Origin of the sequence: Actinomadura sp. 3N407, assembly GCF_052245875.1 — a bacterium.
GTDB lineage: Bacteria > Actinomycetota > Actinomycetes > Streptosporangiales > Streptosporangiaceae > Spirillospora.
In genome coordinates this window covers 1-230,686 of record NZ_JBQQBP010000010.1, presented here as the reverse complement: position 1 = coordinate 230,686, position 230,686 = coordinate 1, and the positions used below count along the sequence as shown (strand labels likewise).

Below are 230,686 nucleotides of genomic sequence, written 5' to 3'. Positions count from 1 at the left end.
CAGCCGGGCGGGGCGCCGTGCGGCCAGGACGCCGTGGCGGGGACGTCCTTCGGCCACGCCAGGACGACGACGTCCACGTTCCGCGGGGGCGGGGTCCACCGGGCGTTGAAGACGATGCCTTCGCTCCACCACGCCCAGTAGTAGTGCGAGAGCCGGATCGTCCACGGGACGTTCCAGTCGACGGCGATGGACCGCTGGTCACGCAGGTCGATGCTCTGCCGGACGTCGGTGTGCGCGGTCGCGTCGCGCACGAGCGGGCGGGCGATGCGGTCGGTGGCGGTGAGGCACATCCCCACGGCGACCACGGCCAGCACACCCGCGAGCAGCAGCGGGCCGTGGCGCCGCAGCCGGACGAACATCACGGACGCGAAGAGCAGCACGAGAGCCGCGAGGGTGGCGTGCCACAGGTGGAACGCCGTCCAGTCCCAGGTGAGGAACGCCGTCTCGGGGAAGTCGTAGGCCGTGTAGGTGTACTGGGTGAGCAGGTCGCCCGCGTACCACTGGACGACGCACGCGGCGACGAGGGTCATGGTGGCCGCCGCGGCCGATGCCCACAGCAGCGTCCGACGCGACGCGCGCAGCAGGACCGCGATGCCGACGATGAACAGGACCGGCGTGATGCAGGCGAGGTAGCGGCCGTACACGTAGTTGCCGATGCGGTACTCGACCGGCAGGGCGGCCGAGGTGGCGAACGCGATGCCCGCCACGATCGCGACGACGGCGAGCGCGAGCGCCCGCGTCCGCCCCGATGTACCGGACGCACCGGGTGTACCGGACGTGCCGGACGTGCCCGGCGTGCCCGGCGTGCCCGGCGTGCCAGACGCGCCAAACGCCTCGGACGCGCCAGCCGCGTCGGACGTGCCGGCCGCGCCAGCCGCGTCGGACGTGCCGGCCGCGCCAGACCCGTCGGACGTGCCGGCCGCGCCAGACCCGTCGGACAGGGCGGACGGGCCGGATAGGGCGGACGGGCCGGACATGGCGGACGCGGCGGCGGAGGGGCGGATCGCGACGAACGCGACGGCGACGAGGCCGACCGCCGCCATGCCGCCGGTGGCGACGGCCTGGTACCAGACTTGGCCGCTGCCGAGCGACAGCATCCAGGCCCACCCGTCCTCGCTGGTGAGCCGCCGGACGACGTTGCCGTCGAGATCGTTGTCGCCGTGCGGGTACATGTGCGGCAGCAGCGAACGGTTCAGCAGCGTCCCCGCGGCCGTCCCGGCGGCGGCCGCGAGCGCGGCGAGGGACACGCCTCGCCACGACCGCCATCGGCACACCAGCGAGGCCGCCAGCAGCGCCGCGTGCACGACCAGCAGGATCGCGCCGCGCGAGTGGCAGGCGTAGGCGTAGGCGGCGAGGAGCGACGCGCCCGCCCCGGCCAGATGCAGGCGGGCGGCCGAGCGCCGGCCCGCCGGGGGCGGGGCGTTCAGCCAGGTGTGGACGAGCAGCAGCCACCCGGTCAGGATCAGTGGCAGGACCGCGTCGGTCAGCACGAACCCGGAGTAGAACAGGACGCACGGCAGCATCGCCGTCACGTGCGCGAAGACGTACGACCATCGCCGGCGGACCCGCAGGCGGCGCAGCAGCAGGAAGGCCAGCGGCAGCATCGCCGCGCTGATCAGCGCGTTGATGACCAGGGCGCCGCGGTAGACGCTGACCGGGTCGTCGCCGAACCAGAACGCGGGCGTCAGCAGCAGCGGATATCCGCCCCGGTAGATCGTCCCGAACGACATGTCGGCGTCGGGGCCGCCGGTCAGGACGCGGGCGGCGAACAGATAGCCGGACTCGTCCGGTGTCGCCACCGGGACCGTCTGCCCCGAGCTCAGCCAGAGCCGCACCACGACCTGTGCGAGCCAGCCGAGGCCGAACAGCCAGGCCCAGCGGCGGCGGTTCACCCCGGCGCGGACGGCGCCCGGATCGGCGGGGGCGACGGGTGGGCGTGCGACGGCCGGGGACGTGGTCTCGGCGTCCGCCGGTATTCGCGTGCTCATCGACGTACGGGCCCCCCGGGCACGGACTGGCAGAAAAACGAAGATCCCTCGCGAGTCAAGCGTGGCACAGCCCGGGCGGGGCACCGGTCCCGGGCCGAGGAACACTCAGCGACTTATCGGCATTGACCACGATGTGTAGCGGCACAGTGTCCCGGCGCAGTGCCCCGACGCAGCATCTCGGCACAGCATCTCGGCACAGCATCTCGGTACAGCGTCTGACACAACGTCCCGACACATTTCAGATCGTGACGGTCACCGCCGAAGCACCTGACGGCGGACGGCCGTCAGGTCCCGGACGTGCCGTCCTCGTCGCCGTCGCCCTCGGACGTCTGCGCGCCAGTCTTCACGGCGGCGCTCCCGGCGGGAACCTTCCCTGCGGAGACCTTCTCGGCCGTGCTCTTCCCGGCCGTGCTCTTCCCGGCCGTGCTCTTCCCGGCTGCGCTCTTCCCGGCTGCGCTCTTCCCTGCCACGGCCTTCCCGGCCTCGGTCTTCTCGGCCCGCTCGGCGCCCGTCTCCGGCTCCTCGGTCTCGCCCTTGGCGACCTTCTGCGCGGCGGCGTCCACGACACCGGCGGCCTCCTCGGCCGCGTCGGTGAGCGGCGGGTGCTGGCGGCGGCGGATGCCGAGGATGCTGACGAACAGCGAGGCGAAGATGGCCTGGAAACTCATCACGAGCGCGGTCGCGGCGGGCACGACGATGCGCAGCGACTCGCGCGGGTCCAGTTCGCCGAAGCTGTTGACCCGCCAGTGCAGCAGCGACGCGACGAGACCGGCCAGACCGGCGGCCGCGAGGAGCCCGCCGAGCAGCAGCCCGCGTTCCAGGCTCCACCAATCGATGATCTTCTGGACGCGGCTGTCGTGCGGCAGGAACCCCTCCTGCATCGCGTACACCTTCGTGAGCAGCGCGAACAGCACCGCCTGGAAGCCGATCACCAGCGCGGCGCCGGCGCCGACGAGGGTGTCGACGTCGAACGCGATCTCCCCGACGGTGACCGGGCCGGTCGACAGCGCGATCCCGGCGACGAGTCCGAGAGTCATGAAGACGAGACCGGGGATAAGGAACAGCCAGCGCGGGCTGTAGAGCATGAGGAAGCGGAGATGACGCCATCCGTCACGCCAGGTGTTCAGATGCGGGGCACGGGTCCGCCCGTCCGGCGACAGCGTCGTCGGGACCTCGCGGATGTCGTATCCCTGCAGGGTCGCCTTGACGACCATCTCGCTGGCGAACTCCATGCCGCCGGTCTGCAGCCCGAGGCGCAGGATCGCGTCCTTGTCGAAGGCGCGCAGGCCGCAGTGGAAGTCGCCGCTCTTGCTGCCGAAGAACAGCCGGCCGACGAAGCTGAGCACCGGGTTGCCGAGGTAGCGGTGCAGCGGCGGCATGGCCCCGTCGGCGATGCCGCCCTTGAAGCGGTTGCCCATGACGAGGTCGGCGCCGTCGCGCAGTTCGTCGAGGAACGGCCCGAGGGTGGCGAAGTCGTAGGAGTCGTCGGCGTCGCCCATGGCGACGTACCGGCCGCGCGCGGCGGCGATCCCGCCCATCAGGGCGTTGCCGTATCCCTTGTCGATCACCGGCACGACGCGCGCCCCGGCGTCGCGGGCGAGTTGCTGGCTGCCGTCGGTGCTGCCGTTGTCGGCGATGACCACCTCGCCGTCGATGCCCTTGTCCTCGAAGAAGCCGATCGTCTTGCGGACGCAGGTCTCGACCGTCTCGGCCTCGTTCAGGCATGGCATCACTACGGAGAGTTCCACGCGATCTCCTTCGTTACCCCTGGTGACCGTCTGCGGTGTTTTCCACTAATCTTTTGGGTTCCGCGGGGCGGCCCGTCGTCAGTTCATGATGCCTGCCGGGGACGGGTAATGATGGCCGCTCTCGTCAAGAGCACCCGTATCGTGTTGCGCACTTGCAACCGAAAGACCCTCTCCGCCACGGTCGCGGGCGGCAGGCTAGGACGTCAAGCATACGGGCACAGCGGCCCGGAAAGGTTGGGTCGGCTGTGACGCGCGCCGGAGAACTCAGTGCCACCGGACCGGGGGCCGGACACCGAAGGGGAGGTGCGGCAGTGGCGGGGGAATCGCCGCAGGGCACGGCGCTCGGCACGGCGTCGGGCGCCGCACGCGACGACGCCGCGTCGGGTACGGCCGCGTCGAGCGGGACGGCGCCGCGCAGGGCCGCGGGGGGCGGCGACGACGCGGGCACGGGGGACGGATCCGCCGAGGTCACCTCCACCGGACGGCCGGGCGTGGCGGACACCGCGGAACGCCACGACACGCCCGGCGGGACGAAGAACGCCGGAAAATCGGCCGGCGACATTAAGGACGGACCGAAATCCCCTACAGGGCCTGGCCCGAAATCGGGTTCGGTGCGCACCGCGGACACCGGCGGCGGGCCCGGCACAGGCAGCGGACCTGGCACAAGCGACGACACGCCTGACGAGGGCGCGGATGATTCCGGACGCCGGCGGCGGGCCCGCGGGCTGTGGACGCTGGCACGCCGGCACCCGGCCTTCAGTGTGATCATTGCCACAGCGGCGCTGCTCCGGGTCATCGCGATGCTCGGCTACCAGCCGGTGATGTACTTCAACGACAGCTTCGACTACCTGCACGTCGCGACCGACCCGTACCCGCACCCGCTGCGTCCCGACGGCTACGCCTTCCTGCTCATCCTGCTCAAGCCGTTCCACAGCTTCGCGCTCGTCGCCGTCCTCCAGCACCTCATGGGCCTGGCCATGGGCGTGATGATCTACGCGCTGCTGCGGCGCAAGTTCCGGCTGCCCGGCTGGGGCGCCGCGCTCGCCGCCGCACCGGTCCTGCTGGACGCCTACCAGCTGCAGCTGGAGCACCTGGTGCTGTCCGACACGATGTTCATGTTCCTGGTGATGAGCGCGGTCACGCTGCTGCTCTGGCACGACCGCCCGTCCTGGCGGATCGCGGCGGCGGTCGGCCTGATCATCGGGCTGTCCTGGCTGACCCGCTCGGTCGGGATGCCGGTGCTGCTCGGCGTGCTGGTGTACATGCTGATCCGGCGCAGCGGCTGGAAGATCATGGGCGTCACGCTGGCGGCCTGCATGCTGCCCGTGCTGTCCTACATGGGCTGGTACAAGCTCGACAGCGACAAGTTCGCGATCACCGAGAGCAACGGGATCTTCCTCTACGCGCGGGTCTACAAGTTCGCCGACTGCCACCGGATGCACGACCTGCCGGTGCGCGAGTACCCGCTGTGCACCGAGCCGGCGAACCGGCTGCCCAACTCGCAGGACGGCATCTGGAACGCCCAGTCGCCGCTGAACCGCTACACCGGCACGCGGTTCGGCCCCGAGAACAACGCGCTCGGCAACGACTTCGCCAAGCGGGCGATCGTCGCGCAGCCCGTCGACTACCTGAAGGTGGTCGCGTACGACTTCCTCCGGGTCTTCCGGTGGGAGCGGACGGTCTTCCCCGACCCGGACACCTACAAGCAGTACGAGTTCCGCAAGACCACCAGCAGGACGCTGCCCGACTGGAAGATGGACGGCAACTCGATCGCGTCCGCCGAGGCGAAGGCGTACGAGAACGGCGACGCCGAGACCCGCGTCGTCGAGCCGTTCGGCGGCGTCGCCCGCGGCTACCAGGACGTCTTCTACCTGCGCGGGACGATGGTCGGCGGCATCCTGCTCATCGGCCTCGCCGGGCTCGTCCCGCTGTGGCGCCGCTTCGGCGGCCAGGCGATGCTGCCGTGGACGCTCGCGACCGGGCTGCTGCTGGCGCCGGCGGCCACCGCCGAGTTCGACTACCGGTACGTGCTGCCCGCCGTCCCGCTGGCGGCGCTCGCCGCCGGGATGGCGTTCACGCCAGAGGCCCGCGGGACGGTCGCCGGCTGGGGACGCCGGCTGCGGCGCGGGTCCGGTTCGGACACGGCCGCGACACCGGACACGCCCGAGGCCCCGGCCGAGCCCGCCGAGCCCAAGGTCCCAGAGGTCGCGGCGAAGTAGACGCGCAGGGACAGCGAAGCCGGGTGCAGCGAAGCCGGGTGCAGCGTCTACCAGGCGTGGTCCACCAGGCGTGGTCTACCAGGCGTGGTCTACCAGGCGTGCAGGCGGCGGAGGTGGAACACCATCGCCACGTCGTCGCCGCTGCGCGCCTTCGGTACCTCGTCCCGCTTGCGCGGCATCACGGACAACGCCTTCACGTTCTGGCTCTGGCAGGTGGGGCAGCAGCGGTCCATCCAGGGCGTCATGCAGGGGTGCCCACCACGCTCGTAGATGACGGCCTCGTGCCCGTGCCCGTCACCGCAGTGACGGACCTCCAGCTCCTCGTCCCAGGTCGTCGAGCAGTTCAGGCACTCGAAGGCCCACGTCTCATGGCTCGACCATGCCTCCCGCACGGCTATCACCCCCTCGGTGACGCCCTCTCCCACATGTCGCCGTCCATGGATCCGTGTTCCGTCCACGGGTGGCCGCGCCAGGCGCGTGCCGCGCCCGCCGTGCGTCGCTGTCCCGAGTCATTCCCCGGACGAGCCGATCGCATCGCCCGGACCAGTTAGTATTCCCCGGATTTCCCGCATTACCCCCGGATTACGCGCATCACCCCGCATTGCCTCGCGCGGTTCTTCAAGTCGGGCCCCGCGTCCGGCGGGTCTACTTCTTCGCTTGGACGACGGCGTCGTAGACCACGCGTTTCGGGGTGCCGTTCTCCTTGGCGACGTCCACGATGGCCTGCTTGCGGGGCGTCCCGGCGTCCACCCGGGCGGCGACGGCGGCCGCGAGGTCGGCAGGATCCGAGAGGCCCTCGGGCTCGGGCGCGCCGCCGACCACCAGCGTGATCTCCCCGCGGACGCCGTCGTCCGCCCAGGCGGCCAGCTCGCCGAGCGTCCCCCGGCGGACCTCCTCGTAGGTCTTGGTCAGCTCCCGGCAGACGGCGGCCGGACGGCCGGCGCCGAACGCGTCCGCCATCGCCGTGAGCGTGCCGGGCAGCCGCCGCGGCGACTCGAAGAACACCATCGTGCGCGGTTCGGCGGCCAGCGCGGCCAGCCGCCGGGACCGCTCGCCCGGCTTGCGCGGCGGGAAGCCCTCGAAGCAGAACCGGTCGGTGGGCAGGCCCGACACCACCAGCGCGGTCGTGACGGCGGACGGCCCGGGCAGCACCGAGACCGGTACCCCCTCGGCGACCGCCGCGCGGACGAGCCGGTACCCGGGGTCGGACACCCCCGGCATCCCCGCATCGGTGATCACGAGGACGTCCCGCCCGGACAGCAGCTCCTCCAGCAGTTCGGCCGCCCTGGCCTTCTCGTTCTGGTCGTAGTACGACACGACGCGCGCGCCGAGCCGCACGCCGAGGTCGCCCGCCAGCCTGCGAAGCCGCCGGGTGTCCTCCGCCGCGATCACCGGCGTGTCCGCCAGCGCCGTCCGCAGCCGGGCGGAGGCGTCCTCGGCCCGCCCGATCGGCGCCGCCGCGAGCAGCAGGGTCCCCATCACGCACCCATTCTCCCAGCGGAAGGACCCCCGGAAGCCCACGAGTCGCCTTACGGCATGGGCGACGCAATAAACTCGCGGGATGGCGACGACGGATCTGGTCCCCGCCCCGGCCGTTGGGTCCCGGCGCAGGCCGCCCCCGCTCCGGGAGTGGCTGGCGCCCGCGATCCCGGGCAGCCCGCTGCTGTCCTGGCTGGGCCCGCTGCTGGTGACGCTGTTCGCGGGTTACCTGCGATTCGACCGGCTGGGGACGCCGAAGACGGTCGTCTTCGACGAGACGTACTACGCCAAGGACGCGCTGTCCCTCCTGAAGTTCGGCTGGGAGCGCAACACCGTCGAGAACGCCGACAAGATGCTGATCGCCGACCGGCACGCCGACATCTGGGGCGAGGGCGCCGCGTTCGTCGCGCACCCGCCGTTCGGCAAGTGGATGATCGCGATCGGCGAGTTGATGTTCGGCGCGACGCCGTTCGGGTGGCGGTTCATGCCCGCCGTCGTCGGGACGCTGTCGGTGCTGATCCTGTGCCGGGTCGCCCGCCGGATGACCGGCTCGACGCTGCTCGGCTGCGCCGCCGGGCTGCTGCTGGCCCTGGACGGCCTGCACTTCGTGACGAGCCGCGCCGCGCTGCTGGACATCTTCGTGATGTTCTGGGTCCTCGCCGGGTTCGCCTGCCTCGTGAACGACCGGGAACGATCCCGCCGCGTGCTCGCCGAGAAGATGGAACACCTGAACACGCTCAAGCCGGGGGGCGCCTCGCTCCACGGGCCGTTCCTCGCGCACGGCTGGCGGTACGGCGCGGGGATCTGCCTCGGGCTCGCCTGCGCCACCAAGTGGACGGGCATCTTCTACGTCGCCGCTTTCGGGTTGATGGTGGTGCTGTGGGACTACGGCGCCCGCCGCGCGGCCGGGGTCCGGGCGCCGTTCGCCGGGACGATGCTGCTGGAGGCGGTTCCGGCGTTCGTCCAGCTCGTCGTGGTGGGGCTGGTGACCTACGTGGCGACCTGGTGGGGCTGGATCTTCAGGCCGGGCGGCTGGGCCCGCGGCGACGCGTCCGCGAACCCGCTGTGGCGGCCGTTCGAGGCCCTGCCGGACCTGTGGCGCTACCACGGGCAGATCCTCGGCTTCCACAGCGGGCTGGACGACAAGCACCCGTACCAGTCGTATCCGTGGGACTGGCCGATACTGCGGCGCCCGGTCGCGTTCTTCTACACCGAGCCGAAGAACGCCTGCGGCGAGGCGGGGCGCTGCTCCCGCGAGATCCTCGGGATCGGAACGCCCGCGCTGTGGTGGGGTGCGCTGGTCTCGCTGATCGCCGTCGCGTTCATCTGGATCATGCTGCGGGACTGGCGGGCCGGGGCGATCCTGCTCGGGTTCCTCGCCGGCTGGCTGAGCTGGTTCCCGTCGGCGTTCGGCGAGCGCACGATGTTCCTGTTCTACGCGACGCCGCTGATCCCGTTCATGGTGCTGGCGATCGTCCTGGTGCTGGGGTATCTGATCGGGCCCGCACCTGCCGGGGTGGGGGGCGCGCACGCGGCCCATCCGGGCGAACGCGGATACGACGATTCGCATAGCCCCGGTTCGCCCGGCCCCGGTTCACACGGCCCCGGTTCACCCGGTCTCGATGCGCCTGATCCCGATGATTCGTTCGGGCCTGGTGCGCACCGGCCGGAGGCCGTCCAGGGGGCGGGGATGCGGCGGCTGATCGGCGCTGCGGCCGCCGGGGCGTTCCTGCTGGTGGTACTGGCGAACTTCGCGTACTTCCACCCGATCCTGTCGGCCCAGACGATCCCCTATGAGGAATGGCACCAACGGGTCTGGTTCCGCTCCTGGGTCTGACGGCCCAGGCGGGTCGAGGCGACGCGTCCAAGCCAGACTTCGCGTTGACGCCGGGCTTCGCGCTCACGCCGACTTCGCGCTCACGCCGGGCTTTGCGTCCACGCCGGGCTTTGCGTCCACGCCGGGCTTCGCTTTCAGGCTGGGACTTCGGCGGTGAGGGCCGGCACGGCGCGGGGACGGAGCGTCCGGGTGCCGAGAAGGCAGAGCCCCAGGGCGAGGACACCGCCGGCACCGGCCCCGGCGAACGCGCCCGGGACTCCCGCGACGTCCTGTCCGACGCCGGAGACGAAGGAGCCGACGGAGCCGCCCGCGCCGACCGCCGCGACGACCCACGCGAACGCCTCGGTGACGGTCCCGCTCGGTGCGAGCCGGTCGACCAGCGCGAAGCTGCACGCCAGCACGGGCGCGAGGAAGACGCCGCTGACGAACGCGAGCACCGACATGACCGGCAGGCCGGGCGCGAGGACGAGCGGGACGTAGCCGGCGGCGAGTGCGGCGAGCAGCCACGCCAGCCGCCGGTGCGGTTCGCCCGTCCATGGCCGGGCGCCGTAGACGAGACCGCCGGTGAGCGCGCCGCCCGCCATGCAGGCCAGCAGCAGCCCGGACGCCAGGTCGCTGCCGTACCGTTCGGCGTAGGCGACGACGGCCACGGCGTAGACGCCGAGCGCGATGCCGGCGCAGGCGAGCGACAGCAGCAGGATCCGTAGGCCTGGGGACCGCAGTGGCCCGGCCCAGTCGGCGGCGCGCGGTTCGCCGCGCCATCGGCGGGACGGCCCGGACAGCGCGACGACCAGCGTCCCGGCGATGCCGAGCGCGCCGGTGAGCAGCAGCGCCGCCTCGGTGTTCACGACGGCCGCGGCGACGACGAGCAGCGGGCCGACGGTGAAGAGGATCTCCTGGGCGGCGGCGTCCAGCGCGTACGCGGCGTCGACCTGCTCCTGGCCGTCCAAGACGTCCGGCCACAGGGCGCGCAGCCCGGCCTCCAGCGGCGGGGTGGCGAACCCGGCGATGACCGCCGCGATGACGGCGACCGGCAGCGGTTCGGCGCCGGTGGCGGCGAGGAGGCCGAAGCCGCCGGCGGCGGTGCACGCGGCCGGCAGCAGGACCCGCGGCTGGCCGAGCCGGTCCATGGCGCGGCCGAGGACGGGCTGGCCCGCGGCCGTCGCGAGGCCGAAGACCGCGGCGAGGGTCCCGGCGAGGGGGTATCCGCCGCCGTCCGCGCGGATGTGCAGCACGACGGCGAGCATCCCCATGCCGTTGGGCAGCCGGCCGAGGAGGGTGCCGCCGAGCAGCCTTCCCGCGTACGGCCTCCGCAGGAAGACGACATAGCCGCGCATCAATACCCCCGGATGGTTCTAGTCATACGTATTACCCGCAGAGTCATACGTACCACTTCGGGGGCGTCCGGCTCTAGTCTGAATTGGTCCCGAATCAAAGTCTGTGTTGGTCTAGGCCAGTCCCGGGTTGGTCTAGATCAGCTCCGGGTTGGTCCCGATCGGCTTCGCAGGGAGGCGCAGGTGTCCTTGGTCGGCCGCCCCACCAGCAAGGACGTGGCTCAGGAGGCCGGGGTCTCGCAGTCCACGGTCTCGCTCGTGCTGGGCGGCAAGTGGAGGGGCCGGGTCTCGCCCGCCACCGCGCGCAGCGTGCGCGGCGCCGCCGAACGCCTCGGCTACCGGCCCAACCTGGCGGCCCGCAACCTGCGGCTCGGCACGACCCAGACCGTCCTGCTGATGGTTCCGACCCTGACCGCGCCGTTCTTCGGCCCGGTCTACACGGGCGCGGCGCGGGTCGCGGCACGGCACGGCTTCGGCGTCGTCGTCTCGACCTGGCCGGACGACGCGGTCGGGCCCGCCGACAGCCCGTTCGCCGCACCGGACGAGGCGATCGACGGGATCCTCGCGTCCTCGATGGCGGTAGAGGCGCTCGGCGAGTTCCGGGAGACGCCCGCGGTCATGCTCGACAGCGGCCCGGACGGCCGGCCCGGCGGCTCCGTCCCCACGGTCGACTTCGGCGTCGCCGACGGCATGCGCGCGATCGCCGCGCACCTCGCGGACCTCGGCCACCGCCGGATCGGGCATGTGGCCGCCGCCGTCGACCAGTGGACGTTCCACGCCCGTGCCGACGCCCTCGCCTCCGCCGTCGCGGCCCTGCCCGGCGGGAACCTGACCCGGGCCGCCTGTGCGATCGACGTCGCCTCGGCCAAGGACGCCGCCGGGCGGCTGCTGGACGGCCCCGACCGGCCGACCGCGCTCGTCTGCGACGACGACCTGATCGCCGCGGGCGCCTACAAGGCGGCGCGGGCGCGCGGCCTGGACGTCCCGTCCGACCTGTCGGTCACCGGGTTCGACGACGTGCTGCTCGCGATCGCGCTGGAGCCCGAACTGACCACCGTCCGGCTCCCCGCGGAGGAGCTGGGCGCACAGGGCATGACGGCGTTGCTCGACCTCCTCGCCGGCGGCCGCCCGGCTCCCCGCGTCCTCCCCGGCGAACTCGTCGTCCGCGATTCGACGGCGGCCCCGTCGACCGGGCGCCCGCCTTCCTCGCGGGGCGGAGGAAGACGGGTATAAGGAGCAGATGGGATCCCGTCCGTCCGAAACCGATATCGAGGCGCATCCGGAGAACCGCATCGGCACGGCGGCACCCCGGACCCGGGCCTGGCGCGGCGGCGAGATCGAGGCGGAGGGCTTCCCCGTCCACCGCATCCGTGATTATCTGCGGCGCCCGGACGTCGTCGTGTGGCTCGACCTGTGCGGGCCGCGCCAGGAGGACCTGCACGTCGTCGCCGATGAACTGGGCCTCGACCCCGTCGCGGTGGAGGACGCGGTGTCCCGGCATGAGCGGGCCAAGCTGGACCGCTATGAGGGGTACTCGTTCCTGAACATGTACGTCCCGCTGATGGACGGCGCCGAACTCACGATGCACGAACTGTCGGCGTTCCTCGCCGAGCGCGCGCTGGTCACGGTGCGGCAGGACAGCGGCTTCGACGTCGACGCGCTCATCCGCCGTTGGGACGAGAGCCCCGGCGGCGAACTCGGCGAGACCGGCGCCGCGTTCCTGCTGTACGGCATGCTCGACCTGGTCGTGGACCTGCAACTGGAGGCCGTCGAGGCGCTCGACGACGAGGTCGGCACGGTGGAGGAACTGGTCTTCGACGACGCGTTCCCGGTCAGGGAGATCCAGCACCGCAGCTTCCGGCTGCGCAAGAACCTGGCCGCGCTGCGGCGGGTCGCACTGCCCATGCGGGAGGTCGTGAACACGCTGCTCCGGCGTGACCTGCGGCTCGTCACGCCGCCGCTCGTGCCCTACTTCCAGGACGTCTACGACCACACGCTGCGCGTCGCGGAGTGGACGGACGGGCTGCGCGACCTCGTCGCGGACCTCCTCGAGACGCGGCTGGCCCTGCAGGGCAACCGGATGAACGAGGTGATGAAGAAGGTCACGAGCTGGGCGGCGATCATCGCGGTGCCGACCGCCGTCACCGGTTTCTACGGGCAGAACGTTCCGTTCCCCGGCTCGGCGGAGCATTCCGGTTTCGTCGCCAGCGCGATCATCATCGTCGTCTGCAGCATCGGCCTCTACGTGCTCTTCAAGCGCCGCGACTGGCTGTGAGACCGGCCGTGTCCGCAGTTCAACCCGCATTCATATGAGTGCGCATATCGATAATCGCCCAATATCAATATTGGACATCGCCGCCACGGCTCTGGTCTGCTCACCGCATGCGAACGAGATCAACCCGCCTCGGAACCGTCCTCGGAGCCACCGGCCTGACGCTCTCCCTCCTGCTCTCCACCGCCGGATGCGGCGGTGGCCCGGAAACCGGGGGCAGTACCGCGACTCCCCAGAGCGCGACTGCTCCGCTGCATGCGGCTTCGGACCGTCCCGCCCCCTCCCAGGGCACGGTCAGCACGCGGCTCCGCGCCATCGAGAAGGCCCGGCAGGTACGCATCGGGGCGTACGCGATCGATACCGGCAGCGATCGAGCCGTCGGCTATCGTGCCAACGAGCGTTTCCCGTTCCTGTCCACGTTCAAGGCCGTGGTGTGCGGCGCGGTCCTTCAGAAGGCCCGCCGGTCGGACCCCGGCCTCATGGACCGTGTCATCCGCTACAAGGAGACCGACCTCGTCGACTACTCCCCCGTCACCGAGAAGCATGTGAAGACCGGCATGACCGTCGCCGAACTGTGCCACGCGGCGATCACCGTCAGCGACAACACCGCTGGGAACCTGGTGCTGAAGCAGATCGGCGGCCCCGCGGCGCACACCGCGTTCTTCCGCTCGCTCGGCGACCGGCTCAGCCGGCATGACCGCTGGGAGACCGCGCTCAACGACTGGCGGCCGGGCGAGCGGCGCGACACCCTCGTCCCGCGCAGCTGGGGCCGCAGCCTCCGGGCGCTCACCGCCGGGGACGCGCTGGCACCCGCCGACCGGGCCCGCCTGATCGGCTGGATGAAGGCCTCCGAGACGGGCGCCGACCGCATCCGCGCCGGGCTGCCGGAAGGCTGGACGGCCGGCAACAAGACCGGCACGGGCGGCACCTACGGCACCGCGAACGACACCGCGATCGCCTGGCCCCCGTCCGGCGGCGCACCGCTGATCATCGTGGTGACGACCAACCGGCGGGCGGCGGACGGCACCGCCGACGGCGCGGCGATCGCCAAGGCCACCGCCGTCCTGGTCCGCGCCCTGCGGCCGGCCGGCTAGAGGCACGATGGTCCCGGGCCGCACCACCGCCTCCGCGCGTCCCCTCCAGGCCCGGGGCCCGTCCCCCGGCGCGGAAACCACCGGCGCGGAAACCACCGGTGGCGAGAGCTCCGGCCGGAAAACGCCCGGCGGGGATACGCCCGGCAAGAGGTCTGCCGAGCGCCGGACCATCCTGGTGATCGCCACCGTCCAGATCGCGATCGGCCTCGGTTTCTACGCCGTGTTCGGCCACGTCGTCGCCCATATGCGCGACGGCGTCGGCCTGGCCGCCGGGACGATCGGCCTGGTTCTCGGAACCCGGCTCCTCATCCAGTACACGCTGCTGCTGCCGGTCGGGGCGCTGACGGACGCGCTGGGCGCACCCCGTGCCGGGACACTCGCATGCGTCGTCCGCGCCGGCGGATTCGGGCTATTGGGCACGGCGGACGGCATCGCCGGGCTGGTCGCCGCCGCCGTCCTGCTCGGCGTCGGCGGCGCCCTCTACCATCCCGCCGCACAGTCACTGGTCGCGGGGCTGTCGCCCGCGCGCCGTCCGGGCGGCTACGCGACCTACCTGATCAGCGGGCACGTCTCCGCGGTGATCGGCCCGCCCGCCGGGCTGGTGCTGCTGGCCGGCGGCGGCTTCCCCGTCCTCGCGGCGGCCGCGGCGGCCGCGTGGGGCATCGCCGCCGCGCTCTTCCTGCTGCTGCCCGCGGCCCCGCGCGTGCCCGGCGCCTCGACATCCCGGACGCTGACGCGGAGCCTCGGCGCGGTGGGGCGGGACCGCCGTTTCCTCCGGTTCGCCGTGGTCGTCGCCCCCTCCACGCTGCTCGCGAGCGCGACCACGACCGTCGTCCCGCTGAAGGGCTTCGGCTCCGGCTGGGCGACCGTGTTCTTCTGCGTGGCCGCCGCCGTGATCGCCGCCGTCCAGCCCTGGTGCGCCACGGGCGGCCGGGCCGGCCGGCCCCGCGTCCTCCGCGCCGGGCTGTTCCTGTCGGGCGCCGGCTACTTGACACTCGTCCCGCTGGACGCAACCGAACTGGGCGGCGGCGGGCACGGCGCGCAGGTCGCGGGGCTGCTGGCCGCGGCCGTCCTCAGCGGGCTGGGGGCGGGCCTCCTGCAGCCGTCGATCTTCCAGGTCGTCGCCCAGTACGCGCCGCCCGGACGGGTCGGCGCGTATCTCGGGACGTCGTCGTTCCTGGCCGGGATGGTGGCCTTCGCCGGCGGCCTGGCCGTCGGCGCGCTCTTCGACGCCGGGTCCGCCGGCGCGGCGACCGCGCTGGCCGGGCTGACCGCCCTCGCGCTGCTGTCCGCCTGTGCCCGCCCGCAGACGACGCCGTGACCGCACCCAACGCCGTGACCTTGCCAGACGCTGTGACCCCGCCCAACGCTGTGACCTTGCCAGACGCTGTGACCCCGCCCAACGCTGTGACCTTGCCAGACGCTGTGACCTTGCCAGACGCCGTGACCTTGCCAGACGCCGTGACCTTGCCAGACGCCGTGACCTTGCCAGACGCCGTGACCTTGCCAGACGCCGTGCACACGCCAAACGCCTGGCGTTGCCGGGCCTGGTCAGAGGGCCTTCAGGAACTTCGCGGCGATGGGCGCGGCGGCCTCGGCGCCGGTGCCGCCGCCCTCGACGATGACGGCGAAGGCGACGTCCTTGCGGTAGCCGATGAACCAGGCGTGGGTCGGCGGCTCCTCGCCCGACCCGTACTCGGCCGTCCCGGTCTTGCCCGCCGTCCCGGACGGGAAGCCGACACCGGACGCGGTCCCCTCGCTGACGACGGCGGGCATCAGGGCGTGCAGGGCCTTCTCGACCGCCGGCTCCAGCTTCTTCGGCGGGACGGGCTTGCGGCCTCCGGCGTCGGCGGCCTGCGAGGCGACGGCCGCGTCGACGATGCGGGGCGAACGCCAGGTGCCGTCGGCCGCCGCCGCGGCGACGCTCGCCATGTTGAGCGGGCTCGTCAGCACCTTGCCTTGGCCGAACGACGCGGACGCGAACGCGGTGTCGTCCTTGTTGTCGGGGAACGCGGCACGGACGGCGGGGAGCCCGGCGATGATCGGGACGTTGAAGCCGAACTGGCCCGCGACCTCGACGAGGCGCTTCTCGCCGAGCTTGTCCACGGCGAGGCGCGCGAACGTGGTGTTGCACGAGTGCGCGAACGCCTCACGGAACGGGATCGTCCCGAAGTCCTCGTGCTTGTAGTTGTGGAACGAGCGGCCGCCGACCGTGGTGGTGGCCGGGCAGGCCACCTTCGTGCTCACGCCCACGCCGTCCGCGACGAGGGCGGCGGCGGTGACGACCTTGAACGTGGAGCCGGGCGGATACTGGCCCATCAGGGCGCGGTTGTACCCGCCGGGCTTGTTCGCCACGGCGAGGATCTCGCCGGTGGACGGACGCACCGCCACCATGGAGGCGGGCTTGCTCGCGTCGCCGAGCGCCTCGCCGGCGGCGGCCTGCACCTCCGGGTCGATGGTCGTCTTCAGGGGCTTGCCGTCGACGCCGCCGAAGCGCTGCAAGGTCTTCACCGCGTCACCTTCGGCGTCGACGATCTGCACGGCGAGGGCGGGCGTTCCGGCGAGGCGGCGCTCGTACTGCTTCTGCAGGCCGACCGCGCCGACCGCGTCACCCTCGCGGTAGGGGGCGCCGAGTTCCTTCGCCGCCTCGGCGGACGCGGGTGCGAGCGGCCCCGCGAGCTGCCGGGCGGACCCGGACGGCGAGCCGCTCAACGCACTGCCGTCCGCCGCGAGAATCGCCGCACGGTCCGGGAAGGCGCGGGCCGCGCGCAGCCGCTGCCCCTCCTTGAGCGCCGGATGCAGGACCTGCGGCGACCACCGGACGAGCCACTCGCCGTCCCGCTCGACGAGCGGCAGGGCCCCGTCGTACTTGAACGTCCTGTCCCCGGCCAGCGTCAGTTCGGCCGTGTAGGACCCGCCCGCCTTGCCGCCGTCGGGATCACCCACCGACGCGACGGTGTAGCGCTGGCGCACGACGCCCAGGTCGTCCCGCATGCCGGAGACGCGCGTGTCGAAGTCGGCGGGCGGACCGTCGGTCAGGGCCCTCATCGCGGCGATGTCGCCGCCGCTCCAAGCCGCGAGGTAACGCTCCGCGGCGTCCCTGTGCTCGTCGCCCCGGCGCAAGAACCACACCGCCCCCGCCCCCACGATCACGACCACCACCGCGACCGCCGCGGCGGTGATCACACGGGATCGGCGCATATCGAACTCCCTTCCCCCTTGAACAGGGCCCCCTCGGATGAAGACACAAGAACACCAGCCGCACCCCGGAATGTCCAAGATTGATATCAGTGTCAGAGAGATACGTTAATTGATATCGTCGCTGGTCGTGAACGTCGTGGGGCATCTGCAGTGCTTCGTCGTCGTGGCCGAAGAACTGCACTTCGGCCGCGCGGCGGAGCGTATCGGCATGGCGCAGCCTCCGCTGAGCCAGCGGATCCAGCGGCTGGAGCGCGAACTCGGCGTGCGGCTGTTCGACCGGTCCAGCCGGAGGGTGCGGCTGACCGCCCCGGGAAGGCTGCTGCTGGACGAGGCCCGTGACATCCTCGCCCGCGTGGAACGCATCTACTCCGTCGCCGAGCGCGCCAGGCTCGGCGAGGTCGGCACGGTACGGGCGGGCCTGCCGAGCGACCTCGGCGGGCCGATCGTCGCCGCGCTGATCGCCGCGTTCCGGGACCGCCGCCCCGACCTGCGGCTCGACCTGCGGGAGACGGGAACGGCCGAGCAGGTCCGCGCGCTCGCGGACGGCTCGCTGGACGCCGGGATCGTGCGGCACCCGTGCGACTCCCGCGATCTGGAGCTCGGCCCGATGCTCGGCCAGCCGCTCGGCGTGCTACTGCCCGCCGCCACAAACCCGACCGCCACAAACCCGACCGGCGCAAACCCGACCGGCGCAAACCCAGCCGGCGCGCCCCCGACCGGCGCAACCCCAATCGGCACGGAACTCGCCGGTGCGGACCCAACCGGCCGTGCCACTGCCGCCGCCTCCGCCGCCGCTCCCCCCACCGGCGCTGACCCCACCGGCGCTGACTCTGCCGACGCTGACTCTGCCGACGCTGACTCTGTCGGCTCGCCCCTCGTCGCGTCCCCCGAGGTGCATCTCGCCGACCTCGGCGGACGTGACCTCGTGGTGTCCCCGCGTGAAGAGTCGCCCGGCGCCCACGACGAACTGCTGGCGGCCTGCCGCAGGCACGGCTATGCGCCCGCCGCCGTCCACGAGGCGCGGCACCCGCAGTTCGCGCTGGGCCTCGTCCTCGCGGGGACGGCCGTGGCCCTCGTCCCCCGCGTCGACGACACCGCGGGCGTGACGTGGCGTCCGCTGGTGGGCGAGCCGCTGGCGTGGCGGACGTCGTGCGTGTGGCGGCGGGCCGCCGATCCCGAGCACGCCCGCGCGATCGCCGACTTCACCGCCGTCGCGACCGCCGTCCTGCGCAGGGAGGCCGGCATGACGCCGCTGGACGGTGCGCCGGTCCGCCGCGTCGTCCCGCGCCCGTCCTCGGGGTTCCTGGCATGAGCGGAGCGAACCGGGGAGCGCGGGGGGCCGCCCCCCACAGGAGGCAGGCATGAGGGAAGCGAACCGGGGATCGTGGGGGGGCGTCCCCTCACAGCAGGCGGGCATGAGCGGGCCGGGGGCGTGGGGGTCGGGGGGCGTCCGGGTGGATGTGACCGAGCGCATCGAGGCGGAGTTCCGTTCCGCCGGTGTGACCGGATTCCTGCACGTCATGGACATGGACACCGGGCGGGAGGTCGCGGTCCGCGCCGACGATCCCGTCGTGCTCGCCTCGGTGTTCAAGGTGCCGCTGCTCGTCACGTTCCACAGGCAGGCCGCCGACGGCGTCCTCGACCCGGCCGAGCCGGTCACGCTGCGCCCGCCGGACCGCACCGCCGGCCCGACCGGGATATCGGCGATGCAGGACGAGGTCCGCATGTCGCTGCGCGACCTGACCCTCCTGATGATCACCGTCAGCGACAACGCGGCGGCCGACGTCGTCCTCGACCGGGTCGGCCGGGACGCGGTCAACGCGACGGCCGCCGCGCTCGGGCTCCGCGACACCGTCGTCGAGGTCAGCGGGCGCGAACTGCACGAAACCCTCCTTGAGGACGCCGGGGCCGCCACCTTCGCGGACGTGTGGACCCGGCTGGACGAGCCCGGCGTGGAGGCGCGGCTGCGCGCCCTCGACCCGCTGCGCACGAGCCGCAGCACGCCCCGCGACATGACCCGGCTGCTGTCGATGATCTGGCGGGACGAGGCCGCGCCGCCCGGCGGGTGCGCGGCGATGCGGCGGCTTTTCGGGCTCCAGGTCTGGCCGCACCGCCTGTCGTCCGGATTCCCCTACGACGACGTCGTCGTGAGCGGCAAGACCGGGACGCTGCCGACCCTCCGCAACGAGGTCGGCGCCGTCGAGTACCCGGACGGGGGCCGGTACGCCGTCGCGGTGTTCACCAGGTCGCTGCTGCCCATCGCCGTCCTGCCGCAGGCGGACGCCGTCATCGGCTCCGCCGCCCGCATGGCCGTGGAGTCGCTCCGCCGCCCCTGAGCGTCCCGTCCCCTCGAATATCAGCTGTCCGATACCGACCGGCAGATACCGACCGGCAGATACCAGCCGTCCGGTCCCGACGACCGATACCAACGACCGATACCGACGTCCGATATCACCGATCCGCGTGACCGCTAAGCCAGCACTCCCTCGGGAAACATAAGCTGTACCCCGGCTTTGATCACTCTTGGGGAGACTTCGTTGCGGCTGCCGGATCATCTGGAGCTACTGCTCACCGACGAGCCGGTGCTCGACGTCTACTCGCACGGTCCGTGGCGCGTCCCGGACGGGCTGTTCGAGGAGATCTCGGCGCGGATCGACGGGCTGGCGGCCGACCCGCGGGCCGCGGAACTGACGACCGACGAGCACAAGCTGCTGACGCTGCCGGCGGCGCTCGTCACCGCGGAGATCTTCGGCATCCTGGCGTTCCTGCCCGGCGGCGGCGCGATCAAGGCGGGTTCGTGGTCGCAGCTGCCCGAGCGGCTGCTGTACCGGCATCTGGTCAACCCGGGGCCGCTCAGCACCCGGATGACCCGCTGGGACGCGCCCGGCGGCCGGTGGCGTCCGCCGGTCGACTGGCTGATCGAGGCCCCCGACCGGGAACTCGCGATCGACCTGGCCCGCGACTGCCTGTCCGTCCTGGAGGGCATCGAGCCGCTGGAGGAACGCCGCAAGGCGCTGCTGCGGCTGTACGACGACGCGCCAGTGTGCGACATGAACCTGCCGAAGATGGAGCTGCGGGAGCACTGGCACGCGCACGCCGGCGACGACATCGTCACGGCGTTGCCCGAACTGCTCGGCCCCGTCGGCTACCTGGAGTGGGTGTGCGCGGGACTGCTCGCGTCCTACGAGAACCTGACGGAGGCTGCGCCCCGCGATGAGAGCGTCGAGGTCCACCTGATCCAGCTGCTCCTGCAGGGCAGCATGGAGCACGTCCCGGCGGAGTTGTCCGTGGCGCTGGGCGAGGACCGCTACCGCGAGCTGCAGCAGCGCTTCGCCGCCGAACGCCGCGGGTTCAAGGCGGGCGCCTGGCAGGAGCGGACGCGGGCGTGGCTCGTCCGGGCGCTGGTCGCGGGCGCCGCCGACGCCTGCCGGGGCTGGCTCGACATGGCGATGCGGTTCTGCGCGATCGTCCAGGGCCTGCCCGGCGACCCGTGGTTCCCGAAGGCCGAATGCATCCCCGTCGGCCAGTTCCAGACCGACCTGCGGCGCCTGTACGCGCCGCGCCGCCGCGTCGTCAACCCGCTCACCGAAACGCTGAAGAGCGTCCCGGAACCGGTCGGGGACGCCGAGGCGCGGCAGGGCGGGCGGGCCTCCGCGCGGGCGGAGATCTCGACGTCGCTGGTCGAGCAGCCCGAGGTGGTCGAGGCGCTGGACGAGCTGACCAGCGGCAGCGGACCCGTCCGGCTGCTGATCACCGGGCCGGACGGCACCGGCAAGCGCGACGCCGCGCAGGAACTCGGCAAGGCCCTGGCGCTCGGCCGCGACCCGCACTGGCTCACCGACAACCTGTTCACGGGCCAGCGGCTGTCGGACGCCGTCGCCAAACTCCACGCCGACGCCCGCGACTGCGCCGGCGACCGGCTTCTCATCATCGAGGGCCTCGACGGCATCGTCACCGACCCCGGCAACGGGGAGGCCATCGCCGCCGAACTGCACCGGCTGCTGGCCGTCCACCCCGACCTGCACCTCGTGGCGCTGTGCGACACCGACGGCGAGGAGCGGATCCGCGACATCAACCCCGTCCTGCCGCAGCGGTTCCGGATCGCGCGGACCCGGCCGTTCACCGCGCAGGGCCACGCCGAGCTGTTCCGCCGCGCCCTGGACGCCCGCGGCGCCCGCGGCACCCGGCAGGCGGTCGAGGCGGCGGGCGCGCTACTGGCCGCGACGCCGCCGATGCAGACGCTCCGCAACGCCCGCCTCGCCCCCCACCTCGCCGACCAGGCCGTCGCCGCGGCCCGGGCGCGCATGACACCGGACGCGGAGTCGACGGCCGCCGGACCGGGCGCCACGTCGCAAGAAGCCGCGTCATCGGGCGCCGCGTCAGCAAAAGCCGCGACATCGAAGGCCGCGGCACCACAAACCGTGTCACCACAAACCGTGTCACCACAAACCGCGTCACCACAAACCGCGTCACCACAAACCGCGTCACCACAAACCGCGTCACTACAAGCCGCAGCAGTAGAAGCAGAAGCCGCGTCATTGGGCGTCGCGGCATCAAAGGCTGCGTCACCGAAGGCCGCGGCACAAAAGGCCAGGCTGGTCATCCGCAAGCAGGACATCCCGGAGACGCTGGACACCTCGCAGGCCACCGGCAACCCGCTCGCCGAACTGCGCGACCTCACCGGCCTCGACACCGTCAAGCACGAGATCGCGCTGCTCGTCGCCGGGACGCACGCGGCGCGGCTGCGCAGCGAATCCGGGCTGACGATCACCCCGCCGACGCGGCACATGGTGTTCACCGGCAACCCCGGCACCGGAAAGACGATGGTGGCCCGTCTGCTCGGCCGCATCTACAAGCGGCTCGGGGTGCTGTCGTCCGGGCATCTCGTCGAGGCGTCCCGCGCCCACCTCGTCGGCGAGTACATCGGGCAGACCGCGCCCCGCACCCGCAGGCTGGTGGAACGCGCGATCGGCGGCGTCCTGTTCATCGACGAGGCGTACACGCTCACCCAGTCGCCGCTGAAGGGCGACTACGGGCATGAGGCGATCGCCGAACTGGTGAAGCTGATGGAGGACCACCGCGACGACCTCGTGGTGATCGTGGCCGGGTACGAGCAGGAGATGGCGGAGTTCCTGGTCGCCAACCCGGGCCTGGACTCCCGCTTCCCCAAGCAGATCCACTTCCCCGACTACACCGACGACGAGCTGATCATCGTGTTCGGTCAGCTCGCCGCCGCGGACGGCTTCCGGCTCGCCCCCGGCACCGAGGAGGTCCTGCGGACGATGCTGCGCCGCGCGCCGCGCGGCCCGTCGTTCGGCAACGGCCGCCTGATGCGCAACATGCTGGACGTGGCCGTCGCGAACCAGGCCGACCGTGTCGCGTCCGCCGCCGTCGCCGCTGTCAAGGACGGCAGCGCAAACGACGGAGAGGGCGGGCGGGGCACCAAGGGCCACAAGTCCGCCAAATCCTCCGCCAAGTCCACCACCAAATCCTCCGCCAAGTCCTCCGTGAAGGCCCCCACCAAGAGCGAACTGATCACGCTCACGGCCGACGATCTGCCCCCGCTGCTGGATCATCCGGAGGAATTCTTCGGTCTGTACCTCTGAGCGGGTATGACCTGAGGTGGCTTCCCCGCCCGCCGACGGCGAGGAGGCTGCCATGCCGCATGGTCTTCCGGGGGACGAGCGTGTTCTGCGCGGCATCGCCGACCAGGAGACGGCCCGGCTGCGGGACGGCACACTGCCCTGGTCATGGTGGCTGGAACGCGCCGTTCTGCATGGACGCCGGTACGGCTACCTCGGCATCCTCCTGATCAGCGCCCAGTGGCGCGGCGCCACCGACGTCCGTTCCTACGAGGAGTGGCGTTCCGCGGGCCGCCAGGTCCGGAAGGGTGAGACGGGCATCCGCGTCCTAGGCCGGGCCGGTGCGCCGCGTGCCGTCTTCGACGTGTCGCAGACGGACGGTCTCCCCCTCCCAGCCTCGCTCCCGACCCCCCTCCCAGCCTCGCTCCCGACCCCCCTCCCAGCCTCGCTCCCGACCCCGCTCCCGGCCCCGTTCACCACCCCGTCGCGGCCCGAGGCCGCGCACCGGTTCGCGGCGCTCACCGGGAACGCCGGCGGCGGGGGCGTGCGGCGGGTGGAGGCCGACTCCGTCACATTCCTGGTGGCGGCCTGGCTCGGGTTGGCACCGTCCATGCCCGACTTCCCGGCGAGAGCGTTCTGGGCGGGCCCCGGTATGGGTGACCGGATCCTCCGGACGGCCCGGCGCAGGTACGAGGAGGCGTCAGGCGCGTCCGAGCACGGGATCATGCCCGACGCGCACCGGTTCTTCCGTGCGCGGCTCGCGGAGAGCTGGGTGCCCCGCTACCTCGCCGGACGCGGATTCCCTGCGGGTGTGCAGCGGCGGTGGCGGATCGGGTACGCGCCGGACGGCGCCCGCGCGCTCACCGGGCACCTCCGGACGCTCGGGCACGGCGACGACGAGATCGTCGCGTCCGGCCTGGCGCGTCGCGGGCACGCGGGGCGGCTCCACGACACGTTCCGCGACCGGGCGATGTTCGCGATCCGGACGGCGGACGGCGCGGTCGCCGGCTTCATCGGCCGCCGCCGGGACGGTGCACGCGGCCCCAAATACCTGAACGGCCCCGACACGTTTCTCTTCCACAAGGGTGAGCTGCTGTACGGCCTGCACGAGGCCCGCGACCGGCTGGCGGCCAGCGCGCGTCCCGTGATCGTCGAAGGGCCGCTGGACGCCATCGCGGTCACCATCGCGGGACCGGCCGAGTACGCGGCCGTCGCGACCTGCGGGCTCGCCCTCACATCGCCGCAGGTCGACGCACTGGGGAACGTCGCCGACCTGGACGGCGCCGGTGTCCTCGTCGCCCTGGACGGCGACCCGGCGGGACGATCGGGAGCCGTCCGCGCATGGGACAGACTCGCCGGGATCGGCGGCCCGATCGACACCGCCGCCCTGCCCGCCGGACGCGACCCCGCCGGACTGCTGAAAGCCGACGGCCGCGCCGCCGTCCTACGTGCGCTCCGCGCCAGGACCCCGCTGATGGACGCGGTCGTGGACACCGCCCTCGAACGAGCCGGCGGGCCATTCGGCGGCCCGGAGGAACAACTCGCCGCGATCCGCGCCGCCTCCAAGATCATCGCAACCCGCCCGCCGGATGCGGCCCATCAGGTCGTCCGCGTCGCGGCCCGCATGAACGTCCCCACCGCCCTGGTCACCGAAATCCTGATCGACACGGTAAGCCCATAGCCCCTCCGCCCAACCACGCCACACCCCGCGAATGCCCGCACCCCCGTGGCCCTATCACTCCGAGGCCCTCGCCACCCGCGACCCTCACCACCCCAGCGAGACCCATTACCCCGGCAGGAACCACCGCCGCGGCGGGGGACCGGTCAGCCCGTGAGGCGGTCGGCGGCGTCGAAGAGGAGGGTTTCGGCGCCGGGGCGGGTGATGAGCTGCGCACCGACCGGCAGGCCGTGGACCGTCCCGGCGGGGATGCTCAGGGCGGGCAGGCCCAGCACGTTCCACGGGCACGTGAGGCTCACCAGCGTCGGTACGTGCGGGCCGAGCGGCCCCTCGGTCTCGCCGATCTTCGGGGCGGTGATCGGGAGGGTGGGCATCGCCAGGAAGTCGTAGCGGTCCAGCAGCCCGGCGACGTCCCGCGCGAAGCGGTCCCGCTCGCGGACGGCGCGCAGGTATCGCCAGCCGGGCGTCCGGCCCGCGTGCTTCAGGCGCTCAAGCGTCGGCGCCTGGTACAGGCCGGGCGCCTCCGCGACGCGTTCGGCGTGCACGTCGTACGCTTCGCTGTCCTGGATGGCCCGGAAGATCCGCCGGATTTCGAGCAGGTCGATCCGCTCGGACGGCGCGTCCGGGAACAGCGCCCGGACGGTCCGCTCCACGTCCGGGTCGATCGCCGGCGGTTCGATCCACGCGACGCGCACGTGCGGTGCGCTCTCGTCGACCGGCGACGGGACGGCCTCCGCCGGGCCGGTCAACGCGTGGTAAGCGATGCGGCAGTCCGCCGCGGACCCGGCGAGGACTCCGACATGGTCGAACGACGTCGACAACGGGAACACGCCCTGCGTGGGTATGGCGCCGTACGGCGGCTTGAACCCGGCGATGCCGCAGAACGCGGCGGGGATCCGCACCGACCCGCCCGTGTCCGTGCCGAGCGCGAGCGGGACCGTCCCGGCGGCGATGGCGGCGGCGCTGCCACTACTGGAGCCGCCCGACATCCGCTCCCGGTCGTGCGGGTTGCGGACCGGCCCGTTGACGGACACGTCGCCGCTGCCGCCGTACGCGAACTCGTGCGTACCGGTCTTGCCGACGATCACGGCTCCCGCGTCCCGCAGCATCGTCACGCAGGCCGCGTCGGTCTCGGCCACATTCCCGTTGAAGTGCGCCGAGCCCATCCCTGTCGGGAGGCCGGCGACGTCGATGATGTCCTTCACCGCGACGGGGACACCGTGCAGCGGCCCCCGGTCGACGCCGGACGCGAGTTCCTCGTCCGCCCACCTGGCGGCGGCCTCGGCGCCCTCGGGGTCGAGGGTCACGAAGGCGTTCAGGTCCGGGTCGACCGACTCCAGGGCCCGCGCCAGCAGGCCGGTCGCCGACTCGCCGCCCGCACGCAGGCCACGCCCGATGTCGGCGAGGGTCCGCCCGGTGAAGAACCCGCTCATGTAGCCTCCCGTCCGTCCAGCCTTACCGGTCTGCGTAGCATGGCAGAGCCACCGGCCTCTCACCGCCGTCGCGAACGGACCCCGCCTCTCGCGCTCCGTCGCCCGTCCGTCGCCCGTCCCTCGCCCGTCCCTCGCCCGTCCCTCGCCCGTCCGTTGTTCGTCCGTTGTCTGTTCGTCGCCGCCCGTCTCTGAGCGTTGCACATTCGTCGCAGAGAGTCAGCCTTTCGTCGCGGATACGCGACCGCCGACCGACTACACTCCCGAACACGTAAACCTACGCGCGAGTACGCGGCAGGCTTCAGGACACCCAATGGAGACGCTCCCACCGGTTCGCTGGGGGGCGGGGCGGAGACCGCACCCTGCTTCCGGACGCGGCCGCCGCCCCTGTAACCGGTGACGTCCACATCCAGGTGGGGGGACAAGGCCACGGCGGCACGCACCCGCCGCCGTGGCCTTGCTTAATCTTCGGCGGCCCTGTCTCGGGTGGGACGTTCGGCCCCGCCCTCCGTGGAACGTTCGGCCCGGCCCTCCGTGAAACGTCCGGCTCTGAGCGTGCGACCCCTTTGGTCAGGGGCTTTCGGTGATGGTTGAGGAGGCCGATCGGGGGGACGTGATGCTGCCAGGGCGGTACCGAAACACCCGGCTCCGGAACCGGCCCCCGGCACCGAAGGGACAAGGGACGCGCCATGACCGAGTCCGTCGCCATGACCGACGACGAAGTACGCCGGATCGACGCGTACTGGAGGGCGGCCAACTACCTGTCCGTGGGGCAGATCTACCTGCTGGACAACCCGCTGCTCCGCGAGCCGCTCGAACGCCGCCACATCAAGCCGCGGCTGCTCGGCCACTGGGGCACCTCACCCGGCCTCAACTTCTGCTACGCGCACCTCAACCGGGCGATCAAGGCGCGCGACCTCGACATGATCTACATCATGGGCCCGGGGCACGGCGGCCCGGCGGCCGTCGCGAACGCCTGGCTGGAGGGCACCTACAGCGAGGTGTACCCGGACGTGTCGCTGGACGAGCGGGGCATGCGGCGCCTGTTCCGGCAGTTCTCATTCCCCGGCGGCATCCCTAGCCATGTGGCGCCGGAGACGCCCGGCTCGATCCATGAGGGCGGCGAGCTGGGGTATTCGCTGGCCCACGCCTACGGGGCGGTGTTCGACAACCCCGATCTGGTCGTCGCGTGCATCATCGGGGACGGGGAAGCGGAGACCGGGCCGCTGGCGGCGAGCTGGCACTCCAACAAGTTCCTGGACCCGGTGAACGACGGCGCCGTCCTGCCGATCCTGCACCTCAACGGCTACAAGATCGCGAACCCGTCGGTGCTCGCGCGGGTCCCCGAGGAAGAGCTCGTCCAGCTGCTCGACGGCTACGGATACCAGCCGTTCCTGGTGAGCGGCGACCAGCCCGCGTCCATGCACCGCAAGATGGCCGCCGCGCTCGACCAGGCCCTCACCGAGATCGGCGACATCCAGCGCGGCGCCCGGGAGGGACGGACCTCCGGGCGGCGACGCTGGCCCATGATCGTCCTGCGGTCTCCGAAGGGCTGGACGGGCCCGAAGGAGGTGGACGGGAAGCCGGTCGAGAACACGTGGCGTTCCCACCAGGTCCCGCTCGCCGGCGTGTGCGACAACCCCGAGCACCTCGCGCAGTTGGAGGAGTGGCTGCGCTCGTACCGTCCGGACGAACTGTTCGACGACGCGGGACGTCCCGTCGCGGAACTGCGCGCCCTCGCGCCCGCAGGCGACCGCCGGATGAGCGCCAGCCCGCACGCCAACGGCGGGCTGCTGCTGAAGCCGCTGGTCCTGCCGGACTTCCGTGACTACGCGGTGCCCGTCGACAAGCCGGGCACGACGTCCACGGAGCCCACCCGGACGTTCGGGACGTTCCTCCGCGACGTCGTGAAGGCCAACCCGTCCAACTTCCGGATCATGGGCGCCGACGAGACCGCGTCCAATCGGCTCGGGGACGTGTTCGAGGCGACCGACCGCGTCTTCCAGGGCGAACGGTTTCCGACCGACGAGCACCAGGGTCCGTCCGGCCAGGTGATGGAGGTGCTGAGCGAGCACCTGTGCCAGGGCTGGCTGGAGGGCTACCTCCTCACCGGACGGCACGGGCTGTTCAACAGCTATGAGGCGTTCATCCACATCGTGGACGCGATGTTCAACCAGCACGCCAAGTGGCTGAAGGTCACCCGGCACCTGCCGTGGCGGCGGCCGATCGCGTCACTGAACTACCTGCTGTCGTCGCACGTGTGGCGGCAGGACCACAACGGCTTCACCCACCAGGACCCCGGCTTCCTCGACGTCGTCCTGAACAAGAAGCCGGAGATCGTCCGGGTGTACCTGCCGCCGGACGCGAACACGCTGCTGTCGGTCGGCGACCACTGCCTGCGGTCCCGCGACTACGTCAACGTGGTCGTCGCGGGCAAGCAGCCCGCCCTGAACTGGCTGCCGATGGACGCGGCGATCGCGCACTGCGCCCGCGGCATCGGCATCTGGGAATGGGCGTCGCATTCCCCCCGGCCCGCTCCCCCCCGGCCCGCCGACCCTGCCGCCCCCGCCAACCCCTCCGCCCCCTCCCAACCTGTCAACCCCTCAGGCCCCACTGGCCCCGCCGACCACCACGGCGAAGGGGACGCCGGCCCGGACGTCGTGCTCGCCTGCGCGGGCGAGATCCCGACACTGGAGACGCTCGCCGCCGCCGACCTGCTGAGGCAGCTGTTCCCCGATCTCGGCGTCCGGGTCGTGAACGTCGTGGACCTCATGCGGCTCCAACCGCCCAGCGAACATCCGCACGGGATGCCGGACCGCGACTACGACGCGCTGTTCACCACCGACAAGCCCGTCATCTTCGCGTTCCACGGCTACCCGTACCTCATCCACCGGCTCACCTACCGCCGCGCCGGGCACCCCAACCTGCACGTCCGCGGCTACAAGGAGGAAGGGACGACCACCACGCCGTTCGACATGGTCATGCTGAACGACCTGGACCGCTACCACCTCGTCATGGACGTCATCGACCGCGTCCCCTCACTCGGAGGACGCGTCGCCCACATCAGGCAGCGGATGGCCGACCAGCGTCTCGCGGCGCGCGCCTACACACGCGAACACGGCGAGGACGCACCGGAAGTCCGCGACTGGACCTGGCCGTACTGATGGCGAGCGAACCAATGGCGAGCGAACCAATGGCGAGCGAACCGATGAGGGTCCTCACGGTCAACCCGGGGTCCAGCAGCCTGAAGGTGAGCCTGCTCGACCTCGACGACACCGTCCTCGCCGTGGAGTCGGGCACCGGCCACGAGATGGCCCCGATGGTCACCGACATGCCGAAGCCCGACGCGATCGGCGTACGGTTCGTCCACGGCGGCACCGACTTCACCGAACCCGTGCCCATCGACGCCAAGGTCACCGAACAACTGCGCGACCTCGCCGACCTCGCCCCGCTGCACCAGCCGGCGTCGCTGCACGCACTGTCGGAGATCACCGGGGCGCTGCCCGGCATCCCCGCCGTCGCCTGCTTCGACACCGCCTTCCACACCACCCTGCCGGACGCCGCCGCCACCTACGCGCTCCCCGAACAATGGCGGCAACGATTCACATTGCGCCGCTACGGCTTCCACGGGCTGTCGTTCTCCTACGCCGTCCGCCGCACGGGCGAACTCCTCGGCACCATCCCGCCTCGGATGGTCGTCTGCCACCTCGGATCCGGCGCGTCCCTCTGCGCCATCGCCGAAGGCCGGTCCATCGACACCACCATGGGCTTCACCCCACTGGAAGGGCTGGTCATGGCGTCCCGGGCGGGCAGCATCGACCCCGGCATCCCGCTGTGGCTGATCAAACACGGGCTCTCCGCGCAGGACGTCAACTCCGCCCTCGACCGCGACTCGGGGCTGCGCGGCCTCGCCGGAACCGGCGACATGCGCCGCATCCACGAACTCGCCGGCGAACGTGACGTGAACGCCCTCGCCGCCCTCGACGTCTACCACCACCGCCTCCGCGCCTGCGCCGCCGCCATGACAGCGTCCCTCGGCGGACTCGACGCGCTGGTGTTCACGGGCGGCATCGGCGAGCACGACCCGTCCGTCCGCATGCGCCTGGCCGAGGACCTCGCCTTCCTCGGCGTCTCCGTCGACCCCCACCGCAACACGGGAGTGGACGGCGACGCCGACATCACCTCGGACGACGCCTCCGTCCGCACCCTGGTCGTCGCCGCCCGCGAAGACCTCGAAATAGCGGCCGGTACGCGCCGGGCTTTGGCGCCCAGGTAAGAGCATGCCCGGCATGCCGGTACCCGTCTGCCGTGTGCGCGGAAGTGCTCTGCCACCTTCGGACGGACAGCAGGGGCGCGCGTCGGTGTACTGCTCCCCCGCATGCCGCCAGATCCAATACCTCATGACGGTCGCTTCTCGCCGCGTCCGCATCCAGATCGCCCCACTCCGCCTGCACGAGGGCACCCGGGGGCGCCTTCGCCATCGGGACACTTCCGGACGGAAGCGAGGCAGGGTACAAGGACACCGCAATCAACGGCGACACGACCACCGATCGCATGGAAATCAAGCGTCTCACCGAGCTATTCACGTCAGTCCAGTCCGCCGCGTACCCCGTGGACCAGTCCCTCGAACTGATAGCAAAGGTGGCGAAGGAAAATGGACTTGAGCACCGCCACATGGCGCAAGGCGAGCCGCAGCTCCGGCAACGGCGGCAACTGCGTCGAACTCGCCCGCGTCAACGACACCGTCGCCCTTCGCGACAGCAAAGACCCGCACGGCCCCAAGCTCCTGCTCACTCCCCACGCCTTCAGGCACCTGACCCGGACGCTGAAGAACGCCTGACCGAAGCCGAGGCGCTCCTCTTCATGCCCCCCGCGCTGGTGGCTCTGCACCCATAGCTCCCAGTTGTTGCCTGTGTTTCGTAGCGCGAGGTTCGTAGCGCGAGGTTCGTAGCGCGAGGTTCGTAGCGCGAGGTTCGTAGCGCGAGGTTCGTCGCTCGCGGCTCTTCGCCGTGCGGTGGGGGTGGCGCTGCGTACGGGGCCGCGCCCCTCCAAAGTCAAGGGCGCTTCGCGTCGCTTCGCGATGGGACTCCGTCCCACCCTTGACTTCGGAGCCTCTGCGGCCCCTGAGTGCAGCTTTCGTCGGGCAGGCTCCGCCTGCCCTCTGCCCGACGCGCCACCCCCACCGCCCAGCCAAGTACCAGCCCATTCAGAACCGGGCTCCCAGCCAAAACTAGACAAATCGAAATGTCCAAGTTTCGCCCATTTTATAGGGCCCGACTATCCCCATGGTGACAATATTGAAGTCCTGAATTCGTCCATCACGGCCGCGCCATGCATGCTTGGTGCGATAGCATTCGTACATGTGTTCGATGATGAACGGCCTCGGCGAGGCGTCCGCCATGGAATTGGTGGATGTCGTGTCGGCGGTCGCCGCCGAACTCGCCCATCGGGAGCCGCCTGAATCCCCGGCCGCATGCATGGAACTCAGCGAGAGCCTGGCGGCCGCCACCGATCGGTTGGAATCCGCCCTCGCCGGACTCATCTCCAGGGTGGACACCTCTGGTGAAGTGCAGCGCCGGGGGCTGCCGTCCACCCAGGCGTGGCTGCGGTCCCAGCTGGGCATGCGCGACACCCGCGCCAAAGAACGTCTCACCCTCGCCCGGCAGCGTCACCGTCTCCCCACCGTTCTCGAACGCTGGGCCACAGGTGAGCTTTCGTTCGGCTACGCCGCCACCATCGCCGGTGCCGTGGCCCGCCTGAACGACGAGGACTGCCGGGCCGCCGAAGACATCCTGCTTGGGATGGTCGACCAGGAGTTCTCCGCAGGGAAGGTCGCCTCATTCGGTCGCCGGATCCGTGACGTCATCGCCGAACGCGACGGCACCGAGATGCCCGACGGCGACTCCCGGCGAGGTTATGAGCGGTCCTGGATCGATTCGACTCGTTCGCTGGACGGCGGGCGCTACATCAAGGGTTGGCTGAACGCCGAGGACGCCGCGATCTGGGACGGGACGCTGGGGCCGCTGGCCAAGCCCGCCGGTACCGACGACCGCCGCGACCTGTCCGAGCGGACTGCGGCGGCGCTGTCCTCCGTGCTGTCGGGTGGACACAGGGCCACCAAGGTCACCGTCATCTGCGACCTGGACACCCTCACCGGTGGTTCCGCCCCGGCACGCCTCGCCGACGGCACCCCGATCCCGGCGGAGCAGGCCCGCCGGATCGCCCTGGCGGCCGGGGTCTCGCCACTGATCCTCGGACGCGGTCACATACCGCTCTACCTCGGATACCGGGAACGGTTCGCCACGCCGGGCCAACGCCGCGTCCTGGAAACCCTCTACCCGACCTGCGCCGTAGTGGGCTGCGAAGTCCCTGGGACGTTGAGCGAAGTCGACCACGTCAACGGCTGGGCCCTCGGCAACAGCCCCACCGACATCGACCAGCTCGCCCTCACCTGCGGATTCCACAACCGGTATAAGGCGGCCAATCCCACCCAGATCAACATCCGCCGAACCACGGACGGTCGCTACAGCTACCGCCTCCAACTCTCCGGACCCGAAGTCGGAAGCAAGACCAGGGTGCCCACCGCGACAGGCCGCCCACCCCCCTGGCTCCAAGCTGCGTAAGTACGGCGGCCGGGACACTCGTACCGCCCTCACACTTCGGCGACCCGCCCGACTGACGCTTCAGCCGAGCAGCCTGCCCCTGCCCCTGCCCCTGCCCCGAAAATGGCGGCACCCTGCCGTTCACATTGGCGACCACAAGCCCGGCCACAGATGCCGTCCTGGCACGCCATCCCCATGGGTCACGTCTTCTTCGGGACGCGTCAGCATGCCGGGGCCCTTCGGGGCACCTCATCTGGCGAAGGGGCGCCCGCTGCGCGCACCATCGATCCAGCGGTCGCCTCGACCGCCTGGAGTCAACGGCACATCGTCGCCTGTGTGGAGGCCGGCTGGTGCAGGACCGGGGCTCCGCGCGACCGCCCCCGAGGGGTGCGCGGCGTGCTCTGACGCCCTGGCGCGGTTCGACGCCACTGCGCGGCTGGGCGGGATCTCCGCGCCGACCCTGGTGATCGCCGGTTCGCAGGATGGGCCGGCGCCGCCGGGTGAACACGCTGGCAGTGCGGTGACGGCGAGCTGATCAGCATCGTCCGCGTCGGCTGGTATCGGTCAGGTCGGGAAGTCGCCGTGGCCCTCGGTGGGTTGTCCCGAGAGGTTGGTGACACGCGTTCTGGCTGCGTGAACGGGTGATGGCCTGCTGGTTTCGGTGTGGATTGCGAGATCTGCACCGGTTGCCAGGAGGTCCTCATGTCCCACCGCAATGCTCCGCTGCCCCCGACCGGCAAACTGCGTCCGGCCCGGTGTGTGGTGGACGACAGCTGGCCGCTGCGCCACGCGGCCGAACGCTTCCAGGCCGTCCACACCACCACCACCGCCCGCTGGGCGAACCGGTACCGGCAGCTGCGCGCCGCGGGCATACGCGACCGCTCCAACCGGCCGCACCACCAGCCGCGCCGCACCCCACCCGAGACCGAGACCGAGGTCGAGGGCGAGGCGAGGGCGAGGCGAGGGCGAGGCGAGGTCGAGACACGCGTCGTGCGGCTGCGGCGCGAGCACCGCATCGGAGTCGTGCGCCCGGCCGTGCGCTGCGACCTTGTCGCGTCCACCGCTCACCGGATCCCGACCCGTCACGGGCCGCCCGCCCTGGCCTCCTGCGACCGGGCCGCCGACAAACCCGCCCGCCCGCTATGAATGGACCCGACCCGCAGAACCGGTCCACATCGACGCCAAGAAAACTCGGCCGCATCCCTGACGGCGGCGTCCACAAGGCCCCCAGCCGGGCAGCCGGGCAGCCGGGCAGCCGGGCAGCCGGGCAGCCGGGCAGCCGGGCAGCCGGGCGCAAGAAACCAGGCGCGCACCAGCCACGGCTACCTCCACCTGCACACCGCCCTGGACGACCACTCCCGCCTGGCCTGCACCGAGCCCCTCCCGACGAGAAGGCGCCCACCTGCGACGGCCTGGCCGGGTTCGAGGACGCCATCACCTCGGCGTTCCCGCACACCATCGCCCAATCGTGCGCGGTGCACCTGCTACGCAGCAGCCTGCAGCCGATCCCGCGCAAACACCGGTGCGCGTGTCAGTCCAGGCGTGGTGGCGGGCGGAATCAGTCGATGGCCCATTCGCCGGTGAAGGACGGCTCGCGTTTCTCGTTGAAGGCGTCGAACGCGGCCGGGGCGTCGGCGGTGGCGAGGTTGACCGTCTGGGCGCGTGCCTCACCGGCGAGGGCGTCGCGGAATGAGCTGCCTGCGCCCTCGGTCAGCAGGGCCTTGCTCTGCGCCAGCGCCACCGGCGGACCGGCGGCGAGGCGTGCGGCCAGGTCGGTGACGAAGGCGTCGATCTCGGTCGGGTCGACCACCCAGGTCACCAGGCCCAGCCGGTGCGCCTCGGCCGCGTCGATCATCTCGGCGAGCAGCGCCAGGCGTTTGGCCTGTTGCAGGCCGACGAGTTTGGGCAGCAGCCAGGAGCCGCCGAAGTCCAGGGACAGGCCGCGCCGGGCGAAGATCTGGGAGAAGCGCGCCTCGGGGGTGGACACCACCAGGTCGCAGCCGAGCGCCAGGTTCCAGCCGGCTCCGACCGCGACGCCCTCGACCTTCGCGATCGACGGGACCGGCAGCTCGTGCAGCAGCAGCGCCACGTCGTTCACCGCGCGCATCCGGTTCAGCGGGTGACCCGGCGCGACGCCGCTGGACAGGTCGGCGCCCGCGCAGAACGCCCCGCCCGCCCCGGCGATCACGACCGCGCGGACGGCGGGATCGTCGCGCGCCGCGGTGAGCTGCTCGTGCAGCGCCGCCCACAGGTCGGCGTCGATCGCGTTCCTGCGGTGCGGACGGTTCAGTGTGAGGGTCAGGACATCGGTGTCGCGGGAGGCCAGCAGGACGTCGGCAGCCATCACAGATCCTCCGGTTGGGCGGCCGGCACATGGTTGGCGAGCGCAGGGTCGGCCAGCACATGGTCGCCCGGCACATGGTCGCCCGGCACATGGTCGGCCAGCACATGGTCGGCGAGGCGGGCGCGGTGGTCGCCGGGAGGGCCGAGGAGCAGCTCGCTGCTCTTGGCGCGCTTGTAGTACAGGTGGGCGTCGTGCTCCCAGGTGTAGCCGATGCCACCGTGGTAGTGGACCATGCCGGCCGCCGTCTCGAAGAACGCCGGGCCGATGTAGGTCTGCGCGAGCGAGGCCGCCATCGGCAGGCCGGGACGGTCGTGGTCGGCGGTCCATGCGGCGAAGCGCAGCACCGACACCGCCTGCTCCCAGGCGCTGTACATGTCGGCGCAGCCGTGCTTGACGGCCTGGTACGAGCCGATCGCGCGGCCGAACTGCATTCGCGCCTTCGCGTACTCGACGGTCAGTTCCATCGCCCGTCCCATTCCGCCGACCTGTTCGGCGGACAGCGCGACCGCCGCGAGGTCCGCGACCGTCTCCAGCGCCGCCCCCGCGTCCGATGCCGACAGCGGACGGGCCGGTGTGCCGGCGAAGGTGAGTTCGGCGAAGCGGCGGGTCGGGTCGAGGCCGGTCAGGACGGTACGGGTGAGGCCGACCGCGTTGCCCTCGACGGCGAACCAGCCGGGACCGGCCGGCGTGCGGGCGTACACGAGGACCAGGTCGGCCGAGTCTCCGGCGAGGACGGGTGTCTTGACTCCGTCCAGCCGCCACGTCCCGTCGTGTCCGGTCGCGGTGGTCGTCCCGCCGGCGAGGTCCCAGGCGCCGCCGCCCTCCGCCGCGGCGACCGTGCCGATCAGTTCGCCCGCGGCCAGCCTCGGGAGCAGCGCGGCGCGGGCGGGTTCGTCCTCGTCGAGGGTGAGGAGGGCGTCGGTCGCGAGCACCGCCGAGGCCAGGAACTGTGAAGGCGCCAGCGCGCGGCCCAACTCCTCCATCACGACGGCGCGTTCCGTGTGACCCGCGCCGGACCCGCCCAGGTCCTCCGGGACGACCAGGCCGAGTACGCCGAGGTCGCCGAGCGTCCGCCACAGGTCGTGGTCGTACCCCGCATCCGAGTCCATGACCTCGCGGAGCTTCGCGGTCGGTGAACGGTCCGCCAGGACTTTGCGGACGGTGACGCGCAGTTGTTCCTGTTCGGGGTCCAGTACGAGTTTCACCGGCCGCCCTCCTCACGCTGGGTGCCGACCTTGAGTTCTCGGAACGGGACGTCCCGGTCGACCTGCGGTTCCTTCGGCAGGCCGAGGATGCGTTCGCCGATGATGGTGCGCTGCACCTCGTCGGTGCCGCCGGCGATGCCGGACGCGGGCGCCGCGTTGATGCCGAGCGCGAGGCCGTCGCCGCGGACGTCGCCGGGCTTCCAGGCCACCGCGTTCGCGCCCGCCAGCTCACCGGCCAGAGCGATCGCGCGGCGCAGCTGGAGCGCGCCCGCCAGTTTGGCGACGGAGCCGCGCGCCCCCGGCGGGCGGCCCGCGGCGGCCTCCTGCCGCATCCGCACGTTGAGCAGGTCGAGGGCCCGCTCGTGCGCGTACAGGTCGGCGAGGCGTTCGCGCTGAGCCGGGACGTCCGTGACCCCTTCGCGGCGTGCCAGTTCGAGCAGCGCGGCGAAGGTGAGCGCGCTGTTGCGCGAAGGACGCGATCCCCCGATCGACACCCGTTCGTGCCCGAGCATGGTCACCGCCGCCCGCCAGCCGCCGCCGACCTCGCCGATCACCGCGTCGGCGGGGATGCGAACGTCGTCGAAGTACACCTCGTTGAACGGCGCCCTGCCGGTCATGTCCTTGAGGGGACGGACGGTCACGCCGGGCGCACGCATGTCGACGATGAACATGGTGATGCCCGCATGCTTGGGGACGTCGGGGTCGGTACGGACCAGCAGGGCACCGAAGTCGGCCCATTGGGCGTTGGTCGTCCACACCTTCTGGCCGTTCACCACCCAGCCGTCCCCGTCGCGGACGGCCCGCGCCTGCAGGCTCGCCACGTCCGACCCGGCGCCCGGTTCGGAGAACAACTGGCACCAGATCTCCTCGCCGCGCAGCAGGCCGGGCAGGTGGCGCCGCTTCTGCTCGGGCGTACCGAGGTCGACGAGCGTCGGCCCGCACATGCCGAGGCCGACGATGAACGGGTAGGTGGGGAGGTCGAACTCGGCGGCCTCATCCGCGAAGACCTGCTGCTCGGCGGCGCCGAGCCCCTGACCGCCGACCTCCTTGGGCCAGGTGATCCCGGCATACCCGGCGTCGTACAGCGCGGCCTGGAACTCCTTGGCGCGGCGCAGATGCTCGTCCGGCGTGACGTCCGGGTCAGGCGCGGGCGCATGGGCGCGCAGCCAGGCACGGACACCGTCCCGGTAGTCGTGTGAGGTCATCGGATGTTCCTTCCGGTCGCTCGTCCACATCGCTCATCACTGCGCCCGCTCGTCACAGCGTCACTCGTCACAGTGCCACTCGTCACAGCGTCACTCGTCACAGCGTCACTCGTCACAGCGCCGCTGGTCACTGCACCGCTCACCGCTGCGCCGCTCACCGCTGCGCCGCTCGTCCACATCGCCGCCTCACAGCACTCGTCACAGCGCTCGTCACGGCGACAGGTCGCGGAGGGCTTCGCGGGCGGCCTCGGTCAGGCGGATCTCCTGGTCGGCGCGGGCCTGCGCCTCCTCCCGGTAACCGTCGTCGGCCATGTGTCCGGCCGCGTATCGGGCCCGCACGCCCACGCTGATGCAGGCGGAACGCCACTGTGCGAACGCGACCCAGTACGGGACGTCCGACACGTCGCGGGACGACAGCCGCGCATACCGCTCGACTAGGTCGGTTCTGGACGGGAATCCGGGCACGACGGTGGGGCCGGGGCTGCCGACCGGCTCGGGATCGTCCCGTTCCTGCCACGTCGCCACGAGGTAACCGACGTCCGCCAGCGGTTCACCCGAGGTCGCCAGCTCCCAGTCGAAGACGGCGCGGACCGTGCCGTCGGGACCGAAGGCCAGGTTGCCCGGACGGTAGTCGCCGTGGACGATCCCGGTCCGCTGAGCCGGGACGTGCGAGGCGAGCAGGTCGTGCACCTCGTCGAGCAGGGCGAGATGCGCGACGTCCGACTGGCGGATCTGGCGATGCCAGCGCCGCAGTTGCCGCTCGGCGTATCCGGTTGAGCGCACCATCGCGTCGAGGCCCCGTTCGTACGGGTCGAGGACGTGCAGCGCGACGAGCACCTCGACGAGGCTCTCCCCCGCCCGTGCCCGCGCCGCCGGCTCCAGGCGCGCCGCCGTGTCGGCGTCGGCGAGCACGAGCCCGTCCACGAAGCCCATGACATAGAACGGGGCGCCGGCGACATCGGTGTCGTCGCAGAACGCCAGCGGCGGCGCCACCGGGACGCCGGTGCCCGCCATCGCCGTCATGAACCGCCACTCGCGTCCCATGTCATGAGCGGTTTGCAGGACGCCGCCCATCGGCGGGCGCCGCAGCGCGTACGCGGCACCGGCGGCGTCGGTGACCCGGTAGGTGAGGTTGGACCGGCCACCCGAGACCAGCGCGAACTCGACCGGCTCGACCAGCCCCTCGACGTTCGCGGCGAGCCAGCGCCCGACCCGTTCCCGGTCGATGCCCAACACCGGTTGAGCACCATCCGGCTGAACGCCGCCAGGTTGAGCGGCACCCGGTTGCGCATTGCCCGGTTGCGCATTGCCCGGTTGAGCGCCGCCCGGCTGAGTGCCGGTCGGTTGAGCGCCGGTCGGTTGAGCGCCGGTCGGTTGAGAACTGTCAGGTTGAGCACTACCGGGTTGAGCACTGCCGGCGGGACGGGGCTCAGCGGCCGACATAGTTCGGCTCCCTCTTCTCCAGGAAGGACCGGACGCCTTCGCGGTGGTCTTCGGTGGTGAACAGTTCGCCGAGCGTGGTGCTCACCCACACGCCGAGCTCGTCCCAGTCGGGATCGAGGGCACGCCGCAGCCCGCGTTTCAGTGCGGCGACCGCCAGCGGCGGGTTGGCGGCGATCCGGTGGGCGAGTCCCAGCACTTCGGGGAGCAGCCGGTCGTCGTCAACGACGCGTCCGACCAGGCCGATGCGTTCGGCGCGTTCGGCGTCGATGACCTCGCCGGTGAACAGCAACTCTGCGGCGCGTTCGCGGCCGACCAGTTGGGCCAGCCGGCCGATGCCGGCGACGTCGCTGCACAGTCCGCGCTTGACGAACAGCTCACCGAACCTCGCGCGGCGCGCCGCGACCCTCAGGTCGGCCATCAGCGCCAGCTCCATGCCCCAGCCGACGGCGGGCCCGTTGACGGCGGCGATCACCGGGACTTCGGTGTCCAGCAGCGCACCGGCGGCCGGCGTGAGCCGGGGTTCGGGTCTCGGCGCCCTACCGCTCGCACCGCCTGCCCCGTCAGCACCGGCGACATCGTCAGCAGCGTCAGCAGCGCTGGCATCGGCCGCACCGTCCCCGCCGCTGCTCATCAGTTCGCGGACGTCGTCGCCGGAGCAGAAGGAGGGGCCTGCGCCGGTCACCACCAGCGTCCGTGCGTCGGTCGTGCGCACCAGCTCGGTCAGTTCGTCGTACGTCTGCCGACGCAGCGCGTTGTGCACCTGCGGCCGGTCGAGCGTCACGATGCCGACATGCCCGTCGGTCTCGTACCTGACGTCCCGCTCCATACCGTTCCTCCCTGGTCGGCTCGCGGACGTTGGGGTGGTGCTCGCGGTGGGAGCCGGTCTCAGTCGGTGACCACGCTTTCCCGCAAGATTTCCTGTATGAACGTTCGGTCAGACCGCATCCTCCGGAAGGAGATTCAGGGTCGGCGTTCGCCCACCATGTCGAGCGCGAGCCGCCGATAGTTCCGCGCGATCTCTGTTCGGCTGAGCGGACCGTCCGGCGAGAACCAGGCGGCCACACCGGTGCACATCACGACGATCGCCCTGGACGCCTCCAGCGGGATCGGCGTGGCGAAGACGCCGAGTTCGGTGCCTTGCGTGATCACGCCGTCGAACAGCCGCTGCTGCTGGTGGCGCTTGGCGATGTGCCGGGTGCGGACCGGCTCGTCCAGCGCGCGTAGTTCGCTGGTGCCCAGCATGGTGCCGCGCTGGTCCCGCAGATGGAACAGCACGTGGGTCTCGACGAGCGCGCCGAGCCTGCCGGACGGCTCGTCACCGGCCGCGGCGAGCGCCGCACGGCTGTCGCGGAGCAGGGCCTCGATCCCCCGCTCCATGATCGTCGCCAGGACCTCCTGCTTGGACTCGAAGTGGTAGTAGAGCGCGGGCGGGCTGATCCCCGCGCGCATCGCGATGTCCCGGACCGAGGTGCCGTGGTAGCCGTGCTCGGTCATCACGGCGATCGCGGCCCGCAGGATCCCCGCCTCGCCCGGCCCCTGCTGCGCCTTGGGCCCGTGGCCGGCCTTGGACGCATGCCGCGCCCTGACCGGCCGCCGGGACGGCGCCGCTTCCCCCGCCGGGACGGATCCCGCGGGCGCCGTGGGCGCCGTGGGCGCCGTGGGCGCCGTGGGCGCCGTGGGCGTCGTGGGCGTCGTGGGCGTCGTGGGCGGAAACGCGTCCGGGTCGGGCACCACGGAACTCGCCACCCGTCCACCTCCTGTTCGGTTCGTCATCCTGCGTCCGTGATTCTCGTCCGGCCCAGTTCTGACCGGCCTCGCTCCCCGACCGGCCTCGTACTTTGAGCGGCTCAGTCCTTCGCCTTGTTCGGGCCGGCGAAGCCGAACAGGTAACCGGCGACCTTGCGCATCTGGATCTCCTCCGACCCCTCGGTGATCCGGTACCGGCGGTGGTGGCGGTAGATGTGCTCGAACGGGGTGTGCCGGGTGTAGCCGAGACCGCCGTGCACCTGCATCGCGCGGTCGGCGGCCTCGCAGACGAACCGGTTGGCCCGGTAGTTGCACATCGAGACCCGGTCGCTGATCTCCATGTGCGGCACCCGGTCCAGTTCCCACGCCGTCTTGCGGATCAGCTCGCGCAGCATCTCGGCCTCGGTCTGCAACTCGACCAGCGGCCACTGGACCGCCTGCCGCGTCGCCAGCGCCCGGCCGAACGTCACGCGCCGGCGGGCGTACTCGACGCTGCGGTCCACGCAATACTGCCCGGCGCCGACACCGGAGGCCGCCTGCCGGATCCGGTTCTCGTGGACGAACGTCTGCGCCACCGCCAGGCCCTCACCCTCCGCCCCGAAGATCGCCGAGTGCGGCACCCGCACGTTCTGGATGGTCACCTCGGCGTGGTCGGTGGGCATGTTGAACGTCCACCAGTGGAAGTCGACCGAGAAGCCCGGCGCGTCGGTGGGGACGAAGAACGCGGTGATCCCCCTGGCGTTGCCCGGCTCGCCGCTCGTCCGAGCGAAGACCACGTCGTGGGTGGCCGAGTGCATTCCCGAGTTGAACCGTTTGGCGCCGTTGATGATCCAGTCGCCGCCGTCGCGGACCGCGGTGGTCTCCATCCAGGTGGCGTCGCTGCCGTGCTCGGGCTCGGTGAGGCCGAAGCCGATCCGCTTCTCGCGGGCGAGCATCGGCTGCAGGTACTCCTGTTTCTGCTCGGGCGTTCCGAACTCCATCAGCATGTGCGCGAACGGGAAGTTCCCGACGACGGACGCCTCGTTCTGCAGGTCGTTGTGCAGGCCGAGGCCTTTGTGCGCCAGGTGCTCGCGGATCACGGCCATGTCGAGGTTCGTCCCGTCGGAGCCGCCGACCTCCTTGGGCAGCCCGTAACGCAGCCACCCCGCCGCGTCGGCTCGCCGGAACATCTCGCCGAGCAGTTCCTCCCACTCGGGACGGGGCACGCCGCCGTTCTCGAAGTCGGTGCGGGAGTACTCCCGGCGGTGGTCGAAGAAGCGCTCGTTGTCGTCCTGGGACTGGAGCGGCGCAATCTCCCGTTCGATGAACGCGTCCAGCTCCGTGAGCCGCCGGGTCAGCTCCGCCGGAAGGTGGAAATCCATAAAATCTCCTTAACCTTTGTTCAGCCAGCATGCCACCGACCTCGGCCCGGAAGGAAGAGGGCAAAGCAGGCGCGGAACCGTGTGCGAGGTCCACTACGAGGTGACCAACGGGTCGCCCACCTGACCATCGACAAGCCGGACGAGCGCGGCATCATGACCTAGGCGCGACTGGACGAGTTCACCGCCGACGTCGTCGCCTACGCCAGCGAAGATCCGAGTTGCCACAGGGCGCGGGGTCAGCGTCCTTGCTTCTGGTCTTCGCGGGTTCGGCGTTCCTCGTCCTCCAGGAGCGGGCCTACCCGGAACGGGACCTGGTGAGTGAGGACGATCGAGGTGGTGCTGCGGCGGACGCCGGGGCAGGCGAGGATCGAATCGATCACCTCATGGAGTTGCTTGCCGTTCGGCGCGACCGCGCGGACGAGGAGGTCGCCCTGGCCGGTGATGCCGAGGACCTCCAGGACGCGCGGGATCGCGGCGAGCGCGACGGCGGCCTCGCGGAGGCGGCCCTGGGCGACTTCGAGGGTGACGAACGCGGTCAGCTCGAAGCCGATGGCACCGAGGTCGACCTCACGGCCGCGGTGGCCGATGACGCCGTCGCGTTCGAGTCTGTCGACGCGGGCGTGGGCGGTGTTGCGGGCGATGCCGAGTTTGGCCGCCAGTTCGGTGATGCCGATGCGGGGCTGCTCGACGAGGCGGCGAAGGATCTGCAGGTCGAGGAGGGTGGTACGGGTCACGAACGTTCAGCTCCGTCAGGCAATCAGATCTGACTTGAGCAATCTGCTCAGGTATCGCCCCTTCATCTTGCACGACGCTCACCCACGACGGTCGCACCCGGGGAGGCGCCACCGGGCAACGAGGCCCGTCGAGACGAGAGGCGCGCACCGCGCGGGCCCCTTGCCCGATCCGGCCTTGCCCGATCCGGCCTTGCCCGATCCGGCCTTGCCCGATCCGGGCGTGCCGCTCCTCGGGCCCCGGCTGACCGATCGTCCCGGACCGGCGCCTTGCCCGACCGCGGCGGCATTGGACGCAAAGGCCGGCCCGTTCGGTCCTCCCGGCGCGTCGAAGGTGTCGGGAGGACCGGACGAGCCCGTGCGGGCGGGGTACTCAGCGGCCTGAAGCCCGGCCGTCAGCCGGAGCCCCCGCAGCACGGTGACCTGGCGCCCGCAGCACGGTGACTGGCCGCCCTACGAACGAACGGCGTCCTGCGGCAGAGGGTGAGTCCGTACCCGGCGGAGGGTCATTCCGTACCCGGCGGAGGATCAGGCCGTTCCACAGGTCAGGCCGATTCCCCGAAGGTAGGGCCGACTCGTGGGCTAGTCCGATTGGGGTTAGGGGGCGGCCAGTTCTCGGCGGCGTTCGGACCATTGGAGGGAATGGCGGATGGCGTCTTCGATGGTGTATTCGGGTTTCCAGCCGAGCATTTCTCGGGCTTTCGCGGGGTCGACGAAGGCGCCGACGACGTCGCCGGGGCGGGCGGGGGCCTCCTCGGCCTGGAACGAGTCGCCGACGACCTCGCGGAAGGCGTCGACGAGTTCGCGGACGGTGGTGCCGTCGCCGGTGCCGAGGTTGATGACCTGGTAGCCGGACCGGTTCCCCAGCGGCGGGATGATGGAGTCGAAGCGGAGCGCGGCCTCGTAGAAGGCGCGGGCGATGTCCCAGACGTGGATGTAGTCGCGGATCGCGGTGCCGTCGCGGGTCTCCCAGTTCACGCCGGTGATCTGGAACGGGACGCCGAGTTCATGGCATTCGATCATCTTGCCGAGGGCGTGCGTGGGTTTGCTGCTCTGCAGGCCGGTGCGCAGCTGCGGGTCCGCGCCGATCGGGTTGAGGTAGCGCAGCGAGATGACGCGGAGGCCGTAGGCGTTGGCGAGGTCCTCCAGGAGGAGCTCGGCCATCATCTTCGAGCGGGTGTAGGGGTTCTGCGGTTCCAGGGCCGACGTCTCGGAGACCGACAGATCCGGTTCGGGACGGTACATCCCGGCGGTGGACGCGAAGATCATCCGGTCGCAGCCGTTGCGGATGAGGTGACCGGCGAGGTCGAGGGTCCTGCTGAGGTTGACCCGGTAGTAGCGCAGCGGGTCGGTCATCGAGTCGGGCACCACGATCAGCGCGGCGCAGTGGACGGTCGCGATGATGTCGGGGTGGCTGCGGAAGATCTCGTCGACCAGGTCACCGTCGCCGATGTCGCCCTGGTAGAAGATCTTTCCGTCGGTGAACTCCGGCCGGCCCGTGACAAGGCTGTCGAGCACCACGGGCGTCACCCCGCGTTCGGCGAAGGCGGAGGCGATGGTGCTGCCGATGAACCCGGCTCCCCCGGTGATCAGGACTTTCATGTGGCATCCCCCAGATAGCCAGTGCGTCCCCTGAATTGGTCACGCACAGGATCAGCAGGCGATCGCGGGGCGTCAACGTCCCGCCGTCCAGGTGACCGGCTCTGGACGCCGGTGAACTTGCCGGGGCGCCGGAGCGTCCGCACACGGGTTCTTACCGGGCCGCCACCAGCGAAGATCTCGGAGCGTGGCGGCTCGGTATACGCATGTCCGAAACCAGCGGCGTCCGGACGAGCGACTTCCGGGACGAGCGACTTCCGGGACGAGTACAGCGTTTGCAGGATCCGCTCGGCGTCGGCGCCGGTCATCGTCGGTGGATGCAACCGACCCGCGTCCTCATCGTGGACGATCACGCGCTCTTCGCCGAGGCCCTCGCGGCGCGGCTGGGACGCGAGCCCGATCTGGTGATCCTGCCGATCGCCGCCGACGTGCGGCGCGCACTCGCGCTGACCGACACCGAGCGCCCGCAGGTGCTCGTCCTCGACCTGACGCTGGGCGCGGAGAGCGGCCTGGACGTCCTGGACCGGGTCCGCGAGTCGCATCCGGACGTCCGGGTGGTCGTGCTGACCGCGATGAGCGACCTGGACGCGCTCGTGCAGGCCGTCCGGCGCGGCGCCGTGGGCTGGCTGGAGAAGACCGAGAGCGCCGACCTGGTCGCCCAGGTGATCCGGTCGGCGGCCCGGCGGGGCGGCTGGATCCCGCCGGACGTGCTGGGCGAGGTGCTGCGCCGCCTCATGCGGGACGACGGGGAGCCGGACGTCGGGGCACGGCTGCTCGCGGGGCTGACGCCGCGTGAGCGGGAGGTCCTGCAGTGCATGGTGGACGGCCTGGGCCGCGCGGAGATCGCCGAACGGCTGGGCCTGTCGGCGAACACGGTCCGCACCCACACGCAGAACCTGCTGGCCAAGCTCGACGTGCACTCCGCGCTGGAGGCGATCACCCTCGCCATGCGCGCCGGCATGCGCCCGTCGAACCCCTGACGCGCCCCTGGCGCGATCCCTGCTCCCTGATGCAAACAGCGTAGGCCGAGGTCGTCTTTTGGGCGATTGCTCCGGTGAAGGGCCTTCTTACGCTCGCCGTGACGAAGCCGGAGGGATGATCGTGGAGATCGACGAAGTCGCGGCGCGGGTGGTTCGCAGCTACTGGGCGGTCCTGCTGGTCATGACGGTTCTCCCGCTGACGCTGGTGGCGCTGCTGATGAGCACGCAGGAGCCGCCGTCGGTCGCGAAGTCGCGGCTTCAGGCCGGCGGCTCGGCGACCGACGCGGCGACCGGGGACGCGGGCGTGAGCATCGTGGTCAGCCAGGTGAAGGCGTTCGCGACCGGCGACACCCTGCTGCGTGAGGTGCTGCGGCGGCAGGGGGTCGACCGGTCGGTCCAGAAGCTCGCGAAGGCCATCGAGGTGTCCGGGCTCGGGACGTCCACGGTCGTGGAGCTGTCGGTGAAGGACACCGACCCGGACGTGGCGCGGAAGCTGGCGGACGCCATCGGAGCCCAGGTCGTCAGGGAGATCAACGCCTCCAACCAGGGCGCGATCAGGCAGCGGATGGGCGAGATCGACGAGCGTCTCCGGGAGCTGGAGAGCCGGCTCGGACCGCTGTCGCGGCGGGCGGCGCAGCCGGTCCCGGACGTCGACGCCGCGAACGAGCGGGAGCGGGTGCAGGCGGAACTGACGGACCTGCGGTCGAACCGCTCGGATCTGCTGACGCAGCTCACGGCGGCCGGGACGGCGTCGGTGGTGCAGCCCGCGGTGCTCGCCCCGAAGTCGGACCCGATGCTGATGCTCTCGGCGATCGCGGGGCTGGTCGGGCTGGTCGGCGGGATCCTGATCGCGGTCGTGACGGAGATGGTGCGGCCCACGATCCCGGGGCAGCGACGGGTCGCGCGGCGGCTCGGGGTGCCGCTCCTCGGCTGGGCCGACAAGGGGGCCCCGCAGCTCGCCGACCTCGGCCGGCGGGTGCGGCTGGCGGCGAAGAAGGAGGGCGTCGGACGGGTCACGCTGGTCGGCGCACCCGGGCCGCTGTCCGCCGAGCTGGTGTCGTCGGTGGCTTCGGCGGTGTACGGGGACGAGACGAAGGTCGTCTCGGCCCGGCCGGAACGCGGTGCGCCCGGTGAGCCCGGCGTGGGCGGCGTGGGCGGCGTGGGCGGCGAACACGGCCAGCCCGGCCAGCCCGGCCAGCCCGGCCAACACGGCCAACACGGCCAACACGGCCAGCCCGGCAGAGGCGGTTCGCCCGCCGCGGGCGGCGACGGGAAGGCCGCGGACGGCGGCGGTCCGTCCCTGAACAGCAGCGGGCACGGCGGCCAGAGCGGCACGTCGGTGGTCCGCACCGGCGGGGGCACCGCCGTCATGGCGAAGAAGTCCGGCGAGGTGTCCCCGTCGGAGATCACCCAGCCGGTCCCGGTCCGCCGGCTGTGCCACGTGCACGCGTTCGAGGACATCGACCCGGGCTCGGACGACGCGGTCGGCGTGATCGTGGCGGTCGGGCCGGTGACGACGGTGTCCGGGCTGGAGACGGTCCGCGACCTGGTCGCCGCTTCCGGCTGGCCGCTGCTCGGCGTCGTGGCCACCTCACGCAAGGCGAAATCCCGCAAGGCGCGATCCCAGAAGGCGCGATCCCAGAAGGCGCAACCCCAGAAGGCGCAATCCCGCAAAGCGACCACCCGCACGACCACCTGACGCCGGCCTGCCAAGGCGCGGAAGATCAAGGAGTAGCCCGATGAGTCCAGCCGTTCCGTTCTGCGTCCCGCCGCTCACCGACGGGGTGCCCGACGCGGTCGCCAAGGTGCTCGACTCCCGATGGCTCACCACGGGCCCGGAGACCGCCGCGTTCGAGCAGGAGTTCGCCGACCACCTCGGCGCCGCGCACGTCGTCGCGGTCGCCTCGTGCACGAGCGCGCTGGAGCTGAGCCTGCGCGCGATGGACCTGCCGCCGGAGTCGCCGGTGCTGACGCCCAGCCTGACGTTCTGCGGTGCGATCAACGCGATCCTGCACGCCGGTCACCGTCCCGTCCTCGTCGACATCGACGAGGAGACGCTGGTGCCGAGCCCGGAGACGGTCGCCGCGGCCGCGGCCCGGGTGAAGCCCGCCGCGATGGTCACCCAGAACCAGGGCGGCTACCCGGTGGACGTGCAGGCTCTCGCCGCGGCGGCCAGCCTCGACCGGACGAGGGTGGTGGAGGACACCGCGCACGGACCGGGCGCGGCGCGCGGCGGCGCACCGGTCGGGTCGTCCTCGTACGCGGCGTGCTTCTCCTTCTACGCGACGAAGAACATGCCGATCGGCGAGGGCGGCGCCGTCGCGACGAGCGACGAGGAGTTCGCCGACCGGGTCCGGTCGATGCGGCTGCACGGGATGAGCAAGGACTCGTGGAAGCGGTACCTGCCCGGCGGAAGCTGGCGGTACGACGTGAAGAACCTCGGGCTGAAGGCGAACATGACCGACGTCCAGGCGACGATCGGACGCGCCCAGATCCGTTCGCTGCCGGGCTGGCAGCAGGCCCGCGCGGAACTCGTCGCCCGCTACGACGAGGCGCTGGCCGAGGTGCCCGGGGTCGTCCTCCCGCAGCGCAGCAGCCTCGACGGCGTCCAGCACGCCTGGCATCTCTACCAGGTGCGCGTCCCGGACCGCGACGCGGTCGGCGACGAGATGCAGGCGGCGGGCGTCGGAACGTCCGTCCACTTCATCCCGGCCAACCAGCTGACCGCCTACCGGCAGGTCCTCGGCGAGGAGGAGTGCGGGCGGCTGCCGGTGACCGACCGGGTCGCCGAGGAGCTGCTGTCGCTGCCGCTCTACCCGGGACTGACGGCGGACGGCCAGAACCGGGTCGTCGCCGCCCTCGCCGAGGCGCTGCGGACGCGGAACTGACCGTGCGCTGGTTCCCGCCGCACCGGCTCCGCCGGGTCGCCGCTCCCGCCCCGGCCGCCGGGGTCACGCCGCCGGCCAGTCCGTTCGCCCTTCTGCTGGACCGTGACGAGATCGTCCTCGCCGACCCGCGCGGGCGTCGCCTCCTGCGCGGCCGGCGGGTGCTCGTCACCGGCGCCTGCGGGACGGTCGGCGGCGCGCTGTGCCGGCGGATCTGGCGGCTCGGCCCGGCCGCGCTGTGCCTCGTCGACAGGGACGAACGCGGACTGGAGCGGCTCGCCTGCGAGCTGGCCGGGATGCCGGGCGGCGGCCGCGTCACCCTCGCCGAGGCGGACGTGCGGGACGCGGACCGCGTCGACGGCGTCATCGGGGACGCCCGGCCCGAGCTGCTCTTCCACGCGGCGGGCCAGAACCGGCTGTCCGCGGTCGAGGACGATCCGTGCCGCGGCGTCACCGACAATGTGCTCACCACCCGGCACGTCGTCGACAGCGCGGTGCGGCACGGGGTGCGGCGGCTCGTGTTCGTCTCGTCCGATCGGGCGGCGGAGCCGACGTCGGTGCTGGGCGCGACGATGCGGCTCGGGGAACTTCTGCTGCAGACGGCGACGGGCGGCCCGACGTGCTTCGCGGCCGTCCGCATCGGCGACGTCATCGGCGCGCCGAGCGCGCCGTTCGGCCAATTCGGCTCATTCGGCTCATTGGGTCCACTGGGTCCACTCGACCCACCCGATCCCCCCGATCCACCTGATCCGTCCGATCCACTCGGCCCGCTCAATCCACCCGACCCACCCGATCTACCCGGCCCGCTCGATCCGCTCGGCCCGCTCGCGCACCGGATCGCGGCCGGTGAGGTCATCACGATCACGCATCCGGAGGCGGCGCGGCACGTCATGACGGTGAGGGAGGCGGCGGGCCTGCTGATCGAGGCGGCGGCGCTCGCGGAGGAGGCGGAGACGTTCGCCCTCGACATCGGCTGCCCCCTCCCGGTCCTCGACCTCGTGCAGCGGTACGCCGCGCAGCTCCGCTCGCCCACGGTGACGATCAGGTTCAGCGGACTCGGGCCCGGCGAGAAGCTCACCGAGAAGGCGTTCGCCGACTCCGAGCGGCGCATCCGCACCGCCCACCCGAAGATCTGGGGAACGCGGCCCGTGCCGCCGCCCGCCGGGCTGCCGCAGCTGCTCGACACGCTCGCCGCCGCGGCCGAGGCGGGCGACGCGGCCGGGGTGCGGCTGCTGCTGCGCCGCCTGCTGCCGGAGTACCGCCCGGCCCGGCGTCCCCTCCCGGACTGTGAGGTGACCCATGAGTACAGGTAGGCACGTAGATGCAGATAGGCATGTGAGTACAGGTGGGAAACTGCGCGTCGCGCAGGTGATCACCCGCTTCAACGGCGGCGGCGGCCGCGTCGCGCTGAACGGGGCGCTGGCGCTGCCGGACGGCACATACGAGCGGGCGATCGTCACCGGCGGCGTCGGCATGGACAGCGAGCCCTCCGCCGGCCGCGGCACCGTGTTCTACGGCGACGAGGCCGTCGCGAACGCCGCCGCCGGAGACCTCACGCCCGATGCGCACCGCGCCGGGATGGAGATCGTCCAGGTGGGGCCGCTGGTGCCGCAGATCTCGCCGCGCGACGACCTCGCCGCGCTGTCCACCCTCACCAAGGTGCTGGCGGAAGGCCGGTACGACGTCGTCCACACCCATTCCTCCAAGGCCGGCGTCATCGGGCGGCTCGCGGCGGCACGCGCCGGCGTGCCCCGCATCGTGCACACCTGGCACGGGTTCCCGTTCAACGAGTTCCAGTCGTGGGCGCGGCGCACCGCCTACATCCGCCTCGAACGCATCGCCGCGAAGCACACCGACGCGTTCCTCGGGATCGGGTCGGAGACGGTGACGACCGCGCTGCGGCTGGGCCTCACGACGCCGGAGCGGGTGCGGCTGTCGTGGCCGGCCGTGGACGTCGACGCGTACGCGACCGTCCCCGGGGCCAGGGCGCAGGCGCGCCGCCGCCTCGACCTGCCCCTCGGGGTGAAGGTCGTCGGATCGATCGGCCGGCTCACTTTCCAGAAGGGCCCGGAGATCTTCGCGAGGGCCATCGCCCGGTTGCCGGACGACGTGTTCGGGCTGTGGGTCGGCGGCGGCCCCATGGCGGACCGGCTGGCGAAGCTCACCGCGAAGCTCGGCGTCGAGGACCGGATGCGCTGGCTCGGGCACAGCGACGACGTCGCCGCCGTCCTGCCCGCGTTCGACCTTATGGCGATGGCGAGCCGCTGGGAGGGCCTGCCCTGCGTGCTGGTCGAGGCGATCAGCGCCGGGATCCCGCTCGTCGCGACGGCCGTCCCGTCCAACCAGGACCTCGTCCTCGCCGGTGAGACCGGCCTGCTCGTCCCGCCGGAGGACCCGGAGCGGCTCGCCGGCGCCATCGCCGCACTGCTGGACGACCCGGCCGCCGCCGATCGGATGGCCGAACGCGCCCGGGGCCGGATCGGCGACTGGTTCTCCCCCGCCCACCTCGGCATGGTCCTGGACGAGACGTACAGGGGCACCTCCAGGCGGCCCTACCAGCGGCCATGACGACGACCGCGACCAGCGCCGCCCCTGCGGGCGCCGCCCCGGCCGGGGCACCGGCCGGGGCGGCACCGCCGCGGGAGCCACGGGAGCCTCCGGAGCTTCGGCGGCGGTGGCGGCCGGAGGCGGCCGCCCTCGTCGCGGGCATCGCGTCGCTGCCGCTGCTGATGCCCGCCGGGCTCGCGCCCGGACCAGGCAACACGGGGCTGCCCGATGTGGTGCTGATCGTGCTCGCCGTCACGACGTTCCTCTGGGCGGGGACGCGCAAGCTGCCCGTCCGCTGGCCGTTCCTGCTGCCCACCCTGCTCACGGTCATCGCGGGCGGCATCGCGGCGCTCGCCAACGACGGCGTCGGGGCGCTCACCCTCCTCAAGGACCTGTACGTGCTGCTGTGGGCGGTCTGCATCGCCAACCTCGGCCGCGACCCGTCCCTGCTCCGCGTCGCGCTGCGCGCCTTCGTCTGGGTCGGCACGATCTACGCGCTCGTCATGATGACCGGCTTCGCGATCGGGAACGACGCGATGTCCGGCAAGCAGGTCGACGGCGAGCGCCTGATGTTCACCTTCGGCGACGCCAACTACGCGGCCAACTGGTTCATCTGCGTCTTCTTCATCGCGCGCGCCACCCGCTTCCCGGAGAGGACGTGGAAGCGCCGGACGGTGTGCGGGATCCTCATCGCCGCCGAGTTGCTGACCGGCTCGAACGGCGGCCTGCTCGCGCTGTGCTGCGCCCTGCTGCTCGGCTACCTGTTCCGGCTGTTCCGCGAGGGAAAGGCCCACCACGCCGTCGCGGTCGGCGCCGCCGCCGTGTTCCTCGGCGGCGGCGCGGTCACGGCGGTCACCCAGTTCGACGTCCAGCCGTTGCTGGACCGCGCCGCCGAGGCGTCCCCGCTACTCCGCGACTCCATCGGCCGGACGACCGGGGAGAGCACCGAGTCGCGCAGCACCGTCTTCACCACGACCTGGCACATGATCGAGGCCCAGGCCCACCCGTGGGGCATCGGCGCCGCGCAGACCGAGACGCAGATGCGCGTCCGGCAGGAGCCGTACGTCCAGGAGGCGCACAACGACTACATCGCCTCGGTGCTCGAGCGCGGGTTCCTCGGCGGGATCGCGCTGATCCTGATGCTGTCGGTGCTGGTGCTGAGGTCCGTGCGGATCGCCCGGCGGGGGGCGCTGGCGCCCGAGTACGCGCGGCTCGTCCCGCATCCCGAGCTCTTCGGGGCCCTCCTCGCCGTGTTCTTCATCTGCGCGTTGTTCTACGAGGTCCTGCACTACCGGCACGGCTTCGCGATCTTCGGCCTGATCGCGGCCCTCGACCTCTTCGGCCGCCGCACCCGGCGATCCGGCGGGCCGCCGCGGGCGCCCGGACCGCATCCCCCCGGACCGCATCCCCCCGGACCACACGCGCCCGGACCACACACGCCCGGACCACACACGCCCGGACCACACATGAAGGCCGGTCCCGGCATGCGGAAACCGGTCCGCGGAATGAGCTTCCAGGCGAGCCCGCCGACGCGAACGATCACCGCGCCGCCAAGCCCCAAGGGCGACGCGATGAAAGCGGTCCGCGGACGACTCGTGTCGCTGGTCGCCGGGAACATGGCGGGGCGGGTGGGGGCGCTGGCGTCGCTGGGGGTCGCGACGGTCCTCGTCGCGCGTGTCGGGGGGCCGGAGCTGGTCGGGGCGTTCACGCTCGTCCGGATCCTGCCGGGGCTGCTCTGTCACCTGTCGAACGCGGGACTGCCGGCCGCCGCACCCTATTTCCTGGCGCGGGACGACCACGACCAGAGCCGGGTGCGGCCGACGCTCGCGTGGCTGACGGTGATCGGGGCCTTCCTGGCGGCGATGATCTGGCTCGCGCTGAGCCCGCTGCTCTTCCTCGTGTTCTTCAAGTCGTTCGGCGTCTGGGTGACGCTCGCCGCAGCCGTCCCGTCGTTCACGCAGGGATTCGTGTCCGTCGGGAAGGGGCTGCTCCAGGGGACGGACGACCCGCACGGCGCGAGCCTCGCCATCGCCGTCGAAGAGTTCGTGTTCCTGCCGATCTACATCGTGATCCTGCTGGGCTGGCACGGGCCGGGCGCCCTCGTCGCCGGTCTGGTGCTCGCCGACATCGCCGCCGCGGCGTGGATCGCGCTGCGGCTGAGGCGGCGCGGGTTCTTCCGCGGCTGGGGCCGCCCGGACGAGCGGCTCGGCAGATCGATCGCCGGATACGGGTTCCGGGGCTACGTCGGCCAGCTCATCGATCTCCTCCAGCTCCGCTTCGACATGGCGCTGCTGGGCGCGCTCGCCGGGCCGAAGGTGCTGGGCGTCTACACGGTCGCGAGCAAGTTCGCGGAGCTGGTGCAGCTGCCCGGCCTCGCCGTGAACTACGTCCTGTACCCCGACTTCGCGAGGGAGGACAACAGGAGTGCCGCACGCCGCACCGCGGCCCTCATCCTGCCCGCGCTCGGCATCTCCGTGCTCGCCGCGCTGCCGCTCGCGCTCATCGCCGGGACGGCGCTGCCGTGGGTGTTCGGCGACGTGTTCGACGACGCGGTCGTGCCCACCTACATCCGTCTCGCCGGCGTCGTCACGTTCGGTGTGACGGGTCTCGTCATGGCCTACCTGTACGGGGTCGGGCGGCCGGGAGCCGCGTCCACCGGGCAGGGCATCGGCCTGCTGGTCGTCGTCGTGCTCGGCCTCGTACTGATCCCGGCGCACGGCGCGGAGGGCGCCGCGATCGCGACGTCCGTCTCCTTCATCGCCACCACCGCGGCTCTGCTGGTCTGGTTCCAGTACGCCAGGAACAAGGGGTGACCATGTCCGAGGACCTCATCGCCCGTCCCGTCGACCCGTCCGACGGCGTTCCGCCCTCGCGCGGGCGGCGGGCGCTGGACATCGCCGGCGCGCTGGCCGGGCTGCTGCTGTTCTCCGTCCCGCTGGTGCTCGTCTACCTGCTGGTGCGGCTGACGAGCCGGGGGCCGGGGATCTTCCGGCAGACCCGGGTCGGGCAGGGCGGCCGGCCGTTCACCATCTACAAGTTCCGGACGATGCGGCAGAACGTCGGCGGCATCAAGGTCACCGCGACCAGCGACCCGCGGGTCACCCGGCTCGGCCGGCTGCTGCGCCGCTGGTATCTGGACGAGCTGCCGCAGCTCGTGAACGTCCTGCGCGGCGACATGACGCTCGTCGGGCCGCGCCCGGAGACCTACGACCTCGCGGTGTACTACGACGCGCGGTGGCGGTGGGTCTTCGATCACCGGCCGGGGATGACGGGCGTGTCACAGGTCAGGTTCCGGGACTCCGACGTGCTGCCGCCGGGCGAGGAGGTCGATCTCGCCTTCTACGTCGAGCGGCTCGCCCCGGCGCAGGCGGCGGTCGACGCGGTGTATCTGAGCGACCCGTCGATGCGCGCGACGCTCCGGACGCTGGCCCAGACCGTGTGGTACGTCCTGGGGTTCACCGTCCCGCCGTTGCGGGTGTCGGCGGACGGGAAGGTGACGGAGGTAACGGCGCCGTCCGACGCCGCGCGTCCCGCCGAGGAGCCCGAGTCCGCCGCCTAGCGGCCGCGCCGGAAAGGCACCGCATGTACGTCTGGAGCGTCCGGTTCAGGATCACGGCCGTCGCCGCGGCGGTCGCGCTGACCGCGGGGCTCCTGCTCTACCTGCGCGCGGACCCGTCGTCCGGGCACGAGCCGTACCGCGGGCCGCTCGCCTCACCCGGCACGCCCGCGACGAAGCCGGGCGGGACGCGCCGCATCGCGCTGAACAGCGAGCCCGCCGACCATCCGCGGCTGCGGGCGCTCGGCTACGACCTCGTGGACGTGAAGCCGGACGACGCGCTCGTCGCCGGGATCCCGTCCGGCATGCGGGCGATGCTGTGGGTCGGCAATTTCACCTGCGGCGACTTCGAGCTCGACTTCGCATCGTTCAAGCGGGCCGTCCGGCGGTTCGGACGCGACCCGAGGGTGTACGGCTGGTACCTCTCGGACGAGCCCAACCCCGGCGAATGCCCCGGGATCCCGGAAGAAATCCGCCGCCGCGCCGACCACCTCCGGCGGAACGCACCCGGCCAGATCTCGTTCATCTCGCTCACCGACTGGCCGATGAGACCGCTCACGCCTGAAAACGTCGGCGTCGACCTGGTCGGCCTTGACCCCTACCCCTGCAAGGGCTCGGCGCAGACCCGCGAACACTGCGACATCGGAGCGATCGACCGGATGGTCCGCATGGCCGACGCCGCCGGCATCCCGCGCTCCAGGGTCGCGCCCGTGCTGCAGACGTTCGGGCAGAGCTGCTCCAAGGGCGACAAGCAGTACTGGCTGCCCACCCAGACCCAGTTCCGCAAGATCCTCGCCCGCTGGGACGCCCTGATACCGCGTCCCTCGCTGGAGATCTCCTACTCCTGGGGCCACCAGGACGAGTGGGCCTGCCCCACCCTCGCCGACGCCGCCGGCGGTGACCACCCCGATCTGCAGAGCATCATCAAGGCCCGCAACACCGGCTGACGCTCGCCCGGCGGCTAGTCCTGCCCCTGCCTGTCGGCGACGGCCGGCTGCGGGGAACTGGACGGGAACGGGACCTCCATGGACCCGAGCTTCACGGCCAGAACTTCCATCACACCGACGACCAAAACAAACACGACGGCCATAAAGCCGAGCCTCTTGCGGTCCACCCCGCGCACCCTTTCCAACCCCCAGCTTGCGCCAATCCCCCAGTTAAGCAGGCAAAAAACGTAACACACCACAATGCGGAACCCCGTGCCGAACACGCGAAGTGCCCACATCGTTACAACTCAACCCGCCCAACCCAAGAGCCCGAAACAACCCCCACGGAGACCGAAACACGCCCCGTCCCCGTCTCCAACAAACCGGCCCGTGACCAACAAACCGGCCCGTCTCCAACGGACCGTTCCGTTGGAGACGGGCCGACCCCGCCGGCTCGGCCCTCAGCCCGGCGGGCGCGGGGAGTGGGCCCGGCGCGCTGCGTCCCCGCAGCGCGGCCGGGCGTTCCAAGGGTGTTCCCCGATCAGCACAAACGGCTTGTCAGGTTGGCGGCTCGGGCGTTGACGCATTTGCCGCTGGCGAGGTCGAAGGCGAAGTTGTGGGCGAGGCAGTGGATCTGGCCGTCGCGGACGACGGCGCCGACGGAGAGGTCTTCGCCGGCGTGGGGGCAGTAGCGGGGGATGTCGTAGCGGCTGCCGTCGGCTTCGACGGTGATGCGTTCGCTCTCGTCGCGTCCGGTCTCGTAGGCCTCGACGGCCATCAGGGCGGGCGCGTTGGCGTGTTTGAGGAGGCCGACGAGGTAGTCGTTGTAGACGTCGGGGTCGCGGTAGAGGCTGACGCGGAACGAGATGAGGAGGTCCTCCCATGCCATGCGGCCGGCGAGGATGCTGTTCACCCAGCGGCCCGCGGTCGTGATCCGGTAGTGGGGGCGGACGTGGGGGGAGGCCGGGGAGACGGTGAGTCCGTCCGGGGTGAAGTCCACGTCCCAGACGCCGCCGTTCGGGCCGGTGACCTCGAACCGGACGATCATGGCGATCTGGCGGAGGAAGTAGTCGCTGAGGCTTCCGAGGTATTCGAAGTGGGCGACGAAGCGGTCGTACAGGTCGGGGCCGGGTTCGGGATGGTCCGCCATCACTTCGGCGATGGCGGGGGCCCGGTCGGCGGCGTAACGCTTGAGGTAGTCGGCGGAGTCGGTGAAGGTGAACTCGGCGGAGACGGGGTCGCGGGTGCATTCGCCGGTGTCGAGGTCGACGATGTCGCCGGGTTTGAAGGAGTCCCAGCGCTGCCCCGGGAGGTGCTCGCGCAGCCACGTGGCGGAGATGTCCGGGTCGCAGAACGCGCCTTCGCGCTGGTCGAGGACCCAGTTGAGGTGGCCGACCTCGGCGTCCAGGAAGCAGGGCGGACCGGCGAACGGGACGGCGAGCTCCGGTGCGGTCTGCCGGACGAGACGCTGCGCGGCGCGGAGCTTGGACACCCGCTTGTCCATGGAGATCTTGGCCATTTCGGCGGCCGGGTACTCGTAGCAGATCGGGTGCCAGGACGCGCCGGACGTCTGCAGGGCCATCAGGTCGAGCCGGCCGCCCGCCAGGTGCTTGGCGCGGCGCGCCTGCGCGGCGGTGAGGCGGGCGTCGTTGCAGTGCAGGATTCCGCGGCCGTCGGCGACGATGAGAAAGGCGGCGTCATGGCACATCGGCGAGAGTTCCGGAATCGCGGTGATCCAGGAGCCCCGATTGTCGAGCGGGAATTTCTCCCACGCCGTCAACTCGATTACCTGGCGGCCGCCCGCGGCGGCCAGCATGCGTTCCCGGAAGGCCGGTCCCGGATAGCACGGAATGAGGATTCGGGTCCGTGCCGGAAGCCGGTCGAGGACCCATGGGTCGAAGTGATCTAGATGCTCGTGCGAGACAGCGACCCAGTCGGCGTCGAGCAACGGGGCGGTGTCGAGATGATCGTTTCTCGGATACTGGTGCCAGGCTCCGAGAAAGGCCCCCGTTGGAGCGAGCCACGGGTCTGCGAGCAGGTGGAACGCGGCCGCGTCCACCGCCACCCCCGCATGTCCGAGAAATGTGACCGTCGGCATGTGAAGACTGTCTCTCCGCGGGCGCGCCGGCGCACCCGCAGGAATGCGCAATGCGGCTACGCCGTAGGCATGAAAATAAAGGGCAAGGAGTAACTGACTATCCCCGCTGAGACGCTCCGACAATGAGGAAAGTTTGCGCCCCCCCAACTGCATGTCCAGAAGTGGACATGCGCTGGTCTATTGTGGTCAATTCACTGGACATCCACAGGTCGCAGGGGTGACCGTCTGAGGCGGGTGCTGGAATAAACGACGGGGGTTCTCATGAACAACGGGCGGTCTCGGCCGTCTCCGGCGGGCGTGGGGACGCTCGCCGGGACGGGTCCGCGGAGTGCCGGGCCCTACGGCGAACCCGGGGAGCCGGCCGACCACATGCCGGCCGACCACATGCCGGCCGACCACATGCCGGCCGACCACGCGCCGGCGGGCCACCGGCCGGCCGAACCCTGGCCGGCCGGCCAGGAGGAGGACGTCCTGTGGAGGCGGCGGCTCCGGCACGACATCCGGCACGAACTCGGCACGATCATCATGCTGGCCTCGGTCGTCGTCACCGCGGAGGACGTCGGCGAAGCCAGCCGAGCGCGCGTGGAGCAGCTCCTCGGCGAGACCCGGTGGCTCGACCATCTCCTGCGGCGGCTCGAGGAGGACGACGGGCCGGACAACGGCGGCGAACGGCCGCTGCCCTGCCCGGAACGCGTCCGGGTGGACGACCTCACCGCCGAGGTCGTCACCGGGATGCGTCTCGCCACGCGGCACGAAGTGTGCTTCACCGGCGGTGAAGCGTGGGCGCACATGGATCCGGTCGCGTTGTGGCGCGCGGTCCGCAACGTCCTCGACAACGCGTGCCGCGTCGCGGACGGGCGGGTGAACGTGCGCGTCGAGGCGGACCAGGGCTGGGTCGTCATCCAGGTCGACGACGACGGGCCCGGGTTCGGTGCGGTCCGGGAGCCGCACCCGGGCGGTGAACTCCACCGGGGCGGGGAACCGCACCCGGCTGGGGAGGCGCACCCGCGGCGGCGCGGCGGGCTCGCGTCGCTCGGGCTCGGCATCGTCCACGACCTCATCTCCGGCCACGGCGGCAGCCTGGAGATCCGCACCTGCGAGATGGGCGGGGCGCGGGTGCGGATGCTGCTGCCGGCGGCGCCGCCACCGGACACGGCGGCCGGACCGGCCGGCGACCCGCACGGCGATGACTGGCGGCCCCATCCATGAGAATGATCATCTGCGATGACCACGCGGTCTTCGCCGAGTCGCTGTCGCTGGTGCTGACGGACGCCGGGCACTGCGTCGTCGAGGTGACCTACTCCCCCGCGGACGCGCTGCCCGCGATGCGGGCCAGGCAGCCCGACGTCTGCCTCATCGATCTGCAGTTCCCGTCCGGTACGGCGCTCGACTGGATACCGAGGCTGCGGGCCGCCTCCCCGCGCACGGACTTCGTCGTCCTCACCGGGTTCCTTGAGCAGCCGGTGCTGGACGCCGGGATCGCGGTGGGCGTGCGCGGGTTCGCCCACAAGGGCCAGCAGGCCCGCGACATCCTCACCGTGCTGCGCCGGGTCGGGAACGGCGAGGTCGTCGTCGATCAGATGACCCGGCGCGGTCCGGCGCGGCCGCGCAACCAGGCGCAGCAGGTCGCGCAGTTCCTGACCCCGCGTGAACGCGAGGTGCTGACCCGCCTGGTGCGCGGCGAGTCGACGCAGGCGCTGGCGAAGGCGATGGGCGTGACGCGCAGCACCGCGCGCAGCCATGTGCAGAGCGTGCTGAGCAAGCTCGGTGTGCATTCGCAGCGAGAGGCGGTGATCGAGGCGGCCAGGCACGGCCTGGTCAGCGTGGAAACCGGAGAGTGGCTCGCGGGCTGAGTGCCGTGATCAGTACGACCGGTGAGCAGGACGACCGGTGAGCAAGATGGCCGGTGAGCAGGGCGAACCGTGAGCAGGAGGAGCGGGGCTCGTTCCGCGGATTCGCGGGGCGGCGCCCTGGGAGACGGCCGAATCCGGACCTTTAGGGTTCGGCCGGCTGCGGAACACCCTCGCGGGCGGTCTCTACGCGCTGCTCCGCCACCCCGCGCAGTACGCCCGGCTCCGCGAGGGACGGTCCGACGAGAGGCTCCTCGACGGCGCGGTGGAGGAGATGCTGCGCTGGTGGACGCCGGTCCTCCAGGTCTGGCGCACCGTGCGGCGCGGCACCGTCATCGGCGGCGTGCCGCTGCTCGCCGGTGAGCGGGTCACGCTCTGGCTCGTCTCCGCGAACCACGACGGCGAGGTGTTCCGGGAGCCGGAGCGGTTCGTCCCGGAAAGGTTCCTCAAGGGCGGCCCGTCCCATCTCTGCTTCGGGTTCGGGTATCGCGCCTGCCTGGGCGCGCGGCTGGCCCGCGTGCATCTGCGCGCCCTGCTCGCCGAGCTCCTGGAACGTCCCGGATCGCCGCACCTGGCGGGTGAGCCGGTGATGCTGCGGTCGAGTGCCCGCCACGGCTTCGAGTACCTGCCCGTCCGCTGGACGCCGTGAACCGGCCCTCCGGGCTACGTCCCGGGGAGTAGCGACGCACACTCCCCACGGCCGACGTTATCCCGGACCCCGATGACTTAACGTGCAGGCATGAGCACTTCACCGCCGCACGGCCCGGTCAGGCCGCACTGGCCGAGCCCGGCCGTGTGGCCGGTGTGGGTCGTCCCGGTTCTTCTCGCGTTCTTCCAGCTCTTCGGGTCGCTCGGCGCGCAGCACGGCGGCGAGCCGCAGGGCGGCGCGTCCGAGGGCGAACCGTCCGGCCCGCCGTGGGCGGAGCGTGGCGGCGGACCCGACATCGGCCACACCGATCTGGACGCGCTCGGCTTCGGGCTCCTCCTGGCCGGCCCGGCGCTGCTCCTGCTGCGCCGCCGGCGCCCGGTGTTCACGCTCGCCGCGATCGCGGCGGTGACGGGGCTTTACCTGCTGCGCGCCTACACCTACGGTCCGGCGCCGCTGTCCCTGGCCGTCGCGATGCTCGCGGCGATCGTCGCCGGGCACCGGCTGATCACCTGGGCGGGGACGGGCATCGCGCTCGCCGCCTACTTCGGCCTGACGTCCCTGATCGGCGTCCCGGCGGAGGAACGCGGGTCCGGTGGGGCGTTCCCGGTGGAGGAGCCGACGCTCGTCGGTGCGACGTTCGTCACCGGCTGGGCGCTGGTGGTGCTCGTCACCGCCGAGCTGATCCGGATGCGCGGGCAGCGCGCCGCCGAGACGGCCCGCATCCGCGCCGAGAAGGAACGCCGCCAGGCGAGCGAGGAGCGGCTGCGGATGGCGCGCGAGCTGCACGACGTCCTCGCCCACAACATCTCGATGATCAACGTGCAGGCGGGGGTGGCGCTGCATCTGATGGACGAGAACCCCGAGCAGGCCCGGACGGCGCTCGCCGCCATCAAGGACGCCAGCAAGGACGCGCTCACCGAGATGCGCGGGGTGATCGGCGCGCTGCGGGCGCAGGGCGAGACCGCGCCCCGGACTCCCCCCGCCGGGCTCGACCGGCTGGAGGATCTGGCGGCCCGCGCCCGCTCCGCCGGCCTGCGGGTCGAGGTCGAGATCACCGGGGACCGCCGTCCGCTGCACGCGGGCACCGACCTCGCCGCGTTCCGCATCGTCCAGGAATCGCTGACGAACGTGACGCGCCATGCCGGGCCGGGCCCGGTGACGGCGCGGGTCCACATCGCCTACGGTGAACACGAGATCGTGGTGCGGGTCGAGGACGACGGCCAGGGAGTGTCCCTTCTGGACGACCATCCGGGCGGCAGCGGGATCAGGGGAATGCGGGAGCGGGCCGCCGCGCTCGGCGGCGCGTTCGACGCCGGGCCGCGGCCCGGCGGCGGGTTCCGGGTGCACGCGCGCCTCCCCCTGACCGAGGAGCCGGACGACCCGTCCGCCGCGCCGGAAGACCGGGACACGGCGGGAGACCGGGACATCGCGGGAGACCGGGATATCGCGGGAGACCGGGATATCGCGGGAGACCGGGATATCGCGGGAGACCGGGATATCGCGGGAGACCGGGATACCGCTGAAGACCGGGCCACGCCCGGAAAGGGTACGCAATGAGCCATTCTCACCCTCGGAGGGGCTGAACATGCGGGTCTCTGGTGGAGCGCCGGATGAGAACGGCTCGCTCATCAAGGTCATGCTGGCCGACGACCAGGTGCTGGTCCGGGCCGGATTCCAGGCGCTGCTGAACGCGCAGCCCGACATCGAGGTCGTCGGGGAGGCGAGCGACGGCGAGGAGGCGGTGACGCAGGCGCGCCGGCTGCGTCCCGACGTCATCCTGATGGACATCCGGATGCCGGGCCTGGACGGCCTGGAGGCCACCCGGCGGATCGCCGCCGACGACCGGCTGGACGGCGTCAAGATCGTGATCCTCACCACGTTCGAGCTGGACGAGTACGTCTTCGAGGCGCTGCGCGGCGGCGCGAGCGGGTTCCTGGTCAAGGACACCGAGCCGGTGGAGCTGATCCACGCGGTGCGGGCCGTCGCGGACGGGGACGCGCTGCTGTCGCCCAGCGTGACCAGGCGGCTGATCGCCGAGTTCGCCGCGCGGGCGAAGGAGCCCGCGCCGTCGCCGCGGCTGAACGCGCTGACCGAGCGGGAACGGGAGGTCATGACGCTGGTCGGGGAGGGACTGTCGAACGAGGAGATCGCGGCCCGGCTGGTGGTGAGTCCGGCGACGGCGAAGACCCATGTCAGCCGGACGATGGTCAAGCTCCATGCCCGCGACCGCGCCCAGCTCGTGGTGTTCGCCTACGAGTCCGGGCTGGTCAAACCGGGCTGGCTGCCCTAGAAATTCTTACTCTGGGGCGATTCACTGTTGTCGTCCGCTGGGGCATGGCAGGGTGGACGGCATAGCGCCGTCATGGACGCGAAGGAGTCCGGTGCCGAACGACACGAGGATCCTGGCCGTCGACGACCGGCAGGAGAACCTGACCGCCCTCGCGGCCGTCCTCGACGCCCTCCCCGTGGACGTCGTGCCGGTCACCTCCGGTCAGGCGGCTCTCAAGGAACTGCTGAACGACGACTTCGCGCTGATCCTGCTCGACGTCGTCATGCCGGAGATGGACGGGTTCGAGACGGCGCGGCACATCAAGTCCCGGCCCCGGACCCGCGACATCCCGATCATCTTCCTCACCGCGGGCGGCGCGTCAGGCGAGCAGGCGTTCCGCGGGTACGAGGCCGGCGCGGCGGACTATCTCACCAAGCCGTTCGACCCGTGGCTGCTGCGCGCCAAGGTCTCGGTCTTCGTCGACCTGCACCGCCGCAACCTGGAACTGCAGCGGCAGGCGAAGCTGCTGCGGCAGACCCTCGCGGATGACGAGGGCGGCGATGTCCTGGCGGGCTGCGAAAGGTTCCTGTCCGTCCTCGACGAGCGCCTCCAGCACGTCGAGGACGACGCGGCCCGGATACGCTCCGGTGAGCCGGCCGACGACCTCGACGAGCATGTCGCCGACCTGCGTCTCGTCCTCGACGCCCTGTCGGCGGGCGGCTGACGGCGGGCGGCTGACGGCGGCGCGCGGGGATCACCGGGGTTGTAGCACGGCCACCTGGGCCGCCGTGTCCGTCCTCAGCTTGCCGCGCAGGATGAACGCGCCCGCCAGCACGGCCGCCACGACGAGGATCACCGCGATCGTGACGACCAGGACCGTCTTGCGGTGCTCCACCCGGTCGCCCATCGGGTCGTGGACGGACGGCGGCGGGGGCTGCTGCCAGTTCGTGTACTGCTGCGGCTGCTCCCACGGCAGCGGGGTCTGCGTGGGGAGGCCCTGGTGGGACGGCTGTGACCCGGAGGGCGGCGGCGCCCACTCGGTCTCAAGGAACGTCCGTACTTCCGGGTCGTTTCCGGGACGCGGCGGCGGCGCGTACGCCGACGCGTTCTCGTTCCGTCCCTGGCCGGAACCCTGCCCTTGACCGGAACCCTGCCCCTGGCCGGAGCCCTGCCCCTGGCCGGAGCCCTGCCCCTGGCCGGAGCCCTGCCCCTGGCCGGAACTCTGCCCCTGGCCGGGGGCGCCGAACTGGCCGGGGTCGCGGCGGGTGATCGGTTCCGGCTCGCCCGGGTCGCGGCGGGTGATCGCGTCCAGCTCGTCCGGGTCGAGCACGGTCTCCGACGCGTCATCGGCCGGCCCGCCGGATCGGTCCCGCCCGCCGGGTCGAAATAGGCCGGGGGGATCGTCGGTCACCGTCTCACCGGCCCGCGGAGCCGGCGGGCGGGGCGGCGGAGGCGGCGGGAGGTTCGCCACCTGGGTGAGCAGCGGATGCGCCTGCGCAGCCGTCATCCGGTTCATCGGCTCCCGCGCCAGCAGCCCGTTCAGCACCCGTGCGAGGGGCCCGGCGTTGCGCGCGGGCGGGACCGGCTCGGTCAGCGCTGCCTGCAGCGACGACATCGCGTCCGACCGCTCGTAGGGTGAGCGGCCCTCCACCGCCGCGTACATGGTCGCGCCCAGCGCCCACAGGTCGGACGCCGGCACCGCGCGCTCCCCCTGCGCCCGCTCCGGCGGAATGTAGGCGGGCGAACCCATGACCAGGCCCGTCTGCGTGAGGGTGGCGTCGCCCTCCACCTGCGCGATGCCGAAGTCGGTGAGCACGACCCGCCCCGCGTCGGTGATCAGCACGTTGCTGGGTTTGATGTCGCGGTGCAGGATCCCCTTCTCGTGGGCGTGCCGGAGCGCGCCGAGCATCTGCAGCCCGATGTCGGCGACCCGGCGGTGCTCCATCGCGCCACGGTCCAGCAGGTCCTGGAGGGACGGGGCGAGGACCAGCTCCATCACGATCCACGGCCGGTCCGACTCCTCCACCACGTCGTGGACCGTCACCACCCCGGAGTGGTTCAACCGCGCCGACGCCCGCGCCTCCCGGAACGTCCGCTCGTACAGGACGGCCCGCTCGGAGTCGTTGAGGCCCGGCGGCAGCAGGACCTCCTTGACCGCGACCTCGCGGTCGAGCATCACGTCGAAGGCGCGCCACACGGTGCCCATGCCGCCGCGGCCGACCACCGAGTCGAGCCGGTAGCGGTTACCGAGCAGACGTGCCTGTGCCATGGCTAGAGGGTCCCCCCGTCGGTCATCCCACCCCGGAGGGACGGAACGTGTCGAGCACATTCTTCACGAGTGCCTCGTTCTCGTTCCACTGGGACGCGGGAACCGCGACCACCACGGCGTACGGCCTGCCCTGGTGGATCACCCCGCGGTCGCGCGCCCGGGTGACGCCGACGTTGCGGGACCAGATGAACTCGATGTCGGCGGCGGGCACGCCGGCGACGGTCGTTCGGGTGATCGAGACCCGGCGGAAGTCCTTCAGCTTCCCGTCGGCGATGGCCTGCCGCTCCCAGATCAGCCAGTGCTCGTACGGGTCACCCGACCACGGCGTCCGGTCGACCTGAACGTAGGCGCTGCTCGCGGGGTCGGTCCAGATGACGCTGTTGCCCCGCACGGAACGCTTCCACGTGCGCGGGACGCCGATCGTGAAGCCGGGGCCGCGCGCCGGGACGAGCCCGTCAGGGAGGGGCCTGCGGTCCGGACGGCCCGATGTGGCCGGGGAGGTGGCCGGGGATGTGGCCGGCGGCTTGGTGGGCGTGTCCGGCGTGGACTGCTTCGCGACGTTCGTCGGTTGCCGGGAGGCGCCCGGTCCGCCGCCGGACGTGCCGTCCGGCCACAGCAGGAACCCGGCCGCGGCCAGGATCGCCGTCGCCACGACGGCCCCGGCGATGATCGGCGGCACGACCGACCGTTTCCGCCGCGTTCCGGACACGGCGGGCGGCGCGGGCTGGGCGGGCTGCGTGTACCCGGGCGTCCGGTGGCCGCCCGCACCCGGCGGGTACTGTGCGGTCATCCCGGGGGCCGGGCCTGGGACGGGCTGTCCCGGCGGCGGCGGTGGCACGGGCGGCGGCGCGGCGGCGGCCTGGGTTGCGGCTGCGGCCGCGGCCGGGTCCACCGACGTCGCCTCGCTCGACGCGATCTGCGCGGCGGCGAGGCCGGCGGCGTGCCCGGAGGCGATCGCCTTCAGTGCCTCCTCGGCGCGGTCGCCGCTCAGTCGCCGGACCGGGTCGCGTTCCAGCAGGCCGGTGAGGACGGGCGAGAGCGGGCCCGCGTTCTTCGGCGGCGGGACGTCCTGCGTCATGACCGCGGCCAGGACGGCCATCGCGTCGCTGCGGTGGTGCGGCGCCTTCCCCTCGGTCGCGGCGTACAGGGTGGCGCCGAGGGCCCACAGGTCGGAGGCGGGGATCGCCGGGTCGCCGTTCACGCGCTCCGGCGACATGTACGCGGGCGACCCGATGATCAGTCCGGTGCCGGTGAGCGTCGCGTCCCCCGCCATCTGCGCGATGCCGAAGTCGGTGAGGACCGCCCGGCCGTCGTCCGCGACGAGCACGTTGGCGGGCTTGACATCCCGGTGCAGGATGCCGATCGCGTGCGCGGCGCGCAGTGCGCCCGCGATCTGCCGCCCGATCGTCGCGACGCGGCCGGGCGGCAGTGGCCCGTCCTCGTCCACGATGTCCTGGAGAGAACGGGCCCGCACCAACTCCATGACGATCCATGGCCGGTCGTCCTCGTCCACGACGTCGTGTACGGTCACGACGCCCGGATGGTTCAGTCGCGCCGAGGCGCGGGCCTCGCGCAGCGTCCGGCGGTGCCGGTTGTCGCGCTCGTCGTCGCTCAGCCCGGCGGGCAGGACGACCTCCTTGACCGCGACGTCCCGGTCGAGGGTCTCGTCTCGAGCGCGCCAGACCGTGCCCATGCCGCCACGTCCGACCACGGACTCGAGCCGGTACCGGCCCGCCAGGACGCGACCTTCCATCAGTCGTCCGCGGGTTCGAAGTACCGGTAGACCGGCTGGAGGTCGGAGAACACCTTGTCCCAGTTCTTGTCGGGGGCGCGCAGCAGGATGGCGTAGCCGTGCCCGTCCGTCACGAAGCCCCGGTTGAGGATGTGCTGGCGACCGCCGTCGCCGTCGAAGGTGAACTCCCAGTCCGCGGAGTCGTCGCCGTCGCCGGTGTCGGGGACGGGCGGTTCGTCGCCGGTCGGCTCGATCCCGATCAGCTCGTAGCCGGGCCAGCCTGAGCCGCCGCGCTCCTGCCGCCGCCAGTCGTCGATCGCGCTGTCGCCCGGGTCGTCGGTCTGGTCGATCTGGATGTAGACCTTGCGGTCGGGCGAGTAGAAGAAGTCGCCGCCGTTCTTGCGTTCCGGCCCGCTCCAGCCCTTCGGGACGGGCACGGAGTAGCCGCTGCGGTCCTTGTGCATCGTGAAGCCGGCGGGGAGTCCCGCGCTCGGCGTGGCGCCGGACGCCGCGGACGTCGGGGGGGCGGCCGGGTTCCCGCCGGTCACCGGAGTCGTGGCGCCCTCCTTGCCGGCCTCTTTCCCGCCCTCGCCGCCGTCGCCGCCGCCGTTCGCGAGCGCGATGCTCGCGACGACCACGATGACGATCAGCACCACCACGGCGATGATCAGCACGTTCCGGTTGGAGGCCAGCGCCGGGCGCCCGGTCGCGTGCGTCGTCGGCGGGAAGTGCGTCGCGGTCCCGTGGTCGGAGCCCCCGCGTCCCGAGGCCCCCCGTTCTGAACCCGCACGTTCTGAACCCGCACGTTCTGAGCCCGCACGTTCTGAGCCCGCACGGCCGGAGGAACCGTGCTTCAGGACGCCGTGGCTCAGCGACCCGTGGGCGGCGGGCACGGCGCCGCCTGTGGGCTCCGTCCGCGGGCCGGAACGCCAGGACGAGACGCGGTCCGGGTCGGGCGTCGTCTCGCCGGGGCCGGCCTTCGGCTCGCTTCCCTGGCCGGTCCCTCCCTTGCCCGTCCTTCCCTGACCGGTCTCTCCCTTGCCAGTCCTTCCCTGACCGGTCTCTCCCTTGCCAGTTGCTCCCTTGCCGGCACCGCCGGACTTACCGGTTCTGGCGGCCTTGCCGGCCGGGATGTCGAAGCTGGTCAGCTGGTCCGGGCGGGCGTCGGAGGCCTCGGGGCCGGGTGCCGCGCGGATCGGGTCGACGCTCGTGGCGCCGCCGGGGTCGTCCGTCGTCTCCCCGGGGAGCGGCTGGTCGGGCGCGTACGTCTCCGGGTACGGCTCGGCGTACCCCTCGGCGTACGGCTGCGCCCCGTACGATCCGGGCTCGTCCGCTTCCGGGGCGGGGGCCGCGGGCCGGGCACCGGGAAGCTCGTCCATGGAGAACTCGACCGCCATGGTGCGCTGCGTGTCGATGGTCTCCTGGCGGACGATCTCGTCCAGCAGGGCACCGGCCTCGATCGCGTCCATCCGCTGGTCGGGGTTCTTGCGCAGCAGTCCGTCGATGACCGGGATGAGCCGGCCGCCCTTCTCCGGCGGGTCGGGCTCGTCGGAGATCACCGCGACCAGCGCCGCCATCGGCTCGGACCGTTCGAACGGCGACTTGCCGTTCATCATCGCGTAGAGGGTGACGCCGAGCGACCACAGGTCGGAGGCCGGGCCGGCGACCCGGCCGCGGGCGCGTTCGGGCGCGATGTAGGCGGGCGAGCCCATGACCAGCCCGGTCTGGGTGAGGGTGGCGTCGCCGGAGGCGGTGGCGATGCCGAAGTCGGTGAGGACGGCGCGCTCGCCCATCCGCCCGGTGCCGGTGATCAGCACGTTGCTGGGCTTGACGTCGCGGTGCAGGACGCCGGCGTCGTGGGCGGCGTGCAGCGCGGCGAGCATCTGCCGGCCGATCTCGGCGGCGCGGCGGGTCTCCAGCGGCCCGTCCTGCTTGATCACCTGATCCAGGGAGCGCGCCTTGATGAGCTCCATGATGATCCAGGGCCGGTCGTCCTCCTCGACGACGTCGTAGACGGTGACGACGCCGGGATGGCCGAGCCGCGCGGCGGTGCGGGCCTCACGGAACGTGCGCTTATGGTGGACAGCGCGTTCCTCATCGGTGAGACCATGCGGGAGGATGACCTCCTTCACCGCGACATCACGACCGAGGACCTCATCGTGTGCCTGCCAGACCGTCCCCATTCCGCCCCGGCCGACCTGGGTCACCAGTCGGTAACGGCGGGCGAGCAATCGCTCACCGGTGGGTTCACTTGGCATATCCGCGACCATATCGACTTTTGCTGACAACCTTGGACCGAGCTTGCAAGCCACATCCCCCTACCCGTACGACGTCCGGCGTCACGCCGAGGTTCGCAGGACGCACCCGCACGGACGGAAGCACGGACGGAAGCATGGTGGACGTGACATCCGCTACTAATGACTCCGCTACACACGACCCCGCTACGACTGACCCCGCTACGACTGACTCCGCCACGAAGCATCCCGCAACCAACGACGGGACCGCACCGCGCGGCGACCGGGGGACGGCGGCGGGGAGGGACCCACAGGGCGGGGGCGGCCTGCGGGGCGAATGGGGGCGGCTGATCCAGTCCGCGCCGACGATCTTCTTCTGGTACACCCGTCTCTCCGGGATCCTGTCGCTACTCGCCTGGGTCTCCTATGGTCTCATCCTCGAGATAGCCGATATCTGGGCACTGCGCTGGATCGGGTATCTCGGCTGGTTCCCGAGCGTGCCCATCGGCCTCGTCTGGATCCTGCTGTCGATGGGGATCCGGCGGCGCAAGAAGGCCGCCTGGCGGATCCTCCTCATGATCTTCTGTCTGCCGACCGCGCTCGGCGTCACCGCCGTCCTGACGACCATCCTCAACCCGAACAAGGGCACCCCGGTCGGGCTGATCGTCACCGCCGCGGTCTACCTCGCCGTCCTCGTCCTGCTGATCAGCGCGCGCAGCCAGTTCACCACGCTGCCCGACCGCGCCAACCGCCGGCTCGCCAGCCTGGTCTTCACCGGCCTCCTGATCGTGACCTGCGGAATCGGCACGCTCCTCGTCACCGTCACCGACCGGGACCACAGCGGCGCCTTCTGGACGCAGCCGCTCTACGCGATCTCCCAGACCGTCCTCGGGCCACGCGTGACGGGCAAGCCGATCGACGTCCACGTGCCGTTCTGGGTCGACGCGATCCTGTGGGTCCTCGGGACCGGGCTGCTGATCGTCACGTTCTGGGCGATGTTCCGGCCGGGCCGCCAGGACCCCGTCCTGAGCCCCCAGGAGGAGCTGGCGGCGCGCGCACTGCTCGCCGAGTACGGCGACCAGGACTCCCTCGGCTACTTCGCGCTGCGCCGCGACAAGGACGTCATGGTCGCACCGAACGGTAAGGCGGCGATCGCCTACCGGGTGGAAGGGTCGGTCTCCCTGGCCAGCGGCGACCCGCTCGGCGACCCCGAATCGTGGGATCAGGCGATCGAGAGGTGGCTGGAGGAGTGCCGCGCACACGCCTGGATCCCCGGCGCCGTCAGCGTCGGCGAGCGCGGCGCGCACATCTACCGCCGGCACGGGTTCGACGCGCTGGAACTCGGCGACGAGGCCGTCATCGACCTCACCGACTTCAACCTGGACGGACGCGAGATGCGGCAGGTCCGGCAGGCGGTCCGGCGCGTCGAGCGGGCCGGGTACTCGGTGCGGATCCGGCGGCACTCGCAGATCCCCGCCTGGGAGATGGCCAAGCTCATCCGCAGCGCCGACGCGTGGCGCGGCGAGGACACCGAACGCGGCTTCTCCATGGCCCTCGGCCGCCTCGGCGACCCGACCGACGGCCGCTGCGTCATGGTCGAGGCGTTCGACGCCGGCGGTGAGCTGCGCGGGCTGCTCAGCTTCGTCCCGTGGGGACGCGCCGGGCTGTCGCTGGACCTGATGCGCCGCGACCGGCTCGCCGAGAACGGGCTGAACGAGTACATGGTCGCCAAGCTCGCCGAGAAGGCCGCCGCGGTCGGCGCGCAGCAGCTTTCGCTGAACTTCGCGATGCTGCGCGCCGCGTTCGCGCGCGGCTCCCAGATCGGCGCCGGGCCCGTCGCGCGCCTGTACTACAGGTTCCTGTCGTTCGCTTCGAAGTTCTGGCAGCTCGAATCGCTGTACCTGTCCAACGCCAAGTACCTGCCCCACTGGCGTCCCCGCTACATCTGCTACATGCAGAGCCGTCACCTCGTCCGGCTGGGCCTCGCCTACGCCCGCGCCGAGGGGTTCCTGCCGAACCTGAACCGTCCCAAGCTGGACCGTGCCGCCGCCATCGTCCCGCCCGCCGACCTCGTCGACAGCATCAAGCGGATCGAGGAGGCCGCCGACGTGGCCCGCGCGCCGCAGCGCCGGCTGTCGGAGCAGGAGCGGGTCAGGCACGCCAAGCTCGACCAGATCCGCGCCGCCGGGATGGAGCCCTACGCGCTCGGCTGCGAACGCACCGACTTCGCCGCCGGAATCCGCTCGCGCTTCCCCGGTCTCGCCCCTGACACCCGCACGGACTGCCGCGTGGCGATCGCGGGACGCGTCGTCCTCGCCCGCGAACACGGCAGCCTCGTCTTCGTCACCCTGCGGGACGAGACCGCCGACCTGCAGGTCATGCTGACCGCCGACGCGCTCGGCGAGGAGTCCCTGCGCCACTGGAAGAAGCTGATCGACCTCGGTGACCAGGTCGGCGTGCACGGCGAGGTCGTCACGTCCCGGCGCGGTGAGCTGTCGGTGCTCGCCTCCTCGTGGCGGCTCACCGCCAAATGCCTGCGGCCGCTGCCGAACAAGCGCTCCGGGCTGTCCGATCCGGAGGCCCGCGTCCGGCAGCGGTACGTCGACTTCATCGTCAGCGACGAGGCCCGCCGGATGCTCCGGATGCGCGGCGACGCCGTCGCCGCCGTCCGCGACGGCCTCCGCGAACGCGGCTACCTCGAAGTCGAGACGCCGATGCTGCAGCCCGTCCACGGCGGCGCCGCCGCCCGCCCTTTCACCACCCGCATGAACGCCTACAACATGCAGCTCTACCTGCGCATCGCACCCGAGCTGTACTTGAAACGCCTCCTGGTCGGCGGCGTCGGCCGCGTCTTCGAACTGAACCGCAACTTCCGCAACGAGGGCGTCTCCCCCAAGCACAACCCCGAGTTCACGATGCTGGAGGCTTACGAGCCGTACGGCGACTACGACACGATGGCCGCCCTGACCCGCTCCCTGGTCGTGGACGCCGCCCGCGCCGCCCTCGGCACCACCGTGATCGTCCGCGACGGCGTGGAGTACGACCTGGCAGAACCATGGCAGGAGATCACCGTCTACGAGTCCGTCTCCAAGGCGCTCGGCGAGGAGATCACCCCCGACACGCCCGTCTCCACCGCCCGGACGCACGCCGAACGCCACGGCCTGAACGTCGACCCGCAGTGGGGCCAGGGCAAGATCGTCCAGGAGCTCTTCGAGGCGCTGGTCGAGGAGGGCCTGACGGCGCCGACCATCGTCCGCGACTACCCGGCCGAGACGTCCCCGCTCACCCGCCCGCACCGCGCGGACCCGCGCCTCGCCGAGAAATGGGACCTCATCGTCTTCGGCCTCGAACTCGGCACCGCCTACTCCGAGCTGATCGACCCGATCCTCCAGCGGAAGCGGCTCACCGAGCAGTCGCTCCAGGCCGCCGGCGGCGACCCCGAGGCGATGGAGCTGGACGAGGACTTCCTGCGCGCCCTGGAGTACGCGATGCCCCCGGCGGGCGGCATGGGCATGGGCATCGACCGCCTCATGATCGCTCTCACCGGCCGCAGCATCCGCGAGACGATCCCGTTCCCGCTGGTCCGCCCCGGCTCCTAGAGCATCCTTCGCGGAACCGGCCGGAATCCCCGCCCGGCCAGCCAGCGCCGGGCCTCCCCCCGCCGTGCGTCCTCCCCCTCCGGCAGGGCGCACGGCGGAATCGGGACGCCGTCCACCCCCTCGTCCACGGGGAGGACATCGCCTCGCTCGACGTCGAGGATGTGGAGCCCGTCGTCCATGGCCGCCGCCACGGCCCCCAGGTCAACGGACAGCCCCATGAGCCCGGACTCAGGGCGGGCCCCCAGCGCACCGGCGATCTCGTCGGCCAGCTCGGCGTCTCCCGGGAGGTCCCGGCGTTCCAGCTGCTCCGCGCACTCACGGGCGAGCGCCTCCGCTCCGGGCACCCGCTCGCCGAGCGCGGCGACGAGGACGTCCCCGGCGTACTGAAGCACCGGTTCGAGCGGACGCTCCCGGAGCATGCGGAACCCAGCGGCCCCGTCGCCACGGTGCACGGCGGCGCGCAGACTCGCCAGCGCGTCCTCGCCCCATTCGGTCACGCAGACATTTGTACAGACATCCACCGACACGGCACACCGACTTCGGCGAAGCCGATCGCCCGCGATCTGGCCCCCGGCCCGTGACGTGGACGACCGACAGTTCCGGACCATTGGGGACGTGCGCGCGGAAGGGGCCTACCGGTGCCAAGATCACGGCAGGAGGGCCGATCGGACGGTGTGGGACGCGTCGGGGGCGGCGAATCGCAGGAGCCGCCCGGCTTCCTCTTCGACGGCGCCCTCGTCGGGCAGGGGGGCGAACAGGTCGATGGTCACGCCGGCGCGCTGAGCCTTCTTGTCGTGCTCGAACGACCAGATGCCGTGGACGCGCCCGTCGATGAGAAGCGTGGGCTTGGTCACCGCGCCCACGCACACGACCTTGCGGTGCTCGTCCGTCATCAGGCGCGTGCGGTCGGCGTAGGCGAGGATCAGGTTGTCGAAGAAGGGCAGGAACCGGATCGGGGCGGGGACGTCGCCCTCCGGGAGGGGAGCGCCGGGGAGGTCGAAGAGTTCCACGCCGTTCTCGTCCTTGTAGACCTCCAGGGTCGAGCGGAGTTCCGCGAAGGCGGCGTCCATGCGGCGCAGGCCGGACCACATCTGGAAGTCCTTGACCGAGGCGGGCCCGAACGCGGCCAGGTACCGGCGGATCAGGCGGTCGGGCGCGGTGTCGTGGAGGGGCTTGCCGATCCAGTCCTCCGCCAGGGCGAACGGGGTGGCGCCGCCGGTGTTCCAGGTGCCGCTGGGCGGCGGGTGGACGATGGGGAGCAGCGCCTGCACGGACCAGCCGAGGGCCTGCAGATCGCGGCCCGGCCAGAGTTCGGCGAGGCTCCGGGCGAGCTGGGGGCGGGTGAGGGTCCGGCCGTCCAGGAGCTTGCGGGCTTCGGTGGCCAGCTCGTCCAGGTCCCAGTCCTTGGTGACGCGCCCGAACGCGGCCTGCCGTCCGCGCAGGATGCTGTCCCGGACGAGGGGACGGAGCCACAGGTAGTCCTCGGCGAGCGCCATGTGCTGCGTGCCCCGGAGGATCGACGCTCGCACGACGGAACGGTCGGTCATGAGGTCGGTGAGCTCCTGGCGGCGGAAGCCGGCCAGCCTTGTCCACAGGCCCAAGTAGGGCATGTTGGTTTCCTGGGCCTGGATCGCGACGAGCCGTGCGACCGCGTCGCGGGCGGGCATGTGGGAGCGTTTCAGGAGGAGCTGCCGTTCCAGGGCCGCCCGGTTCAGCGTCCGGCGATCAAGTATCCGCATCACGATCCCAACCAGAGAACGAACTGTTCCGTTCCAGTGTACCAGAACGGAATGATCCATTCCCATGTTCGGCTAGGCGTCGCCGGACTGCTCCCGGTACGCCTCCACGGCGTAGCGGAGCCGGGCGCCGACGAGGAGCGCCTCGTCCGCCGGGCATCCGAGGAGGCGGGTCACCAGCTCGATGATCTGCTCGTCCGAGAGATCCGGCTCGCGTGCGGCTATGCGTCCGACTATCTCGACCAGTTCGGGACGCTTGTAACTGACGATCGACTGTCCGCGCCTGACCTGTGTGGGCTCGGCCACCGGGCCGGCCCGCCGCGCTTCCGGCGCCTCCGGCGGCGTCGGGCGCGTCGGCGGCGTCGGCGATGTTGGGGGCGTCGGCGGCGGTGAGGGCGTTGGCGGCGGTGAGGGCGTTGGCGGCCTTGAGTGCGTCGGGGGCGTTGGGGGCGTTGGGGGCGCCGTGCCCGGCCGGCCGCCCGGCTTACCCCAGAGAGCCGGGATGTCCGAAGGCGGGGCCGGGGGCGCGGGTGGCTGCGGTTCGCTCTGGCCGGCGCCGCGGGGGGTGCGGCCTGGGGCGTCCAGCCGCCGCGGCGGCACCCGGGGATTCGACGCGGGCGGGGTCGGCTCACGAGGTGCGGCACCCGGGCCGGTGTCGTGCTCCGGCCGCCGTGGTGGAACGTCCGAGCCGGTCGCGGGACCGCCCCCACGCCGGGCGGGCGGCTCCGGCTCCGGGGACGTGCCGGTCGGGCCTTGGCTCGGAACTCGCGCGTTCCAGCGCGGAGCGTCCAGCCGGCGAGGCGGCAGCGCGGGGCCGGCCGAGTACGGGGCCGGGGGCGAGGACGGGGACGGAGGCGGGGGCGAGGACGGGGGCGAGGACGGAGGCGAGGACGGAGGCGAGGACGGAGGCGGGGGCGCCGACTCCGGGGGCGCGGTGCCTGGGTCTTGCTCGGGAGGACGCGGATCGTGGTCGCGGGCGTCCGGCCGCTGCGGTGGGGCGCCCGAGCCCGCCACTGGCCTGGTGTCCCGCCGAGATGGCGTGGGGGGACCGGGAGGCGCGGCGCCGGGGCCCGGTCCCGGGCGGCCGGGCGGCACGCTTGGAGCAGGCTTGGAGGGCCTCGGTGCGGGCGGAGCCGCAGTCGGCTCCGGCGGTGCGGCGCCTCCGCCGCCGACGCGCGGGCCCCGGCCTCGTGCGTCCAGCCGCTGGGGCGGGACGTTCGAGCCGGACGTGGGGATCCCCGGATCCGGGGTGGTGTCGGCGGGACGTGTGGATTTCGCGGCCGTGGGCGGGACCTCCGACGCTGGAGGTCCTTCGGCCGGTCGGGGCGCCTCGGCCGGCCGGGGTGCCTCGGTCGCTGAGGGTTCCTCGGCTGCCATGGGTTCTTCGGCTGCCGGGGATTCGGTTGTGAGGGCGGTGAAGAGGGCGGCCGTGGGTGTTATCGCGCCGTGGAGGTGGCGTGGCAGGAGGGTGGACGGGGGCGGACCCTCCAGTGGTGGCAGGTCCGGGCCCGGTGGGCCCACGAGGATGATCCTGGGAGCGAACCAGAGGAGGAAGAGCGCTTCGGCGCCGGCCTCGTGTTCGCCGTCCACGATGACGACGTCGAAGGAGCCGGGGGTGGGCGGGAGCGTCTCGGGGATGCGCCAGAGCGGGAGGATCCAGGCGGGGACGACCTCGGACGGGTCGGCGGGAGACGCGGGGACGGCGGCGAGGGCGGCGGCCCGGGCGCGGGCGGCGGTGAGGTCGGCGCGGACGGCCCGGAGGCGTTCCTCGGCCTCGGCCAGGGCCGTGCGGAGGCGGTCCTCGGCGGGGACGGTCTGCCGGGCCGCGTTGCGGGCCACGGCCCAGGCCTCGTCCCAGCGCGGGGTGCGGGTCTGCCAGACCTCGTCGCCATCGGTGGCGATCATGAGGTTGGCGAGGTCGGGGTGGACGGCGCGGACGCGGGCGAGGAGTTCCTCGCAGCGGATCTGGCGGGACCGTTCGTGCCGGGCCTCGGCGAGGGCGCCGAGGGCGCGGCCGTAGGCGGCGGCGTCGCGGGCGTCGATGGCGTCCAGGGCCGACCGGAGTTCGGGCGGATCGTCGCCGTCGACGGGGCCGATCGAGTCGCGGAGGGCGTCGAGGTCGGCGGCGGCCCTGCTGACCCCGAGGCCCTCCAGGGCGTTGCGGAGGGCGGTCACGTAGCCGTGCCACTGCTGGGGGTGGGCGAGGGGGATGGCGAGGCCGGAGCGGTCGAGAAGCTGCCTGGTCTCGTTCACGGCGGCCATGGCGTCGCGGATGCGGGCGAGGCGGGCGTGGGCGCGGACGAACCGGGCGACGCGTTCGGCGGGTGGCAGGTCGGCCGGGAAGGAGATGCCGGCGGCCTCCCACACGTACTGCAGCTCGCGGCAGGTGATCCGGACCATGAGGTCGGTGTGGACGAGGTCGAGCAGCTCCGGTGTGGTGGGGGCGACGCCGTCGACCTTCACGTTGGTGAGGAGTGGCTCGGCCTGGCGCTGGGCGGAGGAGCGCAGCGGTCCGCGTTTGAGGGTGCCGCCGCCGGCGAGGTGGGCGCGCAGGTCCTGGGCGGACGCGGCGAGGCCGCGCAGGTCAGCGTCGGCGGGGAGTTCGATGGCGTGGCCGCCGATCTCCGCCAGGGCGCCTTCCGCCCACTGGGCCCGTGCGGTCATCTCGGCGACCCGTGACCAGATGAGCGGACGCCGGTCGGCGAGGGCGTCGCCGAACGCCTGGGCGGCGAGGTCGGCGGGGTTCCAGCCGCCCGGGTCGCCGTCCAGGCCGAGGTCGCGGAGTGCGGCTGCGACGACGGAGGCGTTGCCGTCGAGGCGGGCGAGGAAGGTGACGTCGGTGTCGCGCAGGCGGCGGGACAGGTCGGTCTTGGACCGCTCGGCGCGTTCGGCCGCCGCCGTCTCCGCCTCGATCAGGGTGCGGACGTAGGCGGCGCTGGGCAGCGCGCCGGGGTCGACGTCGCGCTGCGCGGTGCGGGCCTTGCGTTCGGTGGTCTCCTCCGCGAGGAGGACGACGAGTTCGGCGGCCTCGGACCGGGAGATCGGCGGGCCCGGCGGCATCTCGGGGCGGACCGGCATCCATGCCAGGTCGGGCGCTTCGGCGCGCAGCCACTCGCGCGGCGCGTCCGATTCCCGGTCGGCGCCGGCACGGAGGCGTTCGCCGATCTCGGTGACGTCCCGGGCGGCGGTCTTCTCCTGGTCGGCCAGCGCGTCCACGTCGGGGGCGCCGGTGCGGGCGAGGATGTCGTTCGCCGCGGCGCCCGCGACGGCCGGGTCGGCGACCGTGAGGCCGGCGAGGCCGGGCGGGAGCGCCGCGCGGAGCGCGGCCGACGCGGTGGCGCCGGACGTGGCGACCAGTACGCGGTGGCCGCGGGTGAGCAGGCCGGCGAGCAGGTCCGGGACGGTTTCGGGTGCACGCTCCGGGATGTGCATGACCTGCGTCTTCGTGGACGGCGACACGAGCCGCGCGAGCCCTTCGGGGACGCCGCCGGACAGGAGGTCGAGCAGCCGGGCGTGGTAGTCGGCGACGGCGCGGCGGCCCGGCGGGCGGACGACCAGGGCGGGCGCGAGCCGCAGCCGCGGGACGGGCGAGGCGGTGTCGGCGTCCGGTGCCCAGTCCTCGCGGTAGTCGGCGGGGACGTTCAGCGCGACGGAACACCATTTGCGCAGCACGTCGCCGACCGAGGTGTTGAGCCCGAAGCCCTGCCCGGCGTGCACGGCGTCCGACACCCAGTCCGCGGGCCGGTAGCCGGGATGGCCGGACAGCAGTTCCCTGTCGCGCAGGCTCGTGTGGCCGGCGAGGACGACGTCGATGCGGTCGGTGCGGTCGTCGACGACGATGCGCACGGGCGTGTTCAGCAGATGGTCGTGGACGGCCGGGCGCCAGGCGAGCAGGCCGGTCGCGAGCACCACCTCCTGCCCGGCGAGGTCGCGGAGAATCCGGTACCAGTTGCGGAGTCCGAGCCAGCCGTCGAACTCGTCCAGCACGACCGGGGGCGTCAGCGGGATGACGGGGACGCTGAACAGGACGTCGCCGGGCCCCGCGTCGGTCTCCACGTAGACGTCGCCGGGCAGTTCGGACAGCCAGTGGACGTGGTCGTGCGCGGACAGGTCACGGGACGGGCGCCGGCGGGCCCGCGCGAGATCGCGCAGGAACCGCAGCAGCCGCGCCGCGTGTTCGGACTCGCGCGCGGACTCGTCCGCGCCCCGGGGCGGTTCCCGGGGGGTGCGGGGGGTCGTCCCCCCACCCGGAAACCCGCCGGGGCCCGGGCCCTCCTCAGCCACCGCGGCTCCTTCCCTTCCCACAGGGGGAACGAACCTCTCACATCCTCGGCCGCGCGCACGGGCGGAGCCTGACGCTCGGCCGGATGAAAAAGTCCGATGGTGGTGCCACGATCTAACACCTCTGGGCGGGCCCGGCCAAGCGCAATCGATGATCTTGCATCAGCGGGTGCTCGCCATGTAGCGGTCCTCGTTCGGCATCATCACCCAGAGGACGAGGTAGACGACGAACTGCGGGCCGGGCAGCAGGCACGACAGCACGAACAGCAGCCGGACGGTCCCGGGCGACATCCCGAACCGGTGCGCGAGCCCGGCGCAGACACCCGCGATCATCCGACCGTTGCGCGGACGATAGAGACCGTTCATGTGTTCTTCTCTCCCCGATTCGTCGAGCGGTGAACGTGGTCGCGGGTTTTCGCGGCCACATCCCCCACGCTACGAACCGGGCGGGTGTCCCCACATCAGCCGTCAGACCTGTTCACGTCCCCTACCGCGGGATTAGGGGATGCCCCCTAGGGGCCTTGGGCGGGGCCTTCGCCGCCGAGCCGTCAGGTGGCGTTGTGGTCGGCGACGAGCTTGGGGAGGGCGGCGAGGTCGTCCAGGACGAACAGGCAGCCGCGCAGGGCCTCGGGGTCCTGCTGGATGTGCCCCCAGGGGCCGCGCCGCAGGAACGCCGCCTGCATACCGAACGCCAGCGCGGGCCGGACGTCGTTGTCGATGCGGTCCCCCACGTACAGGACCCGGTCGGGCAGCACCTCCGCGATCTGGGCGCAGCGTTCGAAGAACTCGTGCGACGGTTTCTGGACGCCCCACACGTCGGAGATCCCGACGACGTCCGCGTCCAGCCCGAGCGCCGCCATCTGCTCGGCCGCCTCCACCGGCTGGTTGCCCGCGATCCCGACGTAGAGGCCCTGGCCGCGGAGGCCGGACAGGCAGGCGCGCGCGTCCGGGTACAGGTCGTCCGGCCCGAAGCCGTTGGGGACGCCCGCCTCCAGGCGGCCCCGCTGTTCCTCCGCCAGGTCGAACCCCGGGCGGAAGTACTCGAAGACGTCCATGTGGGTGCCGCCCGTCGCGAGCACCGCGCCGAGCTTGGTGAGGAACGTGTGCCTCGGCACGCCCAGCCAGTCGGCCCAGCGCCCGTAGATCTCCCCCTCGTTGATCAGCGTCTCGCCGATGTCGAAGAAGACGGCCTGGACGGGGCGGGGGGTCTGGAGCCTCTCGGTCACGGGCGGGCCAGGTCCGCTGAGGCGCCGGGGGCGAGGCGGGTGAACTCCTTGCCGAGTTCCTTCGCGGCGCCGGTGAGGACACGGTTCATGACGTCGAGGCCGATGTCGTTGAGCAGGCCGTCGTGGATGGCGTAGGCGCGTCCCGGGTTGACGGCCCGCGTGTATTCGTACAGGTCGACGGCCTTCATCCAGGGGGCGTTGCCGGGAAGGCACAGCGTCGGGACGGGCTCGGACGGGACGGTCAGCGCGTCGCCCGGGTGGAAGACCTCGCCGTCCAGCATGAACCCGACGTTCGGGATCGGCGGCAGGTCGGGGTGCATGATCTCGTGGTCCTCGCCGTAGACGTGGACGTCGAAGCCCGCGACCGTGACGGCGTCGCCGTGGCCGACCTGGTGGACGCGTCCGCCGAGGTCGGCGAGGTTCTCGGCGACGACGCGGGACGTCCACACCTCCAGGGAGGGCCGCTCTGCCATCGCGGCGCGCAGGGCGTCGGCGTCGAAGTGGTCGAAGTGCTCGTGGGTGATCAGCACGGCGTCGGCGGCGGCGAGGGCACCGGAGGCCCCGCTGAACGTGCCGGGGTCGATGACGACGGTCCGGTCGTCCTTGGTGATCTGGACGCAGGCGTGTCCGAGCTTGGTGAGACGCATCAGGCGATTTTCCCACGCCGGTTTCCGGCGCCGGAGGGCCGACCCCATTGACCGGGCCCGTGGCCGTTGATAGAACACGTTCTAATTCGGGGCTCTGATTCGGAGCGCGAACCGGTGCAAGGAGGCGGCGCAATGCCCGTTCCCGACCAACGCGACTCCGAGGTCACCAGGCGGAGCCTGACGGACTGGCTCGGCGGGCATCTGCCCGGCGTCCGGATCCCCCATCTGGAGACCCCGCAGACCAGCGGCTTCTCCAACGAGACACTGATGTTCGACGCCGAGTGGACCGGCGGCGACGGCACCCCGCGCCGGGAGCCGTTCGTCGCGCGGGTCGCCCCGGTGAACTACCAGATCTTCCCCGAGCCGCGGTTCGAGGAGCAGTACCGGCTGATGCGGATCCTGGACGAGCGCACCGGCATCCCGGTGCCGCCGATCCGCTGGTACGAGCCGTCCGGGGACGTGCTGGGCGCCGCGTTCTTCGTGATGGGACGCGTCGACGGCCGCGTCCCGACCGATATGCCGCCGTACCACATGGACGGCTGGGTGACCGAGGCCCCGCCGGCCGAGCGGGCCGCGATGTGGTGGTCCACGCTGGAGATCCTCGCGGACCTGCACCGGCTGGACGTCGGCGAGCTCGGCCTCGGGTTCCTGGACCAGCCGGCCTGGGGCGCCCCCGGCCTCGACCAGCGGCTCAACTACTACGAGCACTACCTGCACTGGGCCTACAAGGGCCCGCAGGAGACGGCGCTGAAGGCCCTGGAGTGGCTGAAGGCCAACCGGCCCGACGAGCCCGGCGACCCCGTCGCGCTGTGGGGCGACGCGCGCATCGGCAACGTGATCTTCCAGGCGGGCGTGCCGGCGGCCGTCCTCGACTGGGAGACGGCGGTGCTCGGCGCACCCGAGGAGGACCTCGCCTGGTTCATGTTCCTCGACCGCCACCACTGCGAGGGCGTGGGCGCGGCGCGGCTGGACGGCTTCCCCTCCTACGCCGAGACGGTCGCCCGCTACGAGGAGCTGCTCGGGCGCCCGATGCGGAACATGGCGTACTACGAGATCCTGTCCGGCTTCAAATTCTCGGTGATCATGGCCCGGATCGGGCAGGCGATGATCGACTTCGGCTGGATCGACGAGACCGCGGACTTCCCGCACGACAACAACTGCACGCAGCTGCTCGCCCGCATCATGGAAGGAGACCGGTGACGCTCTCTCCGCTCGACGACTACCCGATCCACCAGGCGCCCGAGGTGATGCGGCACGTCACGACGTCCGACCGCAACTTCTACGACCGCTACTACTTCAACGTCCACCCCTGCTCGGACGAGATGATGATGATCATCGGGATCGGGCAGTACCCGAACCTCGGGGTGATGGACGCGTTCGCGGTCGTGCGGCGCGGGCCGGTGCACAAGGTCGTCCGGGCGTCCCGGGAACTGGGCGCCGACCGCATGGACACCACGGTCGGCCCGTTCCGCGTGGAGGTGCTGGAAGGGCTGAAGCGGCTCAGGGTCGTCCTCGACGAGAACGGACCCAACGAGAACGGACCCAACGGAAACGGCCCCGACACCAGCGAGCACAACCTCAGCGAGCACGGCCTCTCGTTCGACCTCGTCTGGGAGGGGGCGATCCCCGCCACGCTGGAGCCTCCGCACTACCTGCGCTGGCAGGAAAGGGTCGTGTTCGACTCGCGGCGCCTCGCGCAGACCGGCCGCTGGACGGGCACCATCACGATCGACGGCGAAACCATCGAGGTCACGCCCGACCACTGGTGGGGCTCCCGGGACCGCTCCTGGGGCATCCGTCCTGTGGGCGAGCCGGAACCGCCCGGCATCCAGGTCAAGAACGCGGGCACGTTCTACTGGCTGTACACGCCGATGCAGTTCGAGGACCACTCGATCCTCTGCATCGTCCAGGAAGACGAGAACGGACGCCGCATCCTGGAAGAGGCCACCCGGGTCTGGCCCGACCGCGAACCCGAGTTCCTCGGCCGCCCCGAGTACCTCCCGGTCTACGCCGAGGGGACCCGCGACGTGGTCACCGCCACGCTCCGGTTCGCGCCGCCGGGAGGCGAGCCGTTCGAGATCCGCGCCACGCCGATCCTGCCCGTCCACCTGATGGTCGGCACCGGCTACGGCCTGGAACCCGACTGGAAGCACGGCATGTACCAGGGCCCCGACCTCAAGGTTCAGGGCGTCACCTACGACATCCGCAAACCCGACGACGCCGCCCGCATGTGGGGCATCGTCGACGCGGTCGGCCGGTACGAGTACCTGAACGGCGCACAGCCCACGGCCGTCACGACCGGATACGGCCTCTACGAGTACTGGGCGCTCGGCCCTCACCCGTCCTTTCCCGAGTGATCGATCTGCCAGACTGGCGACCGTGACGACCCCGCCCCCGCCCGACCCCCCGAGCGAGGAACGGCCGTCCCGGGAAGAACTGGACCGGCAGGTGCGCGACCGCTACGGAAACTGGCGCGATCAGCCGCGCGGCCTGGCCTGCGCCGTGATCGCCGCCTTCATGATCCTCACCACCGCGGCGTTCGCGTTCGCGGTGGTGGCCGTGGTCATGGCGATGAGCTGAAGCCGGGGCGCCGACCGGATCGGTGCCCCGGCTTCGCAAGCTCGGCTCGGGGTGGGTTGGCCGGCAGGGTCTAGGCCGGGGTTCCCTCGGACCCCTCCGCGATGGTGAACGCCACATCGCCCTGCGGGTCGACCTGGGCGTCCAAAGTCTTGTCGTCCAGCATCTCGGCGACGCTGGGCTCCAGGTACACCTTGGCGCCCTCCTCCTCGACGACCTGGTCGCCGGCCTCGGGGGCCGGGGCGACCGAGAGCCGCAGGGCGTCCGAGCCGTCGAGCCCGGACTCGATGCGGATGCCGGTCTCGGGCGGAAGCTCCGGGTTCGCGGTCACAGTACGTATGACCTGGACGGCACCGCTGGTCAGCGTGAGCACGATCAGCTCCTCACGTCTCTATCTTTTCGGATCGGATCTGCCCCACCCTCCCCGATCCTCACGGCGGTAAACCTCGAAACGTGACCGCGCGGTGTCAGCCGGCGGTCGGCGCGAGGGCGCGGACGGCCTCGGGCTGGGAGAGGCCGCCTCCCGGGACGATGGCCAGCACGGGCGTGGTGAGGCCGCTGTCCACGTACTCGCGGACGCGGGCGCGGCACCGTTCCGGGGACCCGTGCACGATCAGGTCGTCGACGACCTCGTCCGGGATGACCTCCAGGGCCTTCTTCCGGTCGCCGGCCGCCCACGCCTCGTTCATCGGGCGCAGCGCCTCACCGCGTCCGAGCCACTCGTGGAACGCCCGGTAGACGGGGACCGTCATGTACGCGGCGATCATCCAGCGGCCGATCGCGCGGGCCTCCTCGGCGTCGTCGGTCGGGCAGACGAACAGCCGCGCGATGAGCTCGAGGTCGTCGCCGATCTCGCCGCGCACCGTCCCGACGTCCTCGGGGGCGAGCCAGTTGGTGATCGCGCCGTCGGCCTCGCGGGCGGCGAGCCGCAGCATGCCGGGGCGCAGCGCGGCGAGGACCACGGGCGGCGGGGTCGCGGGCGCGTTGTCCAGCTTGAAGCCCTTGACGGCGAAGGTGTCGTACTCCTCCTTCACCTTCTCCCCCGCGAGGGCCTTGCGGAGGAAGCGCAGCGTGTCGCGGGTGCGCTTGTACGGCTCCTCGAACGGGATGCCGTTCCAGCGCTCCACGATCGTGTCGGACGAGGTGCCGATGCCCAGTACGAACCGTCCGGGCGCGAGGCCCGCGAGCGTCGCGGCCTGCTGTGCGAGCAGCGCGGGGCCGCGCGTGTAGACCGGCACGATCGCGGGGCCCAGGCGCAGCCCGGGGTCCCACTGCGAGGCGAGCGCCAGCGGGGTGAACGCGTCGGTGCCGTTCGTCTCGGCGGACCAGGCGTCGGTGTACCCGAGCGCGGACAGCCCCTCGACGATCTCGCGGTGCTCGGCCAGAGGAAGCCCGGTCAGCGGAATGGTCAGTCCCCAGCGTGACTGGCCCGTGCTCGGCTTGCCCGTGCTCGGCTTGCCCGTGCTCGACTGGCCTGTGCTCGACTGGCCCGTGCTCGGCTTGCTCGTGGTTGACATGCCGGCCTCCTCAGGCGATCGAGGCGCGGACGGTGGCGCCGCCGTCGATGACCATGGTCTGCCCGGTCATCCAGGACGACGCGTCGCCGGCGAGGAACACCGCCGCGTTCGCGATGTCCTCGGGTTCGCCGAGGCGGCCGAGCGGCATGTGCTTGCTGATCTCCGCCTCGTTGGGCTCCCACAGGGCGCGGGCGAGGTGGGTCTTGACCAGGCCCGGCGCGATGCAGTTGACGCGGACCTTCGGCGCCAGCTCCATCGCGAACTGCCGGCTGAGGTGGATGACGGCGGCCTTGGTGGCGTTGTAGTACCCGATGCCGTGCTCGGTCATCATCCCGCCGACGGACGCGATGTTGATGACGGCGCCGCCGCGCTCGGCCAGGGACGCCCGCAGCGCGAGCTGGGTCCACTGGACGATGGCGAACTGGTTGACCTCGACGGTCTTCGCGGCGGCGGCGGGCTCGATGTCGGCCATCGGCCCGTAGTAGGGGTTGGTCCCGGCGTTGTTGACCAGGATGTCCAGGCCGCCGAACTCGGCGACGGCGGCGTCCACGCAGGCGGCGGCCTCGTCGGCGTGGCCCACGTGCGCGGCCTTGGCGAGGACGCCGGCGTCCGGGTACGCCTTGCCGATCTCCTTGGCGACCTCGTCCAGCGCCTCCTGCTTGCGCGAGGAGAGCACGACGTTGGCGCCCTCGGCGGCGAACGCGGTGGCGATCGCCTTTCCGATTCCCCGGGAAGCCCCGGTGACCAGGGCCGTCTTCCCCTGAAGTCCTGTCCGCATCCGCGCTCTCCCTACGTGTCCGCACCCTGTGGGCAGCCTCGGCAGAATCCGACTCGGTTCACTGTACCGGAAGTGACTGACGAGTCAGTTACCTACCCTGGGGGACGATTCGTCCCGCTCACCGGACATGCCGGGATCGAGCGATCGCTTGGTTGTTACGCTGCGTCGGGTGCTGCATGAGGGCGGTGCTGCGTGAGGGGGTGCTGCATGAGGGAAGGAGCCGCGTGACCACGACCAAGGAACGTCGTCCGGCGATCGAGGGCTGGTACACCACCGAGGGCGGCGACGTCCGGCTGCTGGGCACCCGCTGCGCGTCCTGCGGAACGCCGTACTTCCCGCGCAACGAGCTGGCCTGCCGCAACCCCGGCTGCACGGGACCGAAGGACGGCTCCGAGCTGGAGCCCTACGCCCTCTCCGGACGCGGCCGCATCTGGTCCTACGCGGACTCCCGCTACAAACCGCCGCCCCCGTACGTCTCCCCCGACCCCTTCGTCCCCTACGCCGTCGCCGCCGTCGAACTCGAAGCCGAACGCATGGTCGTCCTGGGGCAGGTCACCCCCGGCCACACCGTCGACGACCTCGCCGTCGGCATGGAGGTCGAGCTGACCGAAGGCACCCTCTACGAGGACGACGAAGCCGAATACACCGTCTGGATGTGGAGGCCCGTCAAATGACGCGCGATATTGCCGTGCTGGGCGCGGGGATGCATCCGTGGGGTAAGTGGGGACGCAACTTCGTCGAGTACGGACTGGCGGCGGCACGCGCCGCGCTGGCCGACGCGGGAATCACGTGGCCGGACGTCCAGTACGTGGCGGGCGCGGACACTATCCGGAACGGGTATCCGGGGTTCATCGCCGGTGCGACGTTCGCGCAGGCGCTCGGCTGGTCGGGCGCGCGGGTGTCCAGCTCGTACGCGGCGTGTGCTTCCGGGGCACAGGCCATCAGCTCGGCGCGCGCGCAGATCCTCGCGGGCCTGTGCGACGTGGCGCTGGTCGTGGGCGCCGACGCCGCACCGAAGGGGTTCTTCAAGCCCGTCGGCGGTGACCGGCCGGACGACCCCGACTGGCTGCGGTTCCGGCTGCTCGGCGCCACCAACCCGATCTACTTCGCGCTGTACGCCCGCCGCCGCATGGCGATGCACGGCGCGACGCTGGACGACTTCGCCGCCGTGAAGGTGAAGAACGCGCGGCACGGGCTGACGAACCCGAACGCCCGGTACCGCAAGGAGGTGACCCTGGAGGACGTCCGCGAATCCGCCGTGGTCGCCGACCCGCTGCGGCTCCTGGACATCTGCGCCACCAGCGACGGCGGCGCGGCCCTGGTGCTGACGTCGATGGACTTCGCGCGGCGGCACGGCATCACCGATCCCGTGCGCATCCCCGGGCTGTCCACGGTGACGCCGACGTTCCCCAAGACCGTCCTGGACCTGCCCGACTTCGCGACGGACTCGGCGATGACGGCACCGGAACCAGAGCGCCCGTTCCGCGCCGCCATGACGCACGCGGCCTACGAGGAGGCCGGGATCGGGCCGGACGACCTGTCGCTCGCCGAGGTGTACGACCTGTCCACGGCCCTTGAACTGGACTGGTACGAGGACATCGGCCTGTGCGAGCCGGGCGGCGCCGAGGAGCTGCTGCGGTCCGGCGCCACCACGCTCGGCGGCCGCGTCCCCGTCAACCCGAGCGGCGGGCTCGCGAGCTTCGGCGAGGCGATCCCGGCGCAGGCGATCGCGCAGGTGTGCGAGCTGACCTGGCAGCTGCGCGGCCGGGCCGAGGGCCGCCAGGTCGAGGACGCGCGAGCGGGCATCGCGGTGAACCAGGGCCTCTTCGGCCACGGCTCGGCCGTCATCGCCGTCCGGTAGCCACAACGCCGTCCGGTAGCCACAACGCCGTCCGGTAGCCACAACGCCGTCCGGTAGCCACAACGCCGTCGGGGAGCCGTGCGACGGCGTCCGGTGACTACGCGACCGTGAAGCCGTCGCAGCCGATGTAATAGGCGTCGCCGTTGGCGTGGACGTGCAGCCAGACGATCGTCCAGACGCCCTTCCTCTGCATCGGGCCCGTCCCGCCGCCCGATCCCTCCCACACGAAGTCGTCCGGGAAGGTGAGGTCCAGCCCGGCGCTGCCTGCCGGATACAGATACGGCTTGCTGTGGACCCATCCAGGTCCCGCGCTGCCATGCGGCCCCGGCGGGCGGACCTGGGCGGCCACGTAGTAGTTGGACGGACTCTTGTACTTGAAGCGCATGCCGAACTCGACGGTCTCCTCCGTGTGCGGCCGGCGCGGCGCCGAGACCTGCAACTGGCCGGAGAGAGCCTCGTCCTCGGGACTGATCGCGGGCAGGCAGGTGAGGTCCTTCCGGGAGAACTCCATGGCGCGGAAGTCCGCGGTGGGCTGCTTCACCAGGATCTGGTCCGGCGGGCGGCCGTCTGCCCGGGGAGTCCGCCCGGCGGGCGAACCCGCCGATGTCGTGGGGGCGCCCGTCCCGCCGCTCGCCCCCTGCCCGTTCCGGGCGGCGTTCGCGCCGCTCTGGCCGTCGTCACCGTTCAGGACGGTCCGCGCGACGAAGGCCCCGCCGAGGACGACGGCGACGACCCCGGCGCCCGCCGCGATGACGGCGGCGCGCGACCGCAGGCTCGTCCCGCGCAGCGGGTTCGTCCCGGTGCGCTCGGACGGGAGGAGGCCGGACGCGGCGGCGTCCGCGAGGCTTACGGGTACCGGACGCGGGGCGCCGGCAAGCCGCTGGTAGCCGGGGTCGGCGGCGATGGCGGCCGGGGACCCGGCCATCTCCAGCAGCCGCTCCAGCGCAATCCGGGAACCGGGCTCCTTCTCGGCACAGAGCCGGACGAGTTCAGTGACGCGCGGGTCGGCCCCGTCGAGGTCGATCTCACCGTCGAGGGTGCGGTGGATGATGGCCTCGATGCGGCCGCCGCCGAACGGCGGGCGTCCCGTGGCGGCGTAGGCGATGGTGCCGGCGAGCGAGAACACGTCCGACGCGGGGACGGGCTCCTGCTCGCGGACGACCTCGGGCGCGACGTACCCGGGGGTGCCGTTCCACGCGCCGGTCCGGGTGATCTGCGTCTGGCCCTCGCCGCGGGCGATGCCGAAGTCGATCAGGCGGGGCCCGTCCGGGGCGAGGATCACGTTGCCGGGCTTGAGGTCGCGGTGCTGGACGCCCTGCCCGTGAATCTCCAGCAGCCCCTGGGCCAGGGCGGTGAGCAGCCGCAGGCAGGTGTCCGCCGGCAGCGGCCCGTGCTCGGCGACGGCCTGGCGGAGCGTCGGCCCGGGAACGTACTCGGTCGCCAGCCAGTACGGCGGCGCGTCCAGCCCGGCGCCGACCATCGCGGCGGCGAACCGGCTGCGCACCCGTTCGACGGTGGCGACCTCGCGGCGGAAGCGGGCCAGCGCCTGCGGGCCCTCGAAGTCCTCGCGGATCACCTTGAGGGCGATATGCCGGCCACCGCCGGTGAGCCCCAGATACACCTGGCCCATGCCGCCCGCGCCGATGCGGGCGACCAGCGGGTACCCGCCGATCTCGGCGGGGTCCTCGGGACGCAGCGGCTCCATGTCAGCGGCCGTCCGGTCGTACGTTCATGCCGCGCATGATCTCATCGCGGGCGCCCCGGTGTGAGGCGATGGGCGGCTCTCAGTCGGACTCGCGGGCGACGTGGAGGGCCCAGGCGATGAGGGGTGCCTGGAACGGGAGCCGGCCATAGGCGGCGGCGCGCATCGGCAGCGGCTTGTTGCGCCAGTCGCGCGCCATCTTGATGTTGGCGGGGAAGACCGCCGCCATCAGGCCCGCCGTCGCGAGCGCGCCCACCTTGCGGGTGCGCGGGTAAGCGACGGCGGCGGCGCAGGCCAGTTCGGCGGCGCCGCTGAGGTGCGTCCAGGTCCGCGGCCGGCCCGGGAGCCGCTCGGGGACGATCGCGTCGAACGGCCTGGGGACGATCATGTGCAGGGCTCCCATGCCCGCCATGAGCGTGGCGAGACGGCGGGACGCGCGCGACGAGTCGGTCATTCCCGGAGAGTCTTACAGATCAGACGATGGGTCCAATAGTGGCGAGGGGAAGAGGCGTGCCCGAAATGGCGAGATGTGACCGAAGTCACCGTCCGAAGGGTGTGTGACCTGCGGCGTAGCGGTCACGTGTCAGTTGTCACGCGAACGTCGCCATGACGTTCGGACGAGCTCCAGGGACGGTCGCCGCGGCCGGGGGGACCGCCGCGGCCGTTCCTGGACCCGGCCCCGACACCGGCTCCGGGACTGGCGGGGGCAGCCCCGGAGCCGGTTCGGGGCCGCCGCACCAAACGGACCGGTCGGGGCGGATGGACGGGGCGGATGGACGGGGCGGATGGACGGGGCGGATGGACGGGGCGGATGGACGGGGTCAGAGAGGATCGGGGAGTCTTCTGACCTCCTCGATGATCTGGGGCATCGCCTCGTTGTTGCGGCGGATCCAGTCCAGCAGCAAGGCGACCTGCTCGTCGGTGTAGCCGTCGAGACGATCACGGAAGAGACGCCTGATCGGCTCGAAGTACCGGGCGAACTCCGCGACGTTCTCCTCGACGAGTTCGACGATCACGCGCCGGCGGTCGTCGGGGTCCCGGGTGCGCCGGACGTATCCCGCCTTCTCCAGCCTGTCGATCACGGCGGTGATGGCGCCGCCGGTCGTGATGCCCATCAACTGGGCGAGCCGTCCGGGGGTCTGCGGCCCGTCGAGCGACAGGGCGTTCACGCACTGCGCGTCGGTGACGTTCATACCCGCCTTGCTCGCGGTGGCGTGGTGCAGCAGCACCGTGAACATCGTGCTGCGCTGCATCGCCATCTGCAGTTCACCCGCCATCCGCTCCCGCTCCGGAGTCGTCACGCCCCACCTTCCCTTTTTCTCCCTGACAGAGAGGCTCAGTTCAAGAGTGACTCTTTACAGGAGATTCTAGTGGGTCCGGTGCGCGAGGGCGCGGCGGGAGGGCGGTCGGGTGTGGCGAAGGCGACATCCTGGATGATCAAAGTATCCCGGGGCGGCCTCTAGGATCATTTTATTAGGGCCACTAACAGAGGTCCGCTCCCGGCCCCGAATCCCACGAAGGTTCGGGGCCGACCTCACCCCGGGGCATCCACATCACCCCGGGGCACTCCACATCCTCGGACGCCGCTACCCGCGGGCCTCCTCGGCGTCCTCGGCGATCTGCTTCGCCCACCGGTAGTCGGCCTTACCCGCCGGGGAACGCTTCATCTCGTCCACGAACGCGTAGACGCGCGGCACCTTGTAGCCCGACAACTGCTTGCGGCAGTGCGCGTCCAAGCCCTCGGTCGCGGGCGGCTCGCCACCGCCGGCCGGCTGGATCACCGCCGCGACGCGGTTGCCCCACCGCTCGTCCGGGATGCCCGTCACCACCGCGTCGTACACGGCCGGATGGCCCTTCAGGACGGCCTCGACCTCCTCCGGGAACACCTTCTCGCCACCGGTGTTGATGGCCTGCGACCCCCGCCCGTACACGGCGATCGCCCCGTCCTCCTCCACGGTGGCGATGTCGCCGGTGAGCAGCCAGCGCCGCCCGTCCACGACGGGGAACGTCTTCGCCGTCTTCTCCGGGTCGTTGTAGTAGCCCCGCGCGATGTAGCCCGTCCTGGCGACCTGCCCGATGACGCCCGACCCCGGCTTGACCGGCTGGAGCGCGTCGTCCAGGACGGTGACGTTCTCCACGTCCGGCGCGAACCGCAGCCCCTTCTCCGGCGTCGACCCGGCCACCGCCTCGGCCGTCGAGCCCGACTCCGTCGAACCGAACCGGTCCAGGGTCATCGTGTTCGGCAGGAGTTCCTGGATGCGGTCGCGAACGGTCCCGGTGAAGATCGCGCCCGTGGACACGAACGCGAACAGCGACGACGTGTCATAGCCGCCGCGCGCCAATTCCTCCGCCATCGGGATCGCCATGGCGTCGCCGGTGACCGTCAGCGAGTTGACCTTCTCCCGCTCGATCGTCCGCCACACCTCGGCCGCGTCGAACTTGCGCGTGTACACGAGCGTCGCGCCCATGAACCAGGCGATCCACGTGGCCATCTGCGCGGCGCCGTGCATCAGCGGCGCGACCGGCATCATCACCAGAGGGCCGCCGTTCCGCGCGTTCTCGACGACGTCCTCCGGCTTCGTCGGAGGGGGGAGCGACGGGTTCCAGAACGCGAGCAGCATGTGCTCGGTCGTCCACATGACGCCCTTCGGCATCCCCGTCGTCCCGCCCGTGTAGATGATGTAGAGGTCGTCGGGGGAACGTGCCGGGAAGCCTCGCGTTCCGTCCGCGTCCCGCAACGCCTCGTCGTAGGCGACCGCACCCGGGATGGACGGCGTGCCGCCCACCGCGATGAGGTGCTTCAGGTCGGGCGCCTCCGGGGCGGTCGCGGCGACGCGGTCCTCGAACTCGACGTCGTACAGAAGCGCGACGCTGTCGGAATCCCGGTAGATGTAGCGGAGCTCGTTCTCCACATATCGGTAGTTGACGTTGATGGGCACGGCCCGGATCTTCAGCACGGCCAGCAGCGCGGCCGCGTACTCGATGCCGTTGTAGAGCTGGACGGCGACATGCTGGCCGGGTTGGACGCCCGCGTCCGCCAGATGGTGCGCGAGGCGGTTCGCGTGCTCGTCCATCTCGGCGTAGGTGAGACGCTGGTCGCCGCACACCAGGGCGACCCGCTCCCCGATCGCGTCCGCGACTCCCTCGAACAGATCAGCGTGGTTGTACTCCATCAGACGTCCCTTTCGGGGTCTGGGGGTCGCCCCCCAGTGGAACAGAAGGGGTGTTCGCGCCAACGACTACGGCCGGGGTCTGGGGTCTGGGACGTCCCCAGGGTTTCTGTATGGGGTCTTGGGCTCACCCCAGTGCACTAAGAGAATCAGGGTTTGTCGCTGCCGACTATCCACATGGCGAAGAACTGGGCACCGCCTCCGTAGGCGTGGCCCAGCGCGCGCCGCGCACCGTCCACCTGGTGGTCGCCGGCCTGCCCGCGCACCTGCAGCGCCGCCTCGGCGAACCGGATCATCCCGGACGCGCCGATCGGGTTGGACGACAGCACGCCGCCGGACGGGTTCCAGGGAATGTCACCGTCCATCGCCGTCGCCCCGGCCTCGGTGAGCTTCCAGCCCTCGCCCTCGCCGCAGAACCCGAGGTTCTCCAGCCACATCGGCTCGTACCAGGAGAACGGGACGTACACCTCGGCGCAGTCCAATTCGCGGCGCGGATCGCTGATCCCGGCCTGCCGGTACACGTCCGCCGCCGCGTCCTTGCCGCCCTGCGGGCTCACGGTGTCGCGCCCGGCGAACATCATCGGCTCCGACCGCATCGACGTGCCGTGCACCCACGCGGGCGGGTTCGGTGCCCGCCGCGCTGCTTCCTCTGACGCCAGCACCATCGCGCACGCCCCGTCCGACGACGGGCACGTCTCCAGGTAGCGGATCGGCTCCCACAGCATCGGCGTCGACTCGACCATCTCCCGCGAGATGCCCGGGATCTTCAGGTGCGCGTACTGGTTGCGCAGCGCGTTCTCCCGGTCCTTGACCGCGACGAGCATCCCGATGTGGTCGGGGGCGCCCGACCGCCGCATGTAGGCGCGGATGTGCGGGGCGAAGTACCCGCCCGCGCCCACGACCAGCGACGTCGTGAACGGGGAGTTCACGGTCAGCGCCCACGTCGCGTTCGACTCCGACTGCTTCTCCCACGCCACCGTTAGGACGCGCTCGTGCACGCCGGCCTGGATCAGGCTAGCCGCGACATTCGCCGTCGACCCGCCGACCGAGCCGGCCGTGTGCACGCGCATGATGGGCTTGCCCTTGGCGCCGAGCGCGTCCGCCAGGAACGTCTCCGGCATGATCACGCCCTCGAACAGGTCGGGGGCCTTGCCGACGACGACGGCGTCGATGTCCTTCCAGGTCAGGTCGGCGTCGTCGAGCGCCCGCCGGGCCGCCTCACGCAGCAGCCCCGCCATCGACACGTCCAGCCTCTTGGTCCTGTACGCCGTCTGCCCGACGCCGATGACCGCACACGGGTTACTCATTCGCTCTCTCCCGACAGCACGCAGACGAGGTTCTGCTGGAGGCAGGGCCCGGACGAGGCGTGGGCGAGGGCCCTGGACGCCGTCCCGTCGTGGATGCGGGCGGCCGCCTCGCCGATCCGGATCAGGCCCGCCGCCATCACGGGGTTGGCCGACAGCGCGCCGCCGGACGGGTTGACCGTCACGTCGTCGCCCAGGCCGAGGGCCTCGCGCAGGATGAGCTCCTCATGGCTGAACTGCGCGTGCAGCTCCGCGACCTCGACGCCGGCCGCGCCCGCCTTCTCCCCGGCGATACGCGTCGCTTCCGAGCGGGTCAGGTCGCGGACGCCCGGCGCGTGCGCCTCGGTGCGGTGGTCGATCCCCGTGATCCACGCGGGACGCTCGCACAGCTCCCGCGCCTTGGCCCCGGACGCGAGGACGATCGCCGCCGCGCCGTCGGTGATGGGCGCGACGTCGTACGGGTGCAGCGGAGCCACGTCGTAGCCGTTTCCGGCGGCGGGGTCCTCCGGCTCCGGCAGGTGCAGCGCGAACGGGTTGTCCCGTCCGGACGCCCGGGACCGTGCCGCGACGGCGCGCAGATCGTCCTCCTTGGCGCCCGACCGCTCCATGTAGGCGCGGGCCTGAAGCGCGGCCAGCGACACCTGGTCGATGCCGAGCGGCGCCAGATGGTACGGGTCGAGCTGCTGGGTGAGGATCGTGCGCAGGACCCCCTGCGACGACTTGCCGAACCCGTACACGAGCGCCGTGTCGATCTCGCCGTGCAGCAGCTTCACCCACGCCTCGTACAGCGCCCATGCGGCGTCCATCTCGACGTGGCTCTCGGAGATCGGCGGCCACGCGCCCACCGCGTCCAGCGCCGACACGAACGAGAACGGCGCGCCCGCGAGGTAGTCGCACGACCCGGAGCAGGTGAATCCGAACTGCTTCAGCCCCGTCTTCTCCTTGATGCCGGTGATGACGGGCGCGAGCATCTCGATCTCGGCCAGCCCCTGGTCCTCACCGGAGTGATGGCTCTGCGTGAAGGCGACCACCGCGATCTCGCGCATCACATGAAGTCCTTGATCTCTTCGTAGGGGACGTCGGGCTCGTCGAGGGGCTCGAACCACTTGATGTTGCCCATCGACCGTTCCCACTCCTCGCGGGGACGCCACGCCGCCTTGACCCGCATGCCCATCCGGACCTGGTCCGCCGGGACGCCCGCGACGAGCGTGAGCATCGTCAGCCCGGCGCCGTCCAGCAGCACGTAGCCCGACACGAACGGCACCTCGGGGGCGCGCGGGTCGGGGATGTTGTTGACGGCGAAGGTGGTGACGGTGCCGGTGTCGGGCAGCTCCACCTCCTCGGTGGTGGGGACGCCGTCGCGCGGGCACAGGCCCTTCATCGGGACGATGACCTGCTCGCACACCGGGCACCGGTGCCCGAGGATCCTGCCCTGCGAGATGCCCTCCAGGAACCGGCCGAGCGCCTGACCGCCCTTCAGCGAGTACTCCAGCCGCGTCGGCGCGTTGATCGCCGTGACCTCGGGGAGGAAGCACTCGATGTCGCCGATCCCGCCGGTGCGCTCCGTGCGCCACTTGGGCCGGACGCGCATCCCGGTCTTGAGGAACTTCGGCGGCTCCGCGCCCTCCTCGAAGATGCCGAGGTCGAGCGCGTGCAGGATCGCGGTGTCGGCGCCGTCCGGCCGGATCAGCGCCCACGCGAACGGGCGGTCCAGTGGATGCTCCTTCGCCGGGCGCGGCACCCACGACCATGTCGTGACCGTCCCGACCGGGCCGACCTCGACGAACTCGTCGGTCACGTCCTCGCCGGTGTCGGGGTCGTACTCCGACGGCGGGACGAGCACCCTGCCCTCCGCCGTGCGGACGCCGACGAGCCGGCCGTCGCGCAGGTCGCTGAGGAACCTCCCGATGACGGGCCCCACCGAGCGCGTGTACCCGCCGGGGAACTCCAGCACGTGGTTCGGCTCGGACGGGCCCGTGTCAGACGGGCCCGTGTCAGACGGGCCCGTGTCAGACGGGCCCGTGTCCGATGGACCCGTGTCCGACGGCCCGGTGTTAGATGGCCCGGTGTTAGATGGCACTGCCGCGGTCCTTCCAGTACGGGTCCCTGAGCTTGCGCTTGAGGAGCTTGCCGTTCGGTTCGCGCGGCATCGTCTCGATGTAGTCGATGGACTTCGGCCACTTCATCTTGGCGAGCCGGCCCTCCAGCGACGCGAGGATCTCCGCCGTCAGCTCGTCACCGGGCTCGACGCCCTCGGCGGGCTCCACGACGGCCTTGATCTGCTCGCCCCATTCCTCGTCCGGGATGCCGAACACGGCCACGTCCGCGACCTTGGGATGCATGGTGATCTCGTTCTCGATCTCGGCGGGGTAGATGTTCGCCCCACCCGAGATGATCATGTCGGACTTGCGGTCGGACAGGAACAGGAACCCGTCATCGGTGAGGTAGCCGATGTCCCCGACGGTGAAGAAGTCCTTGAGGCGGTTCTTCTCCGTCTTCTCCTTGTCGCCCTTGTACTCGAACTCGACGCCGGCCATCTTCATGTAGATCGTGCCGTGCGTCCCGGCCGGAACCGGTTCGCCGTCATCGTCCACGATCAGGAGCTCGCTGATCGGCCAGGCGTTCCCGACCGTTCCGGGATGGGCGCGCCAGTCGGCGGGGCTGGCGATCGTGCCGCCGCCCTCGGTCGCCGCGTAGTACTCCCAGATGCAGTCGCCCCACCAGTCGAGCATCTGCTGTTTGATCGGCACCGGGCACGGCGCGGCCGCGTGGATCGCCCACTTCATGCTCGACACGTCGTACCGGGAACGGACGTCCTCCGGGAGACCGAGGAGCCGCTTGAAGTGCGTCGGCACCATGTGGGTGTTGCTGACGCCGTGTTCCTGGATCATTCTCAGGGTGTCTTCGGCGTCCCACCGGTCCGTGTAGACGAGGGTGTGCCCCATGTGCAGGGCGGTGCCGCCGAACTGGGTGACGGCCGTGTGATAGTTCGGCGAGGTGATCAGATGGGCCTGCTGCTCGCCGCCGGCCGGACGTCCCGGCGTGATGCCGAACAGGCTCAGCAGGAACGTCATCAGTTCGGCGCTGTCGTCGGGATCGATGCCCATCAGCGCCCGCTTGACGCCCTTCGGCCGCCCGGTCGTCCCGGACGTGTAGTGCATCGTCGCGCCGTTGCTCCGGTCGTCCGGAAGCGTGTCGGGGTGTCCCTCGACGAGCTCGCCGTACGGGCGGAACCCCTCGACGTTCCCGAACGCGAACCGCCGGTGAGCCTCGATCTCCTCGCCGGCCGGCAACCCCTCGGCGGCGTAGCGCTCGTGGACGAAGAACGCCTTGGCCTCGCTGTCGGAGACGATGTATGCGATCTCCGGCCCCGCCAGATGCCAGTTGATCGGCGTGTAGTACCAGCCGGCCTGCAACGCCGCCAGGTACAGCACCAGCCCGTCGACGCCGTTCGGGACGAGCCCGCAGATGCCGTCGCCGTTCTTGAGGCCGAGTGCGCGCAATCCGTGGACGAGTCTGTTGGAGCGGGCCAGCAGATCGCCCGCAGAGTACTTCGTCCCGTCCGGATCGACGGCCGCGACCCACTCGGGATCGGCCTGCGCCAGCCGCCAAAAGCCCAATGACCCCATCGGATCTCCCTACGTAGCACGATGAGCGCCGTCAGCACGGTGAGCGCCGTCACATGGCGACGCCCCGGCGTCCAAAGTAGATCACGTTCTCGTTTTGCAGATCAAGCCCTACCGGTAGGGCGACGGCTTAACTAGAATCTGTTCTCGTTTTACATCTAAGCTGGAGGAACCATGGCGGAACGGCTGCCGATCAGCACCGAGCACTGCATCGTCGAGCGCGACGGCCACGTCGTCATCGTCACGATGAACCGTCCCGAGGCGCGCAACGCGCTCAGCTCGTCCATGCTGGTGGGCCTCGCGGACGCCTGGGCCTACATGTCCGACACCCCGGAGATCCGCGTCGGCATCCTCACCGGGGCCGAGGGCACGTTCTGCGCCGGCGCCGACCTGAAGGCCATGGGGCAGCAGCCGTCCGACCCCCGCGTCCAGGAGCGCATGGCCCAGATCCCCAACTTCCACTGGAAGGGCCTGCTGCGCGAGGGCAGGCCCACCAAGCCGCTCATCTGCGCCATCGAGGGCTACGCCGTCGCCGGCGGAACCGAACTCCTCGTCGGCACCGACCTGCGCGTCGTCGCCGAAGGCGCCACCCTCGGCCTGTACGAGGCGAAGCGCGGCCTGTTCCCCATGGGCGGCTCCGCGATCCGGCTCCCCCGCCAGATCGGCTACGCCAACGCGATGGACATCCTGCTCACCGCCCGCTCGGTGACCCCGCGGGAAGCCCTCGACATGGGTCTGGTCAACAAGGTCGTCCCGGACGGCACGGCCCTCGCCGCCGCCCGCGAACTGGCCGGCCAGATCGCCGAATGCGGCCCGCTCGCCGTCCAGGGCATCCTGCGCACGTACCGCGAGACCGAGCACCTGTCCGAGGAGGACGCCCTCAAGATCTCCGACGAGATCGGCTGGCCCGTCATCGGCTCCGAGGACGCCAAGGAAGGCTCCCTCGCCTTCAAGGAGAAGCGCCCCGCCGTCTACAAGGGCAAGTAACGGTCCGTCCGAAACCCCGGTCCGGGTTTCCCGGTCTCCCTCCGTGGCACGGCTGGACGCAACCGAGTCACGGAGGGACTGAGCAGGCCATGGCCTCGCACCTTGGACGCAGGCGGCACGAGACCACGAAGGAGGCACCCCGGCGGCGGTTCTGGCCCGGCAGAACACAGACGCCGCCGGCGGACGGCACGGCGAAGACCGTCGTGGTCAAGCGGAAGCCGCGGCGGTGGCTGCGCAGCAGGCAGAACCCGGTCAGCGCGACGATCATGGCCGCCGGCTGGGCCGCCGCCGCGATCCTGGCCCTGGGCATCATTCTGACCTGGGGAAACGCCAACCCGGGGAACGTCCTGGTGGACGCCACGCTGGACGCGGGCCGCTGGCTGGCCACACCGTTCCACGACGTCTTCACCCGGACCGACCCGGAGCAGCAGCTCTACATCAACTGGGCCCTCGCCGGCGTGGTCTACTACGTCCTGGCCCGCGCCCTGTCATGGATGACGCGCTTCTGAACGATGCGGCGGGCGCACCGAGCTCGGGCTGCGCGCAGACGCGCGCCGCCGCGCCCAGGGGGATTGGGCGCGGCGGCGGCGTTTCGGTGGGTCAGTCCGCTTCGGTGATGGCGTTGAGGCGTTCGATGGCCTCGACGTACTCCTCGATCAGGTCGTAGACGACCTGGGCGGCGGGCTTGACCTGGTTCATCGAGCCGACGATCTGGCCGACGGGGAACGTGACCAGCTCCCCGTCGCCGGAGCGGGAGATGCGGGGCAGGGCGTCCGCGATCAGCATGAACTGCATGGGCATCGGGAGGTAGCCGGGGGACTTCTCGCTCTCCCACGCCTCGGTCCACGCGGACTTGAGGAAGCGGGCCGGCTTGCCCGTCCAGGCACGGGACCGGACGGTGTCCCTGGACGTCGCTTCCAGCAGCTTCGGCAGGGCCCGTTCGGGGGTGTCCGCCTCGTCGACGGTCAGCCAGATCGAGCCGGTCCAGACGCCGTCGGCGCCGAGGGCCATGCCCGCGGCCATCTGCCGGCCCCGTCCGATGCCGCCCGCGGCGAGGACGATCGTCTCGTCGCCGACCGCGTCCACGACCTCGGGGATCAGCACCATCGTGGCGACGTCGCCGGTGTGGCCGCCCGCCTCGGTGCCCTGGGCGACGATGATGTCGACGCCCACGTCGACCTGCTTGCGGGCGTGCCGGGCGTTGGAGGCGAGCCCGGCGACCTTGACGCCGTGCTCGTGGGCCTCCACCACGACGTCGGCCGGGGGCGGGCCGAGCGCGTTGGCGAGCAGCGCGATCGGGTGCCGGAGCGCCACCTCGACCTGTGGCCGGGCGGTCTGGTCCGTCCAGCCGAGCAGGGCCTTGGTGGCGCTCTCGGTGGACGGTTCGACGCCGTGCTCGGCGAGCAGATCCTCGAGGAACCTGCGGTTCTCGGCGGGGATCATGCCCTGCAGCTTGCCCAGGAGTTCCTCCGCGTCGCCGAGGCTGCCGCCCTCGTACTTGGCGGGCATCACCACGTCCACGCCGTAGGGCTTGCCGCCGACGTGCTCGTCGATCCATTTGAGCTCGAGTTCGAGCTCCTCGGGGGTGAAATGGAGGGCGCCGAGGACGCCCATGCCGCCTGCGCGGCTCACCGCGGCGACCACGTCGCGGCAGTGACTGAACGCGAAGATCGGGTATTCAATGCCGAATAGTTCGGTGACTCGTGTCCGCACAACCTCGACCCTAGGCGCGCCGACCCGAAACTGCAACAGGTTCTAGTTAGGAAGATCGCCGCTGATCCGCCGTGCGGCTCCGCGTAGAACACGTATCAACAAGGTCGGTGGGCATGGTGGCGCGTCCCGCGGCGACCGGGGCAGGGCGGATGGGAGAGGGCGTCAGCGGCGGCGGGCGGGGCCGGACGCCTTGCGCTGCTGGCGCTGGCTGCCGGGTGCCGGGCGGCGGCCCTCCGGCGGGCCGGGACGCGGGGCGGGAGGCGCGGCGGGAGGCGCGGCGGGAGGCGCCGGCGGGTGCGGCGGCCCGGACGGGGACATGTCGCCGAACTTGCCGTCGGAGCGGCGCGGGGCCACGGGCGCCGGCGGGGCCGCGCCGCGGACCAGCCCCAGGAAGCCGCCGACGCCCAGCAGGACCAGGCCGAGGAAGATGGCGGCGCCCGGGATGTAGCTGCGCACCGCGTCCATCTGCAGGGCCTTGCTGTTGGCCAGGTCGACCCCGGCCTTCTGGTCCTTCTCGACGGTGACGAGGTCGGCCTGCGCCACGATCATCTTGCCCTTGCCGTCCGCGGTCTGCACGGTGCTGCGGATGTTCTTGCGGTGCTTGACCGGGATCCCGGTGCGCGGGTCGACCCAGACGGTGTTGTAGGCCTCGGTGTAGCGGTCGACCTTCTGGTCGGCGGCGTCCTCGGGGAGGCCGAGCATCTTGGCGGGCAGCTTGACGTCCATCGCGGCGGTCTTGGTCAGCGGGATGGTCTGGGTGAAGCGGTAGGTCGTGAGCCCCTGGACCTCTTCGACGGCGTTGAACTCCATCGGCGCCGTCTGCTTGGTCGTCATGTCGTAGAAGGGGTAGTCGCGCTTCTGGACGTTCGCGAGGGGGAACAGCAGCCCGTAGCCCGACATCCGGACGGAGTTGTCGCCGTCGACGTGCGTGCCGCAGCAGTTGGTCAGGACGCTCGTCCGGCGGTCGAAGGCGATCCGGAAGCCCTGGATCTGGACGGGGTTCTCCGGGTCGGCCTCGTCGTAGATGTTGGTCGTGGAGTCCCAGACGGCGATGTCGTCGTCGCCCTCGTTGGCGCGGACGTCGCCGCGGACGGTGTTCTTGGCCAAGAGGGTGACGCCCGTCTTGGTCTTGAGCGCGGCCTGGTCGAAGTAGGTGGAGTTCTTCGATTCCAGGAGGGTCACCTGGTAGCGGTTCAGCGGCGCGACGATGACCTGGTCGGCCACGTAGAAGCGGACCAGGGGCGCGAACGTGAGAAAGAAAGCGCCCAGGCCGATCAAGGCCAGTCCGACCGGTCGCCGCATGAATACCTCCGGGGAATGCCGTCGTTCTCAGACCAAGGGGGGCGGTGTCCGGCATGCCCGGGTTACCCTACAGGACCCCTGAAACCGCCAGTCCAATAACAGTAAGCGCCGACTGCCGCAGGCCGAAGACCGTGTCCCCGTGTCCTACGCCTCGGCATCGAACGCTCCCGTCCATACCGTACTCACCGGTAGGATCCGCTCAGCCCGGCCCCCTGGAACCGTCCCGAACCGACAGCGAGGTGGCGATGACCACGGCACCCCCCAGGCAGGACTGGCAGTCGCCCGTGCCTGGGCGAGGTGTCCTCCCCGAACACCGCGCCACGCTGGCCCGGTCGGTGCGGCTTCTGAGTGCGTTCCGGCATGAGCAGAGCAACCCGGAGTACTTCTACGACCTGATGGCCCGCGACACCGTCGCGCAACTCGGTTCGTACACCGATCTTGTTGGGGCGACCGTCATCGACGTCGGGACGGGCTCCGGTTTCTTTGCGCGCGCGCTGACGGCCACTGGTGCTCGCTGTACGGGCATCGATCATGACCTCACCGAATTGACCGCGAACAACGTTTCCGGGCCGAACACATTCATCGCCAGCGCGCTCGCCCTGCCTTTCCGTACCGGCTCCGTTGACGTGTGCTTTTCGTCGAACGTGCTGGAACACGTCCCCTCTCCATGGCGGATGGCCGACGAGATGGTCCGCGTGACCCGGCCGGGTGGGACGGTCTTCCTGTCGTTCACGAACTGGCTGTCCCCGTGGGGCGGGCACGAGACCTCGCCGTGGCACTACTTCGGCGGTGACCGGGCCGCCCGGAGGTACGAGCGCCGGAACGGCCGCCCGCCGAAGAACCGGTACGGACACAGCCTGCACCCGGTGTCGGTGTCGGCGGCCCTGCGATGGGCGCGGGGACGCGACGACGTGAACGTCCTGGACGCCGTTCCCCGCTACCATCCGCGCTGGGCCGGGAGAATCGTCCGGATTCCGGGCCTGCGCGAGATCGCCACCTGGAACCTCGTCCTGATTCTCCGGAAGAAGGGGCCGTGAGACCCGCCTCGCAGGCGGCCAGACCAGCGCCGCCGCCCATCTCCGGGCATCAGTACACGCTCGACGGGGTGCGTGCCGTAGCGGCACTGGGCGTCCTCATCTACCACGTGGCCGCCACGGCGGGTTCCATCACCAACCCGGCCGGCGCGCGGTGGCTGTTCAACGGCGGCCAGGTCGGTGTGCCCATCTTCTTCATCCTGTCGGGGCTGCTCCTCTACCGTCCGTGGGCGGCGGCGGTGCTGGACGGACGGGCCGCTCCCCGCGTCGGCACGTACCTGCGCAAGCGGGTGTTCCGCATCATGCCCGCCTACTGGGCCGTGATCGTCTGCTTCATGCTCACGGCAGGGCGGGACCACATCGGCGACCCCGTCACGTGGGCCTCTCTGCTCACGCTCACGCAGACGTACCTGCCCGACGTGTGGTGGGAGAGCGCGCTGGGGCCGGCGCATCTGGGGCAGCTGTGGAGCCTGGTGGTCGAGGTCGCCTGGTACGCCACGCTGCCTTTCACGGCGGCGATCCTCGGCTGGTACGCGCGGCGGAAACGCACCCACGACGTGGGGGTGCGGGCCAAGCGGCTCCTGATCGGCATCGCCGTGTACGCGTCACTGTCGTTCCCCTTCACGGCCGTGATGTTCTTCCCTGAGCGGCACACGCAGATGGGCCTGTGGCTGCCGCGCTTCTTCGTCTGGTTCGCGATCGGGATGGCCCTCGCCGTGGTGACGGTGTGGGCGCGGCTGGACGAACGCCGTCCCGTGGCGACGCTGTGCAGGGCCGTCTCGGACTCGTGGGCGGCGTGCTGGGTGGCGGCCGCGATGCTGTACGTGGTGGCGGCCACGCCCGCCACGGGACCCGTCACCCTCCAGACGCCGGACGGGTTCTGGACGTCCACCCTGCACCTGATCGTGGACGGGCTGTGCGCGGCGGCGCTGATCGCCCCGGTGGCGCTGGCGCCCGCCGGGCATCCGGCGCTCGGCGCGGTGCTCGCCAACCCGGTGATGCGGTTCCTCGGCCGGATCTCCTACGGCCTGTTCCTGTGGCAGCTGCTGATCATCGTCGGCTGGTACGAGGGGACGGACCGGGTGTTCCGGGGGGACGTGGCGACGGACCTCCCGCTGATGGCGGCGGCGTCCATCGCAGCGGGGACCCTGAGCTACTACCTGGTGGAACGGCCGGTTCAGCGGCTGACCCGCCGTCGTGACCGTTCCCGCCGGGCCCCTGCCCCGGCGCCGTCCAGCTGAGCGCGATCCGGCCGCCGGATCCGCCGCCGGCCGGCCGGGGCCGCCACAGCTCCGCCGCGACCCGCCCGACGATCACGAGCCCGAGCAGCTGGGGTGCGATGTCGCCCAGCGGGCCGGACGGGGCGGCGTAGTTGTCGATGAGGTCGAACCAGGCGCCCACGGCGAGGCATCCGGTCCCGGCGAGCATGGTGATCGCGATCGTCCACGGTGAGGCGACGGCGCGCAGGGCGGCGGAGCGGCGGGTGCGCGCCCAGCCGCAGCCGGCCGCGACGAGGACGGTGACGGCGAGCCCGGGCGCCCCGGCGATCCAGCCGCCGAGCGCGGCGGCGAGCCCGACGGCCGCCCACGCGGGCCAGCCCGTCCCGGCCACCAGCGCGCGGCGCGGCCCCTGCCGGGGTTCGCGCCGGTTCCCGGACCCGCCGGGCCAGACGGCGATGATCAGCAGGACGAGGAGCAGGTTGAGGCCGGCCACGACCGCGATCCGCTGTGCCCGGTCGGGTCCGTAGGAGAGTTCGACGGTGCCGCGGGTGCCCGCGGGGACGAGCCAGCCCTGCTTCCACCCGTCCAGCCGGACGGCCCGCAGCTCGGTGCCGCCGACGGTGGCGCTCCACCCGCTGTTGAAGTTCTCGTTCACGGTGAGGAACGAGGCCGTCGCGGCGTCCACCGCCAGCCTGCGGGAACTCGACCCCCAGCTGATGATCTCGACCTGCCGCGGCGGCCGTGCCGCGGCGGCCGTGCCCGGCTTGGCGCCGGCCGTCACGGTGTCGATGCGGTAGGAGTCGAGGGGCGCGCCGGTCAGCCGGTTCGGGCCGGTCCTCAGCGTGGCCTTCTCGCAGGCGCTGAACCGCAGGGGGCGGCCGGCGAGCAGGTCGCCGAGCGTGCCGGTGGCCTTGGTGGGGATGGCGGCGGCCGGGACGCCGGCCGCGCCGATCCGCAGCTTCGGCCCGTACCCGCAGGGCAGTCGCAGCGGGTAGGTGCGCACGTCCGGGATCGGTTCCACGCCGGGGATGGTGAGGTCGGCCAGCTGAACCGGCTGGACCTGCGTTTCCCTGAAGAAGGTGAGCGTCAGGCGGTCGGTGGTCATCGGGGCGAACGACAGCCTGCCCCGCGCGTCCGCCAGTCCCTCACGGGTCTCGCCGCCGCCGCCTTCGACCCGGACGCGGATGGGGCCCGACACGGCGGGGGGACGCCGCAGAGTGATCGTGGACACGCGTTCGCGGCCCTTCCACCGGACGCTGTAGGTGGGCGCGTCATCCTCCTCCGCCGCGATCCAGGTCGTGGCCGGGTCGCCGTCGAAGCCGGACCTCGGCTGGGCGGCCGGATGGTCGGACAGCGTGGAACTCGCCGTGACGGCCGGCTGACCGTCGACGGCCGTGTACCGGTCGATCAACTGCTGGTCGGTGAGGACGGCCGTTCCGGTGACGGGGACCTCGCCGGGCACCGCGGACGTGAACGTCCGGTCGAAACCGGCGCCTTCTTCATCCTTCGACGCCAGGGACGGCGAGCAGACCCAGCGCTGGCTGCCCTTCATGCATTCGGCCATCGCGCCGGGCCTCCGGCTCATCACGTACGTGGCCGGGCCGTCGATCCCGGCCGGCGCCGGCATCGTGTACGTGCGGGTCGGTTTCACCCCGCCGATCGTCACCTCCGACACCGCCGCCCGCGCGAAGGCCGGGACGGGCGTTTCCGAAGCGAGGTCGGTGATGCGCAGCCGCAGCCATCGGGTCGGGCCGTCCGGCGCGCGGAGCGGCTGCGCCGTGGCCGCCGGCCGGACGTCCTGCTCCAGCGTCCCGGTCTCGGTCTCGACCGCGACGCGTGAGACCGGCGGCCCGAGGGAGGTGTCCTGGACGAACGCGGCCGTCAGGTTCGTCACGTCCCGCGGCCGGTCGAAGTCGACGCGCAGCCACTGCCCGGACGGGCCCTCCCATCCGCCCGTCTCCCAGGCGGTGAACCGGTCGCCGTCGAACGCGGCGTACGGGGTCGCGCCGGGCTTGCGGGCCTGCGGGATCGTCTCGTCACCGGCCGCCGAACTGGAGGCCGTGACGTCGCGGACACCGCCGCCGTAGGTCACGTGGGTGGCGTACCGTTTCCAGCCCGTGTCCAGGACGTCGGTGGCCTCGCGGCGATGCTCCGCGGACAGCGTCGGCGACGTCTGGTGCAGTTCGCCGAAGTTGCGGCGGACCAGCCGGGGCGAGTCGGTCACGACCGGGGTGCCCTTGAGGTCGGGGGCGTCGTCGTCCAGCAGGACGGGCGCCTCGGGCAGCGCGCCGTCGTCCGCCATGGCCAGCATCGACTCCGGTCCCCCGTACACGCGGGCGGGGTCGGTGGCGTCGGCGAGGTTCGCGACGGCCGCGGCGCCCTCGACCTCGTAGACCTCCAGAGCGGGGTACCGCTGGTCCACGGCCGACATCGCGTCCTGGGCCTCCGCGCCCACGGGGCCGCCGAACGAGGCGGCCTTGCGCATGCCGGGCGAGTCGTCCAGCGCCTGATGGACGCGGGCGGGCCATGCGCCGCGCAGCATCTCGCGGCGCAGGTCGTTGCGGACCAGCACGTACCGGATGCCCATCCGGCCGAGGAACTCGCTCAGCCCAGGCGACCCCCGCCCCGACCGGACCTGCAGGTCGATCGCGTCCAGCGCGCGCGTGTAGCCGGGCGAACCGGCCGGGACGAGCTGCCGGACGCCCCACCGCGCCGTCAGCAGCGGCTGGACGATGTCGTCCATCGGGCGGCCCCACAGGTACTCCCCGAACGTCGCCCCGGGGACGGCCAGTACGCCCTGCTGGCCGGCCCGCGCGTTGATCCACGACGCCGCGTCCCGCCAGTACTGGGGGACCTGCTTGAAGTCGCCCGGCCCGCTCAGCCCGTTCGAGACGGCGGTGACGCCGATACCGCCGAGCGCGACTGCGGCGGCGACGGGCAGGCTGACCAGGGCTTTCAGCGTCCCGCCGAACGCCGTCCCGCCGCCGAGGCTGCGGACCCGGCCGTCCCGGGCCTTGCCGTCCCGGACCTTCCCGGTCGCGACGACGAGCACGTGGGCCAGGCCGAGCGCGAGCGGCAGCCGGACGGCCGCGTCGAACTTGTGCAGGTTGCGGAGCGGTGCGAGCGGCCCGTCCAGCAGCTCGCGCATCTGGCCGGCGAGGGGGCCCGGGATGTCGCTGATATGCCCGATGGACAGGATGGTCACCCCGGTCAGGAGGGTGACCAGCAGGAAGGTCCGCTCCGGCAGCAGCCGGCCGAGCAGCCCCGCGAGGCCGAGCGCCGCGACGACGCCGGTGCAGATGACCGGCACCGGGCTGACCGAGAGCTCGTACCCGACCGGCCACCACACCTGGCCGTCCACGAACAGGTAGTTGACCCAGCGTTCCGCGCCGCGCAGCACGTTGACCAGGCCGGTGGGGCCGGTCGTCGTCTCCGCCTTCTCGGTGTAGGTCAGCCACGAGAACCCGTACGTCCCGGTCAGCAGCAGCGGGACCAGCCACCACGCGGTCGCCGCGGCCGCGGCCGCCGACCACCACGCGAGCAGCCGCATCCGGAACGACCCGCGCGGCCTCGTCACGATGTACAGGAACGGGACGAGCAGGACGGCGACGGTCGCGGTCGCGTTGATGCCGCCGCAGCACGCGATCGCCAGCCCCGACGCGGCGGCGGCCCGCAGCCGTCCGCCCTCGCCGGACGCCGCGGTGACCAGCGGCAGGACGATCCACGGCAGCATCGCGACCGGCATGTACTCCGAGGACAGCTGCCCGAGCGTCGCCAGCGCGTTCGGCGCGAGCGCGTACGCCATCGCGGCGAACAGGCGCGGGGCGCAGGAGGAGGTGCCGGAGCCGCCGACGCCGAGCCGTCTCGCCAGCTTCCACATGCCGATGAACGCCAGACACAGCAGCAGGGACGTCCAGAGCCGCTGGGTGATCCACGCGGGCATCCCGATCACGTCGCCGAGCGCGAAGAACGGGCCCATCGGGAACAGGTAGCCGACGGCCTGGTTCTGGAGCTGGCCGAACTGCTCGGGATCCCACAGGTGCAGCGCCCGGCCGAGGAACCCGAGCGGGTTCACCGCCATGTCGATCTTCGTGTCGGCGAGGATCGCGCCGGGACGGGTACTGAACGCCAGCGCGGTGAGCGTCAGGCAGCACGCGAGGACGCGCAGCCGTTCCCGCAGCCGCTCACCGGCGTCCATGCCGTCCGGCGGTCCCCCGCCCGGGACAGGCTGGCGGGGCACGCCGGCGCGGGGCGGATTCGCCTCTCCCACGGCCATGCTCGCGCTCTGCCCCTTTCTGCCCGCCCCGGGGTGTCGGCCCGGGTGCCCGTCACGGTACCTCTGGACCGCGTGTGGACGGTCGCCCATTAGTACGGGAGGAACCGGTACGGGAGGAACCGGTACGGGAGGAACCGGTACGGGAAGCGGTACGGACGGCGGCGGTGAGGAGGTCGCGCATCCGCCCGGCCGTCCGCGTCCAGTCGAACTCCGCGGCCCACGCCCGGCAGAAGTCGGCGATCTCCTCGCGGCGCGCGGGATCGTCCAGTTCCTTGAGGGCCCGTTCGACGACATCCGCCTGGTCGTCGCCGGTGTGGACGAGCCATCCGGTGATCTCGTCGCGCACGGCGTCGCGGAGACCGTCCACGTCGTGGGCGACGGTCGGGACGCCCAGCGCGGCGGCCTCGATCACGCTGAGGCCCCAGCCCTCGCCCTGGGACGTGCTGAGGTGCAGGTCGGCGCGGGCGACCAGGGCCGCCTTGACCTCCTCGGCCACGTACCCGTGTGCGATGACGACGCCGTCCAGGCCCCGCTCGGTGATGCCTGCGGCCAGCGCGGGCGCTTCCGGCCCGTCCCCGACGATGTGCAGCCGCAGCCCGGGACGGTTCTCCGCGAGCCGCTGCGCGAGGTCGAGGAGGAGGTCGAGGCGCTTGTGCGGGACGAGGCGGGTCACGCAGACCAGATCCGGGTCTCCGGCGGCCTCCGAGACCCCGCCGCAGGGGTCGGCGACCGCTGTTCCGTTAGGGACGACGTAGGCGGGCCCTGCCCAGCCCAGCCGTTCCCTTACAGCGCGCAGCGTGGACGGTGAGACGACCACGAAGGCGTGCCGCCGGTACGTCCAGCGGCTCACCGGGCCCTCCAGCGCTTGCCCGAGCCAGGCCAGCCACCGTGGGAAGTACAGGTCGAACTGGGCGTCGTGCACATGGTGGATGACGCAGAACACCGGGACGCGCCGAGGGAGCGCCCACGGCGTGAAGAAGGGGATGCCGTTCTGGCAGTCGATGACCGCGTCGAACGAGCCGTTCCGTCGGCGCGGCAGCCGTACCAGGCGGCGAGCCAGCAGCCACAGCAGTACGAGGGGGTAAACGGTGAAACGGCCGCCGAGGCGCACGAACTCCACGTCCTCGACACGTTCCCTGCGTTTCTGCCCGGGCGCTCTGCACGTCACGTAGTGGACGCGGGCCCCTTGACCGGCGAACCTGCGCGCGAGCTCCCAGGCGTAGCGTTCGGCTCCGCCCGCGGCCGGATGCCAGGGGTCGCGCCAGTTGACGACCGCCAGCCGCAAGTCCCTGGAGGTTGCGACAGGGTCTGGATAGCCGGGGGCCAGGGTGTCCGCGTTCATCCCGACTTGGCGCTCGACGTCGACGGCATGCCCTTGTCCAGGACGACCGCCACCGGCTCCCGCCCGGCGAGCATCGTCCGGACGGGCACGACCGGGATGATCGGAGCCGCGGGCACGGAGGGCATCCGGAATCCGACGCGCGCACGGATCCGGGCCAGGTCGAGCAGGCATTGCAGCGAATGCCGCCGAACCGAGAACGTCGAACCCGGATGGTCGCGCCACACCACCGGGATGTCCGTCACGGTCGCGCCTCGCCGCACACAGTGGGCGAGAAGCTCGACGTCGAACGAGAAACCCGTCGTGCGCAGATCGGCCGCCGCCTCGCGGGCCAGCGGCCCGTCGAAGAACTTGAACCCGCACTGGGTGTCGGCGATGCCGCCCACGAGGTCGCGGACGATCCGGTTGAACGTGATGGCGCCGAGCCGCCTGACGGGCAGCGCGTACCCCTGGACGACCGACCGACCGTGGCGCCTTGACCCGACCACGACCGGGCGGCCCTCGCGCAGCAGGACGATGGCTTCGTCCAGCGCGGCGAGGTCTGTTGCCATATCGGCGTCCATGAATCCTACATAAGGGGCGCGCGTCGCGAGCAGTCCCGCGCGGACCGCGGCTCCCTTTCCCCGGCGTTCGCAGCGCACCAGCCGCACGGGCACCGGCCCGTCCCAGGACCGGACGATGCCGGCGGTGCCGTCCGTGCTGGCGTTGTCGACGACGACGATCTCCGAGCGCACCGGGAGTCCGGCGAGCTTGTCGCACAGCTTGCCCAGGCCCTCCGGAAGCCGGTCGGCCTCGTTGTAGGCGGGAACGACGATCTCCAGGAGGGCGGGGCCGTCACGCCGGGTCCCCATCAGGGCCTACACGTCAGCGGGAGCCGTAGTTGTACAGCGGCTTGATGACGGGGTCCTCCTGGGAGGAGTTCACGAGCTGGACCGTGCCGAACGACGCTCCTGCGGCGAGCAGGACGCCGACCACTGCGGCGATGGCGATGCGCATCAGGGGGTCCTTCGTCGATGGTTTGAGCTGCGGGGTTTGATACTGCCGAGTAACGGAATGCTCAGAGTAGTGCCTGGGACCCGGAATGACCAGAAAACAACCAGAGTCACGATGGCCCAGGCGGCGACGACGGGCGCGGCCGGAACGCCGCCCGCGGCGACGTCGACGGCCCCGTCGATCCGGTAGACGGCCAGGTCAGGGCCACGCAGCACCTCGACGGCGGCGCCGGACGGACGGTGCGCGCCGATCTCCGCGTCGACCACGACGTACCGTATCCCCTCGTCACGCAGCGTCGTCGCGGGCGGGGACCCCGTCCGTGCGGCCGGTGCCAGCCGCACGGCCCTCGGGTCCTCGGGCGCGACGGTCGTCCCCCCCACGGTGACGGCGTCGTCCACGATGACCCGGCGGTGCAGGTAGCGGGGCAGCGGGTCGAGGACGCGGCGCCCGTGGTTCCAGGGGTAGCCGCGATACGACGCCCATGGCAGCACCAGGACGTCCCCCTCGGCCGGGTCGCCGCCGATGATCTGGCGGGCCCGCGCCCAGTCGTCCGGATAGCGGACCGCCCGCAGATCGCCCGCCGCGCCCCACGCCAGCGTCGGCAGCAGCATCACCGGCACGGCCATCGCGGCGGTCGGCACCGCCGGCCACCGCGCCTCGGCGGCCCGGTCGGCGGCCACCCCGAGTCCCACCGCGACCACGACCGCGAGCGGCGCCACGTACTGCTGCCCGTCCCGCAGGACGGCGAACCCCGGCCAGAGACCGATGAGCCCTTCCAGGACCGGCGCCGCCACCGCACCCAGCGCCGCGACCGCGAACCCGGCGACCGCCGCCACGGCAGCGCCGCGCCGCCAGCCCGGCTCCCGGCACCACTTCCAGTAGGCGACCAGAGCGATCACCACGACGACCAGCCAGATCGTCGCGGTCACCGGCGCGCCGTACCCGTCCGGCACCGTCTCGCCGTTCCACACGCCGCCGAGCAGGAGCAGGCTCCCGAGCGTCCCGAACGGTGTATCGGCCCGGGCGGCGAACAGGTCCACGGCCGTCCCGTCCCCCGGCACGCCCGCCGGCCGCAGCACCCCCGGCACCAGCCACGGGAGGCTCAGGACCCCTACCGCCGCGATCACTTGGACGCCGGTCCGGCGGCGTCCCGTCACAAGGGCGACGACCAGGGCCGTGAGGCCGGACACGGCGAGGGCGGCGAAGCCGCCGATCGCGGCGGGGATCAGAGCCCGGACCAGGCGTCTTCCCCCGCCGGGCTCGCCCGTCCGGGACGCGGCCGCGACCACCCACGGAAGGGCCGCGTAGCCGAGGAGCAGCGCCCACTGGCCCAGCAGGAGGCGTTCGGCGACGAAGGGGTTCCAGGCGTAGCAGATCCCGGCGGCCAGCCGCGGCGGCAGCCGGCGGGACGGCACCAGCGACGCCGCCGCCGTGCACGCCATCACGAAGATCGCCAGCAGGACGAGCTTCTGCACCACCTCCGCCGGGACGACGGAGGCCAGCGCGGTGACGAAAGCGTCGCTCGGGACGTGCCGCGGGACGACCCCGGTCAGCCCGAACGTCATGCGGGTGAACGCGGGATCGGGCACGAACACCATGTCGTACGACAGCACGAAGCCGGGCGCGAGCCCCGGCCCCAGCGCCGCGAGGCCGAGCCCGAGCCCGGTCAGTGCGGCCACCAGGTGCCGTGCTCGCTCGTTCAACCTGCCCGCTCGTTCATGTGAGCCTGGACGCTACCCGACCTGCTCCCTTGTGGAGGGGCGACCCCCCGCACCCCCCGGCGACCGCGCCGGGTCGGGGTCGCGGGGCAGGCCGAGGATCCGCTCACCGATCACGTTCAGGTTGACCTCGGTGGTGCCGCCGCCGATGCTCATGGCGCGGGACGCGAGCAGGTACCGCGTCCAGCGGGCGCGCAGGTCGTCCTTCCAGCCGCCGGTCAGCGCGCCGTCCTCGCCGAGGAGCGTGAACCCGAACTCGGTGACCTGCTGGCCGTGCTCCATCGCCACCAGCTTCCGGACGTTCGCCGTCGCGCCCGGGTCCGTGCCCGACAGCTGCTTGAGGGTGGCGCGGAGCCCGAGGAGGTTGAAGGAGTGCTCGTCGCAGGCGAGGCGGCCGAGGCCGTCGCGGACGACGGGGTCCCCCGCGAGGTCGAGCCCGGCGGCGAGGTCGAGCAGCTTGGGCAGGTCACCGCCGAGCTGGAAGCTGCTGGTCAGGCCGACGCGTTCGTTGGCGAGGGTGGTGCGGGCGACGCGCCAGCCCGCGTTGACGGGCCCGACGACGAGGTCGTCCGGGACGAACACGCCGTCCAGGAACACCTCGTTGAAGACGGCGTCGCCGGTGCATTCGCGCAGCGGTCTGATCTCGATGCCCGGCGACGCCATGTCCACGAGGAAGTACGTGATCCCGTCGTGTTTGGGTCGATCGGGGTCGGTGCGGGCGATGCAGATGCCCCACTGCGAGTCGCGGGCCAGCGACGTCCAGATCTTCTGGCCGCTGATCTTCCAGCCGCCCTCGACGCGTTCGGCGCGCGTGCGCAGCCCGGCGAGGTCGGAGCCCGCGCCCGGCTCGGAGAACAGCTGGCACCAGATGATCTCTCCGCGCAGAGTCGGCGGCAGGAACCGGTCCCGCTGCCCGGCCGTCCCGTACTGGACCAGCGACGGGACGACCCACGCCGCGATCATCAGCGGCACCGGGCGCACGTCCGCCGCCTTCAGCTCCTGCTGGATGACGATCTGCTCCAGCGGCCCGGCGCCCCGCCCCCACGGCTTCGGCAGGTGCGGGGTCACCCAGCCGCCCTCCGCCATCGCCGCCCGCTGTTCCAGGGGATCCATCGCGGCGAGTTCGGCGACGCGGGCGCGGATCTCCTCGCGCACCGGCGCGGCGTCGTCGGGGAGTTCGATGCTCATGGGACGCCGGACTCCCGCGACGGCCAGCGCGGCGACGTCCGCCCTGTGCTTGCTCGCCCGCCCCAGGAGCGCACGCAGCGTCAGTGCCCTCCGGTAGAGCAGGTGGGCATCGTGCTCATAGGTGTAGCCGATGCCACCGTGCACCTGGATGTTGCCCTCCGCGCAGGTGACGGCGGCGTCCGCGGCCAGCGCCGCGGCGACCCCCACGGCGTAGGCGCGCTGTTCTTCCGGCTCGCCCAGCGCGCGCGCCGCGTCCCAGACCGCCGCCCTGGCGCGCTCGACGGCGATGAGCATCCGGGCGCACTTGTGCTTGATGCCCTGGAACTGGCCGATCGGACGGCCGAACTGCTCACGGAGCTTCGCGTACGCCACGGCGTCGTCCAGGGCACGTCCCGCTACACCGCACACCTCTGCGCCAAGGAGGACGGCGGCGAGTGCCGGCACGTCCACGCCGTCTAGGAAACGTTCGTCCGGGACGGTCAACCCGTCGGCTGTGACCGCTCCGACCGGACGGGTGATGTCCAGGGACTCCAGTGACCCGACGGCGACCTCGTCCCGCTGAACGACGACCCAGCGTTCACCGGCCGGAAGCAGGAACACGTCGGCGAGCGGTGCACCCAGTACGGGCTGCACAGTCCCGGAGACGGTGGAGCCGTTCACGTCCAGGCTTCCCGACAGTCCCACCGCCGCGGTACGGGAACCGTCCGCCAACCCGGGCAGCAGCTTCGCGGCCCCGCAGGCGTGCAGGACCGCGGACGCCAGAACGGTCGGCGTGTAAGGCCCCGGGGCGAGGGCGCGGCCGAGTTCCTCCAGCGCGACCGCCTGCTCCAGGAGCCCGAAGCCCTGCCCGCCCGCCTCCTCCGGCAGATGCAGGCCGGGCAGCCCCTGCGCGGCGAGCGCCGGCCAGAAACCGGCGTCCGCGTCCCGGACGGCCTGCGCCGTGATGTTCCGCTCGGCGAACCCCCGCACGGAAGCCGCCAGCGCCTCGTGTTCCTCGGTCAGCCCGATCGCCATGCCGCACCCCTCCCTCGAAGTGGGCACAGCCTATTAGAACGTCATTCGGCTGTCAGGCCGCGATCTTCAGCCGGGAGAAGCGATCTTCAGCCGGGAGAAGAAGGTGTTCACGTCCGGCCACATCTTCTTGTGCGTGTTCGGCAACGACGCGAACACCACCGCGGGCGTCTTGCGGCCGGTGTCGACCACCGCGGTGGCGACGACCTCACCGGTCGCCCTCACCCCGTCCCGCTGGTAGGTGAGGTACGAGGCGATCAGCCAGCCGGGACGCCCGTCCACGGTGAGGGCCTGCGAGGCCAGCGGCGCAGCCTTGTGCGGGAACGCGTAGTACTGCGCCTCGTACCCCTGCGCGACCAGCGCGGCGACGTTCTTGACGCTGTCCGGCCCCTGGTACGCCTTCTGCATGCTCGGGTGCAGCGTGCCGGTGAGCAGCTGCCCGTACCAGATCTGCCCCGCGCTCCGCTCCGTCACCAGGATCTGCTGCCCGGACCACCCCGGCGTGCCCAGCTTGTTCTGCTTGGTGGGCACCTTCCAGGGGCCTGCCAGCCGCGGGTACGACAGCCCCGAATACGGGTCGGGAACCTGCCCGAGCACCCTGCTCGGGGTGCCGGCGAACGCCGTGAGCCTCTTGTCCGGCGGCAGCTCGACCTGCGGCGGCTCGGGCTGCTCCGCGGACGTCCGGCCCGCGTTCCCGCCCGACTCCGCCGGCTCGTCGCCGCCGCCCTTCACGAAGTAGACGGCACCGGCCGCGACCAGCGCGACCACCAGCAGCCCGACCCCGCCGAACAGCATCAGCCGGGACCGGCCGCCGCCGTCGTCCAGGACATCGCGCGGCGCCCTGGGCGAGCCGCCGAGCTTGGCGTCGGCGGACTCCTCGTCCGCCATCCAGTCCGGCATCTGCCAGTTGCCGCTGCTCGGCTTGCCGGGCCTGGCCGGCTCACCCGCCCCCGTGGGAACGGCCGGCGTGTACCGCTCGTCACCGGGGCCCTCGTCGAACAGGTCGCCCTCCCACTGCGGCGACTCGTCCTCCGGGACGGGCGCCACCCGGACGTCGTCGGCGCCGGCGTCGTCGGCCCGGGGCCAGGACTCCTCGACACCGCCCCAGACGTCGTGCGACCCCGTGTCCTCACCGGAACCCGGAGCGGGCAGAAAGCCCTCGGGCACCTTGGGTTCGGGGAAGGCCACCTGCGGGCCGGTCGCGTCGCCGCCCTCCGGGCCCTGGCGGGACTCGTCCCGCGGCTCGCCTTCGCTCATATCGGTCCAGCGCACGCCGCGCTCCCCCTGATCGGACATGCGGCACACGTTACGCGAAGATCAGCACTTGAGTTCGGACGTGTAATTACGCTCAGGACACATCTTCCTATCGCATCAGTGATAGCTCGCCGATCCACCGTCACCCGGTGTGACCAGCGTCTCCCTCGCCTGCGGACCGGCCGCCAGCCGTTCCCTGGCCAGCAGCGTCCCGCCCGCCACCGCACCCGGCATCGCGAGCACCGCGCCCAGCGGAATGAGGAACACCACAACGGTCGCGGCGCCGAAGCCGACCACCAGCGGACGGTCCGCCCTCATCCGCGTGAACCGCTCCTTGCGGAGGATCCCGCGCCGCTCCAGCGCGATCGACATCAGCTCGCCCGCCAGGAAGTAGCCCGACACCAGCGCCGCCACCACCGGCACGACCGTCTGCCCCACCACGGGAATGAAGCCGCAGGCGAAGAACACGACAGCGAACGTCAGCGCGACGGCCGCGAGGATCAGCGTGTCCTTGACCGCGCGCCCGATCTGCACCATCAGCGGGACGTCCGGCTCCGGCGGCGCGCCGCCCTGCGACTCCTCGACCCGCACCGCGATGGCCTCATAGAACGGGTCGCCGACCAGCAGCGTCACCGCGGTGAACGTGATCAGGGCGAGGAACAGGGCCGCCCCGTAGATCGCGATCCCGGCGACCACCCGCGCCGACGTCCGCGCCGCGTCCGCCCATCCGTCGGCGAACCCGGTCACCCACCCGGCCAGATCGTCGATCTGGAACGCCAGGAAGATCATCGCCGCCGCGTACACGGCCAGCACGATCAGCGCGGGGATGAGCCCGAACAGCCACTGCGCCGGATGCCGGGCGACCCACCCGATGCCGCGCAGCAGATAGCCGGCACCGTTGAAAAGGTCCTTGAACCCGGACGGCTTGGGGGCTTGAGGGGCGTGCGGTTGGCTCACGCACCCAGACCCTATAGGGAAGGCAACCCCACAAGGCGAGCCGAACGCTCCCAAACCGCTCGCCCGATTTCCGGATCCTTCAGCACCCCCGCCGTCGGCAGCATCCCCGCACCCGGCGTCGAACTGTGGAAACCACCGCTTCGCCCCTCGAACTCCCCGTCCAGGGCGAGCCGCAGCGCCATCCTCGCCCCCTGCGCCGGCGTCCGCAGCAACGGCGTGCGCGACAGCACCGCACCGATCCGCTCACTCCCCCGGATCTCCCTGGCCAGCCCCGTCGCGACGAGACCCGGGCACATCGCGTTCACCGTGACGCCGCTGCCCTCCATCCGCCTGGCCAGCTCACGCGCGAACAGGATGTTGAGCAGCTTCGACCGTCCGTACACCCGCAGCGATCCCGCCGCCCCGTACGACCCAGGTTCCGCGAACCGCTCGACGTCCAGCCCGTCCGACTGCCGGTGCGCCTCCGACGCCACGACCACCACCCGCGACGGCGCGCCCTTCTCCAGCAGCCCGAGCAGCAGGTTCGTCAGCAGGAACGGCCCCAGATGATTCGTCGCGATCATGCGGTCGTACCCGTCGGCGCTGACCTTGGCCCGCAGCAGATGCGTCCCCGCGTTGTCGACCAGCACGTCCAGCCGCTCGAACCGCTCCGCCAGCGACGCCGCGACCCGCCGCACGTCCAGCTGCACCGACAGGTCCGCGATGAACGTCTCGACCCGTGCCCCCGGAACGTCCCGCGTCAGCTCCCGCACCGTCGCCGCGCCCCGCAACTCGTTCCGGCAGACGATCGCCACCAGGAACCCCGCCCGGACCAGCCCCCCGGCGATCTCCTTCCCGATCCCGGACGTCCCGCCGGTCACGACCGCGATCCTGCGCTCCATCCCCCCACAGAACCACCCCCGCCGACCCCGGGCAAACGCACCCTGGCACAAAAGGTGGAACACGTTCTAATATTTGCCGATGAGGTTCACCTACGCCGAGGCGATGACCGACCCGTCCTACTACCTGCCGCTGGCCCGGGCCGCCGAGGCCGCCGGGTACACGAGCATCTCGGTGGCCGACTCGCTCGTCTATCCGAAGGAGTCCGACTCGGTCTACCCCTACACCGCGGACGGCAACAGGGAGTTCCTTGAGGACAAGGCGTTCATCGAGACGTTCACGCTGATCGCGGCCATGGGGGCGGTGACGAGCAGCATCCGGTTCACGCCGTTCGTCCTTAAACTCCCAGTTCGTCCGCCCGTGCTCGTGGCCAAGCAGGCGACCTCGGTCGCGTGCCTGACCGACGGACGCCTCGGCCTGGGCGTGGGCCTCAGCCCGTGGCCCGAGGACTTCGAGGTCATGGGCGTCCCGTGGGAGCGGCGCGGCAAGCGGATGGACGAGGCCGTCGATATCGTGCGGGGTCTGAGCACCGGCGAGTACTTCGAGTTCCACGGCGAGTTCTTCGACATCCCGGCCATCAAGATGACGCCGGCGCAGCCGTTCCCGATCCTGGTCGGCGGGCACAGCGAGGCGGCCCTGCGCCGCGCCGTGGTCCGCGGCGACGGCTGGATGCACGCCGGCGGAGACGACCTGGACGACATCCTCGCCAGACTGAACCGCATCCGCGAGGCCGAGGGCAAGGCCGGCGACCCCTTCGAGATCCACGTCATCTCCATGGACGCCTACACGCCCGACGGCGTGAAACGCCTTGAGGACAAGGGCGTCACCGACGTGATCGTCGGCTTCCGGATGCCCTACGCCAAGGGCCCCGACACCGAGCCCCTCCACAAGAAGATCGAGCACCTCGAACGCTTCGCCGAGACGGTCATCGCCAAGGTCGACCACTGAACGAGAACACGTTACAGTCCGAGCCATGGACGCCATCACCTGGAACGCCCCGGACACCGTCCACCCGGCCCGCAGCGCCGCCCGCGCCTCCATGACGGCCGTCATAGGCGGCGACAAGGGCACGTGGCTGAACCTCTTCGCCCCCGACGCCCTCGTCGAGGACCCCGTGGGCCCGTCCTTCCTCGACCCGTCCGGTAACGGTCACCGAGGCCACGACGGCATCGGCACCTTCTGGGACACCTTCATCTCCACCATCGCCGGCTTCCGCTTCGCCATCGCCGATTCCTTCGCCAACGGCGACTGCTGCGCCAACGTGGCGACGATCACCACCACGATGGCCGACGGCTCCACCATGACCATCGACTGCGTCCTCATCTACACGGTCAACGAAGCCGGCCTGATCACATCCCTACGCGCCCACTGGGAACCAGACCGCGCCATGGCGACCGTCACCAGCCCCTGACAGAACGAAGGGCCACGACGCAACGGCCGAAACCAGCCGAGCATCATGGCCTACACAAAACAACCCACCCGAACGACGCCCCAACCAGGAGAGCCGTAGGGCAAAGCCTCCACAACGAGGCCTGGGGGGCGGCGGCCACCGAGCACACGTCGCCCGGAGTGGACCCAATCGCTTCCTACTCGAACACAAACGCCCAGCTCAGAGACACCCTGAACGCGTACACGAACCTCACGGCACACCTCGCCATCGATGACGAGCCAGGTCTGAGCTAAGAGGGCTGCGGGATAATGCGCGACCGTGGCGTCGGATCTTGCGCTCCGGTTGTGCCGGATGAGTTGTGGGCGATCGTCGAGCCGTTGATCCCGAAGTTCGAGCCGCGGAGGCAGGGCGGCGGGACGGCGGCGGTGGACGACCGGGCGGTGTTCACCGCGAGCGTGTACGTGCTGAGCAGCGGTTGCGCTTGGCCGGCATCTGCCGGGTGAGTTCGGGGTGAGCGTGCCGACGGCGCATCGCCGTTTCCCTGCCTGGACCCCCGGGCGGGGGCTGTGGATCCGGCTGCACCTGCCGTGCCGGACGAACTCGGCGCGCGGGGCCAGGTGGACCCTCAGGCGCTACCAGCCACCGAGATCACCAACTGGCGGCTGAAGTATTAGAGGCGCGGTAGGTAGGACAGAAACCGGAGTGCGCACCGCAATCAAGCCACGGATGCGCCCGCCGGCGGGCGCAATGGGTAGGGCGAAGGGAGTTAAAGAAGTGCAGACCTTTCTCCCTTACGCGGATTTCGCTGCCACGGCTCGCGTTCTCGACCTGCGTAGGCTCGGAAAGCAGCGCGTCGAGGCGCTGCAGGTGCTGCGCGGGCTGACGGTGCCGGGGTACGGATGGCGGCACCATCCGGCCGTACGGATGTGGACGGGGTACGAGGAGGCGCTGGTTCGCTACGGCCTGGAGATTTGCCATCGGTGGTGCTCGCTCGGGCACCGGGACACATGCGCTGCCTCGCTGGTGTCCGGACTGTTGAATGCCACGGGCATCCAGCGGCCGCGGAGCCAGGAGAGTTTGGCCGGCGCCGGGGAACTGCCGCCCTGGCTGGGCGATCCGGGACTGCACCTCAGCCATCGATCCGCGCTGATCCGGAAGGACCCCGAGTTCTACCGGCCGATCTTTCCCGACGTGCCCACCGACCTGCCGTACTTCTGGCCCCGCTCCAATCGAGCGGATAGAGAGGGCGGCGGACCGGCGCCATCGGTTTGACTACCGCCGGCGGCGTCGGCCGTACGGGCAGGTCCGGTCTCCCAGCCGCCGAGGAGTCTGGACGCCGTCCCTGCGCCGTCGGGTGATACCGCATGAACCACTCAAGGCTCGGACCGGACGCGGTTCGACGCTCCCGACAAAGGAGAGGCGAACCGCGTACAGCAACGGTCCGGCTGAAACTCGGGTTCCAGCCGGACCGTTTTTCGTGTGGAGGTGGCGGGAATCGAACCCGCGTCCTTCGGTGAAAAGTCAGGGCTTCTCCGGGTGCAGCCTGCTTGGCGTTTTCTCAGCCCCGGCGCTCACGCAGGCGTGTCGCCGACGGGCTCAGCCGCTGTTTGCTGTCCCTACAGGTCCCGCGGCCGGGCTTGCAGGTGGAGTCTCCTTACGATGCCAGACCCCGGGTCGGAGACGCTCCCGGGCTGACAGAGTCGGCTACTCGCCTCAGGCGGCGAGTGCGAACTCGGACTGCTGCTTGTTGGCAGTTATTGGTTTGCTGTCACAGGATTTACGAGGTCACGACAGCAACCCTCGACCCGCTTCCCCTGGCTCGAACGACCGAAGTCGAAGCCGGTCACCCCCATGTTGAGTTGTCAAAGCGGAAGTCCGGGGACGTCCACACGTTGACGTTACAAGGTTAACGCGCGGGACGCCAACGTGATTCCCCCTGACAGCCGTGAACCCCGGTGGGTGCGAGCTGTGTCACACCCACCGGGGTCGACCGGCAGGGTCGGGCCGGTCCGGACGGCAGAGCCTCCCCCGAGACGAGGCTCTGGTCTCATCACGGCGACTGAGTCCGCAACCCCCCAAGCGGGATCTCAGTCACCCGTAAAGACGCTCGGGGGCGGCGGGTTGGTTGCGTCCCCGGCGTAAAGAGATCACAAAGTTGTAACGTGCCTGGTGGGGTGGTGGTTCGGTCAGCGACCGCGGAGGAATCTGGCGGCGATCTCGGTGGTGTTGACGCGGCCTTCGACGGCGATGGCGAAGGCGCGGTCGCCGCTGGAGCCGACGAACCAGGAGACGGTCCTGTTGTTGTCGCCGTCCCGGTAGGCGGCGAGGGCCGCGACGCCGACGACGTCGCCGGAGACGCGGGCGCCGCGGGCGTTGCCGTGGGACGCGGTGCGGCCGAGGACCTTCTTGAGGCTCGCGATCGATTCGGGGCGGAGGTTCTGCGGCGGGGGCGCCTGCACGGTCTTCGGGATGTCCTTGAGGACGTACGGGGGCTTCCAGGTGCCGTTCTGGGCGGCAGCGGCGACGAGGGCCATGCCGAGGGGGCTCACCTGGACGTTGCCTTCTCCGACCATGGCGGCGGCCTTCTCGCCGTCGTTGGCGGGGGTGGGCACCGAGCCGGTGAAGGCGGGGACGGTCAGGCCCCAGTTCTTGCCGATGCCGAGCTGGGCGGCTTCGTTGGCGAGGGTCTGCGCGTCCAGTTTGGTGCTGAGCTGCGCGAGGGTCGTCTTGCAGGACGCGGCGAAGTGGTTGGCGAAGGTGCTGTCGCGGCGGGCCTTGTTGGTGAACGTCTCGCCGCCGACGGTGACGCTGCCGGGGCAGGTGGTCTCGGCGGTCTGGTTCATGCCGGCCTTGGAGAACAGGGCCTCGGCGGACACGATCCCGAACGTCAACCCGGGTGGGTATTCGCCCTCGAACGCGAGGTTCTGGCCTTTCGTCCCGTGGTTGGACACGGCCAGCACCTCGCCGGTGCTCGGACGCACCACCACCATGGACGCCGGGTACCGCAGGCCCGCGAGCGCCTTGTCGGCGTTGCGCTGGAAGGCGGGGTCGAGGGTGGTCTGGACTTCCTGTGGCGGCTGGCCTTCCCAGGAGCGCAGTTCCTCGGTGCTCTTCCCGGACTCGTCCTGCGCCACGACGCGGACCGTGGGCGTTCCGGCGAGCCGGCGCTGCTGGAGGAGCTGGACGCCGCTGACGCCGATGGTGTCGCCCGGCTGGTAGGGGGCGCCGACCTGCTGGAGGCGGTCGGCGGTGGCGGGGCCGAGGCTGCCGATCAGCTCGGGCGCGTAGGACGGGGCGATCGGCGCCCTGACGCCGTTGAACTTCAGCCCGGGGATGTTGTTCAGCCGCCTGATGAGCGCGTTGTGCAGGGGGACCTGCAGGGTCAGCAGCGGCAGGAAGTCCTGCGGCGGGGCGGACCGGACGCGGCCGAGGAGGCGTTCGGCGTCCAGCCGGCGGCCACCGTCGATCTTGGCCTGTTTGGCGAGGAGGTCGAGGGTCTTCTTCGGGTCGGCGAGCTGCCCGGGGAACACCCCGACGTCGTAGGCGCCGACCTCGCGCATCAGGGAACGGCCGTGGGTGTCGGTGACGGGGGCGCGCTCGGGTTCGTCGGTCACGACGGCGAGCCGCTGCCCGGGCTTCAGGCTCGTGTGGATGATCGAGGGGCTCCAGACGACCTTCCACTGGCCGCCGACGCGGCGCAGGTGCATCAGCCCCGGGTACTCCCACGGCTGGCCGTTCTCACCGAGGTCGATCTTCACGGTGAAGCGCGCGTCGGCCTCGTCGCCCTTCTTGATGATCTGGTCGACGTCGCTGTCGGCGACGCCCGTGCCCAGCGACAGCCGCAGGGACGCGGCGTCGAGCTGCTGGCGGACCCGGCTGAGCGCGTCCTCGACCTGCCGTTTGTCGACGCCGACGGTGTTGCCGGCCGCGGCCTCGTAGTTGCCGACCTGCCAGGCGATGAGGAAGTCGCGGACGGCGGGCAGCGCGGAGCGCTCGGCCCAGCACCCGGTCGTCATCCCCGCGACGAGGGCACCGCAGACCGTCAGCGCGATCGTCCGGCGCCGCATTGCCCGGATCCCGCCGGGCCGCCGCCTCCGGCCTCGGTTCGTCATCGACACCCTTCACCGTCTCCTGAACCGGGCCGCCGCCGCCTTCTGCATCTCGCGATCGGCTTCCCGCTTGGCGATGGCCTGGCGCTTGTCGTAGGCCTTCTTACCACGGGCCAGGCCGATCTCGACCTTGGCCTTGCCCTCCTTGAAGTACAGCGCGAGCGGGATCAGCGTCCAGCCCGGCTCCGACGACTTCGCGATGATCTTCTGGATCTCGCGCTTGTGCAGCAGCAGCTTGCGGCGCCGGCGTGGAGCGTGGTTCGTCCAGGTTCCCTGCGTGTACTCGGGGATGTGGACGTGCTCCAGCCACACCTCCCCGTCCATCACGTGCGCGTAGCCGTCGGCGAGGGAGGCGCGTCCGGCGCGCAGGGCCTTGACCTCGGTGCCCATCAGCACCATGCCCGCCTCCCACGTCTCGTCGATGTGGTAGTCGTAGCGGGCCCGTTTGTTCTGGGCGATGAGCTTGCGCCCGGTGTCCTTCTTGCGCCCGGTGTCGCGTGCCACGTCATCAGTCCTTGTCCGGCGTCTCAGTCGTTGCCCGGGGGTTCACTCGTTGCCCGGCGGTTCACTCGTTGCCCGGCTGTGTCGCGTTCAGGCCGCGCAGCACCGTCCGGGCGCGCTGCTCGGCCACTGTGGGCGGGCGGTCGGCGGAGACCGCAACGTCGGGTTCGATCCCCACCCCGTCGAGGTTACGGCCGCTCGGGGTCCGGTAGCGACCGACGGTCAGCTCGATGACCGACCCGTCGGCGAGCGTGATGGGTTCCTGCACCGAGCCCTTCCCGTATGTACGCGATCCTACGATCACGGCGCGGTCGCGGTCGCGGAGGGATCCGGCGACGATCTCGGCGGCGCTGGCGGTGCCGGCGTCGACGAGCACGACGAGCGGCGTCCTCGCGTCGCCGGGGCTGGTGACCACGCGTTCCTGGACGGGCTTCCCCCGCGGCCGGTACGTCACGACGGGGCCGCCCCGCAGGAACGCCGAGGCCGTCTCGACCGCCTCGTCCACCAGCCCGCCCGGGTTGCCGCGCAGGTCCAGCAGCACGCCGCCGTCGGGACGGCCGCGCGGCGACTCACCGGTCACGGCCGCGCGGATCTGCCGTCCCGTGCCGCGTGTGAAGGCGCCGACGCGGACCAGCCGCGCCTGCTCTGGGAGATCGGTCACGGTGACGTCTCCTCCGGAGACGGGTGTGCGAACGAGATGGAATCGCTTTGTTCGATGGTCGCGTTCCACGGTTAGTTCGACGGCGTCTTCGGCACGTCCTCGCAGCGCCTCCGCCACACGTTCGACGTCCCAGCCGTGCACGGACGCGTTCCAGACGCGGGTGACGACGTCGCCGGCCCGCACGCCCGCCCGCGCGGCCGCGGTGCCCGGCTGGACGCTGGCGACCAGCACCCGGCCGCCGCCGTCCTCGCCGCCGAGCCACAGCCCGACACCGCTGTAGTGGCCGTTCAGGCGTCCCTCGACGTCGTCGTACTCGCGGGCCGAGTAGTAGCGCGCCCACTTGTCGTCGAGGGCGTGCAGCATGCCCTCGACGGCGGCGCGGTCGAGTTCGCCGCGCCCGACCGGGTCCGCCGCATGCCTGCCGATCTTCGCGGAGGCCTCGTTGAGGATCGACCCGTCGGCGGCGGCGGTGTGCCGTCGCGGGCCGGCGCCGCTCACGACCCCCGCCCCGTAGGCGCAGACGATCGCGGCCGCGATGGCGGTGCCGCGCAGGAGGCGCCCGGCCCTCCGGTCTTCGCGGGGGCGCCGGGGCCGCCTCCCCGGGAGCGGCACGGACCGGAACATGCGGCAAGTGTAGGGCGGGGTGAGCCACCGGATCCGGCGCTTCCGCCGGATCCGGTCACCACGTCAGATCTTCAGATATCTGCGCAGCGTGAGGAACGACGCGACCGCGCACAGCAGCACACCGAAACAGATGGAGAGGACGATGACGGCGATCACCGTGCTCCAGCCGAGCTGGCTGACGAGCTGGACGTCCCCCGCGAGTCTGTCGATCAGCAGCTTCTTGCTGAACACCAGCAGGACGGACGCGAACAACCCGCCGATCAGGCCGGCGATGGCGCCCTCCAGGATGAACGGCATCTGGATATAGGTGTTGGACGCGCCGACCAGCCGCATGATGCCGGTCTCGCGGCGCCGGTTGAACGCCGACAGCCGGACGGTGTTGCCGACCAGCATCACCGCGGCGATCACCTGGATCAGCGCGATCGTCAGCGCGGCCACCTGAAGGCCGTTCAGGATCCGGAAGAATCGCTTCAGGATCTCCTGTTCGTTGATCACGGTGTCGACGCCCGGCTGACCGAGCACCGCCTGCGCGACCGCCTTGTACTCTTCGGGGTTCTTCAGCTTGACCCGGAACGAGTCGGGAATGTCGCCCTCACGGGTGCTCTCCACGAAGCCGGGCGAGCCCGCGAAGCGGTCCTTGAACCGCTCGTACGCCTGCTGCTTGTCCTCGTACTCGACCGCGGAGACCTGCGGCATCTTCTCCAGCTGCGCCTTGAGCGTCTGCCGCTGCTGATCGGTGACGTCCTGCTTCTGGCAACTGGGGTTCGAGCTCGTCTTGGCGCACAGGAAGATCGAGACCTCGATCTTGTCGTACCAGTAGCTCTTGGACGAGTCCACCTGCTGTCTGAGGAGCAGCCCGGTGCCGAAGAGCGCCATGGCGATGGCGACGGTGATGACGAGGGAGATCGTCATCGTCATGTTCCTGCGGAGACCGATCCAGATCTCCTGGAGAACGAACTGTACGCGCATGCCTCGCTGTCCTTGATCGCCTGTGTCCCGCCGGACGCCTGGGCCGTCCCGCGCTGGAACGCGGGCCCGATGCGGGGCTTTCCTGCCTCTGGGCCTTCGGGGTGTCGTACGACCCGGCAGGAATCGATGGTTCAGATGGAAGTGCCAGAGGGGACCGGGCCCCGGCCCGGGTCAACGCGGGCGGACGATCTCCCGCACCCTACGGCGAACACGTTTAGTAGGCCTGTCCGTACACGCCGCGCGACTGGTCGCGGACGACGCGTCCGTCCTCCAGCTCGACGACGCGCTTGCGGAACGCGTCGACGATCGCGGCGTCGTGGGTGGCCATGACGACGGTGGTGCCGGTCCGGTTGATCCGGTCCAGCACCTTCATGATGCCGATCGATGTCGCGGGGTCGATGTTGCCCGTCGGCTCGTCCGCCAGCAGGATCATCGGCCGGTTGACGAACGCCCGCGCGATGGCGACGCGCTGCTGCTCGCCGCCGGACAGCTCGTCCGGCATCCGGTGGGCCTTGCCCTCAAGGCCGACGAGGTCGATGACCTCGGGGACGACCTTGCCGATGAAGCGCCTCGGCTTGCCGATCACCTCGAGGGCGAACGCGACGTTCTCGAAGACGTTCTTGTTGGGCAGAAGGCGGAAGTCCTGGAAGACGCAGCCGATCCTGCGGCGCAGGTGCGGCACCTTCCAGTTGCTCAGCCTGCTCAGGTCCTTGCCCGCCACGTGCACGTGACCCTGGGAAGGACGCTCCTCCTTCAGGATGAGGCGCAGGAAGGTCGACTTTCCGGAGCCGGACGGACCCACCAGGAACAGGAACTCGCCCTTTTCGATGGCGACGTTCACGTGCTGCAAGGCGGGCCGGTTCTGGCTCGGATAGACCTTGGTGACGTTGTCGAAATGGATCACGGCTGCATCACGGCGGTTCGGTCTCTAGGGGTTGGGGAGCGGCCCGGCCCGCGGGCCACGGAATCGTCCGTGGCCTCCGGTCTGCGCCGCCCGGCTCCGCGACCGGACGGGACACGGAGCCTTCGAGCAGTGTAGAGGGGACGGTCGACTGTCTCGTCCCACTCGGCGTGGTAGGCGGGCCAGGGGCCGTCACATCGCCCGAACAGCGCGTGCCGTCCGATCAGTGCCATGTGAACCGTCTCCCGACGTCCGGCCGTTTCGTACCATCAAGCTCCCGGACTTGCCGGAACGACCATACAGTCCGGCTACGCTGGATGATGGCGAAAGATACCTAATAGGTCGACGGACAGCGAACAGCTCGACGCTTCCCCGCACGGACCCGCGTGCCGTTCTCGGAGATTGGGGCCCACCACATGAGCTGCGAACATCTGATCTGCGCTCGGTGCTCGAACCCGGTCGTGGAGGGGCGCTGCCCCACGTGCCGGGAGGCTCGGTCGGAGCTGCACCGCCACGGCCTGTCCGGCTCGCCCGCCCTCGTTCTCGCGGCGCTCGTCGCCCTGCTGTTCGCGGCGCTGGTGCTGCAGCGCGTCTACGGCTGAACCACAGCCGGCTCCCCGCTGAGGAGCGCGCCGCTGGGGAGCGCGCCGCCGGGGGAGCGGGCCGTCGAGAGCGCTAGGGCTCCTTCTTGAGCGGCGGGGTGGAGGCTTTGGAGATCGCGCCCTCGTCGGCGATGACGTGCGCCTTCGGCTGCTTGCCCTTCTCGACGCGCGGGGGGTCGTACGCCGCGAAGTGCAGGGTCGCGGCCGTGTCGACCTGGTTCCCCTCGACGGTGCCGTCGAGCAGGTGCTCCGCCTCCTTCGGGATCTCCGGCTTGGGCGTCTCCGGGTCCTCGGCGATGAGGGAGGTGTTGCGGAACAGCGAGTAGACGATCAGGCCGCCGCCGTTCTCCGTCCGGAGCCCGAAGTAGGGGAAGGGCGTGGCCGTGTGGACGACCTGGAGCGTCAGGTCCTCCTCCTTCGCCTCCTTCTTGTCACGCTTGGCGTCCTTGTAGAAGCCGGTGGTGACGGGGCCGGACTTCATCACCTTGGCGGCGACGCTGCCGCCGCCCTCCGCGGCGATCGTCGCGTGGATGCCGATGACATCGCGGGGACGGATCAGGACGGACGTGTCGTCGGTGCCGAGCGCCTCCGCGTAACCGTCGTCGTCGATCGCGACCTCCGGCACCTCCGCCTTCCGCTGCATGACGGTCGCGAACGTGAGCTTCCAATGGTCGGACGGACCGCGCAGGACGAACGCCATCAGCACCTTGCGCTCGCTCTTGCGCTTGCCGAGGACGGAGCGGTCCACCGCCACCACGAACCACTGCGGATAGGCGGCGTCCTTCAGCTTCGGGACGTACAGGTCGGGCTCGTCATAGTCGAAGCGGCGCACCGGGTCGCCGTCGTAGGCGGCCTTGCGGAACTCGGCCGCCGTGAGCTGGGACTGGCCGTCGGACGTCCAGGTCAGCGCCAGACGCTCGTCGCCGGCGGCCCTGGCCACGTCCTCGTCGGTGACGTAGGCGCGGAACGCCCGCTCCGCGACCTCCGGGGTCAGCGCGACCGGCTCGGGCGGGGACGTCGTGGGCATGCTGACGGTGGGCCGCGCCTCCGTCTTGCCCCCGGCGCAGCCCACGACGGCGACCGTCAGGATGAGCAGCACCCCGACCGCGATCACCCGCGTGAACCTGTGCACAGACCATCCCCCGGACCGATGTCCCCGCCGGCCGCTCTCCGGCCGGCTTCCTCGGCCCGTGATTCTGCCACCCACATGATATTGGCCGTGCGCCCCCGTTCGAGGCGGATGGGCGCGCCCGGACGCGGCGGGACGCGGCGGAGGCGGCTCCGGCGCCGGCCGGCGGGACGGCGGTGAGCAGTGCCCGGACGACGATAAGCTCAAGAGCGTGGCAGCCATCGAACCCGAAGAGCAGCTCAAAGAGCTCAGCTCGACACTCACCAGCATCGAGCAGGTGCTGGACCTCGGCGGCATGCGGCGCGACATCGCCGAGCTGCGCGAGCAGTCGGCCGACCCTGACCTGTGGAACGACCAGGAGCGCGCCCAGTCGGTGACGCGCCGCCTGTCGTACCTGGAAAGCGAGCTGGGGAAGGTCGAGGCCCTGCGGCAGCGGCTCGACGACGCCGCCACCCTGTACGAAATGGCCAAGGAGATGGACGACGCCGACACGCGCACGGAGGCGGACGAGGAGCTGGTGACGCTCCGGAAGGCCGTCCAGCAGTTGGAGGTCCGCACCCTCATGTCGGGCGAGTACGACGCCCGGGAGGCGCTGGTCACCATCAACGCGCAGGCCGGCGGAGTGGACGCGGCCGACTGGGCCGAGCAGCTCCAGCGGATGTACCTGCGGTGGGCGGAACGGCACAACTACCCGACGGAGGTCTACGAGACGTCCTACGCCGAAGAGGCCGGGATCAAGTCCACGACGTTCACGGTGAAGGCCCCCTACGCCTACGGCACGCTGCGCGGCGAGCACGGCACCCACCGGCTGGTCCGGATCTCCCCGTTCGACAACCAGGGCCGGCGGCAGACGTCGTTCGCGGGCCTGGACGTCGTCCCGGTGGTGGAGCAGAGCGACCACGTCGACATCGACGAGAGCGATCTGCGCGTGGACGTGTACCGGTCGTCCGGGCCGGGCGGCCAGGGCGTCAACACCACCGACTCGGCGGTGCGGATCACCCACGTCCCGACCGGGATCGTCGTGTCCTGCCAGAACGAGCGCAGCCAGATCCAGAACAGGGCCACCGCGATGAACGTCCTGCAGGCCAAGCTCCTGGAGCGCAAGCGCCAGGAGGAGGCGGAGAAGATGTCCGCCCTGCGCGGCGAGGGCACCAGCAGCTGGGGCACGCAGATCCGCAACTATGTGCTGCACCCGTACCAGATCGTGAAGGACCTGCGCACCGGCGTCGAGGTCGGCAACCCGTCCGCGGTCCTGGACGGCGACATCGACGAGTTCGTCGAGGCCGAGATCCGCTGGATGCGCCAGCAGGAGACCGCGTAGTTCATTGCATTTCCCTTGGCGTCGGGCCCTGGAGGCCCTCCTTCGGCGGGAAATGCGTGCGATCGCTGCATCGCTCCGGCTCGCCTTGCGGCTCGGTGCGCGATCAGGTTTCTCGCGCCGCTCGAAACCTGCCTTCGGACGCGATCGCGACGGTTTTGGTGGGTGCGTGGTTGCGGCGGTGGCTGATGTGGGTGCGTCCGTAGCGATCTACACCTCCCAGAAGATCTTGCGGTGAGCTTTCACATTCGCAGCGTGACTGTATGGTCACTCTGCGAAGATGGCGGACGGTCCGGATCGCCGTCACCATTCGGGGGGCAGCATGCCCGCACGCACCGTCTCCGTCGCCTTGCTCCTCGCGTCCAGCCTGCTCACGGGGGCGCTGAGCGCGGGATGCTCGGGTGACACCTCGTCCGCCGACCCGGCGAAGCCGGCGGGGACGCCTCCGCTGAGCAAGGAACAGGCCCAGGGGGTACTGGCGTCCTACACCGACGCGGCGAACCGGGCGGGCCGGCGCTTCGACCGGAGGGCGCTGCGCGCGATCGAGACCGACCCGCAGCTGACCATGGACGCCGCGGCCCTCAAGCTCCGGCGTGCCGTCAAGCAGCCACAGCCGAAGCTGCAGTTCACGGACACGGCGTTCTACATCCCGCGGCTGACCGGCTATCCGCACTGGTTCGCCGTCGGCGCCGTCACCGGCCAGGGCAAGCAGGCGGTGAGGCACGCGATGCTGTTCACGCGGGCCAAGGCGGGGGCGCCGTGGCTGCTGGCCGCCGATCCCCATCCGGCGGACGCCGCGCTGAGCCGGGTGGCGCTCGACCCGGACGGCTTCGCCGCCCCGGTCGGCCCGGAGGTCAAGGGTCTCGCCGTCGCGCCCGGGAAGCTGCCCGCGACGCACGCGGCGCTGCTGACCGAAGGGCCCGGCGCGGCGGGCGCGTCCGTCCTGGCGGACGGCCCGCGGACCAGCGAGACGTACAAGGCGCTGAAGCAGGGCGAGAAGACCCTGGCGGGACGGGGTGTGACGCTGTCGTCCAGGTTCTCCGCCACCCCGTACACGGTTCACGCACTGCGCACCAAGGATCGCGGGGCTCTGGTCTGGTATGTCCTGAAGCAGAACGAGGCGTACTCCGCGTCCCGGCGGGGCAGGCTGGCTGTGAGCGGTGACCTCGTCGGGCTCGCCCCGGCGAGGTCCGCCAGAACGCGGATGGACACGACCGTCCTCGTGCAGTACCTGGCCACCGTTCCGCCGGAGGGCCGCGCCACCGTCAACGGCATGTACCGCAAGGCCGTGGGCGTCCGGTGACCTGACCGCACAGCCGCACGGCTTCTGATCTCCGTCGGGTGCCGGGCGATCCCGCTCTTCTGACCGCTGCAGCAGGACCGCCCCGGCATCCGACGGGTTGTATTGCCTTCCCTGGCGTGGACTGCGGTGCGATCGCTGCATCGCTCCGGCTCGCCTTGTGGCTCGCTGCGCGATCAGGTTCTCGCGCCGCTCGAAACCTGCCTTCGGACGCGATCGGGATGGTTCTGGTGGTTGCGGTGGTGGCTGAGGTGGGTGCGTCTACACTGACCCGGGCAAGCCCGACATGACAGACATTTCATCCACCGAGGTGGGTCGTGCGCCGTGCCCCCCACGCGGCCCTGGCCGCGCTCGCCATCGCGCTCTCCGGGAGCACCTGCTCCGGTGGCGACGGCACGGACGCCGGGGCCGACGCGAACGAACCGTCCGGCAAACCCGCGATCACGGCGGAGGAGTCCCGCAGGGTCCTCAAGGACTGGGCGGACCGGCACAACAAGGCCATCACCTCCGGTGACGAGCGGCTCTGGCGCGACACCGTGACGGGAGCGCTGGAGGCCCCCGTGACCGCCCGCGTCCGCACCTACGGCAAGCTCCCGAAGTCGGCGGAGATCTCCCTGGCGAACCCGGTGTTCTACGTCCCCCGCCAGGACGACCACCCCAAGTGGTTCGGCATCGCCGCGCTGGAGCGGTCGGGCGGCACGGAGCAGCAGGTCCTCGGCGTCTTCGTCAAGACGGACGCGAAGACCCGCTGGCGCGCGGCGCACTGGTTGACGTTCCAGGGACGGCCTCCGCAGCTCGCCTACGACCGGCAGGGGTACGCGATACCGGCGCCCGACCGCGGTCTGCCCGCCGCGCACGCGAACTACCTGGAGAACGGCGACCAGGGCGCCCTGGTGCCCGACGACTACTCGTCGAACGCCCGCACCCGGGAGCAGGGAGACTGGACCGCAACGCCCGGGACGATCACACCCGGCCCCGGCCCGTCCTACGCGCTGCGCACCGAGGACGGCGGCGCGCTGGTCTGGTACGCGCTGAAGCAGGAGAAGACCCTCGGCGGCGGCACCGAGTCCACCCTTCCTGGTGAGGTCCGCGACTACCTGACGAAGAACGACGACGACCCGGGCGAGACGCTGCGCACAACCTGGCAGTGGCTCATCATCGGCTACGCCCCCGTATCCGGCAAGGGCCGTGTCCTGGGCGAGTCCGTCTCCCTCGTTTCCGCCCGTTGAGGCACCGGGTCCGGACACCGCGACACCAGCCACCGCCGCGACCACGCAGCAAGCCCAACCGTCGCGATCGCGTCCGAAGGCGGGTTTCGAGCCTGCGAGAAACCTGATCGCGCAGCGAGCCGCCAAGGCGAGCCGGAGCGATGCAGCGATCGCACGCAGTGCCCGCCGAAGAGCGCCCTCCAGGGCGCTCCTTCGGCGGGCACTGCAGTAGACACACACCCCTAGCCGGTGGGCAGGGAGCTGGCGGTCACCAGCGTGCGGATGGCGCCCAGGGCCACCGACAAGGTGGCCAGGTCGAAGCTGTCGCTCTCCCAGATCTCGCTGAGCGTCTGCTGGGCGCGCTGGACGGCGGGTTTGTTCTTGTCCGCCCAGTGGACCAAGCGCTCTTCGGGGTTCAAGCCGGGCTCGCTGGTGACCAGGACGTCCTGGGTGAGCGCCGCGTGCGCCGTGTAGAGGTCGTCGCGGAGTGCGGAGCGCGCCATCGAACGCCACTTGTCGTCGCGTGGCAGCGCGATGATGCGTTCGCGCATCCGGGACAGCTGCAGCCGGTCGGCGAGGTCGAAGTAGACCTCGGCGACCTCCTCCACCGGGCGGCCCGTGTCGTGGGCGATGCCCACCAGGTCGAACGTGGAGAACGCGGGGACGAACGTCGCGCACTGCTCGGCCAGATCGGCGGGGACGCCCAGTTCGGCGAAGCCGTCGCGGCGCTGCTCGAACGCGGCGAGGTCCAGCCCGACCAGCAGCTTCGACAGGTGGGTGCGCAGCGTGGCCGCGCCGCCGCCGAAGAAGTCGATGGTCTCGCGGATGTCGAACGGGGGCCGCCGGTTGTGCAGCAGCCAGCGGGCGCCGCGTTCGGTGAGCTTGCGCGCCTCCAGCAGCATCGCGATCTGCGTGGACTGCGCGACCTGCTCCGAGAGGCCCTCCACCGACTGCCAGAACCGCGGCATCCCGAACACGTCGCGGGCGACCAGGTAGGCGCGGGCGATGTCCGACGACGACGCGCCGGTCTCCTCGTTCATCCGGAACACGAACGTGGAGCCGCTGGCGTTGACCAGGTCGTTCACCACGGCGGTCGTGATGATCTCGCGGCGCAGCGGGTGCCGGTCCATGTAGTGCGTGAACCGGTCGCGCAGCGGCGTCGGGAAGTAGTCGACCAGCCAGGACTCCAGGTACGGGTCGTCGGCCAGGTCGGAGGCGACGAGCTCGTGGTCGAGGGCGAGCTTGGCGTAGGCCAGCATGACGGCGAACTCGGGGCTGGTGAGCCCGAGCCCGGACTGCCGCCGCTCGGCGAGCGCCTTGTCGTCCGGAAGGAACTCCAGGCGGCGCAGGAGCCGGCCTTCCCGTTCGAGCTTGCGCAGGTAGCGGGCGTGGATGTGCAGCATCGCGGGAGCCTGCGCGCGGGACGCGGCGAGCACCACGTTCTGCGCGTAGTTGTCGCGCAGGACGAGCCGTCCGACCTCGTCGGTCATCTCGTACAGCAGGCCCTCGCGCTGCTTGCCGGTCAGCTCCCCGTCCCGCACCACCTGATCGAGGAGGATCTTGATGTTGACCTCGTGGTCGGAGGTGTCGACGCCGGCGGAGTTGTCGATGAAGTCGGTGTTGATCAGGCCGCCTGTTCTCGCCCCCGTGGCCGCGCCCCGCCGCCCCCCTTCGCGGGCGAACTCGATGCGGCCGAGCTGCGTCACGCCGAGGTTGCCGCCCTCGCCGACCACCCGGCAGCGCAGGTCGGCGCCGTTGACGCGGACGGGGTCGTTGGCCTTGTCGCCGACGTCGGCGTGGTTCTCCGCGGACGACTTGACGTAGGTGCCGATGCCGCCGTTCCACAGCAGGTCGACCGGCGCCTTGAGGACGGCCTTGATCAGCTCGTACGGGGTGAGGGCCTTCACGCCGTCGTCGATGCCGAGGGCCTTGCTGATCTGCGGGGTCACCGCGATCGACTTGACGGTGCGGGGGTACACGCCGCCGCCCTTGGAGATCAGCGACGTGTCGTAGTCGGCCCAGCTGCTGCGCTGCAGCTCGAACAGGCGGCGGCGTTCGGCGAACGACGTCGCGGCGTCCGGTTCGGGGTCGACGAAGATGTGCCGGTGGTCGAACGCCGCGACGAGCCGGGTGTGCTCGGACAGCAGCATCCCGTTGCCGAACACGTCCCCGGACATGTCGCCGATGCCGACGGCGGTGAAGTCCTCGTTCTGTATGTCCTTGCCGAGGGAGCGGAAGTGGTACTTCACCGACTCCCAGCCGCCGCGGGCGGTGATGCCCATCGCCTTGTGGTCGTAGCCGACGGAGCCGCCGGACGCGAACGCGTCACCGAGCCAGAAGCCGTACTCCGCGGCGACCCCGTTGGCGATGTCGGAGAACGTCGCGGTGCCCTTGTCGGCGGCGACCACCATGTAGGTGTCGTCGCCGTCGTGGCGGACGACGTTCGGCGGCGGGACGACCTTGCCGTCCACGAGGTTGTCGGTCAGGTCGAGCAGGCCGCAGATGAAGTCCTTGTAGCAGGCGATGCCGGCCTTCTGCCACGCCTCCCGGTCCACGGACGGGTCGGGGAGCTGCTTGCCGACGAAGCCGCCCTTCGCGCCCGCCGGGACGATCACGGTGTTCTTCACCGCCTGCGCCTTGACCAGGCCGAGGATCTCGGTGCGGAAGTCCTCGCGCCGGTCGGACCAGCGCAGCCCGCCGCGCGCCACCGACCCGAACCGCAGGTGCACGCCCTCGACCTTCGGCGAGTACACGAAGATCTCGTAGGTCGGCCGGGGCTCCGGCAGGTCCGGGATGGCCTGCGGGTCGAACTTCATCGCCAGGTACGGCTTGGCCTGGTAGTGGTTGGTGCGCAGGGTCGCCTGGACGAGCGCCAGGTAGGCGCGCAGGATGCGGTCCTCGTCGAGGCTGGCGACGTCGTCGAGCTTGCCCTGGATCTCCTCGGTGATGCCGGCGCTGCGCTCGTCCTCGCCGCCCGCGATCGTCGGGGCGAGGCGGCTCTCCCACAGCCGGACGATCAGCCGGGTGATGGACGCGTTCCGCAGCAGGACCTGCTCGATGTAGCGCTTGGAGAACGTGGTGCCGGTCTGCCGCAGGTACAGGGCGTACGCGCGCAGGATCATCGCCTGCCACCAGTGGAGGCCGACGTGCAGGACGAGGGCGTTGAAGCCGTCGTTCTCGATCTCGCCGTCCCACAGGCGGGTGAACGCCTCCTGGAACAGGCCCTTGATGGAGTCCTCGGGGACGTCGGAGGGCGGCACGTACCGCAGCCCCAGGTCGTAGATCCAGAACCGCTGCCCGTCGGAGGTGTTGATCTCGTACGGACGCTCGTCGATCAGCTCGACGCCCATGTTGTGCAGCAGCGGCAGGATCCGCGACAGCGAGATCGGCTCGCCCAGCCGGTAGATCTTCATCCGGCGTTCGCCCGGCTCGGCGCTGTACGGCTCGTACAGGTTGATGGAGGTGTCGTCGGCGTCGCCGCTGAGCTCCTCCAGCCGGCGCAGGTCGGCCACCGCCGTGCGGGCCGGGAAGTCGGCCTTGTACGCCTCGGGGAACGCGTCCCCGAACCGGCGGCCGAGCGTTCCGGAACGTTCCTCGCCGCACTGCTCGACGATCGCGTCGCCGAGGTCGTCGCCCCAGGAGCGGGTGGCGGCGGCGAGCCGGGACTCCAGGTCCGCGACGTCCACGTCGGGCAGCGGACGGCCGCGCTCACCGCGGACCACGACGTGCAGCCGCGCCAGCATCGACTCGGTGACGTTCGCGCTGTAGTCGACGCTGACGCCCTCGAACGCCTCCTTCAGCAGCTGCTGGATGCGCAGCCGGACCTTGGTGGTGTACCGGTCGCGCGGCAGGTACACCATGCAGGACATGTAGCGGCCGTACAGGTCCTTGCGCAGGAACAGCTTCAGCTGGCGGCGCTCACGCAGCCGCAGCACGCCGAGCGCGATCGGCAGCAGGTCGTCGACGGAGATCTGGAAGAGCTCGTCGCGCGGGTAGCTCTCCAGTATCTCGACGAGGTCCTGGCCGTCGTAGCTGTCGGCGGTGAACCCGGCGAGTTCCAGTACCTCTTCCAGCTTGCGCTTCAGGACGGGGATGTGCGCGATCGAGGCGCTGTAGGCGACGTGGGTGAACAGGCCGAGGAACCGCCGCTCGCCGATGACGGCGCCGGACGCGTCGAACTTCTTCACCCCGATGTAGTCCAGGTACAGGGGGCGGTGGACTGTGGAACGCGAGTTCGCCTTGGTGAGCACCAGCAGATGCTTCTCGGTCGCCTTCTCGCGCACCTCGGGCGGCAGCGCGGCGAAGCTGTCGGACTCGCGCTTGTCGCTGCGCAGGAGGCCGAAGCCGGTGCCCGGCTCGGGACGCAGCGCGGTTCCGTCCTCGGTCAGCGTGTAGTCGCGGTAGCCGAGGAACGTGAAGTGGCCGTCCGCCAGCCAGTCGAGCAGCTCGACGCCCTCGGCGATCTCCTTGTCCGCCAGCGGCGGCGCGGTCTCCCGGATCGCGGCGGCGATCTCCCCGGCCCGGGCCCGCATCTTCGGCTCGTCCTCGACGGCGACCCGCACGTCCTGCAGGACGCGCAGCAGGTCGCGCTCGAGGTCCTCCAGGACGGACCGGTCGCTGGTGCGGTCCACCTCGATGTGGATCCACGACTCGTCGACGTCGGTGTCGCTTTCGAGCTTGCCGCGGAACGCCTTCAGATGGCCCGCGACGTCGCGGTCCACGCCCAGCAGCGGGTGGACGATCAGGTGGGTGGCCAGCTGGTGCCGGGTGAGCTCCATGGTCACCGAGTCGACCAGGAACGGCATGTCGTCGGTGACGACCTGCACGATCGTGTGCCCCGGATCCCAGCCGTACTCCTCCAGCGACGGCGTGAAGACGCGGACCTTCGCGCGCCCCTGCGGCCGTTCCTCGCCGAGCGTGCGGTGCGCCAGCGCGGGACCGCAGACGTCGGCCGGATCCCGGTCGGCCAGGTCCTCCCGGGCGACGTGCCGGTAGTAGAGCCGGAGGTAGGCGAAGGACTCCTCCACGTCTCCGCCGCGCGCCCCCGGGCGCCCCGCGCACGTCTCCGCGGCCCGCCGGAGCAGGTCGTCCTTCGCTGGATCGAGCATGCCGCCCATCAACAACTCCCCTAGAGACCCTTCGCCACCTCGTTGTGGCGCCGCTCACGCGCCAGCGTAGCCAGGAATCGTCGCAAAGCCGACCTGCCCGGCCGCAAGGTCAACGTGGCCTTTCCCACCCTGCCAGCCCGTACGGCACCGCCCGGGGGGATCGCCGAACCCGGTGCGGCGGCGTCCCACGACACGCGCGGCGATGGCCGGAACGCCGTCGCGGCGCCGGTTCCGATCGTCTCAGGAGGCGTCAGGGGTTGGTGCCCCCGCCGGATCCGCCGCCGCCGTCACCGGGCGGCGGGTCCTCCGGATCGGTCGGCGGTTCCTCCGGATCGGTGGGTTCGTCCGGCGGCGGCGAGTCCGTCGGCGTCGTCGTCGGCCCGGTCGGCGTTTCGCTCGGTGTGGGGGTGGCGGACGGCGACGGGCTCTCCGTCGGCGTCTCGCTCCCCGGCGGCGGGGTGTAGGAGGGGGTGACCGGTTGCTTCTCGACGGGTTCCTCGCTCGTCATCGGCGGCGAGGTGCTCGGCGCCGACGACGACGCGGGCGGGGCGCTCGGGTCGCTGACCTTCTGCCCCGCCTTGCCCCTGTCGCCGGAGCTGAGGACCAGGACGGAGGAGACCACCACGATCGCCACGAACAGCGCGGCGGCCCCGGCGAGCACGGCCGGGCGGCTCGAACCGGCGAGGCTCCGCCGCAGGCCGCCTCCGCCTCCGCCGCCGGCGAGGTCGCCGGGCTGGGTGTTGCCGGCGGCCCATTCCGCGGGCGTCGGGAGAGGTCCGGCCGCGAACCCCTTCGGGTCGGTGTCGTGCGGGCCGGGGACGTCGCGTCCGTCGCCGCCCCGGCCGTCCGCCGCCGCGCCGTGGAAGGCGGCCGGCGCCGCGGGGTCCCCGAACTCGGGCTCGTCCTCGAAGGCCGGCTCGTCCTCGAAGGCCGGGTCGTCGCCGAAGGCCGGCTCGTCCTCGAAGACGGGGTCGTCGCCGAACACCGGGTCCGGTTCGAACACCTCGTCGTCGCCGAGTTCCGCGGCCCGGACGGAACCGGCGGCGAGCATGGCGGTCGCGTCGGTGCCGCCGGACGCGGGCGCGGCTGCGGGCGCACCGGCCGACGCGGGGGACGCCTCCTCGTGACCGAGCAGCCGCATCAGGACCTGCCGCGCGCCCGGCCGGTCCGCGGGGTCCTTCTCCAGGCAGTCGAGCACCAGTTCGCGCAGCGGCCCGCGGAGGTCGCCGAGGTCGGGCTCCTCGTGCAGGATCCGGTTGATCACGGCGGGGATGGTGTCCTGGCCGAACGGGGGCTCCCCCGTCGCCGCGAACACCAGCGTGGCCGCCCAGCAGAACACGTCCGACGGCGTCCCGACCTCGTCGCCGCCGATCTGCTCGGGCGACATGTAGGACGGGGTGCCGATCACCCGGCTTGTGAGGGTGGTGCCGCCGCTGATCGCCCGTGCCACGCCGAAGTCGATGACCCGCGGGCCGTCCGGGCCGATCAGCACGTTGTGCGGCTTGAAGTCACGGTGGACGATCTTCGCCTGGTGGATCGCCGACAGCGCCGTCGCGGTGCCGACGGCGAGCCGGTCCAGCGCCGCGCCGCCGAGCGGGCCGTCCCCCAGCACGTGCTGGTTCAGCGACGGGCCGCGGACGTACTCGCTGACGATGTAGGGCCGCTCGCCGGTGGCGTCCGCGTCGATCACCTGGGCCGTGCAGAACGGCGCGACCTGCTTGGCGACCTCCAGCTCCCGCAGGAACCGGGAGCGGGCCTTGTCGTCGGACGTCAGCTCCGCGTGCAGCAGCTTGATCGCGACCTGCCGGCCGTCCTCGTCGGTGCCCAGGAACACGGTTCCCTGGCCGCCCTCGCCGACCCGGCCGATCAGGGCGTACGGACCGAGCCGATCCGGGTCACCGGACCGCAGCGCCCCTACCTCCATGCGTCGAACCGTCCCTCTCTTGATCGACGGGCCCTGCCATGGGTCCAGATCACCCTCCGACAGTGTGACGCCCGAGACCCAAGGGAAGTTCACCCGGTCATGCGCTAATACGGCGTGATCTGACCCACCGCTTCCGTTCGGACACGTTTGGCCGGGGGACCAACCCTAATGCCGTCACATACCCCAGCGGTATAGCCGGCCAACGTGTCACACAAGCGAGACTGAACGCCATGACAATGCTCGACGGCCGCCGCGTCTACACCCGCGCCGAACTCATGGACGCGCACGGGCTGGGACGCAGCACGCTGGAGAAGTGGTTCCGCGAGCGCGCGTCCAACGGCCACCCCGAACCGGCCGGGACGGTCGGCTCCCAGCTCGCCTGGGACGCCGAAGCCTGGGACCGCTGGTACGCCGCCCGCCGCTCCGGAGACGTCCCGCCCGGCCTGGTCACCCGCGACCAGCTGGCCGCCCGCCACAACGTGAGCCGCCACCGCCTCAAACAGCTCTGGGCCGACCGTGCGTCCAACGGCCACCCCGACGCCGCGCACCGCTCGGGCAAGGCCCTCTACTGGGACGAGGCCGCCTGGACGGCCTGGTTCACCGCGTACGAGGAACGTCCGCCCGGCGAAGACCCGGACGACCTCGTCACCCTGGCCGACGCCGCCCGCATCCTGGGCCTGGCGCAGACGAGCGTCACCGTCTACCCCAAGCGCCCACCCGCCGGCTGGCCCGAACCGGCACGGGTCGAACCCCTCGGCGGCGGCAAGGTCCGCCGCCTGTACCGCCGCCGCGACATCCTCGCCTACGCCGCCAGGTCTAGGGGGTGAAGTGGGTGAGGACCTCCGGGTTGGCCATGGAGTCCCGGTTGGCGGCCTTGTCGACCGGGGTGCCCTGGAGGATCTTGCGGACGGGGACCTCCAGCTTCTTGCCCGACAGGGTCCGGGGGATGCCGGGGACGGCGTGGATCTCGTCCGGGACGTGCCGGGGCGACAGCGATGAGCGGATCCGGCGTTTGAGGCTGCCGAGCAGGTCGTCGGTGAGGGTCGCGCCTTCGGCGAGCTGGACGTACAGGAGCAGGCGGCCCTCCTGGCCGAGGCGGCCGGTGTCGATGACGAGGCTGTCGGTGATCTCCTCGAACGCCTCGACGACGCGGTAGAAGTCGGACGTGCCCATGCGGACGCCGCCGCGGTTCAGCGTGGAGTCGGAACGGCCGTAGATGACGCAGCCGCCGTCCGGGAGGATCTTGACCCAGTCGCCGTGCCGCCACACGCCCGGGTACATGTCGAAGTACGACTCGCGGTAGCGCTCGCCGCCCTCGTCGTTCCAGAAGTGGACCGGCATGGACGGCATGGGCTCGGTGATGACCAGTTCGCCGACCTCGTCCACCACGGGTTCGCCGTCGTCGCCGAACGCCTCGACCTTGGCGCCGAGGCCGCGGCACTGGATGACGCCGGCGCGCAGCGGCAGCAGCGGCGACGGGCCGACGAAACCGGTGCACAGGTCGGTGCCTCCGGAGAACGAGCCGAGCAGGAGGTCCCTGCCGACGGCGTCGTACACCCAGGCGAAGCCTTCGGGCGGGAGCGGGGAACCGGTGGAGCCTATGCCGCGCAGGCCCGACAGGTCGTGTTCCTCACCGGGGCGGCGGCCTTCCTTGGCGGAGGCCGTGATGTAGGGCGCGCCGACGCCCATGTAGGTGACGCCGTTGTCGGCGACGAGCGTCCACAGGTCGAGGGGGGCGCCGTCGTACATGACGACGGTGGACCCCACCAGCAGGCCGCCGATGAGGTAGTTCCACATCATCCAGCCGGTGGTGGTGAACCAGAAGAAGACGTCCTCCGGGCCGAGGTCCTGGTGGAACGACAGCGCCTTGAGGTGTTCGAGGACGACGCCGCCGTGGCCGTGGACGATCGGTTTGGGCAGGCCGGTGGTTCCGGACGAGTAGACGACCCACAGGGGATGGTCGAACGGGACGTCCTCGAACTCCGGGGTGTCGCAGTCGGGGCGGGGCAGCTCGCCGTAGTGCAGGCCCACCCGCAGGCCGTCCGGGGTCGCGGCCGGGTCGAGGTAGGGGATCAGGACGGTGGCGGCCAGGCTCGGCAGCGCGGCCTCGATCTCGGCGACGATCTCACGCCGGTCGAACCGCTTGCCGTTGTAGGCGTAGCCGTCCACGGCGATCAGGACCTTCGGTTCGATCTGCGCGAACCGGTCGATCACCGAGGAGGAGCCGAAGTCCGGGGAGCACGACGACCAGACCGCGCCCAGCGACGCCGTGGCGAGGAAGCAGATCAGCGCCTCGGGAATGTTCGGGATGTAGGCGGCGACCCGGTCCCCCTTGCCCACGCCCAGGTCGGCCAGGCCCGCGCGGACCTCCGCGACGTGCATGGCCAGCTCCCGGTAGGACAGCATGCGATGCCCGCCCGCCTCCGAACGGAAGATCACCGCGGTCTCGTCCGGGGTCTCCGCCGCGCGGCGCAGCGCGTTCGCCGCGTAGTTGAGGGTCGCGCCGGGGAACCACGTCAGCCCGTCCACCGGCATGGGCCCGCCCGTCCGCACGGGGCCGTCACCGCGCTCGCCGACGACCTCGAAGTACGACCAGATCGCGTCCCAGAACGCGTCGACCTCCGTGACGGACCAGCGCCACAGGTCGTCGTAGGTCTCCGCGAGGACGCCCCGGTCCCACAGCCAGTGGACGAAGTGGGTCACCCGCGCGTTCGCGACGACCTCCTCCGACGGCTCCCACAGCGTCGAACCCTCAGAAACCTCACGGGTCATCTCTCTCCCTCCCCGCCGCGCCACGGGCGCGGCCATCCCAATATCGGTCCCGCCGCGCCGACCGCGCAACTTCCCCGATCCGCATGCCGATACCCCTCGGCGCCGCGTCCCATCGCAGGTCACAGACCTGAATCCGGGCAATCCCGAATCCTCACACACCATCGCGCCGGATCATCCGCCACCCCCACATAGCCGAGCGGTCCGCTGGTCATCCACAGGCGCGCGTTCGGCGACCGGATGCCCGGTGGGCCCGCGACACTTTTCACGGAAGCTCGGTCACGCGAAAGGGGGTCAGGCGGATGACGGTGGGTCAGATGCGGGTGAGGTCGGCGACGGCGCTGACGACCGCGTTGGTGTCGGAGAGGGTGGCCAGGACCCGATCGGCGCCGGCGGCGCGCAGTTCGGCCTCGGTGGCGCTGCCGGTGGCGACGGCGATGATCGGGGAGCCGGCGATGTGGGCGGCCTGGACGTCGCGGGGAGAGTCGGCGATGTAGACGGTGGCGGACTCGGGGTAGCGGGCGCCGTGGCGTTCACCGGCGCGGGTGCGGGCGAGCTCCAGGAGGGCGGCCTTGCTGTAGACGCCGTTCTCGTAGCCGCCGGCGTCGAGGTCGAGGCGGCCGCCGAGGCCCAGCTCGGTCACCTTCAGGTAGGCGTTCGGCTGGAGGGAGCCGGTCAGCACGGACTGGACGACGCCGGGGACGTGGGCGAGCGCCTCGACGGCCTCGCCGGCGCCCGCCAGGACGCGGCCGTGGGCGCGCAGGTCGGCGCGGCGGGTCGCGAACGCCTCGGTGAGCGCGTCGAAGAAGGCGGACAGGTGGTCGTCGGTGGTGACGACGTCGTTGAACGCGAGGGTCTCGAAGATGATCTCCGACTCGGTACGGCCGGGGGTGGGCGCGAGGCGGACGAGGGGCCTGCCGATGGTCCGCTGGAAGGCCTCGGCGTAGGCGTCCCGGGTGACCCGCCCGACGTCGACCAGCGTGTGATCGATGTTCCACAGCACCAGACGGTTCAGCGTCGACATCCCGTTCCCATGCGCGGTCGGTTGAGCGTGGACGGGCGGCGCCCCGGCACCGGCCCGCCCCGCCGAAGCGGCGGCGGGGCGAGCTTATCGTCCGGCCTCCCGGCCACCGACCGCAACCACCCCGCGCACGGGACGACCCCCGTGCGCGCAGCAGCGCGGGTGCCGGGGCCGCGGCGGTGCCGCGCCGCGCTGGTGCCGGGCCGCGCTGGTGCCGGGCCGCGCTGGTGCCGGGCCGCGCTGGTGCCGGGCCGCGCGGGTGCTCGGGACGGTCCGGGTCAGGTGCCCATGTGGGGGTAGCGGTGGTCGGTCGGCGGGACGAACGACTCCTTGATCGAGCGGACGCTCGTCCAGCGGGTGAGGTTGAACACCGAGCCGGCCTTGTCGTTGGTGCCGGACCCGCGGGCGCCGCCGAACGGCTGCTGCCCGACGATCGAACCGGTCGGCTTGTCGTTGATGTAGAAGTTGCCGGCGGCGAACCGGAGCGCGTCGGTGGCGGCGGCGATCGCGGCACGGTCCTCGGCGATGATCGCGCCGGTCAGGCCGTACTCGGACACGCTCTCCATCTGGTGGAGGACGGTGCCGTAGTCGCCGTCGTCGTAGACGTGCACGCCGAGGATCGGCCCGAAGTACTCCTTCGTGAAGATCTCGTCGGTGGGGTCGGACGACTCCAGGACCGTCGGCCGGACGAAGTAGCCCCGCGAGTCGTCCAGCGCGCCGCCGGTGAGGATCTTCATGCCGCCGATGCCGCGGGCCCGCTCGATCGCCGCGCGGTGCTTGGCGAACGCGCGCTCGTCGATGACGGCGCCCATGAACAGCGACAGGTCCTCGGCGACGTTGCCCATCGTGAGGGACTCGGTCTCGGCGCAGAAATCGTCGCGGATCGCGTCCCAGACGGAACGCGGAATGTAGGCGCGGGACGCGGCGGAGCACTTCTGCCCCTGGTACTCGAAGGCGCCGCGGATGAGGGCCGTCTTCAGCAGGGCCGGGTCGGCGGACGGGTGCGCGACGACGAAGTCCTTCCCGCCGGTCTCGCCGACGATCCGCGGGTAGCCCCTGTACCCGGAGATGTTCTCCCCGATCATCCGCCACAGGTTCTGGAAGGTGCCGACCGATCCGGTGAAGTGCAGCCCCGCCAGATCGGGGTGGCGCAGCGCCACGTTCGACACGGCCCGCCCGTCCCCGGTGACGAGGTTGATCACTCCGGGCGGGAGCCCGGCGGCCTCCAGCAGCCGCATCGTGTGGTGCGCGGCGAGCTGCTGGGTCGGGGACGGCTTCCACACCACGACATTGCCCATCAGCGCGGGCGAGGTCGGCAGGTTCCCGGCGATCGCGCTGAAGTTGAACGGGGTGATGGCGAGGACGAAGCCCTCCAGCGGCCGGTACTCCAGCCGGTTCCACACGCCGGGGGGCGACAGCGGCTGGATCCCGTGGATCTGCTCCGCGTAGGCGACGTTGAACCGCAGGAAGTCGATCAGCTCGCAGGCGGCGTCGATCTCGGCCTGCTGCACGGACTTGGACTGCCCGAGGATCGTGGCGGCGTTCACCGTGGAACGCCACGGCCCGGCGAGCAGGTCGGCGGCGCGCAGGAAGATCGCGGCGCGGTCCTCGAACGCCATCGCCCGCCAGGCGGGCGCGGCCTCCCGCGCCGCCGAGATCGCCTCGGCCACGTCCGGTTCGGTGGAGTTGCCCATCCGGCCGAGGATGTGCGCGTGGTTGTGGGGCTCGACGACGTCGATCGGCGTGCCGGCGCCCATCCGCCGCTCGCCCCCGATCGTCATGGTCAGCTCGGTCTGCTCGCCGCCGAGCTCTTTGATCTTGGCTTCGAGTGCGGCCCGTTCGGGGCTGCCCGGTGCGTGGCTCTTGACCGGTTCGTTCCTCGGTACCGGCACGGTGGTGACGGCGTCCATCTGACGGCTCCCTGCGAATCCGACGGCGTTGTCGACTGCCGTGGGACTTACCCGCCCACACTCCGCGAAATACCGCCCCGCACGATTTGCCCGTCAGTCGAGGAGATGCGGGAGTTCCTGGGTGGCGTACCAGAGGAGTTCGTGGCCTTCGGCGCCGTCCACGGTGAACCGGGCGTCGTCGTCGCCGGCGTCGGCGGCGGGCAGGGCGTCGGCCGCGGCGGCGATGTCGGCGGCGGCGCCCGCGTCGTCGACATGGCCGGACGCGATCTTCGTCCACGGGACGGCGGCGGACACCTCGACCAGCGCGCGGTCGGCGCCGACCACATCGGTGCCGACCCATCTGACCTGGCCGTCGGGCACCTCGGCGGCCAGCACGACGCGGCGGCGCGGGGCGGCCGGGGCGGCGGCGAGGAGGCGCAGCGAGGCGCGGGCGGCGGCCGACATCGCCGCGTACTCCAGCTCCTCCAGGTCGCCGCCCGCGTACCACTCGCGCAGCGCGGGCGTGACCGCGTGCGCGGCGAGCGGCGCGGGACCGATCTCCCGGGCGGCGTGGGCGCCGGCGAGGAGCGTGAGCGTGGACGGCAGATAGACGCGCATGACGGTCAGCAAGTCTGCCAGACCGTCACACGGCCGTACCGTCAGGGCAGCAGGTTCAGCTCGCGGAGTTCGGCGATCGTGGTGTCGGGCGCGGTGTGGTGGATGCCGCGGATGCCGAGCCGCTCGGCGGCGCGGATGTTGTGCTCGATGTCGTCGATGAAGACGCATTCGGCGGCGTCCAGGCCGAGCAGGTCCAGGGCGTGCCGGAAGATCCGCTCGTCGGGCTTGCGCATCCCGACCTCGCAGGAGATGACGACGGCGTCGAAGAGGTCGGCGAACAGGTCGTGGGGGTAGTCGTTGCCCCACGAGTTCGACAGCAGCGCGGTGCGGGTGCCGGCGGCGCGGGCCGCGCGGAGCGCGTCGTACATCTGCTGGACGGGGCTGAACGCCCCGAACATGCGGGCGATCAGCCCGGCGGCCTCCACCGGGCCGCCGTCGACGGTGAGCAGCTCGGCGGCCAGGAGCCGCTCGAACTCCGCGACCTCCAGCGAGCCGTCCTCCAGCCCGTGGATGGGGTTGGTCCCGGTGCCGTCGTACGCCTGCTTCACCCAGGCGCGCATCACGTTCTTGTAGTGCCCGACGTCGATGCGGTCGGCGGCGAGCCAGACGTCGATCGCGTCGGCCAGCGGGGACGTCAGGACGCCGCCCCAGTCGGTGATCACGGCTTTGACGGGCACATGTTCTTCATCGGGCACATGTTCTTCGTCGGGCACGGCTTCATCGGGCACGGCCCGATCGTAGGCGATCCCGGGCACAATCCCCGAATCCCGTTCTACCGGCGGACGAACTCCGCATGTCCGTGACCACACGACCGTGCCGCCGATCGCATGATCACGGACCCCCCATCGGCCGGCGTCTCCCTCGCCGGTCCGTCCCTTCCGGTGCGCCGGCGGGGCCCCGCCGCCGCTCACCGGACCGTCCGATCAGGCCGACCTCAGCCGTTGCAGCGCCTCCCGTACGCCGCCGTCGGTCTCCTCCAGCACCACCGTCGCCCGCGCCGCCGGCACCTCGCCGAGCAGCGAGACCAGCGCGACACGGGTGTTCCCCCCCGCCTCCGTCAACGCGTTCTCGCAGGTGCGGGCGTCCATGCCCGTCGCCTCGGTGAGGATGCGCACCAGCCGGGCGCGCAGCTTGGAGTTCAGAGCGTTCACGCTGACCATCAGGTTGGAGTAGGTCCGCCCCATCCTGATCATCAGCGTGGTGGAGAAGGAGTTGAGCACCAGCTTGGTCGCGGTGCCGGCCTTCATCCTCGTGGACCCGCTGATCACCTCGGGCCCGGTGGCGAGGCCTATGTGCACCTCCACCTCGTCCCCGTACGGCGTGTGCGGGTTGCAGCTGATCAGCGCCGTGCGGGCGCCCACCTCGGCGGCGGCGCGCAGCGCCCCCACCACGTAGGGGGTGCGGCCGCTCGCCGCGATGCCGACGGCGACGTCACCGGGCTGGACGTCGTGCGCGTCCCGGCGGCCGAGTTCGACGTCGTCCTCCACATCGGAGATCGCCTGGGACAGCGCGCCGGGCCCACCGGCGTGGTGGGCCACCACGCGGCCCCAGATGCCGAACGTCGGGGGCAGCTCGGCGGCGTCGATCACCGCGAGCCGGCCCGACGTGCCGGCGCCGAAATAGTGGACGCGTCCGCCCCCGCGCAGCGAGTCGACCGACATGTCGACCAGCCGGGCGACCTCGGGCAGGACGGACGCCACGACCATCGGCACGGTCGCGTCCTCGGAGTTGATCAGGCGCAGTACCTCCAGTGTCGGCAGCGTGTCGACGTCGAGGGTCCGGGGGTTGCGTCCCTCCGTGGGGAGCTCGCAATCGATCACCGACGCCTCCGGTCGGGTCGCACGGTCCGCCCGCGGACCGCCTCGAACGTGGCTTCCAGGGCCTTGCGGGTCGGCCCGTAGGTGCGCTGCGCCACTCCGACGAAGACGCAGTCGACCACCGTGAGCTGCGCCAGCCGGCTTGCGGTGGCGCCGGAGCGGAAGGTCGTCTCCCGCGCCGCTGTCGTGAGGATCAGGTCCGCCACCTCCGCTATCGGGGACTTGGGGAAATTGGTGAGCGCCACGGTCTTGGCCCCCCTGCTCTTGGCCACCTCCAGGGCGTCGATGGTCTCCACCGTCGCGCCCGTGTGCGAGATCCCGATCGCCACGTCACCGTTGCCCAGGACCGCGGCGCTGGTGAGCATGATGTGGGCGTCCGCCCATGCCGAGCAGACCCGTCCGATGCGGTGCAGCTTCTGCTGGAAGTCGGCCGCGACGAACGCGCTGGCGCCGACACCGTAGACGTCGACCCGGTCCGCGGCGACGACCGCGTCCACGACCTGTTCGAGCATCTTGATGTCGAGCTGGGCGGCGGTCTCCTCGACGGCCCGGGCATCGGCGAAGGTCACCTTCTCAACGATCTGTTCGAGCGAGTCGTCGGGACTGATGTCGCTGCCGATGACCCGGCCGCCGGTGGCGCTCTGGGCCCGTCCCGCCTCGGTGGCGAGGGTCAGCCGCAGCTCTGGATAACCATGAAACCCGATCGCCCGGCAGAACCTGATGACCGTGGTCTCCGAGGTGCCACAGGTCTGGGCGAGTTCGGTGATGGTGGAGTTGGCGACCCCTTCGGGGTCGTCGATGACGCGCTGTGCGACACGTCGTTCGGCGGGGGGCAGCGAGGGCAGCAGCGAGCGGACCCGGACCACGGTGCTCAGCGGCGTGGCGTCCCTCTCGCCCGGCCGGGCCGGCGCCTCGCCCCGGGACACACCGGGCTCCCCCGTGATCCCCTGTTCGGGGCGCTGCTCAGGGCTCCGCTCGGAGCCGATGGGTTTCCTCATGGAGGAAATTTTCTTACGTGCAGGATGTCACGTCAACGGTAGAAAAGGCTACGGTCGCCATGTGTTGACCCATTTGGCCGGTCCTTACGTGGTCGGTATCGACGCGGGTGGCACGAAGACCCGCTGCGTCGTACTGACGCTCGGGGGTGCCCTGGCCGGTTCCGGCACCGGCCCCGGGGCCAACCCCAACTCCGGAGGCGACACCGCGGGGGCGCTGACCACCGCCCTGCGGGAGGCGCTCGGGGACCTGGACCGCACCCACATCCTCACCGGCGTCTTCGGAATCGCCGGGGCGGGCTCGGCCGGCCGGCCCGCCGCCGTCACGGCGGCGCGGCAGGCATGGCAGGCCGTCGGGCTGCGCGGCTCGCCCGCGGTGGTGACCGATATCGCGGTGGCGTTCGCCGCCGGAACCAGCGAGCCCAAGGGCATCGTGGTGTTCTCCGGCACGGGCGCCGGCGCGGCGGTCATCAACGACGGGACGATCGTGCAGCGCGCGGACGGCTACGGCTGGCTCGTCGGGGACGAGGGTTCGGCGGTGTGGCTGGGGAAGGAGGCCGTGCGGGCGGCGCTCGCCGCCTACGACGGCCGCGGCTCCCCGACGCTGCTCACCGATTCGGTCCCCAGGGCGCTGCTCGGCGCCACCGTGGTCGCGGAGATCGACTCGGACAGGCGAAGACCCCGCCCCCCGAGGGCGCTGGCCATGGCCGGCGCCCCTTCGTCGTCACCGGGCTCCTCCGTCCTGTCCCAGGCCACCGCGCTCTCGTCCGGGGGAGGTTCCCCGGGCGGGGGCGGTGGCCGTGCCTCCTCGAACGGCGCGGGCACGGTCGTGCTGCTTCCCGGCGCCTCCTGTCCACCGCCCGGAAACGGGCCCTACCCCTCGTCCGGCAACGGCACCCCGGGCGCGCACGGGCCGCCCGGCGCGCACGGGCCGCCGGGCCATCCCGGGCCGCCCGGCCATCTGGGGCCGCCGGGACACCCGGTGGTCCCCGGCCCGCCGGGACATCCGGAGGTGCCCGGAACCCCGCCCAACCCCCGGCTCGCCCAAGCGATCATCAAGGAGGTGTACGGCCGTCCTCCCGCGGCCCTGGGCCGGCTCGGCCCGGTGGTCGCCGCCGCCGCGGCCGCCGGCGACCCGGTGGCCCGGCGCATCACCGAAGAGGCCGCGCAGTGGCTGCTCCGCGACGTGGACGCGGTGCGCCCGGCCCTGTCCGACCCCCGCGCACCGGTCGTCATGCACGGCTCGGTGCTGCGCGAGGGGCCCGTCGCCGACGCCGTCCGCACCGGGCTGCGCGACCGCTTCGCCGCGGCACCGCGCTGCGCGGGCGACGGCGCCGTCGGCGCGGCCGGGATGGCGCTGCGCCGTCTCGGCCACCCCCTGCCCGGCTGAGCCGCCCCCGGCCCACCGGACCCGGCCGACCCGCCCGGTCGCCCCGAAGAAGACGGCGTCGAGGCCGTCAGGGTTCATCGCGATGGACCCCACACGATCCGCGAAAACCGCGATCCTGGGGTCCATCGTGATCAAGTTGTTACCACGGTGAAAGCAGAGCCGCCGGAGCGGTCCTGATGGGGCCGGGCCCGGTGGGGCCACCGGTTCGCGCGAGCCGGTCTGGAGATCGGTTCGACAGCGCGGCGGGGAACGCATAACGTCACGACGACCGATGCGACCGAGGAACCGAGACCATGTCGGGGGGCCTGGTCAGGTGCGTGCTTCACCTCCACTCGCGTTCGCGGCGGCGGCGCTGGCCCTGGCGATGGCCGCGGGCTGCGGCGGCGGAGGCGAGAGCGGCAAGGGCGGACGGGCGTCGTCCGCCCCGTCCGGCACGCCCGGTTCGGCGGGCACTCCGGCGCCGGCGCCGGACGCGTGGATCCCCGGCCGGGTCGCGAAGATGAGCGTGGCCGAGAAGGTCGGGCAGCTGTTCGTGCCGACGTTCTCCAGCCGCGCCGACGCCGTCGAGAAGATCAAGAAGTACCACGTCGGCGGGCTGATCTACTTCCCCGGCAACATCAGCACCCCGGAGCGGACGGCCGCGCAGTCGAACGCGCTGCAGAAGGCTTCCGAGATCCCGCTGCTCCTCGGTGTGGACGAGGAGCAGGGCATCGTCTCGCGGACCCCGTTCGTCACCCGGTTCCCCGGGAACATGGCGCTCGGCGCGACCGGGAACCCCGCGGACGCCCGCGCCGCCGCCCAGGTCACCGGCACGGAACTGCGCGCGATCGGCATCAACCTGGACTACGCGCCGGACGCGGACGTGAACGTGAACCCGCGCAACCCGGTGATCGGCCTCCGCTCGTTCGGCGCCGACCCGGCGCTCGTGTCGAAGATGGTGGCCGGGGCCGTCGGCGGCTACCAGGCCGGCGGGATCGCCGCCACCGCCAAGCACTTCCCCGGGCACGGCGACACCGCCACCGACAGCCACACCGGCCTGCCCGTGATCAAGCACTCGCGCGCGGAGTGGGAGCGGCTGGACGCGCCGCCGTTCAAGGCGGCGATCGCGGCGGGCGTCGACATGATCATGACCGCGCACATCGTCGTCCCGAAGCTCGACCGGTCGGGCGACCCGGCCACGCTGTCGAAGACCGTCCTGACCGGGCTGCTGCGCGGCACGCTCGGCTACCAGGGCGTGATCACGACGGACTCGCTGGAGATGGCGGGGGTGCGCGAGAAGTACGGCGACGCGCAGGTACCGGTGCGGGCGATCAACGCGGGCGCCGACCAGCTGCTGATGCCGCCGAGCCTGCCGCGCGCCCACCGGGCGGTGGTGAAGGCCGTCCGGTCCGGGACGATCACGCGGAAGCGGCTGGACGAGTCGGTGACGCGGATCCTCAGGCTCAAGCAGCGGCGCGGCCTGTTCCAGGGGACGGCCGTCGACCCGGCCGAGGCCGGGTCGGTGATCGGCACGTCCGCGCACAAGGCCACCGCCCGGCGGGTCGCCGAGCGCGCGGTCACCCTCGTCCGCGACGACGACGGCCTGCTCCCGCTCAAGGGCAGGAAGGTCGCGGTCACCGGCCCGGAGAGCGGGACGCTCCGTACGGCGCTGCGCCGGCACGGCGTCACCACGACGAGTCCGGGTTCGGCGGACGTCACCGTCCTGACCACGAAGAACGCGGGGCAGGCCACCGCGGCCCGGGTCCGGGCGCTCGGGTCGGGGCCGGTCGTCGTCGCGGCGCTCGGCCTCCCCTACGACCTCGGCGCCGCCGGGGGCGCGGAGGCGATGCTCGCCACGTACTCCTCCAGCGCGGTGTCGGTCGATGCGCTCGGCAAGGTGCTGAGCGGCGCGGCGGACCCGGTGGGCAGGCTCCCGGTCCCGGTGGCCGGCAAGCCCGTCGGTCACGGCCTCGGCCGGGGGTAGCGGCGCGGGCGTCCGATGGGCGCGATGACGATGGACGTGAAGACTCCCCGCCTGGGAGGATCGGCGCGCCTTCATCCTCCCAGGAGGTTTCCGTGCGCGCCCGTCCGTCCCTTGCCGCCCCGTTCCTGCTTCCGGCGCTCCTGCTCCCCGCGCTCGGGGCCTGCGGCGGCGGGGACGAGATCACGATGCCGCCGCTCACTCCCGAACCCGACGACTCCCGGTTCGCGGCGGACATCGGCGCGGTGTCGCCGCAGGAGAGCCTCCCCGCGCGGCTGACGCTCTACAAGTACCTGCGCGCGATCGCCGCGGGGAGCACGGCCGCGTGCACGTACACGTCGGCCGATTTCGACCGCGCCCGGTTCGGCGAACGCGGATGCGAGGCGGGTTTCCGCCGGGCCCGCGCGGGCCTCGGTCCCGGGGACGTCACCGCGCTTCGCCGCGTGACGGTGCCGGCCGCCGAGAAGGGACCGGACGGCTCCTACACCGTCCGGCACGAGGACCTGAAGTGGAGGGGCGGGCCTGCCCGGCTCCAGCCGAAACCGGGCCACCCGCCCCACGCGTTCTTCTTGGACACCTACACGATCCGCGAGTACGAAGGGCGCTGGGTCCTCGACCCCTGAGCCCTTTACCCCTGATCCCTCTGCCCGCCGCCGCGTCACACCCCGAGGTCGGCGAGGGCGGGGAGGTGGTTGCGGGCGGCCTCGCGTGCCTGCCCGGCGGTGCGGGCGGTGCGCGCCGCGGCGGCGGCCTGGCGGCACTCGTCCAGCGTGTGCCGGGCGAGCGCGGCACGCACCAGCGGGAGGGACGGGGCGCTCATCGACAGCGACGTCACACCGAGGCCGACCAGGACGCACGCGAGCGCCGGGTCACCCGCCGCCTCGCCGCAGACACCGCAGGGAACGCCCGCGCCGGCCGCCGGGGCGACCAGGTCGAGGACGGCGGGCTGCCACGGGTCCTGCAGGTGCGCGAGGCCGCCGACCTGGCGGTCCGCCGCGCACGCGTACTGCGTGAGGTCGTTGGTGCCGATGCTGAAGAACTCCGCCTCCGGCGCGAGGTCGTGGGCGCGGAGCGCGGCGGCGGGCACCTCGATCATGACGCCGGGATGCTCGATGCCGGCCTCCCGGCAGGCGGCGGCGAAGTAGGCGGCCTCGGCCGCGTCCGTCACCATCGGGGCCATGACCTGGAGCTTCGTGGTCAGGCCCGCGGCGGCGCGGGCGAGGGCGGCGAGCTGGGCGGCCAGGACGTCGGGGTGCCGGCGCATCATCCGCAGGCCGCGCTCGCCGAGCGCCGGGTTCGGCTCCTCGCCGGGCGCGGGCAGGAACGCGAGGGGCTTGTCGGCGCCCGCGTCGAGCGTCCGGACGACCACGCGGCCCCCGGGGAACGCCTCCAGGACCTTCCGGTACGCCTCCTCCTGCTCCGCGTCGGACGGGGGCGCCGCGCGGTCGAGGAACAGGAACTCGGTGCGGTACAGCCCGACGCCCTCCGCGCCGTTCGCCAGCGCCGCCTCCACGTCCTTCGGGCCGCCGATGTTCGCCAGCAGCGGCACCTCGTGACCGTCCTTGGTGACGCCCGGCCCGGTGGACTCCTCCAGCGCGGACGCGCGGGCGGCCGCCGCGGCGCGGGCCGCGGTGACCTCTTCCTCGGACGGATCGGGACGCACCGTCCCCGCGGCGCCGTCGACGAGCACGCGGGTACCGTCGGCGAGCGAGGTCGCGCCCCGCAGCGCCACCACGGCGGGAACGCCCATCGTCCGGGCCAGGATCGCGGTGTGGCTGGTCGGGCCGCCCTCCTCCGTCACGAACGCGACGACCTGCGCCGGGTCGAGGACGGCGGTGTCGGCGGGGGCGAGGTCACGGGCGACCAGGACGAACGGCTCGTCCGACTCCGGGACGCCGGGCACCGGCAGGCCGAGCAGCCGGGCGATCGCGCGGTCGCGGATGTCGTCCAGGTCGCTGACCCGGGCCGCCATGTACTCGCCCGCCCCGGCGAGCATCTCCCGGTAGAAGCCGAACGCCTCGAACACGGCGCGGGCCGCCGCCGTCCCCTCGTCGATCTTGGCTCGGACACCGTCGGCGAGGCCGGGATCGCGGGCCATCAGCGCCTGCGCGTTCAGCACGTCCCGCCCGGCGGTGTTGCCGGTCTCGGCGGCGCGTCCGCCGCGCTCCTCCAGGTCGGCGGCGACGGCCTCCAGCGCGGCGAGGGCCGTGTCCCGCTCCGCGGCGGCGTCACCGCCGTGCCGGGACCCGGCGGGCGGCTCCGGGACGGCCCCGGCGATGCTCCGTACCGGCCCGGCACCGACACCGGGGCTGACGCCCGCGCCCTGCAATACGTCCGGCACTCTCAGGCCCCCTCGGGCTCCGGCAGGGACAGCAGCTTCTCAAGGCTGTCGAGCAGCTCGTCCGCGCCCGCGCCCTCCGCGGACAGCGTGACCTCCTCGCCATGCCGCGCGTCCAGGCCCAGCACGGCGAGGATGCTCTTGGCGTTCACCGGATCACCGCCGCGCTTGGCCACGGTCACGTCCATCGGGGCCTGGGCCGCGGTCTGCACGAACAGCGCGGCCGGCCGCGCATGCAGCCCGACCCTCGACTCGATCTTGACGTTACGCACGCTCACTGCACACTCCCATCGCTCATGACAACGATTCAGACCTTCACGGCGTTCTCAATCCGCGTACCCGCAGCGCGGGGCCCGGCACGACGTCCACTTCCTTGAAATCGGCCACCACATGGTCGGCCTCGGCCAGTGCCCCGGCCGGCTGCGTGGTGATGACGCCCACGCACGTCATGCCGGCGGACTTGACGGCCGCGACGCCCGCCGGGGCGTCCTCGAACCCGATCGTCTCCTCCGGCGGGACGTCCAGGTCGCGCACCGCGGCCAGATACCCCTCCGGGTGCGGCTTGCCGGTGACGACGTCCCCGGCGGTCACCACGATGTCCAGGAGCCCGCGGATGCCCAGCTCGTCCAGCAGGCCCTCGGCGTACGGGCGCACCCCCGAGGTCACCACCGCCAGCGGCACGCCCGCGTCCGCCAGCGACCGGACGAGTTCGACCGCGCCGGCGACGGGCGCGACCGGCGGCATCCCCGGCGTCGCCCCGTAGGACAGCACCTGCTCGAACAGCTCCTCGACCGTCCGGCCGGGGAACAGATGCGCCAGGTCGCCCAGTACCTCGAGCCCACGGCGCCCCGCGAACGAGGCGATCAGCGCCTCGTCGTACGGGACGCCGTGCGCGTCGAACAGTCGCGACCACATCACGCGGTTGCGCGGCTCGGTGTCGATGAGGGTGCCGTCGAGGTCGAACACCGCCGCACCCAGGCCGATCACCGCCATGCGGCCGGCCCCCCGGTTCCAGCCGTCAGATCCATGCCGTCAACTCCATGTGAACAGCTCGGCGCCTTTGGTCACCTCGCCCGACTCCACCACGTCCGACAGGGCGTCGGCGCCCGCGTCCAGCGCCACGACCGCGCAGATCGGCGAGCGTCCGCCCGCCTCGATGACGGCCGGGTTCCAGCCGACGACCGGCTGCCCGGCGGTGACCTCGTCGCCTTCGGAGACGAGGAGCTCGAAGCCCTCGCCCTTCAGCTTGACGGTGTCGATGCCGAGATGGACGAGCACGCCGTGGCCTTCCTCGTCCACCACGACGTAGGCGTGCGGATGCAGCTTGACGATCTTCCCGGTGACGGGCGCGATGGCGTGGCCGGATTCGCGTTCGGGGTCGACGGCCGTGCCCGGGCCGACCATGGCCTGCGCGAACACCGGGTCGGGGACGCCGGCCAGGCCGACGACCCGGCCGGTCACCGGTGACATTACTCGGGTCATTGGAGGGGCTCCTCGTATCGGTCGAGGACGAGTCGGTCGGGGACGGGGGTCAGTCGAGGATGTCCTCGATGTCGCTGGCGATGGTGTCGGCCTCGGGTCCCACGATGACCTGCACGACGGTGCCGCTGCGCATGACGCCGAACGCGCCCGCCTTCTTCAGCGCCGCCTCGTCGACCTTGCCGGAGTCGGAGACCTCGGTGCGCAGCCGGGTGGCGCACGGCTCGATCTCGACGATGTTGTCGGCGCCGCCCAGGGCGGCGATGATGGCCTCGGCCTTGTCCATGTTCTTCTCCTAGTCGGGGTGGGTGGGCCCGGCCCGGCGGGCCGCGAACGGATCGGGCTTCAAGTGAACACTTTTCATCCTCGGTGATCTGCAGAAGGTGGCGGTCTCCGTCAAGGGCCGGATGAAAAATCTTCAGTCTGTCTGGGTGACCTTGTTCAGGCCACGGGGCATGTCGGGATCGATGCCGAGGCGGCGGGCCAGGTTCTCCGCCAGGATCTGCCCGGGGGCGATGAGCCCCAGCGGCGCGACCCACTCGGGCAGCGCGGGGCCGGGCAGCGCGGCCGAGCACGCCTCCGCCAGCTCCGCGCCCCCGCCGACGCCGAAGGCGCGGGCGCCCGCCCCCTCGACCCGCCGCGCCAGCGCGACGGTGCCGGCCAGCGTCGGGCCGGAGTCGGCGGCCACCAGCAGCGCGGGCGTCTGCGCGTCGACGACGGCGATCGGGCCGTGCAGCAGGTCGGCGTACGACAGGCCCATGGCGTGCAGGTAGCACGCCTCCTTGATCTTCAGCGCCAGCTCCAGCGCGGTGCCGAACGCGATGCCGCGCCCGGACACGACCGTGCCGGGGACCTTCGTCAGCTCCTCGACGATCTCCGGCAGCGCCGGCGACGCCTCGGTCAGCGTGATCACCCGGGCGACCTCGTCGGGGATGCGGCGCAGATCGTCCACGGCCACGTCCGCGCCGAGACCGATGCCGAGCACCGACAGTGCGGCGAGCTGGGTGGTGTAGGTCTTGGTCGCGGGGACGGCGACCTCGTCGCCCGCCTGGGTGATCAGCGCGATCTCGGCGGACTCGGCCAGCGGCGACCCCTCGCCGTTGGTGACCGCGACGGTGCGGGCACCGCAGTCCCCGGCCCAGTCGAGCGTCTCGACGATCTCCTCGGTCTTGCCGGACTGGCTGATCGCCACGGCCAGCACACCGTCGAGGTCCAGCCTGCGCCGGTAGGTCGTCGCGATCGACGGCGCGGCCAGCGTCGCCAGCCGGCCGGCGCGCGACTCGATGAGGTAGCGCCCGTACACCGCCGCGTTGTCGGACGATCCGCGGGCGATGAACAGCACCTGCCGCGTCTGCCGGGCCAGCGCCTCCAGGTCGGGCACGCGCGGCAGCAGCGCACCGATCGTCCGGGCCAGCGCGTCGGGCTGCTCACCGATCTCGGCGCGCATCTGACTGGTCATGATCCCCCTCCGAAGACTTTCTGCCCGCCCACCCACGTGGTACGCGCCCGGTGGTCCGGGCCCAGCCAGACCAGGTCGGCGGCGGCGCCGGGCGCGATCCGGCCGAGGTCGCCGCGGCCGATCAGGTCGGCGGGGACGCGGGTCGCGGCGTCCACCGCGGCGGCCGTGCCGACGCCGATGCCGATCGCGTTGCCGACCGCCTCGTCCAGCCGGAGGCCGGAGCCGGCGATCGTGCCGTCGGCGCGCAGCGGGGGGCCCTGCTCGGGCATGGTGATGGGCTCGCCGCCGAGGTCGTAGGTGCCGGGCGGCATCCCGGCGGACGCGGCCGCGTCGGTGACGAGCACGACCCGTCCCGGCGCGGCCCGGAACACCAGCGCCGCCACCTCGGGCGCGACATGGTGCAGGTCGAGGATGAGGCCGGGGCTCAGCCGGTCGTCGATCAGCGCCTGCACGGCCACGCCCGGGTCGCGGTGGTGGACGCCGGTCTGCGCGTTGAAGATGTGGGTGATCTTGCGGGCGCCCGCGTCGGCCGCGGCGGCGACCTGCGCGGCGGTGGCGTCGCTGTGCCCGACGCTGACCAGGACGCCGGCCTCGGTCAGGGTGCGGATCGCCTCCAGCGCGCCGTTGCGTTCGGGCGCGAGGGTGAGCAGCTTGACGAGCCCGGTCTCCAGCAGCGTCGCGACGGCGTCGGGCGCCGGGTCCGTCAGGTGGACGGGGTTGTGGGCGCCTTTGCGCTTCTCGGACAGGAACGGGCCTTCGAGGTGGACGCCGAGGACGCGCGTCCCGTCCGGCAGGTTCGGCAGGAGGTCGCGGGTGCGGCGCAGGGCCTTGGCCTGCGTCTCGACCGGGGCGGTGATGAAGGTGGGCATGAACGCGGTCACGCCGGTCTCGGGGAGGCGGGAGACGACGGTGTGCCAGCCGGTCTCGTCGGCGTCCACCATGTCGTAGCCGAAGTACCCGTTCACCTGGATGTCGACCAGGCCGGGTGCGAGCAGGCCGTCCGCCAGCTCGACGTCGGGGGTGCCGGGCGGAGGGCCCTCGCCGGCCTCGGCGATCACACCGTCGCGCACGCGGACGAATCCCGGGGAGAGCACCCGGGTAGGAGCGTCCGCGGGGGTGATGATCATGTCGGGGGCCGTGATCAGTAGTGATGCCATGGCTGTGCACTCTCCGCGACACGACGATCGCTGGTCGTTCCGGCCGGTTCAACTGGTCTAGTCCGGACTAGACCAGTACGTACCATACTCCACGAATCGAAGGGGGCCGCAAGACGCCGGACGGAACTCGTTCGGCACCGCTCTCCCGGGGAGGGCACCTCCGCTCTGACGGTCGGCAACGGGCCCTCACCACCGGTCCGCCAAAGCGGACAGGGCATCCGAAATCCGTTCTGACCTGGGAGTTCCTTCGATCATGGGGTCTTCGGGACGTGATCCGGTCGTTACGAATTCGTGCATTGACATGACTTTCGATCCTGTGGTCTAGTCCGGCCTAGACCAGTATGAACCTCCGAAGACCGTCCGAAACTCCATCCACCTCATACCCGTCGAAACCCGGCGAATCCCATCGATCCGGCCTCCGGCCATCGAGGACCCTCGTGACGACCATCGATCCGAACAGTCCCGTACCGAAGTACTTCCAGCTCCGCGCCATCCTTCTCGACCTCATCGAGAGCGCGGAACTGCCCGTCGACGCCCCGATCCCGTCGGAGCGCGAGCTGTGCGCCCGGTACGAGCTGTCCCGTATGACCGTCCGCCAGGGGGTCGACCAGCTCGTCTCCGAAGGCCGGCTCTACCGCGTCCCCGGCAAGGGCACGTTCGTGGCCCGGCCCAAGATCGAGATGCCGCTGCGGCTCGTCTCGTTCACCGAGGACATGCTGGTCCGCGGTCTGCGTCCCGGCGCGATCGACCTGGACCGCCGTACGGTCCCGGCCGACGCGCGCCTCGCCCGGATCTTCGAGATCGAAACCGGTACCGAGATCCACGTCATCGAACGCCTGCGCACCGCCGACGGTGAACCCATGGCCGTGGAGCGCTCCCACCTCCTGGCCTCGCTCGCCCCCGACCTGCTCGACCGCCGCCTCGCCGACCGCTCGCTGTACGGCGTCCTCGAAGCGGTGTACGGGCTCGTCTTCGACGCGGGCGACCAGACCATCGACGCCAGCCTGGCCGACGCCACCGACGCCAGGCACCTGCAGATCCCCAAGGGCAGCGCCGTGCTGCTCCTGCAACGCCGCTCGTACACCGGAGGTGTGTGCGCCGAGCTGGGCGTGTCGACCTACAGGGCAGACCGGTACCAGATCCACACGGCCCTCGGAAACCCCCCGCCGCACTCCTGAAAACCCCTGAGGAGGAATCTCGCGATGACTTCGACGACAGTGGACTCCGCTCCACGGCGAGGGTCGAGCGCCCTCGCCGTGCTGCAGCGCATCGGCCGCAGCCTCATGCTGCCGATCGCGGTGCTTCCAGCCGCCGCACTCCTGCTCCGCTTCGGCCAGGCCGACATGCTCGGCGCCGACGGCCTCGGCTGGGACCGCATTGCCGAGATCGTCGGTGAAGCCGGCAACGCGCTGTTCGCGGCCCTGCCCCTGCTCTTCGCGGTCGGCGTGGCGATCGGTTTCGCCAAGAAGTCCGACGGCTCCACCGCGCTGGCCGCGGTGGTCGGGTACCTGGTCTTCGACCGCGTGTCCAAGATCATGTTCTCGCACACCGACGAGCTCCAGGGCAACGTCATGATCACCAAGGTGACCGACGGTGCCGAGGCCCAGGTCATCGACTGGGGCGCCAAGAACCCGACCGACGTGCTCGGCGGCATCCTCATGGGCGTCATCGCCGCGCTGCTGTACCAGCGCTTCTACCGGGTCAAGCTGCCGACCTGGCTGGCGTTCTTCGGCGGCCGCCGGTTCGTGCCCATCATCACCGCCGTCGCGGGCCTCGCCCTCGGCATCGTGATCGGATTCCTCTGGCCGGTGCTCGGCAGCTGGCTCACCGACTTCGGCGAGTGGATCACCGGGGCGGGCGCCGCCGGCGCCGGAATCTACGGCGTCATCAACCGGCTCCTGCTGCCGTTCGGCCTCCACCACATCCCGAACTCGCTCATCTGGTTCGTGTTCGGCACCTACGAGGGACCCGACGGCGCCGTGCACGGCGAGATCAACCGCTACCTGGCCGGCGACCCCGACGCGGGCGGCTTCCTCGCCGGGTTCTTCCCCGTGCTGATGTTCGGCCTGCCCGGCGCGGCCCTCGCCATCTGGCGCGCCGCACCCGCGCACCGCCGTCCCGCGGTCGGCGGCATCATGGTCTCCGCGGGGCTCACCGCGTTCGTCACCGGCGTCACCGAACCGATCGAGTTCGCGTTCATGTTCGTCGCGCCCGTCCTGTACGGCGTCCACGTCGTGCTCACCGGCATCTCGATGGCGATCCTGGAGGCCGCCGGGGCCCAACTCGGCTTCGGCTTCTCCGCGGGCCTCATCGACCTGCTGCTGAACGCCCGCAAGGAGAACACCGAGGGGCTGTGGCTCATCCTCGGCATGGGCGTCCTGTACTTCTTCCTCTACTACTTCATCTTCAAGTTCATGATCGAGAAGTTCAACTTCGCGACACCCGGCCGGGAACCCGAAGGCGAGGAGTCGACGGCCGCCGACCCCGCCGCCGACCCGGAAATGGCCGGCGCCACGAAGAGCACCCGAAAGAAGGACCGCAAGGGGCCGGGCGACGAACCGAAGGAGGCCCCCTCCGGCGGCTGACCCACTCCGGGGCGCCCGTGGTCCTCATCCCCCGGCGCCCCTTCCGGGCCGGTCAGCCCACCGGCCCAGCTCCCACGAGTCCCGGATTCCCCGCACTGTCCGGGACTCGGCTCCCAGGCGGCGGGACGCCCCCAAGCGTCCCGCCGCCTCCATGTCCACCGCCTCCACGTCCACCGCCTCCACGTCTGCCGCCATCACGCCCCGCCCCTCCAGCCACCTCCACGCCCGGCCACCATCACGCCCCACCGCCTTTACGTCTGCTGCCATCACATCCCGCCGCCTTCGCGTCCGCCGCGTCGACCAGCCCGTTGCGTCGCGGCAGGTCACCCTGATCAGCCGGTCAATGAGGGCGACACGCCGCAACAGAAGTGTGCGGCCCTGCTTCGGCGTTACGCGGCAGACCGGATGTGGTCAGCATGTATTTATCGCGCGTCCCACGACTCCTGTCTTCAAACGAGCCAGGAGGTTTCGCATGCGTCGACGTCCAGCCACGTCCTCCGCCGTCCGGATCATCCGGTACCGCGCCGCACCGCCGTCCGGCGAGACGCGGGGAGCGCTGGCCCTACGTCCCTCGGGACCGCCCCCCGCACGGCCGCCGAGGCTGCGTCTCGTGCGCCCGGCGGACGGAATGGACGCCGAACTCCAGGCCGTGGCGGAGGCGGCCGTACGGCTCATTGTGGAGATCCTGGCGGGGACGCGGCCGGCGGCACAGCTGTCCCTGATCGCCGTCCCGGCGGTGCGCCGCGAGATGGCCCGGCATCGGGGCACGCAGAGCCGCGGCGGGCGGGTCGTCCCGCCGAAGGTCCTGTCCACCCGGCTGCAGCGTCCCGCCCCGGGGGTCGCGGAGACGACGGCGGTCGTGGTCATTTCCGGACGCGCCCACGCACTGGCGCTCCGCCTGGAGCACACCCGCGGCCGCTGGCGTTGCACAGCCCTCGAAACCACCGCCACAAGCTGACCCCCGCACGCGTGAAGCGACGCGTGGGCGCGTGGGGCGACGCGTGGGCGCGTGGGGCGACGCGTGGGCGCGCGCAGGATGTGCGCATGGCGTGACACGCGTGAACGCACGTGGGGGTGGCAAGCGAAAGCGGCCTCCCGGACGTCCGGGAGGCCGCTTTCCAGGGCCCTACTTGTTCTTGTTGCGCGGGTCGCCGTGGCAGCGCTTGAACTTCTTGCCCGAGCCGCAGGGGCACGGGTCGTTGCGGTTCACGCCCGCGTACTCGTCCTTCGTCTCCTCGCTGTGGTGCTCGACGCCGCCCTCACCGTCGACGGTCGGGGCCGAGTACTCCAGCTTCTTGGGACGCGACGGCTTCTCCAGGCCCTTCGCCTTGATCGCCGGGGTGTCCTCGGCCTCCTCCACGTCGTCCTCGGAGACCGTGTCCTCGGCGTCGGTGGCGGGCGCGGACTTGGCGACGGAGACGGGCTTGGCGCCGACGGCGGGGGCATCCGGCTGGTCCTCGACCTCGACTTCGAGGTTGAACAGGTAGCCGACCGACTCCTCCTTGATGCCGTCGAGCATCGCGTTGAACATGTCGTAGCCCTCGCGCTGGTACTCCACCAGCGGGTCGCGCTGCGCCATGGCCCGCAGGCCGATGCCCTCCTGGAGGTAGTCCATCTCGTAGAGGTGCTCGCGCCACTTGCGGTCCAGGACCGACAGGACGACGCGGCGCTCCAGCTCCCGCATGACCTCCGCGCCGAGTTCCTCTTCGCGCTTGTCGTAGGCCGTCTGGGCGTCGTCGCGGATCTTCTCGGCCAACGTCTCGGCGTCCAGGCCGGACAGGTCGCCGTCCGCCTCGTCGCCGACCAGATCGTCGACCGTGATCGAGATCGGATAGAGCTGCTTGAACGCCTTCCACAGCTTGTCGAGGTCCCACTCCTCGGCGAAAGCCTCGCCGGTGGCGCCCGCGACATAGCCCGCGACGACCTCGTCGATCATGCGCCGGACCTGCTCGTGCAGGTCCGCGCCCTCCAGCACCTTGCGGCGCTCGGCGTAGATGACCTTGCGCTGCCGGTTGAGGACCTCGTCGTACTTCAAGACGTTCTTGCGCATCTCGAAGTTCTGCTGCTCGACCTGGCTCTGCGCCGACTTGATCGCATTGGTGACGATCTTGGATTCGATCGGCACATCGTCCGGGATGTTCAGCCGGGTCATGATCGACTCGACGCGGGCCGAGTTGAACAGCCGCATCAGGTCGTCCTCGAGCGAGAGGTAGAACCGGGACTCGCCCGGGTCGCCCTGCCGGCCGGACCGTCCACGCAGCTGGTTGTCGATGCGCCGCGACTCGTGCCGCTCGGTGGCGAGGACGTACAGGCCGCCGACGTCGACGACCTCCTCGTGCTCGCCCTTCACGGCCTCCTGGGCCTTCTCCAGCGCCTCCGGCCACGCCGCCTCGTACTCGTCGGGCGTCTCCAGCGGGGACAGGCCGCGCTGGTGCAGTTCGAGGTCGGCGCGGAAGTCGGGGTTGCCGCCGAGCATGATGTCGGTGCCGCGTCCCGCCATGTTCGTCGCGACGGTCACGCCGCCCTTGCGGCCCGCCTCCGCGACGATCGTCGACTCCTGCTCGTGGTGCTTGGCGTTCAGCACCTGGTGCGGGATGCCGCGCCGCTTGAGCATCTTGCTCAGCTTCTCGGACTTCTCCACCGAGGTCGTTCCGACCAGGACCGGCTGGCCCTTCTCATGCCGCTCGGCGATGTCGTCGACGACGGCCTCGAACTTGGCCTGCTCGGTCTTGTAGACGACATCCGCCACGTCGTCGCGGATCATCGGCTTGTTCGTCGGGATCGGCACGACGCCGATCTTGTAGGTCTTGTTGAACTCCGCCGCCTCGGTCTCGGCGGTGCCCGTCATGCCGGACAGCTTGTTGTAGAGGCGGAAGTAGTTCTGGAGGGTGATCGTGGCGAGAGTCTGGTTCTCGTCCTTGATCGCCACGCCTTCCTTGGCCTCGATGGCCTGGTGCATGCCCTCGTTGTAGCGGCGGCCATGCAGGATGCGCCCGGTGAACTCGTCCACGATCAGGACCTCGCCGTTCATGACGACGTAGTCCTTGTCGCGCTTGTACAGCTCCTTGGCCTTCAGCGCGTTGTTCAGGAAGCTCACCAGCGGCGTGTTCACCGAGTCGTAGAGGTTGTCGATGCCGAGCCAGTCCTCGACCTTCTCGACGCCCGACTCGGTGATGCCGACCGTGCGCTTCTTCTCGTTCACCTCGTAGTCGCCCGGGCCGTACTCGTCGACCTGCCCGGCGGTGCTGACCAGCTCGGCGCGCTTCAACCGGGGGGCGATCTTCGCGAACTCCGAGTACCACTTGGAGTTCTGCTCGGCCGGCCCGGAGATGATCAACGGGGTCCGGGCCTCGTCGATCAGGATCGAGTCGACCTCGTCCACGATCGCGTAGTTGTGACCGCGCTGCACGCACTCTTCGAGGCTCCACGCCATGTTGTCGCGCAGGTAGTCGAACCCGAACTCGTTGTTCGTCCCGTAGGTGATGTCGCAGTTGTAGGCCGCGCGGCGCTCGTCCGGCGTCATCTGCGGGAGGACGACACCGACGTCGAGGCCGAGGAACTGGTGAATGCGGCCCATCCACTCGGCGTCGCGCTTCGCCAGGTAGTCGTTCACCGTAACGATATGGACACCGTCGCCGGACAGGGCGTTCAGGTAGGCCGGAAGCACGGCGGTCAGGGTCTTGCCCTCACCGGTCTTCATCTCGGCGATGTTGCCCAGATGCAGGGCGGCACCCCCCATCACCTGGACGTCGAAATGCCGCTGCCCGAGTACACGTTTGGCGGCTTCGCGGGCGGTCGCGAACGCCTCCGGCAGCAGATCGTCCAGGGACTCGCCGTCGGCGAGACGCTCCCGGTACTTGTCGGTCAGCTCGCGCAACTCGGCGTCGCTCATCTCGAGGAAGTCCTCCTCGATCGAGTTGACCTGATCCGCGAGCTTCTTGAGCTTGCGCAGGGTTTTTCCCTCGCCCGCACGAAGGATCTTGTCGATGACTGGCGGCACTCTCGAAGGCTCCTTGCAGATCGTGGTTCACCGCTCCAGGCGGCACGCACACCACACGTACGATGCCCATCGTAGGCGAGACCCAGAATGGTCTAGGTCACTCCACAGCGCAATCCACAGCGCGTCCCGTTTGATGTTCCGGGTCCCGGAGAGGATCTCTTCACGCCGCGGAGGGAGACGCAATGTCCGAAGAGTCGCACGGATCGCACGCAGGCCGGCCCAGTTCATGGCTCGCGGTCGGCATCATCTTCGCCGGCTTCGTCGTCGGCGGCGTGGCGCTCTGCCTGGGCCCGATGTGGATCATGTTCTGGGTCGGCGCCGGCATCATCGCCGCCGGCCTGCTCGTCAGCTGGCTCGTCCACCTGTTCTCGGACGTCGTCGTGGACGCGCCCCGGGTCATCCCCGAGATCGTCGACTACTCCCTGTTCGGCTCACGCTCCGCGAAGCGCCGCGGCGGCCGCGCAGGCGAGGTACTCGACAGTCCCGTCGCCACGGACCCCCAGGAAACTCCGCACGGCTGACCCGCAGACGTGAGTCCACAACATTCACCCTGTACAAACACCCCCAGAACCCGGGCGAATTCCCGTCCCGGGTTCCGGCTGGCGTGGGTGAGGGCGGCGATCAGGTGAAGGGGCCGGTCTAGCCGGTCTAGATGTCTGTGCCGGGACGACACAAGCGGCGCACCATCGCCGCCGTTCGGCGCGGTGGGCGATTCGTCCGCGGGCACGGCATGTGAGGAGCCGAGCCGTGGCATCAGGTCGGGGTAGCGCTGTTCAGGACGGACCGGATCAAAGCAGGGGGCAGGTCGGTCCGCTCGATCCGGACGTCATCGCAGCCCACCCAGGCAGCGGCGCGCCATAGGGCCGTGGCAAGGGCACCGGCCGAGGTCTCCGTGCGGGCCGGCGTCCGCGTGGCCCAGGGTTCCAGCGACACCTGGCGGGCGACGAGGGTGCGTCCCTCTCTGGCCGGATCGACTCGTCCGAGCAGGCGGCCGCCGGCCAGGAGCGGCATCGCGAAGTAGCCGTGGACGCGCTTGGCCTTGGGGACGTACGCCTCCAGGCGGTGGTCGAAGCCGAACACGCGGGAGGTGCGGGCCCGGTCCCAGACGAGGGAGTCGAACGGCGAGAGCAGGGTGGTGACGTGCCTGCCGCGCGGCAGGACGGCCAGCGCGTCGGGGTCGGCCCATGCCCGCTGGGACCATCCGGCGACCGTGACCGGGACGAGCCCGGTTCCGTCGATCACGCGGTCGACCTGGTCCTGCTTGATCCGGTAGTAGTCGGCGAGGTCGGCGCGGGTCGCCACGCCGAGAGCTCGCCCCGCCCGCGCGACGAGGGCCGTCAGGCAGGCGTCGTCGTCGGGGTCCCGGGCGAGAAGATCGGGCGGGACGGCCCGTTCGGCGAGGTCGTAGACGCGGCGCCAGCCGACGCGTTCGACGCAGACGACCTCGCCGATGTCCAGCAGCCACTCGATGCCGATCTTGTGGTCGCTCCAGTCCCACCACTCGGCGCTCGCCTTGGCGCCGCCGAGTTCCCTGGTGGTCAGCGGGCCGTCCACCTTCAGCCGGTCGCGGATCTGGTCACAGACACCCTCGGGCACCTTGTGCCAACGCCATCCGCGCCGCAGGTAGGCACGTCGGCGGAACGCGAAGAGCGGCCAGTCGTCCATGGGCAGCACGGACGCCGCATGCGCCCAGTACTCGAACGCCCCACGCCCAGCCACGCCCTGCGGCCCTCGACCGTCCCCGGACGCTCCCCGACCGAAGGTCCCGTAGCCGGACGCCCCATGGCCGGAGGCGTCTTGTGCAGCCGTGCCGCCGCCGAATGCCCCACGACCAGACGCGCCCTGACCGAAGGCCCCGTGGCGGGACGCGCCGTCGCCGGGCCTGCCTCGGTCGGCCGCTCGGCGACCTGACGCGTCGTCGGGTGTGCTCTGGCTGAGTGGCCCGCGATCGGACGTCCCCTGACCAGACGTTCCGCGGCCGGGGGTGGGGGTCGAGGGAGGGCCCCAGTAGGCGGCTTCGACGGCGTCGCGCCCGACCGGGCCCAGGCGGGCGTAGGGGACCAGTTCGTGGGATCTGGCCAGGACCGAGATCGTGTCGAGCTGGACGGCGCCGAGCCGTTCCAGCATCGCCGGTACGCCGCCCTTCGGGCGCGCGCCCAGGAATCCCTGGGCGCGCAACTGGAGCCGCCGTGCTTCGTCCGCGCTGAGCTCTACCACGCCGGCGATGCTACGGCACAACACCGACAAAAGCCGATTGCCGGTCGCGTCGGACTCAGGTGATCTCCAGGAGCTTCTCCCGGACGGCGTAGACGACGGCCTCCATCCGCGAGTGGAGCTGGAGCTTCTCCAAGATGTTGCGGACGTGGTTCTTCACGGTGTTCTCGGAGATGAACAGCTCGCGGGCGATCTCCCGGTTGCCGAGACCGCGGGCCACGAGCCGCAGGACCTCCATTTCGCGTTCGGTGAGGCGCGGCGCCGGGACCTGCTGCGTGCGCTCCTCGCTGCGCTTGGCCAGCGCGGCGAATTCGGTGATGAGCTTGGACGCCATCGACGGGCTGATCAGCGACTGCCCGCCGTGCACGGCGCGGACGGCCTGGGGGACCTCGTCGATGGAGATCTCCTTCAGCAGGTAGCCGCTGGCCCCGGCCTTGATCGCCTCGAAGAGGTCCTCCTCCTCGTCGCTGATGGTCAGCATGACGATCTTCGCGCTGGGCGCGGCGTCCTTGATGGCGGTGCACGCCTCGATGCCGCTGCGGCGGGGCATCCTGATGTCCATCAGGACGACGTCCGGCAGCAGGTCGCCGGCCATCTCGACGGCCTCGTGCCCGTCGCCGCCCTCGCCGATGACCTCGATGTCGTCCTCGCCTTGCAGGACCATCTCCAGGCCTCTGCGGAACAGCGCATGGTCGTCGACGATGAGCACGCGGATCGGGTCGGCCGCTCCGGCCGGCTGTACCGCCTCCCGGCCGGCGGGGGTGGCGCCGGCCTGACGGGGTACCGCCGCGGCGTCGCGAGCCTCGGGATTCTCGCTCACCAGAGTCGCGGCGTGGAGGAGACGCCGCTTCCCCCCTTCACTATTCAGCGATCTGGAACTACCGGAGGGTTGCTCTCCGACGGGTCGTCCTCGGGAACTTACGGGGTCCGGGGGCGAACCCGGGGGATTTCGGGCCGGGGTGTCCCCCGGTGAAACTGTTGTACGCCCCGAGAGGTTCCCGGGTGGGGCTCCGCGAGGCCGGGCCCCGCGGGACGTGCCGCCGCGGGACGGTGACCGGGAGGGCCCGGGACGGCCGGCCGAGCGGCGCTCGCGCCGTACCGGATCCCCCTGGACCACCGCGTCCGCGGATCGGCTGGTAGGCCTTTTCAGATCATTACATGGTTCGGGGTGGTGACGTGACGCGAGTGCCGCATCACTCTTCGACGAGCCTGATGACTCCGTAGTCCCAGCCTCTCCTCCGGTATACGACCGAGGGGTGCCCGCTGGCCTTGTCGCGGTACAGGAAAAAGTCGTGACCGACGAGCTCCATCTCGAGGAGAGCCTGCTCGATGCCCATAGGCTCGGCCTTGTGGTACTTCTCGCGGACGACGAGGGGTCCGTCGCCGTCCATGGGGATCGGGACGAGGTTCTCGTCCTGCGAGACCTTCACCGGCTCGGCCTGGTCCTCGGCGGGCTCCGGGACGGCCGCCGGGGGTTCGGGGACCGGTTCCGGGAGAGTGCCGGGGAGCGGTTCCATCGTCGCGAGCTTGGCGCGGCCCTTGCCGCTGTGTCCCTTGCGCCGTTCGGAGCCGCGGCGCATGCGTGACTCCAGCTTGTCCAGCGCCAGGTCCAGGGCGCCGTAACGGTCGTCGGCGGCGGCCTCGGCCCGGATCACCGGGCCGCGGGAGCGGATCGTGAGTTCGACCCTTTCGCGCTGATCGGCGAGCCGCGGGTTATGTTCCTCGGACACCTCCACGTCCACGCGGATGACCTTCTGGTCGAGCCGCTCGATCTTGGCCAGTTTGTTGTCGACGTGCCGACGGAACCTGTCGTTGACCTCGGTGTGCCGGCCCCTCACGGTGATGTTCACGCGGGACCCCCCTTCTCCCGGTTGCGGATCGGCCCTGTCCGGGATCCCTGACTGCCCCGGACGGGCACCACAGGACGGTGGGTCGCACCCGCCCGGCCGACCTGGTCTTCGTCCCCACATCCGCCTGCTGAGGGGCTCGCGGCGCTCTCGCCACTACTGCCCTTCTCCCTGTTCGGGGGATGTCGGATCCCCCGGCGGGGCAGGACTTACCTCTAAGGCGCACCGTGATCGGTCGACGAGAAGTCGCCTTACGTGGGCCGTTTCGCCTGCGCCTGGCATCGGCTAGCCGGACCGCCTGTCGTGCTCCTGACGAGCACTGCGATCCGACGCAACCACGGACCCGGGCGGGTGCCATGTCAGGAACGCTAACCCCTTACGCCACGAATGTCAGGAGGGTGGACGGAGGAAAAACTCACTGACCGTCATCGGAGCCTTCCGCAGCGGGTACCCCGCCGCCTCACGGACGTCCCATCACATGCCGTGAACCCCCGTGTGCGCGGCTGTCGCGCCCCCGGTACCCGCGCAGGTCAGGTCGAACTGGCCACCCGGTGAGTTTGATGAATCTCTACCCCTCTCAGCATTTGGTGTGACCCGAATAACCCATCAAGCCCCGACATGCCGGACATCAGCCCGGCTACTCCATGTAACTACCTACCACTTCATCACTCGAACGTGAAGAAAGTCACCCATCCCACACCAAACACCCATCACCCCATTCGGGCGGGCGGTCCAGCGCCACTGCGCCGCCGACAACCACGCGCCTCGTACAGCCGCCGGCCCGTGAACAGGCCGACCCGTGAACAGGCATGGGACGCGATGGCCCACTTCGCGGCGAGACGGCTTCGCCTGTCTTAGGTCGCGTGCCGGCGACATCAGATCAGACCTCCGTGAAGGTGTTGGTCGTGGGTTTGGCCTGTCCAGGTCGCGTGCTGGCGGACAGGCGCGGTGGTCGTGTTCTTGACCGGTCATCGGCGGCGGCGAGGGGTTGCCGCGATGGTGGCGGCGGCCAGCGGATCGGCTCCCGCCGCGCGCAGCGCCCTTGCCGCCTCGGCGAGCGAGGCGCCGGTCGTGACCACGTCGTCGACCAGCACGGCCCGGCGGCCCGCGACCTCGGCGTGGGATCTGACTTCGAGGGCCCCCTCCAGGTTGGCGGTGCGCTGTGTCGCCGTCAGCGCGGCCTGGTCGGCGACCCGTCCGCGCTGCTTCAGGGCGTCCACGCCGATCACGGGCACGCCCTCGTTGCGCAACCGCCCTACGGCGACCTCCACCACCCCTCGCAGGGCGTCGTGGCCGCGCCGTCGAATTGCACCGCGCCTCGACGGCACCCACACCACCATCGGCGGGTCATGCCCCAGGTGGAACGCGCCTTCGCCGCGCACGGGCGCTCGCCGGGACGGCCTTTCGCCCGCCAGGTCTTCGTCGCGGGCAGTTGGGGGGAGGTGTGGTGCCAGGGCTGCACGGACCGCCGTTGCGAGGGCCTCGCCCAGTGGGACGGTGAGGGCCGTGCGGCCGTGTTCCTTGTAGGCGGCCAGGATCGACCGCAGAGCGCCCTCGTAGGCGGCGACCGTCCACGGGGGCGGCAGGCCGTCCAGCGTCGTCCCCGCGGGCCTTGCAGGCGCTCGCAGAGGCATCGCGCAGGCGTCGCACAGCAGGACGGGGGCACCGCCGCACCCGGCGCAGCGCTCGGGGAGAATCAAGTCGATCAGGTCGGCGAAGAAGTTCATGCCCTCGACGATGCGGCCACGGGCCGCCACACGTCCCGCATTCGCGCCCCTGTGGATAACCGCTTTCGTCGGTCAGCGGGGGTAGCCGGGGTCCTTTGCCGGGGTCGGGCAGATCCAGGGGCTGTAGGAGTTGCTGGGGGAACGCTGGCGGCAGACCTGGTCCTTGCCGGACGAGCGGGTGCCGATGAGGATCGGGGCGCCCGGGGCGGCGGCGATCGTGCGGGGTTCGCCCAGCGAGCCGACGCCGAGGGACGTGATCGCGCTGCCGCTGATCGGCATCAGGAACGGCAGGGTCTGCGAGTCGCGTTTGGCGCGGCCGAGGACGGCGAGCGTGTTGTAGTCGCGCCAGGCGAGGTCGATGGCGTCCTGCAGCTCGGAGCTCACGGGCAGGAACGAGCCGACGTCCAGGGACCCGTCGGGGGCGTGGACGATGCGGCCGATCTGCACCTGGGGACGGCCGTCCACGCGGGCGATGACGGCGGCGCGGACACCGTCGCGGGCGATGCGGAACTCCAGGACCTCGCGGCCCCCGAGGCCCCAGTGGGCGGCGCGGACGGGTGGTTTGCCGCGCCTGCGCACCCAGAGCCAGGATGCGTCCTCCTTGCTCTCCACGACCCACAGGGTGCCGTCGCGGCTCCAGGACGGGGCGGTGAAGCGGGCCCCCTCGCGCGCGGTCAGCAGGACGCGGGGGGTCGGCGTGCCAGTGACGGGAGCGGCGACGAGGACCTGGTCGGCTTCGGCGCTCAGCCCGGCGACCTCCTGGTAGTCGGGGGCGACGGCGGGGCGGGACAGGCGGCCGGCCGCACCGGTCACGACGGGCTGGGCGCGGTCGCCCTCCAGGATGCCGAGGAAGCCGGACGGGCCGACGACGTAGGCGTTCTGGTGGGCTTCGTCGTGCGAGACCTGCCCGTCGGGGGAATTGGCCTCCCACGCGTGTACGGGTTGGGTGGCGTCCATGCCGTCGGGTGTGACGGTCTCGCCGTCGATCTGCAGCCGCCACCGCTTGATCTCCGAGAGCTGCCGCATCGTCCAGCTGAGCTGCGCCGACATCCGCTCGATGTTGCCGCCGCGAGCCTCCTTGGTGAGGTCGACGGTGGCGACCTCCTTGTCGACCCGGACGCCGCGCTTCAGGCGGGTTTCCTTGGGGAAGGCGGTCTGGACGGCGCCGTTCAGCCAGGAGGTCGGGCCGGTCAGGAGGGCCTCGACGAGCTGGGTCGGCAGTTTCTGCCGGTTCACGACCGGCAGGAAGATGCCGTTCGGCACGAGGGTGTGCCGGTCTGGGGCGAAGTAGAACAGGTTGACGGTGCGCATGGCGCGTTCGACGTCGTCCTTGGTGAGCAGGAGGCCGGACTTCTCGTCGCCGGGCAGGCTGGTGATGCGCCAGACGCCCTGCTGGGTCTTGGCGAGCTGGAACGTGGCGTCGAGTTCCCTCGGGGACGCGGTGTACTGGCCGTCGGAGGAGATGGTGCCGAGTTCCTCACCGGTGATCCTGACGGTCGCGTGGGTGCCGGACGACTTGATGACCTGCGGGTCGGTGATGCGGCCCGCCAGGACGGTCACGGAGGGCCGCAGGCCGGGGTTCCAGGTGTTCTGTTTGCCGAGGTAGAGCTTGGCGACCTTGTGGTTGTCGTCGAAGCTCGCGGACGCGGCGAGGAACCCGGAGACGATCTGCGCGGGGCCCCATTCGGCGTGCGGCTCCACCGGGATCAGCCGGACGTACGGGTCGTCGACGCGTTCGGCGCGTTCGGCGGGCTCGCCCGTCACGACCTGCCCGCCGCTCGGCACGGCCGCGCATCCGGCGCCGCCGAGAAGGAGGGCGGCGGCCGCCAGGAGGCATGTGATCCGTCCGTTCACTCCTGGACCTCCAGTTCCGCGAACAGCGGGCGGGCGTCACCGGCCCCTGGAGGGACGAGCGGGAGCGGCGAGCCCCGGAGTTCGGCCCCGGCCGCGCGAGGCAGCGAGAGACGGAACTGGGAGCCCACACCGGGCTCTCCCCACGCCTGCAGCCACCCGCCGTGCAGTTGCGCGTCCTCCCGGGAGATCGACAGGCCGAGGCCGGTGCCGCCGGTGGTGCGGGCGCGGGCGGGGTCGGCGCGCCAGAAGCGGTCGAAGACCATCTGCCCCTCCCCCGGTTTGAGTCCGACGCCGTGGTCGCGGACGGCGACGGCCACGGCGTCGCGGTCGGCGGCGACGGACACGACGATGTCCTCCCCGTCGCCGTGCTCGACGGCGTTGACGAGCAGGTTGCGCAGGATGCGTTCGACGCGGCGGCGGTCGACCTCGGCCATGCACGGCTCGCCGGGCAGTTGCAGGACGACCTTGCTGCCCTTGCGTTCGGACAGCCCCTGGATGTCGCCCACGACGCGCAGGACGAGGTCGCGCATGTCGAGGGACTCGGCGTCCAGTGTCGCCGCGCCCGCGTCGTGCCTGCTGATCTCCAGCAGGTCGGCCAGCAGGGACTCGAACCGCTCCAGCTGGCTCTGCAGCAGTTCCGCGGACCGTCCGACGGACGGGTCGCCGAAGGAATCGCGGTTCTCGTAGAGCATGTCGGCGGCGATCCTGATCGTGGTCAGGGGCGTGCGCAGTTCATGGGAGACGTCCGAGACGAACTGGCGCTGCACCTGGGAGAGGTCTTCGAGTTCGCCGATCTTCTCCTGCAGGTTGGCGGCCATTTCGTTGAACGAGCGGGCGAGGCGCGCGAGATCGTCCTCGCCGCGGACCCTCATGCGCTCTTCCAGGCGTCCGGCGGCGAGCCTCTGCGCTCCCTGGGCGGCCAGCCGCACCGGTATGACGACCTGGCGCGTCACCAGCGAGGCGATCGCGGCCAAGAGCAGGACCAGCACGATGCCGACGCCGGCCAGGGACCGACCCACGTTGGTCAAGGTCCGCTGTTCCTCTTCTAGCGGGAACAGGTAGTAAAGCTCGAACTGGCCTGTCTTGCCGCCCACGATGAGGCCGCTTTCGGGCGGACGGTCACCGACGTAGGACAGCTCGCCGTAGGTGTAGGCGCGCGTACCCGCGGGCTCGTTCTTCAGTTCCTCGCGAAGCCGCGGCGGGACGCTCTCCTGGCGCAGTTCATTGGTCGTGTACCCGTCGAAGTACTGCTCTGTGGTGTCGCGGATGTAGACCTCATACAGTCCGGACGGGCCGCTACGGGACTTCAGCCGGTCGATCGTCGTGTTGAGCCTGCTGTCGTCCCCGGGCGAGTTGCCCAGGTCGCGCTGTACCTGCGCCAGGCCGTCGTCCAGTTGGAGGCGTGCCGCCTTGACCTTCCCGTCCATGAGCGCCGACGACACCTGCTGCATCAGGAACGCGCCCAGGATCGCCACCACGATCGCCGAAATGAACAGTGTGGACGTGACGACCCGTACCTGAATCGAGCGCCGCCAGCTCGTGTAGCCGCTGCGGACGGCGCCCCGCAGGGCACGCTGAACGGCGCCCAGCCCACGCCGGACCGACCGCTTCGCCCTCTTCATGTTGGTGTTCATGAGAGGCCCGCGAAGCGGTGCGGTCGTGGAAGGCGCGGGTTTCCGGGAGAGTGCTTGACGGTCATCGGCGTGTCACGGGGGATACGGCGGGTCAAGGGACTGCGGCGGCGTCATGGCGTTCAGCGTCGTCGCGGGGAAAATCAGCGTTGTCGTCGAGTACGGCGTGTAGTGGAGTACGGCGTGTAGGGGAGTACGGCGTGTCGGCAGGTACGGCGATTCGTCGGATACCGGCGTTCGTCGGATACCGGCGTGTATCGGGCACCGGCGGTTCACGCCAGCGCGCTGCTACGGGAGCGCGCTGCCACGGTACGCGATGTCAGGGAAACGCGGAGTGCACGTGGACACCGGCCGCGATCAGGCCGGCCCGGCCTTGTAGCCGACACCGCGCACGGTGACGACGATCTCGGGACGTTCCGGATCCTTCTCGATCTTGGCGCGGAGGCGCTGCACGTGCACGTTGACCAGGCGCGTGTCGGCGGCGTGCCGGTAGCCCCAGACCTGCTCCAGCAGCACCTCGCGGGTGAACACCTGGCGGGGCTTGCGGGCCAGCGCCACGAGCAGGTCGAACTCCAGCGGCGTCAGCGGGATGTGCCGGTCGCCGCGTTTGACCGAGTGGCCGGCGACGTCGATGGTGATGTCCCCGATCTGCAGGGTCTCCGGCGCGGGTTCGTCGGTGCGCCGCAGGCGCGCGCGTACGCGCGCCACCAGCTCCTTGGGCTTGAAGGGCTTGACGATGTAGTCGTCGGCGCCCGACTCCAGGCCGAGGACGACGTCCACGGTGTCGCTCTTGGCGGTCAGCATGACGATCGGCACGCCGGACTCGGCGCGGATCTGGCGGCAGACGTCGATGCCGTCCGCCCCGGGAAGCATCAGGTCGAGCAGCACGAGGTCCGGCCGGGTCTCCCGGAACGCCTCGAGCGCCTTGTCGCCGTCGTGGACGAACGAAGGTTCGAAGCCCTCGCCCCTCAGCACGATGCCGAGCATCTCGGCGAGCGCGAGATCGTCGTCGACGACCAGTACACGTCCTCTCATGGCCCTCATCGTCACAAAGTCGGGGTTCGGTGGAGTGAGTGCTTTCCGTCCTGGCCAGGGCTGACAGGTGCCGGCTCCAGCGAGACGTCGGATGAAAAGTACTCGGCGGCGCGATGCTCCGGCCCCACCTCGCCAGGGAGAGATATGCCTTGGCGTGCAAGGTTACCCGCGTTTGCGTCGTACATGGCTCTCCCGGGATCCGAGGGGCGGCACGGAATTGTATGGGCGCCCCCCGAAACCGGCGCAAGGTCGCCCGGGACAGGCCTGATTCGGCGTCCGCGCACGCCGTAGTACCCCAGACCGACACGCTCCGGGCCGGTGACGGCAATCGCGGCACCGCGCCCGTGACAGGATGACCTGACCGGTGGTCGTCGACGCGGCCCGGACGGGGCCCGGGACGCGCCGGGCACACCCTCGCCAGAGATCGCAGGAGCCGAGATGCCGGGACCGGACGGCTGGGACGACGACGTGGACGCACTCGACGTGCAGGGCGTCCCGTTCCGCCCCATGTCCATCTCGGAGATGCTGGACGGCGCGATCGCCGGTATCCGGCGGCGTCCGCGCACCTCGCTCGGGCTGTCGGTGGCGATCAGCACGGTCATCCAGGTGACGAGCTCGATCGCCGCGTATTTCTTCATCGGCGACGAGGCGCGCGACGAGGTCACCCCGGACGTGCTGATGGAGTCGCTCGGCGCGCAGCTCACGCTGACGTTTCTGGGGCTCGTGCTGTCCGCGTACGGGATTTTGCTGCTGTCGGGATTGCTGGCACCGATCCTGGGCCGCGAGCTGGTGGGCATGCCGATCGCGCCCAGGCAGGCGTGGCGCGACGCCCGTCCGAGGCTTGGCCGGCTGGCCGCCACCGCCGCGGCCGTCATGGGGATCTCGCTGGGCGCGCTGGTCTTGCCGATCGTGCCGTTCTTCCTACTGATCGCTGCCGACGCGAATCCCGGATTCGCCGTGGCCGCCGGGATTCTGGGGTTCCCCATCGGCATTGGGCTGATGGTCTGGCTTTATCTTCTGTTCGTCTTGGCCGTTCCAGCGGTCGTGATGGAGCGGCAGACCGTCGGTGGCGCGCTTCGCCGGGCGGTGACACTGTCCAAGGGCCGCTGGTTCCGGACGTGCGGGACACTTCTGCTCGCTTTGCTCGTCACCGTGTTCATGGGTTTTTTCGCGCTGCGGATCCCGTTCCTGTTCGTGCAGTTGATTTTCTTCGGTGACTCTTCTGGCAGCGGTTCGACGATGGCCGCGCTCGCCGTGGACACGGTCGGGCGGATCGTGAGCTGGTCGGTGGTGCTGCCGTTCGACGCCGGCGTGATCGCGTTGCTCTACATGGACCGGCGGATGCGCCGCGAGGGCTTCGATCTGGAGCTGCGCACCAGGGGACGTTCCGCGGCCGCCATCTCGGCGGAGCGGCAAGGCCGGACCGCCGACGGCCTCGACGGCACCGGCCAGGACGGCACCGACCAGGGCGAAGGTTTCATCGACCTGTGGCGGACCGGCCCGCTACCGGCACGTCCGGAGACGGGGGCGCATCCATGACCGTGTTCACATCCATGCCGTTCATTTCCATGTCCCCCTCCATGTCCCCCATGTCGCTCGATCCGGTCGGCCGCGACGAGGCCCGCGAGATGGCCCGCCGCGAGCTGGAGAAGCAGATCTACCAGCGCGACAAGCCGTCCTGGCTGGAACGCGTCTGGGACGACTTCTCCGAGTGGCTGCAGGACCTGTTCAGCCAGACGGCCCGCCCGGAGGCGCAGGGCAGCGGCGGCGGGTGGGTGTCGATCGTCGTGATCGCGCTCATCGTCGTCGTCGTGATCGCGCTGGTCGCGTGGCTAATGCGGGGCCGCGGGAACCCGCGCTCCCGGACCGACCCCCTCCTGGAGGGCGAGCCGTCGACGGCGCTCGACCACCGGGACGCGGCGGAACGGCACGCGGCGGCGGGGCAGTGGCCCGAGGCGATCCGCGAACGGCTCCGCGCCGTGGCCCGCGACCTTGAGGAGCGCGCGGTGCTGTCGGCGCGTCCGGGACGTACCGCCGACGAGCTGGCCGCCGAGGCGGGCGAGGCCGTGCCCGAGCTGGCCGGCGAGCTGCGCGCCGGTGTGCGGATCTTCGACGACGTCTGGTACGGCGACCGTCCCGGCACCGCCGAGGGGTACGCGCGGGTCAGGGACCTGGACGACAGGCTGCGGGCGGCGCGGCCGAAACCGCTGCAGGACGACGACCTCACGCTCGCCGGAGCCGGCGAGGACGGAGGCCTCCGATGGTGACGCAGACCCCGCCCCCAAGCACACTGGCCGGGCGGAGCGGACAGAACGGGCGCGGACAGAACGGGCGCGGACAGAACGGGCGGGGCGCGGAGCCGTCCGCGCGGCAGGTCGCGGGGCGCCGCTGGCGGTCGGCACGCGGCGTGGTGGCGGTGATCCTCGCGATGGTCGTGATCGCGGTGATCCTGGCGGCGCTGCGGCCCTCGACCTCGCCGCAGGCGCTCGACCCGACGTCGCCGAAGCAGGACGGCAGCAGGGCGCTCGCGGAGATCCTGCGGCAGAACGGGACGCCGGTGTCGGTGGCCAGGCACGCGGACGACGCCGTCCGGCAGGCCGGCCCGGGGACGGTCATGGTGGTGACCCGCACCGAGCGGCTCACCGGGGAGGACCTGACCCTCCTGTCCGCCGCGCGGGCCGATCTGCTGCTCGTCCGGCCCACGTCGTTCGCGCTGGCCGACCTGGCCCCGCGCGTCCGCAAGGACGGCCCGACCTTCGAGGACGCCGACGAGCCGGGCTGTTCGCTGCGGGCCGCCACGCTCGCGGGCCCGGTCGCCCTCCACGAGTCGGAGACGTACGACGTGACGGGCTCCGTCACGGAGTGTTACAAGACCGAGTACGGCAGCTCCAGGGTCGTCCAGGTGCGGAACGTCGCCAACACCGTCACCGTGCTGGGCTCCGCCTCGCCGCTGACGAACGAGCGTCTCACCGAGGAGGGCAACGCGGCGCTGGCGATGAACCTGCTCGCCACGACCGGCACCGGTGCGGCTTCCTCGGTGGTATGGCTCGTCCCCGACATGCCGGAGGACGGCGCGGGCGCCGGGCAGCAGTCGCTCGGTGATCTGCTGCCGTTCGGCGTCAAGCTGTTCATACTGCAGCTGCTGGTCGCGGTGCTGCTGGTCGCCCTGTGGCGGAGCCGCCGCCTCGGCCCGGTCGTGGCGGAGGCGCTGCCGGTCGTCGTACGCTCCGCCGAGACGGTCGAGGGGCGCGCCCGCCTCTACCGCGCCGGGCACGCCCGCGACCGGGCCTCGGACGCGTTGCGCTCGGGGTCGCGCGAACGTCTCGTCCCGCTGCTCGGGCTCCCCCGCAGCAGTGCGCAGGATCCCTCCGCCGCGCAGGAGATCGTCTCGGCGGTCGCCCACCGCACGCCCTACGACGAGACGTACGTCGGCGCGGCCCTGTACGGTCCTGAACCCTTGGACGACGCCGGGCTCATCGCCCTCAGCGACGTCCTCGACGACCTGGAAAGGCAGGTACGCCAGTCTTGAACCACCCAGTAGAGCTCGGGAAGGACGACGTGCCCGGCGGCATGGGCGCCGGAAGCGCCGCGAGTGCCGTGAGCGGCACTCCGCCGGGCGGGATGTCCGAGGAGACACGGCGGCAGGCCGAGACGGCCCGCGCGGCGCTCACGGCGCTGCGCGGTGAGATCGCCAAGACGGTCGTCGGCCAGGATTCCGTCGTGACCGGCTTGGTCATCGCGCTGCTCTGCCGCGGCCACGTGCTGCTGGAGGGCGTCCCCGGTACGGCGAAGACGCTGCTCATCAAGACGCTGTCACGCGCCCTCGACCTGGATTTCAAGCGCGTCCAGTTCACTCCTGACCTGATGCCCGGTGATGTGACCGGATCGCTGGTGTACGACAACAGGACCGCGGAGTTCGAGTTCCGCGAGGGTCCCGTCTTCACCAACCTTCTGCTCGCCGACGAGATCAACCGGACGCCGCCGAAGACGCAGGCTTCCCTTCTGGAGGCCATGGAGGAACGGCAGGTTTCGGTGGAGGGCGCCGCGCGCGCTCTGCCCGACCCGTTCGTGGTGTGCGCGACGCAGAACCCGATCGAGTACGAGGGCACCTACCCTCTGCCCGAGGCCCAGCTCGACCGGTTCCTGGTCAAGCTGACCGTGCCCGTCCCCACCCGGGACGAAGAGATCTCCATGATTCAGCGGCACGCGGCCGGTTTCGACCCGCGTGACCTGTCGGAGGTGCAGGCCGTCGCGGGCGCGGACGAACTCGCCGCCGGACGGGCCGCGGTCAGGGCCGTCCACCTCGACCCCAAGGTCGCCGCGTACGTCGTGGACCTGTGCCGCGCCACCCGGCAGTCCCCGTCGCTCCAGCTCGGCGTTTCCCCGCGCGGTGCGACGGCGCTGCTGGCCACGTCCCGTGCCTGGGCGTGGCTGTCGGGCCGCGACTACGTGACGCCGGACGATGTGAAGGCGCTGGCCCGGCCGACGCTGCGGCACCGCGTCCAGCTCCGTCCCGAGGCGGAGCTGGAGGGCGCGACGGCCGACGGCGTGCTGGAGGGCATCCTCGCCCACGTCCCCGCCCCGCGCTGATGGCGCTGACCGGACGCCTGGGGCTGCTGGCACTGCTCGGCGCGCTCGTCCCGCTGGTGGCGCCGAGCTGGTGGGCGCTGTTCGCGGTGTGGGGCGTCCTGCTGCTCGGTGTCGTCGCCGACCTCGCGCTGGCGGGGAACGTGCGGGCGTTGCGCTTCAACCGCGTGGGCGACACCAACGTCCGTCTCGGTGAGACGGCCGAGGTGTCGCTGATCGTGGAGAACCTCGGCAGGCGGCGCCTGAAAGCGCGCCTGCGGGACGTGTGGCCGCCCAGCGCCGGTGCCACTCCCCGCATGGTCAAGGTGAACGTCCCCGCCGGGGAACGGCGCCGCGTCGAGATGACGCTGACGCCGACCCGCCGCGGCGACCGGAAGGCCGTCACCGTCGTGGTCCGCTCTGTCGGACCGCTCGGGCTGGCCGCGCGGCAGCTTTCACGTCCCGCGCCCTGGACGGTCCGCGCCCTGCCGGCGTTTCCGTCGCGCCGCCACCTTCCCTCCAAGCTCGCACGGCTGCGTGAGCTGACCGGCGCGCACGTGGCCCTGATCCGCGGGCAGGGGACCGAGTTCGACTCGCTGCGCGAGTACGTGGACGGCGACGACGTCCGGTCCATCGACTGGCGGGCCACCGCGCGGCGCGGCGACATCGTCGTCCGGACGTGGCGTCCCGAACGCGACCGGCGGATCTACCTGGTGCTCGACACCGGCCGCACGTCCGCGGGCCGCGTCGGCGACATCCCGCGGCTCGACTGCTCGATGGACGCGGCGATGCTGCTCGGGGCCCTCGCGTCCCGCGCCGGTGACCGCGTCGACCTGCTCGCCTACGACCGGCGCGTCCGCACCCGCGTCGAGGGCGCGTCCCGCACGGACCTGCTGCCCGCGATGGTGCACGCCCTCGCGCCGCTGGAGCCGGAGCTGATCGAGTGCGACGCCGCCGGGATGGTGTCGACGCTGATGGCGCGCGTCCGGCAGCGGTGCCTGGTCGTCCTGCTCACCGAGCTGAACACCGCCGCGATGGAGGAGGGCCTGCTGCCGCTGCTGCCGCAGCTCACCGCCCGGCACCTCGTGATGATCGCCGCGGTGTCGGATCCGCGGGTCGGGGAGATGGCGGCCGGGCGCGGCGATCTCACGTCGGTGTACGACGCGGCCGCCGCCGAACGCGCCCGCGCCGAGCGCCGCCGCCTCACCGCCGAACTGCGCGGGCACGGCGTCGAGGTGGTGGACGCTCCGCCCGAGGAGATCGCCCCCGCCCTCGCCGACGCCTACCTCGCCCTCAAGGCGGCGGGCCGGCTCTGACTCCCGACGTCCGAGGAGGGCGGACGTCCGAGCAGAACGGCGATGAGCACGGCGCCGAGCACCAGGAGGGCGGCGGCGACCGTGAGCGCGAAGGAGAAGCCTTCCGTCGCGGCGCGCAGCGGGTCCGCGGAGACGGAACCGCCGCGGCGGGCGGCCAGACTGACCAGGACCGCCACCCCCACCGCACCGCCCACCTGCTGGACGGAGCTGAAGACGGCCGAGCCGAGCCCGGCGTCCTCCCCGGTGGTGCCCGTGACCGCCGCGACCGTCAGGGCGGGGAGGGCCAGGCCGCATCCCAGGCTGGTGACGAGCATGCCGGGCAGCACACCGGACGCGTAGCCGTCGCCCGGCGCCACCCCCGACAGCAGCAGGAGCCCGGCGGAGCCGATCAGGAACGAGGTGACCAGGGTCCGGCGCGCCCCCAAGCTGGTCACCGCGCGGGACGAGAGCCACATGCCCGCGAGGATCCCGACACCGTACGGCAGGTAGGCGACACCGGCCGTGAGCGGGCCGTATCCGAGCACGGTCTGCAGGTGGATCATCAGGAGGAAGGCCATCGCGAAGAAGGCCGCCGAGAACAGCAGAGTGGCGGCGTTGGCGACGGCGCGGGTCCGGAACGCCAGGAACGGCAGCGGGACGAGCGGCTCGACGGCGCGCCGCTCGACGGCGAGGAACGAGGCCGCCAGAACGGCGGCGAGGAGCATCGGCAAGATGACGCCCGCGTCGCCCCAGCCCGTCTCTCCGGCCTGGAGCAGCCCGTAGACCAGGGCCAGGACGGCGCCGGTGCCCAGGACGGCGCCCGGTACGTCCAGGCGTGCCCGGTGGGCGGCCCGGCTCTCGGCGACCAGCCGCGGCAGGACCGCCGGCGCCAGAACGGCCACGGGCAGGTTGATCAGGAAGATCCACCGCCAGCTGACAAGGCCGGTCAGCGCGCCGGAGATGACCAGGCCCGCCGTGCCGCCGAGACCGGCGATCCCGGCCCAGATGCCGAGTGCCCTGGCGCGTTCCCCGGAGCCGGGGAACAGCAGTGTGATCAGTGACAGCGCGGCCGGGCCCGCCATCGCCGCGCCCGCACCCTGCGCGAACCGTCCGGCCACCAGTTGCCAGCGACGCCTACTGGGTGCTGCCGCCGACTCTGGCGCTGTGGCTGCCCGCGGGGGTCGTCCACCGCACCGGGGCGACCCGCGACGCGGTGCTGTGCAGCCTCTATCTCGAACCGGACCGGTGCGCGCTGAACTGGACGGAACCCACGCCCGTCCGCGTGGACGGGCTGCTGGCCCACCTGATCGCCCACCTCGGCCGCGAGAACCTCGCCGACGACGTCCGGTTGCGGGCCGAGGCCGTCGTGCTGGACCTGCTGCATCCGCTGCCGTCCACACCCATCGACGTGCCGTATCCCGTCGATGAACGCGTGCGGGCCGTGGCCGACGCGCTGCTGGCCGATCCCGCGGATCCGCGGAGCCTCGACGCGCATGCACGGGCCGCCGGGGTGAGCAGGCGCACGCTGACGCGGCTGTTCGTCGGCGACACCGGCATGAGCTTCGACCGCTGGCGCACCCATATGCGGATGCGGGCCGCCCTGCCCCTCCTCGCGGAAGGACGGCCCGTCTCCCAGGCCGCGCACGCCGTGGGGTACGCGACGCCGAGCGCGTTCCTCGCGGCCTTCCGCCGGACGGTGGGGACCTCGCCGACGAGCTACCTCAACGGCGACGCCGGGTCCGGGACGGCGGCCGGCGGCCTGCTCGAACGCGCCCCCGGGCCGTGATCAGCCGGCTACCGGGGCGAGGTCGGGGCGCAGGTCGGCGTCGCCCGTTTCGCCCTGCCGGGTGGCGCGCCGCCCCAGGACGATCACGTAGCTGAGGAACGCGGCCTCGGCGAGCACGCCGATGCCGATGCGCAGCCAGGTGATGTGCACCCAGCCGGTGACGAATCCCTCGATGAGGCCGGACACCAGCAGGACGGCGACGAGGCCGATGGCGATGCTGACGGCGGCGCGTCCCTCCTCGGCGAGCGCCTGCCCTCGCCGGCGCGGACCCGGATCGATGATCGTCCAGCCGAGTTTCAGGCCCCCGGCGCAGGCCAGGTAGACGGCGGTGAGTTCCAGCAGGCCGTGCGGGAGGATCAGCCCGAAGAACACGTCGCCCTTGCCGTAGGCGAACATCAGTCCGCCGGTCAGGCCGAGGTTGACCTGGTTCAGCAGCAGCACGTACACCGTCGGGATGCCGAGCAGGATGCCGAATATCAGCGCGATCGCCGACACCCAGGCGTTGTTGACCCAGACCTGGAAGGCGAACGACGACGCCGAATGCTCGGTGTAGTAGTTCGCGAAGTCGTTCTCGACCAGTTCGCGGATCTCGTTCGGCGTCCCGATGCTCGCCTGCACTTCGGGGCTGTGCACGACCCAGATCGCCAGGGCCAATGACACCAGGTTGCCCAGGACGGCGCTGCCGAGCCACCACCACCGCATCCGGTAGGCGGCCGCCGGGAACGACACCGTCGCGAACCGTGTGACGTCCCGCCAGAGCGGCGCCTGGGCGCCGGCCACCGCCGCCCTGCCCCGCGCCACGAGCGACGACAGCCGTCCTACAAGCTGAGGGTCGGGTGAACTCGACCGGACCACCGACAGGTGCGTCGCCGTCCGCTGATAAAGCTCGACCAGTTCGTCGGCTTCCGCGCCTGTCAGCCTGCGGCCACGGTTGATGAGCCACTCAAGGCGCTGCCACTCGGCGTTATGCGCGGCCACGTAGGCGTCGACGTCCACCCAGGGAGACTAACGTCTTCTCCTAGCGGACCGGCAAAATGGACCCACCCCAGGCAATCGGAGGATCAGGACATGGCTGAACTCGTCACCGGCGAGGCCGTCGCGCTCGACATCAGGGTCGCGCGCCTGGCCAGCCGTGGCTGCGCCATACTGCTCGACCTGATCTTCCAGCTGGTCCTGCTGAACATCGCGGTCTACATGACGGCGATGACGGCGCTCGTCGCGGACGACGCGTGGACGGTCGGGCTGACGCTGCTCGCGGTCATCGCCGTCCTGGTCGGCTATCCGTGCGTGTTCGAGACGCTGTCGCGGGGCCGGACGCTGGGGAAGATGGCCGTCGGGCTCCGGGTCGTCGCCGACGACGGCGGGCCGATCCGGTTCCGGCAGGCCCTCGTGCGGGCGCTGGCGGGGGTCATCGAGTTCTGGACGCTCTACGGCTCGCCCGCGCTGATCACCTCGTTCTGCAACCGGCGCGGCAAGCGGCTCGGTGACCTGTTCGCCGGGACGGTCGTCATCCAGGAGCGGGCCCAGTCGGGGTTCTTCGGTCCCGTGGCGGTGATGCCGCCGCAGCTCGTCTGGTGGGCCCGCTCGCTGGAGCTGTCGATGCTGTCGGACGAGACGGCGATGACGGCGCGGCAGTACCTGTCGCGTTTCTGGGAGCTGCTGCCGGAGGTCCGCGACTCGCTGGGGCAGCGGATCGCGTCGCAGGTCGTCGAGGTGGTGAGCCCGCCCCCGCCGCCGGGCGTGCGCCCGGAGATCCTGCTGTCGGCCGTCCTCGCCGAGCGCCGCCACCGTGAGGAGTGGCGGCTGGCCCAGCGCCGCGCCCGCCGCATGCAGCGCTTCGGCTGGGCGCCCTGGGCGCCCGCCTCCGCCGCGGCGCCCGTCCCGGCCGTGGCGATGGCCGGGCCTCCGCCGGGCGGACCGGCGCGTCAGGGGCCGCCGGCTCCGCCGCCGTTCAGCGCCCCCGTTCCGGGGCAGCCGCAGTTCCTGCCTCCGTCCGAGTATGGCGCCGGGCCCTACCAGAACGTCCTGAACGCCCCTCGTCCGCCCGTCAGCGGCCCGTACCCGGCTGGCCCCCGCCCGGCAGGCGGCCCGGCGCCTGGCGGCCCGTACCCGCCCGCTGAGGGCCCTCCCCCGCGCAACCCGTACCCGCCCGGCCGCTGAGCGCGAGCTGAGGCCCTGGAGGGCCGGCCGCGGCCGGCCCTCGTGTCAGCGGCCTTGGAAGTCCGGGGGGCGGTTCTCCAGGAAGGCGGTGATGCCTTCCTTGGCGTCCTCGGTGGCGGCGAGTTCGACCAGCTCGCCCAGCAGGTGGGCCACCTGGTCCTCCAAGGGGCGGCCTTCGACGGCGAAGAAGGCGTCGCGTCCCCGGCGCAGTCCGAGCGGGCTCTTGGACGCGATGACGCCCGCCAGCTCGTCCACGCGGGCGTCCAGGTCCGCGCGCGGGACGACCTCGGTGACCAGGCCGATCTCGCGGCCCTCGGCGGCGGTGACGCGGGAGCCGGTGTAGTAGAGCTTGAACGCGTGCTTGGGAGCGACGTTCCGGTTGATGATCGCCATGATCATCATGGGCCAGAGGCCGACGTTGACCTCGGGGGTGGCGAGCTTGACGTCGTCGGCGGCGATCACGAGATCACACGCGGCGGCCAGGCCCAGGCCGCCCGCGACGGCGTGCCCGGCGAGGCGGGCGATGATGGGTTTGCCCAGTTTCGGGAACGCGGTGAACAGGCGGAACGGCGCGCTCTCACGAATCGCGTCCGGTGCGGCGAGGCCGTTGGCGCCCAGCCCGCCGAGGTCGGCGCCCGCGCAGAACGCCCGATCGCCCGAGCCGGTCAGGACGATGACGCGGACGTCCGGGTCGGTCTTGGCTCGTTCGAACGCGTCCAGCAGGTCGTCGATCATCCGGTCGCTGAGGGCGTTGCGCGCCTCGGGCCGGTTCAGGGTGATCCGGGCGACGTGGTCCGCGACCTCGTACAGGATCGTTTCGTACATGCCTCAGCCCGTTCCCCGGCGGCGCGACGACATCGGTCTCCGCGAGCGCGCCGCCGCCTTGCCGCACCGCGCCCGCGGAGAGGCCGACACTACAGGCGCTCGATGATCGTGGCGTTGGCCTGGCCGCCGCCCTCGCACATGGTCTGGAGGCCGTAGCGGGTGCCGGTGCGCTCAAGCTCGTGCAGCAGCTTGGTCATCAGGATGCCGCCGGTGGCGCCGAGCGGGTGGCCGAGGGCGATCGCGCCGCCGTTCGGGTTGGTCTTCTCCAGGGACGCGCCGGTGTCCTTGGCCCAGGCCAGCGGCACCGGGGCGAACGCCTCGTTCACCTCGAAGACGTCGATGTCGTCGATCTTCAGGCCGCCGCGCGAGAGGGCCTTCTCGGTGGCGGGGATCGGGCCGGTCAGCATATAGACCGGGTCCGAGCCGCACACGGCGAGGGTGTGGATGCGGGCGCGGGGCGTCAGGTTGTGCTGCTTGACGGCCTCTTCGGACGCGATGAGCAGCGCGGACGCGCCGACGGAGATCTGCGAGGCGACGGCGGCGGTGAGGTCCCAGCCCTCGCGGAGGGGCTGCAGGCCCGCCATCTTCTCCAGGGTGGTGTCGGGGCGGGCGCCCTCGTCCTTGGACAGGCCGGCGATCGGGGCGATCTCGCGGTCGTAGTAGCCGGCGTCGATGGCCTTGCTGGCGCGCTGGTGGCTCTCCAGGGCGAACTCTTCGAGGTCCTGGCGCTTGAAGCCCCACTTCTCGCACATCAGCTGCGCGCCTCGGAACTGGGAGATCTCCTGCTGGCCGTACCGCTCGGCCCAGCCGTCGCCGAACGGGAAGGGCATGCCCTTCTCCAGCGCCATCGCGACGGAGGAGCCCATCGGGACGACGGCCATCTGCTCGACGCCGGACGCGACGACGAGGTCCTGGGTGCCCGACAGGACGCCCTGCGCGGCGAAGTGGATCGCCTGCTGGGACGATCCGCACTGCCGGTCGATGGTCACGCCGGGCACGGTGTCCGGCAGGCCCGCCGACAGCCACGCGGTGCGCGCGATGTCGAGGGACTGCGGGCCGACCTGCATGACACAGCCCATGATCACGTCTTCGACCGCGGAGGGGTCGACGCCGGTGCGGTTGACGAGCTCCTTGAGCACGTGGGCCCCGAGGTCGGCGGGGTGGACGTCCTTCAGGGCGCCCTTCTTGGTACCGACGGGGGTACGGACCGCGCCGACGATGTACGCCTCGGCCACTACGCCTCCAAAATTTGGGGTTCCGTCCCGAAACCGAGTGAGATTCGGTCAGTCAGTATGAGATTACATCGCTCGCGATGCAACGCCATGTGAGCTGGGTCTCGGCATCGAGCATTTTCATCGATCCATCGCGAGAGCACTCATGCGCGGCGTCCGGTCGGCTCGGGTCCGGGGCCCAGGATCTCGCCGTCCGCCTCGTCCCCGAGGGACGCCTCCGCAAGCCTCGCCAGGACGTCCGCCAGTTCCGGGTGCTCCTCGGGCGACCAGCCCTCCACATGCCGGGCCAGGCCCTCGCGGCGCGCGGTGAAGAGCCGCTCGGCGACGGCCCGTCCGGAACCGGTGATGGCGAGCGTCCCGTCCCGGCGCCGGACGTACCCGGCGTCGACGAGCCGGTCGACGTAAGGGCGGCCGTGTTCGATCGCGACGCCGGCGCGTTCGGCGAGTTCCCGGCCCGTGACCGTCACGTCCTTGGCGATCCGGCACAGCGCCCAGACGCTGCCGGCCGGAAGCCCGACCCCGGACCGCGCGCCCAGCCGCTCGTAGAGTTCGAGCGCCTTCGGGTCCTTGCGCATGAGTTCGCTCAACGCCCGCTCCATCTCGTGCCTGGACGAACGGACGGTCGGCGCCGCGCCGAAGCCCTCGCCGTAGTCACGCGTCTGCGACGTCGCCCGGAGCGGAACCTCACGCAGGAACCACGTCAGCACGAACCCGACCGCCGCCACTGGGACGGCCCACAGGAACACCGAGTCGATCGACTGCGCGTAAGCGTGCAGGACGCCCTGCTGCACCTCGGCGGGGTACCGGTCGAGCAGCTGAGGGTTGCCCTGGACGGCCGACGGGTCGAAGCCAGGGGGCAGGACAGGCGCCAGATCCTCCACGTGGGCGGCGAGACGGTTGCTGAAGACCGAGCCGAACACCGCGACGCCGAACGACCCGCCGATCTGCCGGAAGAACGTGACGCCGGACGTGGCGGCGCCGAGGTCCCGGTACGACACGGCGTTCTGGACGGCGATGACGAGCACCTGCATCACCAGGCCGAGCCCGAAGCCGAGCAGCGCGAACCGCAGGCTCATCGACAGCGTCGACGCGTTCTCGTCCAGCCGCGAGCACAGGTACAGCGCCAGCGCGATGATCGGGGTACCGGCCACCGGGAAGATCTTGTAGCGGCCGAACCGGCTGATCAGCTGCCCCGAGCCGATCGAGCTGACCAGCATGCCGAGCATCATCGGCAGCAGGTGCACCCCGGACAGCGTGGGCGAGACGCCGTGCACCACCTGCAGGAAGATCGGCAGGAACGTCAGCGCGCCGAACATCGCGAACCCGACCGCGAAGCTGATGGCCGAACCGAGCGAGAACACCGAGTCCGCCAGCAGCCGCGGCGGCATGATCGGCTCGGCGGCACGGCGCTCGACGAGCAGCCACACCCCGATCAGGACGGCGGAGGCCACGACCAGCCCGACGATCGGCGCGGAGAGCCAGTCGTAGCGCGTCCCGGCCCAGGTCGTCGCAAGGACCAGGCCGACGGCCCAGCCGACGATCAGCACCGTCCCCAGGTAGTCGATGCGGTGCCGTTCGCGCTCCCCGGTCGAGGGCAGCACCGCCGCGATGACCAGCAGCGCCAGGATGCCGATCGGCACGTTGATGTAGAACACCCAGTGCCACGACAGGTTGTCGACGAACCAGCCGCCGAGCAGCGGGCCGCACACGCTCGCCACACCGAAGACGGCACCGAACAGCCCCTGGTAGCGGCCGCGTTCACGCGGCGGCACGACATCCCCGACGATCGCGACGGCGAGGACCATCAGCCCGCCGCCGCCGAGACCCTGCAGGGCGCGGAACACGATCAGCTCCGTCATGTCCCGCGCGAGGCCGCACAGCGCCGACCCGACCAGGAAGATCACGATCGAGGTCTGGAACAGCCGCTTGCGCCCGTACTGGTCGCCGAGCTTGCCCCACAGCGGCGTCGAGGCCGTCGCGGCGAGCAGGTACGCCGTCACGATCCACGCCAGGTGGTTGAGCCCGCCGAGGTCGCTGACGATCGTCGGCAGCGCCGTGGCCACGATCGTCTGGTCCAGCGCCGCCAGCAGCATGGCGAGCATGAGGGCGCCGAGGACGACGTACAGGTCCCTGCCCTTGGGCATGGCCTGCTCGTCCTGCGCCACCACGTCCGCCGTCATGCCGCCCCCGCCCCTCTGCCGTACGCGAACGGGGGAGGTCTACCCGTGAGCCGGACGAGATCACCCGCCCGGCACCGGACGCGGCCGCGGGCGGGTCAGCCCATGATGTCGCGGGCGACCTTCGCCGCACCGAGCGCCGCCGCGCCGCCGGCGACCCCCATGGCCCCCGCCGTGACCCACAGCGGCAGCCCCGGACGGGTCTTCGCGCCGCTCATGAGGTCGAGGGAGTCGACGGCGAGGCCCAGCCGCGCCCACAGCCGGCGTCCGGAGTCGTCCCCGCTGAGCAGGTAGCCGGCGCCGAGCGCGATCTCCCGGGCGGCGAACGCCCGGACCATGTAGTCGCGGCCCGGGTCGGCGCCGCCGCCCATGCCCATGGCCTTCACGGTCAGCCCGGGTGCGGCGAGCGCCGCGAGGCCGAGGGCGACCCGCCCGCGCGCCAGATTGGTCATCATGTCGTCGAGCCGGTCCCGGCCGTCTGTTTCCTTCGCATCTGCCACAAGGGCGAGGTTATCGGTGCCGCTCCCGGACCGAACCCGCGGGTAACCCTTTCCTTACACGTCTATCGTTCAGGGAGGCGGCCCTCTCCCCGGACAGATGAAGGTGACCATGGAAGGCATCCTCAGCCTCGTCGTCGTGTCACTGCTCGCCGCGTTCTGCGTGCGCTGGGCCGCGGTGCGCCTCCGGCTGCCCATGCCCACCCGGATCGCGGTGATCACCGTGTTCGTCCTGGTCGTGCTGGCGTTGTACGGACAGCACCTGGACACCTGACCCCGCCGGCGGGACGCCGGCGGCCGGGAGACGGACGCGCGGCGAATTTTGCGGCGGCGCCCGAACTTACCGCCTCGACGGAGAGTCATAACTGGCGAAACCGGCTTCACGCCCGTTCGACGCCCCCGCCGAGGCAGACGTGAGTCACCCGGATCGTCCGGGTGCACCAGGCCCCCCGGCCCTGGCCCCGCGCGGCGGACGCGAGCGACACCCCGTCCGGCGAAGCCGGCACGAGCCGAGGGAGACCCCAGTGCCGCACCCGGCGCCCGCGATCCAGGAGACCGGCGGTGCGATCGCCCCGCATCTGAGGCGACTGCTGGAGTTCGTCGAACCCGCCCGCGACGACGTGTGCCTGGACGTGGCGCGCGGCCACGGCCCGATGCCCGCCGCGCTCGGCCCGCAGGTGCGCCACATGACCGCCGTGGACGCGATGCCCGCGCCCGGCACGCACGGCACACCCGGCGGCGCCCAGGGCGCGCCCGGCGCCCACGACGCGCGCGGGACGCACGGGCGGACGTCCACGGTGGAGTTCGGGACGGGCCCGGTCCGGATCACCGGAGACGACCCGCCGCCGGCGTCCGAGACGCGCGAGGACCGCAGGCGGCATCCGGTCGGGCCGGACCAGACCACGATCAAGGCTGACGCCACCGCGCTGCCGTACAGGGACAACGCGTTCTCCCTGGTGACGGCCCGGTTCTCGCTCTACAACCTGGGCGACCCCGATCCGGTGCTGCGCGAGCTGCTGCGGGTGTGCCGGCCCGGCGGACGTCTGATCATCGCCGACCTGGTCCGCGGCAACCTCGCCGGGCCGGACCGTGACCGCATCCAGCGGCTCCGCGATCCCGACCATCCCGGGACCCCGTCCATCGCCCGCCTCACCGAGATGATCACGACGGCAGGCGGCAGCATCCGCCGCCTGGACGTGTTCACCGTGGAACGTCCCGTGGAGCCGTGGCTCGCCGGGTCCTGCGACGACGCGACCGCCGACCGCATCCGCGCCGCCCTCGCCGACGAGGTCGACGGCGGCCCGCGCACCGGCGCGAAACCCCGCATCATCGGCGGCGAACTCTGGTTCACCCAGTCGTGGGCTCACGTGGCCGCCGAACCCATTCCCTGAACACACGTTCACATGCGGCGTGTCGCCCTAATGGGCCTAATGGGCGCCTCCATAAGGGCGACACGCCGCAACTCAACGGTCAGGGGACGAGGACGGCGGCGCCGGTGAAGCGGTCCGCGGCCAGGTCGGCCAGTGCGCGGTCCGCCTCGTCCAGCGGGTAGGGGTGGGTGGTGACGGCCACGTTCAGGCGGGCGGCCAAGGTGAGGAACTCCTCGCCGTCCGCGCGCGTGTTCGCCGTCACCGACCGGACCTCACGCTCCTGGAACAGGTGCCGCTGGTAGTCGAGGGACGGGACGTCGCTCAGATGGATGCCCGCGACGGCGCACGTCCCGCCGCGGTCGAGGCGTTCCAGGGCGGCCGGGACGAGCGCACCCGCCGGGGCGAAGACGATCGCCGAGTCGAGCGGGGCGGGTGCGGGGTCGAAGGAGTCGCCCGCCCAGGACGCGCCCAGCTCACGCGCCAGTTCGCGGGCGGCGGGGCTGCGGGTGAAGACGTGCACGTCGGCGCCCTCGGCGACCGCGATCTGCGCGGCCAGGTGGGCGGAGCCGCCGAATCCCCAGATGCCGAGGCGCCCGCCGGGCGGGACGGCGGCGCGGCGCAGGGCGCGGTAGCCGATGATGCCCGCGCACAGCAGCGGCGCGGCCCGGACGTCGTCCAGCTCGGGCGGCAGCGCGTAGGCGTAGGCGTCCACGGCCAGGGCGTATTCGGCGTAGCCGCCGTGGGCGTCCCAGCCCGTGTAGACCGAGGACGGGCAGAGGTTCTCGGCGCCGCGGCGGCAGAAGCGGCACGCGCCGCACGTCCCGCGCAGCCAGGCGGCACCGACCCGGTCGCCGGGACCGTGCAGCGCGCCGGGGCCGGCGGCGACGACCTCCCCGACGATCTCGTGGCCGGGGGTCACGCCGGGCAGGTGGACGGGCAGGTCCCCCTCGGCGATGTGCAGGTCCGTCCGGCAGACTCCGCACGCCAGGACGCGCACGAGCAGCTCCCCCGGCCCCGGCGACTCACTGTCGCGGTCGGCGCGTTCGAGCGGGCCCGACGAGATCGGGGACGGGGTTCGCACCACCCACGCGCGCATGAGGTCAGGGCGTCAGCGGAAGCTCGAACCAGACGGCCTTGCCGTCCGCGGTCGGCCGGGCACCCCACCGGGTGGCGAGCTGGTCGACGAGGTACAGGCCGCGGCCGCCCTCGTCGGTCTCGCCGGCGCTGCGGATGCGCGGCAGCCGCATGTCGGAGTCGAACACCTCGACCCAGATGGCGTCGGCGCCGCGCCGGAGGCGGAGGCGGAACTCCTTGGTCGGCGGTTCGCGGCGGCCGAGGTCGGCGCCGAGGTTCCAGTCGTCCTCGGCGAACGCGCCGCCGTCGAACGGTTCGCCGTCGAGCGAACCGGTGTCGTACGCACCCGTGTCGTAGGAGCCCGTGTCGTACGCGCCGGCGCCGAACTCGGTGTTGAACTGGACGGGCGGCGGTGCGCCGAGCGGCTCGCCGCCGCGCCCGGGAGGCCCGGCCGTCACCGGGACGCCCACCTCGCGGCGCGGGGTGGGCGTGGCCGTGGCGTGCAGGACGACGTTCGTGACGACCTCGGAGACCAGCAGGCACGCCAGCTCGGACTGCTCGTCCAGCATCCCCCAGGACGCGAACGTGTCGGCGGCCATCCGGCGGGCCTCCGACACCATGATCGGCTGGGCGGTGAAGGTGCGTTCCTCGACGGCCAGCTCGTCGCCGGCGGTGCGGATCACGACGATCGCCACGTCGTCGTCGATGTCGCCGGGCACCGCCTCGTAGGCGGCGTTGGCGACCGCCTCGACGCCGCCGCGGGAGGCCTCGGCGACGGCGGCGCGGACCAGCTCCCGCGACTCCTCCCGGGTGTAGTACTCGCCGTCGTCCTTGGGGCGCCGGTCGATGAGGCCGTCGGTGTACAGGACGAGGGTGGAGCCCGGTTTCAGCTCGCTCGTCTCCTCGTTGAAGAGGATCTCGCCGCCCATGCCGGGGGCGCGGAGGCCGAGCATGCCGCCTTCGCTCTCGAACGGCAGCTCGCCGACCTGGCCGTCCACGATCAGCATCGGCGGGTCGTGGCCCGCGTTGGCGAACTCCAGCACCCGCGACCACGCGTCGTAGACGAAGTAGGTGCACGAGACGAGCGGCGGGCGGACGAGGTCGTCGCTGTTCCAGCCGGAGCGCATCCGCTCGGGCCGGGTCATCGTGCGGACCCACTCGTCCAGCTTGCGCAGTATGTCGGCGGGCGGCTTGTCGTCCTGGGCGAAGGCGCGCAGCGCGGCGCGGAGCTGCCCCATCACCGCGGCGGCGCGGGCGCCGCGGCCCTCGACGTCGCCGATGACGAGGCCGACGCGGCCCGCCGACAGCGGTATCACGTCGTACCAGTCGCCGCCGACCTGCGTCTGGATGCCGTGCCCGTGCGCTTCCAGCGGGCGGGCCGGCTCGTACCGCCAGGCGATCTGCAGGCCGTCCAGCGGGGGCGGCCGGTCGCCGGGCAGCAGATGCTTCTGGAACGCCAGCGCGGTGTCGCGCTCCTCCTCGAACAGCAGCGCGTTGTCCACGGCGAGCGCGACGCGGCTCGCGATCGCGCCCATCAGGTCGCGGTCGAAGCCGTCGTAGTGCGGGTCGGGCCGCTTGGTCAGGTTCGACAGCGCCAGGCTCATCACGCCGAGCATCTCGCCGCGCACCAGCAGCGGCGCCGAGATCACCGAGGTGATGCCCATCTCGTCGCCGAGCCGCTTGGACGACTCGGTCGGCGCGGCGAACCGGTGCTGGATCATGTCCTCGACGAGGACGGCGTCGCGGCGGCTCATCGCCTTCTCGCTGAAGTGCCCCGGCGGGTAGGAGACGGGCTCGCCGACCTCGGCCCAGGTGCCGGGGGGCGGCTCCCAGCCGCCCGCGTGCCGCGACACCCGCCGGTACAGCCGGTCGCCGCTGTACAGGTCGATGAAGCAGTGGTCGGCGAACTGCGGGACGAGCGTGTCGGCGACGCGCCGCAGCGTGCTCTCCAGCTCCAGGGACCCGGCGAGCCGCTCGCCGATGCGTTCCATCAGGCCGTAGCGGTCCTGCTCGCGCTGGTTGGAGCGCAGCGCCTCACGCGCGAAGATGACGACGCCGTCGACGGCGCCGGACGGGTGACGCAGCGGCACGGCGTGCGCGCGGGTGTAGACGGTGGTGCCGTCGGCGCGCAGGTTGCAGAACGTGCCCTCCCACACACCGCCCTTGAGGACGTGCTTGGCCAGCTCGGTGGCCTGCTCGTGGTCCTCCTCGGCGATTCCCAGGGACAGGACGGAGTGACCGATGATCTCGTCGCCGCCGAACCCGAACAGCTGCCGGGCGAAGGCGTTGCCGTAGATGACGTTGCTGAAGCGGTCGCAGACGATGACCGCCATCTCCATCTGGTTCAGGACGGTCTCGGGCGGCAGATACGCCTCGTCAGGCGCTTCCCCCCAGTGGCTCATCTCCCCATCCCGATACCAGTCGCGGTCCCCGCCCGGGCCGCCGCCCGGATGATCACCGGGCGTCGCGGCACGAACGTCGCACGTGTTCGTCTCGTCGTATTGAACGACGAACCCGCCGCCTGGATACGCCCGAAAGGCGCGATGCCACGGAGATCTTCGGTATAGACCGTCGAGACGAAGCCGCGATCGCCGCCGACACGCATGCCCGCCGAGTCAGCGCCTGCTGACGAACACGTGCTCGGCGATGTCGCGCGGCAGTTCCGTCGCGGGACTGTCGGCCTCGTCCTCACTGATCACCCGCACCCCGTCATCGGTCGCCCGAAGAGTCACCTCTCGTCCCGGTTGTATCCCTATCTGCTTGAGTCTAAGCATCAGGTCGCTGTCGCTTTGCACCTGCTCGCTGATCCGCCGGATCACGGCGCCGGCGCCGCCGGGGCTGGCCACCGCGGTCATCACCGACAACGGCGCGGTGTCGGCGTCGACGCCGGTGGCGCCCAGTTCGCCGAGGCCGGGGATCGGGTTGCCGTGCGGGCAGGTGGTCGGGTTGTCCAGCAGCGCGACCAGGCGGCGTTCGACGTCCTCCGACATCACGTGCTCCCACCGGCATGCCTCGATGTGGACGTCCTCCCAGGGCAGTCCGATCACGTTGACCAGCAGGCATTCGGCGAGGCGGTGCTTGCGCATGACGCGTGTCGCGAGACCGCGACCGTTTTCGGTCAGCTCGAGGTGCCGATCTCCCTCGACCCGCAGCAGCCCGTCGCGCTCCATCCGCGCGACCGTCTGGCTCACCGTCGGGCCGCTCTGGGAGAGCCGCTCGGCGATGCGCGCGCGGAGGGGAATGATCCCCTCCTCTTCGAGCTCGAAAACCGTCCGGAGGTACATCTCCGTGGTATCGATCAGGCCGTGTGAGGTCACAGCTCCCTCCAGTCTTATGGGCACGAGTCTACTTGCTCGGACCCCGCACCGCCGGGCCCCGCGAATATCCTCGTCAAGCCGGGTACGAGGGAACGCAAGATGAACGCGAAACCTTCCCCTGACGCGGAACCGTTCCTGCCCCAGACGCCCGAGGAGCGGGCCGACCTGGACGCGCTGCGCCGCGCGGCGGCCGGCTGCCGCGGCTGCGGCCTGTACGAGAACGCCACCCAGACCGTCTTCGGCGATGGATCGCCGGGCGGGCGGGTGATGTTCGTGGGCGAGCAGCCCGGCGACCAGGAGGACCGCAAGGGCCTCCCGTTCGTCGGCCCCGCCGGACGCGTCCTCGACCGGGCGCTGGTGGAGGCCGGGATCGAACGCGGCGACGTCTACGTCACCAACGCCGTCAAGCACTTCAAGTTCAAGCGGCAGGAGGGCGGCAAACGGCGCATCCACGAACCGCCGAACGCGGGTGAGATGCGCGCGTGCCGTCCCTGGCTGCTGGCGGAGCTGCGGCTCCTGGACCCGGACGTGGTCGTCGTGCTCGGCGCGACGGCCGGCAAGGCCCTGTTCGGCTCCTCGTTCCGCGTGACCAAGCAGCGCGGCCGCCTGCTCCCGCTGCCCGACCTGGAGACGATCGGCACCCCCGCGGCCGGACGGGAGATCGGCGAGGCGCCGCCGGAACGGGCCGGCGCGCGGATCGTCGCGACGATCCACCCGTCCGCCGTCCTGCGCGCCGAAGACCGCGACGCGATGTACGAGGGCCTGGTGGACGACCTCAAGGTCGCCGCCTCGGCGCTCGGCTGACATCGGCTCAGGGTTTCACGGGCACGGTCCCGGCGGTGCGGGTGTCGTAGCGGAGCAGCGCGGGCACGGCGAACGCCGCGACGATCACCAGGGCCGCGCAGGCGAGGCCGCCGCCCACCCAGGACGCGGTCGCGCCCGCGACGCTCGCCGTCGCGCCCGCGCGGACGTCCCCGAGCCGCGGCCCGCCCGCGACGACGACGGTGAACACGCCCTGGAGGCGGCCGCGCATCTCGTCCGGCGCGTACGTCTGGAGCATCGACTGGCGGAAGACGGCCGACACCAGGTCCGCCGCGCCGCCGACGGCCAGCAGCACCACAACGAGCCACAACCGCCCGGACAGCCCGGCGGCGGCGACCGCGAGGCCCCAGATCACGATGGACACGACGAGAGCGATGCCCTGGCGGTGCACCCGCCCGATCCAGCCGGACATCAGCCCGCCGAGGAACGCGCCGATCGCGATCGCGGCGAACAGGTACCCGACGGCGCCGTCGCCGCCGAACCGGGTCTCGGCCACCTCGGGGAACAGCGCGCGGGGCATCGCGACGGCCATCGCGATGATGTCCACGACGAACGACATCAGCAGCACCGGCTGCGTGGCCAGGTACCGGAGCCCGTCGATCACCGACCGCAGGCCGGGCGAGCCGGTGATCTCACCGAGCGGGGGGATGGAGGGGAGCCGGAGCGCCGCGTAGAGGGCGACGCTGAACAGCACGGCGTCGAGCGCGTAGGCCGCCGCGTAGTTCCAGCGGGCCAGCAGTACCCCGGCGAACAGCGGCCCGGCCAGCATCCCGAACTGGCTGGCGGTGAAGGTGAGGGTGTTGGCCGCCGGGACGAGCGGCCGGTCGACCAGCCGGGGGATGATCGCGCTTCGGGTCGGCGAGGCCACCGCGAACCCGATGGCCTGGACCGCGACGACCGCCATGATGAGGGTGAGGCTCCCGACGCCGAGCAGCGCCTGGGCCAGCAGCAGCAGGGTCGCCACCCACATGATGCAGGACGAGACGAACAGCAGCTTCCGCCGGTCCATGTGGTCGGCCACCGCCCCGCCCCACAACCCGAACACGATCAGCGGGACGAGGTTGACGAAGCCGAGCACACCGACCCAGAACGACGACCTGGTCATGTCGTACACCTGGACGGGGACGGCCACGGCGGTGACCTGGAACCCGACGAACGACACGCCCTGCCCCAGCCACAGCCGCCGGAACGCGGGCAGGGCGAGCGGCCGGGTGTCGATCGCCAGCCGGCGCAGCCTGCTCCCCCGCGCCGTCTTGCGGGCCTTGCCGTCCTTCAGGGGTTCCTCCGGGACCGGGGCGGGGCCGAGTCCGCGTCCGCAGAGGGCTCAGGGGCTCGGAGGCGTCAGCGGCGCCGGCGGGGATGGCTGCTGTCGCGATGTCACGGAGACAGTCTCTCCATCACCCAGTCCCCGGAATCGTCCGGGGTGGAGCGACGATAGCGGATTCGATCATGGAGCCGGTCACGGCGGCCCTGCCAGAACTCGATCGACTCCGGGACGAGCCGGAAGCCGCCCCAGAAGTCCGGCAGCGGGACGACATCGGCGTCGTCCGCGTCCGGCGCCCCGGGAGGACGCCCCGAGGCGGGATCCGGCCAGCGTTCGGCCAGCTCGGCGTAGCGCCGCTCCAGCACGTCCCGTCCGGGGATGACGCCCGACTGCCGCTCACTCGCCCACGCGCCGAGCCGCGACCCGTGCGGGCGCGTCCGGAAATAGGCGGCGGACTCGTCCCGCGACAGTTCCACCACCGGACCGGCGACGCGCACCTGCCGGTGCATCGCGTGCCAGGGGAAAACGAGCGCCGCGCGGGGGTTCTCCGCAAGGTCGCGCCCCTTGTGGGACGTCAGGTTCGTGAAGAAACGGAAGCCCTGCGGCCCGTACCCCTTCAGCAGGACGGTCCGGGCGCTCGGCACCCCGTCCCCGGACGCCGTGGCCAGGACCATCGCGTTCGGTTCGGTGAGCCCGAAGGTGTGCACATCGGCGAACCACGCGGCGAACAGCGCGAGCGGGTCGGCGGGGAGCGACGGTTCCGCCAATTCGCCCCCTTCGTAGGATCTTCGGAGCCGTGCGGGATCGGGCGTTGGGAAATCCACAGCGTCAGAGCCTCTCACCTGGGTCTTGTGCAACTCACATGGCCCCTGGGTACTGGCAAGTAAGGCGGACAGGGTTCAATGGCACGGCACCGCCTTATCACTCTTGGGGACGAAAGGCAGGACGACATGTCCGACTTCAAACCTGGTCTCGAGGGGGTCGTGGCCTTCGAGACCGAGATCGCCGAACCGGACAAGGAGGGCGGCGCCCTCCGCTACCGGGGCGTCGACATCGAGGATCTCGTCGGCCGCGTCTCCTTCGGCGACGCCTGGGGCCTGCTGGTGGACGACAGCTTCGACCCGGGACTCGCCCCGGCCGACCCGCACGTCCTGCCGGTCACCTCCGGCGACGTCCGGGTGGACGTGCAGAGCGCGCTCCCCACCCTCGCCCCCGCGTACGGGATGCGTCCCCTGCTCGACATCACCGACGAGGAGGCCCGCGCCGACCTCGCCCGGGTGTCGGTGACGGCGCTGTCGTTCGTCGCCCAGTCCGCGCGCGGCATCGGCGTCCCGATGGTCCCGCAGGACAAGATCGACGCCGCGAGGACGATCACCGAGCGGTTCATGGTCCGCTGGCGCGGTGAGCCCGACCCCAAGCACGTCCGGGCCATCGACGCGTACTGGGTCTCCGCCGCCGAGCACGGCATGAACGCCTCCACCTTCACCGCGCGGGTGATCGCCTCCACCGGCGCCGACGTGGCGGCCAGCGTGTCCGGCGCGATCGGCGCCATGTCCGGCCCGCTGCACGGCGGCGCCCCCGCCCGGGTGCTGCCGATGATCGAGAAGGTGGAGCAGCTCGGCGACGCCCGCAAGGTCGTCGCCGACATCCTCGACTCCGGCGACCGGCTGATGGGCTTCGGGCACCGCGTCTACCGCGCCGAGGACCCGCGCGCCCGGGTGCTGCGCCGCACCGCCAGGGAACTGGACGCGCCGCGCTACGAGGCCGCGAAGGCCCTGGAGGACGCCGCCCTCGCCGAGCTGCGCGAGCGCCGCCCGGACCGCCCGATCGAGACGAACGTGGAGTTCTGGGCCGCGGTCATCCTGGACTTCGCCGAGGTCCCGACCGCGATGATGCCCGCGATGTTCACCTGCGGCCGTACCGCCGGATGGGCCGCGCACATCCTGGAGCAGAAGCGCACCGGCCGCCTCGTCCGGCCGAGCGCCAAGTACACCGGCCCCGGAACCCGCGACATCAACGACGTCACCGGAGCGGCGGAGGTCCTCAAGCGCTGAGTTCCCTGTTCATTGCAGTGCCCTTGGCGGTCGTGTCGTCGGCCCCCGGCCTGGGGGCCCTCCTTCGGCGGGCACTGCGGTGCGATCGCTGCATCGCTCCGGCTCGCCCTGCGGCTCGCTGCGCGATCGCGACTGTTCAAGTCGTTGTGTGGCTGGAGTGGTGGCGGTCGAGGTCATCGTTCATTGGGGCGCGCTTTCGGTCTCGTCGCCGGGCGGACAGGCGGCCTCGGCCTGTCCGCCCGCGACGAGGCGGCCGCACACCTGCTCGACCTCCGTCGTCCCGTCCGGGTTGATCGTCGCGAGGATCACCGGCTTGCCGAGCACCCGGTGGCCGGTACTGCGGGAACTGAACCGGATGACGCCGCTCGCCCCGTTGCGCAGGACGTCGTGGTCCGGATCGTTCAGCGCCGCGAACACCGACCCCGCCGACGGCAGCGCCTTCTCCTGCCAGTACACCTTGCTCGCCACGGTCGCGACGAGGGTGGCCGCGTCGTAGGCGACGGCGGCGCGGGTGATGGACGGCCGCTGACCCTCGATGTTCTCGTCCGTCATCTCGCGAACGGCGGGGTCGTAGTCCGAGTAGAACGTCTGCGGCGCCTGATCGCCGATCCACCGCCACGTCCACGCCTCCCGCGCGGCCAGCGGCGTGAAGTACAGGTCGAAGGTGTTCTTGCGGCCGATCTCGGCGGCATTGTCGCTGACGTACTTGGCGATCTCGTCGTCGGCCATGACCAGCGGCCGCTTCGGGCAGGACAGCTCCATCACGTTGATGAACGAGCGGAACTCGTCCGACCTGCCAGCGTAGTAGAACATGTCGGGCTGGTCCCGGCACGCCTCTCGCACTGACCTGTCGAGCTCGCCGGGGTCCTTGTACGGCCGCATGCGCACCTCGCCGGGCCCGTACTCCTTCTGAAAGGCGGCCGCGAGGTCCTCGCTGTACAGATCGTCGGGGTCATCGTTGTAGACGACGACCGCGTCCTTCACCTTCGTGCCGCCGATGTGCCCGTTGCGCGCCCAGTAGGCGGCGTGCCGGGCGGTCCGCGAGTTCGGGGACGCCAGCCGGAAGTAGTACGGCGAGTAGCCCGCGTCGCCGTCGAGCAGGGCCGTCCCCTCATAGCTGTTGGCCGTGCCGACCAGCGGCAGCGCCGACTTGGCCAGCAGCTTGATCGCCTCCTGCGTCTGCCGGCGGCTCTGCTCGAAGCCGACCACCGCGACGATGGAGCGGTCCTCCAGCGCCCGCTCGCGGATCTGCTCGGCGACGTGCACGGCGTAGCGGAACCTGGCGCCCGCGTTGGCGATCAGCACCCGCAGCCGCAGGTCGTCGCCCTCGGCGGCGTCGTTGAACCGCTTCTGCGCGATCGCCAGCCCGATCAGCTCGCCCTGGACCCCGGCGAGCAGGTCGATCCGGTGATTCTTGATCGACGGGTCGGCGGTCACCGGGCCGAGGTAGACGACCGTCGCGTACGGCTTGCCGGACTCCTCGACGTGGTCGTTCAGGGCCTCGATCCGGTCGAGCACCCGGTTCAGCCGGTTGTCGTTGTTCCGGCCGCCGGAGTCCTCGCCGAAGCGGAACGACCCGTCGGTGATGCCGACGCATTCGCCGTTCGCCATCCGCGCGATGCCGGTGGGCGAGCAGTACCTCACCACCTGGACGGAGATCACCGTGATGGACGCCGCCGCGACCGCGACCATCGCGATCCACGGCAGCGCGGGATGGGCGATCCGGGGGCGGCGCCGCACGGACCGGACGGACGGCAGGTCGCCGCCCGGGTCGCGGGTGATGTCGACGCGCAGCTCCCGGCGCGAGCCGAGGGCGCCGACGCGCCGCTGCTCGCGCGTGTAACGGTCCCACAGGCCGCGCGCGGCGACGACGCTCTGCGGCTCGCCCGACGACACGTCCACGCGCACCGCCTGCGCGAGCCGGTCGACGAGCCTCGGGCCGGACGGGGCGGACGGGTCGTCATCGGCGGGCGCGGTCGGGTCGACGCCGGCCGTGACGATGAGCGGGTCGAAGCCGGGAAGCCGGTCGTCGGCCTGGCCGTCGGCGCGGACCCGCTCGGCCAGTTCCACGAACGTCACACCGGGATGCCCGGCCGACAGATGCTCGAAGATCAGCACCGGGTAGCGGACCCGCGCCCACGCGGCCCGCCGGTAGTCGCGGCGGTAGTTGCGGCGCAGGTCCTCCAGGAACGCGGCGACGAGCAGCAGGTCGAGCTGCTCGCCGTGGTCGTCCGGCTCGACCGGGCGCGGGTCGAACACGCCGAGCGCGAACCCGAGGAACCCGGTGGAGTCGCGGTCCACGTAGGGCTGGCGGAGAAACCATCCGAAGCGCCGCACCCCGTACCAGCCGCGCGTCCTGGCGAGGATCTGCACGGTCACGAACGCCAGCCCGATGACGGCGGCGAGCACGGCCGCTGCGAGGTCGAGGGCCGCCGCCGTCCCGGCGCTGATCAGCGCTACGACCGCGATCCCGATCGGGGCGATCTGCTCCAGGAACGCCAGGAACGTCGCGGGCCGGCCGCGCGGCGACTCGAGGTCGCGGAGGACGTCCCGTCCGCGCCTGCGGATCACCCGGTTCAGCTCGCGGCGGCGGGCGTTCTCGTTGTCCCCGATGGGCGGATGCGTCAGCCGCCGTACGAGCTGGTGGTTCTCCCGTTCGGCGGGCGAGGCGCCGCGCGGCGGCGGGCGGTCCCCGGCCAGCCTGATCTCCCGCAGGTCACGCAGCCACAGCGCCATCTCCAGCAGCGGGAACCGCAGCGGCGGCTCGCCCCTGGCGCGGCTGCTGGGCTGCGACAGCTCCCGCTTCGCCTCCCGCAGGACGCCCGCGACACCGGTGGCGGGCGTGTCGGCGGCGATGTGCGACACCGGGGCCCGCTCGTCCTCGCACCGGCTCTTGAGCATCTCCGCGGCATGGGAGGTGGCGCGGCCGGGGCCGAGCAGCAGGAGCAGGGGTCGCAGCCGTTCCCGCCACCGCCACGGCGGCCGCTCCCGCAGCCGTTCGTACAGGTCGAGCACTCCGCGCAGCCGATCCTCGCTCAGGATCCGGTCGCCGTCGCCCGCCATGCGCCACGCCTCGCTTCCCCGCTCGCCTCTCTTCTGCCGTCCCCCCGGCTCGCCCTCCGGCCCTCTTCGGAGTTGGACGCGGCGGACCGTGGAAAGGATCGAAACTTTTCCATGAGCATGCGGCCGAACATGAAACTCGTCCACCTTTGCCATCATTGGGGCATGAGCGATGACCGTGCCGGTGCGAACGACGAGCCGCTCGACGGTGACATCGGCCCCGCGTCCGGCGCCTCCGCGTCCGGCGCCTCCGGGTCCGGCACGACGGGGTCCGGTACCACGGGGTCCGGTACCACGGGGTCCGGTGCACCGGAGGCCGACGCGGCCGAGGAGCTGCGGCGGTACGAGGCTGAGCGCGAGGAGCGCCGGCGCCGCACCAACGCCGTGTCGGGACGGATCGCCGTCATGGCCGCCGCCGTGTTCCTGGCGTTCCTGACCTACGACTCGGTACGCACGGCCGTGGCGGCGCATTCGAAGGGCGACGACTGGATCTACCCGCCCGCGGTCATCGCCGGGGTCTGCGCGATCGCGCTGTCGACCCTGCTTATCTGGGCCGCACGGCGTGTGAAGTAGCCTTTTCGAGTGACCGACAGCGCGAATCCAACCATTGACATACCCGCCGATCTGAAGCCCGCCGACGGCCGTTTCGGGTGCGGCCCGTCGAAGGTGCGCCCCGAGCAGCTCGCGGCGCTCGCCGAGTCCGGCTCGACGTACATGGGGACCTCGCACCGGCAGAAGCCCGTCAAGTCCCTGGTCGGGCGGGTCCGTGAGGGTCTGGCCCAGCTGTTCTCGCTACCCGGGGGATACGAGGTGCTGCTCGGCAACGGCGGCACCACCGCGTTCTGGGACGCCGCCGCGTTCGGCCTCGTCCGGCAGCGGTCGCAGCATCTGACGTTCGGCGAGTTCTCCAGCAAGTTCGCCAAGGTCACCACGAGCGCGCCGTGGCTGGGAGACCCGACCGTCATCACCGGCCCGCCCGGAACGCACCCGGAGGCATCGGCCGAGGAGGACGTCGACGTCTACGCCCTCACCCACAACGAGACCTCGACCGGCGTCGCGATGCCGATCAGGCGCCCGGCCGGCACGACCGCACGCGAGGGTCTCGTGCTGGTGGACGCGACCTCGGGCGCGGGCGGCCTGCCCGTCGACGTGGCCGAGACCGACGTCTACTACTTCGCGCCGCAGAAGTGCTTCGCGGCGGACGGCGGGCTGTGGCTGGCGCTCGCGTCCCCGGCGGCGCTGGAGCGGATCGACGAGATCGCCATGTCCGACCGGTACGTCCCGGAGTTCCTCAACCTGAAGACGGCCGTGGACAACTCCGCCAAGGACCAGACCTACAACACCCCCGCCGTGGCAACGCTGCTGCTGCTGGCCGAGCAGATCGAGTGGATGAACGGCCAGGGCGGCCTGGAGTGGACGACGTCCCGTACGGCCGACTCGTCCCGGCGGCTCTACACGTGGGCGGAGAAGACGTCGTACACGACGCCGTTCGTCGTCGACCCGGCGCAGCGTTCGCAGGTGGTCGGCACGGTCGACTTCAACGACGACGTGGACGCGGCGGCCGTGGCCAAGGTGCTGCGCGCCAACGGGATCGTGGACACCGAGCCGTACCGGAAGCTGGGCCGCAACCAGCTGCGCATCGGCATGTTCCCGGCCATCGACCCCGAGGACGTGGAGGCCCTGACCACGTGCATCGACTACGTGGTCGAGCGTCTCTAGAAGGCCGGAGGCCGGCGAACGGAAGAACCCCCGGGGGCGCCACGCCGCGTCCCCGAGGGCCCGTCTCAGGCGACGGCCGGCAGGCCGCCGGTGCCGCCCGGCCGCTCCAGAACGCGGTGGCGCAGCCCGGCGCGGTCGCATTCCTCGTCGGCGAGGGTGAAGCCCGTCCAGACGCGGTCGTCCATGTCGGTGTTCCGGGCCGTCGGCTGGAAGCCGGCCGTCGCGAGCACGTCGGGCAGGTCACGGCGTCCGGGACGCGGCTCCATGCCGACCTTCAGGTAGGTGCCCTCGCGGAGCATGACGACGGTCGCGAACTCCACCCGCGTGTGCTTCTCCGCGTCGCGGAACCAGCGCGGGTTGGACGCCCAGTAGATGTTCTGCTCGGTGTCGACGGCCACGGTCAGGGGGCTCAGCGCGGCGCGGGCCAGATGCACCTCGGTCGGACGGTCGCGGTGGACCCAGGCCAGCGCGGCCCGGCCGACCACCGATTCGAGCACCTGCGTCACCTCGGACGTGTCCGCGCAGCCGGCGAGGAGCTGGAAGACGGGTTCGCTGTCGGTCGTCCCGGACGCGGGCGGCAGCGCGAAACGCGACCGCAGGTCACCGGCGTCGATGTCGCCGTTGTGCGTGGCCACCACCCCGGTGGCGGGGCCGCCCGTGCCGGGGACGGTCATCGGGCTGGCGTTGTGCGGCTCGACGGGCGAGCCCTGCGTCGCCCAGCGGGTGTGCCCGAGGGCGACCGGCGCGCGGTCGAGTTCGAGGATCAGGTCCGGCCGCCAGATCCCGGAGAAGCGGCCGCGGCCCTTCAGCACCCGGCAGCCGTCACCGCCGGTTCCCGGCCCGCCGAGGCCCGGCCAGGCGCCGAGGAGCGCCAGCCCCGCCGAGTCCGTGCCGCGTTCCTCAGCGAGCATGCCCAGCGTGACGAACACGTCCGACGCCGGCCCGGCGTCGGCGGCGAACGGTGAACGCACCATCCCGAACAATCCACACATGCTGGATGAGATGCAGTTCATGGGCGGGCGGTTCGAGTCCTCCGCGCGGACGAATAGGCTCAGGGTGTGAACCGCGCGCCCCGATGGCTGCTTCCCGCCGTGCTGACCGCGCTCGTACTGGCCGTGGTCGTCGGTGCGATGCTGAACTGACCGCGGTGCGGGCCGGACCGGCGATGCCGGGCGACGATGCCGCACCGGCGGCGCGGGTCATATGATCGACGGGGCGCGGAACGGGGATGATCAGGTCATGTCAGAGCGTCCGTCCCCGTGCCGTCGCGCGGCCCGCGCCGGCGCCGCGCTCGGCCTCGCCGCCGCGTTCGTGGGCCTGCCGTCGCCGGCGGTGTCCGCGGCACCGGCCGGCCCCGCCCAGCGGACGGCGCCCGACGGGGACGACCGGGTCCTCTTCAAGATCAAAGATGAGCGGATCACCGAGTCGAGCGGGCTCGCGGCCAGCCGCCGGCACCGGGGCGTCATCTACACCCACAACGACTCCGGCGGCGTCCCGACGATCTACGCGCTCGGCATGGACGGACGCGTCAAGGCCACGCTGACGGTCGGCGGCGCGGACGCCCGCGACTGGGAGGGCATGGCGGTCGGCAAGGACGGGCGCGGCCGTCCGGCGATCTTCGTCGCGGACATCGGCGACAATCTCGGCGGCGCATGGCCGTATGTGACCGTGTACCGGATCCCGGAGCCGGCCCGGCTGCGCAGCCGGACGCTGCGCGCCACCACGTTCAAGATCAAATACGAGGACGGGCCGCGCAACGCCGAGACGTTCATGATCAACCCGCGGACCAACCGGATCTACATCGCCAGCAAGCTGTTCGGCGGCAAGGTGTACGAGGGCCCGGCGAAGCTGCGGACGAGCGGGTTCAACACGATGCGCGAGGTCGCCGACGCCCCGGCCATGGCGACCGACGGCGCGTTCGCCCCCGACGGGAGCACCTGCGTCATCCGGACCTACTTCGGCGCCCGCCTCTACTCGGTGAAGCCGGACGGCAGCCCCGGCAAGTCGCTGAAGTCGATCGACCTGCCCGTGCAGGGCCAGGGCGAGTCGGTGACCTACGCGCCCGACGGCAGGTCCATCCTGGCGGGGTCCGAAGGGACGAACCAGCCCGTCTACCAGGTCCCGCTGCCGGAGGAGGCGCTGCCGTCGCCGTCCCCCACGCCGAAGGACGCGGAGACGACGGGCGACGCCGAGGAGGGGCAGAGGGACGCCTCCGGCCCGAGGGTGGGGCTGTTCCTCGCGCTCGCCATCGCCGGAGCCGTCGGCTATGGGCTGATACGGAGACGCGGGGGGTCGTCGGGAGGCAAGTGACGTGAGCGATGGGCCGACCTGACCCGCACGATGGAAGTCGGTTTCGCTGGGCGACCGGATGCTGGAAGGAGGCGACGGTCCCACGGGGACCCGTGTGAGGATGCGGACTGTGGAGCATGAGCTGGTGGGCCTCGCGGGTCCTGGTGGCAGGTGGCGCCCCGTCGCCGCGGGCCCGTTCGCTCTCCTGGCGGTGGCGCTGGCGCTGCTGCCGATCCGCCCGGTGTGGCTGTGGGCGGCGCTGATCGGTGTCGTCGCGGCCGTCCCGTGGATGCTCGGCGCGGCCCCGGAGGCGCGCCGGAGGCGTCCCCGGCCGTTCTGGCGGCTGTCCGCGGCCGGCCTCGAACGGATCGGCCCGGACGGCCTGAGCATGGTCTCCTATGAGCGGTCCCGGATCGACGCCCTGGCCATCACGACCGGCGACGGCGTACTGACGGTGTTCCACCGGTTCGGACGTACCGCGGTGGGCGGGATGACCGCGATGGGCCTGGAACCGCTCGCCGTGTTCGTGACGGCACGCAGGCTCGGGTTCCCCATGCACGTCCTGGACGGAGAGTCCACCGATCTGCTCGATCCTGCGCTCGACGAGGCCCTGCGCATCCCGGGGCTGGACGACGACCTTCCAGGGGGAAGCGCTCTGCCACGCGACCACGCGGCGGAGAAGCGCCTCCTGGACCAGGAGGCGGCACTCCTGGCCGCGGCCCACGAGCCGGCCCTTCAGGCGTCCCTTGAGCCGCCCGGCGAGCCCGTCATCGAAGGCCGGCGCACACGCGGCGGGAACAAGGCGGGCACCAGGGGCCGGACGAACGGGCAGCGCCTGGACACGCCGGAGCCGCTGCCGAGCCGACGCCGGATCGCGCTCCTCGGCGCGCTGATCGCCCTGCTCGGCGCCGTCATGATCGTCCGGATCGCGGTGGACGGGACCGGCGAGTTCGGTGCCCGTCTCGCCGCCGGCTGCTGGACGCTCGCCGCGATCGCGGGCGTCCTCGCGGCCCGCCGCCGGCTGCTGCGGGCCGTCCAGGTCAGGTGGACGATCACCGCGGAGCGGCTGCTGGTGCGGGCCCTGCCCGGCCGCCGCCGCGAGGCCCAGAACCTGCCGGCCGGGGACGTCGCCGCGGTCGTCGTCGGCCCGGGCCTGCGCCTCGACCCGGTGAGCGGTGAGCCGCGCCGCGCCGACCTCGCCGCGCTCGCGTTCGGGCACCGGCTGGAACTCGTCGCCCGGCTGCCCGCGCACGGCCTGGACGGTTTCCAGCTCGCGCACGCCCTCGACGACCACGGCTACCGCGTGATCACGCCGGGGGCGCGGGCGCCGCGCCGTCCCGAGTACGGGCTGGAGGGGCTGCCGGAGATCTTCGCGCAGGTGCCGGGCGGCCGGCTCGTCGTCGCCGACGGCGGGCTCGGCTGGGCGGACGCCGCCGGCGACGTCGTGCTGAAGATGCCCGAGGACCGCATCGGCGGCATCGAACTGCTGACCATCGCGGGGCACGCGTGGGTCCGGCTGTACGACACCGACGGCGACGAGTTCTTCGCCGCGCCGCTGTCGGCGCTGCGGATCTCCCGCACCGACCTGCGCGACTCGGCCCGCCGCGCCGGGCTGCCGGTGAACGACGCCGAGTACGACGCGTACCTGAGCGCCGCTTTCCACTCGGCCGTGTCCACGCTCGCCGTCCCCGAACCCGGGACCGAACCGGAACCGGAACCGGCGACCGCCGCTCTGCCGTCGCAGAGCGCCGGGAAGGAGGGCACGGCTCCCCAGCCGGACCGCGCCGACGACAACGACTTCACGATCTCCGTCTCCGCACCGCCCAGCCCTGCCACCGCGCCGGGCGCGCTGCTGGACGCGACCCGGCGTTCCCGTGTCGGCACGTACGGGATGAGCGTGCTGCTGTGCGAGGCGGTGGCGCTGCTGGGTGCGGTCTGGCTCGGCCCAGAGCTGGGCGGGTTCAACGCCACGGCGAGCTGGTCCGTCCCCGCCGGGCTCGTCATCGGGCTCGTCGGCTACTGGCTCTACGACCGCAACCGCTCGCAGCTTCGCGTGTCGTCCGCGGGGCTCGCGGTCGTCACCAGACGCGGCAAGGTCGAATGGGACCTGGCCCGGGAGCGCATCGGCGGCGTCGGCATCGACGAGGCGCGCGAGCGGATGCCGCGGCTGGTGGTGTGGGGGCCGTCGGGGCGGGTGCTGCGCCAGGTCACTTTCCCGCCGGACCTGGACGAATTGCGCCGCGCCTGCGAACGCTACGGCGTGCCCTGGGGGCCGCCCGACGCCGACCGTCCCGCGCCTCCGCCACCCGAGCTCTGACGCAGCGACCACGTTTTCAGCGACTCGTACCTCACCTGGCTGTAGTCCTTGCCGGGCAGGTGGCTGCGCATCAGATGGACGGAGTCGGCCGTCCACGAGGCGCTCGCGAACGCCGACAGCGCCTCCAGGAGGGGCCGCACGTCCACCGGCTTCCGGGACCGCGCCAACGTGAGATGGGGGCGGAACGTGCGGTGCTTGTCGGGCATCGTCCCGACGCGGCGCCCTGCGGCCGTGGTCGACGCCGCCAGCCGCACGGCCCGGCGCCGGTCGCCGAACAGGCCCGTCCAGAGGACGCGCGCGTGCGTTCCGCCGCCGGGGAAGGCGCCCGCGCCCGCCAGCGACAGCGACATCCGCTCATGCCGGCCGACGGCGCGCTCAAGCCTCGGGAGCAGCCGGTCCAGGGTGCGGTCGTCCACCTCGCCGAGGAACGTCAGCGTGACGTGCAGCAGTTCGCGCCGGACCCATCTCAGCTCGGGCACCGCGCCGGCGTGCGGCGCGATGGCCTCCTCAAGCTCGTCCAGGATGTCCGGTGGCGGGACGAGCGCCACAAAAAGCCTCATGGGAGCGTCCGAGGGGCCACCCGGCCAGCATTTCAGCAGATGGCACCCGTTGTCACGCCGATCGGCCGCCGCGCCGCCGCGCCGCCGCCGTCCCACCGGGCATTCGTCACCTTTCGGCGGTGCGGCGGCGCCGGATCCGGGCGAGCGCCGGGCGGATCGACCCGCGTGCGGCCAGCAGGCCGACGGCGAGCGCGGCGAGCGCGGAGATCAGGCCGCCCAGGACGAGGGCCGTCCGGGCGCCGAAATGCTCGGCCAGCCAGCCGATCGTGGGCGCCCCCACCGGGTTCGTCCCGAGGAACACGAACATGTAGAGGCCCATCACCCGGCCGCGCATCTCGGGCGCGACGCTGAGCTGGAGGGTCGCGTTGGCCGCCGTCGTGATCGTCATCATCACGATGCCGGTCGGGACCAGCAGCACCAGGAACGACCAGTACGTCGGCATCAGGCCGGTGACGATCTCCAGCGCACCGAACAGCACGCCCATCCCCACCAGGAGCCGCAGCCGCGGCCTGGCCACCCGCCGCGCGGCCAGCAGCGCGCCGCTGAGCGCGCCGAGCGCGAGCATGCTGGACGCGAGGCCGAACGCCGACGCGCCGGTGTTGAAGACCTCCTTGGCGATCAGCGCCACCGTGGTGGAGAAGTTCATCCCGAACATGGCGATGAACCCGACGAAGATCAGGACCAGCCTCAGGTCGCGGCGTCCGCGCACGTAGCGCAGGCCCTCGCGGAGCTGCCCCTTGGCGCGCTTCACCGGGGCCGCCGGGTACAGCTCGCCGGACCGCATCGCGTAGAGGCCGAACAGGACGGCGCCGAACGACGCCGCGTTCACCAGGAACACCGGCCCGGTGCCGATCATCGCGATCAGCACGCCCGCGACGGCGGGGCCGAGCAGGCGGGCGCCGTTGAAGGTGGCGCTGTTCAGCGCGATCGCGTTCGGCAGGTCGTGCCTGCCGACCATCTCGACCACGAACGACTGCCGGGTCGGGTTGTCGACGACGGTCGCGAGCCCGAGCCCGAATGCCAGCACGTACACGTGCCACACCTGCGCAGCGCCGGTCACCGCGAGCAAGCCGAGGATGAGCGCGAGCACGCCCATCGACACCTGCGTGAGCACCAGGACGCGGCGCTTGGGGTAGCGGTCGGCGATGACGCCGCCCCACAGCCCGAACAGCAGCATCGGCAGGAACTGCAGGCCGGTGGTGATGCCGAGCGCGACGCCGCTGCCGTGCGCGAGTTCGAGGACGAGCCAGTCCTGCGCGACCCGCTGCATCCACGTCCCGGTGTTGGACACGACCTGGCCCGCGGCGAACAGCCGGTAGTTGCGGTTGCGCAGGGAACGGAACATGCCCCCGGACCGCGGCTCCTCGGCCTCGTCCGGTTCACCTTCGTCCTGGGCGTTCTGTGCGTTCTGTGCGCCGGGTTCTTCCGGCTCGTCGTCGGCGGCGGTGTCGGCCGTTTCGAGCGTTCCGTTCTTCTTCACGGCCGGGGCCGCGACCGGTTCGCCCGAGTCCGGGGACGGTCCGGCGGCATCGGCGTGGCCGGCCGGGCGGGCGGTGGAGTGGGGGTGACCCGCAGAGCGCGCGGCCGGGCGGCGCGCCGCCGCCGTGGACGCGATGGAGAGGGCGGCCGCGCGGACGGTGCGCACGGGCCGTCGCCCGTGGGCGCCGCGCATCGCGTTCCCCTCGGATTCATCGGGTCCATCGTTAGCAGGAGTCATTAACAGTGCTAACGATAATTGCCCGGTCACCATTCCGGCAAACCGCGGCCCCGTGACCGGTCCGGCGCGACCGGTCCGGCGCGACCGGCACCGCGCGACCGGCACCGCGCGACCGGCACCGCGCCGCCGGAGTCAGGAGCGGCTGAGCTTGTCGATGATCGGAGCGGCCAGCCGGAGGACCTCCCGCTCGTCGTCGGTCAGCTCGCCGAGCCTCCTGGCCAGCCACGCCTCCTTGCGGCGCCGCTCGTCGGCCAGCAGCGCGGCGCCCTCCTCCGTCGCGTTCAGCACCACCTGGCGCCCGTCCGTCGGATGGGGACGGCGCGCGACGAGCCCCCGCTCCTCCAGGTAGGCGATCACGCGGGTCATCGACGGCGGCTGCACCTTCTCGTGGTCGGCCAGCTCACGCGGCGTCATCGACCCGTGCCGCTCGATCGCGGCGAGCGCGGCGAACTGGGTGAGCGACAGCGGGCTCAGCGTGTTGTCGCCGGCCGCCGGGGGCCGCAGCGTTCGCAGCCTGCGCGAGAGCCGCGCGATCGAGATGCGCAGCTCTTCGGCGAGCCCCGGCGCGGACGACGCGCGTCCTCGGGTCGGTGGCGTTGTCATCGTCATTGGTCTCCCGTGCTGCCCATGCTGCCACGCCGCGCCCTGACACCGTCCGGGGCACCGCCCTCGCGCCCGTTCGCCCCTGAAGGCCCGGTGCCCTCGCGCCGCCGGATGGAAGAACCTACCGAACGGCGCGGAGCCGCCGCACTCGGGCACGTCCGGGCCGTGACGGTGACGACCTCGACGGCGAGCCGCCCGGCCGGCGCCGTCAGGAGCTCGTGAGGATGACGAGCCGCTGGGTCGCCCGGGTCATCGCGACGTAGCGGTCGACCGCCCCCTCGATGCCCTCGCCGAACCCCTCCGGGTCGATGAGGACGACCAGGTCGAACTCCAGCCCCTTCGCCAGCTCCGGGGGCAGCGACCGGACGCGCGACGTCGCCCGGAACGTCGGATCGCCGATGACGCAGGCGATCCCGTCGGCATTCTCGGCGAGCCATGTGTCGAGGATCGAACCCAGATCCGAGGCGGGTCCGTGGACGACGGGCATGTCGCCGCTGCGGATGGAGGTCGGTACGTTGGCGTCCGGGAGCACGGCCCGGATGACCGGCTCGGCCTCCGCCATGACCTCTTCCGGCGTCCGGTAGTTGATGCTCAGGGAGGCCAGGTCGATCCGGTCGAGCCCGATCCGCTCGAGCCGCTCCCGCCACGACTCGGTGAACCCGTGCCTGGCCTGGGCACGGTCACCGACGATGGTGAAGCTCCGGGACGGGCAGCGCAGCAGCAGCATCTGCCACTCCGCGTCGGTGAGTTCCTGCGCCTCGTCCACGACGATGTGGGCGAACGGGCCGGCGAGCACGTCCGGGTCGGTGCCGGGCAGTGCGGTCTCGTCGACCAGGGTGTTCTGTGCGTCCTGTACGCGCAGCATCGTCACCAGGCCTTCACCGTCGTCACCGTCGGCGCCGGAGACGGCCGCGGCCTCGATCAGGTTGTCGACGACCTGCCCCATGCGCTCGCGCTGGACGGCGATGGCGGCCTCGTGCCGGCGCTTGCGCCGTGACGCCCCCGGGTCGCCGAGCCGCTGCCGTGCCGCGTCCAGGAGCGGCAGGTCGGACACCGTCCAAGCCTGGGCGTCCTCGCGCTGCAGTGCCCGAACCTCTTCGGGCTCGAGCCAGGGAGCGCACAGCCGCAGGTATGCGGGAACCGACCACAGGTCTCCGACGAGGTCGGTCGCTTCGAGCAGCGGCCACGCCCTGTAGAGGGTCGTGAGCAGCTCCCTGTTCTGCTGCAGCGACTTCCGGACCAGATCAGCCGAGACGTCGCCGTCGTGCTTGTCCACCAGGATCGTGAGCAGTTCCTCCCAAATCTGGTCGCGCGCCTCGTTGTGCGGAGTACCGGGTTCCGCCGCTCGGAACGCCTCCGCCCAGTCGTCGGCGCTCAACCAGACGTCAGACCAGGGGGTCGTGACCGTCATCCCCTTGGTGGGCGGCTTCTCGTAGAACCTGACGGCCGGCTCGATCGCCTTCACCAGGCCTGCGGACGACTTCAGCAGAGCCACGTCCGGGTCGCTCTCGGCCGCTGCCGCGGCTCCCTCGGGGACGAGGTCCCGCAGGGTGCACGTCTGCACGCCCTCCTCACCGAGGCTGGGGAGGACGTCGGCGACGTAGCCCAGGTAAGGCTGGTGCGGACCGACGAACAGCACGCCGCCCCGGCGGTGACCGAGGCGAGGGTCGGAGTACAGGAGGTAGGCGGAGCGGTGCAGAGCCACGACGGTCTTCCCCGTGCCCGGACCGCCGTCGACGACGAGAGCGCCGCGGGATCCCGCGCGGATGATGGCGTCCTGGTCGGCCTGGATGGTGCCGAGCACGTCCCGCATCCGGGCCGACCGGTGGCTGCCCAGGCTGGCGATGAAGGCGGACTGGTCGTCGAGCGCGGCGTGCCCCTCGAACCCTTCCGCGGTGAACACCTCGTCCCAGTAGTCGCTGATCCGGCCGCGGGTCCAGCGATACCTGCGGCGGCTCGCCAGACCCATCGGGTTGGCGTGGGTCGCTCCGAAGAACGGCTCGGCCGCGGGGGAACGCCAGTCGACCAGCAGCCGGCGGCCCGCGCCGTCCTTGAGGCCGAGTCGTCCGACGTACACCGGCTCGCCGTCGTCCGCGCCGACGATGTGCCCGAGGCACAGGTCCAGACCGAAGCGGCGCAGGGTACGCAGGCGAGCGGTCAGCCGGTGGATCTCCATGTCCCGTTCCAACGCCTTCTGGCCCGAGCCGCCGGGCGCCCTGCGCTCGGCGTCGAGGCGGTCGGACAGGTCGGCGATCGACTGCTCAAGGCTCTCCGCGATGGCCGCGAAGTGCTGCTCGTCGGCGGCGATCAGCGCCGGGTCGGCCTTCGGGGCGAGGTGGTCGGGAAGGTCGAACGCGCTGGTGATCAGCGGATTCACGTCATCAGCTCCGATACGGGTTTCGCGGCCGGCTCTGCCGTGAGTGAGAAAGAGGAGTCGCTGCAAGCCTTGCGCGCGGCAAGGCGTCTGGATCGGTGGCGTCTGGATGGGTGTGACGAACCTGGCGGCCATGACGGGCAACGCTCTGAGGTGCTCGACGGCGGGTCAGGTTTTGGCCTCGGCCGACGATTCTGCGGCACGACCGGGGTCTTGCCGCAAGCCCCCGGGTGCGCTATACGTTGAGAGTGGAGAGGAGTGCGTATCCCTCCTTCTCCTCCTTTGCGCCCGTGCCGCGTAGCCTGAACACATGACGCGACCACGCCGCCCGGATCCGCCGCCGATGCCTACCAACGACGTACGGATCGCGGCCGCGGGCACCGCCGCTTGGGCGGTGGCGCTCGTGGTTCTGCTCATCGTCGGGCTGCCGTCCGACGACCGCTGGTGGCTGTGGGTGTGCGTCGCGGGCATCGTGATCGGCCTGTTCGCCATCTGGTACGTCCCCAGGCTCCAGCGCGGCCGCGCCCGCCAGGAGGCCGCGCGCGCCGCGGAACGCGAGCGCAATACCCCCTCCGAGCGTGAGACCCCCTCCGAGCGTGAGACGGCCGACTAGGGTTCCAGGTCGGCCTAGGGTTCCAGGTCGGCTTCGGCCAGCAGGACCGGCAGGGCCCCCGGGTCGCGCAGGACGGCCTCGGCCATGAGCCGGCCGGCCCAGTTCCCCGTGGCCCACGCGAGTGCCCGGGCGAGCCCGCCGGCTCCGCTCGCGTGGATTTCGCCGTCTCTCGTCCACCACGGCACGTCCTGGCCGTCCACGATCAGCCGTTCGTGCGCGAGGTAGTGGGCGGGCGCATCCGGCAGGACGGCGCTGACCGCTTCGGGCACGGAGCGTTTCTCGCCCGCCGACTGGACGATGCCGGGGACCTCGTCGCCGGCCAGCGGAAGATCGAGAAGTTCGGCGAGGCGCGCGTCCCGCCCCTGCGCGGCGATGACGAGCGGCTGTCCTTGGAGGAGCGGCAGGACGTCCGGGCCGTCCAGGACCAGGGCGTCGGCGGCGTCCACGACCTCGGCCTCGCCGTCCACGACCGCCCGCACATGGTCGGGGGGTTCGACGACGGCCTCGGGCGCATCGGCCAGTGCCGTCCAGAGCCCGCCCAGTTGGACACGGGTGACGGACCGTCCCGGGTCACCGAGGCGATCGAGCAACTCCTGGGGGCCTCCGGGCTCGTCGAGCAGATCGACCAGCGATGTACGAACGCCCAAGGCGAGCAGGAGCCGCTCGTCCAGTCCCTCTGGCGCGACGTCGTAGAGCCCGGTGAGGGACTCGTCCCCGCCTAGACGGAACTCGCCGGGTCTACGGCCGTCCAGGACGCGATGACGGCTCAGCCACCACGCCGTGTAGGACGGGACGGCAACGCGACGCCCGTTGTGCAAGGTCACGTGGGCGGGGTCGACGATCGCGGCCCGCCACGGCGGCCCGGCAAGGACGCGCAGCGCCGCGGACCAGTCGTCGACCAGTTCGAGGTCCCGGACGGCGAGGAACTCCGGCACGAGCGGCGGAAGGTCCTGCGGGCCGATCCGCCGCAGGACGTCGTCCGCCCACAGGTCCTCGTCGTCGAGTTCGAGGGTCTCCGCTTCATCGGCGAGGCCCGTGAGGTTGACGTCCTCCTCCCTGGCGAGAGCGAATCCGTCCAGGACGCCGACGGCCGCGAGCGTTTCCGCGCCCCACCGCTCCACGACCTCGCCGTCGACCACGCCGAACGGCGCGTCATCGGCCATGAGGTCACGCAGCGGGCTCTCCGGCAGAAGCAGCTCGCCTGCCGGGTAAAGCTCCCCGCCGTCGCCGGGCAGGGCCAGCTCGGCCAGCCAGGGCTCCTCACCGGGATCGAGCCGGGCGGCCGCGACCAGTTCAAGGACGGCCTCCGCGACCGCATCGGGGTCGTCGGCCTCGAACGACTCCCCGACGGCCGCCCTCACGGCGGCGTCGGCGAGGACGGTGCGCGGTCCCGCCTCGACCGCACCGAGCCGGGTCAGCAGCGGATGCACGGCGTCGGGGTGAACGAACCGCAGGCCAAGGGCGTCCAGGCCCCCGGGATCGACCCCGTCCGCGATCAGCAGGCCCCGCGGACTCCGGACGATCCGCCCGGAGTCACCCGCCAGCGGCACCGGGAGGGCGCCCAGAGCGTCTGTGGCGGCCTCACCGAGCGTCCCGTACATCCGGTGCCACCACGCCGGTTCCCGGTCCACAGCGGCCAGCTCATCGATCACGTCGGCCAGCTCGACCCGCCGGACCCCGAGCGCGGCCAGTGCCGGGCTCCGTGCGGGCCACTCCGGAGGGAGCAGCCCGACGACGACCGCGTCCCCGCCGGGGGCGTCCTCTCCTGCGGCGTCCTCTCCTGCGGGCGCCTTGATACCGCCGAGCACCTCGATGAACGGGGCCGGTGCGTCCACCGCGACCGCGTCGCGTCCGCGCATGCGGTGGGGCAGCAGCGGCGCCTCGGGAAGGCGCTCCCGGATGCCCCGCCGAACCTTGGCGTCCAGTTCCCCGGCACCGACCGGCCCCGGCACGAACCCGAGCACCCGTGGCGAGACGGGAAGCCCGCTCAGCAACCGGATGTAGGTCTCGGCGACCCGATCCACGAGGAAGTCGGTCAGCGACCCGGGCGCGACGTGCCGACGGTCGGGCGCGAGCGGGAACGACGCGATGAGCAGCGCCCGCAGATCCAGGCGTTCGTCACTGGGCGTGGGCGCGTGCACGACACTCGGCGTGCCCTCCGGCAGCCCGTCCTCTGGCAGGGCCCACCGGACCTGCCAGAACGGCCGTGCCCGTTCCTCCACGGGACGGTCCTCCAGAAGCGCCACCGGGATCTCCCCGTGCGCCTCGGCGGTCCGCCACACTCCCCCGTTGATGGCCACCTCGCCGGACGCGCGGTGCTCGGCGTTCAGCTCGCGGACGTCCCCGTCAACGTCGATCTCAACGAGTTCCAGCGCCGGCAGGGCCAGCATCAGCGCCGCGCCGACCTGCCCGAGCTGCCGCCGGACGGACTCGACCGCGTCCCCGCGCAACGGCAACCGCACGACCGTGTCGAACCCCGCCGGGATCTCCGGCGGCTCCGGCTCGTCCAGCGCGAACGGCAGCCGCAGCAGCGGAACGTGCCCGCCGCGCCGCTCCAGCTCGCCGGCGAGCACGGGGATGCCCTCCACCAGTTCCCGTGCCCGCTCGCGCGACCACGTCACGCCCGCCGCGCGGGACACGATGGCGGGACGGTCGCTGACGGCCACGACGGCGGCGAACCCGACGCCGAACCGTCCCGCCGCACCGGCGTCGTCCCGCTTGGACGACGCCCGCAGCGTGGACAGCGCCTCCACGCCCGCGGCGTCCAGCGGCGCCCCCGCGTTCGCTGCGCTGAGGACCGACCCGTGGTCAAGGACGCCGTGGTCGCGGACGCCGTGCTCCGGGCCGTCGCCGTCGTCGGTCCGGAGGGTCAGGCGGAGGCGACCGGGGACACCGGCGCGCAGCGCGGCGTCGGCGGCGTTCTGCGCCAGCTCCACCACGACGCGGTCGCGGTAGCCGCCGAGCGCGAAGTCCTCCTCGGTGTTGGCGTCCTCGCGGAACCGGGCGGGCGACTCGCTCCACGCGCGCAGCACCCGTGCGCGGAGCGCCCGCGTCCCGAACGGATCCCCGCCGCCCGCAGGGCCGCCAACCGCGGAGTCGTCAACCACCGGGCCGTCAACCACAGAGTCGTCCCCCAGAGGGCCGTCCGTCATCTGGTCAGCTGTGACCGAGGGCCTCGTCCTCCAGGGACGCGGCGTCCTCGTCGCCGCCGGTGGGGACGACCTCGTAGCCGAGCTCGTCGATGACCGGCGGATTGTGCTCGGACACGGCCGGGAGGGAAACCGCCTCGGAGTGCGCGCCGCAGCCGTGGTCGGCGGACACGACACGTCCGTCGTCGGGGGCGTACTCGTTCGCGCACACCCCGAAGACATGCCGCAGCTCACCGGCCAGCGCGACGAAGAACCCGCAGGTGGAGCACTGCGCGGGGGCGGACGCGGCGATCGGGGCGCGGGGGCCTCCCACACCGTCGTACCAGCGCGCGGCGGCCTCGTCGCGGCCCTGCCGGGACAGCACCCGGACGCGGCCGAGCCCGGGCTCCCACTGCGCCTGCCGATCGGCGGAGTCGTCGACCTGCGCGAAACCGGGGGCGAGCCGGACGTCGTCGGGCGCGGTCGGCAGCAGGTCGCCGGGGCCGAGGTCACCGGGACGCAGCCGTTCCAGCCACGGCACCCATGGCGGCGCGAGCATGGCGTCGTCCCCCGGCAGCAGGACGCATTCGCTGACGGTCACGACCTTGGCGCGGGACGCCCGCGTCACGGTGACCGACCAGCGCCAGCCCGTGTAGGCGGGGTCGAGGCACTCGAAATAGTGCGTGACCAGGCGGTCGCCCTCGGCGTGCAGGCCGAGATGCTCACCGACCGGCTGGGGCCGGGCGGTGTCCTCCGCGGCTTCGCGGGCGAGATCGACGGCCTCGGCGCAGGCGGTGTCGACGGCGGGCGTGCGGGTCCGGCGGGCGGGTCCGGAGGTGGTGCGCGCAGCGGCGGGTCGCGCGGGGCTGGACTGACGCATTGAGCTCACATGTCAATTCTCGCCCATGGAACGACGTGGCCGGGCACGCACCCGGCACCGGCCGCGAGGTGAGCCCCCATCTCAGCGGGGAACGTACTCTCAATTGGAGTCGCCGAGGGCCGTGCCTCGGCCGACGACGGCCCGGACGACCGCAAGGGACGACCGCAAGGGGAGATCAGGGCGCATGGGGGACCGGAAACGGTTCGGACGGGCCGTACACGCCGGCGCCGGCGGGACGGCGCGGGCGTTCCGCGGCGCGCGTTCGGCGGCGCTGGGAACGGGCCGGCTGACCCGGCGCGCCACCCACGCCCAGGGCGCCGGACGCAGCGGGCTCGGCAGCCTGATCGAGTCGTCCGCGTTCAACTCCGCCGGCGACGCGATGCTCACGGTCGCCCTCGCCGGGACGCTGTTCTTCGGCCTGGACGTCAACCAGGCGCGCGGTCAGGTCGCCCTCTACCTCCTCGTCACCATGGCGCCGTTCGCACTGGTCGCGCCGCTGATCGGCCCGGCGCTCGACCGGGCGCGGCATGTCCGCCGGTACGCGATGGCGAGCACGTTCGTGATGCGCGCGCTGCTGTGCTGGGGGATGGCGAGCGCGCTCCCGCACGGCGACCAGGTCACGTTCCTTCCCGCCGCGTTCGGCGTGCTCGTGCTGTCCAAGGCGTTCGGGGTGCTGCGGGCGGCGGTGACGCCCCAGGTCATGCCCGGCGAGATCACGCTGGTGACGGCGAACGCGCGGTGCTCGTTCGCCGGGCTGATCGCCGCGTCGGTCACCGCGCCGATCGCCGCCGGCCTCGCCGTGCTCATCGGGGCCGGCTGGGTGCTGCGCATCGGCACGGTCATGTTCCTGCTGGGCGCCGTGTTCACGATGCGGCTGCCGCGGCGGGTGGACGTCCCCGACGCAGGGCCCGCACCGGAGAGCGAGGCGGAGGCCGGGCCGGAACCGGCGGCGGGTGCGGCCGGGCGGGGAGCGGCGCCGCAACCGGCCACGACGCGTGCGAAGCACTGGCGGACGCTGCCGCGGGTCGGCCCGGTCGTGGCGGAGGCGATGCAGGCCAACGCGGTGCTGCGGGCGTTGTCCGGCTTCCTGATCATCTATCTGGCGTTCCTGCTCCGCCAGCAGCGGTTCGACCCGGTGTCCCACCATGTCGCGCTCGGGCTGCTGGCGGCGTCCGCCGGGGCCGGCGGCCTGATCGGCACGGCGCTCGGCGTCTGGATGAAGGCGCGGGCGCCCCGCCTGATCGTCTCGGCGACGCTGGCGTCCGTCACCGCCGTCACCGCCGCCGCCGCGGCGTTCTTCGGGCTGTGGGCGGCGCTGGCGGTGGCGGCCGCGGCGGGCCTCGGGCAGGTGTTCGGGAAGCTGTCCATGGACGCGGTGGTGCAGCAGGAGATCGGCGAGGAGATGCGCTCGTCGACGTTCGCGGTCACCGAGACCCTGCACCAGCTCGTCTGGGTGATCGGCGGGCTGCTCGGCCTCGGCATGTCGATCATCGCGGACGGGCAGGTCGCGCTCGCGGTCGTCGCGGGCGCGCTCGCCGTTTCGCTGGGGCTGCTGCTGTCGCGTCAGGCGGGCCGCCGGCACCGCGGAAACCGCCGCCCCCGCCACACGAACACGATCAAGGACGCGCACCCGGAGATGCGCACCTGAGCCCCGCTCACAGCACACCGCTCACCGCTCACCGCTCACCGCTCACCGCTCACCGGACAGGGCCTACCGCAAGGAATTTCGGCGCGCGGCGGCGTCAGGTGGCCAGGTCGTCGGCGACCGCCCGCAGCACGGTCGCGATCTTCTTGGCCTCCGCCGGAGACGGATGCTTGCCGCGCCGGTAGGTGTTGGAGATGCCGTCCAGCAGCTTGATGAGGTCCTCGGTGATGACGACCATCTCGTCCGGCTTCTTGCGCCGCTGCTTGGCGATGGTCTTCTCGACCGACGGCAGCGTCTCCAGCACCCGGACCTGGAGCGCCTGCTGGCCCCTGCGCCCCTCGACCACGCCGAACTCGATGCGCTGGCCGGGTTTGAGCGTCGTGACCCCGCCCGGCAGCGCCGAGGAATGCACGAAGACCTCACCGCCGTCGTCGCGCGTGAGGAAGCCGAAACCCTTGTCGGCGTCGTACCACTTGACCTTGCCAGTCGGCACCGGAGACCTCGTTCGGTAATCGTCCTGAATCGACCCCAAGATTAGTGCCTCGCCATGCGCCGGTGTACACACCGGGGTGCCCTTGCGCGACGCCTGCGGGGCCGTTGAAAGAAGCTATCCCGAACGTCCGACAAGGGCACCCGAATATCACCTCGAACGAGGCCTTATCGGCCAGACGCCCCCGCAAGTCACACGGTCGCCGCGAAGCCCGTCATCCAGCCGGGGAAGGCCAGCAGGTCGGGCAGGACGACGTCCGCGCCGTAGGCGGTGAGGGCCGCCGAATCGAACGGGCCGGTCGCGACGCCCACGGCCACCGCCGATGCGGCCCGCGCGGCGTCCACGTCGCCCGTGTGGTCGCCGATGTAGGCGCCGGCGCCGTGCTCGCGCAGAGCGGCGCCCTTGCCCGCGCCGAACAGGCCGCCCACGACGGCGTCCACCTCAAGCCCGAGGTAGCGGACGGTGCGCTCGGTGTCGGCCTGGTTCTTGCCCGAGACGACGATGACGCGTCCGCTTCTGGCCCGCACCGCGTCCAGCGCGGCGAGGGCACCGGGCATCAGGACGGTCGCCGGGATCGCGATGTCGGCGTAGATGGCCCGGTAGCGTGCGGCCATCGCGGGCACCTCGTCCGCCGGGAACCAGTACGCGAGCTCCTCCTCCAGCGGAGGGCCGATGCGCCGCACCACCAGGTCGGTGTCGATCGGGACGCCGGACTCCGCGGCGAGGGCGGCGTACACGGCGGAGATCCCGGCCCGGGTGTCGGCCAGGGTCAGGTCGAGGTCGAAACCGACGGCGAGGGCGGAGTCATGAGATTTCGGGGGATCGAGGTCAAACACGCCCCACAGGGTAAGGGGCTGGACACACGCGAGTACCCGCGCTCTCCTGGTAGTGGCGATGCGACGGGATCCGAGTAGGAGAGCGCGGGAACTTTTCTCGCGGGAACCGTTCTGTTGTGACCGGGTCTGGTGTGCCCGATCCTCCGGGAACGGCCGCCCGTGTTGGCGATATACCCGCGCCCTCGGCCACAAACCATCTGACCAGGGAAAACGCGGGACTCGAACAAGCCACCCGAAGCAAAAGGACGATCAGCACCACGGAGCCGGACCGTCCGTCCCCGGCGAAGTCCCTCCCGGCGAAGGAGGCCGTAAATGGCAGGGAACCCCGACCGGCCGCTCGACCAGGATCCAGGCGGGACCGGCGAGCACACCATGACCCGCGCCGAACCCGGCGGCGACCACCGCGCGCCGAGGGCCCGGCGATCGTTCGGCGCCGGCGCCGCCGCGGCCCGCCGCCGCGCCGCCGCGATCGCCGCCACCGTGGTCTCCGTCATCACCACGGTCATCGTGCTGATCCTGGCCGTGCACATCGTGTTCGTCGCGTTCGAGGCCAACACGGCGAACGACCTCGTCCGCTGGTTCGGCGACCGGGCCACCGACCTGTCCTGGCAGTTCAAGGACATCTTCCAGCCCGAGGACCACAAGGTCGAGGTCGCCGTGAACTTCGGCCTCGCCGCCTTCGTCTACCTGGTGATCGGACGGATCCTGGCGGGCCTGATCCGCCGCCTGGACTGATCGCCGTCTGGACTGATCGGCGCCGGCACCACCTCAGCCACCGGAGCACGGGCCGGGCGGCCGCGGCGCCACGCACCCAATCGGCACGGTCACAACGTCATAGCGAACCTTGGCGAGAGGCTCAACCGGCTCATAACGCGTTCCTGTGGGCTGCCCTGGGGAATCAGTCCCGGCCGGGGAAGCGGACCTCGTCGAACGGCCAGGCGGTCTTGACCCACTCGCGGACGAACTCCTCCAGCTCCTTCTCCAGCGCGGAGTTCTCCTCGTCGGCGCGGACCCAGAACACCACGACCGCGTCCGCGCCGGGCTCGTCGGACGGCGCGACGTGGATGCGGCCGATCTGGCGCTCCCCGTCCGGCGTGATCACGACGTAGCTGAACGAGCGCCGCAGCTGCCCCTGCTTCTGCAGCCAGGCGACGTCGATCAGGGCCTGCTCGAAGGTGAACTCGTGGTCCGGCCATCCCCACTCCGGCCCGAACCGCCCGGCGAGCCGGTCCAGGCTGCCGATCACGGCACCGTAGTCCTTGACCACGTCGTGGACGGTGATCGGGCGGATCTGGAACCGGGAACCGGCCACCAGCGTGGGCACCACGAAATCCTCGGGCAGGAAGGCTCCGTCGGCCGCCTTCCGCGGAGACATGAACATCGCGACCTCTCCGACGACGGCCCCTTCCGGCGATGGGGCGCGGAGAACTGAAACTCTAGTCGTCCCCGGCCCGGTGCGAGCCGGATCACGAATTCGGGCGCGCCGCGCAGGACGTGGGGTCGCGCAGGTCGAAGATGCCTTAGTGTTCTTGCGGAGGAACTCATCACCATGACGACACCTACGCGCGATCGGATCGTTGCCGAGTCGCTTCGGCTGTTCGCCGACCGCGGCTACACGGCGACCTCGGTCGCGGAGATCGAGGCGGCGGCCGGCCTGTCGCCGGGCGCGGGCGGTCTCTACCGGCATTTCCGGTCCAAGGAAGAGGTGCTCGCCTCCGCCATCCGCGAGCACATCGACCGCACCCGGCAGCAGATCAGCGAGGTCCTGGACCAGGCGGCCGTCTTCGAGGACCGCCCGCTGGAGGTGCGGCTGCGGATGACGTGCCAGGCCGGGCTGGCGAAGATGCGCGAGGAGCAGGACCTCATCCGGGTGCTGTTCCGCGACCTCGACCAGTTCCCGCATCTCGTCGCGGAGATGCGCGAGGGCATCGTCAACCCGCTGTACGACGGGATCTCCACCTGGCTTTCGGCACAGCCGGAGTTCGACGGGGCCGACGAGGACTGGCCGGCCGTCGCCTCCATCCTCGGCGGCGCCGTCGTGAACTACTGGCTGGCGAACGAGTCGATGTACGAACCGCCGACCCGCATCGACGAGAAACGGTTCGTGGACAGCTGGGCGCGGCTCGGCCTCGGGCTGATGCACCTGGACCGCACCCCCACCCCCTGACCCGCGCAACCGCGGTCCCGCGGTGATCCGCGGGGTGTTCCGCCGGGTGATCCACGGCTCTGATCCTCCCGATCCGGGCAGGCCGTGCGGGCTCCTAACCTTGAGGGGCCCGGTACAGGCGGCGCGCACGCCACCTAAAGTTGGGGATCGGCATGGAAACGTACGCGGACTGGTTGCGCGCACGAGGCGACGACGAGCTTCGTGCGCTGCTGTCCGCGCGTCCCGAACTGCTCGCCCCCGTCCCGGCCGACCTCACCGCCCTGGCCGCCCGCGCCGCGACGCCCGCCGCGATCTCCCGCGCCCTCGACCGGCTCGACCGTTTCACGCTCGCCGTCCTGGAGGCCCTTCTCGTACTGCCTGCGCCGAACGGTCCGGACGCGCTCGCCGCCGCCGTCGACGCCACGCCCGGCGAGGTCTCGGACGCGCTTGGAACGCTTCGGCGGTACGGGCTCGCCTGGGGGAACGGGACGCCGAACACGGCGCCCGGCGTCCGGCAGGGCCTGCCGCACCCGGCGGGGCTCGGCCCGCCCGTCCAGGAGGTCTTCGCCGGGTACTCCACCGAGCGGCTCACCGAACTGATCATCGACCTGGAGGGGGAGGCACCGCGCGGGTTCACCGACTCCGCGCGGCTCCTGCGGCGGCTCGCCGAGCTGCTGAGCGACCCCGGCCCGCTCATCGACGACGCGGGGCCCGAGGCGCACGCCGCCCTCGACGCCCTCACGTGGGGCCCGCCGTTCGGACGCGTCGCCGACGCGCGCCGTCCCGTCCGGATCGACACCGCCGCCACCCCCGTCGAGCGGCTCCTCGCCCGCGGCCTCCTCGCCGCCGAGGACGACCGGACCGTCACCCTCCCCCGCGAGGTCGCGCTGCACCTGCGCGGCGGGCACCTCTTCCGGGACGTCCCGGCGGAACCGCCCCCGCTCACGTCCGCGGGGCGTGGCCCGCGCGGCGAGGACGTGGTGGTCCGGGCCGCGGCGGGCGAGGCGGCGAGCGCCGTCCGGCTCATCGAGGAACTCCTGGAGCGGTGGGGGCTGGAACCGCCGCCCGTCCTGCGCAGCGGCGGCCTCGCCGTCCGCGACCTGCGCGCCGCCTCCGTCCTCCTGGACGTCCCCGAATGGCAGGCGGCACTCCTCGTCGAGGTCGCGTACGCGGCGGGGCTGCTGACCCGCAGCGGCGACCTGGACGGCGAATGGCTGCCCACCCCCGCCTACGACCTGTGGCTGATGCGCGACACCGCCGGCCGCTGGACGGAACTCGCCCGCGGCTGGCTGAAGTCGGACCGGGCCGCCGGGCTCGCCGGCGAACGCGACGACCGCGACCGGCTGATCAACGCGCTGAGCGAGGCGATGGTGCGCAGCAGCGCGCCCGCCACCCGCCGGGCGACGCTGGAGATCCTCGCCGACGCTGGACGCGGTGCCGCCGACGAGGACGCCGTCCGCGCCCGGCTCGCCTGGCTGCGGCCGCGCCGCGGCGGGCCGTCCCGCGACCGGCTCCTCGGCTGGACGCTGCGCGAGGCCGCCGTCCTCGGGATCACCGGGTTCGGTGAGCTGGCCCCGTTCGCCCGCGACCTCCTCGCCGGCGACGATCCCGAACCCCGCCTGGAGAAGCATCTTCCCGCGCCGGTCGACGAGATCGTCATCCAGGCCGACCTGACCGCGATCGCGCCCGGCCCGCTCGTCACCGACCTCGCCCGCGAACTCGCCCTCGCCGCCGACGTCGAATCCACCGGCGGCGCCACCGTCTACCGCTTCACACCCGAGTCGGTCCGCCGCGCCCTGGACGCCGGCCGGACCGCCGCCGACGTCACCGAGCTGCTGGCCAGGCACTCGGCGACCCCGCTCCCGCAGCCGCTCACCTACCTGATCGACGACGTCGCCCGCCGGCACGGCCACCTGCGCGTCGGCGCCCTCGCGTCCTACGTCCGGACCGACTCTCCGGCCGCGCTCGACGAGATCCTCGCCGACCGGCGCTCGGACGCGCTGCGCCTCTACCGCCTCGCCCCGACCGTCCTCGCGTCCGGGCTGCAGCGCGCCGACCTCCTCGACGGGCTGCGCGCGATGGGCCTCGCCCCCGTCGCCGAGGCCCCCGGCGGCGGGGTGATCGTGACCCGCCCGGACGCGCAGCGCGCCGAACCCCCGCCGACCGCCGAGATCGTCCGGTTCCGGCCCGAGCAGCGCACCGACGCCTCGATGATCTCCGCCGCCGTCCGCGCCCTGCGGGCCGGCGACGAGGCGTCCCTGCACGGCGCCGAGCAGGCCCGGCTGAGGGCGGACGCCCCGTACGGCGAGCCGCCCCGGTCCCCCGCGATGGCCACCATCGACCGGCTCCGCGCGGCCGTCGAACGCGGTGGACGCGTCTGGATCGGCTACCTCGACCAGCAGGGCCAGGCGTCCAGCCGCATCGTGGAGCCCGTCCGCGTCGAGGGCGGCTTCCTCACCGGCTACGACGCGACCCGCGCCGCCGTGCACCGGTTCGCCCTCCACCGCATCACCGGCGTCTCCGAACTCACCGACGACCCGGCCCCCTGACCTCTCCGGACCACGCGTCCCGCCACCCGGACGAGTCGGCGACCGGCCACCATCGGCCCGAAGGCGGCGGGGGCATGCGGCCGGTTGCGGACGAGGGGGAACCCTGGTTCTGTCGGAGGCGTCGTAGCGGGTACCAGTCGGGGGCCGAGAGGAGACAGTCCGTGAGCGGATACGGAGGTAGCCCGCCGCCTGGCTGGCAGGACCCGTACGGCGGATCGCAGGGATGGAGCGGCGACCCCTACGGCGGCACCCCCTACGGCCCGCGGGGCGGGCATCCCGGTTACGGCTACGGACCTCCCGGGGTTCCGACGAGGCCCAGGAACAACGGGAGCACCACCGCCGCTCTCGTCTGCAACATCATCGGGGTGCTGCTGTGCTGCGGCGTGCTGTCCATCCCCGGCGTCATCACCGCCGCGATCGCGATGGGCAGGGTGGACTCCGACCCGGAGTCCGCGCGGAAGCTGACGGTCTGGAGCTGGGTGCTGTTCGGCGTGTCGATCTTCCTCGGGATCATCATCGCAATCATCTACGTCTTCGCGATCGTCCTCACCGAGTCATACGACTCGACGACCGGATACTGACCTGCCCGACCGGCGAACCTCCCGAGGAGCTCCCGCCGAGCCGGCCATCGACCTCCTGACCATCACGCCGCCACGGCCGTGCTCCCTCGGTGGGTGACGCAATAAAGCGGTGGCGCGCGGTGTTGGATCCCCTGGCCCCGTTCTGTACGGGCGACGTGCCGCCGTCCCTCGGGTAACGTGCACGGGCGGTGCCAGGCCGAACAAGGCATCGATCATCGAATCTCGACGGGGGCTCTCGCTTTGACCGACGGTCCGCTCATCGTCCAGTCCGACAAGACGCTCCTGCTGGAGGTCGACCACGACCTGGCCGACGCCTGCCGCAAGGAGATCGCCCCGTTCGCCGAACTCGAACGGGCACCCGAGCATGTCCACACCTACCGGGTGACGCCGCTCGCCCTGTGGAACGCCCGCGCCGCCGGCCACGACGCCGAGCAGGTCGTCGACACGCTGCTCAGGTTCTCCCGGTATCCCGTCCCGCACGCCCTGCTGGTCGACATCGCCGACACGATGGCCCGGTACGGGCGGCTGCGGCTGGAGAAGGACCCCGTGAACGGGCTCGTCCTGTCGTCCTCGGACCATTCGGTGCTGGAGGAGGTGCTGCGGGCCAAGAAGATCAAGGGCATGATCGGCGACCGGGCCGGCGAGGACGCCGTCGCCGTCCATCCGAGCGAACGCGGCGCCCTCAAGCAGGCCCTGCTCAAGCTCGGCTGGCCCGCCGAGGACCGCGCCGGGTACGTGGACGGCGAGGCCCACGCGATCTCCCTCGTCGAGGACGGCTGGGAACTGCGCTCCTACCAGCGGGAGGCCACCGACACGTTCTGGCACGGCGGCTCCGGCGTCGTCGTGCTCCCCTGCGGCGCGGGCAAGACCGTCGTCGGCGCCGCCGCCATGGCCCGCGCCGAGGCGACCACGCTGATCCTCGTCACCAACACCGTCTCGGCGCACCAGTGGAAGCAGGAACTCGTCCGGCGCACCTCCCTCACCGAGGACGAGATCGGCGAGTACACCGGCACGAAGAAGGAGATCCGCCCCGTCACGATCGCCACGTACCAGATCATGACGACGCGCCGTAAGGGCGCCTACACCCACCTCGAACTCTTCGACGCCCGCGACTGGGGCCTGGTCATCTACGACGAGGTGCACCTGCTGCCCGCGCCGATCTTCCGGATGACCGCCGACCTGCAGACCCGGCGCCGGCTCGGCCTCACCGCCACCCTCGTCCGCGAGGACGGCCGCGAAGGGGACGTGTTCTCCCTCATCGGCCCCAAGCGTTACGACGCGCCGTGGAAGGACATGGAGGCGCAGGGCTGGATCGCACCCGCCGACTGCGTCGAGGTCCGCGTCACCCTCACCGACTCCGAGCGCCTCGCCTACGCGACCGCCGAACCCGAAGAGCGCTACCGCTTCTGCGCCACCACCGACACGAAGACCAAGCTCATCCAGGCGCTGGTGGACCGGCACAGGGGCGAGCAGACCCTCGTCATCGGCCAGTACATCGACCAGCTCGACGAGCTCGGCGCCCTCCTGGACGCACCCGTCATCAAGGGCGAGACCCGCATCCGCGAACGGGAACGCCTCTTCGACGCGTTCCGCTCCGGGGAGATAGACATCCTGGTCGTCTCCAAGGTCGCGAACTTCTCCATCGACCTTCCCGAGGCGTCCGTCGCCGTCCAGGTATCGGGCGCCTTCGGGTCCCGCCAGGAAGAGGCCCAACGCCTGGGCCGCCTGCTGCGGCCCAAGGCGTCCGGCCAGGGTGCCCGCTTCTACGCCGTCGTCGCCCGCGACACCCTCGACCAGGACTACGCCGCCCACCGCCAGCGCTTTCTCGCCGAGCAGGGCTACGCCTACCGCATCGTCGACGCCGACACCGTCCTCGCAGGCGACGACATTTAGGTGACCGCCCCGGGCGCCGGACGACTCAGCGCCCGCGCCCTGGTGACGCATCGGCCCTGCGAGGTCATTTGCAGCCGGAGGCGACGTCGATGCCGACTCCCGCGTCTGCGACGCGCTTGAGCAGATCACGCAGCCGGAGCAGGTCCTTCTCGGGAAGGTCGAACAGGGTGACCGCATGCGCGTGGCTGCCTTTGCGCAGAAGCGCGCGCTTCCGCTCTCCCTCCTCGGTGAGCACCAAGTGCTTGACCCGCCGGTCCTCCGGATCAGGCCGCCGCTTGACGAGCCCGCGGCGCTCCAGGCCGTCCACGATGCCGGTCACGTTCGAGGCGTCGCACTTCAGCCAGTCGGCCAGCTCCCGCATGGGGGCCGGGGCGCTCAAGTTCGCCAGGGCCATCGCCTGGGCGGGCGGCAGGCCCAGTTCCGCCGCGGTCGCGTGGAAGTTCGCACGCAGCAGGCCCGCCACCCGGAAGGCCGAGTCGGCCAGGTCGGCCACGACCAGATCGACGTCCTCGCTCATGCCCTGATCATACGTGTTCTTCATTGCCTTGATTATTGAGTATCCCAACTAACCGTGCTTTACTGGGCAACAAGTTGAGTATCTCAACCATCGAACCCCTCAAGGAGTACCGATGAGCGTTCGGAGTCGAGCACTCGGTGTGGCCGGCGCGGTCGCGGCACCCCTCGCCGTATGGGCGGTGGCCGACCCCGTACTCGGGCATGATCTGGTAGTCCAGCAACCCGGTCAAGACGCCACGGACCTCGGCGCCGCGGCGATCATCATGTTCTCCCTCGCCGCTTCGCTCCTCGGATGGGCGCTCCTCGCCGTCCTGGAACGCCTGACGGCCCATGCTCTCCGCATCTGGACGGTGACCGCCCTGGTGGTGCTCGCCCTGTCCTACTTCCCCCTGATCGGCGTGGAGGCGACCGGTGGATCCAAGGCGGTGCTCGCCCTCGCCCACCTCGCCGTCGCCGCGGTACTCATCCCCTTCTTTCGGCACAGCCCGTCCCGTGACGAGAAGACCGATGAGGCCGTCCATGACGAGGAGGCCGTCAGCAACCCGTGAAAAGCGGAAGGCCCCGCCGGCGTCGGCGAGGCCTTCCTGCGCTATGAGCCCGGCGGGGGCCAAGCCGACCCGACCCGCATCGCCCCCAGCCATGCCGCCGATCTCTGAGTTCCCGGCCGTATAAGCGCACCACAGTGTGAATTGGGTAACTCCCGTTCATGAACCACGGGGGCATCTCGTCTCTAGTTGGTGAGTTCAACGAACGGAGACGTCATGAAAATCTTCATCGCCGGAGCATCCGGCGCGATCGGCGGCCACCTCATTACCCAGCTCGTGGAGCGCGGCCACGAGGTGGTCGGCACGACCCGCTCGCCCGCTAAGACCGGCGCGCTGCGGGCGCTGGGCGCCGAACCGGTGGTCGTCGACGCGCTCGACCCCGACTCCGTGGCCGACGTGATGGCCAGGGCCCAGCCAGAGGTGGTCGTCCATCAGCTCACCGCGCTGAACGGACCGGCCAACTTTCGGCACGTGAAGCGGATGGCGGCCGCCACCAACCGGCTCCGCACCGAAGGCACCGACCACCTGCTGGCCGCCGCGCGCGCCGTCGGCGTCGACAAGTTCGTGGCGCAGAGCAACGCTCTGTGGATGGAGCGCACCGGCGGGCCTGTCGCCGACGAGAACGGCCGGATCGAGCCGAACCCGCCCGCGGACGTTGAGGAGGCGGTGGCCGCGCTGCGCCACCTGGAGGAGAAGGTGACCGGGATCAGCTGGGCCGAGGGAATCGCGCTTCGCTACGGTGGCTTCTATGGCCCCGGGACCGGCATCAGCGCCGAACCGGACGCCGTCATGGCCACGCAGATCCGCAAGCGGAAGTTCCCGGTCGTCGGCGGCGGCGGTGGGGTGTGGTCGCTGGTGCACATCGTCGATGCCGCCTCGGCCACGGTCGCGGCCATCGAACGCGGCAAGCCCGGGATCTACCACGTCGGCGATGACGAGCCGGCACCGGTGCGCGATTGGCTCCCGGAACTGGCCCGTGCGCTCGGCGCCGGACCGCCGCGCCGCGTACCCGCCTGGCTCGTCCGCCTGCTGGCCGGCGAGGGCCCGGTGAACCTGATGACGCAGTCCCGCGGGATCTCCAGCGAGAAGACCAAACGCGAACTGGACTGGGAACCGCAGTACCCGACCTGGCGTACAGGTTTCACCGAGGGACTGGGATAGGCCGGCATGTCCGCCTCCGACCTGTACGGCGAGTTGCGACCGCGGGCGTTCGCCATCGCCTACCGGATGCTCGGCAGCGTCAGCGAAGCCGAGGACGTGGTGCAGGATGCGTTCCTTCGGATGCACCAGACCCAGCAACGCGACGAGCAGATCACCTCACCGCGGGCGTACATCGCCACGCTGGTCACCCGGCTGGCCATCGACCAGCTCCGCTCGGCGCGGGCCCGGCGGGAACGGTACGTCGGTGAGTGGCTGCCCGAACCGCTGGTCACAGATCCGTCACCGGCCGAGCATGCCGAAACCGCCGACTCGCTGTCGCTGGCGTTCCTGGTGCTGCTGGAGAGTCTGTCGCCGCAGCAGCGGGCCGCATTCCTGCTGCGGGAGGTGTTCGAGTATCCGTATGACGAGATCGCCGAGCTCATCGGCACCAACGTGGACAGCACTCGGCACCTGGTCGCGCGGGCTCGGCACCACGTCAGGAAAGGCCGACCGCGATACCACGCCTCAAAGCGGCAGCGGGAAGAGCTGGCTCAGCGCTTTCTCGCCGCCGCCGAGCAGGGCGACCTTCCGGCGCTGGAGGCGCTGCTGGCACAAGATGTGGCACTGCACGTCGACGGCGGCGGCAAGGTGCGCGCGCTGACGCGGCCGGTCAACGGCCGGGGGCGCGTGGCGCGGACCTTGTCGGCCGGGCTGGCCACACTCGCGCGTCGGGGCGTGCGCATCCAGGTCGCCGAGATCAACGGCCAGCCCGGCGTCATGGCATTCGACGAGCAGGACCGGTTGGTCGGGGTCATGGGCCTCAGCATCGCCGACGGCCAGATCCAGACGATCCACTCCATCGCCAATCCCGACAAGCTGCGCCACGTCGTCCGGGTCGGCGACGCCGATGCGCTGCTGCAGGCGGGCCGCCGACCCGGCACGGACGACTGAGCCGTTGGTCACGCCGACGCCATTACGACAAGAAAGTCGCCGGCGGCCGGTGAAATGAGGAAGGCCCCGCCGGTGACGGCGGGGCCTTCCTGCAATATGAGTCCGGCGGCGTCCTACTCTCCCACACAGTCTCCCGTGCAGTACCATCGGCGCTGAAGGGCTTAACTTCCGGGTTCGG

Annotated in this window: 181 protein-coding genes, 1 rRNA gene, 1 other RNA gene and 3 pseudogenes (1 of these 186 cut by a window edge); 81 read left to right on the top strand and 105 right to left on the bottom strand. The window is 71.7% G+C overall.

Annotated features, from left to right (window positions below):
- Both ACTWPP_RS25500 and ACTWPP_RS25495 read right to left on the bottom strand, forming a co-directional pair.
- Positions 1-1,988, bottom strand: partial view of a hypothetical protein gene (locus tag ACTWPP_RS25500; RefSeq protein ID WP_443106870.1) — the 5' portion only. It extends 58 nt beyond the left edge of the window; the window shows 1,988 of its 2,046 coding nt (coding positions 1-1,988); it begins with the start codon at positions 1,986-1,988; the stop codon falls past the left edge of the window.
- A gap of 284 nt (positions 1,989-2,272) precedes the next feature.
- The gene (locus ACTWPP_RS25495) at positions 2,273-3,736 is read right to left on the bottom strand and encodes a glycosyltransferase (protein ID WP_443106869.1); all 1,464 of its coding nucleotides are present in this window, start codon (positions 3,734-3,736) and stop codon (positions 2,273-2,275) included.
- Positions 3,737-4,047: 311 nt separating this feature from the next.
- On the opposite strand from ACTWPP_RS25495, the gene ACTWPP_RS25490 reads away from it, so the two are divergent.
- Positions 4,048-5,955: a hypothetical protein gene (locus tag ACTWPP_RS25490; RefSeq protein WP_443106868.1), complete on the top strand. Its 1,908-nt coding sequence runs from the start codon at positions 4,048-4,050 to the stop codon at positions 5,953-5,955.
- Between the two features lie 89 nt (positions 5,956-6,044).
- Here ACTWPP_RS25490 and ACTWPP_RS25485 read toward each other — a convergent pair whose 3' ends face one another.
- Both ACTWPP_RS25485 and rsmI read right to left on the bottom strand, forming a co-directional pair.
- On the bottom strand, positions 6,045-6,380 hold the full coding sequence (locus ACTWPP_RS25485) for a hypothetical protein (protein WP_443106867.1): 336 nt from the start codon (positions 6,378-6,380) through the stop codon (positions 6,045-6,047).
- A 220-nt stretch (positions 6,381-6,600) separates the two neighbouring features.
- The gene (gene rsmI / locus ACTWPP_RS25480; protein ID WP_443106996.1) at positions 6,601-7,434 is read right to left on the bottom strand and encodes a 16S rRNA (cytidine(1402)-2'-O)-methyltransferase; all 834 of its coding nucleotides are present in this window, start codon (positions 7,432-7,434) and stop codon (positions 6,601-6,603) included.
- An 82-nt stretch (positions 7,435-7,516) separates the two neighbouring features.
- On the opposite strand from rsmI, the gene ACTWPP_RS25475 reads away from it, so the two are divergent.
- Positions 7,517-9,271 (top strand): dolichyl-phosphate-mannose--protein mannosyltransferase, encoded by a 1,755-nt coding sequence (locus ACTWPP_RS25475; protein ID WP_443106866.1) that lies wholly within the window; start codon positions 7,517-7,519, stop codon positions 9,269-9,271.
- A gap of 134 nt (positions 9,272-9,405) precedes the next feature.
- Here ACTWPP_RS25475 and ACTWPP_RS25470 read toward each other — a convergent pair whose 3' ends face one another.
- On the bottom strand, positions 9,406-10,608 hold the full coding sequence (locus tag ACTWPP_RS25470) for an MFS transporter (protein ID WP_443106865.1): 1,203 nt from the start codon (positions 10,606-10,608) through the stop codon (positions 9,406-9,408).
- Positions 10,609-10,788: 180 nt separating this feature from the next.
- On the opposite strand from ACTWPP_RS25470, the gene ACTWPP_RS25465 reads away from it, so the two are divergent.
- The 4 genes from ACTWPP_RS25465 to ACTWPP_RS25450 all read left to right on the top strand — a co-directional run bounded on the left by ACTWPP_RS25465 (position 10,789) and on the right by ACTWPP_RS25450 (position 15,292).
- Positions 10,789-11,838: a LacI family DNA-binding transcriptional regulator gene (locus ACTWPP_RS25465; protein ID WP_443106864.1), complete on the top strand. Its 1,050-nt coding sequence runs from the start codon at positions 10,789-10,791 to the stop codon at positions 11,836-11,838.
- A gap of 7 nt (positions 11,839-11,845) precedes the next feature.
- Positions 11,846-12,880, top strand: a complete 1,035-nt coding sequence (locus tag ACTWPP_RS25460; protein ID WP_443106863.1) for a magnesium transporter CorA family protein — start codon at positions 11,846-11,848, stop codon at positions 12,878-12,880.
- Between the two features lie 107 nt (positions 12,881-12,987).
- On the top strand, positions 12,988-13,971 hold the full coding sequence (gene bla / locus ACTWPP_RS25455) for a class A beta-lactamase (protein ID WP_443106862.1): 984 nt from the start codon (positions 12,988-12,990) through the stop codon (positions 13,969-13,971).
- Between the two features lie 7 nt (positions 13,972-13,978).
- Positions 13,979-15,292, top strand: coding sequence for an MFS transporter (locus ACTWPP_RS25450; RefSeq protein ID WP_443106861.1), 1,314 nt, complete (start codon positions 13,979-13,981; stop codon positions 15,290-15,292).
- A gap of 230 nt (positions 15,293-15,522) precedes the next feature.
- Here the strand turns inward: ACTWPP_RS25450 and ACTWPP_RS25445 are convergent, their stop codons facing one another.
- Positions 15,523-17,172, bottom strand: a complete 1,650-nt coding sequence (locus tag ACTWPP_RS25445; protein WP_443106860.1) for a penicillin-binding transpeptidase domain-containing protein — start codon at positions 17,170-17,172, stop codon at positions 15,523-15,525.
- A gap of 127 nt (positions 17,173-17,299) precedes the next feature.
- On the opposite strand from ACTWPP_RS25445, the gene ACTWPP_RS25440 reads away from it, so the two are divergent.
- From ACTWPP_RS25440 to ACTWPP_RS25425, 4 genes are all read left to right on the top strand, one after another.
- Positions 17,300-18,484, top strand: coding sequence for a LysR substrate-binding domain-containing protein (locus ACTWPP_RS25440; protein WP_443106859.1), 1,185 nt, complete (start codon positions 17,300-17,302; stop codon positions 18,482-18,484).
- Positions 18,485-18,533: 49 nt separating this feature from the next.
- Entirely contained in the window at positions 18,534-19,508 is a 975-nt protein-coding gene (locus tag ACTWPP_RS25435; RefSeq protein WP_443106858.1) for a serine hydrolase, read from the top strand.
- Between the two features lie 201 nt (positions 19,509-19,709).
- Entirely contained in the window at positions 19,710-22,778 is a 3,069-nt protein-coding gene (locus ACTWPP_RS25430) for an AAA family ATPase (protein WP_443106857.1), read from the top strand.
- Between the two features lie 52 nt (positions 22,779-22,830).
- Positions 22,831-24,435 (top strand): toprim domain-containing protein, encoded by a 1,605-nt coding sequence (locus ACTWPP_RS25425; RefSeq protein ID WP_443106856.1) that lies wholly within the window; start codon positions 22,831-22,833, stop codon positions 24,433-24,435.
- 143 nt (positions 24,436-24,578) lie between these two features.
- Here ACTWPP_RS25425 and ACTWPP_RS25420 read toward each other — a convergent pair whose 3' ends face one another.
- On the bottom strand, positions 24,579-25,865 hold the full coding sequence (locus ACTWPP_RS25420; RefSeq protein ID WP_443106855.1) for an amidase: 1,287 nt from the start codon (positions 25,863-25,865) through the stop codon (positions 24,579-24,581).
- Between the two features lie 686 nt (positions 25,866-26,551).
- Here ACTWPP_RS25420 and ACTWPP_RS25415 point away from each other — a divergent pair.
- From ACTWPP_RS25415 to ACTWPP_RS25390, 6 genes and pseudogenes are all read left to right on the top strand, one after another.
- A complete protein-coding gene (locus tag ACTWPP_RS25415; RefSeq protein ID WP_443106854.1) occupies positions 26,552-29,026 on the top strand; it encodes a phosphoketolase family protein in 2,475 nt (824 codons plus the stop codon).
- A 14-nt stretch (positions 29,027-29,040) separates the two neighbouring features.
- Positions 29,041-30,138, top strand: a complete 1,098-nt coding sequence (locus tag ACTWPP_RS25410) for an acetate/propionate family kinase (protein ID WP_443106853.1) — start codon at positions 29,041-29,043, stop codon at positions 30,136-30,138.
- A 378-nt stretch (positions 30,139-30,516) separates the two neighbouring features.
- Positions 30,517-30,702, top strand: a complete 186-nt coding sequence (locus tag ACTWPP_RS25405; RefSeq protein WP_443106852.1) for a DUF397 domain-containing protein — start codon at positions 30,517-30,519, stop codon at positions 30,700-30,702.
- Between the two features lie 520 nt (positions 30,703-31,222).
- Entirely contained in the window at positions 31,223-32,485 is a 1,263-nt protein-coding gene (locus ACTWPP_RS25400) for a DUF222 domain-containing protein (protein ID WP_443106851.1), read from the top strand.
- 681 nt (positions 32,486-33,166) lie between these two features.
- Positions 33,167-33,403, top strand: a pseudogene (locus ACTWPP_RS25395) (leucine zipper domain-containing protein); the annotation flags it as partial.
- Positions 33,404-33,606: 203 nt separating this feature from the next.
- Positions 33,607-33,987: pseudogene (locus ACTWPP_RS25390) on the top strand (transposase); the annotation flags it as partial.
- A gap of 35 nt (positions 33,988-34,022) precedes the next feature.
- Here ACTWPP_RS25390 and ACTWPP_RS25385 read toward each other — a convergent pair.
- The 9 genes from ACTWPP_RS25385 to galE form a co-directional block, all read right to left on the bottom strand.
- Positions 34,023-34,808 (bottom strand): enoyl-CoA hydratase-related protein, encoded by a 786-nt coding sequence (locus tag ACTWPP_RS25385; RefSeq protein WP_443106850.1) that lies wholly within the window; start codon positions 34,806-34,808, stop codon positions 34,023-34,025.
- Positions 34,808-36,013, bottom strand: coding sequence for an acyl-CoA dehydrogenase family protein (locus tag ACTWPP_RS25380; RefSeq protein WP_443106849.1), 1,206 nt, complete (start codon positions 36,011-36,013; stop codon positions 34,808-34,810). The genes ACTWPP_RS25385 and ACTWPP_RS25380 overlap by 1 nt, the downstream gene beginning before the upstream one ends.
- Positions 36,010-37,218: an acyl-CoA dehydrogenase family protein gene (locus tag ACTWPP_RS25375; RefSeq protein WP_443106848.1), complete on the bottom strand. Its 1,209-nt coding sequence runs from the start codon at positions 37,216-37,218 to the stop codon at positions 36,010-36,012. The genes ACTWPP_RS25380 and ACTWPP_RS25375 overlap by 4 nt, the downstream gene beginning before the upstream one ends.
- Before the next feature lie 210 nt (positions 37,219-37,428).
- Positions 37,429-38,454, bottom strand: coding sequence for a phosphotransferase family protein (locus ACTWPP_RS25370; RefSeq protein WP_443106847.1), 1,026 nt, complete (start codon positions 38,452-38,454; stop codon positions 37,429-37,431).
- Positions 38,455-38,647: 193 nt separating this feature from the next.
- A complete protein-coding gene (locus tag ACTWPP_RS25365; protein WP_443106846.1) occupies positions 38,648-39,487 on the bottom strand; it encodes an enoyl-CoA hydratase/isomerase family protein in 840 nt (279 codons plus the stop codon).
- A 134-nt stretch (positions 39,488-39,621) separates the two neighbouring features.
- Positions 39,622-40,407, bottom strand: a complete 786-nt coding sequence (locus ACTWPP_RS25360; RefSeq protein WP_443106845.1) for a TetR/AcrR family transcriptional regulator — start codon at positions 40,405-40,407, stop codon at positions 39,622-39,624.
- A 101-nt stretch (positions 40,408-40,508) separates the two neighbouring features.
- On the bottom strand, positions 40,509-41,768 hold the full coding sequence (locus ACTWPP_RS25355) for an acyl-CoA dehydrogenase family protein (RefSeq protein ID WP_443106844.1): 1,260 nt from the start codon (positions 41,766-41,768) through the stop codon (positions 40,509-40,511).
- Positions 41,769-42,004: 236 nt separating this feature from the next.
- On the bottom strand, positions 42,005-42,502 hold the full coding sequence (locus ACTWPP_RS25350; protein WP_443106843.1) for an Lrp/AsnC family transcriptional regulator: 498 nt from the start codon (positions 42,500-42,502) through the stop codon (positions 42,005-42,007).
- Positions 42,503-43,096: 594 nt separating this feature from the next.
- A complete protein-coding gene (gene galE / locus ACTWPP_RS25345) occupies positions 43,097-44,101 on the bottom strand; it encodes a UDP-glucose 4-epimerase GalE (protein ID WP_443106842.1) in 1,005 nt (334 codons plus the stop codon).
- Between the two features lie 314 nt (positions 44,102-44,415).
- On the opposite strand from galE, the gene ACTWPP_RS25340 reads away from it, so the two are divergent.
- From ACTWPP_RS25340 to ACTWPP_RS25305, 8 genes are all read left to right on the top strand, one after another.
- The gene (locus ACTWPP_RS25340) at positions 44,416-45,078 is read left to right on the top strand and encodes a response regulator (RefSeq protein ID WP_443106841.1); all 663 of its coding nucleotides are present in this window, start codon (positions 44,416-44,418) and stop codon (positions 45,076-45,078) included.
- Positions 45,079-45,199: 121 nt separating this feature from the next.
- Complete coding sequence (locus ACTWPP_RS25335) at positions 45,200-46,777, top strand: hypothetical protein (RefSeq protein WP_443106840.1); 1,578 nt, start codon at positions 45,200-45,202, stop codon at positions 46,775-46,777.
- A gap of 40 nt (positions 46,778-46,817) precedes the next feature.
- Positions 46,818-47,966 (top strand): DegT/DnrJ/EryC1/StrS family aminotransferase, encoded by a 1,149-nt coding sequence (locus ACTWPP_RS25330; protein WP_443106839.1) that lies wholly within the window; start codon positions 46,818-46,820, stop codon positions 47,964-47,966.
- Between the two features lie 2 nt (positions 47,967-47,968).
- Complete coding sequence (locus ACTWPP_RS25325) at positions 47,969-49,276, top strand: SDR family NAD(P)-dependent oxidoreductase (RefSeq protein WP_443106838.1); 1,308 nt, start codon at positions 47,969-47,971, stop codon at positions 49,274-49,276.
- Positions 49,277-49,298: 22 nt separating this feature from the next.
- Complete coding sequence (locus ACTWPP_RS25320; RefSeq protein WP_443106837.1) at positions 49,299-50,531, top strand: glycosyltransferase; 1,233 nt, start codon at positions 49,299-49,301, stop codon at positions 50,529-50,531.
- Complete coding sequence (locus ACTWPP_RS25315) at positions 50,528-53,323, top strand: O-antigen ligase family protein (RefSeq protein WP_443106836.1); 2,796 nt, start codon at positions 50,528-50,530, stop codon at positions 53,321-53,323. The genes ACTWPP_RS25320 and ACTWPP_RS25315 overlap by 4 nt, the downstream gene beginning before the upstream one ends.
- Before the next feature lie 2 nt (positions 53,324-53,325).
- Complete coding sequence (locus ACTWPP_RS25310; protein ID WP_443106835.1) at positions 53,326-54,069, top strand: sugar transferase; 744 nt, start codon at positions 53,326-53,328, stop codon at positions 54,067-54,069.
- Between the two features lie 23 nt (positions 54,070-54,092).
- On the top strand, positions 54,093-55,013 hold the full coding sequence (locus ACTWPP_RS25305) for a hypothetical protein (protein WP_443106834.1): 921 nt from the start codon (positions 54,093-54,095) through the stop codon (positions 55,011-55,013).
- 14 nt (positions 55,014-55,027) lie between these two features.
- Here ACTWPP_RS25305 and ACTWPP_RS25300 read toward each other — a convergent pair whose 3' ends face one another.
- Together ACTWPP_RS25300 and ACTWPP_RS25295 are read right to left on the bottom strand one after the other, a co-directional pair.
- A complete protein-coding gene (locus tag ACTWPP_RS25300) occupies positions 55,028-55,180 on the bottom strand; it encodes a hypothetical protein (protein WP_443106833.1) in 153 nt (50 codons plus the stop codon).
- A 353-nt stretch (positions 55,181-55,533) separates the two neighbouring features.
- Entirely contained in the window at positions 55,534-57,090 is a 1,557-nt protein-coding gene (locus tag ACTWPP_RS25295) for a Rieske 2Fe-2S domain-containing protein (RefSeq protein ID WP_443106832.1), read from the bottom strand.
- Positions 57,091-57,459: 369 nt separating this feature from the next.
- Here ACTWPP_RS25295 and ACTWPP_RS25290 point away from each other — a divergent pair, with 369 nt between their 5' ends.
- The 6 genes from ACTWPP_RS25290 to ACTWPP_RS25265 all read left to right on the top strand — a co-directional run bounded on the left by ACTWPP_RS25290 (position 57,460) and on the right by ACTWPP_RS25265 (position 62,582).
- On the top strand, positions 57,460-58,299 hold the full coding sequence (locus ACTWPP_RS25290; RefSeq protein WP_443106831.1) for a sensor histidine kinase: 840 nt from the start codon (positions 57,460-57,462) through the stop codon (positions 58,297-58,299).
- Positions 58,300-58,301: 2 nt separating this feature from the next.
- Positions 58,302-58,943, top strand: a complete 642-nt coding sequence (locus tag ACTWPP_RS25285) for a response regulator transcription factor (protein WP_443106830.1) — start codon at positions 58,302-58,304, stop codon at positions 58,941-58,943.
- 100 nt (positions 58,944-59,043) lie between these two features.
- Complete coding sequence (locus tag ACTWPP_RS25280) at positions 59,044-59,589, top strand: cytochrome P450 (RefSeq protein WP_443106995.1); 546 nt, start codon at positions 59,044-59,046, stop codon at positions 59,587-59,589.
- A gap of 90 nt (positions 59,590-59,679) precedes the next feature.
- The gene (locus ACTWPP_RS25275) at positions 59,680-61,146 is read left to right on the top strand and encodes a histidine kinase (RefSeq protein ID WP_443106829.1); all 1,467 of its coding nucleotides are present in this window, start codon (positions 59,680-59,682) and stop codon (positions 61,144-61,146) included.
- Between the two features lie 28 nt (positions 61,147-61,174).
- On the top strand, positions 61,175-61,879 hold the full coding sequence (locus ACTWPP_RS25270; RefSeq protein ID WP_443106828.1) for a response regulator: 705 nt from the start codon (positions 61,175-61,177) through the stop codon (positions 61,877-61,879).
- Positions 61,880-61,970: 91 nt separating this feature from the next.
- Positions 61,971-62,582, top strand: a complete 612-nt coding sequence (locus ACTWPP_RS25265) for a response regulator (protein ID WP_443106827.1) — start codon at positions 61,971-61,973, stop codon at positions 62,580-62,582.
- Positions 62,583-62,612: 30 nt separating this feature from the next.
- Here the strand turns inward: ACTWPP_RS25265 and ACTWPP_RS25260 are convergent, their stop codons facing one another.
- Genes ACTWPP_RS25260 through ACTWPP_RS25250 form a run of 3 tightly spaced genes read right to left on the bottom strand, consistent with a single transcriptional unit; the run spans position 62,613 to position 68,117 of the window.
- Positions 62,613-64,127 (bottom strand): serine/threonine-protein kinase, encoded by a 1,515-nt coding sequence (locus ACTWPP_RS25260; RefSeq protein ID WP_443106826.1) that lies wholly within the window; start codon positions 64,125-64,127, stop codon positions 62,613-62,615.
- 22 nt (positions 64,128-64,149) lie between these two features.
- Complete coding sequence (locus ACTWPP_RS25255; RefSeq protein WP_443106825.1) at positions 64,150-65,880, bottom strand: serine/threonine-protein kinase; 1,731 nt, start codon at positions 65,878-65,880, stop codon at positions 64,150-64,152.
- Positions 65,880-68,117 carry a serine/threonine-protein kinase gene (locus ACTWPP_RS25250; protein ID WP_443106824.1) on the bottom strand — a complete coding sequence of 746 codons (2,238 nt, stop codon included), beginning with the start codon at positions 68,115-68,117 and terminating at the stop codon, positions 65,880-65,882. The genes ACTWPP_RS25255 and ACTWPP_RS25250 overlap by 1 nt, the downstream gene beginning before the upstream one ends.
- Before the next feature lie 134 nt (positions 68,118-68,251).
- Between ACTWPP_RS25250 and lysX the strand changes: the two genes are divergently transcribed.
- Positions 68,252-71,692 (top strand): bifunctional lysylphosphatidylglycerol synthetase/lysine--tRNA ligase LysX, encoded by a 3,441-nt coding sequence (lysX, locus tag ACTWPP_RS25245; protein WP_443106823.1) that lies wholly within the window; start codon positions 68,252-68,254, stop codon positions 71,690-71,692.
- Here the strand turns inward: lysX and ACTWPP_RS25240 are convergent.
- The 6 genes from ACTWPP_RS25240 to ACTWPP_RS25215 form a co-directional block, all read right to left on the bottom strand.
- The gene (locus ACTWPP_RS25240) at positions 71,689-72,189 is read right to left on the bottom strand and encodes a hypothetical protein (RefSeq protein WP_443106822.1); all 501 of its coding nucleotides are present in this window, start codon (positions 72,187-72,189) and stop codon (positions 71,689-71,691) included. The genes lysX and ACTWPP_RS25240 overlap by 4 nt on opposite strands.
- Positions 72,190-72,339: 150 nt before the next feature.
- Entirely contained in the window at positions 72,340-73,431 is a 1,092-nt protein-coding gene (locus tag ACTWPP_RS25235) for a winged helix DNA-binding domain-containing protein (protein ID WP_443106821.1), read from the bottom strand.
- Positions 73,432-73,503: 72 nt separating this feature from the next.
- Entirely contained in the window at positions 73,504-77,712 is a 4,209-nt protein-coding gene (locus ACTWPP_RS25230) for a hypothetical protein (protein WP_443106820.1), read from the bottom strand.
- A gap of 159 nt (positions 77,713-77,871) precedes the next feature.
- A complete protein-coding gene (locus tag ACTWPP_RS25225; protein ID WP_443106819.1) occupies positions 77,872-78,075 on the bottom strand; it encodes a PspC domain-containing protein in 204 nt (67 codons plus the stop codon).
- A gap of 182 nt (positions 78,076-78,257) precedes the next feature.
- Positions 78,258-78,935 carry an HAD family hydrolase gene (locus ACTWPP_RS25220; protein WP_443106818.1) on the bottom strand — a complete coding sequence of 226 codons (678 nt, stop codon included), beginning with the start codon at positions 78,933-78,935 and terminating at the stop codon, positions 78,258-78,260.
- A complete protein-coding gene (locus ACTWPP_RS25215; RefSeq protein ID WP_443106817.1) occupies positions 78,932-79,582 on the bottom strand; it encodes an MBL fold metallo-hydrolase in 651 nt (216 codons plus the stop codon). Before ACTWPP_RS25215 ends, ACTWPP_RS25220 begins: the two co-directional genes overlap by 4 nt.
- Positions 79,583-79,714: 132 nt before the next feature.
- Here ACTWPP_RS25215 and ACTWPP_RS25210 point away from each other — a divergent pair, with 132 nt between their 5' ends.
- From ACTWPP_RS25210 to ACTWPP_RS25200, 3 genes are read left to right on the top strand one after another with little or no spacing between them, the layout of a single operon-like run.
- Positions 79,715-80,782, top strand: coding sequence for a phosphotransferase family protein (locus ACTWPP_RS25210; RefSeq protein ID WP_443106816.1), 1,068 nt, complete (start codon positions 79,715-79,717; stop codon positions 80,780-80,782).
- A complete protein-coding gene (locus ACTWPP_RS25205) occupies positions 80,779-81,939 on the top strand; it encodes a hypothetical protein (RefSeq protein WP_443106815.1) in 1,161 nt (386 codons plus the stop codon). The genes ACTWPP_RS25210 and ACTWPP_RS25205 overlap by 4 nt, the downstream gene beginning before the upstream one ends.
- 22 nt (positions 81,940-81,961) lie before the next feature.
- Positions 81,962-82,162 (top strand): hypothetical protein, encoded by a 201-nt coding sequence (locus ACTWPP_RS25200; RefSeq protein ID WP_443106814.1) that lies wholly within the window; start codon positions 81,962-81,964, stop codon positions 82,160-82,162.
- 70 nt (positions 82,163-82,232) lie between these two features.
- Here the strand turns inward: ACTWPP_RS25200 and ACTWPP_RS25195 are convergent, their stop codons facing one another.
- From ACTWPP_RS25195 to ACTWPP_RS25185, 3 genes are all read right to left on the bottom strand, one after another.
- The gene (locus ACTWPP_RS25195; RefSeq protein WP_131971707.1) at positions 82,233-82,532 is read right to left on the bottom strand and encodes a Fe-S cluster assembly protein HesB; all 300 of its coding nucleotides are present in this window, start codon (positions 82,530-82,532) and stop codon (positions 82,233-82,235) included.
- A gap of 94 nt (positions 82,533-82,626) precedes the next feature.
- Positions 82,627-83,676 carry an LLM class F420-dependent oxidoreductase gene (locus ACTWPP_RS25190; RefSeq protein WP_443106813.1) on the bottom strand — a complete coding sequence of 350 codons (1,050 nt, stop codon included), beginning with the start codon at positions 83,674-83,676 and terminating at the stop codon, positions 82,627-82,629.
- Between the two features lie 10 nt (positions 83,677-83,686).
- The gene (locus ACTWPP_RS25185; protein WP_443106812.1) at positions 83,687-84,454 is read right to left on the bottom strand and encodes an SDR family oxidoreductase; all 768 of its coding nucleotides are present in this window, start codon (positions 84,452-84,454) and stop codon (positions 83,687-83,689) included.
- Positions 84,455-84,678: 224 nt separating this feature from the next.
- Here ACTWPP_RS25185 and ACTWPP_RS25180 point away from each other — a divergent pair, with 224 nt between their 5' ends.
- Both ACTWPP_RS25180 and ACTWPP_RS25175 read left to right on the top strand, forming a co-directional pair.
- On the top strand, positions 84,679-85,128 hold the full coding sequence (locus tag ACTWPP_RS25180; protein WP_443106811.1) for a Zn-ribbon domain-containing OB-fold protein: 450 nt from the start codon (positions 84,679-84,681) through the stop codon (positions 85,126-85,128).
- The gene (locus ACTWPP_RS25175) at positions 85,125-86,315 is read left to right on the top strand and encodes a lipid-transfer protein (protein ID WP_443106810.1); all 1,191 of its coding nucleotides are present in this window, start codon (positions 85,125-85,127) and stop codon (positions 86,313-86,315) included. Before ACTWPP_RS25180 ends, ACTWPP_RS25175 begins: the two co-directional genes overlap by 4 nt.
- 97 nt (positions 86,316-86,412) lie before the next feature.
- Here ACTWPP_RS25175 and ACTWPP_RS25170 read toward each other — a convergent pair whose 3' ends face one another.
- From ACTWPP_RS25170 to ACTWPP_RS25135, 8 genes are all read right to left on the bottom strand, one after another.
- Entirely contained in the window at positions 86,413-88,020 is a 1,608-nt protein-coding gene (locus ACTWPP_RS25170; RefSeq protein WP_443106809.1) for a serine/threonine-protein kinase, read from the bottom strand.
- Between the two features lie 79 nt (positions 88,021-88,099).
- On the bottom strand, positions 88,100-88,471 hold the full coding sequence (locus ACTWPP_RS25165; protein WP_443106808.1) for a DoxX family protein: 372 nt from the start codon (positions 88,469-88,471) through the stop codon (positions 88,100-88,102).
- Between the two features lie 367 nt (positions 88,472-88,838).
- On the bottom strand, positions 88,839-89,318 hold the full coding sequence (locus ACTWPP_RS25160) for a MarR family winged helix-turn-helix transcriptional regulator (RefSeq protein WP_443106807.1): 480 nt from the start codon (positions 89,316-89,318) through the stop codon (positions 88,839-88,841).
- Positions 89,319-89,603: 285 nt separating this feature from the next.
- The gene (locus tag ACTWPP_RS25155) at positions 89,604-91,190 is read right to left on the bottom strand and encodes an acyl-CoA synthetase (protein ID WP_443106806.1); all 1,587 of its coding nucleotides are present in this window, start codon (positions 91,188-91,190) and stop codon (positions 89,604-89,606) included.
- 146 nt (positions 91,191-91,336) lie between these two features.
- A complete protein-coding gene (locus ACTWPP_RS25150; protein ID WP_443106805.1) occupies positions 91,337-92,494 on the bottom strand; it encodes a thiolase domain-containing protein in 1,158 nt (385 codons plus the stop codon).
- Entirely contained in the window at positions 92,491-93,537 is a 1,047-nt protein-coding gene (locus ACTWPP_RS25145) for a thiolase domain-containing protein (protein ID WP_443106804.1), read from the bottom strand. Before ACTWPP_RS25145 ends, ACTWPP_RS25150 begins: the two co-directional genes overlap by 4 nt.
- Entirely contained in the window at positions 93,537-94,445 is a 909-nt protein-coding gene (locus ACTWPP_RS25140; protein WP_443106803.1) for a Zn-ribbon domain-containing OB-fold protein, read from the bottom strand. The genes ACTWPP_RS25145 and ACTWPP_RS25140 overlap by 1 nt, the downstream gene beginning before the upstream one ends.
- A gap of 115 nt (positions 94,446-94,560) precedes the next feature.
- Complete coding sequence (locus tag ACTWPP_RS25135; RefSeq protein ID WP_443106802.1) at positions 94,561-96,120, bottom strand: acyl-CoA synthetase; 1,560 nt, start codon at positions 96,118-96,120, stop codon at positions 94,561-94,563.
- Positions 96,121-96,291: 171 nt separating this feature from the next.
- Between ACTWPP_RS25135 and ACTWPP_RS25130 the strand changes: the two genes are divergently transcribed.
- Complete coding sequence (locus ACTWPP_RS25130; protein WP_443106801.1) at positions 96,292-97,104, top strand: crotonase/enoyl-CoA hydratase family protein; 813 nt, start codon at positions 96,292-96,294, stop codon at positions 97,102-97,104.
- 89 nt (positions 97,105-97,193) lie between these two features.
- The gene (locus tag ACTWPP_RS25125; RefSeq protein WP_443106800.1) at positions 97,194-97,613 is read left to right on the top strand and encodes a hypothetical protein; all 420 of its coding nucleotides are present in this window, start codon (positions 97,194-97,196) and stop codon (positions 97,611-97,613) included.
- Positions 97,614-97,704: 91 nt separating this feature from the next.
- Here the strand turns inward: ACTWPP_RS25125 and ACTWPP_RS25120 are convergent, their stop codons facing one another.
- Both ACTWPP_RS25120 and ACTWPP_RS25115 read right to left on the bottom strand, forming a co-directional pair.
- On the bottom strand, positions 97,705-98,817 hold the full coding sequence (locus ACTWPP_RS25120; protein ID WP_443106799.1) for an NAD(P)H-dependent flavin oxidoreductase: 1,113 nt from the start codon (positions 98,815-98,817) through the stop codon (positions 97,705-97,707).
- Positions 98,818-98,979: 162 nt separating this feature from the next.
- A complete protein-coding gene (locus tag ACTWPP_RS25115; RefSeq protein WP_443106798.1) occupies positions 98,980-100,119 on the bottom strand; it encodes a DUF3068 domain-containing protein in 1,140 nt (379 codons plus the stop codon).
- 245 nt (positions 100,120-100,364) lie between these two features.
- On the opposite strand from ACTWPP_RS25115, the gene ACTWPP_RS25110 reads away from it, so the two are divergent.
- Entirely contained in the window at positions 100,365-101,156 is a 792-nt protein-coding gene (locus ACTWPP_RS25110; protein ID WP_443106797.1) for a class I SAM-dependent methyltransferase, read from the top strand.
- On the top strand, positions 101,153-102,394 hold the full coding sequence (locus tag ACTWPP_RS25105) for an acyltransferase family protein (protein ID WP_443106796.1): 1,242 nt from the start codon (positions 101,153-101,155) through the stop codon (positions 102,392-102,394). Before ACTWPP_RS25110 ends, ACTWPP_RS25105 begins: the two co-directional genes overlap by 4 nt.
- A gap of 1,048 nt (positions 102,395-103,442) precedes the next feature.
- Here the strand turns inward: ACTWPP_RS25105 and ACTWPP_RS25100 are convergent.
- From ACTWPP_RS25100 to ACTWPP_RS25060, 9 genes and pseudogenes are all read right to left on the bottom strand, one after another.
- A pseudogene (locus ACTWPP_RS25100) lies at positions 103,443-106,571 on the bottom strand (alpha-(1->3)-arabinofuranosyltransferase domain-containing protein); the annotation flags it as partial.
- A 130-nt stretch (positions 106,572-106,701) separates the two neighbouring features.
- Positions 106,702-107,934, bottom strand: coding sequence for a glycosyltransferase family 4 protein (locus ACTWPP_RS25095; protein WP_443106795.1), 1,233 nt, complete (start codon positions 107,932-107,934; stop codon positions 106,702-106,704).
- Positions 107,935-107,987: 53 nt separating this feature from the next.
- Positions 107,988-108,839 (bottom strand): glycosyltransferase, encoded by an 852-nt coding sequence (locus ACTWPP_RS25090; protein ID WP_443106794.1) that lies wholly within the window; start codon positions 108,837-108,839, stop codon positions 107,988-107,990.
- A gap of 13 nt (positions 108,840-108,852) precedes the next feature.
- Positions 108,853-108,984, bottom strand: a complete 132-nt coding sequence (locus ACTWPP_RS25085; RefSeq protein WP_443106793.1) for a hypothetical protein — start codon at positions 108,982-108,984, stop codon at positions 108,853-108,855.
- On the bottom strand, positions 108,984-110,684 hold the full coding sequence (locus ACTWPP_RS25080) for a hypothetical protein (RefSeq protein ID WP_443106792.1): 1,701 nt from the start codon (positions 110,682-110,684) through the stop codon (positions 108,984-108,986). Before ACTWPP_RS25080 ends, ACTWPP_RS25085 begins: the two co-directional genes overlap by 1 nt.
- 30 nt (positions 110,685-110,714) lie before the next feature.
- Positions 110,715-112,901, bottom strand: coding sequence for an acyl-CoA dehydrogenase (locus tag ACTWPP_RS25075; protein ID WP_443106791.1), 2,187 nt, complete (start codon positions 112,899-112,901; stop codon positions 110,715-110,717).
- A 66-nt stretch (positions 112,902-112,967) separates the two neighbouring features.
- Positions 112,968-114,194, bottom strand: a complete 1,227-nt coding sequence (locus ACTWPP_RS25070) for a hypothetical protein (RefSeq protein ID WP_443106790.1) — start codon at positions 114,192-114,194, stop codon at positions 112,968-112,970.
- Between the two features lie 75 nt (positions 114,195-114,269).
- Positions 114,270-115,109, bottom strand: coding sequence for an EI24 domain-containing protein (locus ACTWPP_RS25065; protein ID WP_443106789.1), 840 nt, complete (start codon positions 115,107-115,109; stop codon positions 114,270-114,272).
- A gap of 11 nt (positions 115,110-115,120) precedes the next feature.
- The gene (locus ACTWPP_RS25060; RefSeq protein ID WP_443106788.1) at positions 115,121-115,990 is read right to left on the bottom strand and encodes an SDR family NAD(P)-dependent oxidoreductase; all 870 of its coding nucleotides are present in this window, start codon (positions 115,988-115,990) and stop codon (positions 115,121-115,123) included.
- 79 nt (positions 115,991-116,069) lie between these two features.
- Here ACTWPP_RS25060 and ACTWPP_RS25055 point away from each other — a divergent pair, with 79 nt between their 5' ends.
- From ACTWPP_RS25055 to ACTWPP_RS25040, 4 genes are all read left to right on the top strand, one after another.
- Positions 116,070-116,936, top strand: coding sequence for a TIGR03619 family F420-dependent LLM class oxidoreductase (locus ACTWPP_RS25055; protein WP_443106787.1), 867 nt, complete (start codon positions 116,070-116,072; stop codon positions 116,934-116,936).
- Positions 116,937-116,961: 25 nt separating this feature from the next.
- Positions 116,962-117,399 carry a nuclear transport factor 2 family protein gene (locus ACTWPP_RS25050; protein ID WP_443106786.1) on the top strand — a complete coding sequence of 146 codons (438 nt, stop codon included), beginning with the start codon at positions 116,962-116,964 and terminating at the stop codon, positions 117,397-117,399.
- A 323-nt stretch (positions 117,400-117,722) separates the two neighbouring features.
- A complete protein-coding gene (locus tag ACTWPP_RS25045; RefSeq protein WP_443106785.1) occupies positions 117,723-117,881 on the top strand; it encodes a transposase in 159 nt (52 codons plus the stop codon).
- A gap of 271 nt (positions 117,882-118,152) precedes the next feature.
- Positions 118,153-118,650, top strand: coding sequence for an MSMEG_6728 family protein (locus ACTWPP_RS25040; RefSeq protein WP_443106784.1), 498 nt, complete (start codon positions 118,153-118,155; stop codon positions 118,648-118,650).
- Positions 118,651-118,855: 205 nt separating this feature from the next.
- On the opposite strand, the gene ssrA is transcribed toward ACTWPP_RS25040, so the two are convergent.
- From ssrA to ftsE, 6 genes are all read right to left on the bottom strand, one after another.
- Positions 118,856-119,229: a transfer-messenger RNA gene (ssrA, locus tag ACTWPP_RS25035) on the bottom strand.
- A gap of 335 nt (positions 119,230-119,564) precedes the next feature.
- Complete coding sequence (locus ACTWPP_RS25030) at positions 119,565-121,490, bottom strand: penicillin-binding transpeptidase domain-containing protein (protein ID WP_443106783.1); 1,926 nt, start codon at positions 121,488-121,490, stop codon at positions 119,565-119,567.
- 9 nt (positions 121,491-121,499) lie between these two features.
- Complete coding sequence (gene smpB / locus ACTWPP_RS25025) at positions 121,500-121,991, bottom strand: SsrA-binding protein SmpB (protein ID WP_443106782.1); 492 nt, start codon at positions 121,989-121,991, stop codon at positions 121,500-121,502.
- 61 nt (positions 121,992-122,052) lie between these two features.
- Positions 122,053-123,273, bottom strand: coding sequence for a S41 family peptidase (locus tag ACTWPP_RS25020; RefSeq protein ID WP_443106781.1), 1,221 nt, complete (start codon positions 123,271-123,273; stop codon positions 122,053-122,055).
- A gap of 63 nt (positions 123,274-123,336) precedes the next feature.
- Entirely contained in the window at positions 123,337-124,242 is a 906-nt protein-coding gene (gene ftsX, locus ACTWPP_RS25015; RefSeq protein ID WP_443106780.1) for a permease-like cell division protein FtsX, read from the bottom strand.
- A 214-nt stretch (positions 124,243-124,456) separates the two neighbouring features.
- Positions 124,457-125,146 (bottom strand): cell division ATP-binding protein FtsE, encoded by a 690-nt coding sequence (gene ftsE / locus ACTWPP_RS25010; RefSeq protein WP_021597771.1) that lies wholly within the window; start codon positions 125,144-125,146, stop codon positions 124,457-124,459.
- A 413-nt stretch (positions 125,147-125,559) separates the two neighbouring features.
- Here ftsE and ACTWPP_RS25005 point away from each other — a divergent pair, with 413 nt between their 5' ends.
- Entirely contained in the window at positions 125,560-125,745 is a 186-nt protein-coding gene (locus ACTWPP_RS25005; RefSeq protein WP_443106779.1) for a hypothetical protein, read from the top strand.
- A gap of 73 nt (positions 125,746-125,818) precedes the next feature.
- On the opposite strand, the gene ACTWPP_RS25000 is transcribed toward ACTWPP_RS25005, so the two are convergent.
- Positions 125,819-126,877 (bottom strand): hypothetical protein, encoded by a 1,059-nt coding sequence (locus ACTWPP_RS25000; RefSeq protein ID WP_443106778.1) that lies wholly within the window; start codon positions 126,875-126,877, stop codon positions 125,819-125,821.
- A 208-nt stretch (positions 126,878-127,085) separates the two neighbouring features.
- On the opposite strand from ACTWPP_RS25000, the gene prfB reads away from it, so the two are divergent.
- The 3 genes from prfB to ACTWPP_RS24985 all read left to right on the top strand — a co-directional run bounded on the left by prfB (position 127,086) and on the right by ACTWPP_RS24985 (position 130,721).
- Entirely contained in the window at positions 127,086-128,195 is a 1,110-nt protein-coding gene (gene prfB / locus ACTWPP_RS24995; protein ID WP_443106777.1) for a peptide chain release factor 2, read from the top strand.
- Between the two features lie 319 nt (positions 128,196-128,514).
- Positions 128,515-129,495 carry a hypothetical protein gene (locus tag ACTWPP_RS24990; protein ID WP_443106776.1) on the top strand — a complete coding sequence of 327 codons (981 nt, stop codon included), beginning with the start codon at positions 128,515-128,517 and terminating at the stop codon, positions 129,493-129,495.
- A gap of 314 nt (positions 129,496-129,809) precedes the next feature.
- A complete protein-coding gene (locus ACTWPP_RS24985) occupies positions 129,810-130,721 on the top strand; it encodes a hypothetical protein (protein ID WP_443106775.1) in 912 nt (303 codons plus the stop codon).
- Positions 130,722-130,942: 221 nt separating this feature from the next.
- Here the strand turns inward: ACTWPP_RS24985 and ACTWPP_RS24980 are convergent, their stop codons facing one another.
- The gene (locus ACTWPP_RS24980) at positions 130,943-135,817 is read right to left on the bottom strand and encodes an NAD-glutamate dehydrogenase (RefSeq protein ID WP_443106774.1); all 4,875 of its coding nucleotides are present in this window, start codon (positions 135,815-135,817) and stop codon (positions 130,943-130,945) included.
- Between the two features lie 241 nt (positions 135,818-136,058).
- Positions 136,059-137,732, bottom strand: a complete 1,674-nt coding sequence (locus ACTWPP_RS24975; protein ID WP_443106773.1) for a serine/threonine-protein kinase — start codon at positions 137,730-137,732, stop codon at positions 136,059-136,061.
- 230 nt (positions 137,733-137,962) lie between these two features.
- Here ACTWPP_RS24975 and ACTWPP_RS24970 point away from each other — a divergent pair, with 230 nt between their 5' ends.
- Positions 137,963-138,559, top strand: a complete 597-nt coding sequence (locus ACTWPP_RS24970; RefSeq protein ID WP_443106772.1) for a hypothetical protein — start codon at positions 137,963-137,965, stop codon at positions 138,557-138,559.
- On the opposite strand, the gene ACTWPP_RS24965 is transcribed toward ACTWPP_RS24970, so the two are convergent.
- The 7 genes from ACTWPP_RS24965 to ACTWPP_RS24935 form a co-directional block, all read right to left on the bottom strand.
- Entirely contained in the window at positions 138,549-140,504 is a 1,956-nt protein-coding gene (locus ACTWPP_RS24965; protein ID WP_443106771.1) for an acetoacetate--CoA ligase, read from the bottom strand. The genes ACTWPP_RS24970 and ACTWPP_RS24965 overlap by 11 nt on opposite strands.
- Before the next feature lie 310 nt (positions 140,505-140,814).
- Positions 140,815-141,525 carry an HAD family hydrolase gene (locus ACTWPP_RS24960; RefSeq protein WP_443106770.1) on the bottom strand — a complete coding sequence of 237 codons (711 nt, stop codon included), beginning with the start codon at positions 141,523-141,525 and terminating at the stop codon, positions 140,815-140,817.
- 275 nt (positions 141,526-141,800) lie between these two features.
- Entirely contained in the window at positions 141,801-143,432 is a 1,632-nt protein-coding gene (pruA, locus tag ACTWPP_RS24955) for an L-glutamate gamma-semialdehyde dehydrogenase (RefSeq protein WP_443106769.1), read from the bottom strand.
- A gap of 93 nt (positions 143,433-143,525) precedes the next feature.
- On the bottom strand, positions 143,526-144,029 hold the full coding sequence (locus ACTWPP_RS24950; protein ID WP_443106768.1) for a DUF6912 family protein: 504 nt from the start codon (positions 144,027-144,029) through the stop codon (positions 143,526-143,528).
- 41 nt (positions 144,030-144,070) lie between these two features.
- Positions 144,071-144,724 (bottom strand): HAD family hydrolase, encoded by a 654-nt coding sequence (locus ACTWPP_RS24945; RefSeq protein ID WP_443106994.1) that lies wholly within the window; start codon positions 144,722-144,724, stop codon positions 144,071-144,073.
- Between the two features lie 228 nt (positions 144,725-144,952).
- Positions 144,953-145,849 carry an N-acetylmuramic acid 6-phosphate etherase gene (locus tag ACTWPP_RS24940; RefSeq protein ID WP_443106767.1) on the bottom strand — a complete coding sequence of 299 codons (897 nt, stop codon included), beginning with the start codon at positions 145,847-145,849 and terminating at the stop codon, positions 144,953-144,955.
- The gene (locus ACTWPP_RS24935; protein ID WP_443106766.1) at positions 145,846-146,844 is read right to left on the bottom strand and encodes a MurR/RpiR family transcriptional regulator; all 999 of its coding nucleotides are present in this window, start codon (positions 146,842-146,844) and stop codon (positions 145,846-145,848) included. Before ACTWPP_RS24935 ends, ACTWPP_RS24940 begins: the two co-directional genes overlap by 4 nt.
- A gap of 61 nt (positions 146,845-146,905) precedes the next feature.
- Between ACTWPP_RS24935 and ACTWPP_RS24930 the strand changes: the two genes are divergently transcribed.
- The 3 genes from ACTWPP_RS24930 (at position 146,906) to ACTWPP_RS24920 (ending at position 150,814) form a co-directional block, all read left to right on the top strand.
- Positions 146,906-148,231 (top strand): N-acetylglucosamine kinase, encoded by a 1,326-nt coding sequence (locus ACTWPP_RS24930; protein WP_443106765.1) that lies wholly within the window; start codon positions 146,906-146,908, stop codon positions 148,229-148,231.
- 313 nt (positions 148,232-148,544) lie between these two features.
- A complete protein-coding gene (locus ACTWPP_RS24925) occupies positions 148,545-150,194 on the top strand; it encodes a glycoside hydrolase family 3 protein (RefSeq protein ID WP_443106764.1) in 1,650 nt (549 codons plus the stop codon).
- A gap of 92 nt (positions 150,195-150,286) precedes the next feature.
- Positions 150,287-150,814, top strand: a complete 528-nt coding sequence (locus tag ACTWPP_RS24920; RefSeq protein ID WP_443106763.1) for a hypothetical protein — start codon at positions 150,287-150,289, stop codon at positions 150,812-150,814.
- Positions 150,815-150,849: 35 nt separating this feature from the next.
- On the opposite strand, the gene ptsP is transcribed toward ACTWPP_RS24920, so the two are convergent.
- The 7 genes from ptsP to nagA all read right to left on the bottom strand — a co-directional run bounded on the left by ptsP (position 150,850) and on the right by nagA (position 156,624).
- A complete protein-coding gene (gene ptsP, locus ACTWPP_RS24915; protein ID WP_443106993.1) occupies positions 150,850-152,538 on the bottom strand; it encodes a phosphoenolpyruvate--protein phosphotransferase in 1,689 nt (562 codons plus the stop codon).
- Entirely contained in the window at positions 152,535-152,807 is a 273-nt protein-coding gene (locus ACTWPP_RS24910) for an HPr family phosphocarrier protein (protein WP_443106762.1), read from the bottom strand. The genes ptsP and ACTWPP_RS24910 overlap by 4 nt, the downstream gene beginning before the upstream one ends.
- A 37-nt stretch (positions 152,808-152,844) precedes the next feature.
- Complete coding sequence (locus ACTWPP_RS24905; RefSeq protein WP_443106761.1) at positions 152,845-153,522, bottom strand: HAD family hydrolase; 678 nt, start codon at positions 153,520-153,522, stop codon at positions 152,845-152,847.
- Positions 153,523-153,561: 39 nt separating this feature from the next.
- Positions 153,562-154,011, bottom strand: a complete 450-nt coding sequence (locus ACTWPP_RS24900) for a PTS sugar transporter subunit IIA (protein ID WP_443106760.1) — start codon at positions 154,009-154,011, stop codon at positions 153,562-153,564.
- A gap of 49 nt (positions 154,012-154,060) precedes the next feature.
- Positions 154,061-154,294, bottom strand: coding sequence for a glucose PTS transporter subunit EIIB (locus ACTWPP_RS24895; RefSeq protein ID WP_443106759.1), 234 nt, complete (start codon positions 154,292-154,294; stop codon positions 154,061-154,063).
- Between the two features lie 132 nt (positions 154,295-154,426).
- A complete protein-coding gene (locus ACTWPP_RS24890; RefSeq protein ID WP_443106758.1) occupies positions 154,427-155,467 on the bottom strand; it encodes an SIS domain-containing protein in 1,041 nt (346 codons plus the stop codon).
- A complete protein-coding gene (gene nagA, locus ACTWPP_RS24885) occupies positions 155,464-156,624 on the bottom strand; it encodes an N-acetylglucosamine-6-phosphate deacetylase (RefSeq protein WP_443106757.1) in 1,161 nt (386 codons plus the stop codon). The genes ACTWPP_RS24890 and nagA overlap by 4 nt, the downstream gene beginning before the upstream one ends.
- Positions 156,625-157,061: 437 nt before the next feature.
- On the opposite strand from nagA, the gene ACTWPP_RS24880 reads away from it, so the two are divergent.
- On the top strand, positions 157,062-157,802 hold the full coding sequence (locus ACTWPP_RS24880; protein ID WP_443106756.1) for a GntR family transcriptional regulator: 741 nt from the start codon (positions 157,062-157,064) through the stop codon (positions 157,800-157,802).
- A gap of 24 nt (positions 157,803-157,826) precedes the next feature.
- Positions 157,827-159,209 carry a PTS transporter subunit EIIC gene (locus ACTWPP_RS24875; RefSeq protein WP_443106755.1) on the top strand — a complete coding sequence of 461 codons (1,383 nt, stop codon included), beginning with the start codon at positions 157,827-157,829 and terminating at the stop codon, positions 159,207-159,209.
- 24 nt (positions 159,210-159,233) lie between these two features.
- Here ACTWPP_RS24875 and ACTWPP_RS24870 read toward each other — a convergent pair whose 3' ends face one another.
- The gene (locus tag ACTWPP_RS24870; protein ID WP_443106754.1) at positions 159,234-159,476 is read right to left on the bottom strand and encodes a hypothetical protein; all 243 of its coding nucleotides are present in this window, start codon (positions 159,474-159,476) and stop codon (positions 159,234-159,236) included.
- Between the two features lie 205 nt (positions 159,477-159,681).
- On the opposite strand from ACTWPP_RS24870, the gene ACTWPP_RS24865 reads away from it, so the two are divergent.
- On the top strand, positions 159,682-160,167 hold the full coding sequence (locus ACTWPP_RS24865) for an Rv3235 family protein (protein WP_443106753.1): 486 nt from the start codon (positions 159,682-159,684) through the stop codon (positions 160,165-160,167).
- Between the two features lie 168 nt (positions 160,168-160,335).
- Here the strand turns inward: ACTWPP_RS24865 and secA are convergent, their stop codons facing one another.
- Positions 160,336-163,209, bottom strand: coding sequence for a preprotein translocase subunit SecA (gene secA, locus ACTWPP_RS24860; RefSeq protein ID WP_443106752.1), 2,874 nt, complete (start codon positions 163,207-163,209; stop codon positions 160,336-160,338).
- A 182-nt stretch (positions 163,210-163,391) separates the two neighbouring features.
- Between secA and ACTWPP_RS24855 the strand changes: the two genes are divergently transcribed.
- Positions 163,392-163,730: an HGxxPAAW family protein gene (locus ACTWPP_RS24855; protein ID WP_443106751.1), complete on the top strand. Its 339-nt coding sequence runs from the start codon at positions 163,392-163,394 to the stop codon at positions 163,728-163,730.
- 232 nt (positions 163,731-163,962) lie between these two features.
- Here the strand turns inward: ACTWPP_RS24855 and ACTWPP_RS24850 are convergent, their stop codons facing one another.
- From ACTWPP_RS24850 to mtrA, 7 genes are all read right to left on the bottom strand, one after another.
- Positions 163,963-165,426 (bottom strand): winged helix-turn-helix domain-containing protein, encoded by a 1,464-nt coding sequence (locus ACTWPP_RS24850; protein WP_443106750.1) that lies wholly within the window; start codon positions 165,424-165,426, stop codon positions 163,963-163,965.
- Between the two features lie 55 nt (positions 165,427-165,481).
- The gene (locus tag ACTWPP_RS24845) at positions 165,482-166,243 is read right to left on the bottom strand and encodes a response regulator (protein WP_443106749.1); all 762 of its coding nucleotides are present in this window, start codon (positions 166,241-166,243) and stop codon (positions 165,482-165,484) included.
- 373 nt (positions 166,244-166,616) lie between these two features.
- Positions 166,617-167,273 carry a ribosome hibernation-promoting factor, HPF/YfiA family gene (hpf, locus tag ACTWPP_RS24840; RefSeq protein ID WP_443106748.1) on the bottom strand — a complete coding sequence of 219 codons (657 nt, stop codon included), beginning with the start codon at positions 167,271-167,273 and terminating at the stop codon, positions 166,617-166,619.
- A gap of 965 nt (positions 167,274-168,238) precedes the next feature.
- Positions 168,239-168,997: a ComF family protein gene (locus ACTWPP_RS24835; protein ID WP_443106747.1), complete on the bottom strand. Its 759-nt coding sequence runs from the start codon at positions 168,995-168,997 to the stop codon at positions 168,239-168,241.
- 72 nt (positions 168,998-169,069) lie between these two features.
- Positions 169,070-170,851, bottom strand: coding sequence for an LpqB family beta-propeller domain-containing protein (locus tag ACTWPP_RS24830; RefSeq protein WP_443106746.1), 1,782 nt, complete (start codon positions 170,849-170,851; stop codon positions 169,070-169,072).
- Complete coding sequence (gene mtrB, locus ACTWPP_RS24825) at positions 170,848-172,473, bottom strand: MtrAB system histidine kinase MtrB (protein WP_443106745.1); 1,626 nt, start codon at positions 172,471-172,473, stop codon at positions 170,848-170,850. Before mtrB ends, ACTWPP_RS24830 begins: the two co-directional genes overlap by 4 nt.
- Before the next feature lie 366 nt (positions 172,474-172,839).
- Positions 172,840-173,517, bottom strand: coding sequence for an MtrAB system response regulator MtrA (gene mtrA, locus ACTWPP_RS24820; protein WP_021598338.1), 678 nt, complete (start codon positions 173,515-173,517; stop codon positions 172,840-172,842).
- Positions 173,518-173,955: 438 nt separating this feature from the next.
- On the opposite strand from mtrA, the gene ACTWPP_RS24815 reads away from it, so the two are divergent.
- The 5 genes from ACTWPP_RS24815 to ACTWPP_RS24795 all read left to right on the top strand — a co-directional run bounded on the left by ACTWPP_RS24815 (position 173,956) and on the right by ACTWPP_RS24795 (position 179,399).
- Entirely contained in the window at positions 173,956-175,056 is a 1,101-nt protein-coding gene (locus tag ACTWPP_RS24815; RefSeq protein WP_443106744.1) for a hypothetical protein, read from the top strand.
- 50 nt (positions 175,057-175,106) lie between these two features.
- On the top strand, positions 175,107-175,784 hold the full coding sequence (locus tag ACTWPP_RS24810) for a DUF4129 domain-containing protein (RefSeq protein WP_443106743.1): 678 nt from the start codon (positions 175,107-175,109) through the stop codon (positions 175,782-175,784).
- Positions 175,778-177,046, top strand: coding sequence for a DUF4350 domain-containing protein (locus tag ACTWPP_RS24805; protein WP_443106742.1), 1,269 nt, complete (start codon positions 175,778-175,780; stop codon positions 177,044-177,046). Before ACTWPP_RS24810 ends, ACTWPP_RS24805 begins: the two co-directional genes overlap by 7 nt.
- A 92-nt stretch (positions 177,047-177,138) precedes the next feature.
- Complete coding sequence (locus tag ACTWPP_RS24800; protein WP_443106992.1) at positions 177,139-178,107, top strand: AAA family ATPase; 969 nt, start codon at positions 177,139-177,141, stop codon at positions 178,105-178,107.
- Positions 178,107-179,399, top strand: a complete 1,293-nt coding sequence (locus ACTWPP_RS24795; RefSeq protein WP_443106741.1) for a DUF58 domain-containing protein — start codon at positions 178,107-178,109, stop codon at positions 179,397-179,399. The genes ACTWPP_RS24800 and ACTWPP_RS24795 overlap by 1 nt, the downstream gene beginning before the upstream one ends.
- Here ACTWPP_RS24795 and ACTWPP_RS24790 read toward each other — a convergent pair.
- The gene (locus ACTWPP_RS24790) at positions 179,366-180,496 is read right to left on the bottom strand and encodes an MFS transporter (RefSeq protein WP_443106740.1); all 1,131 of its coding nucleotides are present in this window, start codon (positions 180,494-180,496) and stop codon (positions 179,366-179,368) included. The genes ACTWPP_RS24795 and ACTWPP_RS24790 overlap by 34 nt on opposite strands.
- A 23-nt stretch (positions 180,497-180,519) precedes the next feature.
- On the opposite strand from ACTWPP_RS24790, the gene ACTWPP_RS24785 reads away from it, so the two are divergent.
- Positions 180,520-181,164: an AraC family transcriptional regulator gene (locus ACTWPP_RS24785; protein WP_443106739.1), complete on the top strand. Its 645-nt coding sequence runs from the start codon at positions 180,520-180,522 to the stop codon at positions 181,162-181,164.
- On the opposite strand, the gene ACTWPP_RS24780 is transcribed toward ACTWPP_RS24785, so the two are convergent.
- Positions 181,165-182,160, bottom strand: a complete 996-nt coding sequence (locus tag ACTWPP_RS24780) for a stage II sporulation protein M (RefSeq protein ID WP_443106738.1) — start codon at positions 182,158-182,160, stop codon at positions 181,165-181,167.
- A gap of 72 nt (positions 182,161-182,232) precedes the next feature.
- Here ACTWPP_RS24780 and ACTWPP_RS24775 point away from each other — a divergent pair, with 72 nt between their 5' ends.
- Positions 182,233-183,324, top strand: coding sequence for an RDD family protein (locus ACTWPP_RS24775; RefSeq protein WP_443106737.1), 1,092 nt, complete (start codon positions 182,233-182,235; stop codon positions 183,322-183,324).
- Positions 183,325-183,369: 45 nt separating this feature from the next.
- Here ACTWPP_RS24775 and ACTWPP_RS24770 read toward each other — a convergent pair whose 3' ends face one another.
- The 4 genes from ACTWPP_RS24770 to ACTWPP_RS24755 form a co-directional block, all read right to left on the bottom strand.
- The gene (locus tag ACTWPP_RS24770) at positions 183,370-184,149 is read right to left on the bottom strand and encodes an enoyl-CoA hydratase/isomerase family protein (RefSeq protein WP_443106736.1); all 780 of its coding nucleotides are present in this window, start codon (positions 184,147-184,149) and stop codon (positions 183,370-183,372) included.
- Positions 184,150-184,238: 89 nt separating this feature from the next.
- A complete protein-coding gene (locus ACTWPP_RS24765) occupies positions 184,239-185,384 on the bottom strand; it encodes an acetyl-CoA C-acetyltransferase (RefSeq protein WP_443106735.1) in 1,146 nt (381 codons plus the stop codon).
- 140 nt (positions 185,385-185,524) lie between these two features.
- Positions 185,525-187,561 carry an MFS transporter gene (locus ACTWPP_RS24760; protein WP_443106734.1) on the bottom strand — a complete coding sequence of 679 codons (2,037 nt, stop codon included), beginning with the start codon at positions 187,559-187,561 and terminating at the stop codon, positions 185,525-185,527.
- A 95-nt stretch (positions 187,562-187,656) separates the two neighbouring features.
- Positions 187,657-188,058 carry a hypothetical protein gene (locus ACTWPP_RS24755; protein WP_443106733.1) on the bottom strand — a complete coding sequence of 134 codons (402 nt, stop codon included), beginning with the start codon at positions 188,056-188,058 and terminating at the stop codon, positions 187,657-187,659.
- A 109-nt stretch (positions 188,059-188,167) separates the two neighbouring features.
- Here ACTWPP_RS24755 and ACTWPP_RS24750 point away from each other — a divergent pair, with 109 nt between their 5' ends.
- Both ACTWPP_RS24750 and ACTWPP_RS24745 read left to right on the top strand, forming a co-directional pair.
- A complete protein-coding gene (locus ACTWPP_RS24750) occupies positions 188,168-188,329 on the top strand; it encodes a hypothetical protein (RefSeq protein ID WP_443106732.1) in 162 nt (53 codons plus the stop codon).
- Between the two features lie 250 nt (positions 188,330-188,579).
- Positions 188,580-189,446 (top strand): class I SAM-dependent methyltransferase, encoded by an 867-nt coding sequence (locus ACTWPP_RS24745; RefSeq protein ID WP_443106731.1) that lies wholly within the window; start codon positions 188,580-188,582, stop codon positions 189,444-189,446.
- 79 nt (positions 189,447-189,525) lie between these two features.
- On the opposite strand, the gene ACTWPP_RS24740 is transcribed toward ACTWPP_RS24745, so the two are convergent.
- The 3 genes from ACTWPP_RS24740 to ACTWPP_RS24730 form a co-directional block, all read right to left on the bottom strand.
- Positions 189,526-190,521, bottom strand: a complete 996-nt coding sequence (locus ACTWPP_RS24740) for a zinc-dependent alcohol dehydrogenase family protein (protein ID WP_443106730.1) — start codon at positions 190,519-190,521, stop codon at positions 189,526-189,528.
- 4 nt (positions 190,522-190,525) lie between these two features.
- Positions 190,526-192,901, bottom strand: coding sequence for a SpoIIE family protein phosphatase (locus tag ACTWPP_RS24735; RefSeq protein ID WP_443106729.1), 2,376 nt, complete (start codon positions 192,899-192,901; stop codon positions 190,526-190,528).
- Positions 192,902-193,114: 213 nt separating this feature from the next.
- The gene (locus ACTWPP_RS24730; RefSeq protein ID WP_443106728.1) at positions 193,115-193,816 is read right to left on the bottom strand and encodes a metal-dependent transcriptional regulator; all 702 of its coding nucleotides are present in this window, start codon (positions 193,814-193,816) and stop codon (positions 193,115-193,117) included.
- A gap of 99 nt (positions 193,817-193,915) precedes the next feature.
- Between ACTWPP_RS24730 and ACTWPP_RS24725 the strand changes: the two genes are divergently transcribed.
- Entirely contained in the window at positions 193,916-194,620 is a 705-nt protein-coding gene (locus ACTWPP_RS24725; RefSeq protein WP_443106727.1) for a UdgX family uracil-DNA binding protein, read from the top strand.
- Between the two features lie 7 nt (positions 194,621-194,627).
- On the opposite strand, the gene ACTWPP_RS24720 is transcribed toward ACTWPP_RS24725, so the two are convergent.
- Both ACTWPP_RS24720 and pdxH read right to left on the bottom strand, forming a co-directional pair.
- Positions 194,628-195,836 (bottom strand): MFS transporter, encoded by a 1,209-nt coding sequence (locus tag ACTWPP_RS24720; RefSeq protein ID WP_443106991.1) that lies wholly within the window; start codon positions 195,834-195,836, stop codon positions 194,628-194,630.
- 179 nt (positions 195,837-196,015) lie between these two features.
- Positions 196,016-196,726 carry a pyridoxamine 5'-phosphate oxidase gene (gene pdxH, locus ACTWPP_RS24715; protein WP_443106726.1) on the bottom strand — a complete coding sequence of 237 codons (711 nt, stop codon included), beginning with the start codon at positions 196,724-196,726 and terminating at the stop codon, positions 196,016-196,018.
- A gap of 126 nt (positions 196,727-196,852) precedes the next feature.
- On the opposite strand from pdxH, the gene ACTWPP_RS24710 reads away from it, so the two are divergent.
- Positions 196,853-197,956 (top strand): citrate synthase 2, encoded by a 1,104-nt coding sequence (locus ACTWPP_RS24710; RefSeq protein ID WP_443106725.1) that lies wholly within the window; start codon positions 196,853-196,855, stop codon positions 197,954-197,956.
- A gap of 180 nt (positions 197,957-198,136) precedes the next feature.
- Here ACTWPP_RS24710 and ACTWPP_RS24705 read toward each other — a convergent pair whose 3' ends face one another.
- Entirely contained in the window at positions 198,137-201,019 is a 2,883-nt protein-coding gene (locus tag ACTWPP_RS24705; RefSeq protein WP_443106724.1) for an ABC transporter substrate-binding protein, read from the bottom strand.
- A gap of 162 nt (positions 201,020-201,181) precedes the next feature.
- Here ACTWPP_RS24705 and ACTWPP_RS24700 point away from each other — a divergent pair, with 162 nt between their 5' ends.
- Complete coding sequence (locus ACTWPP_RS24700; protein WP_443106723.1) at positions 201,182-201,589, top strand: hypothetical protein; 408 nt, start codon at positions 201,182-201,184, stop codon at positions 201,587-201,589.
- Positions 201,590-201,598: 9 nt separating this feature from the next.
- Entirely contained in the window at positions 201,599-202,735 is a 1,137-nt protein-coding gene (gene serC, locus ACTWPP_RS24695) for a phosphoserine transaminase (RefSeq protein ID WP_443106722.1), read from the top strand.
- A 65-nt stretch (positions 202,736-202,800) separates the two neighbouring features.
- On the opposite strand, the gene ACTWPP_RS24690 is transcribed toward serC, so the two are convergent.
- A complete protein-coding gene (locus ACTWPP_RS24690; RefSeq protein WP_443106721.1) occupies positions 202,801-203,709 on the bottom strand; it encodes a class II glutamine amidotransferase in 909 nt (302 codons plus the stop codon).
- Between the two features lie 265 nt (positions 203,710-203,974).
- Here ACTWPP_RS24690 and ACTWPP_RS24685 point away from each other — a divergent pair, with 265 nt between their 5' ends.
- Together ACTWPP_RS24685 and ACTWPP_RS24680 are read left to right on the top strand one after the other, a co-directional pair.
- Positions 203,975-205,045 carry a hypothetical protein gene (locus tag ACTWPP_RS24685; protein WP_443106720.1) on the top strand — a complete coding sequence of 357 codons (1,071 nt, stop codon included), beginning with the start codon at positions 203,975-203,977 and terminating at the stop codon, positions 205,043-205,045.
- A 109-nt stretch (positions 205,046-205,154) separates the two neighbouring features.
- Positions 205,155-207,341: a hypothetical protein gene (locus ACTWPP_RS24680; protein WP_443106719.1), complete on the top strand. Its 2,187-nt coding sequence runs from the start codon at positions 205,155-205,157 to the stop codon at positions 207,339-207,341.
- Here ACTWPP_RS24680 and thpR read toward each other — a convergent pair.
- The 4 genes from thpR to helR all read right to left on the bottom strand — a co-directional run bounded on the left by thpR (position 207,278) and on the right by helR (position 212,598).
- Positions 207,278-207,901 carry an RNA 2',3'-cyclic phosphodiesterase gene (gene thpR / locus ACTWPP_RS24675; protein WP_443106718.1) on the bottom strand — a complete coding sequence of 208 codons (624 nt, stop codon included), beginning with the start codon at positions 207,899-207,901 and terminating at the stop codon, positions 207,278-207,280. The two genes, ACTWPP_RS24680 and thpR, sit on opposite strands and share 64 nt — an antisense overlap.
- A gap of 106 nt (positions 207,902-208,007) precedes the next feature.
- The gene (locus ACTWPP_RS24670; RefSeq protein WP_443106990.1) at positions 208,008-209,246 is read right to left on the bottom strand and encodes an MFS transporter; all 1,239 of its coding nucleotides are present in this window, start codon (positions 209,244-209,246) and stop codon (positions 208,008-208,010) included.
- Between the two features lie 504 nt (positions 209,247-209,750).
- Positions 209,751-210,221, bottom strand: a complete 471-nt coding sequence (locus ACTWPP_RS24665; RefSeq protein ID WP_443106989.1) for a MarR family transcriptional regulator — start codon at positions 210,219-210,221, stop codon at positions 209,751-209,753.
- A 208-nt stretch (positions 210,222-210,429) separates the two neighbouring features.
- The gene (gene helR, locus ACTWPP_RS24660; protein ID WP_443106717.1) at positions 210,430-212,598 is read right to left on the bottom strand and encodes an RNA polymerase recycling motor ATPase HelR; all 2,169 of its coding nucleotides are present in this window, start codon (positions 212,596-212,598) and stop codon (positions 210,430-210,432) included.
- A gap of 307 nt (positions 212,599-212,905) precedes the next feature.
- On the opposite strand from helR, the gene ACTWPP_RS24655 reads away from it, so the two are divergent.
- Positions 212,906-213,208, top strand: a complete 303-nt coding sequence (locus ACTWPP_RS24655) for a DUF2530 domain-containing protein (RefSeq protein WP_443106716.1) — start codon at positions 212,906-212,908, stop codon at positions 213,206-213,208.
- 14 nt (positions 213,209-213,222) lie between these two features.
- Here the strand turns inward: ACTWPP_RS24655 and ACTWPP_RS24650 are convergent, their stop codons facing one another.
- Complete coding sequence (locus ACTWPP_RS24650) at positions 213,223-216,315, bottom strand: sacsin N-terminal ATP-binding-like domain-containing protein (protein WP_443106715.1); 3,093 nt, start codon at positions 216,313-216,315, stop codon at positions 213,223-213,225.
- Positions 216,316-216,364: 49 nt separating this feature from the next.
- Complete coding sequence (locus ACTWPP_RS24645; RefSeq protein WP_443106988.1) at positions 216,365-217,216, bottom strand: DUF3027 domain-containing protein; 852 nt, start codon at positions 217,214-217,216, stop codon at positions 216,365-216,367.
- Positions 217,217-217,400: 184 nt separating this feature from the next.
- On the opposite strand from ACTWPP_RS24645, the gene ACTWPP_RS24640 reads away from it, so the two are divergent.
- Positions 217,401-218,864, top strand: coding sequence for an MFS transporter (locus tag ACTWPP_RS24640; protein WP_443106714.1), 1,464 nt, complete (start codon positions 217,401-217,403; stop codon positions 218,862-218,864).
- 94 nt (positions 218,865-218,958) lie between these two features.
- Here the strand turns inward: ACTWPP_RS24640 and ACTWPP_RS24635 are convergent, their stop codons facing one another.
- A complete protein-coding gene (locus ACTWPP_RS24635) occupies positions 218,959-219,354 on the bottom strand; it encodes a cold-shock protein (RefSeq protein ID WP_443106713.1) in 396 nt (131 codons plus the stop codon).
- A gap of 188 nt (positions 219,355-219,542) precedes the next feature.
- On the bottom strand, positions 219,543-220,187 hold the full coding sequence (locus tag ACTWPP_RS24630) for an HAD family hydrolase (protein WP_443106712.1): 645 nt from the start codon (positions 220,185-220,187) through the stop codon (positions 219,543-219,545).
- Between the two features lie 312 nt (positions 220,188-220,499).
- Between ACTWPP_RS24630 and ACTWPP_RS24625 the strand changes: the two genes are divergently transcribed.
- Positions 220,500-220,922, top strand: a complete 423-nt coding sequence (locus ACTWPP_RS24625) for a hypothetical protein (RefSeq protein WP_443106711.1) — start codon at positions 220,500-220,502, stop codon at positions 220,920-220,922.
- Positions 220,923-221,085: 163 nt separating this feature from the next.
- Here ACTWPP_RS24625 and ACTWPP_RS24620 read toward each other — a convergent pair whose 3' ends face one another.
- The gene (locus tag ACTWPP_RS24620; RefSeq protein ID WP_443106710.1) at positions 221,086-221,562 is read right to left on the bottom strand and encodes a GNAT family N-acetyltransferase; all 477 of its coding nucleotides are present in this window, start codon (positions 221,560-221,562) and stop codon (positions 221,086-221,088) included.
- A gap of 174 nt (positions 221,563-221,736) precedes the next feature.
- Here ACTWPP_RS24620 and ACTWPP_RS24615 point away from each other — a divergent pair, with 174 nt between their 5' ends.
- From ACTWPP_RS24615 to ACTWPP_RS24600, 4 genes are all read left to right on the top strand, one after another.
- Positions 221,737-222,354, top strand: coding sequence for a TetR/AcrR family transcriptional regulator (locus ACTWPP_RS24615; protein WP_443106709.1), 618 nt, complete (start codon positions 221,737-221,739; stop codon positions 222,352-222,354).
- 152 nt (positions 222,355-222,506) lie between these two features.
- Positions 222,507-224,882 (top strand): helicase-associated domain-containing protein, encoded by a 2,376-nt coding sequence (locus tag ACTWPP_RS24610; protein ID WP_443106708.1) that lies wholly within the window; start codon positions 222,507-222,509, stop codon positions 224,880-224,882.
- A 161-nt stretch (positions 224,883-225,043) separates the two neighbouring features.
- Positions 225,044-225,463 carry a hypothetical protein gene (locus ACTWPP_RS24605; RefSeq protein WP_443106707.1) on the top strand — a complete coding sequence of 140 codons (420 nt, stop codon included), beginning with the start codon at positions 225,044-225,046 and terminating at the stop codon, positions 225,461-225,463.
- Positions 225,464-225,703: 240 nt separating this feature from the next.
- On the top strand, positions 225,704-227,356 hold the full coding sequence (locus ACTWPP_RS24600) for a DNA repair helicase XPB (RefSeq protein ID WP_443106706.1): 1,653 nt from the start codon (positions 225,704-225,706) through the stop codon (positions 227,354-227,356).
- 64 nt (positions 227,357-227,420) lie between these two features.
- On the opposite strand, the gene ACTWPP_RS24595 is transcribed toward ACTWPP_RS24600, so the two are convergent.
- Positions 227,421-227,873, bottom strand: a complete 453-nt coding sequence (locus ACTWPP_RS24595; RefSeq protein WP_443106705.1) for a MarR family winged helix-turn-helix transcriptional regulator — start codon at positions 227,871-227,873, stop codon at positions 227,421-227,423.
- Between the two features lie 112 nt (positions 227,874-227,985).
- On the opposite strand from ACTWPP_RS24595, the gene ACTWPP_RS24590 reads away from it, so the two are divergent.
- The 3 genes from ACTWPP_RS24590 (at position 227,986) to ACTWPP_RS24580 (ending at position 230,508) form a co-directional block, all read left to right on the top strand.
- Entirely contained in the window at positions 227,986-228,420 is a 435-nt protein-coding gene (locus tag ACTWPP_RS24590; RefSeq protein ID WP_443106704.1) for a DUF6069 family protein, read from the top strand.
- Positions 228,421-228,633: 213 nt separating this feature from the next.
- Positions 228,634-229,578: an NAD-dependent epimerase/dehydratase family protein gene (locus ACTWPP_RS24585; RefSeq protein WP_443106703.1), complete on the top strand. Its 945-nt coding sequence runs from the start codon at positions 228,634-228,636 to the stop codon at positions 229,576-229,578.
- A 6-nt stretch (positions 229,579-229,584) separates the two neighbouring features.
- Complete coding sequence (locus tag ACTWPP_RS24580) at positions 229,585-230,508, top strand: RNA polymerase sigma-70 factor (protein WP_443106702.1); 924 nt, start codon at positions 229,585-229,587, stop codon at positions 230,506-230,508.
- A gap of 100 nt (positions 230,509-230,608) precedes the next feature.
- On the opposite strand, the gene rrf is transcribed toward ACTWPP_RS24580, so the two are convergent.
- Positions 230,609-230,686, bottom strand: a 5S ribosomal RNA gene (gene rrf, locus ACTWPP_RS24575); the annotation flags it as partial.

Coding starts and splice junctions, on each gene's coding strand:
- ACTWPP_RS25145 (WP_443106804.1), bottom strand. CDS start 93,537: ATGCGCGAGATCGCGGTGGTCGCCTTCACGCAGAGCCATCACTCCGGT.
- ACTWPP_RS25075 (WP_443106791.1), bottom strand. CDS start 112,901: ATGGCGATCGGGCTGACCGAGGAACACGAGGCGCTGGCGGCTTCCGTG.
- ACTWPP_RS25415 (WP_443106854.1), top strand. CDS start 26,552: ATGACCGAGTCCGTCGCCATGACCGACGACGAAGTACGCCGGATCGAC.
- ACTWPP_RS25305 (WP_443106834.1), top strand. CDS start 54,093: ATGTACGTCTGGAGCGTCCGGTTCAGGATCACGGCCGTCGCCGCGGCG.
- ACTWPP_RS24980 (WP_443106774.1), bottom strand. CDS start 135,817: ATGGGCGGCATGCTCGATCCAGCGAAGGACGACCTGCTCCGGCGGGCC.
- ACTWPP_RS24970 (WP_443106772.1), top strand. CDS start 137,963: ATGACAATGCTCGACGGCCGCCGCGTCTACACCCGCGCCGAACTCATG.
- ACTWPP_RS25435 (WP_443106858.1), top strand. CDS start 18,534: ATGAGGGAAGCGAACCGGGGATCGTGGGGGGGCGTCCCCTCACAGCAG.
- lysX (WP_443106823.1), top strand. CDS start 68,252: ATGGTGGACGTGACATCCGCTACTAATGACTCCGCTACACACGACCCC.
- ACTWPP_RS25235 (WP_443106821.1), bottom strand. CDS start 73,431: ATGCGGATACTTGATCGCCGGACGCTGAACCGGGCGGCCCTGGAACGG.
- ACTWPP_RS25270 (WP_443106828.1), top strand. CDS start 61,175: ATGCGGGTCTCTGGTGGAGCGCCGGATGAGAACGGCTCGCTCATCAAG.
- ACTWPP_RS24865 (WP_443106753.1), top strand. CDS start 159,682: ATGCGTCGACGTCCAGCCACGTCCTCCGCCGTCCGGATCATCCGGTAC.
- ACTWPP_RS24935 (WP_443106766.1), bottom strand. CDS start 146,844: ATGAGGAAACCCATCGGCTCCGAGCGGAGCCCTGAGCAGCGCCCCGAA.
- ACTWPP_RS25365 (WP_443106846.1), bottom strand. CDS start 39,487: ATGGAGCGGGACGTCAGGTACGAGACCGACGGGCATGTCGGCATCGTG.
- ACTWPP_RS25315 (WP_443106836.1), top strand. CDS start 50,528: ATGACGACGACCGCGACCAGCGCCGCCCCTGCGGGCGCCGCCCCGGCC.
- ACTWPP_RS25405 (WP_443106852.1), top strand. CDS start 30,517: ATGGACTTGAGCACCGCCACATGGCGCAAGGCGAGCCGCAGCTCCGGC.
- ACTWPP_RS25055 (WP_443106787.1), top strand. CDS start 116,070: ATGAGGTTCACCTACGCCGAGGCGATGACCGACCCGTCCTACTACCTG.
- ACTWPP_RS24590 (WP_443106704.1), top strand. CDS start 227,986: ATGAGCGTTCGGAGTCGAGCACTCGGTGTGGCCGGCGCGGTCGCGGCA.
- ACTWPP_RS25445 (WP_443106860.1), bottom strand. CDS start 17,172: ATGCGCCGATCCCGTGTGATCACCGCCGCGGCGGTCGCGGTGGTGGTC.
- ACTWPP_RS25470 (WP_443106865.1), bottom strand. CDS start 10,608: ATGCGCGGCTATGTCGTCTTCCTGCGGAGGCCGTACGCGGGAAGGCTG.
- ACTWPP_RS24725 (WP_443106727.1), top strand. CDS start 193,916: ATGAACGCGAAACCTTCCCCTGACGCGGAACCGTTCCTGCCCCAGACG.
- ACTWPP_RS25375 (WP_443106848.1), bottom strand. CDS start 37,218: ATGACCTCACACGACTACCGGGACGGTGTCCGTGCCTGGCTGCGCGCC.
- ACTWPP_RS24855 (WP_443106751.1), top strand. CDS start 163,392: ATGTCCGAAGAGTCGCACGGATCGCACGCAGGCCGGCCCAGTTCATGG.
- ACTWPP_RS24890 (WP_443106758.1), bottom strand. CDS start 155,467: ATGACCAGTCAGATGCGCGCCGAGATCGGTGAGCAGCCCGACGCGCTG.
- ACTWPP_RS25340 (WP_443106841.1), top strand. CDS start 44,416: ATGCAACCGACCCGCGTCCTCATCGTGGACGATCACGCGCTCTTCGCC.
- ACTWPP_RS25090 (WP_443106794.1), bottom strand. CDS start 108,839: ATGGGGACCCGGCGTGACGGCCCCGCCCTCCTGGAGATCGTCGTTCCC.
- ACTWPP_RS24625 (WP_443106711.1), top strand. CDS start 220,500: ATGGCAGGGAACCCCGACCGGCCGCTCGACCAGGATCCAGGCGGGACC.
- ACTWPP_RS25135 (WP_443106802.1), bottom strand. CDS start 96,120: ATGGGGTCATTGGGCTTTTGGCGGCTGGCGCAGGCCGATCCCGAGTGG.
- ACTWPP_RS24800 (WP_443106992.1), top strand. CDS start 177,139: ATGTCCGAGGAGACACGGCGGCAGGCCGAGACGGCCCGCGCGGCGCTC.
- pruA (WP_443106769.1), bottom strand. CDS start 143,432: ATGGACGCCGTCACCACCGTGCCGGTACCGAGGAACGAACCGGTCAAG.
- ACTWPP_RS25165 (WP_443106808.1), bottom strand. CDS start 88,471: ATGACCGACTCGTCGCGCGCGTCCCGCCGTCTCGCCACGCTCATGGCG.
- ACTWPP_RS24905 (WP_443106761.1), bottom strand. CDS start 153,522: ATGGCGGTGATCGGCCTGGGTGCGGCGGTGTTCGACCTCGACGGCACC.
- ACTWPP_RS25420 (WP_443106855.1), bottom strand. CDS start 25,865: ATGAGCGGGTTCTTCACCGGGCGGACCCTCGCCGACATCGGGCGTGGC.
- ACTWPP_RS25110 (WP_443106797.1), top strand. CDS start 100,365: ATGACCACGGCACCCCCCAGGCAGGACTGGCAGTCGCCCGTGCCTGGG.
- ACTWPP_RS25070 (WP_443106790.1), bottom strand. CDS start 114,194: ATGTCCGATCAGGGGGAGCGCGGCGTGCGCTGGACCGATATGAGCGAA.
- ACTWPP_RS24615 (WP_443106709.1), top strand. CDS start 221,737: ATGACGACACCTACGCGCGATCGGATCGTTGCCGAGTCGCTTCGGCTG.
- ACTWPP_RS25290 (WP_443106831.1), top strand. CDS start 57,460: ATGCCGGCCGACCACATGCCGGCCGACCACATGCCGGCCGACCACGCG.
- ACTWPP_RS25125 (WP_443106800.1), top strand. CDS start 97,194: ATGGCCTCGCACCTTGGACGCAGGCGGCACGAGACCACGAAGGAGGCA.
- ACTWPP_RS24975 (WP_443106773.1), bottom strand. CDS start 137,732: ATGGAGGTAGGGGCGCTGCGGTCCGGTGACCCGGATCGGCTCGGTCCG.
- ACTWPP_RS25295 (WP_443106832.1), bottom strand. CDS start 57,090: ATGCCGACGGTCACATTTCTCGGACATGCGGGGGTGGCGGTGGACGCG.
- ACTWPP_RS24610 (WP_443106708.1), top strand. CDS start 222,507: ATGGAAACGTACGCGGACTGGTTGCGCGCACGAGGCGACGACGAGCTT.
- ACTWPP_RS24900 (WP_443106760.1), bottom strand. CDS start 154,011: ATGACCCGAGTAATGTCACCGGTGACCGGCCGGGTCGTCGGCCTGGCC.
- ACTWPP_RS24990 (WP_443106776.1), top strand. CDS start 128,515: ATGCCCGCACGCACCGTCTCCGTCGCCTTGCTCCTCGCGTCCAGCCTG.
- ACTWPP_RS25185 (WP_443106812.1), bottom strand. CDS start 84,454: ATGCGGACAGGACTTCAGGGGAAGACGGCCCTGGTCACCGGGGCTTCC.
- ACTWPP_RS24750 (WP_443106732.1), top strand. CDS start 188,168: ATGGAAGGCATCCTCAGCCTCGTCGTCGTGTCACTGCTCGCCGCGTTC.
- ACTWPP_RS25250 (WP_443106824.1), bottom strand. CDS start 68,117: ATGCCAAGTGAACCCACCGGTGAGCGATTGCTCGCCCGCCGTTACCGA.
- ACTWPP_RS24965 (WP_443106771.1), bottom strand. CDS start 140,504: ATGACCCGTGAGGTTTCTGAGGGTTCGACGCTGTGGGAGCCGTCGGAG.
- ACTWPP_RS25085 (WP_443106793.1), bottom strand. CDS start 108,984: ATGCGCATCGCCATCGCCGCAGTGGTCGGCGTCCTGCTCGCCGCAGGA.
- ACTWPP_RS25020 (WP_443106781.1), bottom strand. CDS start 123,273: ATGTTCCGGTCCGTGCCGCTCCCGGGGAGGCGGCCCCGGCGCCCCCGC.
- ACTWPP_RS24960 (WP_443106770.1), bottom strand. CDS start 141,525: ATGTCGACGCTGAACCGTCTGGTGCTGTGGAACATCGATCACACGCTG.
- ACTWPP_RS25215 (WP_443106817.1), bottom strand. CDS start 79,582: ATGCGTCTCACCAAGCTCGGACACGCCTGCGTCCAGATCACCAAGGAC.
- galE (WP_443106842.1), bottom strand. CDS start 44,101: ATGAAAGTCCTGATCACCGGGGGAGCCGGGTTCATCGGCAGCACCATC.
- ACTWPP_RS24810 (WP_443106743.1), top strand. CDS start 175,107: ATGTCGCTCGATCCGGTCGGCCGCGACGAGGCCCGCGAGATGGCCCGC.
- ACTWPP_RS25210 (WP_443106816.1), top strand. CDS start 79,715: ATGCCCGTTCCCGACCAACGCGACTCCGAGGTCACCAGGCGGAGCCTG.
- nagA (WP_443106757.1), bottom strand. CDS start 156,624: ATGGCATCACTACTGATCACGGCCCCCGACATGATCATCACCCCCGCG.
- ACTWPP_RS25175 (WP_443106810.1), top strand. CDS start 85,125: ATGACGCGCGATATTGCCGTGCTGGGCGCGGGGATGCATCCGTGGGGT.
- ACTWPP_RS25060 (WP_443106788.1), bottom strand. CDS start 115,990: ATGGAGCGCAGGATCGCGGTCGTGACCGGCGGGACGTCCGGGATCGGG.
- ACTWPP_RS25005 (WP_443106779.1), top strand. CDS start 125,560: ATGAGCTGCGAACATCTGATCTGCGCTCGGTGCTCGAACCCGGTCGTG.
- ACTWPP_RS24665 (WP_443106989.1), bottom strand. CDS start 210,221: ATGACAACGCCACCGACCCGAGGACGCGCGTCGTCCGCGCCGGGGCTC.
- ACTWPP_RS25310 (WP_443106835.1), top strand. CDS start 53,326: ATGTCCGAGGACCTCATCGCCCGTCCCGTCGACCCGTCCGACGGCGTT.
- ACTWPP_RS25460 (WP_443106863.1), top strand. CDS start 11,846: ATGGGATCCCGTCCGTCCGAAACCGATATCGAGGCGCATCCGGAGAAC.
- ACTWPP_RS24740 (WP_443106730.1), bottom strand. CDS start 190,521: ATGCGCGCGTGGGTGGTGCGAACCCCGTCCCCGATCTCGTCGGGCCCG.
- ACTWPP_RS25115 (WP_443106798.1), bottom strand. CDS start 100,119: ATGCGGCGACCGGTCGGACTGGCCTTGATCGGCCTGGGCGCTTTCTTT.
- ACTWPP_RS24770 (WP_443106736.1), bottom strand. CDS start 184,149: ATGTACGAAACGATCCTGTACGAGGTCGCGGACCACGTCGCCCGGATC.
- ACTWPP_RS25355 (WP_443106844.1), bottom strand. CDS start 41,768: ATGGATTTCCACCTTCCGGCGGAGCTGACCCGGCGGCTCACGGAGCTG.
- ACTWPP_RS24670 (WP_443106990.1), bottom strand. CDS start 209,246: ATGTTCCGTTCCCTGCGCAACCGCAACTACCGGCTGTTCGCCGCGGGC.
- rsmI (WP_443106996.1), bottom strand. CDS start 7,434: ATGGGGACCCTGCTGCTCGCGGCGGCGCCGATCGGGCGGGCCGAGGAC.
- ACTWPP_RS24870 (WP_443106754.1), bottom strand. CDS start 159,476: ATGGCAGCAGACGTAAAGGCGGTGGGGCGTGATGGTGGCCGGGCGTGG.
- mtrA (WP_021598338.1), bottom strand. CDS start 173,517: ATGAGAGGACGTGTACTGGTCGTCGACGACGATCTCGCGCTCGCCGAG.
- ACTWPP_RS25130 (WP_443106801.1), top strand. CDS start 96,292: ATGGCGGAACGGCTGCCGATCAGCACCGAGCACTGCATCGTCGAGCGC.
- ACTWPP_RS24585 (WP_443106703.1), top strand. CDS start 228,634: ATGAAAATCTTCATCGCCGGAGCATCCGGCGCGATCGGCGGCCACCTC.
- ACTWPP_RS24580 (WP_443106702.1), top strand. CDS start 229,585: ATGTCCGCCTCCGACCTGTACGGCGAGTTGCGACCGCGGGCGTTCGCC.
- ACTWPP_RS24775 (WP_443106737.1), top strand. CDS start 182,233: ATGGCTGAACTCGTCACCGGCGAGGCCGTCGCGCTCGACATCAGGGTC.
- ACTWPP_RS24705 (WP_443106724.1), bottom strand. CDS start 201,019: ATGGCGGGCGACGGCGACCGGATCCTGAGCGAGGATCGGCTGCGCGGA.
- ACTWPP_RS24805 (WP_443106742.1), top strand. CDS start 175,778: ATGGTGACGCAGACCCCGCCCCCAAGCACACTGGCCGGGCGGAGCGGA.
- ACTWPP_RS24795 (WP_443106741.1), top strand. CDS start 178,107: ATGGCGCTGACCGGACGCCTGGGGCTGCTGGCACTGCTCGGCGCGCTC.
- ACTWPP_RS24875 (WP_443106755.1), top strand. CDS start 157,827: ATGACTTCGACGACAGTGGACTCCGCTCCACGGCGAGGGTCGAGCGCC.
- ACTWPP_RS25190 (WP_443106813.1), bottom strand. CDS start 83,676: ATGTCAACCACGAGCAAGCCGAGCACGGGCCAGTCGAGCACAGGCCAG.
- ACTWPP_RS25170 (WP_443106809.1), bottom strand. CDS start 88,020: ATGGAGCCGCTGCGTCCCGAGGACCCCGCCGAGATCGGCGGGTACCCG.
- ACTWPP_RS24655 (WP_443106716.1), top strand. CDS start 212,906: ATGACGCGACCACGCCGCCCGGATCCGCCGCCGATGCCTACCAACGAC.
- thpR (WP_443106718.1), bottom strand. CDS start 207,901: ATGAGGCTTTTTGTGGCGCTCGTCCCGCCACCGGACATCCTGGACGAG.
- ACTWPP_RS25425 (WP_443106856.1), top strand. CDS start 22,831: ATGCCGCATGGTCTTCCGGGGGACGAGCGTGTTCTGCGCGGCATCGCC.
- ACTWPP_RS25400 (WP_443106851.1), top strand. CDS start 31,223: ATGTGTTCGATGATGAACGGCCTCGGCGAGGCGTCCGCCATGGAATTG.
- ACTWPP_RS25155 (WP_443106806.1), bottom strand. CDS start 91,190: ATGGAGTACAACCACGCTGATCTGTTCGAGGGAGTCGCGGACGCGATC.
- ACTWPP_RS25260 (WP_443106826.1), bottom strand. CDS start 64,127: ATGGCACAGGCACGTCTGCTCGGTAACCGCTACCGGCTCGACTCGGTG.
- ACTWPP_RS25285 (WP_443106830.1), top strand. CDS start 58,302: ATGATCATCTGCGATGACCACGCGGTCTTCGCCGAGTCGCTGTCGCTG.
- ACTWPP_RS24815 (WP_443106744.1), top strand. CDS start 173,956: ATGCCGGGACCGGACGGCTGGGACGACGACGTGGACGCACTCGACGTG.
- ACTWPP_RS24895 (WP_443106759.1), bottom strand. CDS start 154,294: ATGGACAAGGCCGAGGCCATCATCGCCGCCCTGGGCGGCGCCGACAAC.
- ACTWPP_RS24620 (WP_443106710.1), bottom strand. CDS start 221,562: ATGTCTCCGCGGAAGGCGGCCGACGGAGCCTTCCTGCCCGAGGATTTC.
- ftsX (WP_443106780.1), bottom strand. CDS start 124,242: ATGCGCGTACAGTTCGTTCTCCAGGAGATCTGGATCGGTCTCCGCAGG.
- bla (WP_443106862.1), top strand. CDS start 12,988: ATGCGAACGAGATCAACCCGCCTCGGAACCGTCCTCGGAGCCACCGGC.
- ACTWPP_RS25050 (WP_443106786.1), top strand. CDS start 116,962: ATGGACGCCATCACCTGGAACGCCCCGGACACCGTCCACCCGGCCCGC.
- ACTWPP_RS24735 (WP_443106729.1), bottom strand. CDS start 192,901: ATGAGCCACTGGGGGGAAGCGCCTGACGAGGCGTATCTGCCGCCCGAG.
- ACTWPP_RS24710 (WP_443106725.1), top strand. CDS start 196,853: ATGTCCGACTTCAAACCTGGTCTCGAGGGGGTCGTGGCCTTCGAGACC.
- ACTWPP_RS24690 (WP_443106721.1), bottom strand. CDS start 203,709: ATGGTGCGTTCACCGTTCGCCGCCGACGCCGGGCCGGCGTCGGACGTG.
- ACTWPP_RS25255 (WP_443106825.1), bottom strand. CDS start 65,880: ATGGAAGGTCGCGTCCTGGCGGGCCGGTACCGGCTCGAGTCCGTGGTC.
- ACTWPP_RS24950 (WP_443106768.1), bottom strand. CDS start 144,029: ATGCGCGTCTATCTGCCGTCCACGCTCACGCTCCTCGCCGGCGCCCAC.
- ACTWPP_RS24645 (WP_443106988.1), bottom strand. CDS start 217,216: ATGCGTCAGTCCAGCCCCGCGCGACCCGCCGCTGCGCGCACCACCTCC.
- ACTWPP_RS25225 (WP_443106819.1), bottom strand. CDS start 78,075: ATGAACGGTCTCTATCGTCCGCGCAACGGTCGGATGATCGCGGGTGTC.
- ACTWPP_RS25275 (WP_443106829.1), top strand. CDS start 59,680: ATGAGCACTTCACCGCCGCACGGCCCGGTCAGGCCGCACTGGCCGAGC.
- mtrB (WP_443106745.1), bottom strand. CDS start 172,473: ATGAAGAGGGCGAAGCGGTCGGTCCGGCGTGGGCTGGGCGCCGTTCAG.
- ACTWPP_RS25410 (WP_443106853.1), top strand. CDS start 29,041: ATGGCGAGCGAACCAATGGCGAGCGAACCGATGAGGGTCCTCACGGTC.
- ACTWPP_RS24595 (WP_443106705.1), bottom strand. CDS start 227,873: ATGAGCGAGGACGTCGATCTGGTCGTGGCCGACCTGGCCGACTCGGCC.
- ACTWPP_RS24640 (WP_443106714.1), top strand. CDS start 217,401: ATGGGGGACCGGAAACGGTTCGGACGGGCCGTACACGCCGGCGCCGGC.
- ACTWPP_RS25450 (WP_443106861.1), top strand. CDS start 13,979: ATGGTCCCGGGCCGCACCACCGCCTCCGCGCGTCCCCTCCAGGCCCGG.
- ACTWPP_RS25385 (WP_443106850.1), bottom strand. CDS start 34,808: ATGGCTGCCGACGTCCTGCTGGCCTCCCGCGACACCGATGTCCTGACC.
- ACTWPP_RS25475 (WP_443106866.1), top strand. CDS start 7,517: ATGGCGACGACGGATCTGGTCCCCGCCCCGGCCGTTGGGTCCCGGCGC.
- ACTWPP_RS25030 (WP_443106783.1), bottom strand. CDS start 121,490: ATGACGAACCGAGGCCGGAGGCGGCGGCCCGGCGGGATCCGGGCAATG.
- ACTWPP_RS24700 (WP_443106723.1), top strand. CDS start 201,182: ATGAGCGATGACCGTGCCGGTGCGAACGACGAGCCGCTCGACGGTGAC.
- ACTWPP_RS24685 (WP_443106720.1), top strand. CDS start 203,975: ATGTCAGAGCGTCCGTCCCCGTGCCGTCGCGCGGCCCGCGCCGGCGCC.
- ACTWPP_RS25330 (WP_443106839.1), top strand. CDS start 46,818: ATGAGTCCAGCCGTTCCGTTCTGCGTCCCGCCGCTCACCGACGGGGTG.
- ACTWPP_RS24760 (WP_443106734.1), bottom strand. CDS start 187,561: ATGACGGCGGACGTGGTGGCGCAGGACGAGCAGGCCATGCCCAAGGGC.
- ACTWPP_RS24835 (WP_443106747.1), bottom strand. CDS start 168,997: ATGAACTTCTTCGCCGACCTGATCGACTTGATTCTCCCCGAGCGCTGC.
- ACTWPP_RS25150 (WP_443106805.1), bottom strand. CDS start 92,494: ATGAGTAACCCGTGTGCGGTCATCGGCGTCGGGCAGACGGCGTACAGG.